At 69.5% G+C, this 230,686-nt stretch carries 201 protein-coding genes, 2 tRNA genes and 5 pseudogenes (1 of these 208 cut by a window edge); 154 read left to right on the top strand and 54 right to left on the bottom strand.

Going from position 1 to position 230,686, the window contains the following annotated elements:
* Positions 1-492: 492 nt before the first annotated feature.
* A pseudogene (locus PHA84_RS20725) lies at positions 493-938 on the top strand (IS110 family transposase); the annotation flags it as partial.
* A gap of 325 nt (positions 939-1,263) precedes the next feature.
* Positions 1,264-1,599: a transposase gene (locus PHA84_RS00015; protein ID WP_270886030.1), complete on the top strand. Its 336-nt coding sequence runs from the start codon at positions 1,264-1,266 to the stop codon at positions 1,597-1,599.
* 372 nt (positions 1,600-1,971) lie between these two features.
* Here the strand turns inward: PHA84_RS00015 and PHA84_RS00020 are convergent.
* The 4 genes and pseudogenes from PHA84_RS00020 to PHA84_RS00035 all read right to left on the bottom strand — a co-directional run.
* Positions 1,972-3,157: pseudogene (locus PHA84_RS00020) on the bottom strand (IS256 family transposase); the annotation flags it as partial.
* A gap of 704 nt (positions 3,158-3,861) precedes the next feature.
* Positions 3,862-4,458, bottom strand: a complete 597-nt coding sequence (locus PHA84_RS00025; protein ID WP_270886031.1) for a GNAT family N-acetyltransferase — start codon at positions 4,456-4,458, stop codon at positions 3,862-3,864.
* A gap of 252 nt (positions 4,459-4,710) precedes the next feature.
* Positions 4,711-5,415 carry a toll/interleukin-1 receptor domain-containing protein gene (locus tag PHA84_RS00030; RefSeq protein WP_270886032.1) on the bottom strand — a complete coding sequence of 235 codons (705 nt, stop codon included), beginning with the start codon at positions 5,413-5,415 and terminating at the stop codon, positions 4,711-4,713.
* Positions 5,416-5,499: 84 nt separating this feature from the next.
* Complete coding sequence (locus PHA84_RS00035; RefSeq protein ID WP_270886033.1) at positions 5,500-5,853, bottom strand: hypothetical protein; 354 nt, start codon at positions 5,851-5,853, stop codon at positions 5,500-5,502.
* A 1,337-nt stretch (positions 5,854-7,190) separates the two neighbouring features.
* On the opposite strand from PHA84_RS00035, the gene PHA84_RS00040 reads away from it, so the two are divergent.
* From PHA84_RS00040 to PHA84_RS00070, 7 genes are all read left to right on the top strand, one after another.
* Positions 7,191-7,472, top strand: coding sequence for a type II toxin-antitoxin system RelE/ParE family toxin (locus PHA84_RS00040; RefSeq protein WP_270886034.1), 282 nt, complete (start codon positions 7,191-7,193; stop codon positions 7,470-7,472).
* Positions 7,473-8,622: 1,150 nt separating this feature from the next.
* On the top strand, positions 8,623-9,870 hold the full coding sequence (locus tag PHA84_RS00045; protein ID WP_270886035.1) for a hypothetical protein: 1,248 nt from the start codon (positions 8,623-8,625) through the stop codon (positions 9,868-9,870).
* Positions 9,867-10,391: a hypothetical protein gene (locus PHA84_RS00050; protein ID WP_270886036.1), complete on the top strand. Its 525-nt coding sequence runs from the start codon at positions 9,867-9,869 to the stop codon at positions 10,389-10,391. Before PHA84_RS00045 ends, PHA84_RS00050 begins: the two co-directional genes overlap by 4 nt.
* Before the next feature lie 15 nt (positions 10,392-10,406).
* On the top strand, positions 10,407-11,072 hold the full coding sequence (locus PHA84_RS00055; protein WP_270886037.1) for a vWA domain-containing protein: 666 nt from the start codon (positions 10,407-10,409) through the stop codon (positions 11,070-11,072).
* Positions 11,072-12,040 carry a protein phosphatase 2C domain-containing protein gene (locus PHA84_RS00060; protein ID WP_270886038.1) on the top strand — a complete coding sequence of 323 codons (969 nt, stop codon included), beginning with the start codon at positions 11,072-11,074 and terminating at the stop codon, positions 12,038-12,040. Before PHA84_RS00055 ends, PHA84_RS00060 begins: the two co-directional genes overlap by 1 nt.
* Entirely contained in the window at positions 12,037-13,017 is a 981-nt protein-coding gene (locus PHA84_RS00065; protein ID WP_270886039.1) for a hypothetical protein, read from the top strand. The genes PHA84_RS00060 and PHA84_RS00065 overlap by 4 nt, the downstream gene beginning before the upstream one ends.
* A gap of 1,257 nt (positions 13,018-14,274) precedes the next feature.
* Positions 14,275-15,051: a DinB family protein gene (locus PHA84_RS00070; protein WP_270886040.1), complete on the top strand. Its 777-nt coding sequence runs from the start codon at positions 14,275-14,277 to the stop codon at positions 15,049-15,051.
* Positions 15,052-15,105: 54 nt separating this feature from the next.
* Here the strand turns inward: PHA84_RS00070 and PHA84_RS00075 are convergent, their stop codons facing one another.
* The gene (locus PHA84_RS00075) at positions 15,106-16,902 is read right to left on the bottom strand and encodes a hypothetical protein (RefSeq protein WP_270886041.1); all 1,797 of its coding nucleotides are present in this window, start codon (positions 16,900-16,902) and stop codon (positions 15,106-15,108) included.
* A gap of 566 nt (positions 16,903-17,468) precedes the next feature.
* On the bottom strand, positions 17,469-17,699 hold the full coding sequence (locus PHA84_RS00080; RefSeq protein WP_270886042.1) for a hypothetical protein: 231 nt from the start codon (positions 17,697-17,699) through the stop codon (positions 17,469-17,471).
* A gap of 234 nt (positions 17,700-17,933) precedes the next feature.
* Between PHA84_RS00080 and PHA84_RS00085 the strand changes: the two genes are divergently transcribed.
* The 8 genes and pseudogenes from PHA84_RS00085 (at position 17,934) to PHA84_RS00120 (ending at position 24,789) form a co-directional block, all read left to right on the top strand.
* Positions 17,934-18,704: an SDR family NAD(P)-dependent oxidoreductase gene (locus PHA84_RS00085; protein WP_270886043.1), complete on the top strand. Its 771-nt coding sequence runs from the start codon at positions 17,934-17,936 to the stop codon at positions 18,702-18,704.
* Between the two features lie 70 nt (positions 18,705-18,774).
* Positions 18,775-19,191 carry a DsbA family protein gene (locus tag PHA84_RS00090; RefSeq protein WP_270886044.1) on the top strand — a complete coding sequence of 139 codons (417 nt, stop codon included), beginning with the start codon at positions 18,775-18,777 and terminating at the stop codon, positions 19,189-19,191.
* A 169-nt stretch (positions 19,192-19,360) separates the two neighbouring features.
* Positions 19,361-19,981 carry a uracil-DNA glycosylase family protein gene (locus PHA84_RS00095; RefSeq protein WP_270886045.1) on the top strand — a complete coding sequence of 207 codons (621 nt, stop codon included), beginning with the start codon at positions 19,361-19,363 and terminating at the stop codon, positions 19,979-19,981.
* Positions 19,982-20,284: 303 nt separating this feature from the next.
* Positions 20,285-20,467: pseudogene (locus PHA84_RS20730) on the top strand (RidA family protein); the annotation flags it as partial.
* 286 nt (positions 20,468-20,753) lie between these two features.
* A complete protein-coding gene (locus PHA84_RS00105) occupies positions 20,754-21,359 on the top strand; it encodes a GNAT family N-acetyltransferase (protein WP_270886047.1) in 606 nt (201 codons plus the stop codon).
* Positions 21,360-21,796: 437 nt separating this feature from the next.
* Positions 21,797-22,282: a redoxin domain-containing protein gene (locus PHA84_RS00110; protein ID WP_270886048.1), complete on the top strand. Its 486-nt coding sequence runs from the start codon at positions 21,797-21,799 to the stop codon at positions 22,280-22,282.
* Positions 22,279-23,577 (top strand): MFS transporter, encoded by a 1,299-nt coding sequence (locus tag PHA84_RS00115; RefSeq protein WP_270886049.1) that lies wholly within the window; start codon positions 22,279-22,281, stop codon positions 23,575-23,577. Before PHA84_RS00110 ends, PHA84_RS00115 begins: the two co-directional genes overlap by 4 nt.
* A gap of 294 nt (positions 23,578-23,871) precedes the next feature.
* Entirely contained in the window at positions 23,872-24,789 is a 918-nt protein-coding gene (locus tag PHA84_RS00120) for an NADP-dependent oxidoreductase (RefSeq protein ID WP_270886050.1), read from the top strand.
* Between the two features lie 112 nt (positions 24,790-24,901).
* Here PHA84_RS00120 and PHA84_RS00125 read toward each other — a convergent pair whose 3' ends face one another.
* The 4 genes from PHA84_RS00125 to PHA84_RS00140 all read right to left on the bottom strand — a co-directional run bounded on the left by PHA84_RS00125 (position 24,902) and on the right by PHA84_RS00140 (position 28,926).
* Positions 24,902-25,591: an RNA polymerase sigma factor gene (locus tag PHA84_RS00125; RefSeq protein WP_270886051.1), complete on the bottom strand. Its 690-nt coding sequence runs from the start codon at positions 25,589-25,591 to the stop codon at positions 24,902-24,904.
* Between the two features lie 516 nt (positions 25,592-26,107).
* Positions 26,108-27,451 carry an MFS transporter gene (locus PHA84_RS00130; protein WP_270886052.1) on the bottom strand — a complete coding sequence of 448 codons (1,344 nt, stop codon included), beginning with the start codon at positions 27,449-27,451 and terminating at the stop codon, positions 26,108-26,110.
* Positions 27,452-27,528: 77 nt separating this feature from the next.
* Positions 27,529-28,086 carry an NADPH-dependent FMN reductase gene (locus tag PHA84_RS00135; RefSeq protein ID WP_270886053.1) on the bottom strand — a complete coding sequence of 186 codons (558 nt, stop codon included), beginning with the start codon at positions 28,084-28,086 and terminating at the stop codon, positions 27,529-27,531.
* Between the two features lie 33 nt (positions 28,087-28,119).
* Positions 28,120-28,926, bottom strand: a complete 807-nt coding sequence (locus PHA84_RS00140) for a tryptophan 2,3-dioxygenase family protein (RefSeq protein WP_270886054.1) — start codon at positions 28,924-28,926, stop codon at positions 28,120-28,122.
* Between the two features lie 119 nt (positions 28,927-29,045).
* On the opposite strand from PHA84_RS00140, the gene PHA84_RS00145 reads away from it, so the two are divergent.
* The 16 genes from PHA84_RS00145 (at position 29,046) to PHA84_RS00220 (ending at position 46,238) form a co-directional block, all read left to right on the top strand.
* On the top strand, positions 29,046-29,984 hold the full coding sequence (locus tag PHA84_RS00145; protein ID WP_270886055.1) for a LysR substrate-binding domain-containing protein: 939 nt from the start codon (positions 29,046-29,048) through the stop codon (positions 29,982-29,984).
* A gap of 109 nt (positions 29,985-30,093) precedes the next feature.
* Positions 30,094-30,636: a flavin reductase family protein gene (locus PHA84_RS00150; RefSeq protein WP_270886056.1), complete on the top strand. Its 543-nt coding sequence runs from the start codon at positions 30,094-30,096 to the stop codon at positions 30,634-30,636.
* Between the two features lie 315 nt (positions 30,637-30,951).
* On the top strand, positions 30,952-32,424 hold the full coding sequence (locus PHA84_RS00155; protein WP_270886057.1) for a 2-hydroxymuconic semialdehyde dehydrogenase: 1,473 nt from the start codon (positions 30,952-30,954) through the stop codon (positions 32,422-32,424).
* A complete protein-coding gene (locus PHA84_RS00160) occupies positions 32,409-33,242 on the top strand; it encodes a 2-keto-4-pentenoate hydratase (RefSeq protein WP_270886058.1) in 834 nt (277 codons plus the stop codon). The genes PHA84_RS00155 and PHA84_RS00160 overlap by 16 nt, the downstream gene beginning before the upstream one ends.
* Positions 33,235-33,678 carry a RidA family protein gene (locus PHA84_RS00165; protein WP_270886059.1) on the top strand — a complete coding sequence of 148 codons (444 nt, stop codon included), beginning with the start codon at positions 33,235-33,237 and terminating at the stop codon, positions 33,676-33,678. The genes PHA84_RS00160 and PHA84_RS00165 overlap by 8 nt, the downstream gene beginning before the upstream one ends.
* Positions 33,675-34,199, top strand: coding sequence for a 3-hydroxyanthranilate 3,4-dioxygenase (locus PHA84_RS00170; RefSeq protein ID WP_270886060.1), 525 nt, complete (start codon positions 33,675-33,677; stop codon positions 34,197-34,199). The genes PHA84_RS00165 and PHA84_RS00170 overlap by 4 nt, the downstream gene beginning before the upstream one ends.
* Before the next feature lie 69 nt (positions 34,200-34,268).
* Positions 34,269-35,225: an amidohydrolase family protein gene (locus PHA84_RS00175; RefSeq protein WP_270886685.1), complete on the top strand. Its 957-nt coding sequence runs from the start codon at positions 34,269-34,271 to the stop codon at positions 35,223-35,225.
* Positions 35,170-36,498 (top strand): LacI family DNA-binding transcriptional regulator, encoded by a 1,329-nt coding sequence (locus tag PHA84_RS00180; RefSeq protein WP_270886061.1) that lies wholly within the window; start codon positions 35,170-35,172, stop codon positions 36,496-36,498. Before PHA84_RS00175 ends, PHA84_RS00180 begins: the two co-directional genes overlap by 56 nt.
* A 91-nt stretch (positions 36,499-36,589) precedes the next feature.
* Positions 36,590-38,152: an FGGY-family carbohydrate kinase gene (locus PHA84_RS00185; protein ID WP_270886062.1), complete on the top strand. Its 1,563-nt coding sequence runs from the start codon at positions 36,590-36,592 to the stop codon at positions 38,150-38,152.
* Positions 38,149-39,783: a fucose isomerase gene (locus PHA84_RS00190; protein ID WP_270886063.1), complete on the top strand. Its 1,635-nt coding sequence runs from the start codon at positions 38,149-38,151 to the stop codon at positions 39,781-39,783. Before PHA84_RS00185 ends, PHA84_RS00190 begins: the two co-directional genes overlap by 4 nt.
* 267 nt (positions 39,784-40,050) lie before the next feature.
* On the top strand, positions 40,051-41,328 hold the full coding sequence (locus tag PHA84_RS00195; RefSeq protein ID WP_270886064.1) for an ABC transporter substrate-binding protein: 1,278 nt from the start codon (positions 40,051-40,053) through the stop codon (positions 41,326-41,328).
* Positions 41,329-41,554: 226 nt separating this feature from the next.
* Positions 41,555-42,403: a carbohydrate ABC transporter permease gene (locus PHA84_RS00200; RefSeq protein ID WP_270886065.1), complete on the top strand. Its 849-nt coding sequence runs from the start codon at positions 41,555-41,557 to the stop codon at positions 42,401-42,403.
* On the top strand, positions 42,400-43,281 hold the full coding sequence (locus PHA84_RS00205; RefSeq protein WP_270886066.1) for a carbohydrate ABC transporter permease: 882 nt from the start codon (positions 42,400-42,402) through the stop codon (positions 43,279-43,281). The genes PHA84_RS00200 and PHA84_RS00205 overlap by 4 nt, the downstream gene beginning before the upstream one ends.
* 43 nt (positions 43,282-43,324) lie before the next feature.
* Entirely contained in the window at positions 43,325-44,410 is a 1,086-nt protein-coding gene (locus PHA84_RS00210; protein WP_270886067.1) for a mandelate racemase/muconate lactonizing enzyme family protein, read from the top strand.
* Positions 44,407-45,318 (top strand): dihydrodipicolinate synthase family protein, encoded by a 912-nt coding sequence (locus tag PHA84_RS00215; protein ID WP_270886068.1) that lies wholly within the window; start codon positions 44,407-44,409, stop codon positions 45,316-45,318. The genes PHA84_RS00210 and PHA84_RS00215 overlap by 4 nt, the downstream gene beginning before the upstream one ends.
* Positions 45,315-46,238 carry a Gfo/Idh/MocA family protein gene (locus PHA84_RS00220; RefSeq protein ID WP_270886069.1) on the top strand — a complete coding sequence of 308 codons (924 nt, stop codon included), beginning with the start codon at positions 45,315-45,317 and terminating at the stop codon, positions 46,236-46,238. The genes PHA84_RS00215 and PHA84_RS00220 overlap by 4 nt, the downstream gene beginning before the upstream one ends.
* Before the next feature lie 142 nt (positions 46,239-46,380).
* Here the strand turns inward: PHA84_RS00220 and PHA84_RS00225 are convergent, their stop codons facing one another.
* Together PHA84_RS00225 and PHA84_RS00230 are read right to left on the bottom strand one after the other, a co-directional pair.
* The gene (locus PHA84_RS00225) at positions 46,381-47,208 is read right to left on the bottom strand and encodes an SDR family oxidoreductase (RefSeq protein WP_270886070.1); all 828 of its coding nucleotides are present in this window, start codon (positions 47,206-47,208) and stop codon (positions 46,381-46,383) included.
* A gap of 53 nt (positions 47,209-47,261) precedes the next feature.
* On the bottom strand, positions 47,262-48,503 hold the full coding sequence (locus tag PHA84_RS00230; RefSeq protein WP_270886071.1) for a CaiB/BaiF CoA transferase family protein: 1,242 nt from the start codon (positions 48,501-48,503) through the stop codon (positions 47,262-47,264).
* A 240-nt stretch (positions 48,504-48,743) separates the two neighbouring features.
* On the opposite strand from PHA84_RS00230, the gene PHA84_RS00235 reads away from it, so the two are divergent.
* The 9 genes from PHA84_RS00235 (at position 48,744) to PHA84_RS00275 (ending at position 58,297) form a co-directional block, all read left to right on the top strand.
* Positions 48,744-49,625: a CoA transferase subunit A gene (locus tag PHA84_RS00235; RefSeq protein ID WP_270886072.1), complete on the top strand. Its 882-nt coding sequence runs from the start codon at positions 48,744-48,746 to the stop codon at positions 49,623-49,625.
* A gap of 10 nt (positions 49,626-49,635) precedes the next feature.
* Complete coding sequence (locus tag PHA84_RS00240) at positions 49,636-50,445, top strand: CoA-transferase subunit beta (RefSeq protein ID WP_270886073.1); 810 nt, start codon at positions 49,636-49,638, stop codon at positions 50,443-50,445.
* 136 nt (positions 50,446-50,581) lie between these two features.
* On the top strand, positions 50,582-51,376 hold the full coding sequence (locus tag PHA84_RS00245) for a DeoR/GlpR family DNA-binding transcription regulator (protein ID WP_270886074.1): 795 nt from the start codon (positions 50,582-50,584) through the stop codon (positions 51,374-51,376).
* A gap of 341 nt (positions 51,377-51,717) precedes the next feature.
* On the top strand, positions 51,718-52,647 hold the full coding sequence (locus PHA84_RS00250; RefSeq protein ID WP_270886075.1) for a 2-deoxy-5-keto-D-gluconate 6-phosphate aldolase domain-containing protein: 930 nt from the start codon (positions 51,718-51,720) through the stop codon (positions 52,645-52,647).
* Complete coding sequence (locus tag PHA84_RS00255) at positions 52,644-54,044, top strand: FGGY family carbohydrate kinase (protein ID WP_270886076.1); 1,401 nt, start codon at positions 52,644-52,646, stop codon at positions 54,042-54,044. The genes PHA84_RS00250 and PHA84_RS00255 overlap by 4 nt, the downstream gene beginning before the upstream one ends.
* Positions 54,041-54,835, top strand: coding sequence for a shikimate dehydrogenase family protein (locus tag PHA84_RS00260; protein ID WP_270886077.1), 795 nt, complete (start codon positions 54,041-54,043; stop codon positions 54,833-54,835). Before PHA84_RS00255 ends, PHA84_RS00260 begins: the two co-directional genes overlap by 4 nt.
* Positions 54,832-55,794, top strand: a complete 963-nt coding sequence (locus PHA84_RS00265) for a cyclase family protein (RefSeq protein WP_270886078.1) — start codon at positions 54,832-54,834, stop codon at positions 55,792-55,794. The genes PHA84_RS00260 and PHA84_RS00265 overlap by 4 nt, the downstream gene beginning before the upstream one ends.
* A 20-nt stretch (positions 55,795-55,814) precedes the next feature.
* The gene (locus tag PHA84_RS00270; RefSeq protein ID WP_270886079.1) at positions 55,815-56,801 is read left to right on the top strand and encodes an alcohol dehydrogenase catalytic domain-containing protein; all 987 of its coding nucleotides are present in this window, start codon (positions 55,815-55,817) and stop codon (positions 56,799-56,801) included.
* A gap of 59 nt (positions 56,802-56,860) precedes the next feature.
* A complete protein-coding gene (locus tag PHA84_RS00275) occupies positions 56,861-58,297 on the top strand; it encodes an aldehyde dehydrogenase family protein (RefSeq protein WP_270886080.1) in 1,437 nt (478 codons plus the stop codon).
* A 252-nt stretch (positions 58,298-58,549) separates the two neighbouring features.
* On the opposite strand, the gene PHA84_RS00280 is transcribed toward PHA84_RS00275, so the two are convergent.
* The 5 genes from PHA84_RS00280 to PHA84_RS00300 form a co-directional block, all read right to left on the bottom strand.
* Positions 58,550-58,987, bottom strand: coding sequence for an SRPBCC family protein (locus PHA84_RS00280; protein WP_270886081.1), 438 nt, complete (start codon positions 58,985-58,987; stop codon positions 58,550-58,552).
* A gap of 35 nt (positions 58,988-59,022) precedes the next feature.
* Positions 59,023-59,586: a GNAT family N-acetyltransferase gene (locus PHA84_RS00285; protein WP_270886082.1), complete on the bottom strand. Its 564-nt coding sequence runs from the start codon at positions 59,584-59,586 to the stop codon at positions 59,023-59,025.
* Between the two features lie 288 nt (positions 59,587-59,874).
* Positions 59,875-60,687, bottom strand: a complete 813-nt coding sequence (locus PHA84_RS00290; protein ID WP_270886083.1) for an LLM class flavin-dependent oxidoreductase — start codon at positions 60,685-60,687, stop codon at positions 59,875-59,877.
* Between the two features lie 253 nt (positions 60,688-60,940).
* Positions 60,941-61,762 carry an ABC transporter permease gene (locus PHA84_RS00295; RefSeq protein WP_270886084.1) on the bottom strand — a complete coding sequence of 274 codons (822 nt, stop codon included), beginning with the start codon at positions 61,760-61,762 and terminating at the stop codon, positions 60,941-60,943.
* Positions 61,759-62,661 carry an ATP-binding cassette domain-containing protein gene (locus PHA84_RS00300; RefSeq protein WP_270886085.1) on the bottom strand — a complete coding sequence of 301 codons (903 nt, stop codon included), beginning with the start codon at positions 62,659-62,661 and terminating at the stop codon, positions 61,759-61,761. Before PHA84_RS00300 ends, PHA84_RS00295 begins: the two co-directional genes overlap by 4 nt.
* Before the next feature lie 213 nt (positions 62,662-62,874).
* Here PHA84_RS00300 and PHA84_RS00305 point away from each other — a divergent pair, with 213 nt between their 5' ends.
* From PHA84_RS00305 to PHA84_RS00315, 3 genes are read left to right on the top strand one after another with little or no spacing between them, the layout of a single operon-like run.
* Entirely contained in the window at positions 62,875-63,987 is a 1,113-nt protein-coding gene (locus tag PHA84_RS00305; protein ID WP_270886086.1) for a LolA family protein, read from the top strand.
* Entirely contained in the window at positions 63,984-64,910 is a 927-nt protein-coding gene (locus PHA84_RS00310) for an ABC transporter ATP-binding protein (protein ID WP_270886087.1), read from the top strand. Before PHA84_RS00305 ends, PHA84_RS00310 begins: the two co-directional genes overlap by 4 nt.
* Positions 64,910-65,722: an ABC transporter permease gene (locus PHA84_RS00315; protein ID WP_270886088.1), complete on the top strand. Its 813-nt coding sequence runs from the start codon at positions 64,910-64,912 to the stop codon at positions 65,720-65,722. The genes PHA84_RS00310 and PHA84_RS00315 overlap by 1 nt, the downstream gene beginning before the upstream one ends.
* 39 nt (positions 65,723-65,761) lie before the next feature.
* On the opposite strand, the gene PHA84_RS00320 is transcribed toward PHA84_RS00315, so the two are convergent.
* The 6 genes from PHA84_RS00320 to PHA84_RS00345 form a co-directional block, all read right to left on the bottom strand.
* On the bottom strand, positions 65,762-66,562 hold the full coding sequence (locus PHA84_RS00320) for a lipase family alpha/beta hydrolase (protein ID WP_270886089.1): 801 nt from the start codon (positions 66,560-66,562) through the stop codon (positions 65,762-65,764).
* A gap of 36 nt (positions 66,563-66,598) precedes the next feature.
* Positions 66,599-68,833, bottom strand: coding sequence for an MMPL family transporter (locus PHA84_RS00325; protein WP_270886090.1), 2,235 nt, complete (start codon positions 68,831-68,833; stop codon positions 66,599-66,601).
* Positions 68,834-68,948: 115 nt separating this feature from the next.
* The gene (locus tag PHA84_RS00330) at positions 68,949-69,512 is read right to left on the bottom strand and encodes an alpha-ketoglutarate-dependent dioxygenase AlkB (RefSeq protein WP_270886686.1); all 564 of its coding nucleotides are present in this window, start codon (positions 69,510-69,512) and stop codon (positions 68,949-68,951) included.
* Between the two features lie 60 nt (positions 69,513-69,572).
* Positions 69,573-69,851, bottom strand: a complete 279-nt coding sequence (locus tag PHA84_RS00335; protein ID WP_270886091.1) for a hypothetical protein — start codon at positions 69,849-69,851, stop codon at positions 69,573-69,575.
* Complete coding sequence (locus PHA84_RS00340) at positions 69,848-70,582, bottom strand: sigma-70 family RNA polymerase sigma factor (RefSeq protein WP_270886092.1); 735 nt, start codon at positions 70,580-70,582, stop codon at positions 69,848-69,850. Before PHA84_RS00340 ends, PHA84_RS00335 begins: the two co-directional genes overlap by 4 nt.
* Positions 70,579-70,839 (bottom strand): hypothetical protein, encoded by a 261-nt coding sequence (locus PHA84_RS00345; RefSeq protein WP_270886093.1) that lies wholly within the window; start codon positions 70,837-70,839, stop codon positions 70,579-70,581. Before PHA84_RS00345 ends, PHA84_RS00340 begins: the two co-directional genes overlap by 4 nt.
* A 162-nt stretch (positions 70,840-71,001) precedes the next feature.
* On the opposite strand from PHA84_RS00345, the gene PHA84_RS00350 reads away from it, so the two are divergent.
* The 9 genes from PHA84_RS00350 to PHA84_RS00390 all read left to right on the top strand — a co-directional run bounded on the left by PHA84_RS00350 (position 71,002) and on the right by PHA84_RS00390 (position 81,426).
* A complete protein-coding gene (locus tag PHA84_RS00350; RefSeq protein WP_270886094.1) occupies positions 71,002-71,472 on the top strand; it encodes a hypothetical protein in 471 nt (156 codons plus the stop codon).
* Between the two features lie 3 nt (positions 71,473-71,475).
* Positions 71,476-72,447 carry a patatin-like phospholipase family protein gene (locus PHA84_RS00355; protein WP_270886095.1) on the top strand — a complete coding sequence of 324 codons (972 nt, stop codon included), beginning with the start codon at positions 71,476-71,478 and terminating at the stop codon, positions 72,445-72,447.
* A complete protein-coding gene (gene folE, locus PHA84_RS00360) occupies positions 72,444-73,190 on the top strand; it encodes a GTP cyclohydrolase I FolE (protein ID WP_270886096.1) in 747 nt (248 codons plus the stop codon). The genes PHA84_RS00355 and folE overlap by 4 nt, the downstream gene beginning before the upstream one ends.
* Before the next feature lie 28 nt (positions 73,191-73,218).
* Positions 73,219-74,469, top strand: coding sequence for an NAD(P)/FAD-dependent oxidoreductase (locus PHA84_RS00365; RefSeq protein ID WP_270886097.1), 1,251 nt, complete (start codon positions 73,219-73,221; stop codon positions 74,467-74,469).
* 86 nt (positions 74,470-74,555) lie between these two features.
* Entirely contained in the window at positions 74,556-75,374 is an 819-nt protein-coding gene (locus PHA84_RS00370) for a pyruvate, water dikinase regulatory protein (RefSeq protein ID WP_270886687.1), read from the top strand.
* A gap of 29 nt (positions 75,375-75,403) precedes the next feature.
* Complete coding sequence (gene ppsA, locus PHA84_RS00375) at positions 75,404-77,776, top strand: phosphoenolpyruvate synthase (protein ID WP_270886098.1); 2,373 nt, start codon at positions 75,404-75,406, stop codon at positions 77,774-77,776.
* Positions 77,777-77,871: 95 nt separating this feature from the next.
* The gene (rfaE2, locus tag PHA84_RS00380; RefSeq protein WP_270886099.1) at positions 77,872-79,482 is read left to right on the top strand and encodes a D-glycero-beta-D-manno-heptose 1-phosphate adenylyltransferase; all 1,611 of its coding nucleotides are present in this window, start codon (positions 77,872-77,874) and stop codon (positions 79,480-79,482) included.
* A complete protein-coding gene (locus PHA84_RS00385) occupies positions 79,473-80,288 on the top strand; it encodes a glycosyltransferase (RefSeq protein WP_270886100.1) in 816 nt (271 codons plus the stop codon). Before rfaE2 ends, PHA84_RS00385 begins: the two co-directional genes overlap by 10 nt.
* A 10-nt stretch (positions 80,289-80,298) precedes the next feature.
* Positions 80,299-81,426, top strand: coding sequence for a glycosyltransferase family 9 protein (locus PHA84_RS00390; protein ID WP_270886101.1), 1,128 nt, complete (start codon positions 80,299-80,301; stop codon positions 81,424-81,426).
* Here PHA84_RS00390 and PHA84_RS00395 read toward each other — a convergent pair.
* Positions 81,410-81,664 (bottom strand): hypothetical protein, encoded by a 255-nt coding sequence (locus PHA84_RS00395; RefSeq protein ID WP_270886102.1) that lies wholly within the window; start codon positions 81,662-81,664, stop codon positions 81,410-81,412. The genes PHA84_RS00390 and PHA84_RS00395 overlap by 17 nt on opposite strands.
* A gap of 205 nt (positions 81,665-81,869) precedes the next feature.
* Here PHA84_RS00395 and PHA84_RS00400 point away from each other — a divergent pair, with 205 nt between their 5' ends.
* The 4 genes from PHA84_RS00400 (at position 81,870) to PHA84_RS00415 (ending at position 87,259) form a co-directional block, all read left to right on the top strand.
* Positions 81,870-82,625 (top strand): peptidoglycan-binding domain-containing protein, encoded by a 756-nt coding sequence (locus tag PHA84_RS00400; RefSeq protein ID WP_270886103.1) that lies wholly within the window; start codon positions 81,870-81,872, stop codon positions 82,623-82,625.
* Between the two features lie 42 nt (positions 82,626-82,667).
* Positions 82,668-84,239: an SIR2 family NAD-dependent protein deacylase gene (locus PHA84_RS00405; protein WP_270886104.1), complete on the top strand. Its 1,572-nt coding sequence runs from the start codon at positions 82,668-82,670 to the stop codon at positions 84,237-84,239.
* A gap of 105 nt (positions 84,240-84,344) precedes the next feature.
* On the top strand, positions 84,345-86,870 hold the full coding sequence (locus tag PHA84_RS00410; protein ID WP_270886105.1) for a family 1 glycosylhydrolase: 2,526 nt from the start codon (positions 84,345-84,347) through the stop codon (positions 86,868-86,870).
* The gene (locus tag PHA84_RS00415; protein ID WP_270886106.1) at positions 86,867-87,259 is read left to right on the top strand and encodes a hypothetical protein; all 393 of its coding nucleotides are present in this window, start codon (positions 86,867-86,869) and stop codon (positions 87,257-87,259) included. The genes PHA84_RS00410 and PHA84_RS00415 overlap by 4 nt, the downstream gene beginning before the upstream one ends.
* A 41-nt stretch (positions 87,260-87,300) precedes the next feature.
* Here the strand turns inward: PHA84_RS00415 and PHA84_RS00420 are convergent, their stop codons facing one another.
* Positions 87,301-87,702 (bottom strand): ankyrin repeat domain-containing protein, encoded by a 402-nt coding sequence (locus PHA84_RS00420; protein WP_270886107.1) that lies wholly within the window; start codon positions 87,700-87,702, stop codon positions 87,301-87,303.
* 150 nt (positions 87,703-87,852) lie between these two features.
* Between PHA84_RS00420 and PHA84_RS00425 the strand changes: the two genes are divergently transcribed.
* The 10 genes from PHA84_RS00425 (at position 87,853) to PHA84_RS00470 (ending at position 96,545) form a co-directional block, all read left to right on the top strand.
* On the top strand, positions 87,853-88,296 hold the full coding sequence (locus PHA84_RS00425) for a Fur family transcriptional regulator (RefSeq protein WP_270886108.1): 444 nt from the start codon (positions 87,853-87,855) through the stop codon (positions 88,294-88,296).
* A gap of 44 nt (positions 88,297-88,340) precedes the next feature.
* On the top strand, positions 88,341-90,008 hold the full coding sequence (locus PHA84_RS00430; RefSeq protein ID WP_270886109.1) for a catalase: 1,668 nt from the start codon (positions 88,341-88,343) through the stop codon (positions 90,006-90,008).
* 105 nt (positions 90,009-90,113) lie between these two features.
* Entirely contained in the window at positions 90,114-90,881 is a 768-nt protein-coding gene (locus PHA84_RS00435) for an SDR family NAD(P)-dependent oxidoreductase (protein WP_270886110.1), read from the top strand.
* A 139-nt stretch (positions 90,882-91,020) separates the two neighbouring features.
* A complete protein-coding gene (locus tag PHA84_RS00440; RefSeq protein ID WP_270886111.1) occupies positions 91,021-92,100 on the top strand; it encodes a sigma-70 family RNA polymerase sigma factor in 1,080 nt (359 codons plus the stop codon).
* A 2-nt stretch (positions 92,101-92,102) separates the two neighbouring features.
* Positions 92,103-93,011, top strand: a complete 909-nt coding sequence (locus PHA84_RS00445) for an STAS domain-containing protein (RefSeq protein ID WP_270886112.1) — start codon at positions 92,103-92,105, stop codon at positions 93,009-93,011.
* Complete coding sequence (locus PHA84_RS00450; RefSeq protein WP_270886113.1) at positions 93,008-93,418, top strand: STAS domain-containing protein; 411 nt, start codon at positions 93,008-93,010, stop codon at positions 93,416-93,418. The genes PHA84_RS00445 and PHA84_RS00450 overlap by 4 nt, the downstream gene beginning before the upstream one ends.
* The gene (locus PHA84_RS00455; protein ID WP_270886114.1) at positions 93,415-93,702 is read left to right on the top strand and encodes a phosphatase RsbU N-terminal domain-containing protein; all 288 of its coding nucleotides are present in this window, start codon (positions 93,415-93,417) and stop codon (positions 93,700-93,702) included. Before PHA84_RS00450 ends, PHA84_RS00455 begins: the two co-directional genes overlap by 4 nt.
* Before the next feature lie 284 nt (positions 93,703-93,986).
* On the top strand, positions 93,987-94,532 hold the full coding sequence (locus PHA84_RS00460) for an ABC transporter substrate-binding protein (protein ID WP_270886115.1): 546 nt from the start codon (positions 93,987-93,989) through the stop codon (positions 94,530-94,532).
* 265 nt (positions 94,533-94,797) lie between these two features.
* Positions 94,798-95,946: a zinc-dependent alcohol dehydrogenase gene (locus PHA84_RS00465; RefSeq protein WP_270886116.1), complete on the top strand. Its 1,149-nt coding sequence runs from the start codon at positions 94,798-94,800 to the stop codon at positions 95,944-95,946.
* A 17-nt stretch (positions 95,947-95,963) separates the two neighbouring features.
* The gene (locus PHA84_RS00470; protein WP_270886117.1) at positions 95,964-96,545 is read left to right on the top strand and encodes a hypothetical protein; all 582 of its coding nucleotides are present in this window, start codon (positions 95,964-95,966) and stop codon (positions 96,543-96,545) included.
* On the opposite strand, the gene PHA84_RS00475 is transcribed toward PHA84_RS00470, so the two are convergent.
* From PHA84_RS00475 to PHA84_RS00485, 3 genes are all read right to left on the bottom strand, one after another.
* Positions 96,535-97,557 (bottom strand): MEDS domain-containing protein, encoded by a 1,023-nt coding sequence (locus PHA84_RS00475; protein ID WP_270886118.1) that lies wholly within the window; start codon positions 97,555-97,557, stop codon positions 96,535-96,537. The two genes, PHA84_RS00470 and PHA84_RS00475, sit on opposite strands and share 11 nt — an antisense overlap.
* A gap of 140 nt (positions 97,558-97,697) precedes the next feature.
* Positions 97,698-99,476 (bottom strand): GAF domain-containing SpoIIE family protein phosphatase, encoded by a 1,779-nt coding sequence (locus PHA84_RS00480; RefSeq protein ID WP_270886119.1) that lies wholly within the window; start codon positions 99,474-99,476, stop codon positions 97,698-97,700.
* Positions 99,477-99,550: 74 nt separating this feature from the next.
* Positions 99,551-101,107: a dolichyl-phosphate-mannose--protein mannosyltransferase gene (locus tag PHA84_RS00485; protein WP_270886120.1), complete on the bottom strand. Its 1,557-nt coding sequence runs from the start codon at positions 101,105-101,107 to the stop codon at positions 99,551-99,553.
* A 49-nt stretch (positions 101,108-101,156) separates the two neighbouring features.
* Here PHA84_RS00485 and rsmI point away from each other — a divergent pair, with 49 nt between their 5' ends.
* Entirely contained in the window at positions 101,157-102,023 is an 867-nt protein-coding gene (gene rsmI, locus PHA84_RS00490; protein WP_270886121.1) for a 16S rRNA (cytidine(1402)-2'-O)-methyltransferase, read from the top strand.
* 31 nt (positions 102,024-102,054) lie between these two features.
* On the opposite strand, the gene PHA84_RS00495 is transcribed toward rsmI, so the two are convergent.
* Positions 102,055-102,834 (bottom strand): CPBP family intramembrane glutamic endopeptidase, encoded by a 780-nt coding sequence (locus tag PHA84_RS00495; RefSeq protein WP_442952808.1) that lies wholly within the window; start codon positions 102,832-102,834, stop codon positions 102,055-102,057.
* A 2-nt stretch (positions 102,835-102,836) separates the two neighbouring features.
* Complete coding sequence (locus PHA84_RS00500; protein WP_270886123.1) at positions 102,837-103,436, bottom strand: DUF4126 domain-containing protein; 600 nt, start codon at positions 103,434-103,436, stop codon at positions 102,837-102,839.
* Positions 103,437-103,553: 117 nt separating this feature from the next.
* Between PHA84_RS00500 and metG the strand changes: the two genes are divergently transcribed.
* From metG to PHA84_RS00530, 6 genes are all read left to right on the top strand, one after another.
* Positions 103,554-105,356 (top strand): methionine--tRNA ligase, encoded by a 1,803-nt coding sequence (metG, locus tag PHA84_RS00505; RefSeq protein WP_270886124.1) that lies wholly within the window; start codon positions 103,554-103,556, stop codon positions 105,354-105,356.
* Positions 105,357-105,370: 14 nt separating this feature from the next.
* Positions 105,371-106,234 (top strand): TatD family hydrolase, encoded by an 864-nt coding sequence (locus PHA84_RS00510; RefSeq protein WP_270886125.1) that lies wholly within the window; start codon positions 105,371-105,373, stop codon positions 106,232-106,234.
* A 257-nt stretch (positions 106,235-106,491) separates the two neighbouring features.
* The gene (locus tag PHA84_RS00515) at positions 106,492-107,661 is read left to right on the top strand and encodes a resuscitation-promoting factor (protein WP_270886126.1); all 1,170 of its coding nucleotides are present in this window, start codon (positions 106,492-106,494) and stop codon (positions 107,659-107,661) included.
* Between the two features lie 72 nt (positions 107,662-107,733).
* Positions 107,734-108,603 (top strand): 16S rRNA (adenine(1518)-N(6)/adenine(1519)-N(6))-dimethyltransferase RsmA, encoded by an 870-nt coding sequence (gene rsmA, locus PHA84_RS00520; protein WP_270886127.1) that lies wholly within the window; start codon positions 107,734-107,736, stop codon positions 108,601-108,603.
* A 66-nt stretch (positions 108,604-108,669) separates the two neighbouring features.
* The gene (locus PHA84_RS00525; RefSeq protein WP_270886128.1) at positions 108,670-109,617 is read left to right on the top strand and encodes a 4-(cytidine 5'-diphospho)-2-C-methyl-D-erythritol kinase; all 948 of its coding nucleotides are present in this window, start codon (positions 108,670-108,672) and stop codon (positions 109,615-109,617) included.
* Positions 109,605-111,449 (top strand): ABC-F family ATP-binding cassette domain-containing protein, encoded by a 1,845-nt coding sequence (locus PHA84_RS00530; protein ID WP_270886129.1) that lies wholly within the window; start codon positions 109,605-109,607, stop codon positions 111,447-111,449. The genes PHA84_RS00525 and PHA84_RS00530 overlap by 13 nt, the downstream gene beginning before the upstream one ends.
* A 13-nt stretch (positions 111,450-111,462) precedes the next feature.
* On the opposite strand, the gene PHA84_RS00535 is transcribed toward PHA84_RS00530, so the two are convergent.
* Complete coding sequence (locus tag PHA84_RS00535) at positions 111,463-112,011, bottom strand: MarR family winged helix-turn-helix transcriptional regulator (RefSeq protein WP_270886130.1); 549 nt, start codon at positions 112,009-112,011, stop codon at positions 111,463-111,465.
* Positions 112,012-112,085: 74 nt separating this feature from the next.
* On the opposite strand from PHA84_RS00535, the gene PHA84_RS00540 reads away from it, so the two are divergent.
* Positions 112,086-112,889: a methyltransferase domain-containing protein gene (locus PHA84_RS00540; RefSeq protein WP_270886131.1), complete on the top strand. Its 804-nt coding sequence runs from the start codon at positions 112,086-112,088 to the stop codon at positions 112,887-112,889.
* A gap of 77 nt (positions 112,890-112,966) precedes the next feature.
* On the opposite strand, the gene PHA84_RS00545 is transcribed toward PHA84_RS00540, so the two are convergent.
* Both PHA84_RS00545 and PHA84_RS00550 read right to left on the bottom strand, forming a co-directional pair.
* Positions 112,967-113,566 carry a TetR/AcrR family transcriptional regulator gene (locus tag PHA84_RS00545; RefSeq protein ID WP_270886688.1) on the bottom strand — a complete coding sequence of 200 codons (600 nt, stop codon included), beginning with the start codon at positions 113,564-113,566 and terminating at the stop codon, positions 112,967-112,969.
* A 79-nt stretch (positions 113,567-113,645) separates the two neighbouring features.
* On the bottom strand, positions 113,646-114,722 hold the full coding sequence (locus PHA84_RS00550; protein ID WP_270886132.1) for an acyl-CoA desaturase: 1,077 nt from the start codon (positions 114,720-114,722) through the stop codon (positions 113,646-113,648).
* A 197-nt stretch (positions 114,723-114,919) separates the two neighbouring features.
* On the opposite strand from PHA84_RS00550, the gene PHA84_RS00555 reads away from it, so the two are divergent.
* The 4 genes from PHA84_RS00555 (at position 114,920) to PHA84_RS00570 (ending at position 118,262) form a co-directional block, all read left to right on the top strand.
* A tRNA-Gln gene (locus PHA84_RS00555) sits at positions 114,920-114,998 on the top strand.
* Positions 114,999-115,023: 25 nt separating this feature from the next.
* Complete coding sequence (locus tag PHA84_RS00560) at positions 115,024-115,569, top strand: dihydrofolate reductase family protein (protein ID WP_270886133.1); 546 nt, start codon at positions 115,024-115,026, stop codon at positions 115,567-115,569.
* 189 nt (positions 115,570-115,758) lie between these two features.
* Positions 115,759-117,285, top strand: coding sequence for a bifunctional UDP-N-acetylglucosamine diphosphorylase/glucosamine-1-phosphate N-acetyltransferase GlmU (gene glmU, locus PHA84_RS00565; protein ID WP_270886134.1), 1,527 nt, complete (start codon positions 115,759-115,761; stop codon positions 117,283-117,285).
* A complete protein-coding gene (locus tag PHA84_RS00570) occupies positions 117,282-118,262 on the top strand; it encodes a ribose-phosphate diphosphokinase (RefSeq protein ID WP_270886135.1) in 981 nt (326 codons plus the stop codon). Before glmU ends, PHA84_RS00570 begins: the two co-directional genes overlap by 4 nt.
* Positions 118,263-118,390: 128 nt before the next feature.
* On the opposite strand, the gene PHA84_RS00575 is transcribed toward PHA84_RS00570, so the two are convergent.
* Positions 118,391-118,945, bottom strand: coding sequence for a CGNR zinc finger domain-containing protein (locus tag PHA84_RS00575; protein ID WP_270886136.1), 555 nt, complete (start codon positions 118,943-118,945; stop codon positions 118,391-118,393).
* A gap of 167 nt (positions 118,946-119,112) precedes the next feature.
* Between PHA84_RS00575 and PHA84_RS00580 the strand changes: the two genes are divergently transcribed.
* The 9 genes from PHA84_RS00580 to PHA84_RS00620 all read left to right on the top strand — a co-directional run bounded on the left by PHA84_RS00580 (position 119,113) and on the right by PHA84_RS00620 (position 134,790).
* On the top strand, positions 119,113-120,144 hold the full coding sequence (locus PHA84_RS00580; protein WP_270886137.1) for an EamA family transporter: 1,032 nt from the start codon (positions 119,113-119,115) through the stop codon (positions 120,142-120,144).
* A gap of 141 nt (positions 120,145-120,285) precedes the next feature.
* Complete coding sequence (locus PHA84_RS00585; protein ID WP_270886138.1) at positions 120,286-120,939, top strand: 50S ribosomal protein L25/general stress protein Ctc; 654 nt, start codon at positions 120,286-120,288, stop codon at positions 120,937-120,939.
* Between the two features lie 70 nt (positions 120,940-121,009).
* Entirely contained in the window at positions 121,010-121,621 is a 612-nt protein-coding gene (gene pth / locus PHA84_RS00590) for an aminoacyl-tRNA hydrolase (protein ID WP_270886139.1), read from the top strand.
* Positions 121,622-121,705: 84 nt separating this feature from the next.
* Positions 121,706-122,356: a NeuD/PglB/VioB family sugar acetyltransferase gene (locus PHA84_RS00595; protein WP_270886140.1), complete on the top strand. Its 651-nt coding sequence runs from the start codon at positions 121,706-121,708 to the stop codon at positions 122,354-122,356.
* A 366-nt stretch (positions 122,357-122,722) separates the two neighbouring features.
* Positions 122,723-124,264 carry a sugar transferase gene (locus tag PHA84_RS00600; protein ID WP_270886141.1) on the top strand — a complete coding sequence of 514 codons (1,542 nt, stop codon included), beginning with the start codon at positions 122,723-122,725 and terminating at the stop codon, positions 124,262-124,264.
* Between the two features lie 118 nt (positions 124,265-124,382).
* Positions 124,383-125,486 (top strand): Gfo/Idh/MocA family protein, encoded by a 1,104-nt coding sequence (locus tag PHA84_RS00605; protein ID WP_270886142.1) that lies wholly within the window; start codon positions 124,383-124,385, stop codon positions 125,484-125,486.
* Positions 125,483-126,478, top strand: coding sequence for an NAD-dependent epimerase/dehydratase family protein (locus PHA84_RS00610; protein WP_270886143.1), 996 nt, complete (start codon positions 125,483-125,485; stop codon positions 126,476-126,478). Before PHA84_RS00605 ends, PHA84_RS00610 begins: the two co-directional genes overlap by 4 nt.
* Positions 126,479-126,578: 100 nt before the next feature.
* A complete protein-coding gene (locus PHA84_RS00615) occupies positions 126,579-133,604 on the top strand; it encodes a DUF4082 domain-containing protein (RefSeq protein ID WP_270886144.1) in 7,026 nt (2,341 codons plus the stop codon).
* Between the two features lie 82 nt (positions 133,605-133,686).
* Complete coding sequence (locus PHA84_RS00620; protein ID WP_270886145.1) at positions 133,687-134,790, top strand: glycosyltransferase family 2 protein; 1,104 nt, start codon at positions 133,687-133,689, stop codon at positions 134,788-134,790.
* 44 nt (positions 134,791-134,834) lie between these two features.
* Here PHA84_RS00620 and PHA84_RS00625 read toward each other — a convergent pair whose 3' ends face one another.
* The gene (locus PHA84_RS00625; RefSeq protein WP_270886146.1) at positions 134,835-135,953 is read right to left on the bottom strand and encodes a glycosyltransferase; all 1,119 of its coding nucleotides are present in this window, start codon (positions 135,951-135,953) and stop codon (positions 134,835-134,837) included.
* Positions 135,954-136,240: 287 nt separating this feature from the next.
* Between PHA84_RS00625 and PHA84_RS00630 the strand changes: the two genes are divergently transcribed.
* The 17 genes from PHA84_RS00630 to PHA84_RS00710 all read left to right on the top strand — a co-directional run bounded on the left by PHA84_RS00630 (position 136,241) and on the right by PHA84_RS00710 (position 160,633).
* Positions 136,241-136,966: a nucleotidyltransferase family protein gene (locus tag PHA84_RS00630; RefSeq protein WP_270886147.1), complete on the top strand. Its 726-nt coding sequence runs from the start codon at positions 136,241-136,243 to the stop codon at positions 136,964-136,966.
* The gene (locus PHA84_RS00635) at positions 136,963-137,952 is read left to right on the top strand and encodes a GHMP family kinase ATP-binding protein (RefSeq protein ID WP_270886148.1); all 990 of its coding nucleotides are present in this window, start codon (positions 136,963-136,965) and stop codon (positions 137,950-137,952) included. The genes PHA84_RS00630 and PHA84_RS00635 overlap by 4 nt, the downstream gene beginning before the upstream one ends.
* Before the next feature lie 42 nt (positions 137,953-137,994).
* On the top strand, positions 137,995-139,119 hold the full coding sequence (locus PHA84_RS00640) for a DegT/DnrJ/EryC1/StrS family aminotransferase (protein WP_270886149.1): 1,125 nt from the start codon (positions 137,995-137,997) through the stop codon (positions 139,117-139,119).
* Positions 139,120-139,147: 28 nt separating this feature from the next.
* Positions 139,148-140,266 carry a DegT/DnrJ/EryC1/StrS family aminotransferase gene (locus tag PHA84_RS00645; protein ID WP_270886150.1) on the top strand — a complete coding sequence of 373 codons (1,119 nt, stop codon included), beginning with the start codon at positions 139,148-139,150 and terminating at the stop codon, positions 140,264-140,266.
* A gap of 38 nt (positions 140,267-140,304) precedes the next feature.
* Positions 140,305-141,825 (top strand): lipopolysaccharide biosynthesis protein, encoded by a 1,521-nt coding sequence (locus PHA84_RS00650; RefSeq protein ID WP_270886151.1) that lies wholly within the window; start codon positions 140,305-140,307, stop codon positions 141,823-141,825.
* 186 nt (positions 141,826-142,011) lie between these two features.
* Positions 142,012-143,331 (top strand): nucleotide sugar dehydrogenase, encoded by a 1,320-nt coding sequence (locus PHA84_RS00655; RefSeq protein WP_270886152.1) that lies wholly within the window; start codon positions 142,012-142,014, stop codon positions 143,329-143,331.
* Positions 143,328-144,584 (top strand): glycosyltransferase family 4 protein, encoded by a 1,257-nt coding sequence (locus PHA84_RS00660; RefSeq protein ID WP_270886153.1) that lies wholly within the window; start codon positions 143,328-143,330, stop codon positions 144,582-144,584. The genes PHA84_RS00655 and PHA84_RS00660 overlap by 4 nt, the downstream gene beginning before the upstream one ends.
* A 2-nt stretch (positions 144,585-144,586) precedes the next feature.
* Positions 144,587-146,500, top strand: a complete 1,914-nt coding sequence (gene asnB, locus PHA84_RS00665) for an asparagine synthase (glutamine-hydrolyzing) (RefSeq protein ID WP_270886154.1) — start codon at positions 144,587-144,589, stop codon at positions 146,498-146,500.
* A gap of 65 nt (positions 146,501-146,565) precedes the next feature.
* The gene (locus PHA84_RS00670) at positions 146,566-148,818 is read left to right on the top strand and encodes a bi-domain-containing oxidoreductase (RefSeq protein ID WP_270886155.1); all 2,253 of its coding nucleotides are present in this window, start codon (positions 146,566-146,568) and stop codon (positions 148,816-148,818) included.
* Positions 148,815-150,884 (top strand): alginate lyase family protein, encoded by a 2,070-nt coding sequence (locus PHA84_RS00675; protein ID WP_270886156.1) that lies wholly within the window; start codon positions 148,815-148,817, stop codon positions 150,882-150,884. The genes PHA84_RS00670 and PHA84_RS00675 overlap by 4 nt, the downstream gene beginning before the upstream one ends.
* Before the next feature lie 166 nt (positions 150,885-151,050).
* On the top strand, positions 151,051-152,637 hold the full coding sequence (locus PHA84_RS00680; RefSeq protein ID WP_270886157.1) for a Wzz/FepE/Etk N-terminal domain-containing protein: 1,587 nt from the start codon (positions 151,051-151,053) through the stop codon (positions 152,635-152,637).
* Positions 152,634-154,334 carry a hypothetical protein gene (locus PHA84_RS00685; RefSeq protein ID WP_270886158.1) on the top strand — a complete coding sequence of 567 codons (1,701 nt, stop codon included), beginning with the start codon at positions 152,634-152,636 and terminating at the stop codon, positions 154,332-154,334. The genes PHA84_RS00680 and PHA84_RS00685 overlap by 4 nt, the downstream gene beginning before the upstream one ends.
* A complete protein-coding gene (locus PHA84_RS00690) occupies positions 154,331-155,569 on the top strand; it encodes an O-antigen ligase family protein (protein ID WP_270886159.1) in 1,239 nt (412 codons plus the stop codon). The genes PHA84_RS00685 and PHA84_RS00690 overlap by 4 nt, the downstream gene beginning before the upstream one ends.
* Before the next feature lie 262 nt (positions 155,570-155,831).
* Positions 155,832-157,025, top strand: a complete 1,194-nt coding sequence (locus PHA84_RS00695; protein WP_270886160.1) for an HAD-IIIA family hydrolase — start codon at positions 155,832-155,834, stop codon at positions 157,023-157,025.
* Between the two features lie 3 nt (positions 157,026-157,028).
* The gene (locus PHA84_RS00700) at positions 157,029-158,174 is read left to right on the top strand and encodes a glycosyltransferase family 4 protein (protein ID WP_270886161.1); all 1,146 of its coding nucleotides are present in this window, start codon (positions 157,029-157,031) and stop codon (positions 158,172-158,174) included.
* Positions 158,171-159,283, top strand: a complete 1,113-nt coding sequence (locus tag PHA84_RS00705; protein WP_270886162.1) for an NAD-dependent epimerase/dehydratase family protein — start codon at positions 158,171-158,173, stop codon at positions 159,281-159,283. Before PHA84_RS00700 ends, PHA84_RS00705 begins: the two co-directional genes overlap by 4 nt.
* Before the next feature lie 156 nt (positions 159,284-159,439).
* A complete protein-coding gene (locus tag PHA84_RS00710) occupies positions 159,440-160,633 on the top strand; it encodes a glycosyltransferase family 4 protein (RefSeq protein WP_270886163.1) in 1,194 nt (397 codons plus the stop codon).
* Here the strand turns inward: PHA84_RS00710 and PHA84_RS00715 are convergent.
* Positions 160,585-161,316 carry a phosphatase PAP2 family protein gene (locus PHA84_RS00715; RefSeq protein ID WP_270886164.1) on the bottom strand — a complete coding sequence of 244 codons (732 nt, stop codon included), beginning with the start codon at positions 161,314-161,316 and terminating at the stop codon, positions 160,585-160,587. The two genes, PHA84_RS00710 and PHA84_RS00715, sit on opposite strands and share 49 nt — an antisense overlap.
* A gap of 502 nt (positions 161,317-161,818) precedes the next feature.
* On the opposite strand from PHA84_RS00715, the gene mfd reads away from it, so the two are divergent.
* The 3 genes from mfd to PHA84_RS00730 all read left to right on the top strand — a co-directional run bounded on the left by mfd (position 161,819) and on the right by PHA84_RS00730 (position 167,019).
* Complete coding sequence (gene mfd / locus PHA84_RS00720; RefSeq protein WP_270886165.1) at positions 161,819-165,412, top strand: transcription-repair coupling factor; 3,594 nt, start codon at positions 161,819-161,821, stop codon at positions 165,410-165,412.
* A gap of 74 nt (positions 165,413-165,486) precedes the next feature.
* Entirely contained in the window at positions 165,487-165,996 is a 510-nt protein-coding gene (locus PHA84_RS00725; RefSeq protein WP_270886166.1) for a hypothetical protein, read from the top strand.
* A 6-nt stretch (positions 165,997-166,002) separates the two neighbouring features.
* The gene (locus PHA84_RS00730; protein ID WP_270886167.1) at positions 166,003-167,019 is read left to right on the top strand and encodes a MazG family protein; all 1,017 of its coding nucleotides are present in this window, start codon (positions 166,003-166,005) and stop codon (positions 167,017-167,019) included.
* 6 nt (positions 167,020-167,025) lie between these two features.
* On the opposite strand, the gene PHA84_RS00735 is transcribed toward PHA84_RS00730, so the two are convergent.
* Positions 167,026-167,550, bottom strand: a complete 525-nt coding sequence (locus tag PHA84_RS00735; protein WP_270886168.1) for a 2'-5' RNA ligase family protein — start codon at positions 167,548-167,550, stop codon at positions 167,026-167,028.
* A gap of 144 nt (positions 167,551-167,694) precedes the next feature.
* On the opposite strand from PHA84_RS00735, the gene PHA84_RS00740 reads away from it, so the two are divergent.
* From PHA84_RS00740 to PHA84_RS00770, 7 genes are all read left to right on the top strand, one after another.
* Complete coding sequence (locus PHA84_RS00740; protein WP_270886169.1) at positions 167,695-168,855, top strand: PfkB family carbohydrate kinase; 1,161 nt, start codon at positions 167,695-167,697, stop codon at positions 168,853-168,855.
* Entirely contained in the window at positions 168,852-169,790 is a 939-nt protein-coding gene (locus tag PHA84_RS00745; protein WP_270886170.1) for a pseudouridine-5'-phosphate glycosidase, read from the top strand. Before PHA84_RS00740 ends, PHA84_RS00745 begins: the two co-directional genes overlap by 4 nt.
* 94 nt (positions 169,791-169,884) lie before the next feature.
* On the top strand, positions 169,885-171,174 hold the full coding sequence (eno, locus tag PHA84_RS00750; RefSeq protein WP_270886171.1) for a phosphopyruvate hydratase: 1,290 nt from the start codon (positions 169,885-169,887) through the stop codon (positions 171,172-171,174).
* Between the two features lie 28 nt (positions 171,175-171,202).
* A complete protein-coding gene (locus PHA84_RS00755; RefSeq protein WP_270886172.1) occupies positions 171,203-171,817 on the top strand; it encodes an FtsB family cell division protein in 615 nt (204 codons plus the stop codon).
* A complete protein-coding gene (locus PHA84_RS00760) occupies positions 171,814-172,335 on the top strand; it encodes a DUF501 domain-containing protein (RefSeq protein WP_270886173.1) in 522 nt (173 codons plus the stop codon). The genes PHA84_RS00755 and PHA84_RS00760 overlap by 4 nt, the downstream gene beginning before the upstream one ends.
* Positions 172,332-173,315 (top strand): Ppx/GppA phosphatase family protein, encoded by a 984-nt coding sequence (locus PHA84_RS00765; protein ID WP_270886174.1) that lies wholly within the window; start codon positions 172,332-172,334, stop codon positions 173,313-173,315. Before PHA84_RS00760 ends, PHA84_RS00765 begins: the two co-directional genes overlap by 4 nt.
* Positions 173,316-173,437: 122 nt before the next feature.
* Positions 173,438-173,512 (top strand) — tRNA-Leu (locus PHA84_RS00770).
* Positions 173,513-173,647: 135 nt separating this feature from the next.
* Here the strand turns inward: PHA84_RS00770 and PHA84_RS00775 are convergent.
* Positions 173,648-174,409, bottom strand: coding sequence for a hypothetical protein (locus tag PHA84_RS00775; protein WP_270886175.1), 762 nt, complete (start codon positions 174,407-174,409; stop codon positions 173,648-173,650).
* A 259-nt stretch (positions 174,410-174,668) separates the two neighbouring features.
* On the opposite strand from PHA84_RS00775, the gene PHA84_RS00780 reads away from it, so the two are divergent.
* Positions 174,669-175,532: a Bax inhibitor-1/YccA family protein gene (locus PHA84_RS00780; protein ID WP_270886176.1), complete on the top strand. Its 864-nt coding sequence runs from the start codon at positions 174,669-174,671 to the stop codon at positions 175,530-175,532.
* Between the two features lie 52 nt (positions 175,533-175,584).
* Positions 175,585-175,803, top strand: coding sequence for a hypothetical protein (locus PHA84_RS00785; protein WP_270886177.1), 219 nt, complete (start codon positions 175,585-175,587; stop codon positions 175,801-175,803).
* On the opposite strand, the gene PHA84_RS00790 is transcribed toward PHA84_RS00785, so the two are convergent.
* Both PHA84_RS00790 and PHA84_RS00795 read right to left on the bottom strand, forming a co-directional pair.
* Positions 175,796-177,019 (bottom strand): acetyl-CoA C-acetyltransferase, encoded by a 1,224-nt coding sequence (locus PHA84_RS00790; RefSeq protein ID WP_270886178.1) that lies wholly within the window; start codon positions 177,017-177,019, stop codon positions 175,796-175,798. The two genes, PHA84_RS00785 and PHA84_RS00790, sit on opposite strands and share 8 nt — an antisense overlap.
* 45 nt (positions 177,020-177,064) lie before the next feature.
* On the bottom strand, positions 177,065-178,279 hold the full coding sequence (locus PHA84_RS00795; protein ID WP_333742165.1) for an SGNH/GDSL hydrolase family protein: 1,215 nt from the start codon (positions 178,277-178,279) through the stop codon (positions 177,065-177,067).
* 101 nt (positions 178,280-178,380) lie between these two features.
* Between PHA84_RS00795 and PHA84_RS00800 the strand changes: the two genes are divergently transcribed.
* The 3 genes from PHA84_RS00800 (at position 178,381) to PHA84_RS00810 (ending at position 180,617) form a co-directional block, all read left to right on the top strand.
* Positions 178,381-179,757 (top strand): cystathionine beta-synthase, encoded by a 1,377-nt coding sequence (locus PHA84_RS00800; protein ID WP_270886179.1) that lies wholly within the window; start codon positions 178,381-178,383, stop codon positions 179,755-179,757.
* Positions 179,758-180,039: 282 nt separating this feature from the next.
* Positions 180,040-180,324 carry a hypothetical protein gene (locus PHA84_RS00805; RefSeq protein WP_270886180.1) on the top strand — a complete coding sequence of 95 codons (285 nt, stop codon included), beginning with the start codon at positions 180,040-180,042 and terminating at the stop codon, positions 180,322-180,324.
* Positions 180,325-180,416: 92 nt separating this feature from the next.
* The gene (locus PHA84_RS00810; RefSeq protein ID WP_270886181.1) at positions 180,417-180,617 is read left to right on the top strand and encodes a hypothetical protein; all 201 of its coding nucleotides are present in this window, start codon (positions 180,417-180,419) and stop codon (positions 180,615-180,617) included.
* A 33-nt stretch (positions 180,618-180,650) separates the two neighbouring features.
* Here PHA84_RS00810 and PHA84_RS00815 read toward each other — a convergent pair whose 3' ends face one another.
* Complete coding sequence (locus tag PHA84_RS00815) at positions 180,651-181,541, bottom strand: cobalamin-binding protein (protein ID WP_270886182.1); 891 nt, start codon at positions 181,539-181,541, stop codon at positions 180,651-180,653.
* Between the two features lie 176 nt (positions 181,542-181,717).
* On the opposite strand from PHA84_RS00815, the gene PHA84_RS00820 reads away from it, so the two are divergent.
* The 3 genes and pseudogenes from PHA84_RS00820 to PHA84_RS00830 all read left to right on the top strand — a co-directional run.
* Positions 181,718-183,181 (top strand): MFS transporter, encoded by a 1,464-nt coding sequence (locus PHA84_RS00820; protein WP_270886183.1) that lies wholly within the window; start codon positions 181,718-181,720, stop codon positions 183,179-183,181.
* Positions 183,182-183,193: 12 nt separating this feature from the next.
* The gene (locus PHA84_RS00825; protein WP_270886184.1) at positions 183,194-183,751 is read left to right on the top strand and encodes a universal stress protein; all 558 of its coding nucleotides are present in this window, start codon (positions 183,194-183,196) and stop codon (positions 183,749-183,751) included.
* Positions 183,752-183,816: 65 nt separating this feature from the next.
* Positions 183,817-184,023: pseudogene (locus PHA84_RS00830) on the top strand (J-domain-containing protein); the annotation flags it as partial.
* Between the two features lie 33 nt (positions 184,024-184,056).
* Here PHA84_RS00830 and PHA84_RS00835 read toward each other — a convergent pair.
* Both PHA84_RS00835 and PHA84_RS00840 read right to left on the bottom strand, forming a co-directional pair.
* A complete protein-coding gene (locus PHA84_RS00835; protein ID WP_270886703.1) occupies positions 184,057-184,266 on the bottom strand; it encodes a hypothetical protein in 210 nt (69 codons plus the stop codon).
* A gap of 10 nt (positions 184,267-184,276) precedes the next feature.
* A complete protein-coding gene (locus tag PHA84_RS00840) occupies positions 184,277-184,786 on the bottom strand; it encodes a GNAT family N-acetyltransferase (RefSeq protein WP_270886185.1) in 510 nt (169 codons plus the stop codon).
* 98 nt (positions 184,787-184,884) lie between these two features.
* Between PHA84_RS00840 and PHA84_RS00845 the strand changes: the two genes are divergently transcribed.
* Positions 184,885-185,343, top strand: a complete 459-nt coding sequence (locus tag PHA84_RS00845) for a lamin tail domain-containing protein (protein ID WP_270886186.1) — start codon at positions 184,885-184,887, stop codon at positions 185,341-185,343.
* 3 nt (positions 185,344-185,346) lie between these two features.
* On the opposite strand, the gene msrA is transcribed toward PHA84_RS00845, so the two are convergent.
* Complete coding sequence (msrA, locus tag PHA84_RS00850; protein ID WP_442952809.1) at positions 185,347-186,051, bottom strand: peptide-methionine (S)-S-oxide reductase MsrA; 705 nt, start codon at positions 186,049-186,051, stop codon at positions 185,347-185,349.
* Positions 186,052-186,284: 233 nt separating this feature from the next.
* Here msrA and PHA84_RS00855 point away from each other — a divergent pair, with 233 nt between their 5' ends.
* From PHA84_RS00855 to PHA84_RS00865, 3 genes are read left to right on the top strand one after another with little or no spacing between them, the layout of a single operon-like run.
* Positions 186,285-187,481 (top strand): cystathionine gamma-synthase, encoded by a 1,197-nt coding sequence (locus PHA84_RS00855; protein WP_270886188.1) that lies wholly within the window; start codon positions 186,285-186,287, stop codon positions 187,479-187,481.
* 12 nt (positions 187,482-187,493) lie between these two features.
* Positions 187,494-188,813 carry a glutamate mutase L gene (locus PHA84_RS00860; RefSeq protein ID WP_270886189.1) on the top strand — a complete coding sequence of 440 codons (1,320 nt, stop codon included), beginning with the start codon at positions 187,494-187,496 and terminating at the stop codon, positions 188,811-188,813.
* A gap of 9 nt (positions 188,814-188,822) precedes the next feature.
* A complete protein-coding gene (locus tag PHA84_RS00865; RefSeq protein ID WP_270886190.1) occupies positions 188,823-189,233 on the top strand; it encodes a VOC family protein in 411 nt (136 codons plus the stop codon).
* A gap of 92 nt (positions 189,234-189,325) precedes the next feature.
* Here the strand turns inward: PHA84_RS00865 and PHA84_RS00870 are convergent, their stop codons facing one another.
* Genes PHA84_RS00870 through purU form a run of 3 tightly spaced genes read right to left on the bottom strand, consistent with a single transcriptional unit; the run spans position 189,326 to position 191,966 of the window.
* Positions 189,326-189,958 (bottom strand): MBL fold metallo-hydrolase, encoded by a 633-nt coding sequence (locus PHA84_RS00870; RefSeq protein WP_270886191.1) that lies wholly within the window; start codon positions 189,956-189,958, stop codon positions 189,326-189,328.
* The gene (locus PHA84_RS00875; protein ID WP_270886192.1) at positions 189,955-191,040 is read right to left on the bottom strand and encodes an S-(hydroxymethyl)mycothiol dehydrogenase; all 1,086 of its coding nucleotides are present in this window, start codon (positions 191,038-191,040) and stop codon (positions 189,955-189,957) included. Before PHA84_RS00875 ends, PHA84_RS00870 begins: the two co-directional genes overlap by 4 nt.
* A 59-nt stretch (positions 191,041-191,099) precedes the next feature.
* Positions 191,100-191,966, bottom strand: a complete 867-nt coding sequence (purU, locus tag PHA84_RS00880) for a formyltetrahydrofolate deformylase (protein ID WP_270886193.1) — start codon at positions 191,964-191,966, stop codon at positions 191,100-191,102.
* 269 nt (positions 191,967-192,235) lie between these two features.
* Between purU and PHA84_RS00885 the strand changes: the two genes are divergently transcribed.
* The 11 genes from PHA84_RS00885 (at position 192,236) to PHA84_RS00935 (ending at position 208,712) form a co-directional block, all read left to right on the top strand.
* On the top strand, positions 192,236-193,705 hold the full coding sequence (locus tag PHA84_RS00885; RefSeq protein ID WP_270886194.1) for an aldehyde dehydrogenase family protein: 1,470 nt from the start codon (positions 192,236-192,238) through the stop codon (positions 193,703-193,705).
* Positions 193,702-194,853 (top strand): quaternary amine ABC transporter ATP-binding protein, encoded by a 1,152-nt coding sequence (locus PHA84_RS00890; protein WP_270886195.1) that lies wholly within the window; start codon positions 193,702-193,704, stop codon positions 194,851-194,853. The genes PHA84_RS00885 and PHA84_RS00890 overlap by 4 nt, the downstream gene beginning before the upstream one ends.
* Before the next feature lie 191 nt (positions 194,854-195,044).
* On the top strand, positions 195,045-197,030 hold the full coding sequence (locus PHA84_RS00895; RefSeq protein WP_270886196.1) for an ABC transporter permease: 1,986 nt from the start codon (positions 195,045-195,047) through the stop codon (positions 197,028-197,030).
* 233 nt (positions 197,031-197,263) lie between these two features.
* Positions 197,264-198,259 carry an ABC transporter substrate-binding protein gene (locus PHA84_RS00900; protein WP_270886197.1) on the top strand — a complete coding sequence of 332 codons (996 nt, stop codon included), beginning with the start codon at positions 197,264-197,266 and terminating at the stop codon, positions 198,257-198,259.
* A 178-nt stretch (positions 198,260-198,437) separates the two neighbouring features.
* Positions 198,438-200,876, top strand: a complete 2,439-nt coding sequence (locus PHA84_RS00905) for a GcvT family protein (protein ID WP_270886198.1) — start codon at positions 198,438-198,440, stop codon at positions 200,874-200,876.
* A gap of 118 nt (positions 200,877-200,994) precedes the next feature.
* On the top strand, positions 200,995-202,308 hold the full coding sequence (glyA, locus tag PHA84_RS00910; protein ID WP_270886199.1) for a serine hydroxymethyltransferase: 1,314 nt from the start codon (positions 200,995-200,997) through the stop codon (positions 202,306-202,308).
* Positions 202,308-203,558 carry a sarcosine oxidase subunit beta family protein gene (locus PHA84_RS00915; RefSeq protein WP_270886200.1) on the top strand — a complete coding sequence of 417 codons (1,251 nt, stop codon included), beginning with the start codon at positions 202,308-202,310 and terminating at the stop codon, positions 203,556-203,558. Before glyA ends, PHA84_RS00915 begins: the two co-directional genes overlap by 1 nt.
* Positions 203,559-203,622: 64 nt before the next feature.
* The gene (locus PHA84_RS00920; RefSeq protein ID WP_270886201.1) at positions 203,623-203,901 is read left to right on the top strand and encodes a sarcosine oxidase subunit delta; all 279 of its coding nucleotides are present in this window, start codon (positions 203,623-203,625) and stop codon (positions 203,899-203,901) included.
* The gene (locus tag PHA84_RS00925; protein WP_270886202.1) at positions 203,898-206,759 is read left to right on the top strand and encodes an FAD-dependent oxidoreductase; all 2,862 of its coding nucleotides are present in this window, start codon (positions 203,898-203,900) and stop codon (positions 206,757-206,759) included. Before PHA84_RS00920 ends, PHA84_RS00925 begins: the two co-directional genes overlap by 4 nt.
* Positions 206,749-207,345, top strand: coding sequence for a sarcosine oxidase subunit gamma (locus tag PHA84_RS00930; protein WP_270886203.1), 597 nt, complete (start codon positions 206,749-206,751; stop codon positions 207,343-207,345). Before PHA84_RS00925 ends, PHA84_RS00930 begins: the two co-directional genes overlap by 11 nt.
* The gene (locus PHA84_RS00935) at positions 207,342-208,712 is read left to right on the top strand and encodes an L-serine ammonia-lyase (protein ID WP_270886204.1); all 1,371 of its coding nucleotides are present in this window, start codon (positions 207,342-207,344) and stop codon (positions 208,710-208,712) included. The genes PHA84_RS00930 and PHA84_RS00935 overlap by 4 nt, the downstream gene beginning before the upstream one ends.
* A gap of 301 nt (positions 208,713-209,013) precedes the next feature.
* Here the strand turns inward: PHA84_RS00935 and PHA84_RS00940 are convergent, their stop codons facing one another.
* Positions 209,014-210,198, bottom strand: a complete 1,185-nt coding sequence (locus PHA84_RS00940; RefSeq protein WP_270886205.1) for a serine hydrolase domain-containing protein — start codon at positions 210,196-210,198, stop codon at positions 209,014-209,016.
* Positions 210,199-210,557: 359 nt separating this feature from the next.
* On the opposite strand from PHA84_RS00940, the gene PHA84_RS00945 reads away from it, so the two are divergent.
* Positions 210,558-211,805 (top strand): HU family DNA-binding protein, encoded by a 1,248-nt coding sequence (locus PHA84_RS00945; RefSeq protein ID WP_270886206.1) that lies wholly within the window; start codon positions 210,558-210,560, stop codon positions 211,803-211,805.
* A gap of 224 nt (positions 211,806-212,029) precedes the next feature.
* On the opposite strand, the gene PHA84_RS00950 is transcribed toward PHA84_RS00945, so the two are convergent.
* Positions 212,030-212,929, bottom strand: coding sequence for a DMT family transporter (locus PHA84_RS00950; RefSeq protein WP_270886207.1), 900 nt, complete (start codon positions 212,927-212,929; stop codon positions 212,030-212,032).
* Between the two features lie 306 nt (positions 212,930-213,235).
* On the opposite strand from PHA84_RS00950, the gene PHA84_RS00955 reads away from it, so the two are divergent.
* The gene (locus PHA84_RS00955) at positions 213,236-213,391 is read left to right on the top strand and encodes a hypothetical protein (protein WP_270886208.1); all 156 of its coding nucleotides are present in this window, start codon (positions 213,236-213,238) and stop codon (positions 213,389-213,391) included.
* 153 nt (positions 213,392-213,544) lie between these two features.
* Here PHA84_RS00955 and PHA84_RS00960 read toward each other — a convergent pair whose 3' ends face one another.
* The gene (locus tag PHA84_RS00960) at positions 213,545-214,357 is read right to left on the bottom strand and encodes an IclR family transcriptional regulator (RefSeq protein ID WP_270886209.1); all 813 of its coding nucleotides are present in this window, start codon (positions 214,355-214,357) and stop codon (positions 213,545-213,547) included.
* Positions 214,358-214,596: 239 nt separating this feature from the next.
* On the opposite strand from PHA84_RS00960, the gene betA reads away from it, so the two are divergent.
* The 6 genes from betA to ilvA all read left to right on the top strand — a co-directional run bounded on the left by betA (position 214,597) and on the right by ilvA (position 221,557).
* Positions 214,597-216,258 carry a choline dehydrogenase gene (gene betA / locus PHA84_RS00965; RefSeq protein WP_270886210.1) on the top strand — a complete coding sequence of 554 codons (1,662 nt, stop codon included), beginning with the start codon at positions 214,597-214,599 and terminating at the stop codon, positions 216,256-216,258.
* Between the two features lie 127 nt (positions 216,259-216,385).
* Positions 216,386-216,754 carry a bifunctional 3-phenylpropionate/cinnamic acid dioxygenase ferredoxin subunit gene (locus PHA84_RS00970; RefSeq protein WP_270886211.1) on the top strand — a complete coding sequence of 123 codons (369 nt, stop codon included), beginning with the start codon at positions 216,386-216,388 and terminating at the stop codon, positions 216,752-216,754.
* Positions 216,751-217,971, top strand: a complete 1,221-nt coding sequence (locus PHA84_RS00975; protein ID WP_270886212.1) for an NAD(P)/FAD-dependent oxidoreductase — start codon at positions 216,751-216,753, stop codon at positions 217,969-217,971. The genes PHA84_RS00970 and PHA84_RS00975 overlap by 4 nt, the downstream gene beginning before the upstream one ends.
* Positions 217,972-218,086: 115 nt before the next feature.
* Positions 218,087-219,232, top strand: a complete 1,146-nt coding sequence (locus PHA84_RS00980) for an aromatic ring-hydroxylating oxygenase subunit alpha (RefSeq protein ID WP_270886213.1) — start codon at positions 218,087-218,089, stop codon at positions 219,230-219,232.
* A 131-nt stretch (positions 219,233-219,363) separates the two neighbouring features.
* Positions 219,364-220,218 carry a bifunctional methylenetetrahydrofolate dehydrogenase/methenyltetrahydrofolate cyclohydrolase gene (locus PHA84_RS00985; protein ID WP_270886214.1) on the top strand — a complete coding sequence of 285 codons (855 nt, stop codon included), beginning with the start codon at positions 219,364-219,366 and terminating at the stop codon, positions 220,216-220,218.
* 115 nt (positions 220,219-220,333) lie between these two features.
* Positions 220,334-221,557 (top strand): threonine ammonia-lyase, encoded by a 1,224-nt coding sequence (gene ilvA / locus PHA84_RS00990; protein ID WP_270886215.1) that lies wholly within the window; start codon positions 220,334-220,336, stop codon positions 221,555-221,557.
* A gap of 103 nt (positions 221,558-221,660) precedes the next feature.
* Here the strand turns inward: ilvA and greA are convergent, their stop codons facing one another.
* Both greA and PHA84_RS01000 read right to left on the bottom strand, forming a co-directional pair.
* Positions 221,661-222,155 (bottom strand): transcription elongation factor GreA, encoded by a 495-nt coding sequence (greA, locus tag PHA84_RS00995; protein WP_270886216.1) that lies wholly within the window; start codon positions 222,153-222,155, stop codon positions 221,661-221,663.
* Positions 222,156-222,397: 242 nt separating this feature from the next.
* Complete coding sequence (locus tag PHA84_RS01000; RefSeq protein WP_270886217.1) at positions 222,398-222,763, bottom strand: DUF4307 domain-containing protein; 366 nt, start codon at positions 222,761-222,763, stop codon at positions 222,398-222,400.
* 93 nt (positions 222,764-222,856) lie between these two features.
* Here PHA84_RS01000 and mca point away from each other — a divergent pair, with 93 nt between their 5' ends.
* Genes mca through PHA84_RS01015 form a run of 3 tightly spaced genes read left to right on the top strand, consistent with a single transcriptional unit; the run spans position 222,857 to position 224,515 of the window.
* Positions 222,857-223,792, top strand: coding sequence for a mycothiol conjugate amidase Mca (gene mca / locus PHA84_RS01005; RefSeq protein WP_270886218.1), 936 nt, complete (start codon positions 222,857-222,859; stop codon positions 223,790-223,792).
* Positions 223,789-224,112 carry a hypothetical protein gene (locus PHA84_RS01010; RefSeq protein WP_270886219.1) on the top strand — a complete coding sequence of 108 codons (324 nt, stop codon included), beginning with the start codon at positions 223,789-223,791 and terminating at the stop codon, positions 224,110-224,112. Before mca ends, PHA84_RS01010 begins: the two co-directional genes overlap by 4 nt.
* Positions 224,113-224,128: 16 nt before the next feature.
* A complete protein-coding gene (locus PHA84_RS01015; protein ID WP_270886220.1) occupies positions 224,129-224,515 on the top strand; it encodes a VOC family protein in 387 nt (128 codons plus the stop codon).
* Between the two features lie 9 nt (positions 224,516-224,524).
* Here PHA84_RS01015 and trhA read toward each other — a convergent pair whose 3' ends face one another.
* Together trhA and PHA84_RS01025 are read right to left on the bottom strand one after the other, a co-directional pair.
* A complete protein-coding gene (gene trhA / locus PHA84_RS01020) occupies positions 224,525-225,223 on the bottom strand; it encodes a PAQR family membrane homeostasis protein TrhA (RefSeq protein WP_270886221.1) in 699 nt (232 codons plus the stop codon).
* A 100-nt stretch (positions 225,224-225,323) separates the two neighbouring features.
* Positions 225,324-226,157: an SDR family oxidoreductase gene (locus tag PHA84_RS01025; protein WP_270886222.1), complete on the bottom strand. Its 834-nt coding sequence runs from the start codon at positions 226,155-226,157 to the stop codon at positions 225,324-225,326.
* Between the two features lie 414 nt (positions 226,158-226,571).
* Between PHA84_RS01025 and PHA84_RS01030 the strand changes: the two are divergent.
* From PHA84_RS01030 to PHA84_RS01045, 4 genes and pseudogenes are all read left to right on the top strand, one after another.
* Positions 226,572-227,192 (top strand): annotated as a pseudogene (locus tag PHA84_RS01030) (MBL fold metallo-hydrolase); the annotation flags it as partial.
* Between the two features lie 229 nt (positions 227,193-227,421).
* Complete coding sequence (locus PHA84_RS01035; RefSeq protein ID WP_270886223.1) at positions 227,422-228,183, top strand: isoprenyl transferase; 762 nt, start codon at positions 227,422-227,424, stop codon at positions 228,181-228,183.
* 405 nt (positions 228,184-228,588) lie between these two features.
* Positions 228,589-229,875: a PhoH family protein gene (locus PHA84_RS01040; protein ID WP_270886690.1), complete on the top strand. Its 1,287-nt coding sequence runs from the start codon at positions 228,589-228,591 to the stop codon at positions 229,873-229,875.
* 313 nt (positions 229,876-230,188) lie between these two features.
* A protein-coding gene (locus PHA84_RS01045; protein ID WP_270886224.1) for a hypothetical protein crosses the window boundary here: on the top strand, positions 230,189-230,686 show its 5' portion. The gene runs 252 nt beyond the window's last position; the window shows 498 of its 750 coding nt (coding positions 1-498); it begins with the start codon at positions 230,189-230,191; the stop codon falls past the right edge of the window.

A 230,686-nucleotide genomic window follows, 5' to 3' on the forward strand; every position in this document is an offset into this window, starting at 1 on the left:
AGTGCTTACGACCCAGCCCTGCATCAAGCACATCAGCAGGCACTGCACCCGCGGACTTGACTTAGGTAACTCAAACGCCGCATCTCCGACGCCATCTTCCGACAGCTCGTCACCGATACCGCAGCAGCCCGGCCCGAGAGCGTGGACGCGGGTCCGGGAGGGCACCGCGGGGCGTCACTTCAATCCAGCGCGGCCGGCTCACATCCGCACACCGGCACTTCACTATGTGTTGGTGAGCCGGTGCTGGTCTGGCTGCCCCTTAAGGGACATGACGGCTGGTCGCGCGTCAGGATGCTGGCGTGGGTGGGTCTGACTCCTCGGCACTTCCGACGTCGCCTACGGGTGGCTGTCCTTCATCCGACCTGTCGACCGGCCCAGCTCACATCCCTATGTGGCCGGGCGGGCCGTCATGTCCTGATAGGGGTTTGACGAGGTCCCGATAGTGAACTGACTGACGCCCGCCCGGCTGCACCCACCGGCACAAGATCAATGATGCGACACGAGCATGGACGGCAACAGCGTCAGCAGCCGGGACGCACTGATGGGGCCGGGTGGGTGTACGCCGGGATCGACACCCACGCCGACACCCACCACGTCGCGGTCATCGACACCCACGGGCGCCCGGTCGACGACCTGCGGGTCGAAGCCACCGCCCGCGGCTACCGCGAGGTCGTCAGGTTCCTGGCCCAGTGGGTGGGCGTGGCGCTGGTGGGGTGGAGTGCACCGGCAGCTACGGCGCCGGTGTCACCCGAGCCTTGACCGAGGCCGGCTACGACGTCCGGGAGGTCAACCGCCCCAACCGGTTCGACCGGCGAGCCCGCGGCAAGACTGACGTCTTCGACGCCTACTCCGCCGCCGAAGCCGTCCTGTCCGGGCGGGCCACCGCGGTACCGAAGGGAGGCGACGGGCTCGTCGAGGCGCTCCGCGCACTGCGGACCACCAGGTCCTCGGCCCTGCGGGAACGCACCGCGACGATCAACCAGATCAAGGCCATGCTGGTCGCCGGCCCGGAGAGCCTACGGGCCCGGTACCGGGGACTGTCGAACAGCAAGCTGACCACCGCGCTGGCAGCTTCACGCCCACCGGCCCAACCGGTGACCGCCGAAGAGGCCACCGCCTACTCGCTGCGGGTCCTGGCCCGCCGGTACCGGATGCTAAGCGAGCAGGTCACCGATCTGAAGGGCCAGCTGACCCGGCTCCTGGACGGCCACGCCCCCGGCCCTGATGTCCGTGTTTGGGGCCGGGCCGGACACTGTCTCCCAGTTGCTGATCACGGCCGGAGACAACCCCGCCCGGCTACGCACCGAGGCCCACTTCGCCGCCCTCGCTGGGGCCTGCCCGATCCCGGCCTCCTCCGGCAAGACCAACCGTCACGGGCTCAACCGGGCCGGCGACAGGCAGGCCAACTCCGCGCTCTACCACATCGTGATCGTGCGGATGGCCCACCACCAGCCCACCCGCGACTACGTCACCCGCCGAACGGCTCAAGGCCGCACCAAGATGGAAATCATCAGGTGCCTGAAGCGCTACCTCGCCCGCCACCTGTACCGACTCATCTACGACACCCTCGCCGGCCAGTCCCCGGGCCTGAATGCTTGACGGGCACCTATAGGAGTGTCGGATCAGCCACTTCCCGGACCCGCACCAACGACGCTACGCCCGGCCGCCGCGACGCGAAAGACCCACCTCAAAGCGACCGGTTGACAACAGAAGGGTGCCGAAGTGCTGCACCGTGATCCGCAAGCGGGCCGAGCAGCGCCGCGGTCAGACGGCTTCATGGTGCCCCCATTAAGGCGTTGCCTGGGCGACCAGTACTCGATCCCTACCCGCCGGTGCCCGGGGAAGGGGTACCAGCATCACCGATCCGGAGCATGGGAGGGGACAGCGCCCCGCGGAGTGGTGGGCTTTTGAGGTGTTCCTCGGTGCCAACTCGCCGCTTTGGAGGGCGGCGATGGCTCCAGTATTGCCGTTGGGCTTGAGAAGGGCCATGGAGCCCTCGGAGAGGTAGCGGCGGTCCCCGGATTGCCATTCGTCGTGCATGTCGGCCAGCACCGCGCCGACCAGCCGGATGACGGCGGCCGGGTTGGGGAAGATGCCCACGATGCGGGCTCGGCGCTTGATCTCCTTGTTCGCCCGCTCCAGCGGGTTCGTGCTCCAGATCTTGGACCAGTGCGCCCGAGGGAAGGCGGTGAAGGCGAGCACTTCAGCCTTGGCGTGGTCCATCAGCGGACCGATCTTGGGGAACCGGGCGGCAAGCTGGTCGCGGACCTCGTCCCAGGTGGCCGAGACGGTGTCGGCGTCGGGTTGGGCGAAGATGGTGCGGAACACCGCGGCGACCATGTCCTTGTGGCTCTTGGGCACCAGGGCCAGCAGGTTCCGGGCGAAGTGCACCCGGCAGCGTTGGTGGGCCACCCTCTGGAAGCATCGGCGCAGCGCGGCGACCAGGCCGGCGTGCTGGTCGGAGATGACCAGTTGCAGGCCGCTTAGGCCGCGCTTCTTCAGCTCGGTCAGGAAGCCGCGCCAGAACACCTCGTCCTCGCTGTCGCCCACATCCAGGCCCAGGACCTCACGGCCGCCGTCGGCGGTGATCCCGGTCGCTACCACCACGGCCATGGAGGTGACCTGGGAGGTGTCGTTGCGCACGTGCAGGTACGTCGCGTCAAGGTACACGTACGGGAACTCGGTATGGTCCAGGCGCCGAGTGCGGAAGGCGGTGACCACCTCGTCCAGCCCGGCGCAGATGCGGGAGACCTCGGACTTTGGAGATACCGGCGTCGATGCCCAGCGCCGCGACCAGGTCGTCCACCGAGCGCGTGGAGACCCCGGACACGTAGGCCTCCATCACCACCGCGTACAACGCCTGGTCGATGCGGCGCCGCGGCTCGAGGATGACCGGGAAGAACGACCCCTTACGCAACTTGGGAATCCGCAGGTCGACGTCGCCGGCCTGGGTCGACAACAGCCGCGACCGTGACCCGTTGCGCTCGGTCACCCGCGCCTGGGTGCGCTCGTAAGGGGCGGCGCCGATCTTCTCGCTCGCCTCGGCCTCGATCAGCTCCTGCATCACCAGCCGAACCGACTCGCGGATCAGATCGACACCCTCACCGGCGCGGAACGCCTCGAGCAGCTCGGACACGGCAGACTGGGACAACGCCATCGGTGGGACTCCTTCGGATGAGTACTTGGCCGTACACACCGAAGATCCCGCCGATGGCCCCAACACCTCCGAAGCCGCGCCGCTCACCCAAAACCCCACCACTCCACGGGACGCCCACTGGGAGGGGACCGCCGGCGCTCGGGGCGTGTGCCCCAGTTGTGCTCCCGCGCTGGTACGGCCTGCAGTAGATGCAGTCAGATCCAGCCGCCTGAAGCAGGGCGCAGCCAGGGCGACGGCGCTATGGGGCCTTCGCAATGAGAAGGTCAGGGGTTCGAATCCCCTCAGCTCCACTCTCGGGCACCCTGTCTGACCTACGCAAAAGCGCCAGGATGGACAGGGTGTCTTGCTATGTGACCCTCCGGGCTTGTGCCCCCATGTGACTCCCGCGCACGCATGCAGTCCATGCACTAGGTTTGCCCTTCTCACTCCGGATCGGCACTGCTTACGCCTGGTAGCCACGCTCGGACCGGTTGGGCTTTGCCATGCGGGGGGTGCAGTCCCGGGTGAGGACCGTCGTGCCCGCCTGCATAACGGGCGGCGGACGTGCTGGCTGGGGACATGGTCCCGATGCCCAACAGCGCCCAGAAGATCGCCCACTTCCTGAGCGGCAGCGTGGCCGCTGGATGGGCATCTTCGGGATCCGACCCAGCGGCCGGGGTGCCGGCTGCTTCTGCCGCGTACGCCCGCCCGCCCGATGCCCGCTCTCAAAGCGCGGCTTTGGCGGCGAAAGGACGGCACCCGCTGTGGCGGTCATGCAGGGTGCCGGACATCGCGGTCGTGGGGCTGCGCGGAGTCCGCCTATCGCAGCATGCGTTCTCTATCAGTCCGTCGAGGTCTGGATCGACCTGCTCGGTCCCGTCGTATGCGAATCCGTTCTTCTCATAGAAGCGTCGAGCCCGCCTGTTCTCCTTAGCGACCCACAGCTGTGCAGGCCGCCCGCTAAGGGCCTCGTCAAGGAGAGCTTGACCAACACCGTCGCCATAGCAGGTGGACAGCACGTAGAGGGCGTACAGCTGCTCACCGCGCCGCGGCGGGTGCCCCTGGTGCTCGGTGGCCGGACCGCGCGCGACAAGCCCCACGATCCGGCCTTCGTGCCGGGCGACGCGGACCCGCTCTCCCGCATCTCCTCCTGCGAGCAGACCCGACCACATCACCCGCTTACGGTCGCGCGCGGCGTCATCATAGAACCGCTCCGGGAGCAGCCCACCGTAGGCTTCGCGCCACGCCTGAATGTGGACCGAGGCCAGCTCCTCGGCGTCATCGGGGCACGGCACAACAACCTCGAAGGCCGTGGTTGCCACAGTGCATACTCCCACGCCGCGCTGCCTCGTTCATCGCGAGGGCCGCAATCCGGTTGAGCAATGCGTGACCAGAGTCAAGGACCGAGGTAGAAACAAGCTGCTGCTACCGCCCACAGCTTGGTCGGCAGCCGGCGGTGGGACGCACCGCTTTGCGGCGGTATGACGCATGGCGGGACACATCACCGCCTGCTGAACCACCGCCGTTACGCCCGGGCCGGCGCCCAGGGAAGAAGCATGGCTACAGCTGCGCTCCTACACGGTGACCAATTCGGCGATCTTCTTGGCGATGTCCTCCCAGGAGTCCTCGTCCGTGCTCAGCCCGTTGCGGGAGCCCAGGAGCGGGCTCACTGACCGAATCTCGTCATAAGTCACGCCGTGCGCGACCGGGATGAGCAGGTCCCGTGCAAGCAGTTCCGAGAGTTCCTTCTCGGACACCCCGCCGCTCTCGATGCGCTTGAGGAATGCGGGCGTGATGAGCACGAGGCCGATCCGCGTCTTGGCAAGGCCCTTGTCGATCTCCCGCATAAACGGCTGGCCAAGGACGATATCTCTCTCACTAAACCAGACCGACACGTCCTCCGCCTCGAGGAGGTTGTGCAGTTCGGTCGCAGACTCGCGGCGGTCGTCCCAGGCGTGGCAGAGGAAAAGGTCGTAGGACTCAGCCCGCGGTCCCACCGCCTCGACCTTGCTGCGGTACCGGTCCAGTGCCGCGACCTCGTCGGGGGTATACGTAACGGGCGAGTTGGCCGGCGACCACCGAGGCCGCGCCGATCGGCCACGACCGCTGCTGGAGGAGTTCCCTCCGCCGCTGCTGCGGGACAGTGCGGGCGAGGAGTAGTACGAAGGCGACGTGTTCGGCGAGTAGGACCGGTACGAGGACCGGCCGCCGCACGCCGGACAGTTCGCGGCGGCGTTCGACGTGCGGTGACCTTGGACAGGTGCGGTGCATTGAGCCATGGTCCGAGGGTACGAGAGGCCGCCGACAAAGACGCGGAGCAGGGCGACTGGTCGCGGCGCTCGTCGTGCAGGCAAAGGGGGGCTCTAGCAGTCCCCAAGGTCGGTCGCTTCATCCTTCGAGGCGACCAGGAGCGACGCATCGTCTACATGGTTCTTCCGCAGCTGGTCCCCGTACTGGGAGCCTGTGAAGAAGGCGACGATAGGACGGTAGCCCTTCATCACGGCCTCCACTTGCTTGCTCCGCACCTCGACGATCAAGCATCCTGGTTCATCCGCGTCCTCAAGGCCAAATCTCGCACCTGCAGGGAACTCCATGAGAATTTCCCTCTTGGCTTCCGCGAGATTGGTTCCTTCCTCGAAGCTGACGGTGTAGATGACGATGCGTTCCTTGGGGCCGCCACTGACCGCTCCGTACTTGGGTTGGTCACCATTCACCATGGGCAGAAAGGCCGCGCCCGCTGTGTATCCGGGCGCTTGTTGATGGTGCGCGTCCCAGTCCTCTCTCAGGGCGCCGTAGCCCGTGAGCCGAGCAGGAGGTGCTGGGGCGGGGCGCGGGGACGAGGCGGATGTGGTCGGAGTGGTGGCGGCCAACGGCGCGGATGTGGTCGGAGTGGTGGCGGCGACGGTCGGCGAGCTGAATGTTGGAGGCGACGTAGAGGTGCTGGGTGCTTGCGAACTTGTCGTTGTTGAAGTTGGGGTCGAAGGTATCGGCGCGTTGGTGGTAGAACGCGTCGTGGAACTAGAGAGTGGTGCGCTGGACCGGGCACTCGCTTTCGGCGCAGCAACGAAATTGCTCGTCGTTGTGGTGGGAGCGGGGGGAGTGAGTGCGCCCCCCACGATAAGGGCCAGAAGGGACACTCCGGCCGTCGCGGCCGCGGCCTTACGTGTGCGCAGTCGTGCCCACCGGGCGTGTCCGATAGCGGTTGCGATCCCGAAGCCGACGAAGCCGACGAGCCCCACGAATGCAAAGCCGGCAGCAAGCGCGCCCCCCAGCCCGCAGATCAATAGCAGGAGGGCAGCAACGACACACAGGATCACAAGGAGGATCGGGAACCGTTCCCTGCGGGGAGTGGTGGTTCTAGGCACTGCTTAGTCCTCGCTCTAACTGTGGCTGGCGGATTCAGTCTGAGGCATTAGGGAGCGGTTCGCCCCTCATGTTGGCAAATTGTGCAGATGGTCGCGCTCTCCGTGCCTTCGGCGGACCTTCCTTCGGCGCGTCTGACAACGAACCGTCGAGGGGGCGCACCGAAGATCGCGATTCGCGATGCGGACGCCATGGACAGCTGCAGCGGTCACCGAGGATCACCAGTGGCGGATGCTCGGCATGGACGGCAGGTGCACGACCGTCAAGAGGTGGTGGTGTCGCTGCCAGTTGTTTGCTGACCAACACCGCCCCGAGCCAATCACGGGCGAGGCTCCGCTGCCAATTACATGAACGAACTGGGCGAGCGCCTAGCCGCGCCTGTTAGGTCGTTCCATCAGGAAGTCCCGGATTCTTGAAGCCATGCTCGCAGAATTGTCGGCGTTGTCATCCAATCGGCAACGGCTCAAGCTGCCCTGCACAATGAACGCAAATCCCGAAGAATCATGGCGACTCCAACAAGCATTTTGCCCAGGCGCATGAGGTCGGCCCCGCCGATCGCGAACCCAAGGCCCGAGGTGATGTTCCCGACCCACACTAGGCTTTGACGCTCCTGCACAATGGCGCTCGCCACTAGCGCCATGCCGAGACCGCAAACCAGGAAGGACAACCCGAACCACAAGTCGGAACGCAGGTGAATGATTCCGTCCAAGAGGATGGCCCGACGCTTGGCCGGCCCCTAGTCGACCGGATCAAGGGTTCGAGGCGACACAACCTGAAGGAACTGCGGCCGGGCAGTTCCGGGTCCAGTGAGGTGCGCGTCTTGTTCATCTTCGACCCGCAACGACAGGCCGTCCTGCTTCTGGGTGGAGACAAGTCCGGGGCTTGGTCGCAGTGGTACCGGCAGAACATCCCTGAGGCGGAGCGCCGGTATGAACGCTGGCTTGCCGGTGACTATGACGACGAAAGGACGTGAGGACGATGGCTAAGAACTGGTCGCAGGTACGTGGGCAGGCTGCGCGCTGCTTGACTCCGAGCAGGTCGATGAGGCCAAGGAGCACCTAGACGAACAGGTCCGCGCGTACCGCCTTGCAGAGGTGCGTCGGCGTCAGGGAGAGAACCAGGTCGAGGTTGCGAAGCGGATGAAGGTGTCCCAATCGCGACTATCCCGAATCGAGTGAGGCGACCTGAGCCACACAGAGCTGGGCACCCTGAAGTCCTACGTCGAAGCCCTGGGCGGCCGATTCGAGGTCAGCGCGACGTTTGGAGACGAGTCGATTCGCCTCAACTGAGTCGACGGCAGGCTTGTGCCCCGGTTGGTGGCCACAAATGTTTCGTTCGCGGGCTTGGTCGTTCGGCAAAGGCTTGAGGTGCGGCGGACCGGTCGATAGGTCACCGGCCCCATGGAGCTCCGGCTGAACCCAGCCCTGCGGGGACTATTCTTGTCGCCAGTTCGGGTGCCGTAACGGATGACCCGGTCCAGCCGGCCGTGAAGAGGTTCGTGAAGGACAGGGTCTGGCAGTACATCTGCGCCGGTACGTGTCCCGGGCCGCAGGGATCCTGCAGGCGTTGATGGAGGAGCCACCCTGGCGTGGAATCCACGTCGGGCGGCTCCCGCGTCAAGCCGCCACGCGGACCGGTGGTCGACCGACCTTTCAGTCCGCGCCGCGCGCCTCGTCCCGGCGCATGGCTCAACCACAGCGCCGGCGTCCCTAGGCGGCATGCCGGACAAACGCCAAGCTGCGGTCCGCGCCTTGTGCCGCCGACGACAACTGTGCGGATGCCCGAACCATTCGGCCTCCTCCCGTCTCGGGCGAGTGAGCAGCCAGTCTTCGTGCTCACCGCCGTCCGAGTGCCCCCACTCGCCTGCAGCGCCCTGCGGCCCTGACCGTGTCGCCCACGGTTGGGGAGCCACTCATCTTGCTGCGGGGAGTCTCGGTCAAATGGGCGATATTTGCCAGAAACGCCCCACCGGGGGCCTCTTAGGATGGAACACTCTCGCACGGACCTCACCGCACGAGTGGTGCCTGGTCTGCCGTGCCTGCGCAGCATCCGCCACTCGGCACGTTTATACGAGGCGGGCCGGCGCAAGCGCTCGAGGGGGTAAGGCAATGACTCATCCGTCTGTGGCGCTGCTGCGAGACGTTGCGCTGGACGATCGGATGCAGCACCACGCTCCTGAACTGAGACGGCTAGCAAACGCGATCGAGGAGGGCGGTCTGGCCTTTTCTGAGTTCGCCTACGTTGACCTGCCCAGGCAGTTCGACGGGCACGAGCTGATCCAAAAGGCTCGACCGTCCTGGCTCGCGTCGGTTCAAGCCGCCCCAGCGGTTCTGGTGTACCTGCCCTTGATGTTCACGTGGGCGGGCCTGGCAATGGCCTCGGCCGCCCAAGGACGCCTGGTCGCACGCGGGGTGTCGCCGGAGGGAACATCGTTCCTCGGTCTGTGGCAGACCGGTTTTCAGGGCGAGCTTGCTACGCCCTTCCGCTTCGGAAACGTAGCGGGGCTCACTGCGCTGGCGCTCGTGCTGACACTGGCCACAGTGCTTCTGGCGGGAACGCTCGGGCGGCGGTGGGAGCGCGACGAAGCGCAGGCCTCTTCCGCCAGCGCCAAAAAGCTGGCGGCCGCCCTCCGTCAGGCCGACAGGTACCGCTCCTCCTGGCGAAGTCAGTTTGAGCATCAGTCGCGCGCGGATCTGTCGGCCGCGGCGTCAGAGGTGAAGGGCCTTCAGACGAAGGCCCAGACGCTGATGACCAAGGCCGTTCGCGCGGCAGAGTCGCTTGATGAGCAGAGCCAGTCTCTTGCGTCGGCGGTCATTGCCGTTTCAGAGACTTCGACCCAGGTCCTCGCCGCTGGGGGGCGAGTTCAGCAGGCGTCAGAAGCCGCCCTCGCCACCAGTGGACGCATGGATGTGTCCCTTGCTGCCCTCGTCGATCTGATTGCAGAGACCGAGGCGCAGGTTACGGCCAACGCGACGGCCGCCCAGCAGCGTGTGGAGCGGCTAGCCGATGAGCTGACCAGGCTTCTCGAGGACTACAGCCAGGGTGTCAGCGCCGCAGCGCTGCAGGCCATCGGCGAGATGGCCCGGGAGGGGTCGGGACGGCTGCTGGAGGCGCTTGGTGCAGTGGAGCAGCAGCTCCTGGCGGTATCGGAGGTCGTGCGGGCCGGCATGGCCACGTCCCTAAGCGTCGTTGATGCCAGTGGTCAACTTCTGACGCGAATGGACCGTTGGGAGCAATCAGCCCGGATGTCGACCGATTCGCTGCTAAGCCGCGTTGATGAGCTTGCCACCCAGACCGCGGCCGTGGCCTCGGAACTGCGGGCAGCTTCGGCCTCGATGCGCGAACCGGCGGCCATGGGTGGGACTGGATGAGGGCATCCAGCAGGGCGGTTCCGCTGCCCCTCGTCGGCTGGCTTTTCGCCGATCTCATGCTTCTGCTGGCCATCGTGGGCTTCGGACAAGCACCCACAATGCCGCACAAGCCCTCTCCGTCGGCCACTGCGGTCGCGGCCACCGGCACCCCCAAGGCCACCGCACCGACCAAGACGACCCCCAAGGTCACCCAGCGACCGATCGGGGTGAGCCAGAACGCCATTGTGGTTGCCTTTCCGGTCCCGACCGCCAAACTGCTCGCGCACGACACGAAGGCCGTACACGACCTCGACGCTCGGCTGCGCAAGGAGATGGCGCGGATCAAGGGGCAGCGCGCAGGGATCGTGCTCACGTTCGGCGTGGACCCCGATGATGCTCGGGCGTTGGCACTCTCACACGTGGTGAACGAGCGCCTGAGGCGTCAAGCCCCCGCCCTAACGCAGGGTGCCCTAGTTCGCGACTTTGTGAGCCTGAGCGGCTCAAACGCCATCAAAATTGAAGTGTATCTATTCACTAAGTAAGGATCCATCGAACCCATGAGCGAACAAGTTCTTCCCTTTTACCTGGTCTGCGACGAGTCCGGTTCCATGACGGCTGGCATTGACGACATGAACGACGGCCTCGGCAAGCTCCATGCCGAGATCGCCAACAACCCAGTGGTCGCGGACAAGACGCGGTTCGCGGTGATCGGATTCTCCGACGACGCTGAGGTCCTCCTGCCGCTGTCTGACCTGGCCGATGTGGAGGAGATACCCGGACTCACAGCCAAGGGCGGGACCTGCTTCGGTGCCGCCTTCAAGAGGCTGAAGCAGGAGATCCAGAAGGATGTGGGCCAGCTCAAGGCCGACGGCCACTCCGTACTCCGCCCGGTGGTCTTCTTCCTGTCAGACGGACAGGCAACCGACCGTGGTTGGGAGAGCGCCCACGCAGACCTGGTGAGCCCCTCGTTCCCCGCGTACCCGAAGATCGTTGCCTTCGGCCTGGAGCAGGTCGACGAGAACACCATCAAGCGGGTGGCTACCTTCAAGGCCTTCATGGCCGACGGCGGCGTCAGCCCTGCGGTTGCACTGCGCGAGTTCGCCAGTTCGTTGACCAAGTCGATCGTGCGGTCGGGCAGCACGCTGGCCGGGACCGGAGCCCCGACCCTGCAGGTGGAGGACTCAGTCCCGGGCTTCACATCACTTCCCCTAGACCAGATCTGATGAGCACGGCCGACCTGGGGCATGTCTCCGTGGTTGACACGGCGACCGCGGACGGGTTCGAGGAGACGCCTACCGAGAATGTCGGTGAACCTCAGACGATGCTTCCCAGCGTGCCAGCGTTCCCGGGCCCATTCACGCCAGGACGCCCGGCGCGGGCCCCCAGCATGCCGAATGGCCTTCTCTCGGGGGAGTTTGAGGCGGACACGGTCCTTGATGGCGGTCAGGTGCTCGGTGGCGTGGTTCGAGCCGCGTCAGTTCGTGGTACGAGCCACCGCTGGGACAATGAGCCGCGCCAGGACGCGATGCTCGTTGGTCGCGTCGAAGTCGAATGGGGCGAGGCAGCCGTTCTGGTCGTGGCCGACGGGGTCGGGAATGCGGCGCATTCGGACCGGGGCTCCGCGATCGGAGTGAAGGCGGCAATGGACTCGGCACGGCACTTAATCCAGGAGTGGGCCGATCCGGGGACCGTCGACGTGGACCAGTTCGCTCGCCGCGTGATGGATGTGGCGTCGGAGGCAATCGCCTCCGAGGCCCATGAGCGCCAAGTTTCACCGGCGGAATTCGCCACGACGCTCTGCCTGGCAGTGCTCGTGAGGGGCGAGACGGGGACCGTCCGGGCGTGGGTGTGCGGTGTCGGTGACAGCGGCCACCGTACTCTTCGACGTGGTGCCTTCGACGTTTTGGACGGGACAGAGGAGATCCAAGACACGCTCACCGCGGCGCTCCCGTCGACTAGCGTTCCGACCGTCACGTCCGTCGACCTGCTACCAGGAGATTGCCTCGTTCTCGCCACGGACGGGGTCCTGAACCTGCTTCTAGACCAAGAGCGCAGCGCGCGGTTCGCGAGTCAGCTGTCTGTGTCCCCCGACATGGGCTTGGCGCACTACCTGTGGGTGATTGACGCGTCGGTGCGCAGCTTCGACGACGACCGAACGGCCGTCTGCTTCTGGGCCGGTTCGGCGCGGTGACACCGAACAACGGCGCGCCGGCGCCCCGGGTGCCGGTCCGCCAACGCAGCTCGCTTGCCGTCGTCGAGGGCGGCGACAGCGGAGGCCAGGGGCGCGTGCGGCTCTTAAGAGACCGGTCTGACCTGGTCTACAAGGAGTTCCACGACGCAGGCAAGCTGGACCGTGGCGCGATGGACCGAATCTTGCGGCTGCCCGCCACGATGAGCGAGGCCGACCGAAGCACCCTCCTGTGCAACACGGCGTGGCCGGTGGAGCGTGTCGACGATGGGTCGCGGTTCGTGGGCTTCCTCATGGGCAAGATCCCGAGCGAGTTCTGGTACGAGGATCCGGTGGTGGGACATCGACTGCTGGAATTTCAGCATCTGATGTTCCCGCCGAGGGCCACGCGCAAGGCGGTGCCCGAGCCGTCCACCGCCCAGAGACTGGCAATTCTGCGGTCCGCGGCGGAGATCTTCGCCTTCCTTCACGGGCACTCGTTCATCGTGGGCGACGTGTCAATGAAGAACATCGTGTGGTCCCTCAGCCCACGCCCCCGGGCCTTCCTGATCGATTGTGATGGGTGCCGGAAGGTGTCATATCTGCCTGTCCTGCATCAGGCGGACACTCCCGAGTGGGACGACCCGCTGCGCCAAGGCAACACATCAACCGAGGCGAGCGACCGGTACAAGCTGGCACTTCTGATCGGCAGGGGGCTTAACGTCAGGTACTCCTGGCGGCCAACAGACCCAGACCCGTTCGGGGCACGCCCCGACCTGCCGGAAAAGCAGCGGCAAGCCCTGACCCGGCTGAGCCAGGCGGCCGCAGGCCCGCTGCACACTCGTCCGTCTGCCGCCGAATGGGCCTCGGCGCTCGGCGATCGGCCGATGATTCGGCTCTCCGCGCCGGGTCCCTCGACCAACGGAGCCGTGCATCAGCCCACACAGCCCAACCCACGGAACCCGGCACGACCCAAGATCCGGCTCCGAGAGACGCCGTGAGTACCACACCCCTGTCGGCATCAGCCGCGCAGCTCATGACCGACGCATGGCGTCGGCCACCCGGCGGAATCGTGGAAGGCCTTGCGCTAGATTCCCAAGAGCGTCTCATCGGCGCCTGGGACACCGTGTTGCTCGAGGCTCGCCGGGGTCGCTCCCGTCATGTGTCCAATCGCGGGACGGTGCGATTCCCCATCATTGGCGGCGTTCGAGGCAGCCTCAGCCAAAGTCGCGGCACAACGGACAGTGAACCGGATCGACTCCAGCAGATCGACCAGGGCCGCTTCATGGTCACCAGCGAGCGCGGCGTGTTCGTCGGTCCCCTGGCCAACAGGGCCTGGCCGTGGAAACGCATGCTCTCCCTTGACGCCGAGCCGAGCGTGGGCCTGCTAGTGGTGGCCATCACCGGCCGGGAACGCAGCATCTGCCTGAGGACCTCGCCAGCGCAGATGAGCGACATCCGGGACATCATCGCCGCTGTTCAGTCGGGGTGGCCGGCTACAGGGCTACCGGCCTCTTGGCCGCCTGCGGCCCGGGCGTTGCCCGCGCCGGGGTCGAATCCCGGCCCCTCGGCACGCCAGCGCCCCACAATCCGACTCACACCGCCGCCCGGTCCGTAGGCATCCTCATTCCCTGTCCTCGACCTTGCCCGCGGCGGGACCGAGGCCGAGCAGGCCGAGCATCTACCGGGTCAGAGGTTCCCCGGTGCCCATCGGGGCGTTGCCTGCGTGACCAGTGCAAGAACTGCACGCGCCGATGCCCCGCCAAGGGTGCCCGCGTCTGTCACCGATTCGGAGCATCAGGAGAACCGCCGGCGCTCGGGGCGTGTGCCCCAGTTGTGCTCCGATGCTGGTGCGGCCTGCAGTGGATGCAGTCAGATCGCGCCGCCTGACGCACGGCGCAGCCAGTGCGACGGCGCCATGGCACCTTCGCAATGAGAAGGTCAGGGGTTCGAATCCCCTCAGCTCCACTCTCGGGCACCCTGTCTGACCTACGCAAAAGCGCCAGGATGGACAGGGTGTCTTGCTATGTGACCCTCCGGCTTGTGCCCCCGGGTGTGACAGATGAGCAGCCATGGTGTCTGTGCACGCGATTGCCGTTCTCACTGTCGATCGACGCTGGTCACGGGTAGGTAGTCGCCTTCGGACGAGTTGCGGCTTCGCCGTTCGGGATGTGTTCGCCAGATCCATACGTATGGAGCCCCGCACCGATCGCGGCAGATCCGGGCTTGGCGTCGGCGGTGCGACCTAGCCTGTCTCCATGCGGCGCTTCCACGACGAGGACCTCACCGACGCAGAATTCCGCGAATGCGACCTGAGTAGAGCACGGATGGTCGGCGTGGTCATGCAGGGTGCCGAGATCGACGGCCTGGTCACCAATCTCGTGGTCAACGGAGTCGAGGTGATGTCGTACGTCGAGGCGGAGCTCGACCGCCGTCACCCGGTACGGCTGCTGCTCCGTTCAGAGCAGCCGGACGACCTGCGAGTGGCCTGGCGGCAGCTGCGGGACGATTGGACGACGACCACCGACCGAGTTCGGTCCATGCCCGAGAACAGCGAACATCGCGGCGTTGACGGCGAGTGGTCGATGGTCGAAACGCTGCGCCATCTGGTCTTCGTGCACGACTCTTGGTTCCGACGGTGCGTGCTCGGGCTCACCGAGCCGTTCACGGCCATGGGGCTGGGTCCGCCATCCGTCATGGGCGAGGAGGACGAACTCGACCCGTCCGCCCAAACGAGCCTCGACGAGGTGCTCGCCGTACGGGTCCGCCAGGCTTCAGAGATCGAGACATGGCTGGCCGGCGTCACGCCTGATGAGCTCGCGCGGATCGCGCCAGTCCCTGACGACGAGAGATGGCCCCCGTACGCCAAGGGTCGGACGGTGCGCCAATGCCTGGGCACCGTGCTCAACGAGGAGTGGGCTCACCACCGGTTCTGCGAGCGTGACCTGGACAGGCTGGCGCGTCAGGTCTCTCAGTGTTCTGTCCTGACGGAGCGTCGCCTCACGTCGCCGGACCACTCGCCCGCGCCGGAGTGACCCGGAGCGGGCCGCCGCGTGGGCCTTGCGGGTCGGACCACCATCGGGTTCACTTCACTGGGTTGTGAAGGCGATGTCGTCGTAGATGGGCAGCGGTGACGAGTCGCCCGTCGTGAGGAGCAGTCCGATCGATGCCTGCAGGATGTAGCTGCACTTGGGCAGGGATGAGACCGCGACCGGGTTGTTCGCCGCGTCGAGCAGCTGGTTGACGGAGCCGTGGTAGTCCGCTGCGATGGCGGGCAACGCGTAGTGATACGGGCCGCCCGGGCCGGACACCGTCAGCGACATGCTGCTCAGGTTCGGGTGTGCAGCCGTGTAGTCCACCGTCAGGGTGTTCTGGATCCGTGCGCATCCATGGCCGATGAGCTCTTCGACGTCGATGCTGACGGGCGCGAGCTGACCGTTCACCCTCGTGGGTACCCAGGAACCGTGCTTCTGCACATGGTTGTACGTCGTGTTCGCGAGCGCGACTCGCTCGGCGATACCTGCCTGGACCTGCGTTACGGGCTGTCCGACCTCACGCATCACCATGCGCACCGCGACGTACTCGTCGATGGCGAGGCCGGCGGGTGCGGTGCTCTGGCCGGCGACGACTCCTGCGAGGTCATGGGTCTGCGCCGACAGTGTTTCGCTGTTGAGCCCGAGCAGGTTGTTGTCGGGCACGAACAGTCCCGTGGTGAGGCTGTTGTCCTGTGGGACCGCGATCCAGCCCTGGGCGTCGGGGGTCACCGCGATCTCGTCAGGTCCGTTGGCGCCGAGTACGACGACGGCCTTGGTCTCGACGGGTGGCAGGGTCCCCGTGAGCCGTTCCCAGGTGCCGATCTGCATCGCGACCATCTGCGCGGGCAGCACGGGCTTCCAGCCGCTTCCGTCGTCATACTCGAACCTGTACTCGGCGGGCTGGCCGTTGAGGAGCCGCCCCAGGACACCGTTGAGGCGCAAGGACGCGTAGAAGGCCCGGTTGTCGGCGATGGTCCGCCCGGTCCCGCCCGACGCGCTGTCGAACCCGGTGACGGTCTTGTAGACGCCGATGTGGTCGAACCAGGGGTACGGCTGGTCGGTCCCGCCCGGGGCGTCGGCGACACAGAGGTCGACGCAGAAGCAGGGGCCGACGTTCTGGCGGTCGGGGCTGCGGCCTCGCGAGCGCGACTCCTGAAGCAGGACGCCGGTAGGCCCGTCGACCCGGAAGTAGACGTCGGGTCCGGGGACCAGCTCGATGTTGATCCACGGTGACCATGGCGTCTTGCTGAAGTCCGCAACCGTGTAGTCGATCCGGAAGTGGCCGGTCGCATCGGTCACCGCCGAGCCCAGCGCGTCGTCCTGCAGCCAGTCGACATCGAAGGCGCTGACCTTGACCCCCGGAACCCCGACCGTGGTGTCACACACTCGGACGTCACCGCAGATCGACCACCACCCAAGGCGGCCGCGGATGCCGCACCAGATCCGGTGGGGGATGTCGTAGGACCAGGCTGCGGCATACCCGCCCTCGGTCTCCCGCCATTGTGGTGCCAGCGTCGTGAGGGTGAAGGACAGCGGCTTGGGTGGAACCCGGTGCCCAGTCATCGTCCCGCAGAAGATGTCGACGTCGAACGCCCCGCCGTCGTACCCCTTCTCGAGCTCCACCGTGAAGCCGCCGTTCGCGTCGACGACTCCCTCACCAAGGACTGAAGAGGCGCGCTCCGCGGCGACCGACTCCTCGAGGACCGCGGTGGTCTGCTTCGGCTCAGCAGCCGCTGCGTGGCTGATGCGGTCGCCCGAGCTGGTGACGAGCCTGACGGTTGCCCCCACCAGAGGTTCTGAACAGTCGTCGCAGAGAAGGCCGACCAACCGGCCCGAGATGACATATGGCATGGCAGATGCTCCTAGTACGGCAGACCCCCCATGAGCCTGGACCTACCTGGAAGGAGCAACTGCCGAGTGCGCTGATACTGGCCACGGGACGCCTGCGCTACACCACGCGGAGGGACGTCACCCGCTATGTGACGCGTTGGACCTGTGCCCGCATATGACTCTCTGTCCGATGACGGTCAGATAGTGGAGGCGGCGGGGGTGATTCGCTGGCGGAGGTCCCCGATGAGGGTTGGACGAGTCCCATCGTGACGGCGTAAGCACTATGACCACCGCGCAGCGCGTAGCTCCGAGGAAGCCCGCACATCCCGAGACCGTTAAGGCGCACTGCCGTGACGGCCGAGGCTCCCGGCGTACGGGGCGTCAATGGGTGGCAGCCGCCCACCGAATGTGGTGCCGAGCAGGCGCCCGACCCGCTGCAGGCAGCGTCGCTGACAAGGCGACCATGGCTTATGTGGCCTTGGCCGCGTATGAGCTGATGTGCTGTAGGGCCATGTTGAGGGACGCTCTCATGGGCGAGGCGTCGTGGGCCGCCTGGGAGAGCAGCTATCCATCTTGAAGTGCGGCCATCAAGCCGGTGGCGAGGGGCTGGGTGTGGACATCGCGACGAAGCTGCCCCTTTCCAGGCCTCGCATGGAGTCCACTCGCGCCAGCAGAGCCGTTTCGCGCTCGAGAATCACCTCAGCGCGACGCGCAATGACAGCCGCAACCAGGGCCTCGTTGTCGGGGAAGTGATGGGAGAGCTGTGACTTGCTTGAGCCGGTGGCGGCCATGACGTCGTCCAGCCGGGTGCGGTTCACGCCCTGGACCCTGCCGTCCAGCATCGTAGCGCCGCTCAGCTTGCCAGGGTACTGGGGTGTTCGCGTGTAGGGGATGGGCAGCCCCATCGGTAACGTCGGGCGCCGCCTGATCGCAAATTCGCGTCCGCATCGGTAAGGGACGGCTGTGTCGCGCCACTACCTCCACAGCTTGGTGCACTGAAGACCGCCGGACCGAGACGGGTACGGCGAGAGACCGAACCGGAGGTTCCCGCAATGTCAGATCGTTTCCTAGGGCACAAACTCGTCGTCACTGGCGGCAGTAGCGGCATGGGCCGCGCCACCGCGGCAACTGTTGTCCGAGAAGGCGGCTCGGTCGTGCTGATCGGCCGCGACCAGGCCAAACTGGACGCCACAGTCCAACACCTTGGCGGCAGTGGATATGTCACCGCCCTCGCTGGGGACCTGAACGACCCTGCACAGGTCACACGCATGGTCGACGCGATAGCTCAAGACCACTCTGACACCAGCCTTCTGGTGAACGCTGCGGGCTTCTTCATTCCGAAGAGCTTCCTCGACTACGACCTGGCCGCCTACGACTCCTACATGGACATCAACCGAGGAACCTTCTTCCTGACCCAGGGTGTGGCGCGTGTCATGGTCGCCCGCGGCACGGGTTCCATCGTGAACATCGGTTCCATGTGGGCGCACCAGGCGCTGGGCGCCACGCCGTCGTCGGGATACTCCATGGCGAAGGCGGGGCTGCACTCGCTGACGCACAACCTGGCGATCGAGCTCGCAGGTAAGCACATCAGGGTGAACGCGGTGGCGCCGGCAGTGGTGGCCACGCCGCTGTACGAGGGCTTCCTGAAGAAGGACGAGATCGACGAGACGCTGCACGGCCTCGATGGCCTGCACCCTTTGGGACGCGTGGGCAACGTTGACGACATCGCCGCAGCCGTGACCTTCCTACTCTCCGATGACGCAAGCTGGGTGACCGGCAGCATCGTCAACGTCGATGGAGGCGTCATGGCAGGACGTAACTGAGCGAACATCGATCACGGGGGACGGTGCACCGTCAAAGGCGTAGTCACCACGGCCTCCGCGGGAGTGCGGTGTGCCTCTGGCGCCCTACGGGAGTGACGTGTGCCTCTCGCAGGGCGCCATCACGAGCAGTCAAGGACTCGGAGATGAGGACGCGCTCAGCGCAGGCCCTCAGAGCAGCGACGTGCGCGTGGTGTGGCGGCACGACGTACTGCTCACGAATCAGGACCAGCTGAGGATCGAGGACCTCAGCCGGTACGCGCAGCAGCTGGGCCTGAACGAGGATAGGTTCCTCGACGACGTGCGACACGGGAAGTTCGGGCACCGGGTGGCCCAGGACGTGGCGTCGGCCGACGCGAGCGACGTCTCCGGCACTCCCACCTTCTTCGTCAACGGACGCCGTCACTACGGCCCCCTTGATGCCAGGACGCTCACCAAGGTCGTCCGAGCAGCAGCGATCCTTGCGCGCCTGACCAACTCACCTACCTGACACGTCGAGGGACACCCCGGTTCCAGGTTCTCCTAGCGCTGATATCGGTCGCAACCGCAGGTCTGTCGTGTCGAGACCGAACGGCGTAGGACTTCAGTGGCAGACACTTGGATGTCGACCGACGTCGTCACTGACCAACAAGCCAGACGCTGAGAGAAGGAGGCACAGGGTGAGCGAGACGTTGGAGAAGGTGAAGTCGGCCATCATCACGGACCCTGACAATGCGTGGGCCACCGACCAGGGCTGGCAGCCGCTCTACTCGGCGCACGTTGACGCAAGGGTTGTGATCGTCGGCCAGGCGCCGGGCCGCCGCGCCCAGCTCTCGGGCATCCCCTGGGACGACCCGAGCGGTGTGACGCTCAGGGGCTGGCTCGGCCTGACTGCCGAGGAGTTCTACGACCCACGCAACGTTGCCTTGCTGCCCATGGACTTCTTCTATCCGGGCAAGGGTCAACATGGCGACCTCCCACCCCGCCCCTACTTCGCCACCAAATGGCACCCGCAGCTGCTTGAGCAGATGCCGCACGTTGCCCTCACCTTGCTGATAGGCCAGTACGCGCAACGGCACTACCTGCGGAGCCGCGTCAAGGCAACGCTCACAGAGACGGTTCATGCGTACCAGGAGTACCTGCCACGGTGGTTTCCCCTCGTCCACCCCTCACCATTGAACTTTCGCTGGCAGGCCCGCAATCCATGGTTCGCGGACCTCGTCCTGCCCGAGCTTCGTCAGCGGGTGGCAGTTGCACTGGACTGCGGACAGAGCGCGCGCGACGTCAAGCGGAGCAACTGAGCGCAGGGCGATAAGAGACGTTGTCAATGCGGCACAGACATGCAGCGGTTGACGGCGCACCGTGCGCGATGCGTCCGCATCGGCTGCCGTCTCCTCGCGGGCCCGTGGAGGCAAGGGGAGTGGCAGAGAGGTGCGACTGTTGGACGGCACACACCAAGCACGGTGCACCGAGCCGCCCAGCGCATCACAAGCCGGGAACAGAGGGGAGGGCCGATGAAGAGCCCAGAGTCGTTCCGTGTCCGGGTTTCTGACCGCATCGGGCGCTACGTCGACGTCCCGGTGTCGGGCCACGCGGTCCAGGTCATGGCTTGGGGGACACCCGGGTTGACTCCGACGGGGGCCATCCCCGACACCTTGAAGACACAGGCCCGGCAAGCATGGTTGAACGTGCAGAAGATCCTTGCGGCTGCTGGGCCCTGCTGGGACGACATCGTGAGCGTGCGAAGCTGGCCCACGAACCCTGCAGACATCCTCACGTACTCAGTGGTGTGCAGCCAGCTCCTTCATCATGAGCCGGTCTTCGCTCTTCGGGTCGTCCAACAGCTCATGTCGCCCGGGGATCCGCGTCGAGATCCAGGTCATCGCGGGCGTGCCCGCCGGTGCGGAAGGTGCGCCACGCCGGCGGCACCGCCAGGGCAGCCGCGACGGGCAGTGCGAGCATCGTCGTTGCCCTCTGGCACTACCGGCTGCATACCTCATCCCGGCGGGCGTGCGGGTATGGCGTTGCCGAACGGTCGACCAGTCCACGACTGTGGGGACTTCGGGGGAGCTGATGATTGACTATTGCGAGATCCACGGAGACGTCATACGGACGGCCCGAGTGGTGTTGCGTCCCTGGAGCTACTGGGACATCACCGCCGCCCTGAGCATTTACGGAAGCCCCGCCGTGGCTCACTGGCTGGAGCCCGAGATGTCTCTCGTGACCGACAGAGGCAGCATGGCAGACATACTTGCCGACTGGGTCGAGGAAAGCGCTGCGGCTGTGCCACCCATTGGCCGTTGGGCGGTCACGGTGCCCTCCTCGGCTGGGGCGGGTGACGTCGTCGGCGGCGCTGCGCTGCTGCCATTCGGTCCCGACGGGCAGGACCTCCAGATTGCTTCGCAGCTGCAGCCCGCGTCGTGGGGCAAGGGCCTGGCAACTGAAGCAGGTCACGCCTTGGCGCACTACGCGTTCAGCCAGGGCGCCGTGGAGCTCTTCGCTGTGGCGCGTCCGCACAACCGCCGCGCCGCGAAGCTGGCGGAGCGTGTAGGGATGGAAGGGGTCGGGGAGAGCGACAAGTACGCCGCGCGTGAGCTACAGGTCTACCGGCTGGTGCAAGCCGATCTGGACCTGCCTGCCGGTGGTGTTCTCATCAAGCCACCGGAAACCGGCCTGTAGTGCGCCGAACTGAAGTAACCACGCGCGAGATAGTGCACTTCGTTGCCCCGGTCGCAGGTATCGCTGCGCTACCCGTTCCCCTGGGCGTCGCCGAGTCGTGTCGCCTCAAGTTCAGCGGATGGGCGGCGTAAGACCGCGTACACGGCTGGCACTAACGCCGCGTAAGCCCACGAACCAACCGCTGACTCACCGCATGCTGTCGTATTGCTTGAGTGCGCGTGACCAGTCCTGGGGCACGGGCGCGCCCCGGGCCAGGCACGCCTCGCGGGATGTTGCGCAGCACCCTGGCGCCCATGGGAGCCCAATAGCGCCAGCGCCCCGGACGCACCGTCATCGTCCGCGGTTGAGCTTGCCTGTCCGGAAGTGGCAACACCCTCGGGCGACCTCGACGAACACGTATGGCAAGGCGGAGAAGACCGATCAGCTGGAGGTCAAGAATGTTGTCAAGCGGTTCACCTTTCCCGAGACTTTCGCTGTCCACCACGACGGGTGAGGAACCGGTGCTGCCTTCAGCCGCGCCCGGCAGCTACGCCGTGATCTTGGTGCACCGCGGCTCCTGGTGCCGGCAGTGCGTGGGGCCGCTGCGCTCATTTGCCAGCCGAAGCGACACGCTCGTGGCGGAGAACATCACGACGGTGGCCTCCCCGGCGGACTCGCGCAGCACGGCCCGCAAGACGGTCGAGGAGCTGGACATTCCCTTGGCCGCCGGTTGCGAGGCTTGTGTCCCGCAGGTCGCCGAGGCGCTCGAGTGCTACACCGATCCCGAGATGAGGTTCTTCCACTCCACGGACTTGGTGCTGGACCCCAAGGGCCACATCCTGCGCGCCGTCTACTCCCCTGGTGCCGTCGGCAGGCTTGGACCCCACAGACGGGATGGGTTCGTGAACAGCCGTCGCAGCTCAACCGCACGTCCCACGTCGTGACTGTCACCTCGGCGAAGGGACCCGATCCGTTGCGAGCGCCGGCTCCTGCGACCAAGGTGTCCACCCGGGTCAGAACGCATCGGCTGGCGTTCGTGTCCGCGGTGGTCTCGTTGGTCGCCTCGTTTGCCGCGAACGCTGCCCCTGTCCCGCTCTACAACGTCTACCGTACCGAGGACGGGCTCGACAACGCGGGCATCTCCCTGGCCGTCGTCGCGTACTCGCTGGGCACCATCGCCGCACTCCTTCTCCTGGGACGCGTGTCGAACCATTGGGGCCGACGGCGCACGGCCATCCTCAGCCTCGGCCGCGTTCTGCTGGGTTGCCTCGTACTGCTGAACGTTCACGAGGTCGGCACGTTGGTCGTTGGTCGCCTGTTCATGGGCTTCGGCTCCGGCATCGCGAGCAGCAGCCTCACGGCCTACATCGTCGACACAGCCCCTACCAGGCCGGCCTGGCTATCCCCGGTCGCCTCCAGCCAGGGACCCATGCTCGGTTTGGCCGTCGGTGCGATCGGCTCCGGCGCACTGGTCGGGTTCGGTCCGTTGCCCCGCCACCTCGTCTACCTCGTGACGATCGTCCTGCTCGTCCTGTCGGCCGTACTTATCGCCATGAGCCCCGAGACTGTGACTCCGAGGCCTGGCGCTTGGCGCTCGATGCGACCGCAGGTACGTGTGCCCGCCAGGATCAGGCACCTGCTTCCTGTCGCGACGGCGGTCTTCCTCGCCACCTGGGCCACAGGGTCCTTCTACCAGGCTCTCGTGCCCGCAGTGATCGAAGATCAGCTTCACACACGAAGCCCTCTGACTCTCGGGCTCGTGTTCGCGGCGTACATGGCCTCCAGCGCGTTCGCCGCGCCCCTGGGCGGCCGGTTCACACCAGCAACTGCACAACGCGCCGGCATGGTCGCGTTCCTGGCCGCGATGACCGGCATCCTCACCGCGATTGCCGCCGGCAGGCTGCTGGTGTTCATCGCAGCGACCTTCGTCGCGGGCGCCAGCCAAGGTGTCGCCATCAGTGCCACCGTCCGCGCCCTGCTGTACCGCAGCAAGCTCGGAGACCGAGCCCCGATCTTCAGCGTCATCTACCTTCTCTCGTACAGCGGCGCAGCCTTCCCCAGCCTCATCGCCGGCGCCCTCTCCAACGCACTGTCGCTGCCCAAGATTGCCCTCGGCTACGGAGGGCTCGCCCTGGTTGCCACCCTCTTCACCGTGGTTGCTGCGCAGGATCCCGCCGACGGAGGGCCCTATCGGATGCGAGCCGGTCGCAATAGTGTGGATCGCACAGCGCGGCCGTAGGCGGAGCACGCCGGGCTCCCCCGCACTCGACCATGACGCGTCCCGTGGAGGCTTCCCACGTTCAGCGTTGCTAAGGCGCATCCCGCTGCCGCCACGAACACCAGTGAGCCCGCACGGTAGGAGCCGAACTGCCAATGCGGGGTCTGGCGGCGGGGCAGGGCCTGTTCGAGCAGGGCAATCTCCCAGCGGGAGAGACCATGCTGGTGCGCATCAGCCGGGTTGGCCCGTAAGCGCCGCGCGTTTCGACGCACCACCTCTTGACCAGGAAGACACCTACCGAAGGAGACAAGTCCTATGAAGGCGATCGTGGTGACCGACCAAGCTGCAGGGTCGGACGGGATGACACTGGCGGAGCGACCCGAGCCGTCGGCAGCGATCAACGACGTCATCGTCGAGGTGCACGCATCGGGGTTCGTCCCGACCGAGATGGAGTGGCCTTCCACATGGACCGACCGCGCCGGCCGCCACCGAGCGCCATCCATCCCCGGGCACGAGATGGCCGGGGTGGTTACCGCGCTCGGCTACGGGACGACGGGGCTTTCGGTGGGGCGGCGGGTATTCGGCATCACCGACTGGCATCGCGACGGCACGCTTGCGGAGTATGTCGCCGTCGAGGCACGCAACCTGGCGCCCCTGCCGGGAGATGTTGACTTCACCGTCGGGGCAAGCCTGCCGATCTCCGGCCTGACTGCGTGGCAGGGGCTGCTCGAGCATGGTCACGTGCAGGCTGGGCAGAGCGTGCTCGTGCACGGCGCAGCCGGCGCAGTCGGGACGATGGTCACGCAGCTCGCACGTGAGTTCGGCGCCCACGTCATCGGCACTGGCCGCGCCGGTGACCGCCAGAAGGCCCTCGACTACGGGGCTCAGGACTTCGTCGATCTTGAGAATGATGCGCTCGAGGAGGTCGGCGAGGTGGACCTTGTCTTCGACCTCATCGGGGGCGAAGTGCAGAAGCGGTCGGCAAGGCTGATCCGACCCGGAGGAGTGCTGGTCTCGATCGTCGGGCCGGTCGAAGCGCGGCCGGCTGACGGGCGGGCGGTCGACTTCGTCGTCGAGTCGGACCGTGGCCAACTGCGCGAAATCGTCCAGCGAGTCAGGGACGGACGGCTGCGCACGAACATTGGCCATGTCGTGCCCCTCGAGGAGGCAGTGACTGCCCTGAACTCGACCGACCGACGCAAGGGAAAGTCCATTGTCAGCATCCGCCACTGAGCGCGGGACCTTGCCGAACCGGGTTGCTGCGGGCGGCGCCTGTCGGCACAGGGGCAGCCCGAACCAAGGCACGGTTCGGCTGCGCCCACGGTGACGGAAGGCATTCGTCTGCTCAGCAGACGCTTGACGGGTCCTGGAGCAGACCTCGGTCGGCAAGGTGACGTCGCACGTTGCGACGTGCGTGGAACATCAGCTGGTAGATCGCGTTGCGATTGGATCCAAGCTGGCTTGCCAACTGGTCGATGGATGTCCCATGTACGACGATGCCGAGGAAGACGAGCCGCTGCCGGGCCGTCAGTGCAGTGGAAATGGCGGCCATCACTGCGTATCTGAGCTCACCCGCTTCCGCTTCGCCTTCCGGGGAAGGGGAGCGGGCGGAGGGTAGCCGATCCCAGTCCTCGCCGCTCAAGGCGTGCGTGACGGTTCGCCGCCGGTCGTGCTGACGGATCTTGACCCGTGCCTCAAAGGCGACGAAGCTGCGCGCCCAGGTCGTGAACATGCTGTCTCCGCGAAAGTCCGAAAGGCGCCGGATGATCGACACCAGCGCATCCGCAGCTGCTTGATGCGCGAGGTCGTCCCTCTCGGCGCCGGCCAGACGCGCACTGTCGCTGCGGCGAGCGAGCTCGCTGCGAGCAGCGCTGAGCAGGTAGGCGTACAGCTGGTTGGCGGCGCGCTCCCGCTGAGCGCCGCCGGCGCTCAGCGCAGTGGTCCACCAGCAGTTCTCCTCGTCCCTGCGGCTGGTCGTTTCGTCCTCGCACTGGACGGCTACCTCGCTTGCGCTGCCGTGACATCCGCCAGTCATCAAGGCGTTGCTCGCTCTCATCTAAGGTCGATCAAGTCCGCTTTTCCAAGGATGTTCCCTGGAGCGACGTAGGAAGGTCACGCCCAGACTTGGGCGGAGTGACCTAGTTGCCGGTGCTAGTTCCTGTAAGCCGATCCGCATTGTGAGTTCATGTGGAGTGGACACTCCGTGCGATTGGTGGACCGCGTCCTGTCGGCACCGTGCATCACATCGGGAACGGACTGGAAGGACCACGCCAGCGCATCGTTGGAAGTCTCCGACGGCCGCCGGCCGGCCCGAGAGCCGGTCAGATGGAGGCTGCGGGTGCGTGGGTCTGCAGTTGGCGTATGAAAGGCATGCAGCAGCCGGGCGACGGCGCCCGGGCCGAGTCGGCGTGCACCGGTGTAAATTGGCGGTCCGGCCCGGCGCACCGTGCGAAAAGTACCCGGGCACGCGCGCATCGTTATCCTGCGCGCGGGCCCATCAACGTCGTCGGGCTCTGGAGCTGTCCCGTTGGCGGCGCTGCTTCCTCGAGGTTCAGTCGAGCAGGCCCACCTGCGATCGACGTGGTCCCGCGGCAGCCGGGGCCCTCGACGTATCGCTGGTCGACATCCGCGGCTGCGAGATCAGGGCGACGGAGACCAGTGAGAGAACGGCGATCCCGGCCACATAGGCGGCGACAACATTGCTCGATCCGAACTCGGCGTACAAGGCGGTTGCGATGAGTGGAGCAAACGCACCGCCCGTCACCGCACCGAGCTGATAGCCCAGCGAGACGCCGGAGTACCGCACCTGGTGACCGAACATCTCTGAGAAGAGAGCCGGCGCGGGCCCGTAAGTGCAGCTGAAGAAGACCTGTGCGACCACCAACGCGATGGTTGCAAGCACGATGCTGCCAGTCGTGATGAGCCAGAACATCGGGAATACCCAGATGGCGAGCGCCACAGCACCGATCGCGTACGTCTTGCGTCGACCAATCCGGTCGGACAGGTGTGCAGCTGCGGGGATGGTGACGATGGAGACGACCGCTGCGATGATGACCGCCGTGAGGATCGCGCTCTTGGGGAACCCCAGGCCGGTCGTGAAGTACGCGAGGACGTACACCGCCAAGACGTAGTATGCCGCGGCGTTCAGGAGGGTTGCCCCGGCAGCCTGCAGCGTTTCTCTCCAGTGGTCGCGCAGCAGGTCGACCAGGGGAAGGCGGTTGGGTCGGTCATGCTGGGCCGAGTCGACACCTTCGAGACGCGACTGGGCGTAGATGCCCACGCCGACCAGAACGATGCTCAGTATGAAGGGCACGCGCCAGCCCCACTGAAGGAACGCGCCCTCAGTGGTGGTCGCGGACAACGCCAGGAAGATGACATTGGAGCAGATGAGGGCCAGCGGAACGCCGATCTGCGCAAAGCTGCCGTAGAAGCCACGGCGATGCGCGGGAGCGGCCTCGCAGACGATCAACACGGCACCTCCCCACTGACCGCCCAGGGCGAGCCCCTGGATGAGGCGCATCAGGACGAGCAGCAGCGGGGCAAGTGTGCCGACTGACGCGTAGGTGGGTAGGAGTCCGATGGCTGTCGTCGCCGCGCCCATGAGCATCATGGCCGTTACCAGTGTGGGCTTTCGGCCGAACCGGTCGCCGAAGTGGCCGAACAGGGCTGCCCCGAACGGGCGCACCAGGAAGCCCACCGCGAAGGTCGAGAGAGACAGCAGGATCCCAGCCGAGTTGCTGAACGCGGGAAAGAACAGCTTGTTGAGCACCAGCGCCGAGGCGGTGGCGTAGATGAAGAAGTCGTACCACTCGATAGCCGAGCCGGCGACGGCAACGACGACCTTCTTTCGCATGCCGATGCTCGAGCTGTTCGGTGTGTCGGTTGTTGTTGCCATGAATCCTCGCTCGGGTAGGTCTGGAAGTGAGCTGGTCGGTCAGTGCACTGGTCGTGCTCCGGAGCCGTCCCTTGTGTTCAGGTGACCGACACGTGCGATGCGCGGTCGATCAGGGTCCGCAGCTGCTCCAGGACCAGGCGCAGGACCTCAGCTGTGGCGAAGTCCAGCCCGCTGCTTCGCTCTTCAAGCTGTGCGTGCGCGCTGCCGAGAATGAACTCAGGCTGTCGCACGACTGCCGCATCGAGCTTATGGAGAATCTGACGGAGGCTGAGCTGCGCTCGGACGGTCCCGAGTGGGCTCATGGATGCTCCGATAATGGCGACCGGCTTGCCCTTCAGTGGCAGCGTCTCGCCTTCGGAAGGTCGTGAGAGCCAGTCGATCGCGTTCTTCAGAGCACCCGGTACCGATGCGTTGTACTCCGGTGTCGCGATCAGCAGACCGTCCGCCGCGCGTAGGCGGCGTCGGAGGTCGTCTACTGCAGGTGGCGCAGGCATCTCGTGATCTTCATTGAAGTGCGGGAGGTTGCCGAGCGACTCGTAGAGGTCGAACTGGAAGACTTCCGGGGCGAGCTTCGCTGCTTCGTCGAGGAGCCTGGTGTTGAACGAGGCGCGTCGCAGACTGCCGGAGATCGCCAAGATCGTTGCCGTGGTGTCCTGGGGTCGCACTGTCTACTCGCCCCCCGTACGTGTTGCCCACAACTCAGGAAACGGCATGACCGTCAGGGTGGGAGTCAGCCAGGCGGTGCCGCTGACGCCGAAGTGGGCCGGCCTTGCACCCAGGGTGCGGGAGGTCGTCACGTAGTGCAGGTACTTGTACTCGGCCAGGCCCTCGGCAACGGCGATGAGAGCGCGAGCCAAAGCCAGCAGCTCCGAGCACTCCGGTTCCTTGGAGGTGAACACGGAAGTCCAGAACGAGACGACCGCCGGGTCGAGGGGATGCTCGCCATCGGTTACCCCGTCGTCGTTCGACTCCTGCAGGTCATGGCCCCGGCGGCGAGCGAGGGCCAGGGCTTCCTCGTACACGCTGGGGGCGTCCAGGACTCGGCGTAGCTGCGCGTACTCCTTCGGCATGGTGGCGACCTCGTCGCCCAGGCTGGCGTCCTTGAGGCCGAGGCGGTACAGCATCTCGCGGTATTTCCACGACTGGAGCGAGGTCGACTTGCCGTGCACCTTGGTCATTCCCACCTTGATGGCCGCGAAGTCGGCCGGCAGCATCCACCCCAACGACCGCCACGACGCGTTCAGGCCCGCGAAGTGGGAGGCGGCACGTTGCAAGGAGGCCGTCGCATCGGGAAGCGCGTCCTTGCGGAGGTGGTCCGAGGCGGCGCCGATGTCGTGCGAGATGAGCGCAAAGTAGAGCTCCTGGACCTGACACACGACCAGGAAGGAGCGCTCACCCTCATTCTGGGTCACTGGAACCTGCAGCGAATGCAAGGTCTCAGCCTGGAGGTACGCGTTGTAGGCGGTACCAGTCATGGGTTCCTCCACTTGACGACGCGCTCTGCGATCTGTGGACCTATCGTGAGCGCCAGCGTTATGCTCCGCAAATATCGAATCTGAGGATCGATATTCCTGAATGGATATGAGGGTGCGCCATGAAAAAACCGGACCTTCTTGATGGGCGGCTCAAGTTCCGACACCTCTTACTCGCCGATGCGATCACCCGCTTGGGCACGCTGAGCGCGGCCGCCGAGGAGCTCAGCATCACCCAGCCGGCGGCGACCCGAACGCTGCGGGAGCTGGAGGTCCTCCTGGGGGTGTCCTTGTTTGACCGGACCTCACGCGGGCTCACGCCCACACCGGTCAGTGCGGCCTTCACGACGCACGCGCGAGCTGTGGTCTCGCAGGTTCGTCAGGCCGAGCGACACGTCGCTGAGCTGTTGGACGCAGACCGGGGCACAGTCGTTGTCGGAGTGCACCTGACTGGCTCCAACGCGTTGGTGCCCCGTGCCGTTGCGACGCTCAAGGCCAGGCATCCGCTTCTTACCGTGGAGCTGTACGAGGCGCTGCCGCAGCGCCTGCTCATCGAGCTCGAGTCGGGGCGCCTGGATCTTGTTGTCGGCCGGCTGACCAGACCAACCGACGAACACTTCATTCGCAGGCGGTTGCACGACGAAGCCGTCTCCCTCGTCGTCCGCGCCGGGCACCCCCTTGCGGGACGCAAGGACTTCCCCGTGTCGGAGCTGTCGAACTACCCCTGGATCATGCCGAGCTCCGAGGCGCGACTGCGCGGAGAGCTGGAGCTGTTCTTCGGCAAGCAAGGCATCGACCTGCCGGTCAACCGGGTCGAGACAACGTCGTTCCTTGCTGTCAGACATCTCGTGCTGACTACGGACTCCGTTGCCGCCCTGTCGACTTCGATTCTGCGCGAGCTCGACGGCGCCGTGTCACTCGGTCCGTCGCTGGACCTGGTGAGTCACAGTGTGGGCATCACGCTGTCGGCGTCACGCTCCCTCACCCCTGCTGCCGCGAAGATGATCGAGGTCCTGCAGGAACTCGTCGACCAACGAAAGGCCATTGCGAACTCGGTATGAGTGCGGCGTGAAGACACATTGGCGAGGTATGAGCCGGATCGCGCAGCATGGTCACACGAGGAATCCCGGTGGCCGTCGGTAGGCCCCGTGGCGACGAGGAGTGATTCATGTGACCAGTCCCGCCAGCACGTTCGTTCCCAGCGGGCCAGACGCCTTGGCGTTCAGGCATGCGCTCCGGCATTTCCCCACAGGGGTCAGCGTCGTCACCATCACGGACGGCGATGGCGTTCATGGAATGACGGCCAGCTCCTTCTCACCGATCTCTCTGGACCCGCGTCTGTGTGGGGTGAGCGTGAACAAGCCGGGTCGGATGCACGAGCTGCTCCTAGCCACGGACGGCTACTACGGGCTGAGCATCTTGAGCAACAGACAAGGTGCCATCGCGGACTGGTACGCCCGCAGTCCGTGGGCCGTGTCGCCGGACGTCCAGATGGACGCCCGGCACGGCTGCCCGATCATCCAGGACTGCCTTGCCTGGTTCCTGTGCCGTAAGTGGGGAACGTACGACGGCGGCGACCACTCGATCTTCGTCGGTGAAGTGGTGGAGCACGGTTCCAAGGAGCAGGGCGACGTTGCGCCCCTGATCTTCCACCACTCGAAGTACTACAACATCGGCGACAACATCGCCCGAGGCGCCACGAGCGGTTCGTAGAGCCACCAAGAGGGCGCGCAACCGCGGAACCAGTCCCAGCCTGGCCGAGAGGATTCCCAGCGGAAGCTGTCTGGTGCCCATGCGCCCTCGCCCTCGACCCGCCGGCGCCCCACGTCCAGAACGAACGGTCGGGTAGCGCACCTCGCCGTCCGGCGACGATGCCCCGTCGGGATCTGCGTTGTCGGCGGGGGGCGAGAGGGCCTGAGCCGGTCGTCGACCGACGATGGCGAGCCGCGATCGGCATACCGAAACGCACATGGAATAGCGACCAAAGGGCATTGGTCAGGTATCGCGTGTCGTTCCTAACCTACATACATGGCTTCCACTCGTACTCCACACCAGATCCGCAACTTCGTTGCCGGGCAGTTCATCGACGGAGTCGCCACCTTCGAGAAAAGGAGCCCAGTCGACGGCTCGCTAGTGAGCGAGGTTCACGAGGCCGGGCGCGTGCATGTGAACGCGGCCGTTGACGCGGCTCGTACCGCCCTCGAAACGGGCTGGGCCGCGGCCAGCGTCCAGAAGCGCGTCACTCTCATGCGTCGCGTTGCCGACATCATCGAGCGGAGGTTCGAGGACTTCGTGGCCGCTGAGTCGGCGGACACCGGCAAGCCCCTTGGCCTCGTCCGTGAAGCGGATGTCCCCCGAGCGGCGGCCAACTTCCGCTCCTTCGCCGACACCGTGGCCTCCGCCGGGCTCCACTCATACCTCACCGAGCTGAACGACGGGCGCAGCGCACTGAACTACGCGGTGCGCAAGCCGCTCGGGGTGGTGGCGGTGGTCGTTCCCTGGAACCTGCCGCTTCTTCTGCTCACGTGGAAGGTCGCCCCTGCTCTGGCGTGCGGGAACACCGTAGTCGTCAAGCCCTCGGAGGAGACGCCGGCCACGGCCACCTTGCTGGCTGAGGTCATGGCCGAGGCCGGCGTCCCGGCGGGCGTGTACAACGTGGTCCACGGTTTCGGTCCCGACTCCGCGGGGGAGTTCCTCACCACCCACCCCGGCATCGACGGTGTCACCTTCACCGGCGAGTCGGGCACCGGATCGACGATCATGCGAGCCGTGGCGGCCAGCGTGAAGCCCGTCTCGTTCGAGCTCGGCGGCAAGAATGCCGCCGTCGTCTTCGCCGACGCCAACCTCGACAAGGCTGTTGACGGACTAGCCAGGTCAGTGTTCCTGAACACCGGCCAGGTGTGCCTGTGCACCGAGCGGGTCTATGTCGAGCGGCCGATCTTCGACGAGGTCGCCGCGGGGCTGGCCGAACGGGCCAGGGCGTTGCGGTTGGGACGCCCTGATGACCCGAACACCACCACGGGCCCGCTCATCTCCCTCGGCCACCGCGAGAAGGTGCTGTCCTATCTCAAGCTGGCTCAGGACGAGGGGGCCGGCGTGATCGCCGGCGGCGGCGTCCCGGCGCTTGGTGGCGACCTCGACGCCGGCGCCTGGATTGAACCGACTTTGTGGACCGGCCTCGACAACAGCCACCGCACCGTGCGCGAGGAGGTTTTCGGCCCCGTCGCTGCCCTCATCCCCTTCGACACCGAAGCGGAGGCCGTCCGCCTCGCCAACGACACGGCATACGGATTGGCCGCGGTGACCTGGACCTCGAACCTCGAGCGAGGCCACCGCGTCGCGCAACAGATGCGCGTGGGGATGTCGTGGGTGAACACGTGGTACCTGCGGGACCTGCGCAGCCCCTTCGGCGGTGTGGCACTGTCCGGCATCGGCCGCGAGGGCGGGGAGCACTCGATGCACTTCTACACCGAACCCACGAACGTGTGCGTGCAGCTGTGAACGCCGCGAAGGCCGTCACCGGCGACACCAGCAGTCTGACGACGCTGGCCTCGAGGCTCGACGACGCGCAGTCCACGGCGACCGCCATCCCGCAGCTCACGTCCATAACGAGCCTGACGCTGGAAGAGGCCTATACCGTGCAGCACCTGCTAGTAGGGCACAGGGTCGCTCGTGGTGACCGGGTTTCCGGGGTGAAGCTCGGCTTCACGAGCCGCGCGAAGGCACGGCAGATGGGAGTGGACGACGTCATCATCGGCTCCATCACTCGGGGCATGGAGGTTCCCGATGGAGGCCAGACGGACTCTGCGGCGTACATCCACCCGCGGATCGAGCCTGAGGTGGCCTGGCTCCTGGGTCAGGACGTCGACGCGGATGAGGAGTCGCCCGACATCGGCTGGGCCGTCGAGGCAGTCGCGCCCGCACTGGAGATCATCGACTCGCGCTACCGCGACTTCCGGTTCACCCTCGAGGACGTCGTTGCCGACAACACCTCGGCCGCGGGCTACGTCATAGGGCCGTGGCAGCCCGTGGCGGTCGCCGGCGACGTCGGCAACCGCGGGGTCGGGCTCGAGATCGACGGTCGGATCGTGCAGACAGGCTCCACGGCTGCGATCCTCGGGCATCCGTACCGGGCGGTGGCGGCGGCTCGCCGGATGGCGAAGACGCACGGCTTCACTCTTCGGGCCGGCATGGTGCTACTGGCCGGGGCCGCCACAGCGGCCGTGCCACTGGCCGCAGGAGTGCGAGTCCAATCGACCGTCAGCGGCCTTGGCTGCGTTGGCCTGCAGGTGGCACCAGGAGGTGGGGACCATGGCTGATGCGAAGGCGATCACGGTCGATGGCAAGGCGGCTCCGCGCGGAAGGTTCCCGCACGTGAAGGTGGTCGGCGACCTGGTCTTCGTCTCGGGCACCAGCAGCCGCCGCCCCGACGACACCATCGAGGGCGCTGCGGCAGACGAGCTCGGAGCCACCGCCTTGGACATTCGAGTCCAGACGCGCGCCGTGATCGAGAACATGCGCGCGGTTCTGGAGGCCGCCGGCGCCGGCCTGTCCGACCTGGTCCAGGCCACTGCGTACCTCGTCAGCATGAACGACTTCGCCGGGTACAACGACGTCTGGGCCGAGTACTTCGACCAGAACGGGCCGACCCGCACCACGGTCGCTGTCCACCAACTGCCTCACCCGCACCTGCTCATCGAGATTCAGGCGATCGCCCGGGTCGAGGGTGCAACCAATCCGAAGGAGGACTCATGAGCACCATCCCACCTGTCACCAACTTCCCCCAGTGGGTCAAGGACAACGAGCACCTGCTCAAGCCACCGGTGAACAACAAGCAGGCACTGGAGCCGATGGATGACTTCATCGTCCAGGTCGTCGGTGGGCCCAACCAGCGCACCGACTTCCACTACGACCCGTTCGAGGAGTGGTTCTACCAGGTCAAGGGAAGCATGCACGTCAACCTCATGACGGAGGACGGGCCGCGGCGCGTCGACATCCACGAGGGCGACATGTGGATGTTGCCGCGCAACACGTTCCACTCACCCCAGCGGCCCGAGGCCGGGTCCATCGGCATCGTCATCGAGCGGATCCGAGAGGAGGGGGAGCTGGAGAAGTTCGCCTGGTTCTGCCCGCAGTGCAACACCAAGGTCCATGAGGTCGAGCTGCAGGTCCGAGACATCGTCCAGGACCTGCCGCCGGTGTTCCAGCAGTTCTACACCAGTGAGGAAGGGCGCACCTGTCCCAGCTGCGGCACCGTTCATCCCGGTAAGGGCTAGGGCCACGTGGGCACGATCGACGTCCACAGTCACTACGTTCCGCGTGGCTGGCCCGACCTGTCCGAGGTCGTGTCGCCACGACGGGACTGGCCGTGGTTGCGGGTCGACTCGGAGCGCGAGGCCTGCCTCATGGTCGGGAGCAGGGAGTTTCGGCGCATAGGGGACGCCTGTTGGAACGCCGAAGTCCGGCTGGCTGACATGGATGCTGACGGTGTCGACGCGCAAGTAGTGTCGCCCACACCGGTGTTCTTCTCCTATGACGCCACCGCTTCCGAGGCCACGAAGGTCGCCCGCATCTTCAACGATCTCGCGCTGGAGGTGTGTGCCCCTGCTTCGGACCGGCTGCTGCCGTTCGCGCAGGTGCCGTTGCAGGACCCGGACGCCGCATGCGCCGAAGTGGACAGGTGCCTGGCGAACGGGCATCTCGGAGTCGAGATCGGCAACCACATCGGCGACCGTGACCTTGATGACGAAGGAGTCGTCACCTTTCTTCAGCACTGCGCCGATCGAGGCGTTCCAGTGTTCGTGCATCCATGGGACATGCCAAGCTCACCTCGGCTTGACCGATGGATGGCCCGTTGGATCACGGGCATGCCGGCCGAGACGCACCTGACGATCCTTGCCATGATCCTCGGGGGCGTGTTCGATCGAGTGCCCCAGTCGCTGCGGATCTGCTTCGCTCACGGCGGGGGTTCCTTCGCGTTCTGGCTCGGCCGCCTCGAAAACGCCTGGCACGGGCGGCGCGACATCATCGCAACGTCAAAGTTGCCCCCCTCGCAGTACGTGGGACGGTTCAGCGTCGACTCCGTGGTCTTCGAGCCCACTGCGCTACGGACCTTGGTCGACACTCTCGGTGCGGACTGCGTCATGGTCGGAAGCGATTACCCGTATCCGCTGGGGGAGCGCCCGGTCGGGAATGTCGTGCACCAGGCTGACTTCCTCGACGACGACGCCCGCGCTGCACTGCTCGGTGGCAACGCCGCACGGTTCCTGGGGTCTGGCGCAGCAAAGCTCCGCGGTAGGTGAGGGCAGCGAACGCCGCACCGCGGTGTATGGCGAGGGCTCGCTCGCTGCCGCGGCGCCGTCACTCACTCGCCGCTTCAGCCGCTCTCGCGGCTGGTCCGCCGCCCCAGAGGCCGCCGGCCATCTCGACACAGATGCCAGCCCCTGGGCCTATCCTGCGAACAAGGGCGCGGCGACCAAGCCGGCGCCACGTCCGTCTGAAGACGAGGGGGATGGACCCATCGCCAAGATCAAGGACGTCGCGGAGCTGGCCGGTGTATCAGCAGCGACCGTCTCCCGGGCTCTCAACAACGTGCCCACGGTCGACCCGGCGCTCGCGGCCCGCGTGCGCGTCGCGGCGAGGAAGCTCGACTACCGCGCCAACGGCGTGGCGAGGAACCTGAGGCTGCAGCGCACCGACGTCTGGGCCCTCATCATCTCCGACATCGGCAACCCCTTCTTCACTGCCGTGGCCCGGGGCGTCGAGGACGTGGCCCAACAGGCGGGCTTCTCAGTGATCCTCTGCAACACGGACGAGGACTCCGCGAAGGAGGCGCGCTACCTGGAGGTCGCGGAAACCGAGAAGGTGGCCGGGGTCATCATGTCGCCCAACGTGTTCGGGAGCGACATCACGAGGCTGCGGGCGGCCCGGATACCGGTGGTGGCGATCGACCGTGCGCTGCGAGACCCGGTCGACTCCGTGCTGGTACGGTCCGCGGCCGGCGCGCGCGGCGCCACGCTTCACCTGTTCGAGCAGGGCTGGACCAGACCTGCCTGCGTGACCGGTCCCGAGAACGCGGACACGGCCCAGCAGCGACTCGCCGGCTACCGCGAAGCCTTCAGGGTATTGAGGAAGCGGCCGGCGCACGCCCTGGTGCGGCACGCAGACTTCCGGGCCGACTCAGCGCGCGATGCTGTCCGGTCCCTGCTCGACTCGAAGAACCCTCCTGACGCCTTTTTCATCGCGAACTCGTCTATGGCTCTCGGCGCCCTGGAGGAGCTCGCCGATCGTCAGCTGGTGCCGGGACGGGACGTGGGCCTCATCGCGTTCGACGACGCGCCGTGGGCGCCCTTCGTGGACCCTCCGATGTCGGTGGTGGCACAGCCCGTCTACGAGATCGGAGCCCGTGCTGGCCGGCTTCTGCTGGACCGGCTCCGGGAGGGCGGCGTTCCGGCGAGGGCCAGGACGATCCGTCTGGACACGTCGCTCATTGTGCGTGCCAGCTCCCAGCGGGGGATGTTGCGAGCTGCCGTCAGGGCGACAGCCAGTCAGGGTGCGACGGACTGGACCGCCTAGCGGCGGCGGGTGCGGTCCGGCACGCGCGTTGGATGGACGACGTGCCTCTAGGACCGTTGACCGAGAAATCGATTACTGTAAGCATGGCACCATGCACAGCTTTGCGACGATCGGCGTGGACATCGGCACCTCGAGCAGCAAAGGTGTGCTGGTCGACGAGTCCGGCCGCGTGATGGGCACCGCCAACCGTGACCACCAGCCGTCCCGGCCGCGCCCCGGGTGGGTCGAGATGGACGCGGCCACCTGGTGGGACGAGTTCGTCGGCATCTGCCGCGAGCTGCTGGACGGCCAACGCGTCGAGGTGAGGGCGGTTGGCGTCAGTGGCATGGGTCCCTGCGTCCTGCTCGCTGACGATGCCGACCGGCCGGTCCGCCCGGCGATCTTGTACGGCGTGGACACTCGAGCCTCTGCCCAGATCGACGAGCTCAACGCCCGGTTCGGGGCTGAGGAGATCCTTCACCGGGGTGGTTCCGCACTGTCCAGTCAGGCCGCAGGTGCCAAGATCGCGTGGGTCGCGCAGGAGGAGGCCGGAGCGTTCGCCCGCGCCACTCGGCTCTACATGCCAAGCTCGTGGCTCGTCCGTCACCTCACGGGCGAGTACGTCCTGGACCACCACTCGGCGAGCCAGTGCACGCCGCTGTACGACGTGCACGGCCTCGGCTGGTACCAGCCATGGGTCCGGCAGGTGTGCCCGAGCCTGGAGCTGCCGCGCCTGGCTTGGGCCGACGACGTTGCAGGGGTCGTCACCACCCGGGCCTCCGAGGAGACCGGGCTCCCGGCCGGGATCCCCGTGGTGACCGGGACGATCGATGCCTGGTCGGAGGCCGTCAGTGCGGGGGCCCACCGGGTCGGCGACCTCATGCTGATGTACGGAACGACGATGTTCCTCGTCAACACCGTGGCGGAGCCCGTGGTGGAGCCATCCCTGTGGGGACCCGTGGGCGCCCTGCGCGGCACCCGCAGCCTCGCCGGCGGCATGGCGACGACGGGGGCAGTCACCGGCTGGCTGCGCGAGCTCTTCGGATCCCCGTCGTATGCCGCGTTGCTGGAGGCCGCGAGCGCCTCACCTGCCGGGGCGAACGGGCTGCTCATGCTCCCGTATTTCGCGGGGGAGCGGACGCCGCTCATGGACCCCGACGCGCGCGGCGTGCTCGCCGGGCTGACCCTGTCCCACACCCAGGGTGACCTGTACCGCGCTGCGCTCGAGGCCACCGGTCTCGGCGTGCGCCACAACATCGAGACCATGACCGGGGCCGGCGCCCCCATCGAGCGGGTCGTCGCGGTCGGAGGTGGCGCCCAGAGCCCCCTCTGGCCCCAGATCGTCTCGGACATCACCGGGCGCGAGCAGGTCATCCCCTCCGAGACCATCGGGGCGAGCCTTGGCGCCGCGTTCCTTGCCGCACAGGCCGTCTCGGACGTCGCCATAGAGGACTGGAACCCACCCCGCACGGTGTGCCGGCCCAACGTGCGGCATGCCGCGCTCTACGACGAGCTGTACGACCTCTACCGGCAGCTCTACCAGAACACGGCACCCGTGGTGCACGCGCTCGCGGCCCACCAGCAGAGTCGGGCCTCCGCGCGAGGCCGGGCCGAGCCGCAGACAGCCCGACGAACACCCACCAACAGCCTGGACAACCAAGGAGCGCATCAATGACCGCATACCGCCTGCCCGAGGTGCACGAGCGCCCCACCGCCCTCCCCGGCGTCGTCTACACCGTCGCCAGTGGTGACCTGCGGCCCAGCGCGAACGTGACCTGCTGGCCGGTGCAGGCACGGCTCGAGGCCGACCTGGAGGCCGCCGTGAGGAGCTGCGGCTGGCGGGTGCAGCGCGCACACCCCTTCGACGAGGCCGAGGGCCACGGCTTCATCGACAGCCAGCGAGCCGGAATCGAGGTCTTCAAGACGCTCCCTGCCGACGCACCGCTCATCGTCGTGGAGGCGGTGTGGCAGTACAGCCATCACGTCCTGGCCGGTCTGCGCAGTCACCGCGGGCCAATCCTCGTCGTCGCCAACTGGGCGGGCGAGTTCCCAGGCCTGGTCGGCCTCCTCGGCCTGTCGGGCAGCATGACGAAGGCGGGTGTCGACTACTCGCTGCTGTGGAGTCAGGACTTCACCGACGAGTGGGCCCGCGAAGGTCTCAAGACCTGGCTCTCCGACGGTCGCGTGACCCACGACACCAGCCACGTCCGCGACATGCCACCGCTGCCGGACAGCGCTGAGAGGGACCTGGGCACAGCGCTCGCGCGTCAGCTGGCTCAGGACAAGGCGGTGGTCGGCGTCTTCGACGAGGGCTGCATGGGCATGTACAACGCCATCTTCGACGACGAGCTCATCAACCCACTGGGCATCTACAAGGAGCGCCTGTCCCAGAGCGCCCTCGTAGCCGAGATGGCGCGCGTGTCCGAGGACGAGGCGCAAGCGGTGTACACGTGGCTCAAGGACCGCCGTATGACGTTCCACTTGGGCACCGACGAGGCCACCGAGCTGACCGAGGAGCAGCTCCTGAGCCAGTTCAAGATGTACATCGCCGCCCTGCGGATCTCGGACGACTTCGGCCTCGACGCCGTGGGTATCCAGTACCAGCAGGGTCTGAAGGACACGGTCCCCGCAAGCGACCTCGCGGAAGGGCTGCTCAACAATGTCGAGCGCCCCCCGGTGCGGAGCCGCGACGGCGCGCGCGAGCTGTACGCCGGTGTGCCGCTACCGCACTTCAACGAAGTGGACTGGGGCGTTGCCGTCGACTCGCTCATCACCAACCGGATCTGGACGGCGATGGGTCTCGACCCCGCGACGACACTCCACGACATCCGCTGGGGCGAGGAGTACGACGGGCAGTTCGTGTGGGTGTTCGAGATCTCCGGCTCCGTGCCGGCGTCGCATCACGGCGGGTACGACAAGTCGTACAGCATGCGTCAGCCCCCGATGTACTTCCCGCTCGGCGGGGGCACCCTGAGCGGTGTCTCCAAGCCGGGGCAGATCGTCTGGTCCCGGGTGTTCGTCATGGACGGCGAGCTGCACGCGGACCTCGGCCGCGCCACCGTCGTGGAGCTGCCCGAGCAGGAGACCCAGCGCCGCCTCGACGCCACGACGCCGCAGTGGCCCATCATGCACGCCGTGTTGCACGGGATCGACCGCGACCAGTTCATGGCCCGGCACAAGGCCAACCACCTCAACGTCGTCTATGCGCCTGACGCCGAGACGGCCGACAAGGGCTTGGTGGCGAAGGCCGCGATGCTTCACGAGCTCGGCGTGCACGTGCACCTGTGCGGCGACGTGGCGATCTAGCGATGAGAAGGCCGCCCGCCGAGAGGCCCGGGGGCGGAGAGAACCGTCCGGGGACGAACTTCGCCGCGGCGGGGTCTAGCCACGTCGTGCATTTCTGTGGTATCTCTTGGATGCCAACACAAACACACGAACCGGCGCCGTGCGTATGTATCGCCTGATGTCAGGGGGCGGCCATGTGGACGGGCTCCACAGCACGTCGGCCAGAGGGTCAACCGTTCGAACCGCGTGCCCCTATTCGTTTTGCCAATCACACTCAAAGGAGAGGCCATGAAGTTCCGCAAGGGCGCACTGGCGGTCGCCCCGGTCCTCATCGCAACACTGGCAGCATGCTCAGGCGCATCAGACGCCGGCTCCGGCTCGTCAGGGGGTGACGTCAAAGGTACGACCATCAACTACTGGTACTGGAAGGACGATACGACCGACCAGACTATGAACCAGCTGGCTGCAAAGTTCGAAGCCCAGACCGGCATCAAGGTGAAGATCGACGACAGCGTTGCCCAGCCGAAGTTCTACGACAAGCTTGTCAATGCGGTGGCCGCAGGGAACGCCCCGGATGCGACCCAGCTGGACACGAACATGATGGGCAAGCTCATCAACTCGCACGTCCTCGCAGACCTGACGTCGGAGACGAAGTCGTGGAAGGGCTACGACAGCGTCCTGCCCACCATGTGGCCGTACGTGACTGACTCGAAGACGAAGAAGATCTACGCGGTTCCCAACAAGTTCCTGATGTTCTATGCCTACTACCGCAAGGACATCTTCGCCGCCGACGGGGTCACCTCCTTCCCGAAGACGCAGGCGGAGTTCCTTGACACGCTGAAGAAGCTTTACAAGCCCAAGAAGAACCAGTACGCCTTCGACTTCCGCGGCGGTCCCAACGGTCAGGACCAGTGGGCTGCGTTCCTCGTGGCAGGCGGCGCGAAGTTCCTTGACGACCAGGGCAACGTCGTCTTCGACAGCCCGGAGGCCCGGAAGTCCAACGACATCTACCTGAAGACCGCACAGTATGCGCCTCCGGGAGCCGTCAACGATGGCTTCGCGCAGATCATTGCGAACCTGCAGTCGGGGGCCGCTTCGGTCATCATCAACCACCTGGGCGCGGCCAAGACCCTTGACAAGGCCCTGGGCAACAAGGTGGGCGTCGCGCTGATCCCGTCGGCAACCGGTGACCCGGCCCAGACCACCTACATGGGCACGATGAACGCCGAGGCGGTCCTGGGCGCGAGTAAGCACAAGGAAGCTGCCAGGCAGTGGGTCCAGTTCCTCGCCTCCAATGACGCGCAGGTCGCCATCGCGAAGTCGACCAACGGTTACGTGCCGGTGACCAAGGAGGCGGCCGCGCTGCCGGAGTTCACTCAGAACCCCAACATCGCCATCTCGCTCGAGGCCGCCAAGCACTCGGTGACTTCCTGGCCGCTGCTGCCCGGCACGACGGCAGCCACCACCAAGACCTGGCAGCCGCTCTTCCAGGGCGCCGTCCAGGGAAAGAACACCGGAGACCAAGTGATCACAGCGGTCGCCGAGTCCCTGAAGACGGGCCGCTAGGCCGCGCAGGCGATCCTCGAGGCAGGCCGTTCCGGCCGGTTCCCGGCACGGAACGGCCTGCCTCAGGCCTCGGTAAGGACATGTGTCAAGCCGCCATGTGTCAGGCCATCTGTCAAGCCCTGTGGGGAAGGAAGGTAATGCAGCCATGACCCAGCTCGCGTCACGAACAACCGCTTCACAGTCCCCTCGGATGACGGCATTTCGGCGAGCAAGTCTGCCGTGGCTGATGCTATCGCCGGCCCTGGTGATCCTGGCCGGATTCATCCTCTACCCGGCCGTCAACGCGATCTACGTATCACTTACCGACACGAACCTCCTCAACCTCTCGGCGCAGCAGTTCGTCGGCTTGGACAACTTCATCTACATGTTCGGGCGCCAGGACTTCCGTGACTCCCTGCGCAACTCCGCGGTGTGGACCTTCGGCAACGTCACCTTTCAGCTCGTGATCGGGATGATCGGCGCCCTGATCCTCAACGCCCGGTTCAGGGGACGCGGCCTCATCCGAGGCGTTGTGCTGCTTCCGTGGGCCACCCCTAGCGTGCTGGTAGCGCTGATGTGGCTGTGGATCCTGGACCCGAACCTCGGCCTCCTGAACCACCTGTTGCGAGCTGTCGGGCTTGAACAGGGCAAGCCGATCGCTTGGCTTGCCGACCAGCACCTGGCACTACCCACGCTCATGGCCATCGACATCTGGCAAGGCATCCCGTTCTTCGCGGTGATGATCTTGGCCGCTCTACAGGGCGTGCCGACCGAGCTGCTCGAGTCCGCCAAGGTCGACGGCGCCAACGCCTGGCAGACGTACTGGCGGGTGGTCCTTCCCCTCATCATGCCGACAGTCCTGATCACTGTCATCCTGCGCCTCATCTGGACGGCGAACTATTTCGACCTGATCCTGGTGCTCACCAACGGCGGCCCGGCGAATGCCACCCTCACCCTCCCGTTGAACTCGTACATCACGTCCTACAAGGGCGGCGACTTTGGTGGCGGCGCGGCGCTCGGTGTCGTACAAGCGGTGCTGCTCGCCGTGCTCGTCGCCTTCTATATGCGGCAAGTGAGGAGGAGCGAGATCGCATGACCACATCCACCGCCCCCATGAGGGTCGAAGCGCAGGCGCCGGCCGTGCCTCGCAGGTCAGGTATGCGCTGGCGACCGATCTACCTGCTGATCCTCGCGTGGATCGTAGGAGTGCTCGGCCCTTACATCTGGATGGCGATCACCTCAGTGACGCCCTTGAGTGAGCTCCATGCCACCCAGACGACGATCATCCCCAGTAACCCCTCGTTTCGAGCCTACGGCCGGCTCATCACGCAGACCGGCTTCCTCCGAAACATCGCCAACAGCGCGATCGTGGCCGTGACGGTCGTCGTGATCGTCGTGTTCTGCTCACTGCTCGCCGGAACGGCCCTGTCCCGCTACCGCTTTCGGGGGCGTCGCGCAGTGCTCTACGCCATCCTCCTGCTGCAGCTGTTCCCGTCGATCCTTCTGCTGGTGCCGCTGTACATCGAGCTGAAGAACCTTCACCTGCTGGACAACCTCGTCGGGCTGATCCTGGTCTACTCCGCATTCTCCATGTCGTTCAGCACCTGGCTCATGAAGGGCTTCGTGGACCAGATTCCGGGTGAGATCGAGGAGGCGGCGTTGATCGACGGGTGTTCGAAGTTCCAGTCCTTCGTCTACATCATGCTTCCGTTGTCCAAGCCGGGCATTGCGGCCGCCGGAACCTACGCCTTCATCTACTCCTGGAACGAGTTCATCTTCGCCCTCACCTTCACCTCCTCGAACACGGCCAAGACCGTGCCCGTGGGTCTGAGCCAGTTCATCGGCGAGAACATCATCCGCTGGGACTTCCTGACCTCCGGAGGGGTGATCGCGGCGATCCCCATTCTGATCGGTTTCATGTTCGCTCAGCGTGGGCTCATCGCCGGCCTTGCCTCCGGCGCCGTCAAAGGCTGAGCCCACAGACCATGCACGCAGAACGAAAGGCATCGGACCGCCGATGAAGATCGAGTCCATCGAGACAATGACGACGCGCCTTCCCATCCTCACTGGTGAATGGCGCGACACGATCCATCACGTCACCCACATCGAGCTGGTTGTCGTCGATGTCACCAGCGACACGGGAGTCACCGGAACGGGAGTGAGTCACACATCCGGGAGCGGTGCCAAGACGATCGAGGCGATGATCCTCGAGCTGGCCGACTTCCTGGTCGGCAAAGAGGTGCATCCCAAGGGACTCTGGCACGAGGCGTGGCACTTCCTTCACGACCTCGGCGGTGCAGGCTTGACGACCACCGCCCTTGGCGCGGTGGACACCGCCCACTGGGACCTGGCCGCCAAGGCCGCCGGCAAGCCTCTCGTCGACGTACTCGGCCGGACGAGGGATCGGATCCCCGTCTACGCCAGCGGCATCAATCTCGGCCTCAGCACCGAAGAGCTCGTCGAACAGGCGCAGAGGTGGCGCGCCAACGGTTATCGAGGCTTCAAAGTGAAGGTCGGCAAGCCGGACATCGCGGAGGATGTGGAGCGGCTCACGAAGGTGCGCGAGGTCATCGGCCCCATGCCGCTGATGGTCGACGCGAACCAAGGGTGGGGGCCCGAGCTCGCCCCACGCCGCATCAATGGTCTGCGCGGGCTGGATCTGACGTGGGTCGAGGAGCCGCTGGTCAGTGACGACGTATCGGCCCATGCGCGCCTGCGGACCCAGGTCGAGACACCCATCGGCGTCGGGGAGAACATCTACAACATCTTCCAGTTCCGCGACTACCTGGTCTCCGGGGCGGTCGACTTCGTGCAGGCTGACGTGGTGCGGGTCGGCGGCATCACACCCTGGGTCGAGATCGCGGCCTTGGCACAAGCATTCAACCGGCCCATGGCGCCGCACTTCATGATGGAGCTGTCCTCGCAGGTCCTGTGCGCCGTACCCAACGGCTGGATCGCCGAGGACGTCGAGGGTGGGTCGCTGAGCGCGTTGAAGGCCCTGCGATCGCCGCACCGCGTCGTCGACGGGTACTACACGCCAGGAGAGGCCCCTGGGCACGGCTTCGACTTCGACCGCGAGTACATGGAGCAGCACCGAACGTGAGCAGCTTCGCAGGGGTCATCCCACCCATCATCAGTCCCCTGACGGCAGACGGCACCGTTGACAGAACGTCAATGGAGGCCCTCGTGGAGCGGCAGCTTTCAGCAGGGGTGGACGGGATCTTTGCCCTCGGCTCGAGCGGCGAGGCGGTCTACCTACGCGACGAGGAACGCCGGACCGTCATCGATATCGTCGTGGGTGCGGTGGCGGGCGCAGTGCCCGTCTTCGCGGGAGCCGTCGAAGCCACGACGAACCGTGTCATCGAACAGGTCCGCTGGCTGGAGGACGCGGGCGTTGACGTCCTCGTAGTCACCCCTCCTTTCTATGCGGACGTGACAGCCGCAGAGACCAAGCGACACTTCACGCTCGTTGCCGCGGCCAGCTCCTTGCCCGTGTTCGCTTATGACATCCCAAGCAACGTGGGGCGGAAGCTGCAGGCGCAGACCACTGTCGAGCTGCTCGGCGACCACACGCTGGCGGGGCTCAAGGACAGCTCTGGGGACGTCGCTCAGTTCGCCGAGGTCATAGCCGGGCTGGGACCGACCCGCAGAGCGTCGATCCTGACCGGGGCGGACACCGGCGCCCTTGCGGCCCTGGACGCGGGGGCGGACGGCATCGTGCCTGGAATCGGCAATGTGCAACCGACCCTGTTCGTCGAGCTCGTCGCAGCGTTTCGCGCCGACGACCGGGCCCGGTGCGAGTCGCTGCAAGCCTCGATCACTGAGCTCACCGAAGTGTTCAGGGTGGGGCAGCGACATGGCATCGGGCGCCATGCCTCGGAGCTTGGCGGGCTGAAGACCGCGCTCCAACACGCCGGACTGATCGGAAGCGCGACCGTGAGCCCGCCGATGTCACCGTATCCGCCGGCCGCGCGCACTGAGCTCCTCCGCGTCCTGGAGGAGACGACGTGACCGTCAGGGTCGGCCTGGTCGGAACGGGCACGTGGGCGCGGGAGGTCCATGCCCCCGGGCTGGCCACAGCCCCCGGGGTCGAGCTTGCCGGCGTCTGGGGTCGTGCCGCCGAGGCGAGACACGCGCTCGCGAGCGAGTTCGGTGTGGTCGCCTTCTCCGAGCTGCAGGAGATGTTCGAGTCGGTCGATGCGGTGTCATTCGCGGTCCCACCAGTCGTCCAGGTGGAGTGTGCGCCGCGGGCCGCCGCGTCGGGGTGTGCGCTCCTGCTGGAGAAGCCACTTTCAACCGAGCTCCCTGGTGCGGCGAGAATTGCCTCCGCGGTGCACGACGGCGGGGTGGAAGCCGTGGTCTTCACCACACGGCTGTTCGACCCGGTCCGACTCACGTGGTTGCGTGAACGGGCTGCTGAAGCGTGGGGCAGCGCGCACGTCGAGTTCGTGTCGTCGGCACTGTCCACCGGCCGGTTCCGCCACTCGGAGTGGCGGCAACGTTGGGGTGCTCTGTGGGACGTCGGCCCTCATGTGATCTCTCAGCTCGAAGTCCTCTTCGGGGCGATCCAGGCTGTGAGCGTTGAAGAGTGTGTGGTGAAGGGACCGGTGCGCTTACGTTTCGTGCTTGAACGCGGGACTGCCACAGCGCACCTCAACGTGCACGCCGACGTGCCGCAGCTTCAGGAAGGGGTCCGCCTCGGTGACCTGTCGCAAGGAGTCAGCTCGCCGCCGGCAGGAGTCAGTCCCGTTGAGGCCTACCGGCTCGCGGTGAGTGAGCTCGTGATGCCGAGCGGCGACCCCGCCTTGAGGCCAGCATCGGTCGACGCCGGCGTCGCAACGGTGCAGACGCTGACTATGCTGCAGCAGCTCATGGAGTCTGGGCGCCTTGGAGTGCTCACCAAGCTGCCGCCTCTTGAGGTTCGTCGATGAAGTGCTTGTGCTCACAGGCCGCAGCGGACGGGCTCGAACGAGCCGGTCGGCGCGTGAACGAGCCGGTCGGCGCACTGGCGTAATGGCCTGTCCAATGTCTGGTCGGCGAGTCCGACTGCCGTCGCTCGCGGTCCTGCCAGCGCTACCAGGCCGTCCAGCCGCCGTCGACCACGACATTGGAGCCGGTCATATAGCGCGAACCGTCCGCGATCATGAAGATCACTGCGGCGTTGAACTCGTCGGCCGCAGCCATCCGCCCGATGGGAATTCTCGCAGTGTAGTTCTCACGGAAGGTGTCGTCCTGGGAGTCGCGAGCAACGCCCGAGGGCGTAAGCGTGTTGACCCGGATGCCGTGACGTGCCCAGTACGTCGCACAGTAGCGCGTCAGGTTGTACACGCCAGACTTGGCCGCGCTGTAGGCGACCGGCTTCGTGAATGGAGATCCCTGCTCGGCACGATAGGCGTAGATGTCTTGGACTGGTGACAGCATCCCGTAGATCGAGCCGACGTTGACGATGGAGCCCCCCTGCCCTACTGATCGCATCCGCTTGCCAACCGCTTGGACCATGAGGAACGTCCCAACGAGATTGACGTCAACCACTTCACGAAAGGTCTCCACCGGGAAGTCCTCGAAAGGCCCTGACACCTCGGGTGGCGCGCTCGGCTGAGTGTCGAGGCCGGCGTTGTTCACGAGGGCGTCCGGGACTCCCCATAGCGACTCGACTGCGTCCAGTCCCTGGTTGATCGACTCCCGGTCGGTGATGTCGACGCGGTGGATGGTCAGCCGCTCATCGTGGGCCATCTCGCCGAGCGCCTCCCCTGCCGCCTCGATGCTTGCGCTCCGTCCGAACACGGCGACACGTGCTCCGCGGGCGTGCAACGCGCGAACGAGCTCACTTCCGATCTGACCCAGGCCGCCGGTGACCACGACGACCTTGCCTTCAACGCTGAACAGCGGGTCGCTCGTCACTCTCGTCTCCTCATCGGTCTGTGCTTACGTGGCAGCGGTGGACGGGAGCCTCCTCAGAGAACCCCTGAGTCTCGCAGCTGCGCGATCTCGGCGCCGTCGAGCCCGAGGATCTCCTCGAGGACCTCCTCCGTGTGCTCACCGACCCGTGGCGGTGCAAACCGCATCGTGATCGGGCTGCCGGAGAACTTCGCGGGATATCCCACGAGGAACAGCTCGTCGCCGTCAGAGTCGTGGGTGCGGAACAGCATGTCACGGGACCACAGCTGCTCGTTCCGCGCTGCTGTTGCAACGTCCGCGACCCGCGAACAGGGAATTCCGACCCTTTCGAAGATCTGCTCCACCTCCAGCCCAGTGTGATCCATGGTCCAGTCGGTGACCAGCTTCTCGAGCTCGGTCACGTTGCTCATGCGTGCTGGGGTCGAGCTGAACCGCTCGTCGGTGACCAGATCCGGCCGGTCGAGAATCTCGATACAGAACCGGCTCCAGAACGCTGCCGTCCCAGCGTGGAGGTAGACGAACCCGTCTCTGACGGGAAAGGCGTTCGCGGGGGCGTTGAAGTCGTCCCTGTTGCCGTTGTGCTCAGGGGTCGCGTCAAAGAGAAGGTTCGCCGGGAGGGCGGTGCCCAGTGCCGCAACCAGCGAGTCGAGGACGGCGATGTCGATGACTTGGCCCTCGCCGGTGCGCTCGCGGTGGAACAGGGCCGCCAACGTGGCCGAGGTGGCTTGGGTTGCCCCAAGTGTGTCGGCTGGGAACATCTTCATCAGCCTCGGCATTCCGTCCGGGCCCGCGTTCATGTCCATCACTCCCGACATCGCCTGAGCGATGCAGTCGAACAGCACGCGGTCACGGTAGGGGCCGCCCTGTCCATAGCCAGAGATGGACACCACGATCAACCGTGGGTTGATCTCGCGGAGGGTCTCGTAGCCGATCCCCATCTTGTCGAGGGTCCCTGGCCGGAAGTTCTCCACAATGACATCCGCCCAGCCGGCGAGCCGGCGAAGCAGCTCGCGGCCCTCGGGACTGCGCGAGTTCAAGGTGACAGCGCGCTTGTTCCGGTTGTACATCATCGTGTAGAGAGCCTTGCCGTTGATCGCCGGCGAGTTCGCTCGTGCGTCTTCACCGCCCGGGCTCTCGACCTTGATCACATCGGCGCCCAGGTCGCCAAGGTTCTGCGCGCACAGCGGCCCGGCGATGAACCGCGAGAGGTCGAGGACGCGGACGCCGCTCAGGGCGCCGCGAGCATCCCGATCCCACGTCACATGCGGTCTCAACGCCACCGTACTGTCAATGTTCACCGGGTGCCTTCCTGTCCCTCTGGAGTGGTGCTCACCCTGTGAGAGGGTGCGCGGAGCAGTTGTGTTTGAGTGGAGGTTCCTGCGAAGCGCAGAAGCGACTCTGGAACTGTAGCGCCCCAACAGCAGTGCGTGAAGAGGAGTCCCAGGCGTCGAGCTGAGGGGTTGTCCTCCGGCTTGCGTGTGTGGTTCTATGGGACTGTGTGGATTTGTCCAACAGCTTCAACCGAGAGGGCATGACGAGTGAAGTCCAAACTGGTGCATCTGGCGGATGCGGCGGCGCTCATCCCGAACGGGGCGTCGCTGACGATCGGCGGGAGCATCATCCGCAGGTCGCCCGTCGCTCTGATCAGGGAGCTGATCCGACAGGAGAAGTCCGGGTTCACGGTGCTGGCCTACCCGGCGGGCTTCACCACGGACCTGCTTGCCGGCGCGGGGGCGGTGGACAGGGTCGAGGCTGTCTACGAGGGACTGTTCCAGTTCGGCTTTGCCTATAACTTCCGTCGTCGGGTGGAGGCAGGGGAGCTCGACATTCGCGACTTCTCTGAAGTTGCGATGGCCGCCAGGTTCCGGGCTGCCGCCAGCGGGGTCCCGTTCATGCCGACGGATGCGCTGCTGGGCACTGGCATGGCGGAGCACAACCCGGAGCAGATCAGGGAGATCAGCTGTCCCTTCACTGGCAGGAAGCTGCATGCCGTGGATGCCGCGACGTCCGACTTCACCCTGCTTCATGGATACGTCGCCGACGAGTACGGGAACGTTCAGTTCCCCGTTGCGCGCGACGCCGATGACCTGGACCCGGTGATGGCGAAGGCAGCCCAGCGCCTGATCGTCACGGTGGAGAAGATCGTTCCCCACAGTGAGATCCTCAAGACGCCGAACCTGACCTATATCCCGCACACCTGGGTTGAGGCAGTCGTCGAGGTGCCCTTCGGTGCGCACCCGCTGAGCTGCGACGGGTTCTATGACGAGGACGAAGCCCACATGCAGGACTACCAGCTCCTCATGAAGGATGGACGGTTCGCGGAGTATGCGGACCGGTACATCAGGGGTGCGGTGGACCATGCGGAGTACCTGTCAGCTGCGCTCACGCCCGCACGCATCTTCGAGCTCTCGGTACGGTGAGGAACTGATCATGACGAACTCCAGCGAATACACCATCAACGAGCTCATGGTGACCGCGGCAGCGCGCGAGCTGCAGGACGGGGACCTGATCTTCATCGGCGTCGGCACCGCCGGACGGGCGTTCACCCTTGCCTGTGGCATCCCGATCGCCGCGGCGAGGTTGGCTCAAGAGACCCACGCCCCGAACCTGTCCATCTACTGGAACAACCTCCTGAGCCCGGACCTGGAGCAGATCCCGCCGCGGCTGACGCAGCACTATCTGACGACCTGGCCGACCTCCGCACAGCTGCACAACTGCAGCGACAAGAACGACATGCTCTCGCGCGGGATGTTCGATGTCTCGTTCGACTCTGCGCCCCAGATCGACCGGTTCGGAAACCTGAACATCACTGCCATCGGCGACTACAAGAAGCCGACACGTCGCCTCATCGGGTGTCTCGCCCAGACTGACCACTTCGCCTACGTACGCCGTCCGCTGATCCTGACGGATCTCAAGAAGCGTACGTTCGTGGACAAGGTCGACTTCATCACCAGCGTCGGTCACCTGGACGGCGGTACGTCGCGGACCGACGCAGGCCTCCGTCCGGGCGGACCGAGCCGCGTCATCACGGACAAGGCCGTCTTCGGGTTTCACGAAGAGACCAAAGAGATGCAGCTGCTGAGTGTTCACGCCACCTCCTCGACCGAGGAGGTCCTGGCCGAGATGAGCTTCGAGCCGCTGGTGAACGACGACGTCTCTGCAACGCAAGCCCCAAGCTCAGACGAGCTTCGCCTCATCCGTGAGGTCATTGACCCGCGGCGCATACTGCTGACGACGTAACCGCCCTTCTCGACGGTGAGCCGGGAGCGTCACAACTCGCCTCGCCCCTGGGCGCCGTGCGGCCCCGTCACGTTATCCGGTGGACTAGCATGCAATCGCACGATAACGCACGATGGATCCCTCTCGGAGGTCGTCAGTGGCTCGTAAGGTCCGCAAGGATGCGTCCAGCGCTTTCGCGGTTGAGCGCCACACCCTCATCCTCGAGCGCCTCAAGTCGGAAGGACGACTGGCGGCCGCGGCGCTCGCCGAGGAGATCGGCACCTCCACAGAGACGATCCGACGCGACCTGATCGCGCTCGAGCAAGCTGGATCGCTTCGCCGGGTGCACGGTGGCGCAGTTCTCGAGTCCCGTCGTGGCGATGTTCCCGACGTGCACCAGCGCGGTTCCCTGATGACCAACGAGAAGGCGGCCATCGCGAGACTTGCCGCGTCGCAGGTTCCTGTTGCAGCGCTGGTGTTGATCGACAGTGGCACAACGACTCACGCACTTGCCGAGGCGTATCCGGTCGATCGCGGCACCACGGTCGTCACTCCGTCGCTGCCCGTTGCCACGACGCTGCTCAAGCGGCCTGGCTCCAGAGTCCACACGCTAGGCGGCGAGGTGAGCCCGCGTACCTGGTCGGAGGGCGGGTCATGGACTCTGCGAGCTCTGCAGGGTCTTCGGGCAGAGGTCGTGTTCCTGGGTTGTTCGGGTTTCTCGGCCGGCCTGGGAGCCACGACGTCCGATGAGGTGGACGGCGATGTCAAGCGTGGGATGGTTGCCGCGGCTCGCCGTGTGGTGGTGCTCGCGGATTCTTCGAAGATCGGCTCACAGCACCTCATGACGTTCGCCGAGCTGGACCAGATTGACCTCCTGATCACCGGCCGCCGTGCGGACCCGCGCGAGCTGCAGCTCATCTCGGACGCGGGAGTCGAGATCCAGACCGCATGACGGGTGTCTGACTGCCTCCCTGCAGGTGCCCTCGATGAATCCACCTTCCCGATAGGCCGCTTCTCCAGGACGCCGGCCCGAATGCGGTCCAGAGCGTCATCGAGAGGGACGTCGTCGACCGCGTGGCCGACGGTTCACGGCACGCGAGGACCCGTCGGTCGTCCCAGGCCTGGCACGGGTCCGAGGGCTTCCATCGCAGCGGATTCCATTGCGGTGTAAGTCCGGGGCTAGTCGAGCGATGCGTTTGTGTGGTAGTTTGAGGATACCAACACAAACACACTTACCCATGTCGCGCGCATCGCGTCGAGGTCGCCGCGCCGCCATGTGAAGGAGCCAACAGCATGTCGGTCCGCAAGGCGCCCCCCGTCGCGCAAACCCCGAACCCGCTCTACATGCTCGCCTTCGACCACCGACAGGTGTTGCGAGACCTCTACCCGGCTGCGACCGCTCAGGAGCTGGAGGCCGCGAAGGTGGCGGTCCTGGAGTCCCTGGAGTCGCTTCGCGGCTCCGTCGCTGTCCAGGAGTCGCTCGCATTCCTCGTCGACGAGGAGTACGGCGCCGCCGCAGCCCGGCTGGCTCGCGCGCGCGGCCTGTATGTGGCGATGCCGATCGAGGCCAGTCGCACCACCATCCTCCAGCTGCAGTACCCGGACGACTACGAGGAGCGGTTCGAGCGGTTCGACCCGCAGGCCGTGAAGGCGCTCGTCTTCCATAACCCCGCGGACGATGCTGAGCGGAAGAAGGCGCAGCTGCAGCTGCTGCAGAAGATCGGGCAGTTCGCGCGCGAACAGGGGCGCGACTACCTTCTCGAAGTCCTGATCTCACCGACCCCCGAGCAGCTCGAGCAGGGTGGCGGTGACAAGAACGGCTTCCGCACCACGCTCTTTCCCCGACTGCTCGTAGAGTCCATCGCCGAGATGCAGGACCATGGGATCGAGCCGGACATCTGGAAGATCGAGGGGTTGGACACTGTCGAGGACACCGCAGCCGTCGCCGCACAGGCAACCGCAGATGGCCGGGACGGCGTGCGGTGCATCGTTCTTGGTAGTGGTGAGTCGCCGGAGAAGGTGCACACGTGGCTGGCCAACGCGTCTGCGGTCCCGACGTTCTCCGGCTTCGCCATCGGTCGGACGATCTGGCACCGCCCGCTCGCCGACCTGCTCGCCGGCCGCGCCTCGCACGACGCGGCGGTAGAGGCAATGGCACGCTCCTTCGTCGAGCTCATTTCGGCCTTCGGACGGGAGCCGGCATCGGTCAGCATGGAAGCATGATGACGGCGACGCTGCTGGGGCTCGATCTGGGGACTTCGACCTTCAAGGCCTCGGCCTACCGGGTGACGGGAGAGCAGCTCGGCACCATCGCTGTACCCACCCCATGGCGATCGGCATCCTCTGGCGCCGAGATGGAGGCCGGCGACTTTGCGGACGCGGTGCGCGCCCTGGTCGACGAGTGTGCGTCGGCACACGGCCAAGGGCGCGTTGCCGCCATCGGCGTGACAGGAATGGCGGAGACCGTGTTCACCGAGCTCTCGGATGGGCGCCTCCTACCGGCACGCGCCTGGAACCAACAGCACGGGCGGCAGCCCCAGCTGCCCGACGGAGACGTGTTCGCTGCGACGGGGCTACTCGACCCTGCGCGTACCCCAGCAGTCGAGCTCCGCCGAGTGAGCGAAGCTGGAGAGACGGTCCGCTCGTGGAACGGGGTGCCGGAGCTCGCGGTTCAGGTCCTGGGGGGCGCGGCGATAGCCGAGCGGTCCTTGGCGGCGCGCACCGGCCTCATCGACGTGCGCACCGGCGACTGGAGCCCAGCGCTGCTGGGCTGGGCCGGCTTGGATGCGTCCACCACGCCCGACCTGCTTCCCGCGGGCGAGGTATGCGGCATCGCCAGCATTCCGGCCCCATGCGCGGGCGCCGCCTTGACGGTCGCGGGTCATGACCACGTGGTCGCCGCACTGGGTGCAGGGGCGTATGGCGACGCGAACGTATTCGACTCGCTAGGTACCGGCGAAGCGCTGATAGCGCAGCTGGACCGGAACCCGGACGGCGTCGACCTGCCGATGGTGGATCGGTTCAAGGCAGCAGGCTTCAATGTCGGGCTCGGGTTGGAGGAGCAGGACCTCATCGCCCTCGCCGGCCTGGGCACCGGCAACCGCTTCAACCTCCTGCTCACCTCTCTGTCCGAGTGCGGTTTCAGCAGGGAGGAGGTCATGAGCGCAGAGGGCGGTCGATGTTCGGACACCCAGCGTGCGACACAGCAGCTGCCGAGTCACGTGGCCGACCTACTGGAGACCCTCTTCGGAGCACGCTGGCAGGACCTCAGGACGGCCGGCGCGGCGACGAGCGTCATCCGTGACGCGATCCTCGACCTGCCCAGCGCTCGCGCGCTGTGGTGGGCCGCCGTCAGTCGGGCCAGCCGCAACGCACGCTCGTCGCTCGACGCGCTCGCCGAGCTGCTTCCGGGCGCCACGCTGCGTGTGGCCGCTGGTGGTTGGCTCAACAACGCCGGGATCCGCGCTGTCCGGCAACGGGTCCTGGGGCCGTTCGACGTGCCGGCCGTCAGCCAGTGCGGGACACGCGGCGCCGCTCTGCTGGCGGGGCTCGCCGCCGGCCTGTACCCCTCCCGCGCGGACTTTCCCATCTTAGCGAGCACACCAGGAGCGACCCAATGACGATCACCGGCACCACCCGTACCTACGCCCACATCGGCTACCCCATCCATCATGTGCGGACGCCGGCGCTCTACAACCGGTTGCTGGGGGAGCGCGACATCGATGTCGTCGTGGTGCCCGTGGAGGTGGCTCCCGAAGACCTGGCCTCCATGGCTCCGGCGTTCCGGGCCTGGCGCACCCTGGCGGGTATCGGAGTCACCATTCCGCACAAGGAGGCGATGGTCCACCTCGTCGACCAGCTCACGCCGATGGCCGAGCTCTGTGGCGCCACCAACGTCATCCGCCGTGATTCCGACGGCACGCTGGTGGGAGGTCAGTTCGATGGCATCGGCCTGGTGCAGAGTCTGCTCCAGGCCAACCACCGGCTGAAGGGCGCCAAGGTCCTGATGTCCGGTGCGGGCGGTACCGCGCGCGCAGTCGCCTTCGCCCTTGCCCAAGCAGGGGTAGGCACGCTGGTCATCACGAACCGCACCCGCGACAAGGCGGCGGTGATCGCCGCTCAGGTGCGCCAGGCGTTCCCTGCCTGCGACGCCGTACTGCACGGCGGCGAGGAGGAGTTCGACGTCGTGGTCAACACGACGAGTCTCGGCATGAAACCCGGCGACTCGCTCCCGGTCGACCCTGCGGTCCTTCGCCCGGGCGTGGTGGTCGCCGACGCAGTGATGGCGCCGCCGGAGACCGCGCTCCTGAAGTTGGCGGCCGAGCGGGGGTGCACCCCGCATCCAGGGCTGCTCATGCTCCAGGCGCAGTTCGAAAGCACCCTCGAGTTTCTGGGGCTGGTCGAAAGATGAGCTTCGACGCCGCTGCAGCTCCCCGCTATGACGAGCTCGCCCGAACAACCACCGGACCAGCGGGGGCGGCCTGGGGGGTGTTCGGGAATGATGTCGGCACCCTGAACTTCATGACTCCGCAGGCGCTCGTCCGCGCCGCGGGCGAGGTACGTCGCGGGGTCACCTTCTCGCTCAACCTCGCCACCACGGAACCTGATCCGCCGATCCTCGGCCGTGGCGCTCTGGACCACCATCGCGTGGCCCTCGACGGGGGCGGCTTCGACGACTACTACGACGCCTTCTTCCCCCAGGCCTCCAGCCAGTGGGATGCGCTCAGCCATGTCGAGCACCCACTCCACGGCTTCTACCAGGGGTACGACGTAGCCGCGGTCACCCATCGCACGCACCCGGCGCTCGGGATCGACCAGTGGGCAACCCGCGGCATCGCCGGGCGGTTCGTCCTGGCTGACGTATGGGGGCACCTCGAGCGGCAGGGCACCCCGCTCGACCCCGCATCGCCGTACGGCATCACGGCAGACGCGCTGGACGAGGTCATTGCGTCACAAGGCAGCTCTGTCGAGCCCGGTGACGTCCTCCTGGTCAACACGGGCTGGCTGGCGTGGTACCGCCGGCTCCCGACGGCGAAGCGCGAGGAGCTGTCCGCGGCAGGGCTCTTCGCCGCGCCGGGCCTGGATCCCGACGAGAGCACGGCCCGCTGGTTGTGGGACCACCGGGTCGCCGCGGTGGCCGCCGACTGCCCCGCCCTGGAGCGGATGCCTTTCGACAAGTCCCACGATGACGGCTTTCTGCATCTCCGACTGATCCCCAAGCTCGGCTACGCAGTCGGAGAGCTGTTCGACCTGGAAGCGCTCGCGGCGGACTGCGCCGTCGACGGCCGCTACCAGGGACTGTTCTGCTCCGCGCCGATCAACACCCCAGGCGGGGCGGGGTCGCCGGCCAATGCCCTCGCTATCAAGTGACATCTGAGGAGAGTCCGATCATGCGTGCGCTGCAACTCAACGCCCCCGACCAGTGGACGATCGGGGAGGTCCCAGAGCCCAGGCCGGCTCCCGGCGAAGTGCTCATCGACGTGGTCGGCTGCGGCGTGTGCGGTACCGACCTGCACACCCTCGCCGGTGGCAACCCGCTCGTGCGCCTCCCAGCCATTCCGGGACACGAGTTCGGCGGCACCGTCGCGGCCGTCGGCGCGCGGGTCGACTGGCTCAACGTCGGCGAGCGAGTAGTGGTCGACCCGTCGATATCGTGCGACCACTGCGCGCGGTGCTTCGAGGGCAGACCCAACCTCTGCCCCGACAAGGGCGGCTACGGGTCACGCTATCCAGGCGGCTTCGCCCAGAAGACGGCGGTCCGGGCCACCTCATGCGTCAAGATCCCCGACGAGATGCCATGGGAGGTGGCGCTGCTCGCGGAGCCCCTCTCCTGCGTACTCCACGGTATAGACCGTCTCGGCACGGCCACCGGCGAGGACGCCGTCGTCCTCGGTGCTGGCCCGATCGGCCTGCTTACCGCCCTCGTGTTGCGCCATGTCGGCACCGAGGTGGCGGTCGTAGAGCGTTCTGACGTCCGCCGGGCGGTTGCCGACAAGCTGGGCTTCGACACGGTCGTCAGCTCGGTGGGTGAGCTCGCACGCCCGGACACCGCCGTTGTCGTGGATGCAACCGGTGTACCGGCGGCGATCGAGGACGGCTTCAACACCCTGCGTAGGGGCGGCTCGATGCTTCTGATGGGCGTCGCGAAGCAGGGGTCGCGCGTGAGCCTTGACCCGCATCGCATCAACTGGCACGAGCTGACCATCGTGGGTTCGACCGCCGTCAACTCCACGTTCGGCCGCGCTGTCGACCTTCTGGCGCGGATGGGCGACCAGACCGAGCCGCTCGTCACTCACAGCGTGCCGCTCGAGGAGTTCGGTCAGGCCCTGGACCTTGTCCGTTCGCAAGGTGCGCTCAAAGTGCTGGTCCGCCCGTAGCCGCACCGACCTGAACCATTCCTGCTCCGCTCACAGCGGGCGACGATAAGGAGACTGTCATGGACACCGTGTACCGCGTCACCCACCTCATCGATGGCGCTTGGACCGATGACGATGCCGCAGACAAGCGCGTCAACCCCGCTGACCCGGCCGACGTGGTCGTCGAGGTGTCGGCAGGCACGCCGGAACTGGTCGACGCGGCGGTCAACGCGGCGGCGGTCGCTCAGGAGGTGTGGGCCGGTATGACCGGTCCCGCCCGGGGGGCGGTGCTCTCGCGTTCCGCGCAGCTGATCCGGGATCGGGTCGACCAGATTGCCAGGGACCTCACCCGAGAGGAGGGTAAGACCCTCCCGGAGGCCATCGGTGAAGTGCGGCGGGCCGCTGACATCCTCGACTTCTTCGGCGCCGAGTGCTGGCGGTCCCATGGCTCCACTTTTCCCTCGGGCGTCCCCGACACTCACGTATTCACCCGTCGGGAGCCGCTCGGCGTCGTCGGGCTCATCACGCCGTGGAACTTCCCCATCGCGATTCCCACGTGGAAAGCGGCCCCGGCGCTTGCCGCGGGCAACGCTGTGGTCATGAAGCCCGCCCAGCTGACAACGGTCTCGACCATGCACCTGGCGAACGCCCTGATCGACGCCGGACTCCCGCCCGGTGTCTTCACGCTCGTCCATGGCAGGGGCAGCGTGGTCGGCAATGCGATCGTCAAGCATCACTTGGTCAAGGCCGTCTCGTTCACCGGATCCAACCCTGTCGGCCGAGAGATCGGTGAGCTGGCCGCCTCCCGGGGCATCCGAAGCCAGCTCGAGATGGGCGGAAAGAACCCGGTCGTCGTGCTCGACGACGCCGACCCCGAGAGGGCCGCCGACATCATCGCCGCGGGAGCGTTCGGGCTCACCGGTCAGGCCTGTACTGCGACCAGCAGGGTGATCTGCACCCCCGGCATCCACGATGCCGTTGCAGATGCCCTGGCGAAACGTGCCGCTGCCTACGCTCCCGGGAACGGTCTGCGCGAGGGCGTGAAGATGGGCCCAGTCGTCAGCGAAAGCCAGCTTGCGACGGACCAGGGGTATGTCGCGGCGGCCGTGAGCGAGGGAGCCACCCTGGTGACCGGCGGAACGACGGATGGGCTCCACTTCGCTCCCACGGTGCTGACCGACGTCGCGCCCTCCCATCGAGTTGCCCGCGAGGAGGTTTTCGGCCCAGTGGTCGGCCTACTGCGGGCCAACGACGAGGACCATGCCATCGAGCTGGCGAATGACACCGAGTTCGGCCTCTCGGCCGGTCTCATCACGCAGCGTCTGCAGTCCGTTGCCAAGTTCGTCGAGAGGATCCAAGCGGGCGTGGTGAAGGTCAACCGGCCCACTGGTGGCGTCGATCTCAATGTTCCCTTCGGCGGCGTCAAGGAGTCGTCCAACAACGCCTACCGGGAGCAGGGCAGCCAGGCCCTGGACTTCTACAGCTGGACCAAGTCGGTCTACGTCGGCCTCGACTGACCACTTCGGCTGCGCCACCGGGAGGCCGGCAAAGGGATCCGGCGGGCGGGTGAAGCCACCCCGCCCGCCGGTGTTCGACCAGCTCGAGGCGACCGCGCCCAGCCAGGCCTGGCCGCCCGGCACGTCGGCGCCGGTGACGTCCTCATAGCCGGCACGGACATGGATGGTCAGGGCCCCTCGCTGTCGAACGTAGGGGCGCTGTAGCGGTAGCCGTTGGTTGCCTCGATGCCGTGGACGTCGTCGGACCGCACGTCACCGGGCCTCGGCCCTGCGCAGGACGGACTGGAACTGCCTGCCCAGCGCGCGTGGCCCTGCGACCGGGACCAAGGCCGCGACCAGCCTTCCCTTGAACGACTTCGGTATCCGCGTCAGGGACACGTGGAGGTCGCTGCCGGGCGCTGCCGGCACGATCTCGTACCGCCAGCCACTGCCAGGCGCCCACAGGTTGGAGTCCAGGGTGTCGATCGTGACCAACCCGGCGGCGCCGTCCCACGAGTAGCGTTCCCGCTCCCACCCCATCGCAGTGCCTTCGGTGACCTCCGCCCAGTCCGGCCCCTGGCCATGCACTGCGAAGTGAGCATCGTCGACGTTCGGCCACCAACGAGACCGTGCCGGGCCGAAGTCGGTGAGCACGGCCAGGACGTCGCTCGGCGAAAGGCTGGTGTGGACCGTGAACCGCGTGGTCGTCATTCGGGTCCTCACCTCGTGTCTGGTCGGCGCCAACGCTACGGCACCCTGCGGCGCATGACGCAGTTGCCGGCTCCCTTGCTGCGGACATAGGCGAAGCCCGCTTTCTCGAACAGTGTCCGGGTTCCGTTGTAGAGGACTGACTTCCTCTTGCCACCGGTGTCGTGCGGGTACCCCTCGACAATGCCGCCGCCCCCGGCCTCGATCAGCTCGACGGCCCCCTGGAGCGCGACGGACGACAGACCTCTTCGGCGGTAGCGCCTGTCGACGAAGATGCAGGTGATCCGGTAGTCGGGAAGGAGGTCCAGCGCCTCCTCGTACTGCTTGCGGTGATAGATGTTCGGCAGCTCCTGCGGGCTTCCGTACTCGCACCAGGCAACCACCTCGTCCCCGTCGTACACCAGCGCCGCATGCGCCCGGCCCTCGTCGACGAGGCGCCTTTTCAGGGATCTGTTGCCCTCGTACGTGCGTTCCTTCTCGGCACTCATCGTGTGGAACCACGTGCACCAGCAGCCACCGAACACGCCGTTGTGCCGCTCGGCCAGCGCCGCGAACCCATCCCAGGTCCCTGACGTCAGCGGCCTGACCACGTACTGGCTCATCGTCCCTCCATCGCGCCGTCGGGTTGGGCGGACGCCCCACCTCCCAGACTCGCACGGCAAGCACACCGTCCGCCCGGACTCCCTGTCGGCGCGGCGCTGGGATGACGCCCGCTCACCCCTGAGGAGGCAGGCGGGGCCGCGTTCCTGGCCAGTCGATCTCTGACCCGTCACTCCTTGGGCATCCGGCATGGCGTGCGGTGTTCGTGCGGCCTGTCCTCGCGCGGGCGTCGCTGGCTTCGGGCCGGGCCTTCTGACCAGCCGAGCCGGCGTAGGCAGCAACCGAGAGCTTCAGCGTCCGGAGAGCAGGGCAACCACCGGAGCGAGGCGCTGGGCGTTGTCGGCGCCCGCACAGAAGTAGGAGACGCCGGTCGACTCTCGGCGCCGGACCAGGGTGTCGGCCATCTCCTGCGGCGTCCCGCGCACCAGGCCGGCCGCGTTCGCGGCTTGCAGGCCCTCGATCGTCACGCCCATCCGCCGGCTCAACCACACAGGGACGTCGTCACCGACCGCGGTCAGGTTGAGGTTCAGGGTGACCGCCTCCGCACGCTCTCCGGCGGCCTTCCTCACGGTCGCCGCCATCGCCGCGAGGTCGTCCTCGTCCGCGAACGGTGAGGCGCCGAGCGCCACGACGTTCGCCGTGCGTCCGGCGAGCCGGAGCATCCGGGGACCATGCGCGGCGACGGTCACCGGGGCGTCGGGCACCCGCTCTCGGACCGCATGAATCGTCGCCTCGAGCCGGGCGACCCGTTCCCCTGGCGTCCCGAACGGCACACCGAGCCGGGCCGCCTCGTCGTTCGAGTCGGGACGGCCGGCACCAAGCCCCACCTCGACCCGCCCGTCGGCCAGCACCGCCAGGCTCGCCGCCTCGGCTGCCACCAGCCCAGGTGTGCGAAGGGGTGTGGCCAACACGTACGGTCCGACGGAAACTCGGGTGGTGGCCGCCGCTGCAGCCGTGCAGGCAAGCATCGGGGCCACACCGTCGAGGTTGTCGGGCACGAGCAGCGAGTCGAACCCGAGCTCCTCGACCCGGCGGGCCAGGCGGACCCATTCGTCACGCGTTCGGGCCGTCGCCACGATCCCGAACCGGAATGGCTGCGTCATCACGTCCTCCTCAGGGGTCCCGCCGGAGCTGCCGGCATGCGTCCACCCTCGCCCGGCCACGCCGCTGGCGTCGACCCCCGTGAGGAGTCACCGCACGTACTCCGACCGTCGTAGGCCACGACATCGCCGCTGCCTGCGGGCGCATCCGCATCCCGCGCCGGCGTCCCCGTCCGCGGGCAGACGCGAGAGTCCACCCGCCCTTGCGCCGGAGGTCCGGCGGTCGAGCGGGCGGACTCTCATCCGGCCAGGCCGGTCACTTCACCTCGGCGCGACGGACGATCCTCAGCCCGACGGCCATGGGCAGGAGGAACCACAGTGCACCTGCAACGGCGAGGTGCTGCCACTGCTGGCTCGAGACGTTCCCGTCGAACAACGGCCTCTGCGCGAAGTTGTAGTCGACCGAGGGCTGAAGGTCGGCGAACCACCTCTGGTTGGCCGCGAGGAGCCCGAGCAGGGGCGGCAGGACGAGGGTGTACACGAAGTACGTGACGATGGCACCCGCCGAGTTCCGGATCACCAGGCCCAGCATGAAGCCGAACAGCATTCCGAGGACGCTGCCCAGGACGATGAGCGTGAAGTGCATGGCGCTGACGTTCCAGACCGGATCCACGCCGGCGATGGCGCTTCCGACGAGGGTCCCCAGCGTGCCCACGCCGAGGGCGATGAACATCGCCACGACGCCCACAGTGATCGCTGCGAGGAGCTTGGCCCCCAGCACGCGACCGCGATGCGGCACGAGGGTGAACGTGGTCAGACCGCTGCGCTGGCTCCACTCGCTGGTCACCGCCAGGATTCCGATCATCGGCAGGATCACCGTCATGGGAGCCCCGATCGCGGCCGCGAAGTTGTCGAAGGTGAGCTGGTCGTCGGGTGCGAAGACGATGATGGCGGCCGTCGCGAGCACACTCGTGATGACGATGCTGGCCATGAGCCAGAAGCCCGAGCGCGTGTCGAACATCTTCCGCAGCTCGACCCCGACGATACGGCTCAACGGGATCCGGCCCACAGCCCTGCGGCTGCGCTCCTCGCTGGTCGCCGGCTCGGGCCTGGCAGTGGTCAGGACGGTGGTGCTCATGCTGCTACTCCTTCACGCTGGGTGTCTGCGGTGAGCTCGAGGAACATCTCCTCGAGCCCGGCCCCGTCGGCTGCGCGGAGCTCCGTGAGGACCAGGCCCCTGGCGAGAGCGATCTCGCCCACCCGGTCGGATGACGCATCGGTATGCACGCTGCCGTCGGCGTGCGCGGTGATCTTCAGGCCGGCCCCCTCCATGGCCGCGGCCAGGGCGACACTGTCGCGAGCGCGCACGACCGTTCCTGCGGCTGCGAGCAGGTCCGCCTTGGTGCCCCGCGCGACGATCCGTCCCTTCCCGATGACGACGAGGTCGTCGGCGATCACCTCGATCTCGTGCAGGAGGTGCGAGGAGAGCAGCACCGTGCCGCCGCGGTCGGCGTACCCGCGCAGCAGGTCGCGCATCCAGCGGATCCCGGCGGGGTCCAGCCCGTTCGCCGGCTCGTCGAGGATGAGTACATGGGGGTCTCCCAGGAGAGCGGCACCGATGCCCAGGCGCTGGCGCATCCCGAGCGAGTAGTTGCGGACTCGCCGGTCCGCCTCGTCCTCGGTGAGGCTCACCAGGTCGAGCATCTCCTGAACCCTCGTCCGGGGCAGGCCCATGGTGCGCTGGGCGAGGGTGAGGATCTCCCGACCGGTGCGACCGGCGTGCTGTGCTGAGGCGTCCAGGAGGACCCCCACGTCCCGCCCGGGGTTGGGCAGGTCGGTGAACCGGCGGCCGTCGACGGTGGCGGTCCCCGAGGTGGCCGGCGTGAGCCCGACCATGATGCGCATGGTGGTGGACTTCCCGGCGCCGTTGGGTCCGAGGAAGCCCGTTACGCGGCCTGTCGCGGCGGTGAAGGAGACGTCGTCGACGGCGGTCATCCCGCGGCCGTAGGTCTTCGTGAGTGACTCGACTGTGATCATGCTGAGCATCGTGGCCGCGATCGACCGGCCGACACATCGGGGAGCCACCCGGGCCTGACCCTGAGGCGACCCTGAACCCATGTCGGGGTCCGGAACCGACCGCGCCAGGGAGAGACCGGAGCATCAGCGACCTCGTGGGGGGGCTGGGTGAGCTGAAGGACGCGAAATCGCACGCTCCGTGCGCGGATCCGAGTGCTGACATAGGTTGACGAGGTGACTCGGTCGACGCGCTGGGCCGTCGTGGTCGCCCTCGCGGCAGCACTGGCCCTGACCCCGGTGCTCGTTCGGGTCCTCCCTGTGCCGGGGGCTCGGGCCGAGGGCTCCGCGGCGGCGCTTCTCCAGCGGATGCGCGCCTCATGGGGCCGCCCCTATGCCGGCTACGTCGAGTCCACGGGCTCCATCGCTCTCCCGGTCTCCGACCAGTTCGAGTCGGTCGCCTCGCTGCTCGGGGGGCGAACCCAGCTGCGGGTCTGGTGGCGCGCTCCGGACGACTGGCGGGCCGACACCCTCAGCCCCACGGGCGAGCACAGCATCCGCACGTCACGGGACGGGGTCTGGGTCTGGGACTTCGAGGGCAACCGGGTGACCCGTCTTGGACCGGTCCCCCAGGGGGAGGTCCGACTCCCGCAGGACGCCGACTCGCTGCCACCCGCCCTGGCAGCCCGCATGCTCGTCGACGCAAGGCCCGAGGAGGTGTCCACGCTGCCGTCGCGGCGCGTTGCGGGCCGAGCGACCGATGGTCTCCGCCTCCGCCCCTCGGAGCCCCTGTCGAGCATCGGGCGGGTGGACGTATGGGCCGACCGCTCCTCCGGCATACCCGTGCTCGTGGAGGTCTACGGCACCTCGCCGGGGGTCGCCGCGCTCTCCACCACGTTCCTGGACTTCACGCCCACCAAGCCGGCCGCGGCGGACACGGCCTTCGCCCCACCGCCGGGGTCGCGCCTCAGGACCGGCAGCCGCTTCGACGTGCTCGCAGCGGTGCGGCAGTTCTCCGTGGCCACGCCGCCCGACGCGCTTCTGGGTATGCGGCGCGGCGGCTCGGCGACCGGCGTCGACGCCATCGGCCAGTACGGGCGCGGCGTCACCCAGGCGCTGGTGGCTGCCCTGCCGCCGCGGCTGGCCCGCTCGCTCCGCAGCCAGCTCCAGGGGGCTGCCGGTGTCAGCCGACTCCCCGAGGGGCTCATGGTCGTCGTCGGGCCGGTCGGGCTGCTGCTCACCGACCCCGGCCGCACCGGCGAGGACTGGCTCGTCACCGGCACCCTGACGCCACAGGGCCTCGCGCGCGCTGCCACCGAGCTGGCCGCCTCACCAGGGGCCGGCGGATGATCCGCACCGAGGGCCTCACCAAGAGGTATGCCGCCGTGACAGCGGTCGACGGCGTGTCACTGTGTGTGGCGGAGGGTGACATCTACGGGTTCCTCGGCGCGAACGGGTCGGGCAAGAGCACCACGATCCGCTGCGTGCTGGGACTGGTGCTCCCCACGTCCGGAACCATCGAGCTGCTCGGCGAGCGGATGCCCCGGGCCGGCTCCCGGGTCCTACCCAGAGTCGGAGCTCTCGTCGAAGGCCCCGCGGCCTACGGTCACCTGTCAGGCGCCGCGAACCTCCGCCTCCACGACGCGAGCGGTCGGCTGCCAGCGGGCGCCGTCGCTGGCGGTCGACGCGACCGCAGCCGTCGGGTGCGTGAGGTCCTGGAGGTCGTGGGCCTGGGCGCGGTCGGCGGGCGACCGGTCTCGGCGTACTCCATGGGAATGCGCCAGCGCCTCGGCCTCGCTGCGGCCCTGCTGCGCCAGCCCGAGCTCCTCGTCCTCGACGAACCCACGAACGGGCTTGACCCGCAAGGCATCCGAGAGGTCCGCGAGCTGTTGCGGCGGCTGCACCGGGACGGTACGACGATCCTGCTGTCCAGCCATCTGCTCGCCGAGGTCGACCAGCTCTGCACCAAGGTAGGAGTCCTCGACCGCGGCCACCTCGTCCTCCAGGAGGAGCTGGCCGGGCTGCGTGCCCCCACCGGCCGGACCGTCGTTGAGACGTCGGACGTGCACCGGGCCCTGGCCGTGCTCGACGGCACCGTCGAGCGGCGGGAGGGTGACCGGCTCCTCGTCCGGGCAGCCGACGCGGCCGAGCTCAACGAGCGTCTGGTCAGGGCAGGGGTCAGGGTCCGCACGCTCGGCGCCGAGCGCCTCACCCTCGAGGAGGTGATCACCGAGCGCACCAGCGCCCGGAGACCGGGGGAGGTGGCGCGCTGATGGGGGTGGAACTGCGCAAGCTGTTCGGACGCAGGCGGACGTGGTTGGCCTTCGCCCTGCTCAACGTACTGCCGACCCTGGTCGCGGGACTCCTCGCCTGGACGCGGATCGCTCCGCGGCCCGGGGAGGGGCCGGCGTTCCTGGCGGCGGTGACCGCCAACGGGTCGCTGTTCGCCATAGCCGCCCTGGCGATCGTCCTGCCCTTGTTCCTGCCCGTCGCAGTGGCGGTGGCCGCGGGAGAGAGCGTGGCGGGCGAGGCACAGTCAGGAACGCTCCGTTACCTGCTGCTGCGGCCGGTGGGGCGCACCAGGCTGCTGCTGCGCAAGCTCGTCGCGGTCTCGACGTTCGTCGTGGTCGCCGTCCTGGGTGTCGCCCTGGTCGGATTCGTCGTGGGACGGCTGCTGCTCGGCAACGCACCCGTGTCCCAGGCGATGATCAGCGTCTCGGGGTCCGTGCTGTCGCCCTGGCAGATCGCCTGGCGCACTGGCGCGGCCATCGCTTTCGTCACCGTGTCGATGCTCTGCGTGGCCGCCATGGGCCTGTTCCTGTCGACGGTGACCGATGCGCCGCAGTCCGCAACCCTTGGTGCTCTCGCGTTCCTCATCGGGTCCTCCGTGCTGCTGACGCTGGACGCGGCTCGCCCCCTGCAGCCGTACCTGCCGACGCGGTACTGGCTCTCCTTCGTCGACCTCTACCGCGACCCGATCCTGTGGAGCAACATCGAGCGCGGGGTGGGGCTGCAGGTGGTGTACCTCGTCGTCCTGCTCGGTGCGGCGTGGGCCAACTTCACCACGAAGGACATCACCAGCTGAGCGCTTCCCTCCCCACTCTCCGGCCGGGGCTGAGCAAGCTCACGACGTGAGCCGGGCGCAGTCTGCCGGACCCCAGCTCGGCACCCGGCCGGTCCCCAGCGCCTCGCCGACCAGCCGCTGCACCAGCGGGTCCGCGGGCAGCTCACTGTGCCGCACCTGCAAGGTGGGGCAGATGCTCTGCAGCGACGGACTCGGGACGCCGTCGAGCACGGCCGAGCTCGGCGGTGCCACCACGTCGTCCCGGGTGCTCCACAGTGAGACGTACTCGGGGCCGGCGGGGAGTGGCTCCCCGTCCAGCCTGGCCAGCACCGGGCTGGAGGGGGACAGCTGCTGGCACGCCAAGGGGCACCGTCCCTCGACCAGGGCGCCGAGGTCGGCAAGGTTGGTGCCGTGGTGCGGCGACCCCAGGGTGACCAGGCGCCGTACGGTGTCGCTCCCACCGTGCTCCGTCACCCACAGGCGCGCGACGACGCCCCCAGCGGAGTAGCCGACGACGTCCACCGAGGCTGCTCCGGTCCGGTCTCGCGCCTCCTGTGCCGCGCTCGCCACGGCGTCCGCCTGGACGGCGAGGTCGCCGAGGGCCTGGTCCGGCAGCTGCACGATCGTGACGTCACGCCCGGCGCCGCGCAAGGACGCCGCCATGGACTGCAGCCCCGCGACGGACCCGCCGTACCCGGGCACGAGGAGCACCGGTCCGGGCCTGCTCTGGTCGACGCGGCCGGCTCCCTGGCCATAGCGGGCGGACGCCAGCACGCCCACGACGGCAGCTGCCCCGATGGCGAGGATGGTGAGGGTGACGACCAGCATCCTGCGTCGAGCGGGCGCCAGGTGGTCGATCACCAGCCCATCATGCGCTTGCGACGGGAACCGCAGCCCTCACGACCCGGGGCTCGGGGCTGCCGACGGCAGGCCCGCCGGTGACAGCCCGACGTCAGGCTCGGGAAGCCTTCGCGGCCAGGCGCTGAAACGGCCGAGCAGGGTGAGGACCGACGGTACGAGGATCGTGCGCACGACGAAGGCGTCGAGCAGCACCCCGAGGCCCATGAGGAAAGCCAGCTCGCGGAACTGCCGCAGCGGGACGAGGGCGAGCATCCCGAAGCTTGCGGCGAGCGTCAGGCCGGCCGCGGTGATGGCGCCGGAGGTCTCCGGGATCCGCTCCGCCAGAGCCCGGCGCAGGGTCGTGTGGTTGGCCCGGCTCCAGACGTGGCCGACCCCGTAGATGTTGTAGTCGGACCCCAGTGAGAGGAGCAGCACCGAGGCCGCGAACGGCACGTAGAACGTCACGCCGTCGTGCCCGAGCCGGTCGTGGAACACGAGCGTGAGACAGCCCAGTGAGGCGGCGAGGGCGAGCACGCTGCAGGCCAGCAGGAGCACCGGCGCGAGGACCGCCCTGAGGAACACCATGAGCAGGATGAGGTTGGTCAACAGCACCGCGATGGCGATGCGCAGCAGGTCCGCGTTGGTCGCGTCCACCAGCTCGCCGGCCACGGCCGTGTCGCCAGCCAGGCCGAAGTCCAGGCCGCCCAGCCCCGCCTGCCGCAGGAGCTTGGGCATGGTCGTGGACAGCCGGTTGACGTCGCTGATCGCCGTAGGCCCGAGCGGGTCGTGGTCGAGGATGACCAGGAACCGGGCAGCGTCGCCCGCGCGCGTTACCAAGGCGCCCTGCGCAAGGTCCTCGGGCAGGGCGCTGGGACTGAGCACGCCCGCGACCCCGGGCTGTCGCTCCAGCTCCTGGCCGAGCCGGGTGAGCTTCTGCTGGTCGCTGCCCACCTTGCTGCCCTGCAGGAGCAGCTCGGTGGGCGCGATGATGCCAGCTGCGAACCCGGCGGCTGCGGCGTCCGCGGCGACGTGTGACTGGCTGTCGGCAGGCAGCGCGGCGACGAAGGTCACTCCCAGGCGCATCCGGCTCGCGGCAGTGCTCAGCATGGCGAGGCCGACGATGCAGGCCCCGGCCAGCACGAAGGCGACCACGCGCACGGTGAGGACCCGGGCCGCGAGACGCACCAGGCGGGGCGCGCCCTCTCTCTTCAGCCCAGTCGGCCAGAACAGCGCCCGGCCGAAGATCGCCAGCAGGGCCGGCAGCAACGTCACCGAGACGACGACCGCGGTGAGGACGGAGAGCGCCAGCACGGGTCCGAACGCGCGGAAGAACCCGGACCGGGCGACCAGCATCGCGGCACTGCCGGCCGCCACCGCGATCCCGGCAACGACGACGATCCGGCCGGTCTGCGCGGTCGCCGTCTTGGCCGCCGTCAGCCGGTCCTGGCCCTGCACCAACCCGGTGCGCATGCTGGACAGGAAGAAGATGGCGTAGTCCGTGACGATGCCGAGGACGAGCGCCAGGACCAAGGGCTTGAGCTCCTCGGGGACGCCGCCGTTGAGGTACCCGCCGACGTAGTTCGTGGTCCGAACCGCCAGGAAGTACGACGCCGCGGCGGTCAGCAGTGCCACCAGGGGGGCCACGACCGACCGGAACTTCAGGGCGACGATGCCGATGACCACGGCGAGGGTCGCGGCCTCGAGCAGCCACAGGTGGCTGTAGAGGATCCGGGTCTGCGCCACCTGGGCAGGGACGGTCCCCGTCACCCCGACGAGGTGGTCGTCCGGCCGGTTCATCTGCTGCCGGCCGAACGTCTGCGCCGCGGTGACCTCCTCGGAGAAGCTGGTACCGGGCTTCGTGACGATGTACGTCAGGGCAGTGGTGCCCTGCTTGGAGGAGGACGGGAAGACGCCCCTGGCGTTCACGATGGGTACCGCCGCCGCTATCGGGCCGACGTCCCCGGCCCTGCCTTTGGCGACTGCCACCGCGCGTTCCGCAACCCGCTTCTGCGCCGCCTCCGACAGGCCGTGGTCGTCATGCTGCACCAGCAGGGTGCGCGACAGGATGGGGAAGCCGAAGGCCTTCGCGGAGGTGACCTCCGTGCTGATGGCATGGCTGTGGGGCGGCGCGAACCCTCTCAGCCCCGCGTTGGGCAGCGTGGCGGGCAGCCATACGGCCGCGGCGACACCGGCTACCGCCCACGCCAGCACGACGAACCAGCGGAGCTTGACCACGAGCCAGGCATACGCCCTGCTCACCGCGCCGACCTCGGACTTGCGCCACGACCTCATCGCTCAGCCTCCCTTTCCCGAGAAGACCTACCCGGTTTCTCGGTGCGGTGCACGTGGACGTCTGGTCAGGTGCGCTGGAGGTCCGCGTCAGAGGCCTGCGGACGCACCGCGGCGCTCAGGACGGGCGCCACCCACGACGTACCGTGCGCAAGGTCACCGACAAGCGCTCCTGCTCGACCGCCGGGATGCTGTGCTGCCAGACCGTGCGGCTGCGTCCCGACAGCACGTACGCCGAGCCCGGCTGGAGCATCACCTCGTAGACTCGGCGCTGCGTGCCGGTGCCTCGCTGGAAGCGCAACAGGCACGGGGATCCCAGAGAGACGCCCACGACGTCCCCGAACGCAGGGGCATCACGGTGCCACCCGATGGTCGCTCCGGGTGGATAGCGCGTCACGAGCACCTCGGCGAGGTCCTCGGGGTGGCGCGCCAGCAGCTCGGCGCTTCGACGACGAACCTCGGTCAGCCACGGCGGCACCGGCTCGCCGGGGGAGAGCTCTCCGCTGTCGAAGGAGTAGCCGAGGCCGTAGTGGCGCACCGTACGTCGGGCCACCTGCCCGTGCATCCGTACCTCGCCGTACTCGAGGTCGCGCACCCGCCCGAGCAGGAGCTGCTCCTCCTCGGTGGACAGGAGCTCCGGCAGGTAACGCAGACCCTCAGGTTCCTCGACGACGCCGCGCATCCGGCCCACGTGCTTCTCCTCTGTCCGGGTCCGACACCGGCGGACGACCGACCCCTGAGCTCAGTGTGGCGACGCGTCGAAGAATTCGATGAGCGACTCGGCCTCCTCCCGGCAGGCAGCGCACCCGGCAAGGTGTCGGGCCATGGCGACGTCACGCTGGTCCTCCTGGGCGACGGCTGCTTCGACGTAGCGGTCCATGCGCTCGAAGCACTCCTCGCAGGACAGCCACGGGGTCGTGTCGAGCAGGAGGGAATCCACGGCTGCCTCTGTCAGGGCGCCGGGAGCCAGCGCGGCCGCGGGTCGGTCCGGTGAGGATGGCATGGGGCTGGTGCTGGTCATGCTGGACCTGCCGAGGTGGTGGGGGCGGTGGCGGTCAGGTATCCGCGCGCGCTCAGCTCTGTGCGCAGGCGCGTGCGGGTGTCGTGGACGGTCTTGTAGAGGGCGCCGCGGGTGGTGCCCAACCGGTCGGCCAGGACGTCGATGGGGACTCCGTCGACGAGCAGGGCGATGGCAACCCGTCGTTGGTGGGGAGTGAGCACGCTCCGCATGGCGGCCACCAGTGCCTGGGCGAGGTCGCTCCCTTCGGCGTGACGTTCGGGGCTGTCGTGGTTCCCGGCTGCGACGTCGAAGTCACGAAGCTCGACCTCGCGATGCTGCCACTGCAGGCGACGCACCTCGCACGCGGCCTCGAGGATCGCGAACTTGAAGGCCCAGGTGGTGAACCGGCTGCGGCCCTCGAAGGTGTGCAGCTTGCCGAGCAGGGCCGTCATGGCGTCGTCCGCTGCCTGGTTCGCGATGTCCTCCACCGTGCCCGGGGAGGCGTCCGGAAGGGCTGCCCGCATGCGCCACACCTGGTGTGCGGCGGCCTTCAGCATGAGCCGGTGCAGCTCGCGCAGGGCCACGGTCTGCTCGTGGCCCGGGGTGGTGAGCGCCACGACCCAGTCTCGCGACCGACCTGGCGCCCCGGTGGGTGCCGTGGGAGGCACAGCGGCCGATGACTCGAGTGGTGTCTCGGCCACCTGCGTGACGGCCCGCGTGGAGCGGGCCTCGTCGCGGTCGACGGTGCTCACCGGCCGGCCGGGTCCGGGTGCAGTGGGGAGTCGATCGGGGACAGGATCCGCGCCGCCAGGTCTGGGCGGCAGCCGGCATCGACCAGCTGGAGGAGGGCGTGCAGGTCGACCGTGGCCCGGGCCAGAGAGTCCGCGAGCGCGGCAGCGAAGCCCACCTCCCGCAGTCTGCAGGCGCGCCACGCCACCACGTCGACGGGCGGGCCGGGGAACCGGCACGGTCTCGCCGCGCCGGGTATCTGCCTCTGCTGGGTGCTCATGCACTGTTTGCTGCGCGGAGCGGCCGGAGTCTTACCACGCTCCCGCGACTCGGTAAGGACTGCGAGGCACGACCGCGCTAACACCCTGTCAGCGTCTCACCGCCCCTGGCTCGATGTCAGCCAGAACCGGTGGGCTCACGTCAAACCTCCGAGGAGGACCTCATGGCCACGACCCACCTGCCCGTGGACGCCCGTCACCCTGGTGACCCGTCCGCACCAGCATCCCGAGTCCGCAGGGACGCGGCGTACCAGGCCTACGTGGTCCTGCGCAGCGCCTTCGTCGTCGCACCGGTGGTGTTCGGACTCGACAAGTTCCCCAACCTCCTCGTCCGCTGGGACCAGTACCTGGCGCCGGTGCTGGCCCGACCCCTTCCCGTGACCCCCCGCCACGCCATGTACGCCGTCGGAGTGGTCGAGGTCCTCGCCGGGGTGGTCGTCGCGCTGCACCCCCGGCTGGGTGCGGTGGTCGTGGCCGGCTGGCTGGGCGGCATCATCGTCAACCTGCTGCTCATCCCGGGCTTCTACGACGTGGCCCTGCGGGACTTCGGGCTGCTCCTGGCCGCGGTGGCCCTGCAACGCCTCGCCACCCGGTACGACGCCAGGCCGACGTGGTGGCCCCTGGCGAAGGCCTAGGCCATGACGACGGCATTCGTCCTCACCGGGGGTGGCAGCCTGGGCGCAGTCCAGGTGGGCATGATGGCCGCTCTGCAGGAGCAGGGAGTCACGCCCGACGTGCTGGTCGGCACCTCTGTGGGCGCGGTGAACGCGGCCTACCTCGCGGGACCCGGGACCAGCGACGGACGGCTCGAGTCGCTGTCGCGGCTCTGGAACCGGATGCGGCGCCGGGACGTGTTCGCGCCGCATCCCCAGCGCTGGGTGGGTGCCGTGCTGGGCGCCGCGCCGTCACTGTTCACCGAAGACCCGTTGCGCCGGCTCCTGCAGGACAACCTCGGCTACGCCGAGCTCGAGCACGCCCGGCTCGAGGTACACGTGACGGCGGCCGACCTCGTGACCGGGGAGGCGGCCATCCTGAGTGCCGGCCCGGTCGTCACCGCGGTCCTCGCCAGCGCGGCCGTACCGGGGCTGTTGCCGGCCGTCACCCGAGACGGCAGGACCCTGGTCGATGGCGCCGTGGGTGACGTGGACGCGCTCCGCCACGCGGACGCCTGCGGCGTCGACGAGATGTACCTCCTGCCGGCCGGGTACCCGTGCGCCGGACCCGCTCCCGTGAGCGCGGCAGGCACCGCCCTGACGTCCCTCAGCCTCGTGCTGCACCACCAGCTGCTGCACCAGGTCCGGGAGTACCGGGGTCGGGCAGCGCTGCACGTGGTGCCGCCGTTGTGTCCGCTGGTGGTGTCTCCGGCGGACTTCAGCCACGCAGCCTCGCTCCAGAACCGCGCGCGGCACGCCACCCGCGGCTGGCTCACGCAGTCCGCAAGCCACGCTGCCGAGCCCGACGCCACAGCCCTCGCCCTCCACCATCACGCCGGATGGGACCGGCCTCCGCAGACGGCATGGGCCCAGTCGCCGCAGACCGAAGGGCCCCAGTCCCCGCACACCGGCGACCCCGGTGCCCACCTGTCGACCCTGAAAGGCCTGACCGCATGAGCGCCAACCCCGCGACGTCCCCTGACCCGTCCGACCGACCCGCGCCTGCCTCCGTACCTTCGGGTGACTCTGTAGCCCGGCATTCGTCCGTCGCCCAGCGTCCGTCCGTCGCCCAGCGTCCGTCCGTCGCCCAGCGTCCGTCCGTCGCCCAGCGTCCGTCCTGGGCTGGCCCCAGCGCCGTCGCGGACCCCGACCTGGACGCGGCAACCCGGGGCGCTCACGCCCTGCTGGAGGGCCTGGGGGTCGACCTGGCCGGTGAGTCGCTGCAGCGCACCCCGGAGCGGATGGCCGCCGCACTGGCCGAGCTGATGACACCGCGGCCGTTCCAGCTGACCACCTTCCCCAACGATGGCGGCTACGACGAGCTGATCGTCGCCCGCAGCCTCCCGGTCCGCTCGCTGTGCGAGCACCACATGCTGCCGTTCATCGGGAGCGCCCACGTCGGCTACCTGCCTGGCGAACGGATCCTGGGCCTGTCCAAGCTGGCCCGGGTCGTCGAGCACTTCTCTCGCCGTCCGCAGGTGCAGGAACGCCTCACCGTGCAGGTCGCGCACTGGCTCACCGGGCAGCTGGCTCCTGCTGGCGTGGGGGTGGTCATCGAGGCGGAGCACCTGTGCATGACCCTGCGGGGCGTCCAGGCCCCGGGGACGACGACAGTGACCTCGAGCCTGACCGGCGTACTGCGCGACGACCCGCGCTCCCGGGCGGAGTTCCTCGCCCTGACCCAGCCCCGCAGCAGCTGAGCTGCCACCGTTTCGGAGGAGAGACCCCATGGGCACACCGACTGCCGTCATCGTCGGTGCCGGACTGGCCGGCGCCAAGACCGCGGAGGCGCTGCGGGACCACGGCTTCGACGGCCGGATCCGGTTACTGGGACAGGAGCCGCACCGGCCGTACGAGCGACCGCCGCTGTCCAAGCAGAACCTCACCGCCGGGCACGTCGAGGACGGGCTCTACGTCCACCCGACCGGGTGGTACGCGGAGCACGACGTGGACCTGCGCACCGGCTGCCGGGTCGAGCGCATCGACCTGCGCGCCAGGGAGCTGGGCACGTCCGCCGGGCAGCTGGGCTGGGACGTGCTGGTCCTCGCCACAGGCTCCAGCCCCAGGCGTATCGCCATCCCGGGCTCTGACCTCAGCGGTGTGCACTACCTGCGCACGCTGGAGGACAGCAACGCCCTCCATGCGCGCCTGCAACGGCGTCCGGACGTCGTGATCGTCGGCGGGGGCTGGGTCGGCCTGGAGGTTGCCGCGGCGGCAGCCACGACTGGCGCCTCGGTCACCGTCCTCGAGCAGGCGCGGCTACCGATGGAGGCCATCCTGGGCGAGCGCCTGGCGAGGTTCCTCGTCGCAGCCCACCGCGGCCACGGAGTGCAGGTCCGCAGCGCCGCGAAGGTCGCTGCCTTCACCAGCAACGGCCGGCGGCAGGTGAGCGGGGTACGGCTGGCCGACGGCACGGTGCTGCAGGCGGACCTCGTCGTCGTGGGGATCGGCGCCGTCCCGCAGACGGAGCTGGCCGCCGCGGCGGGCCTCGCGGTGGACAACGGGGTCGTCGTGGACGACCACCTGCGCACCGGCCATCCCGACGTCTACGCGGTGGGGGACCTTGCGAACGCCTACCACCCGACGCTGAAGCGCCGCCTCCGCGTCGAGCACTGGGCCAACGCGCTGAACCAGCCCCAGACGGTGGGGGCCGCCGTGACGGGCCAGGACGAGCCGTACGACCGCCTGCCCTACTTCTTCAGCGACCAGTACGACCTCGGCCTGGAGTACATGGGTCACCTCGACCCGTCCCTGCCGCATGACGTCGTCGTGCGCGGGGACGAGCAGACGGGCACCTTCCTCGGCTTCTGGGTCCAGCGCGGGCGCCTCGCGGCCGGGCTCGCCGTGAACAGCTGGGGCGCCCTGGACGAGGTGGAGCCCCTGATCCGTTCGGGACGGCAGGTGAGCCTCGCGGAGCTGGCCGACCCTGACGTGCCCCTCGGCCAGCTCGGCCGACGGCCGGTTCGCCGGGCCGGCTGAGAGCAGGCGTCCAGGATCCCAAACGTGGGCAGACTCGCCGCGCCGTGCCGCGGGTGTGCCAGAGTGCGCGTGTGGAGGCCACCTCGATGCCGGCGCCGACGCCGGTGTTCTTCCTCGCCGGCGGGACCGGCATCTCGGCGGAGACCCTCGGCAACATGATGTTGCAGCAGTTCCCCACCGTGACGTTCGTGCGCCGCAAGATCCCGTTCATCACCAGCATCGACCGGGCCCGTCAGGTGGTGCTGGAGCTCGACGCAGCGATGACCGACTCGGTGACCCCTCTCGTCTTCTCCACGGTCTCCGACCAGGAGATCCGGGCCGAGCTGCAGAAGACGGCGTGCGCCTTCATCGACCTGTTCGGCTCCCATCTGGACACGGTGGAGCGGGTGCTGCACGTCAACGCGGCGCACGACGTCGGTGCCCTGCACGGCGTCGGTGACCTGCGTCGTTACGAGGCACGCATGAAGGCCGTCGAGTTCGCCATGGAGCACGACGACGGGCAGAGCCTGCGCAACCTGGAGAACGCCGACCTGATCCTCGTCGCGCCATCCCGCTGTGGGAAGACGCCGACCTCCATGTACCTCGCGCTCCAGCACGGGATCAAGGTGGCGAACTACCCGCTGGTCGAGGAGGACTTCCAGACCAGCGACCTGCCGCGCCCGGTCCGGCCGTATGGCGCCAAGTGCTTCGGGCTGCTCTCCACGGCCGCCCGCCTGAGCCAGGTGCGCGGCGAACGCCGCCCCGGGTCGCGCTACGCGGCCCTCTCGCAGTGCAGCTACGAGCTGCGCCGAGCCGAGGCGCTGTACCGCGCCCACCGGATCCCCTCGATCAACTCGGCCGCGATGTCGGTGGAGGAGATCGCGGCCGTCATCATGCAGACCCTGCGACTCAACGGTGTCGGGTGAGGACGCCCGCCGTGACGAAAGGACACTCCGTGAGCACGAACATCAGGTGGTTCTCAGAGCTCGGGCTGGGCGACGTCGAGTCGGTGGGAGGCAAGAACTCCTCGCTCGGCGAGATGGTGCAGTCCCTGGCGGAGGCGGGGGTCCGGGTCCCAGACGGGTTCGCCACCACGGCGGACGCCTACCGACGGTTCCTGCTGCACGACGGTCTGGTCGACCGGGTCAACGGGTTGCTCGAAGGGCTCGACGTCGACGACGTCCGGCGGCTCTCGGAGGTCGGCACGCAGATCCGTGACGCCGTCGAGGCGCAGGCCTTCCCGCCGGACCTCGAGGCGGACATCCGGTCGGCCTACGGGAAGCTCGTCGGGGACCAGGGCGAGGAGGCGAGCTTCGCCGTCCGCTCCAGCGCCACCGCAGAGGACCTGCCGGAAGCCTCCTTCGCCGGACAGCAGGAGACGTTCCTCAACATCCGGGGCATCGACAGCGTGCTCCAGGCCATCAAGCTCGTGTTCGCCTCCCTGTACAACGACCGCGCCATCGCCTACCGGGTCCACCACAGCTTCGACCACGCAGCCGTGGCCCTGTCCGCCGGGGTGCAGCGCATGGTCCGCTCGGACATCGGCGCCTCGGGCGTGATGTTCACCATCGACACCGAGTCCGGCTTCCCCGAGGCGGTGTTCATCACGAGCAGCTACGGCCTCGGCGAAGCGGTCGTCCAGGGAGCCGTGAACCCCGACGAGTTCTACGTCTACAAGCCGGCCCTGCGCGAGGGCCGGCCCGCCATCCTCAAGCGTGGGGTGGGCGGCAAGGCGACGAAGATGGTCTACACGCAGGACGCGTCGGTGGGCCGCACGGTCGAGTTCGTGCCGGTCCAGGAGTCGGAGCGGGGCCGGCTCAGCCTGACCGACGCCGAGGTGACCGAGCTCGCACGCCACGCCGTCAAGATCGAGGAGCACTACGGCCGCCCCATGGACATCGAGTGGGGCAAGGACGGCGTCGACGGTGGGCTCTACATCCTGCAGGCCCGTCCGGAGACCGTGAAGTCGCGGCAGAGCGGCTCGACGATGCAGCGGTTCCGCATGGAGGAGCGGGGGCCGGTGGTCGTCGAGGGCCGGGCGATCGGGCAGAAGGTCGGCGCGGGAGCCGTCCGCCTGATGAGGTCGATCGAGTCGATGCACGAGTTCCAGCCCGGAGAGGTGCTCGTCGCCGACATGACGGACCCCGACTGGGAGCCGATCATGAAGCGCGCCAGCGCCATCGTCACCAACCGCGGCGGCCGCACCTGCCATGCGGCCATCATCGCCCGCGAGCTCGGCATCCCGGCCGTCGTGGGCACCGGAGCGGCTACCACGCAGCTCGCTGACGGGCAGGACGTGACGGTCTCCTGCGCCGAGGGCGACACGGGCTTCGTCTACGACGGCAAGCGGGCCTTCTCCGTGACCGAGACCGCGCTGGAGGACATGCCCGACGTGCCGGTGAAGATCATGATGAACGTCGGCACGCCGGAGCAGGCCTTCGAGTTCTCCCGGCTCCCGCACCGTGGCGTCGGGCTCGCCCGCCTTGAGTTCATCATCAACCGGCAGATCGGCATCCATCCCCGGGCACTGCTCGAGCTCGACGACCAGGAGCCCGCGATCCGCTCGGAGATCGAGGGCCTCATCGCCGCGTACGACGGTCCGCGCGCCTTCTTCGTGCAGCGGGTGGCCGAGGGGATCGCCATGCTGGCGGCCGCCTTCGCGCCCGAGCCGGTGATCGTGCGGATGTCCGACTTCAAGTCCAACGAGTATGCCGGGCTGCTCGGTGGCGAGCGCTACGAGCCGCACGAGGAGAACCCCATGATCGGCTACCGCGGCGCCTCGCGGTACCTCTCGGACGACTTCGCCGAGTGCTTCGCCATGGAGTGCGAAGCGCTGCGGCTCGTGCGCGACGACATGGGCCTGACCAACGTCAAGGTGATGATCCCGTTCGTCCGGACCGTGACAGAGGCCAAAGGGGTCATCGACCTCCTGGCCCAGAACGGCCTGCGCCGTGGGGAGAACGACCTCCAGGTCGTCATGATGTGCGAGGTCCCCTCGAACGCCATCAACGCCGAGGAGTTCCTGGAGCACTTCGACGGGTTCTCCATCGGTTCCAACGACCTCACGCAGCTGACCTTGGGCCTTGACCGGGACTCCGCGCTCGTCGCAGGGTCCTTCGACGAGCGGGACCCCGCCGTGAAGAAGCTGCTGTCCATGGCGATCACGGCGTGCCGTGAGCGAGGGAAGTACGTCGGGATCTGCGGGCAGGGGCCCTCGGACCACCCGGACCTCGCCGACTGGCTCATGGACCAGGGAATCGAGTCGATGTCCCTCAACCCCGACACCGTCGTCGAGACCTGGCTGCGGCTGGCCCGCCGCACCCGGTAGCGCCGCCAGCGGCCTCCTTCGGGTCGGCGGTTGTCCTCCCGGCGATCGGGGTACTGACCCTGCGCCGCTGCGACTGCTGACCGGAGGAGGGCGACGTGACGTCGGTGCACGCTCTCCTGTCCCGCCTCGCGGACCTGCGGGTGCTCGTCCTCGGTGACGCGGTGCTCGACCTCTGGACGTACGGCTCCTCGCAGCGGCTCGCGCGCGAAGCCCCGGTCCCGGTGCTCGACGTGTGCCAGGCGGACCAGGCCCCGGGCGCCGCGGCGAACTGCGCAGCCAACGCGGCGGCTCTGGGCTGCGAGGTCGACTACGTCGGCATCGTCGGTTCCGACGACACCGGACAGCGGCTGCGAACAGCGCTCCAGGCGCGCGGCGTGGACCCTGGGCTGCTGGTGCAGGACCCTCTGGGCGCAACACCGGCCAAGCATCGGCTGGTCTGCGACGGGCAGGTCGTGGCGCGTTTCGACACCGGTCTGCCCGGCCGGTGGTCGAGCGAGGCCCTGGAGGCGCTGCGAGACCGGGTACTGCGGCACCTCGACCTGGCGGACGTGGTCGTCGCCGCGGACTACGGCAACGGCACGCTCACCTCCCCACTGATCGAGGACCTGGGCCGGGCGCGAGCCCGGCTCCGGGGGCCACTGGTGGTGGACGGGCACCGGTTCGCCCGCTGGCGTGGTTGCCGGCCCACGGCTATGACGCCCAGTGCGAGCGAGGTGCTCGCCGAGTGGGGGGAGCTGTTCGCTGCCGATGCCGATGCCGATGCCGATGCCGATGCAGGTGCACGTCCAGGTGCACGCGGACGTGACGGTGACGGTGCCGCTCCTGACCCGCTGGGCGCCATCGCACAGCGCTCCCAGCAGCTGCTCCAGCACAGTGGCAGCGAGCTGCTGCTGACGACCTTCGACTCGCGAGGCACGCTGCTGGTGCAGCGAGGACGCGCTCCGCATCGGACCACCGGGCTGGCCGTGGCCAACGCACAGGCCTGCGGTGCCGGCGACACGCTGACCACGGCCTTCGCCGTCGCCCTGGCGGCTGGAGCAAGCCCGGCGCAGGCGGCTGACCTCGCCCAGGAGGCCGCCAGTATCGTAGTCGTCGAGCCCGGCACCTCCTGCTGCTCGGTCCGGGAGCTGAAGGCTCGCCTCGAGCGTCGGGCGCACGTGGCCGACGGGAGCATCTCGGCAGGTGAGCTGGAGGACGCCGTCCGGGCGCATCGCGCCGCCGGGCGGCGCATCGCCTTCACCAACGGCTGTTTCGACGTGCTCCACGCCGGGCACGTCGCCTACCTCAGGCAGGCCCGCGCCCTCGGGGACGTCCTCGTGGTCGCGGTCAACAGCGACGCCAGCGTGGCGCGGCTGAAAGGTCCGGGCCGGCCCATCGTCCCGGAGTCGGAGCGTGCCGCTCTGCTTGCAGCGCTGCGTCCGGTCGACCACGTCGTGCTCTTCGACGAGGAGACGCCCGAACGGCTGCTCGAGCTCGTCCGTCCCGACGTGTACGTCAAAGGTGGCGACTACACGCCCGAGATGCTGCCCGAGACCGCCGTCGTCGAACGCCTCGGCGGCGAGGTCGTGATGGTCGACTACGTCGACGGTCACTCCACGACGGAGCTCGTCGAGCGCATCCGGGCTCGTGACGACCGCCCGCAGCACGTGCCGTCGAGCCGCAACAGACCGGCCGAGGGGTCGGTACCCGGCGACCGGTGGGCGTGACGCGCGTGGAGGTCGACGTGCTCGTGCCCACGTTCCAGCGTCCGGATGCCTTGGCCGTCACGCTGGCCGGTCTGGCAGCGCAGACGTGCCGCTCGTTCCGGGTGGTGGTCAGCGACCAGACTGCTGACCCGGTGGCCACGGTCCCACTCGTCGCGGCGACGACGCGGATCCTCGAACAGCACGGCATACCGGTGGAGCACCACCACCACGCGCCGCCCCGCGGCCTTGCCGAGAACCGCCAGCACCTGCTGTCGCTGGCTCGGGCACCGCACGTCCTGTTCCTGGACGACGACGTCTGGCTGGAGCCCTGGGCAGTGGAACGGCTCCTCGAGGCCATCGCCGCGCTGAGATGCGGCTTCGTCGGCTTCGCGGTCCAGGGGCTGTCCTACCGCGACGACCACCGTCCCGCCGAGCTGGAGCCGTTCGAGGAGTGGGTGGGCGGCGTGCGTCCTGAGCGCGTGCGCCGCGGCGGCCCGAAGTGGCAGCGGTTCACCTTGCACAACGCCGCCAACCCGACGCACCTCGGCGAGCGCCTCGGGCTGCGGCCGGGGGAGTGGCGCGCCTACAAGGTCGCCTGGGTCGGCGCCTGCGTCCTCTACCGCCGAGACGCCCTGGCCGACGCGGGGGGCTTCTCGTTCTGGAAGGACCTGCCCCGCGAGCACGTGGGCGAAGACGTCGTGGCGCAGCTCCGGGTGATGGAGCGGCACGGCGGGGCCGGCCTCCTGCCCAGTGGCGCGGTCCATCTCGAGCTGCCCACGACGGTCCCGCAGCGCGACGTCAACTGCTACGACGCCGTCGGCCTATGAGGACCGGCCTGTGACGAGCAGGGGCGTCATCGAGGACGTGAACCGCGTCGTCGCCCTGCGCGCCAACGCCATCGGTGACTTCCTCATGGTGTTACCCGCGCTGGAGGCGGTACGGCGTACCTATCCCCGCGCGCACGTGACCGTCGTGGGCGACGCGTGGCTGCCCGGGCTCTTGGACGGGCGACCCGGTCCCTGGGACCGCTGCGTCGTGGCGCCCCCGTACCCCGGCCTCCGCGGTCTGCCGGCGGATGCCGCGCCAGGCCCGGAGGTGGGCTCCTTCCTGCTGGAGCACCGGGCCTGCCGGTACGACGTGGCGCTACAGCTGCATGGCGGCGGGGGCACGAGCAACCACCTCGTCGGCCAGCTGGGCGCCCGGGTGTCCGTGGGAGCGCGCGCCCCTGGCGCGCCCCCGCTGGACCGCTGGACCCCCTACCTGCCGCACCGGCACGAGGTGCTGCGCTGGCTGGACGTCGTCGACCTCGTCGGCGCTGGTCAGTCCTTGGAGGTGCGGGACCTCGTCCCGCGGCTCACCGTGACGGCGCAGGACCTTGTGGAGAGCCGGTCCGCCCACCCGGGCGACGACCAACCTTTCGTCGCCCTGCACGTGGGCGCGCGCGACCCGCGCCGCCGCTGGCGTCCGGAGCGGTTCGCCGACGTGGCGCGCCGGCTCCTGGCGTCGGGGCTCGACGTGGTGCTGGTCGGCGGGAACGAGGACCGTGAGCTGTCCCACGACGTTGCTGCGCGGCTGGCCGGCGTACGGACACCAGGAGGAGGTCGCTGTCACGACCTCAGCGCTCGGCTGACCCTCGGTGGCACGCTCGGGACGCTGGCCAGGGCAGCGGTCTTCGTCGGCAACGACTCCGGCCCCAGACACCTCGCGACCGCGGCGGGGACGCCGACGGTCGCGGTGTACTGGGTCGGCAACGTGATGACGTTCGGGCCGCTGGTCGGCGCCGCCGACCGCGCGCTCGTGTCGTTCCAGACCAGCTGCCCGGTGTGTGGTCAGGAGCAGGTGGGACGGCGGTGCGAGCATGACGTGTCGTTCCTGGACCCCGTGACCGCGGACGAGGTGTACGCCGGCCTGCAGGACGCGCTGTGGTGGAGCCAGGTAGCCGCCTCGACTACCGGTTGCGGCTGACCTGGCCCAGCGAGTCGACTGCGCCTTCAGCCCCGGCCGTCCTGGCGCAGTGGGCGCAGCAGAACAGCCCCAGCTCCGACTCGATGCCGTGCCCGAGGATCCGGCACCCGCAGTGCGCGCAGCCGGGCGCCCAGGCGTGGATGGCGCACTCCATGCTGTCGTACGTGCCCGACGCGTCACCCCTGGTGATCGTGAAGGCCTTCTCGTAGTCGTTGCCACAGACGTCACAGACCGCCATGTCGACCCCTCTCTCGCTGCATCCGCCCGTCCTGCGGTACCCAGCGGGCCGGTACCCAGCAGTCCCGATGCGAAACCGACCCCACCACCACGCAACGCTGGTGACTAGTCCCGATGGGCGATGTCCAGTGCAGGCGCACAGGGGCACGCTGGTGCTGACCCACGTGACGGGCCGTGGGCTACCTCGTGTGAAGGGAAGCGACACCATGACGACGTCTGCTGCCGTCCTGAAGGCGCACGGCATCGTGCGGACCACCGAGGTGGTCGAGCTCGCGGCGCTGGCCGGCCTCGAGCTGGCCGCGGCGGCGACCCTCCTGCAGAAGGAGTCGGGCGGCGGCGCCAACGTCTACGGCCATGACGCCGTCGAGACCGGCGGCTTCTACACCAAAGGAGGACCGGTCACCGCCGCCAACTACCGGAAGTACAAGGCGCACCGGAGCCAGCTCGGCGCCCAGGGGGTGGGTCCGGTCCAGCTGACGCTGCCGGCCTTCCAGGACCGCGCGGACGACAAGGGCGGCTGTTTCGACTGGGCGGTCAACGCACTGGTCGGCTTCCAGATCCTTGCCGGCAACATCACGGCGCTCGGGGTCCGTAGCGGCTTCCGGGCCTACAACGGCTCCGGACCCGCGGCCGAGCGCTACGCCGACGACGCCCTGGCTAAGCTGCGGGTATGGCGCGACCGGCTCGCGGGAACTCCGACAGCCGCTCCGCACGTGGGACGCCCGGTGCTCCACGAGGGTGACACCGGGGCCCTGGTGTCGACGCTCCAGAAGTTCCTGAACCGGACCTTCCCCCTGTACTCGCACGTCGACCTGGCCCCGCAGCGCTATGGCCCGCAGACCTCGAAGGTGATCGCGGAGTTCCAGCGGCGTGCCGGCGTCGCCGGCCCGGGGGTCGTCAAGAGCGGGACGCAGGTCGGCCCGCCCACCTGGGCCGCCCTGGAGTTCTTCGGCTTCCGGTAGCCCACAGGGTGCGCTCGCTGCGGGACTGGGTACAGGGAGGCCATGAGCAGCGCGGTGAGCCGTGAGCGGCCCGCCACCGCGGGGCACGTCTTCGTGGTCCACGGGCGGATGGAGACCTTGGTCAAGGACGCCATGGTGGTCAGCACCGACCGGGCGTTCGCCGTGGAGGACCACTGGGTGCCGGCCCTCGGTGGAGGCGACACCTCGGAGCTCAAGCCCGAGGGCTGGGGCAGGGAAGGAAGGGTCTACGGGCGCGCCCCCGGCGGCCGCCAGATCTGGTTCCTGGACGTGTCGGACAGCGTACGGTCCCCCCGGACCTTGGTGGACGGTCTGCGCGGCGTCATCGAGGCCATCGCCTCGTCGGGCCTGCACGTCTCTGCCGGTCGGGCCCTTCCGCTGGTGGCGGTCCCGGTCCCGGGTATCGGCGGCGGTGCCTTCAGGGAGCACGCGGGGGAGGTGATCGCCGACCTGCTGGCAGCGCTGAGCGACCTGGTGGCAGAGCTGGCCGTCGACGTGGTGATCGTCGCCACCACTCGAGCGCAGTTCGCTGCCATCCAGCGCGAGCGCCGCGTGACACAGTCCTTCCCCCTGTCGTGCGAGCTGACCGAGAAGGCGGAGGCGATCGGCACGGCGGCCGCCTCCGGACGGCTCAGCCTCTTCCTCGGTGCTGGGGTCAGCATCCCGGCCGGTCTTCCGTCCTGGGCCGACCTGGTGGAGGAGATGCGGCAGGTCGCCGTGGCCGATGGCGCCCAGCTCCCGGCCGAGGGTTTCGACGCGCTCGGCGTGCTGGACCAGACGGAGCTGTTGCGAGGACTTCTCGGTGACCGGCTCGAGACGCTGGTGGCGCAGCGGTTCGCCGACGCCACCCCTGCGCTCTCGCACGCGCTCCTGGCGAGCCTGCGATGCCGCGAGGCGGTGACCACCAACTACGACGGGTGCTACGAGACCGCCGTGACCGCGCAGGACCCTCAGGCCACCATCGCGGTGATGCCCTGGCAGAAACCGTTGCCGGGCCGGCCCTGGCTGCTCAAGCTGCACGGCGACGCCCGACGGCCGGAGTCTGTCGTGCTCACCCGTGGGCAGTTCTTGGGGTACGACAGCCACTGGCGGCCTGTCGGCTCCCTCTTCCAGTCACTGCTGATGACGCGCGAGCTCCTCGTGGTGGGCGCCTCGCTGACGGACGACAACGTCCTGCGGCTCGCGCACGAGGTGCGCGCCCTGCGGCAGCGGCACGACCTGCACGACCCGCTGGGTCACGTGCTCGCCCTCGGCCCGCAGCCGCTGCGCGCCCGCCTGTGGGCGGGGGAGCTGGAGTGGGTGTCGATGGAGGGTGACACCGGGGAGGAGCAGGCGCGCCAGCTCGAGATCTTCCTCGACGCCGTGGTGGCGCATGCCTCCCACAGCGCTCCCTACCTTCTGCATCCCTACTACGGCGACCTGCTCAACGACGACGAGGAGAGCGACCTGGCGGAGCGCGCGCGAGAGCTCGCCGCCCGCATCGAGACCGCGGTCACGACGGGAGCGGTGCGGCAGCACGCCGGCTGGGCGGAGCTGCTCGCCGCCCTAAGAGCCCACGGTGCCCACCTCGAGGCTGGTCCTGAAGCGCGTTTGTGAGCGGATGCGCCTGGGTAACTGCTGCGCACTTCGGTTGAAAGCCCAGCCGAGCCAGCCGTCACGTCTCTCGGTGGCTGGGTCCGGGCCAGCCGAAAGGAGCGCCGCGTGGAGCAGCCTCAGCACGACCTGGGCACCGAGGGTCGACAGGGACACCTTGCACCGCAGGGACGACAGGTCCCCTTCATCGGGGCCTTCGAGAGCACCTACCTGCCGGTGCACGGGGTCGACGTCACGGAGACGACCCAGCATGACCATCGATGGGCCGACGACGTCGACGCGGTCCTCGACGCAGGCGTGCGGTCTCTGCGGTACCCGTTGCGCTGGCACCGCATCGAGGCCGAGCCGGGCCGGTATGACTGGCGCGAGGCGGACGCGGTCCTCGACCACCTGCGCGAGCGTGGCGCCGAGCCCATCCTCGACCTCGTCCACCACACCAGCTACCCCGGCTGGCTCACCGACGGGTTCCGTGACGCCCGGTTCCCCGGAGCCTTCGTCGACTTCGCGGAGCGGGTAGCGCAGCGGTACCCCTGGCTCTCCTCGTACACGCTCTTCAACGAGCCGTTCGCCACGCTGTTCCTGGCCGGGCACGAAGCCCTCTGGCCGCCCTACGACCACGGCCTCGAGGGTCTTGCCCGGCTGGCTCTGAACGTGCTGCCCGCCATCAGCGCGGCGTCCCAGTGCTGGTCCGAGCTGCTCCCGGACGCCGCCCACCTGTGGGTCGACACGTGCGAGCACCACGGCGGCGCGCCGGGCGTCCCCATGGAGTACGCCGCCCTGGCCAACGAGCGGCGGCACGTCATGCTCGACCTGGCCCTCGGCCAGAACCTGGACCCCTCGGCACCGTTCCTCGCCGCGTTCCTCGAGGCGGGAGCCGAGCCGTTGCTGTCGATGCCGCCCGTGCGCGTGGACGTCCTGGGCCTGGACTACTACTCGCACTCGGAGTGGTGGTACGACGAGCGCGGTGCCCAGTGCCCGTCGCCGCACCCGGTCGGGCTCGCCGCCGTCGCCGCCCAGTACGCACGACGCTACGACCTTCCCCTGGTGCTCAGCGAGACGAACCTCAGGGGTCTGCCCTCCGACCGGGCATCCTGGCTGCGGTACACCCTGGAGCAGTACGAGGCCGCGGTGCAGCACGGGGTCCCGCTGCAGGGCTTCTGCTGGTTCCCCTCCCTGGACTCCTGTGACTGGGACTCCCTGCTGGCCCGTCCAGCCGGACGGCGGGACCCGGTCGGCGTGCGCTCGCTGGGTCGGCACGGCAGCCGGCTCCGGACCGTCTTCACCGAGGTCTGGGAAGCGGCCGCGGCGGGCGCGCCCGCCGCCGACCTGCCGGCCTACCGCTTCCAGTCGCCGTGCGACAGGCAGCTCGCCGGCTTCGTCGAGCAGCTCTCCCACTGGCCGTGGACCGACCCACCGGAGCAGGAGACGCCCGCTCCGATCCCCATCCCGATCGAGACCAGGAGCGCCATGCCACCCGACTCCTCACCCCGGCCCGCCGGCCGCGACCTGGTCGTCCTGTCCCACCTGCGCTGGGCCTGGGTCTGGCAACGACCACAGCACCTGGTCTCCAGGTTCGCCGAGCAGTGGGCCTCGCAGGGCGCGCGGACCTGGTTCGTCGAGGAGCCGAGACTCGCCGACGTGGAGCGGCCGCAGCTGGGCATGCAGGCCGTCGACGGTGTGACACGGGTGTGGCTGGCGCTGCCGAGGGGCGAACGCAGCGAGGAGACGCACGTGGGGTTCGATGCCGGGGAGGCGCACGCGTACGGCGACCTGCTGGCCGACTTCCTCTCCGCGCAGGGGACTGTCCGGCCGGACGTACTGCTCTACACGCCCATGGCCCTCGACCTCGCGGAGCAGCTGGCGCCGAGCCGCCTGTTCTACGACGTCATGGACGACCTGGCCTCGTTCGCCAAGGCCCCCTCTGGGCTGGTCCTGCGCCAGCGACGTGCGCTCACCGAGGCGGACGTGGTGTTCACCGGCGGGCGCTCGCTGCACCGTGGCGTCATGCAGCACCGCACGGGGCCGTGTCACCTGTTCCCCAGCGGCGTCGAGACGGCGCACTACGCACGGTCACGCCGGCTCACGACCCCCCAGCAGCGACCGGTGGCGGGCTACGTCGGGGTCGTCGACGAGCGCGTGGACCTCGATCTCCTCTCGACGCTGGCCGGAGCCTTGCCCGACTGGACGATCCGGGTGGTCGGACCGCTCGCGAAGATCGAGACGTCCGCGTTGCCCGTGGCGCCGAACCTCGAGTACCCAGGGATGGCGCCGTACGAGGAGCTGCCCGAGATCATGGCCGGCTTCACCGTGGCGCTGATGCCCTTCGCCCTGAACGAGGCGACCAGGTCGATCAGCCCGACGAAGACGCTCGAGTACCTCGCGGCGGGTCTGCCGGTGGTCTCCACCCGGGTGCCCGACGTGGTCGCCGACTACGCCGACGTCGTGCACTTCGCCGACGACGGCGTCGAGTTCGCCGAGGCGTGCCGCCACGTCGCCCAGCAGTCCCGCTCGGAACGGGACCGCCGGGTGCAGCGGATCGCCCGTCAGCAGGAGTGGGACGTCATCGCCCGGCGGATGTACGAGCTGATGACGGGCGTGCAGTCGCTGGGCCGCGTCGGCCAGGAACCGGCATGAGCACCGAGCAGGTCGAAGCGGCTCACCCTCAGGCGACTCACGCTCCGGTGAGGCACGACCCACCCGCGCCGGTCCGTCCCCCGGCGGCGCCGACGACCCTCCTGCCGAGCCTGGCCAACGCTCTCGAGGCCGCCCAGAGCCGAGGGGTGAGCGCCGCGGTCGCCGGCCTTCAGGACGCTGCCCTCGGGGCGCTGCGGCTGACCGGCCCGGGCGTGCCCGTGCTGGCCGAGGCGGCGGTCAGCTCCGCTACACCCTTCCTGCGGGCCCCGTTGCTGGCGCGGCTGTCCGCCGTCCTGCTCATGCACCCGCCGACTGTCGCCGACGGTGGTGCCTGCCCGAGCTGCGGGAAACCGGCCCCCTGCCCGACGTCACGGCTGGTGCAGTGGTGACGCGGTGGCGCCAGCGCTGAGGTGGTGTCCTGCCGTCGCGGCTAGCCCTCGCGATGGAGCAGGGCCTGCATCTCGGTGAGCTCGAAGAACTCGGCGACCTGACGCGCCGACCGGCCCCCGTGGTCGGGGTCGGCGCCGGCGTCGAGGAGGGCCCGCACGGTCGCTGCCGAGCGGCGGAAGACCGCCGAGCCCAACGCCGTCTGGCCGCGGTCGTTCACCCTGGAATGGTCCGCCCCGTGGTCGAGCAGCAGTCGGACGGTGTCCGGGTGGTCGTGGTAGGCCGCCAGGATGAGCAGCGTGTCACCCACGCTGTTGGTGAGGTCGACCGGAAGGCCGGCCTCGAGCTGCGCGCGAAGCGCGTCGGTCTGCCCTTCCCGGGCGAGGTCCAAGGCCGCCTGGAGCAGCCCGAGCTCCTGCGGGGTCAGGTCTGAGATTCCGCTCACCCGTGGACTCTAGCGCCGGACTGCGGCGTGAGATCTCCACGTGCGGTTCGCCTCTCGACCTGTCCGAGGCGTGGACGACGCGCCGTACGGCGTGCCCGAGGAGTGACCAACACTTGCATCATTCCAGATCTGGTGGTGGGGTCAGGGCTTGTGAGAGCACCCCTGCAGGACCGGCTGAGGTCCGCCGGCCTGCGTGTCACGCGACCGCGCCTGACCACCCTGGAGGTCCTGGACGAGGCCCAGGCCCGGCAGGAGCACCTCCCGGTGGCCGATGTCGCCGGACGGGTCCGCGGCCTGCTGGGGTCGGTCTCCACGCAGGCGGTGTACGACTGCCTCGAGGCGCTCGCAGGCGCAGGCCTGGTGCGTCGGATCGAGCCGGCCGGTCATCCCGCCCGCTACGAGAGCCGGGTCGGCGACAACCACCATCACCTCGTCTGCCGGGACTGCGGCGCGACCGTCGACGTGGACTGCGCCGTCGGTCACGCGCCCTGCCTCTCCCCGACGTCCGCCGAGGGCTTCCTCGTCGACGAGGCCGAGGTCGTGTACTGGGGCCGCTGCCCCGGCTGCGCCACCTCAGCCACCCTGACGCTCTGACCCATGACCTGTGACCTATGACCACCGCACCGAAAGGGACAACCATGACAGACGTAGCCAGCCAGGCCTCCGCGGCCACCGAGGAGGACCGTCCGGTCCTGACCAACCGCCAGGGCCACCCCATCTACGACAACCAGAACCAGCGCACCGTCGGGGCGCGGGGGCCGGCGACGCTGGAGAACTACCAGTTCCTGGAGAAGATCAGCCACTTCGACCGTGAGCGCATCCCCGAGCGGGTGGTGCACGCCCGCGGGGCCACGGCCTTCGGCTACTTCGAGGCGTACGGCGCCTGCGGCGACCAGCCGATCGCGGACCTGACCCGCGCCAAGCTGTTCCAGGAGAAGGGGAAGCGGACCGACCTGGCCATCCGGTTCTCGACGGTGGCCGGTGGCCGCGACTCCTCCGAGGTGGCTCGCGACCCGCGCGGCTTCGCCGTGAAGTTCTACACCGAGGACGGCAACTGGGACCTGGTCGGCAACAACCTGGGCGTCTTCTTCATCCGCGACGCCATCAAGTTCCCGGACTTCATCCACTCCCAGAAGCCCGACCCGGTCAGCTTCTTCCGCCAGGACCCCAACCGGGCGTTCGACTTCATCAGCCAGACGCCCGAGGCGATGCACATGGTGACGCTGGTGTTCAGCCCGCGCGGCATCCCGGCCAGCTACCGCACCCAGCAGGGCTTCGGGGTGAACACCTACAAGTGGGTGAACGCCCAGGGCGACACCAAGCTCGTGAAGTACCACTGGCTGCCCAAGCAGGGCGTGAAGTCCCTGACGGCAGAGGACGCGGCCAACATCCAGGCCGGCGAGCTGGGCTCGGCGACCAAGGACCTGTACGACGCCATCGGGGCCGGCGACTACCCGGAGTGGGAGCTCAACGTCCAGCTCATGGACGACCACGACCACCCGGAGCTCGACTTCGACCCGCTGGACGACACGAAGGTCTGGCCCGAGGAGCTGTTCCCGCTCCACCCGGTGGGCCGCATGGTGCTGGACCGCGCACCGGAGAACTTCTTCGCCGAGAACGAGCAGATCGCCTTCGGCACCGGCGTGCTCGTCGACGGCCTGGACTTCTCGGACGACAAGATGCTGGTGGGTCGGACCTTCTCCTACAGCGACACCCAGCGCTACCGGGTGGGACCGAACTACCTCCAGCTGCCGGTGAACCAGGCGAAGAACGCCCGGGTGGCCACCAACCAGCGCGACGGCCAGATGGCGTATGGCGTCGACCTGGGCGAGGGGCAGAACCCGCACGTCAACTACGAGCCGTCGATCCTCGGTGGCCTGCGTGAGGCGCAGTACCCGACGCACGACGAGCAGGGCCCGGTGATCGAGGGCCGGCTGACCCGCAAGCGGATCCCGCGCACCAACGACTATGCCCAGGCGGGCGAGCGGTACCTGCTGTCCGAGCAGTGGGAGAAGGACGACCTGGTGGCCAACCTCGTCGGCGCCCTCGGCCAGTGCGACCGCCCCATCCAGGAGCGCATGGTGTGGCACCTCTTCCTGTGCGAGGACGAGCTGGGCCAGCGCGTGGGCGACGGTCTGGGCATCTCGGCCGACGACGTCCGCCACCTGGCACCGCTGCAGACGCAGACGTTGAACGAGGAGGAGCAGCAGCGGCTGTCGAACCTGGGCAAGAACGGGCCGCGCGACGTCTCCGGCCACGTGATGACGCACTGCGTGCCCAACGAGCGGGTCGTCGTCGAGCGCTGATCCCAGCAGCACCCCCGACGGCCAGGAGGGCCGGTCCGCCACGGTGGGCCGGCCCTCGCCCGCTAGCGTGCCAGCCGTTGACCCGCACTACCTGAAGGAGCCGGTATGCCTGTTCTCGACAGCTTCACCCTCGACGGCAAGGTCGCCGTGGTGACCGGGGGAAACCGGGGCCTGGGCAGGGCCTTCGCGCACGCCCTCGGGGAGGCCGGGGCCACGGTGGTGCTCCTGGCCCGCGACGCCACGAAGAACGGCGAGGTCGTCGCCGAGCTCCGAGACAAGGGGATCGACGCGACGGCGTTCGAGGCAGACGTGGCGGACCGCGAGAGCCTCGCCCGCGCCGCGGACCGCGCGTACGCCGAGCTGCGCACGGTGGACGTCCTGGTGAACAACGCCGGCACCTGTATCCACCGACCTTCCCTCGAGGTGACCGAGCAGGAGTGGGCCGACGTGCTCGACGTCAACCTCAACGGCGTCTGGCACGGCTGCCAGCTCTTCGGCCGTCGCATGGTCGAGGCGGGTGAGGGCGTCATCGTCAACATCGGCTCCATGTCGGGCGACATCGTCAACCGCCCCCAGTGGCAGCCCGCCTACAACGCCTCGAAGGCCGCCGTCCACCATCTGACGCGGTCGCTGGCCGCCGAGTGGGCGCCGTACGGCGTCCGCGTCAATGCCTTGGCGCCGGGCTACGTCCGGACCGAGATGACGCCCGTCGACCGACCCGAGTTCAGGAGCCGCTGGATCGACGACACCCCGCAGCAGCGCGCTGCGACGCCGGAGGAGATCGCGCCCTCGGTGGTGTTCCTCGCCAGCGCTGCCTCCTCGTACATGACCGGAGCGGTGCTGACGGTCGACGGCGGTTACACCGTCTTCTGACGTCACCAGCGGAAGGCGCGCAGGTGAGGGGTGCGCGGCGCGCGGGTCCGTGCCATCCTCCGAGGAGCCGTGGTTGTCGCTGCCGCTGAGGGCACCTCCGGGTCGGGTAGATCATGTGACGAGGGGTATGGGGGTGCCTGTGAGCGCTTCGCCGCCGGCGGACGCCGGGAGGCAGTCCGAGCCGCCGGCGGACGTGGCGGCGCTGATCCCCTTGGTGCGACGGATCGTCGAGGCCCGGGTCGGGAACCACCCGGCGGCCGACGACCTGGTCCAGGAGACCCTGGTCCGCGTACTCGCCGCGGCCTCCCGCGTCGAGCCGGGCCTGCTGGAGCCGTACGCCATCGTGACCGCGCGCAACGTGATCGCCTCCCTGTGGCGCCAGGCGGACCGGCAGAGGCGCAACCAGCACCGGGTCGTGGACCTGCGCCCCGCCGAGGAGCCGGACGAGCAGGTGCTCGCGGTCGAGGAGCAGTCGGCCGTGGCGCAGGCCCTGGCCCGGCTCTCGGACCGCGAGCGGGAGGCCCTGGTGGCCCACGAGGTGGCGGGGGAGGACACCCATGCCCTGGCGTCCCAGACCGGTTCCACGCCTGGGGCGGTGGCGGCCCAGCTCAACAGGTCTCGGGCGCGGATGCGCGTCGAGTATCTGCTGGCGCTGGAGAACGCGGACCCACCCACCGAGCGGTGCCGGCCGGTGCTGCTCGCGCTCTCCAGCGGCGACAGGCGGCGGCAGCGGGAGGTCGACGCGGCCAGGCACGTGCTGGAGTGCGACCTCTGCGCCCGGCTCAGCCAGCCGCTCATGGAGCGGGGGCAGCAGCGTGACGACGAGGTCCACATCTCCGTCACCAGCGACGCGGACGTCGTCGCCGCGCGGCAGGGGGCTCGGGAGCTGGCGTCACGACTGGGCTTCCGGGCGACCGACCTGACCATCCTCGCGACGGCGGTGTCCGAGGTCACCCGCAACATCGTCCGGTTCGCGGGTAGCGGAGAGGTGGTCGTGGAGCTCGTCGAGCGGCCGCGCCGAGGCGTCCGCGTGACCGCTCGGGACACCGGTCCGGGGATCCACGACGTCGAGCAGGCGCTCGCCGACGGCTACAGCACGAACGCAGGCCTGGGACTGGGCCTGCCGGGAGCACGGCGGCTGATGGACGAGTTCGCCGTCGTCTCGGAGCCCGGTCATGGCACCACGGTGACCATGACGAAATGGCTCCAGGAAGGATGACCATGCAGCAGCAGGACGGTACCGACACCAGGGACGACGCGCCGGAGCGGCAGGACCCGGGCGAACAGGAGGAGCAGCTGCTTCCCCAGCTGGTCGCCCACCTGCGCGAGCACCGCACCAGGCTGCGCCAGGAGTGGTCGAACCGCATCCAGGCGGCACATCTGCTCGAGGCCATGACGCCGCAGGAGATGGCCGCTGAGACGACCTCCGTCTACGACAACTATGTCGAGGTCCTCGAGACCGGCAGCGTCGAGGCACTGCAGCACTACGCGCGCGACCTCTCGGAGCGCATCATCCCGCGAGGCGTCGAGACGCACGAGGTCGTGGGCATCGTCCTGCTGCTGCGCGACGTGCTGGCCCGGTCCCTGTTCGAGAAGTACCAGCAGGAGCTCGGCCTGCTCAACCGGGTCCTCGACGCCTACGAGCCGGCCGCCAACCGCATCGCGAACACGGTGGCGGTGAGCTTCGTCGAGGAACGGGAGAGAGTCATCCGCCAGCAGCAGGACGCCATCCGCGAGCTGTCCACCCCGGTGCTGCCGGTGCGCGAGCGGCTCCTCATCCTGCCCATCATCGGCGTGCTGGACAGCGAGCGGGCCCGCCAGCTCACCGAGCAGCTGCTCACGGGCATCCGCACGCACCGGGCCAAGGTCGTCGTCATCGACATCACCGGTGCTCCGGACGTCGACCAGACCGTCGCGAACCACCTCGTCCAGACCGTCGACGCGTCACGGCTGATGGGTGCGAGCGTCATCATTACCGGACTGTCCCCGAAGATCGCCCAGACGCTCGTCACCATCGGCGTCGACCTCAGCAAGATGAACACGATCGGCGACCTTCAGGGCGGCCTCGAGGAGGCGGAGCGCCTGCTCGGGTACGCCGTGACGAGAGAGGAAGGTGCCAACGGCCCGTGACGCCCGGACCGGCACTGGTCTCCATCCTGCGCCAGGGTGCCTACCTGATCGCCTCCGTCCACACTGCGCTCGACGACTCGCAGATGGTCCGGTTCCAGGACGACCTCATCGGGGAGATCGGCCGGGCTCGCTCCCGCGGCGTCATCATCGACGTCGCCGCCCTGGACGTCCTGGACTCGTTCGGCTCCAACACGTTGCGCAGCATCGCCGAGATGGCGCGCCTGCGCGGCGCAGTCACCGTCATCGTCGGGATCCAGCCCGACGTCGCTCTCGCCATGGTGAAGCTTGGCATGGGCACCGGCTCGGTACCCACGGCGCTGGACCTCGAAGAGGGGCTGGAGTACCTCGACCGGCACGTGCAGCACTCGCCCGCGGCCAGTGCCCGGGGCGGAGAGCGCTCCCGGTGAACCTGGGCGACCTCGAGCTGGACTACCGCGCCGCCTTCCTGCGCTACCTACCCCGCCGCGAGGAGGTGGCCAGGGCGCGGGGGTACGACATCGGCCGCCAGGCTGTCGCGACAGGCGTGAGCATCCTCGACGTCGCCGCCATCCACCACGAGATCCTGCTCGAGGTCCTGCACGACACGCCAGCGGCGGAGGTCGACGAGATCACCGGAGCGGCGGCGGAGTTCCTCCAAGAGGTGCTCGCGCCATACGACATGACCCAGCGTGGCCTCCTCGAGGGAAGCTGAGCGGGCCCGCAGCACCGCTCCCACCAGCACAGATGAGCCGCGATACTGGTTGGTAGGCGCGGACGCGTGCCGCTGGCTGACATGACGCGGAAGCTCAGGCCGGTCCGGCCCGGCTCACCCAGGACCCCGTGCGGTCGGGCCGTCACGTGGAGCAGACAGCCGCGTCATGTGGCTCGGGGGAAGGGATCTTCATCGGTGCAGGGCCGGGGAAGCCCGCCGCCGGGCCACACGTCCGTGAGGCGGTGCCGCGCTCCGCGTAGCCACCACGACAGAGGAGCAACGCAATGATGTTACGAACCAAGATCGTCGGGACCGGAACCGCTGTGGTCGTCGCCGCAGCCCTGGGAGTCCTTCCCGGAGCCGCGGCCGCCAGCGCAGCCCCGCAGGCCGCCGCCCCTCGGGCAGTCGCCGCAGCCGTCCCCGCTGCCACCACCATCCCGGTCACCGGCACCCTGCCCAACGGGACGGCCTTCACCGGTGCGCTGAGCAACCTCACCACCTCCGTGGTGAACGGCGTCCTGACGCTGTCGGGAACGATCACCGGCACCGGTCTGCCCGCCGCTGGCACGACCTTCACCGCGCCGATCCAGAACCTCGCTGTCGGCGCCAGCTGCACGATCCTGACGCTCGACCTCGGGCCGCTGCACCTGAACCTCCTCGGCCTGGTCATCGACCTTGCACCCGTCCACCTCAACATCACGGCGGTGCCGGGGGCCGGCAACCTGCTCGGCAACCTGCTGTGCGCCGTGGCGCACCTGCTCGACGGCTCGTCGCCGCTCGGAGGCCTGTCAGCCCTGCTCAACCGGCTGCTCCTGGGGCTCGGTCTCTGACCTGTTCCGCTGCACAGCTCGGCAACAGGCGGTGCCCTCGCTCTTGGCGGGGGCACCGTCTTCTCGTTGCGGTGCAACGGCTCCCGGCTGCGGAGCCACACCGCGGCCCAGTCCTGAAGACCTCGAGTTGCGGGCCTGACAGCCACTACGCACACTCGAGGTGGTCTTCGCTTTCCCGTGGTTGTGGCTCCGGCTGGTCTCACGTTCGGACGGCGTCCTAGGCCTGACCCAGCCCATCGATGCCGGCTGCCCTCAGGAGGCGACAATGCGAGCCATGGTGTACCGCGGGCCCTACAAGGTCCGCGTCGAGGACAAGGCTCCACCACCCATCGAGCACCCCAACGACGCCATCGTCCGCGTGACGCTGGGGGCGATCTGCGGCTCGGACCTGCACCTCTACCACGGGATGATGCCCGACACGCGGGTGGGGATGACGTTCGGCCACGAGTTCATCGGCGTGGTGGAACAGGTCGGCTCCTCCGTCCAGAGTCTCAAGCCCGGAGACCGGGTCATGGTGCCGTTCAACATCTTCTGCGGGACGTGCTACTTCTGCGCCCGAGGGCTCTACTCCAACTGCCACAACGTCAACCCCAACGCCACCGCCGTGGGCGGCATCTACGGCTACTCGCACACCTGTGGCGGGTACGACGGTGGGCAGGCCGAGCTGGTGCGCGTCCCGTTCGCCGATGTCGGCCCCACCGTCATCCCCGACTGGATGGACGACGAGGACGCGGTGATGCTCACCGACGCCTGTCCGACCGGCTACTTCGGGGCGCAGCTCGGCGACATCGTCGAGGGCGATGTCGTGGTCGTCTTCGGAGCCGGCCCGGTTGGCCTGTTCGCCGCCAAGTCGGCCTGGCTCATGGGGGCTGGTCGGGTGGTCGTCATCGACCACCTCGAGTACCGCCTCGAGAAGGCGCGCACGTTCGCCCACGCGGAGACCTTCAACTTCACCGAGTACGACGACATCGTCGTCCACCTCAAGAAGGTCACGGACCATCTGGGGGCGGATGTCGTCATCGACGCCGTCGGTGCGGAGGCCGACGGCAGCTTCCTGCAGCACGTGACGACCGCGAAGCTGAAGCTTCAGGGCGGCTCCCCGGTGGCCCTCAACTGGGCGATCGACTCGGTGCGCAAAGGGGGGACCGTGTCAGTGGTCGGCGCCTACGGGCCCCTCTTCAGTGCCGTGAAGTTCGGCGACGCGCTCAACAAGGGGCTGACCCTGCGGATGAACCAGTGCCCCGTGAAGCGGCAGTGGCCCCGGCTCTTCGAGCATGTCCGCAACGGCTACCTCAAGCCGAGAGACCTCGTGACGCACCGCATCCCGCTCGAGCACATCGCCGAGGGCTACCACATCTTCTCCTCCAAGCTCGACGGCTGCATCAAGCCGCTCGTCGTGCCCGACGGCTACTGACCCGACAGGAGCAAGCCATGCCCTACACAGCAGAGAAGCCGCCGCCGGCCAGGACGAGCGAGGAGCTGAGGGCCACGATCCCGGGTTGGGGCGTCGACCTCGACCCGCGGGACCGGCCCTCCGTGCCGCGGGAACAGCCCAGCACCCACCTGACCGGAGCGCACTGGGACTTCCCGGAGCGGCAACCTGAGAAGTGGCCCCGCGAGCGGTCCGTCGAGCACAAGTTCCTCACCCCGGTCTTCGGGACCGCCACCCCGCCCAGGGGGCTCTCCGGCGGCATCCGCAAGGCGGCATACCGCTACAGCGAGGGTCGCACGGCCCACTGGCTGCTCCTCGTGCTCGCCGACCGGGTCGACGCCCAGGAGAGCCACCTGCGTTCCTTCCTCACCCTGCGGCCGGACAACCCCATCACGCAGACCGGGGTCCTGAGCGAGCTGCGGCACCACCCGATCAGGTCGCGCTTCGGGGTCAAGCGGACGGACCTGGTCCACCAGAGCCTGGACCCCGTCGTCGTCGCGGGTCCGTGGGTGCTCGCCGGCGCCGCCGTCTACGTCGTGGGCCGACGGGTGCTGCGCAGCCTCCGGGGGCTCATGCGCTGAGACCGGGTGAGTCGGCGCCGGCGGAGCCGACGTCGAACGAGCCGACGTCGAACGAGCCGACGTCGAACAGGGCCCAGACCACCTTGCCGTCCGCGAAGGTGTCGCAGTCCCACCGGTCGGCGACGGCCTCGACGATCGCCAGCCCTCGTCCACCCACCGCAGCGGGATCGGCGAGCTGACGACGTGCTGTGCCGGCGCCGGCGTCCGTGACGGCCACCAGCACAGAGGTGCCGGACCGCTCGAGGCGTACCTGGAAGGGGGAGCCGGCGTGGGTCACCGCGTTGGTGGCCAGCTCGGAGCAGACCAGGTTCGCGTCAGCGACGAGGTGCTGGACGCCCCAGGAGCGGAGCACCCTGGCGACGAAGCGGCGTACGGCCGGGACGGCCTCCGGCACGGGTAGGAACGTCTCCGTCCGCTGCGTCGCACCGAGCCCCCGGTGGCCCGGTCCGGCCGCGCGGTAGCTGCCCGGCGCGATGACCCGGGAGTGGCGCTCGCACACCTGTCGCAGTCTCGCCAGGCCTGCGGCCTCGAGGTGCTCGGTAGGGTAGCCGCAGAGCAGGGAGAAGCTGCGAGCGCGGGCGAGCTCGTTCCACAGCGACTCCAGCTGGACTGCGGCGGCGACGTTGCCGTCGCGCCAGAGCAGGCCGACCATCTCGCCGAAGACCCTGAGGCGTCGCCCGCCGGTCGCGGCGCGGTCCAGCACGGCGCAGACGTGTTCGGCGAACAGCGTGGCATCGGCGGAACCGTTGACGAGGAACCGGGAGAGCAGCTCCATGGCGTCCACCGCGACATACCGGCCAGAACGTCGCAGGATGACAAGATCCGCGCCCAGACGCCCCAGCGTGGCCTCGAGAGCGCCGCGATGCTCCGGTGTCGCCACGACCACGACTGCCTCCTGCTGCCGCAGACCGTCCACGACGTGCGCGACGATGGCGTCCTGCATCTCCACGTCGTCCTCGTAGAAGCACACGGCGTGGGCAGACAGTGACGTGAGGCGGACACTGGTCGTCACAGTTTCAACCATAGGGACCGGTCCGGCGGTGCGGGGCCCGTTTCCTCAGGTCGTCTCAGATTCGCGCCATAGTCCCGACGGCGTAGCCCCCTGTGCCCGGTCGCGGACCTCCACCGGCGCCTGCCCGGCTACGGAATACGTCAGCGCTCGGGGCCGTCGAGCCGCAGGCAGAGCGCCGCGACGTCGTCGTCACGCGTGGCGTCCCGCACCCGCGCGACGAGCTGGGCGAGAGCCACGTCGAGGTCCCCTTGGCGCAGCAGCGCCAGGGCCTCGAGCAGCCGCTGCTGCCCTACGTCGATGTCCTCGCCCCGCCGCTCGATGAGACCGTCGGTGAACACCAGCAGGGTGTCTCCCGGCCGGAACGGCACCACGTGCTCGCCACGCCGCTGAGGCACCACCCCGAGCGGGCTGCCGTCGGTGTTCTCGAGCTGCTCACCCGTCCCGTCCCGCCGCAGCAGTACCGGCGGCGGATGGCCGGCGTTGGTGACGGTGAGCAGGCCCTCGGAGGTGTCGGCCAGCAGGTATGCCAACGTCACGAGCTGCTCGCCGCCGTACTGCAGGAGCATCCGGTCGAGGCGGCCCACGACCACGCCCGGCGAGGGGTCCAGCGCCACGTACGCTCTGACCGCCGAACGCATCTGCGCCATGGCGGCTGCGGCAGCCACCCCGCGACCCATGACGTCCCCTACGAAGAGGGCCAGCCGACCGTCGTCCAGCGGGATGACGTCGTAGAAGTCGCCACCGATGTCGGTGCGGCCGGAGGGGCTGTAGAGCGCGGCGATGTCGCACCCCGGCACGCGAGGCATGTGGTCGGGCAGGACGGCGTGCTGGAGCCGGCGCGCGGCGGCAAGCGTCTCGCTGTGCAGCTCGGAGTTGTCGATGGCCATCGCACCCCGCTTGGCCAGCTCCTCCGCGAACGCGACGTCGTCGGCGGTGTAGGTGCGTCCCGACTCCGCAGCCACCCAGGTCATGACGCCGAGCAGCCGGTCCCGGGCGATGAGGGGAACGGTCAGCGAGCTGCGCAGGTTCAGGTCCCGGGCGATCCGCAGGAGCTCTTCGTCCCGGGCGCCCGCGACCAGCATGTCGTCGGTGATCTCGGCGAGCAGCTCGCTCTTCCGCGTCCTCATGACGTTCCAGGGGCCGGCCGGCGCGTCCGGGTCACTGGGGTACCGCTCCGCCAGCTCCTGCGCGAGCTGGACCTTGGCGGGGTCGAAGTGGGCCACGGCCAACCGGTGCAGGCGTCCGTCACGCACGAGGTCGATGGCCGACCAGTCCGCGAAGGTGGGAACCGCCAGCCGGGCCACCTGGGCCAGGGTCGCCTCGTAGTCGAGGCTGCTGGCGAGCTCGGCGGAGGCGTCGGCCAGGAAGGTGAGCTTGGCCTGCCGCTCGGCCGCCTCCGCCTCGGCGCGGATGCGCACGAGGGCCTGGGCGCAGGTGTCGGCGAGGATCTCGAAGAAGTCCAGCTCGGCGTCGTCCAGGACCCGGTGCCCCGGGAAGGACAGGCCTATCGCGCCGATCGTGCCGCTCGACACGCTCAGCGGGAGACAGACGATGGACCGCTCGCCGCGGTCCGCCCACGGCATGTCGGGGTAGTGCTCGAGGATCTCCCGACGGCCGCTGAGCAACAGGCGCTCCCCGGAGCGGAGGACCTGGGTGGCCGGCGTCGCGACGGTCAAGGGGTAGCTCGAGTACTGCTGCTCGTCACCCTCCAGGCCGCCCCGCAGCCCCATCAGCCTCACCTGGTCACCGTCGCGCACGCTGAGGGACGCGATGGTGGCGCCCACGGCGTCTGCGCTCTCCTGCACCACGATCTTCGTCACGGCGTCGAGATCCGCTGCGCGCACCAGCGACGCGGTGACCCGCGCGAGACGGGTCAGACGGTCGCCCAGCCCCTCGAAGGCCGCTGACTGCTGTGTCACCACGTCAGGATGCCAGGAGCAGGACTCCAGGCAACCTCCAATCACGAAATGTCGCGACTTGCCTTGCGACGCTGCTAGACCCAGCTGGGGAACCACATCCGCATCGACCACTGCCCCTGGGGGATCACCTGGGCGGTGTAGACCGGCCAGAAGAACGCGAAGAGGGCCAGCGTGAGCAGGCAGTATGCCCCCACGGCGAGCAGTCCGAGCTCTCGCCGTGTCGGCGAGTCGGTCTCCCTGCCGAGCCACAGGCCGAGGACGAACACCACGCCGAGCACCACCCAGGGCTCGAACGCCACCGTGTAGAAGGAGTAGATGGTGCGCTCCTCCAGGCTGAACCAGGGCAGGTACCCCCCGGCGAGCCCGGCCAGGATGCCGCCGGCCCGCCAGTCGCGGTGGAAGAGCCAGTAGTACAGCAGCACGAACACGGCCACGGCACCCAGCCACCAGACCGACACCGTACCGATGGACGTGATGGCCTTCGAGCACTGCTCGACGACGCAGCCGTCCTGCCCTCGCTTCGGCCCCTCGTAGAAGAAGGACGTGGGGCGGCCCTGGACCACCCACGACCAGGGGTTCGTCCGGTACGGGTGGTTGTCGTGCAGGTTGACGTGGAAGGTGTAGATCTCCTGGTGGTAGTGCCACAGCGACCGCAAGGCGTCGGGCACCCACGCTGCCTGTTTGGAGGGGTGCGCCGCCCCCCAGCCGCGGTCGTACCCCGCGGTGGAGCGGAACCACCCTGTCCAGGAGGCGACATACGTGACGAGGGCGGCGCCGACCATGACGGCGGCGGCCGGGAGCCCGTCTCGCACCACCATCGCGGTGACCCGGTGCCGGATCCCGACGGCGCGCCGCGCGCCAAGGTCCCACCAGACCGTCATGAGCCCGAAGGCGACGAGGAAGAACAGCCCCGACCACTTGGTGCCCGTGCACAGCCCCAGACAGACCCCCGCCACCCAGCGCCACGGTCGCACCCCCAGCGACGGGCCGAGCCCTGCCGCGCGCTGCCGCGCGGACAGCAGGGCGGCGCGCTCGGCGAGCAGCGCCCTCGAGCGGTCGCGGTCGATGAGGAGCGCGCAGAACGCCGCCAGCGCCCAGAACATGACGATGAGGTCCAGCAGCCCGGTGCGCGACTGGACGAAGTGGTGCCCCTCGAACGCGACGAGGAACGACGCGATGGCACCCAGCAACGAGGAGCCGAACATCCGGCGGGCGGCCCTGCCGATCATCAGGATCGACAGGGTGCCCAGCACGCACACCGAGAACCGCCAGCCGAAGGAGGACGTCTGGCCGAAGAGCTGCTCACCGATGGCGATGAGCCACTTGCCCACCGGGGGGTGGACGACGAGGTCCCCCTCCGTCCCGAACACGTTGGGGGTGCCGGCGGTGAACAGCTCGTCCGGCTTCTTGAGCGTGTCGGGGACCCGCATCTCCACGCGGTAGTCGAGCATCGAGACGCCCTGCTTGACGTAGTACGTCTCGTCGAACACGAGCTGGTGCGGTCGACCCAGGGACCAGAACCGCATCCCGCCCCCCACGGCTGCGAAGAACAGCGGTCCGACCCAGCCCCACACCGTGTCGGTCGGCCTGAACCCGAGCAGCCGTGATCGCAGCAGCTCCACCGGGGTCATGCCGGTCATCGTATGCAAGGACCTCGCAAGCCCCTGACAGGATGGCGGGGTGACCAGCTCCAGCGGTGTCCTCGTCCTCGCCGCGACCCCGATCGGTGACCCGCGCGACGCCGCCCCCCGCCTCGCGCAGGAGCTGGCCAGCGCGGACGTCGTGGCGGCGGAGGACACCCGACGGCTGCGGCGGCTCTGTTCGGACCTGGCCGTCGCCCCGTCGGGGACGGTCCTGAGCTACCACGAGCACAACGAGGCCTCCCGGACCGCCGAGCTGGTGGAACGGCTCACGGCGGGTGCGCGGGTCGTCGTCGTGACCGACGCCGGCATGCCGTCGGTGTCCGACCCGGGGTACCGGCTGGTCGACGCGGCGGTGGCGGCCGGGGTACGCGTCACGTGTGTCCCCGGGCCCAGCGCCGTCCTCATGGCCTTGGCCGTGTCCGGCCTCCCCGTCGACCGGTTCTGCTTCGAGGGGTTCCTGCCGCGCAAGGGTGGGGAACGCGCGCGGGTCCTCGAGTCGCTGGCCGACGAGCGGCGCACCCTGGTGTTCTTCGAGGCGCCGCACCGCATCGAGGCGAGCCTGCGCGCCATGGCGGCGGCGTGGGGCGCGCAGCGCCGTGCCGCCGTGTGCCGCGAGCTGACGAAGACGTACGAGGAGGTACGCCGAGGGAGCCTCGGCGAGCTTGCCGACTGGGCCGCCGAGGGCGTACGCGGTGAGATCACCGTCGTGGTGGCCGGGGCGGAGCTCCGGGTGCGGTCGCTCGAGGACGCGGTGGCCGACGTGCTGCACCGGGTGGGCGCCGGCGAGCGGCTGAAGCACGTCTGCGCCGATGTCGCCGCCGAGTCCGGGCTGTCGAAGAAGGCGCTCTACGACGCAGTGGTGGCGGCGAGAACGGTCAGCCGGGCCACGACAGCAGGCCCTTGACGAAGGCGCGACAGGAGGCCCGTGAGGACGGTCAGCCGAGCCAGGACAGGTGGCCCTTGAGGAGCGCGTACCCGACGAAGGCCACCACGTCCAGCACCGTGTGCGCGACGACGAGCGGACCGACCCGGCGCGTGCGGGTGTAGGCCCACCCGAAGACCAGGCCCATCGCCAGGTTGCCGACGAAGCCCCCGAAGCCCTGGTAGAGGTGGTACGTGCCGCGGATCACGGCGGAGACGAGCATGACCGCCGGCAGCGACCACCCGGCCCTGAGCCACCGGGTGTACAGGTAGCCGACCATGATGACCTCTTCCAGCACCGCGTTCTGGGCGGCGGCGAGCACCAGGACCGGGATGGTCCACCAGTGGTCCGCGAGGTTGGCGGCGGCGATCGTCGTGTTGAGCCCGAGCCCCCGCGCCGCGGCATACAGCCCGAGCCCCGGCAGCCCCACGGCCGCCGCCAGCGCCAGTCCCTGGAGCAGGTCGCGTCCCGGTCGGCGCAGGTCGAAGCCCATGGCGCCGGTGGCGTCGGCCCGGTCTCTGCGAAGCAGGTGCAGGGCCAGGGCGACGGGCACGAGCGACAGGCCGATCCCCACGAGCTGGTAAGCCAGGTCGAGCCAGGGCCGGTCCGGGGTGACAGTCGAGTTCATGGCTGTCGTCTGCTGGTTCAACGCCACCCGCTGCGTGAGCTTGTCGACCAGCGAGAGGAGAGAGCGCACGGCCGAGGCGCCCAGGCTGACGCCCAGGACGAGCACGGTCTCGGTGACGAGCTGGCGCCTCGTGAGGGCGCCGGCCGCCGGGGTGGGAGTCCGCACGGTCACGCGAGCGCGGCCCTTCGGTCGCGTCGGCGTCGCCACCGGCGGACGGTGAGCCAGAGCCAGACGAGCAGCCCGGCGAGCAGGGCCAGGGCGAGCACCACGAGGACCGGCAGGAAGACGGCTACGAGGCTCAGCCCGACCGACGCGCCGTCCTCGACAGTGGACGCGACGGGCGCCCCGAAGCCCAGCGTGCCGGCGTTGATCGCCGGTCTGGCCACGGTCTTCCCACCGTGCACCAGGCCTGACAGGACGACCCCGAGCACGACGCCCACCCACGGGTGGCTCGTCATCCACGAGGAGTGGTCGAGTCCTTCCGCGGCGGAGGTCGCGGCGAAGACCAGCCCTCCCATGCTGGGGCGGATGAACGTCTGGACGGCATCGTTGACGCTGTCCACGGCAGGGATCTTGTCCAGGACCACCTCCGTCAGGAGCAGCAGCGCGCCGATGCCGATGGCCCACCAGGACTCGACCCAGGCGTAGCTCTGCGGGAGCGTGATGACGTCGCTGAAGCGTGCGATGAGCGCCACCACGAGGAACGGGATGTAGGCGTTGAGGCCCGCCGCGGCGGACAGCCCCATGCCGGTCAGGGCTGCGAGCATCGATCATCTCCTGGGGCTCGGCGGGGCTGTCGGGACATGTCTACTCGACGCCGGGCCGCGTCGCCGGGTTCCCGGCTCGCCGGAAGGCGCCGTGCAGCGCACCCCTAGGATTCAGGCGTGAGCAAAGTGCTGTCCGCCGTCGCCTGGCCGTACGCCAACGGCCCCCGCCACCTGGGCCACGTCGCCGGGTTCGCCGTGCCCTCGGACGTCTTCAGCCGCTACATGCGGATGGCCGGGCACGACGTGCTCATGGTGAGCGGCTCGGACGAGCACGGCACCCCCATCCTGGTCCTCGCGGACAAGGAGGGGGTGACGGCCCGAGAGCTCGTGGACCGCAACCACGCCGTCATCGCCGCCGAGCTCGCCGACCTGGGATGCTCGTACGACCTCTACACGCGCACCACGACGGCCAACCACTACGCGGTCGCCCAGGAGCTCTTCAGCCAGGTCTGGAAGAACGGCTACATGGTGGAGCAGACGACCCGGGGCGCCATCTCGCCGTCCACGGGGCGCACGCTGCCGGACCGCTACATCGAGGGCACCTGCCCGATCTGCTCCTACCCGGAGGCCCGCGGCGACCAGTGCGACAACTGCGGCAACCAGCTCGACCCCACCGACCTCATCGACCCTCGATCCAGGATCGACGGTGAGGTCCCGGAGTTCGTCGAGACGCAGCACTTCTTCCTCGACCTGCCGGCGCTCGCCGACGCGCTCCGAGAGTGGCTGGAGGGTCGGGAGGCGTCGGGGACCTGGCGCCCCAACGTCATCAAGTTCAGCCTCAACATCCTCCAGGAGATCCGCCCGCGCGCCATGACGCGCGACATCGACTGGGGCATCCCCGTGCCGCTGGACGGCTGGCGTGACCAGCCGACGAAGCGGCTGTACGTCTGGTTCGACGCCGTCATCGGGTATCTGTCGGCCTCCATCGAGTGGGCCCGACGGCAGGGGCAGCCCGAACGATGGCGCGAGTGGTGGAACGACCCCGGGGCACTGTCGTACTACTTCATGGGCAAGGACAACATCACCTTCCACTCCCAGATCTGGCCGGCCGAGCTCCTGGCGTACGCGGGCGCCGGCTCCCGCGGCGGCGAGCCGGGCCAGTATGGCGTGCTGAACCTGCCCACCGAGGTGGTGTCCAGCGAGTACCTGACCATGGAGGGCAAGCAGTTCTCGACCTCTCGGGGCTACGTCATCTACATCCGCGAGGTCCTCGACAGGTACGGGCCCGACGCGATCCGCTACTTCATCTGCGCCGCCGGGCCGGAGAACCAGGACGCCAACTTCACCTGGGCGGAGTTCGTGCAGCGCAACAACTCCGAGCTCGTCGCGGGCTGGGGCAACCTCGTCAACCGCACCGCCGCCATGGTCGCGAAGAGCTTCGGTGCCATCCCTGAGCCGGGCGCGCTGGAGCCGGTGGACGAGGCAGTCCGAGCCAGGGTCGTCGCCGCCTTCGACACCGTGGGAGACCTCCTCGCCCGACAACGCGTCAAGGCTGCCGTCGCCGAGACGATGCGGACCGTGGGCGAGGTCAACAAGTACGTCACGGACACGGAGCCCTTCAAGCTCAAGGGCGACGACCAGCGGGACCGGCTCGCCACCGTCCTCCATACGCTCGCGCAGTGCGTGAGCGACCTCAACACCATGCTGAGCCCGTTCTTGCCGCACTCCTCCAACGCGGTCCACCGGGTCCTCGGCGGCGAGGGCGTGTTCATGCCGATGCCCGAGCTGCGTCAGGTCGAGGACCTCGACAAGGAGGCTGGCAGCGGCTATCCCGTCATCACGGGTGAGTACACCGGCACTCCGGCCTGGGCCTCCCGCCCGGTGGTCGTCGGCGCCCGCGTGAGCAAGCCCACACCGCTCTTCGCCAAGCTCGACGAGTCGGTCGTCGAGGACGAGCTCGGCCGGCTCGCCGAAAGCTGAGCCGGCGCGTGCCCATGACGACTCGCGAGACGCCCGCGCCGGGTGGCCGCCGAGGGGTGCCCGTCGCGCCGGACCCCTTGCCGATCGCGGTGGTCGACAACCACACCCACCTCGATATCGCCCGCGACGGAGAAGCCGCCCCCGACGTGGCGCACGCCATCGCGGCGGCGACCGCGGTGGGCGTGGACCGGCTCGTCCAGATCGGCTGTGACCTGCCCGGCGCCCGGTTCACCGTGGAGATGGTGGAACGGCACCCTGCGATGCTGGGCGGAGTCGCCCTGCACCCCAACGAGGTCCCGCGGCTCGCCGAGACCGGCGGGCTGCAGGACGCCTACGACGAGATCGAGCGGCTGGCCGCCCACCCCCGGGTACGCGTCATCGGCGAGACCGGGCTGGACTACTACCGCACCGGCCCGGACGGCGTTGGGGCGCAACAGGAGTCGTTCCGCTGGCACATCGACCTTGCGAAGCGGACCGGCAAGGCTCTGCAGATCCACGACCGGGACGCCCATGACGACGTGCTGGGGATCCTCGCGCAGGAGGGTGCCCCGGAGAAGACCGTCCTGCACTGCTTCTCCGGCGACCTCGCCATGGCCAGGGAGTGCGCTGAGCGTGGCTTCTACCTGAGCTTCGCGGGGACGGTGACGTTCAAGAACGCCAGGGGTCTGCGTGACGCGCTGTCGGTGACCCCGCTCGAGCGGGTCCTGGTCGAGACCGACGCCCCCTACCTCACCCCCGCTCCCTGGCGCGGCGCCACCAACGCGCCATACCTCGTGCCTCTCACGGTGCGGGCGATGGCCGGGGTTCTGGGCGTCGCCGTACCCACGCTGTGCCAGGCCGTCAGCGACACGTCCGAGGCGGTGTACGGCCCCTGGTGAACGGCCAGGCGGTCGATACCAGGAGGCAAGCCGCCTGGCCGAACCTTGGACGTTCCGTTATCAAAATTTGACCTTGGCGCGAAACCACGTCATGGTTGACGACTGTTGGCCGGGGTCGGACCCTCCGGGCGACGCGAGCAGGGGTGCTCACGCCGTCACGAGGACGGTCCCCGACGCCCTGCTGTTCCAGGTCGTGGACCCCACGACGGACGCGCCGCCTTCCACCGATGCCCGGAGAGTACAAACCCTGGAGCATCGTGATCTCTCGTCCCGTTCGGCGTATCGCCCAAGCCGCGGTCGTGACGACCCTCGTCGCTGGCGCGATCGGCGTCGCCCACCTCGACAAGTCCGTCACCCTGTCGGTCGACGGCAAGACCTCTACGGTCCACGCCTTCGGCAGCACCGTCGGCGACGTCCTGAAGAAGCAGGACATCACCGTCCACGAGCACGACCTGGTCGTGCCCTCGGCCGCGACCCCGGTGTCCGACGGCCAGAAGATCGTCGTCCGCTACGGCCGCAAGCTCACCGTCACCATCGACGGCGCCACGCGGGAGTACTGGACCACCGCGACCACGGTCGAGGCGGCGCTGCAGGAGCTCGGCATCCGTGCCGACTCCGCGAAGCTCTCCGCCTCGCGGTCGATGAGCTTGGGCCGTCAGGGCCTGGCGCTGTCCGTGACCACCCCGAAGGCTGTGGTCGTCCATGTGGACGGCAAGAACCTGGCGACCTCCACCACCGGCGCGACCGTCGCGGACGTGCTGGCCGAGCTCAAGGTCGCCAAGGACGGTGACGACCGGGTCAGGCCCGGGCTGTCCACCGCCGTGACGAAGGGCCTGCAGATCGCCGTGCTCCGCGTCACGACGGCCACCGTCAAGGAGACCCGCGCCGTGCCGGCGACGGTCACCCGCACCAAGGACTCCAGCTTGTATGTCGGCCAGACGAAGACCGTCAGTGCCGGCTCGGACGGCGCCACGGTGCTGACCTACAAGGTCACCAAGGTCGACGGCAGAGTCGAGAGCAAGAAGCTCGCCTCCACGAAGGTCACCCAGCGTCCTGTCGCCCGCCTCGTCGCCGTGGGCACCAAGGCGCGGCCGGCGGCCCCGAAGCCCGTCCGCCGAGCCACTACGACGAGCAGCGCCACGACGTCGCGCAGCGCCGGCAACACCTCGGGCGCGGGGCTGAACCTGGCCAACGCCGCCATGTGGGACCGCATCGCCCAGTGCGAGTCCGGCGGCAACTGGCACATCAACACCGGCAACGGCTACTACGGCGGACTGCAGTTCGACTACGGCTCCTGGCTTGCGAACGGTGGCGCGGACTTCGCGTCGAGGGCCGACCTCGCCTCGCGCGAGGAGCAGATCACCGTGGCCAACCGGTACTACGCCAAGGCGGGCCTCGGCCCGTGGGGCTGCGCCCACGCGGCCTGACGAGGACCTTCGCAGCAGCGCCCCGGACCCGTGTGGTCCGGGGCGCTGTCGCGTTCCCCTAAAGTCGGCGCCATGGTGGAGCAGGACGGCACCGGGTACCTCGGGGCGGCGCAGGTCCGGGAGATCGCGGCCGGGCTGGGTCTTCGCCCCACCAAGCAGTGGGGCCAGAACTTCGTCGTCGACGCCAACACCGTCAAGCGCATCGCCCGGGTCGCCGGGGTCAGCGAGCGGGACTCCGTCGTCGAGGTCGGCCCCGGGCTGGGGTCCCTGACGCTCGCACTGTTGCCGCGCGCCGGACATGTCACCGCCGTCGAGGTCGACCCCGCGCTGGCAGAGGCCCTCCCCGGCACGGTGCGACGCCTGGCTCCCGCCTACGCCGAGCGGCTGACCCTGGTGCACGCCGACGCCATGCAGGTGCGCGAGCTGCCCGACCCGCAACCGACCGCGCTGGTGGCCAACCTGCCGTACAACGTGTCGGTGCCCGTCGTCCTCACCTTCCTCGAGGCCTTCCCGACACTCGAGCGCGTCCTGGTCATGGTCCAGCTCGAGGTGGCGGAGCGGTTGGCCGCCGGTCCGGGGAGCAAGGCGTACGGCGTACCCAGCGTGAAGGCGGCCTGGTATGCCGCCGTGCGGCTGGCCGGCACCGTCCCGCGGAGCGTCTTCTGGCCCGTTCCGAACGTCGACTCCGGGCTGGTGGCCCTCGAGCGTCGCCCGCCCCCGGAGACGGCAGCGTCCCGGGTCGACACCTTCGCGTGCGTCGACGCCGCCTTCGCCCAGCGACGCAAGACGCTGCGCGCGGCCCTCGCCGGCTGGGCCGGCTCCGCGGCCCGGGCCGAGGAGTGCCTGCGCGCCGCGGGCGTCGACCCGCGGACGCGCGGTGAGCAGCTGGGGGTCGAGGCCTTCGCGGCCATCGCCGCTGCCAGGGGCCGGCTGCCGTCCTGACCCCACGGTCTCCGCACGCCCTCCGGTCAGGAAACGGGAAACTGTGCACCCATTAGGGTTGCGGCCATGACCTCCGCTGCCGTGACGCCGTCCTCGGTGACGGTTCGGGTGCCGGCGAAGGTCAACCTCGAGCTGCTCGTCGGGCCCCCTCGGGAGGACGGCTACCACCCTCTGGCGACCGTCTACCAGGCGGTCACCCTGTTCGACGAGGTGACCGTCAGGACCGCCGCCGAGTGGAGCATCTCGGTCGTCGGGCCGCAGTCGGTGGGAGTCCCGGCGGACGACACCAACCTCGCCGCACGTGCCGCTCGGCGGCTGGCCGCGGCGAACGGGGTGGTCCAGCCCGTCCACCTGCGGGTGCGCAAGGAGATCCCGGTGGCCGGGGGGATGGCGGGCGGCTCCGCTGACGCCGCGGCGGCACTCGTGGCCTGCGACCAGCTCTGGGGTCTGTCCCTGTCCCGGCCCGCGCTCGAGAAGATCGCCGCAGACGTGGGCAGCGACGTGCCGTTCCTCCTCTCGGGGGGGACGGCCATGGGCTCCGGTCGTGGTGAGGTCCTGGCTCCGGTGCTCGCCAAGGGCACGTACCACTGGGTGTTCGCCCTGAGCGAGAAGGGACTCTCGACGCCGGCGGTGTACGCGGAGTGCGACCGGCTGCGCTCCGGCCGCCCGGTGCACCAGCCGTCGCCGAGCCCCGAGATGATGACCGCCCTGCGCTCCGGCAACGCACGCGCCCTCGGTGAGGCGCTGAGCAACGACCTGCAGGCGGCTGCCATCTCGTTGATGCCCGAGATCGGCGACGTCCTCGATGCGGGGCTCGAGTTCGGCGCGGTCGGGGGCGTGGTGTCGGGCTCGGGCCCCACCGTGGCGTTCCTCGCCGAGGACCACGAGTCCGCCCTCGACCTGGCGGTCTCGCTGACGGCGTCGGGCGCGGTGCAGGACGTCCGTCGCGCGACCGGTCCCGCGCATGGCGCGCATGTGGTCCCCACGTCCAGGCCGGTGTCATGGCCAACCTGATCTCGGTGGAACGTGCCTCGCTCGCGCTCGGCACGGCGCAGGTGCTCGACGAGATCTCGCTCGGCGTCCTCGGCGGTGACCGGATCGGGGTCGTAGGACGCAACGGCGGCGGCAAGACGACGCTGCTGCGCGTCCTGGCCGGGCTGCGCCCGGTGGACTCCGGCAGGGTGACCCGGGTCGGCGGCGCGACGATCGGCGTCCTCGCGCAGGAGGACGTGCTGGACCCGTCCCACTCGGTCCGCCAGGCCGTGCTGGGCGACCTTGCCGAGCATGTGTGGGCCGGCGACGCGCGGATCCGCGACGTGCTCACCGGCCTGCTCGGCGGCCTCGACGCGTCGGCGGTCGGAGGCCTGGAGGCCACGGTGGGCCCGCTCTCAGGTGGCGAACGACGCAGGCTCGCCCTGGCTCGCCTGCTGGTCGCCGACCCGACGGTGCTCTTCCTCGACGAGCCGACGAACCACCTCGACGTGGAGGGCGTCGCCTGGCTGGCGGAGCACCTGGTGCGGCACCGTGGTCGGCAGGACAACGCCCTGTTCGCGATCACGCACGACCGCTGGTTCCTCGACGCGGTGGCCACGCAGACGTGGGAGGTCGTGGACGGCAAGGTCAACGCCTTCGAAGGCGGCTACGCCGCCTACGTGCTGGCCAGGGCGGAGCGGGAGCGGATGGCGGCGGCAACGGCCGAGCGGCGGGACAACCTGCTGCGCAAGGAGCTGGCCTGGCTTCGCCGGGGCGCGCCGGCGCGGACGTCCAAGCCCAAGTTCCGTATCGAGGCGGCCAACACCCTCATCGCGGACGAGCCGCCGCCCCGCGACGACGTCGAGCTGCTGCGCTTCGCGACCACCCGGCTGGGCAAGGACGTCGTCGACCTGCACGACGCCTCGGTGGTCCTCGGCGACCGCCTGCTGCTCGACCGGGTCACCTGGCACCTCGCCCCGGGCGAGAGGGTCGGCATCGTGGGGGTGAACGGGGCCGGCAAGTCCACTCTGCTGCGCGCCATCGCGGGACAGGTGCCGCTCACCTCCGGCAAGCGTAAGCAGGGCGTCACCGTCCGGCTGGCCTACCTGACCCAGGAGGTGCGCGAGCTCGAGAGGTATGCCGAGTGGCGGGTCATCGAGGCCATCGAGGACGTACGCAAGTACGTGCAGCTCGGCCGCAAGGAGGTGAGCGCGTCCCAGCTGGCGCAGCGGCTGGGGTTCACCGGCGGCCGCCAGCAGACCCGGGTGTCCGACCTGTCCGGCGGTGAGCGTCGGCGGCTGCAGCTCACCCGGCTGCTGATGGACGAGCCCAACCTCCTGCTGCTCGACGAGCCGACGAACGACCTCGACATCGAGACCCTGACCTCGCTGGAGGACGTCCTGGACGGCTGGGCGGGCACGCTGCTCGTCGTATCACACGACCGGTACCTGCTGGAGCGCGTCTGCGACCGCCAGGTGGCCCTGCTGGGGGACGGCAAGGTGCGCGACCTGCCCGGAGGCGTCGAGCAGTACCTCGAGCTGCGGCATGCCGCACCGGCCGGCGGGTGGCCTGCGACCGGTGTCGCGGCCGAGAGTCGAGCGCTGACCACCGCGCCCGCGGGACCGTCGGCCTCGGGGGACGAAGCCGCCACCGCCAGCCCGGCGCAGCTGCGCGAGGCTCGCAAGGAGATGGCTCGCATCGAGAAGCAGCTCACCCGGCTGTCGGAGCGCGAGGACCGCCTGCACACGGCCATGGTGGAGGCCGCCGCCGACCACACCAAGGTCCTGGAGCTCAACGCCCAGCTGCGCGAGATCGTCGACGAGCGCGAGGCCCTGGAGCTCGACTGGCTGGCTGCCGCCGAGGTCGCCGGCTAGGTCTGATGTCGGGCTAGGCCTCGAACGGGGAGAGCAGGCGTCGGAGCATCGCTGCCAGCTCCTCGCAGTCACTGCTGGACAGCTCGACGAGGAGGTCCCGCTCCCGGTCCAGCAGGTCGGCCATGGCGGCGTCGACCGTCTGTTGACCCGAGGCGGTGAGCCGCACGATCACGCCACGCCGGTCCGTGAGGCTGGGGCTGCGCTCGACCAGCCCGCGGTGCTGGAGCCGGTCGACGCGGTTGGTCATCGTTCCGCTCGTCACCAGGGTCTGCCGGATCAGCTGACCGGGGGAGAGCGCGTAGGGCGCCCCGGCGCGGCGCAGGGCGGACAGCACGTCGAACTCCCAGCCCTCCAGCTGGTGCCTGGCGAACGCCTGGGCTCGGTCGAGGTCCAGGCGCCGCGCCAGGCGGGAGACGCGGGACAGCACCTGCAGGGGAGCCACGTCGAGGTCGGGGCGCTCGCGACGCCAGGCGTCGACGATCTGGTCGACGTCGTCCGGTTGGGGCGGCGTCGGGCCGTCATCGTCCGGCTGGGGCGTCCGGCCGACCCCGTAGGCGCTCATGATGACAACTGTAACGACCATCAAGTATCTTGATATCAAGATAAGTGCACGAGCCGAGCGCGGAGGCAGAAGCGATGAGTGTGCGTTGGGACCCGCAGCAGTACGCGAAGTTCGCGGACCACCGTGGCCGCCCGTTCACGGACCTCCTGGCACGGGTCGGCGCGGAACATCCTTCCGTCGTCGTGGACCTCGGCTGCGGCAACGGGCCCCTCACGCTGTCCCTCGCGCAGCGCTGGCCGGGCGCCACGGTCGTCGGGGTGGACCAGTCGCCCCAGATGCTCGAGGCCGCCCGCGGCCTCGACGTCGACAGCCGTGTCGAGTGGGTGCAGGCCGACGTCCGTGCATGGGACCCCAGGTCCTTGGCTGCGCCGCCCGACGTCCTGGTCACGAACGCGACCTTGCAGTGGGTGCCCGGGCACGTCGAGCTCCTCGTGCAGTGGGCGCAGAGCCTGGCCCCCGGCGGGTGGCTGGCGATGCAGGTGCCCGGGAACCTCGAGGCTCCGTCCCACGCCTTGATGCGTGAGGTCGCGGCGTCGCACCCCGCGGCGGAGCGTCTGGAGCCCGCGCTGCGCCGCCTGGCCGTGGAGGCTCCGGCCCGGTATGTCGAGCTGCTGGCGGGCGCCGGGCTGGCGGTCGACGGCTGGGAGACGACCTACCAGCACGTGCTGGACCCGCTTGGCCAGCAGGAGAACCCGGTCCTGGAGTGGGTCCGCGGGACGGGCCTGCGGCCGGTGCTGGACACGTTGACCGACGAAGCGGAGCGAACGGCGTTCCTGGCGGAGTACGACGCTCGGCTGCGCACCGCATACCCCCGCACCTCGGTGGGCGTCATCTTCCCGTTCCGTCGCGTCTTCTGCGTCGCCCACCGCCCAGCCTGATCGGCCAAGCTCACGATTTTGTGCGTGTCGCCGCCCTCTGGGCCATGACACGCACTAAATCCTGAGTTCGGTCGGGGTCAGCGGATGGTGGACAGGCTCGGTTTCTTCTCCAGACCGGCCAGACCGTTCCAGGCCAGGTTGACGAGGTGGGCCGCGACGTCGGTCTTCTTCATCTTTCGAGAGTCCAGCCACCACTGTCCGGTCAGCGCCACCATGCCGACCAGCATCTGGGCGTAGAGGGGGGCCGTCCTGGGGTCCAGCCGCCGGCTCTTGAACTCGGCGGCGAGGATGTGCTCGACCTGGCTCGCCACGTCGGAGATGAGGCTGGCGAAGGACCCTGTCGACTGACCGGCGGGGCTGTCGCGGACCAGGATGCGGAAACCGTCGGTGTTGCTCTCGATGTAGTCGAGCAGGGCTCCGGCCGCGCGCTCCAGCGTCTGGCGGCTGCCCAGCTCCGCGCTGAGCGCGCCTGTGATCCCCCCCAGCAGCGCCGCGATCTCGCGGTCGACGACGACGGCGTACAGCCCCTCCTTGCCGCCGAAGTGCTCGTACACCACTGGCTTGGACACGCTGGCCCTCGACGCGATCTCCTCGACGGAGGTCCCTTCGAACCCCTTGTCGGCGAAGAGCCTCCGGCCGACCTCGATGAGCTGCTCACGGCGCTGCTTGCCGGTCATCCGGGAGCGCGCGCTGGTGGGGGCTGGCTTCTCCCGGGCGTCGGTCACGGGTCCCATCATGCCCGCCAGCAGGGGGACCTCAGGTCGGCAGCCGGCGCGCGTCCAGGCGCTTCGCAACCGGCCACCGCACGTCGCTGGCCCAGCCGAGCCTCTCGAAGGCCCAGATGACCCGCGCGCTGCTGTCGACCTGGCCCTTCTCCACCCCGTGGCGGGCGCACGTGGGGTCGGCATGGTGGAGGTTGTGCCACGACTCACCCATGGACAGCACGGCCAGCCACCAGACGTTGCCGGACTTGTCCCGGCTGCGGAAAGGACGCTCGCCGATCGTGTGACAGATGGAGTTGATCGACCACGTGACGTGGTGCAGCAGCGCGACCCGCACCAGCGAGCCCCAGAAGAAGGCCGTCACGGCACCCTGCCAGCTCATCGACCAGAGGCCCCCCACGACAGCGGGCAGCAGCATGGAGACGGCGACCAGGGCGGGAAAGGCGCGGTCCACCTTCTGAAGGTCGGCGTCAGCCATGAGGTCGGGGGCGTACTTGCTCCGCGGGGTCTGCTCCACGTCGAACAGCCAACCGGTATGGGCCCACCACAGGCCCTTCGCGAGCGCCGGGACCGTCTCCCCGTAGCGCCACGGCGAGTGCGGGTCGCCTTCGCGGTCCGAGAAGGCGTGGTGTCGCCGGTGGTCGGCCACCCATCGCACCACGGGGCCCTCGATCGCCAGCGACCCGGCCACGGCCAGCGCGATCTTCAGCGCGCGAGCGGCCTTGAAGGACCCGTGGGTGAAATGGCGGTGGAAGCCGACGGTGATCCCGTGCCCGGCGACCGCATACATGACGACGGCGATCAGCAGGTCGTGCCACCCCAACCCCCAGCCCCACGCGACCGGGATGGCGGCGACCAGAGCCAGGAACGGCACCCCGATGAAGAGGGCGAGGGCCACCTGTTCGCCGGTGCGCTTCTTCTCGGCGGGGACCTCGACGGGCCCGCCGTGCGCGGGAGTGCTCGCCTCGGTCGGGGTCTGCCCGGTCGGGGTCTGCCCGGTCGGGGTCTGCCCGGTCGGGGTCTGCCCGGGCGCGGTCCTCCCGGCGGCGGGCTCCCCGGCCGCGGGCTTGCCGCGAACGGTCTTTCCGGTGGTGGGAGTCACGGTTGTCATGTCAGACCCTCCGACGGTCGCCGACATCGCTCCGAGCGAACTTACGCCACCGTAACCTACGGTCTCGTAGGTGTCATCCAGAGACGGAACGCCGGGGAGCGACCGCGCAGCGCCGATGTGAGGGAGCAGGGAGCGCGGACCGGTGCCGCGGCACCGAGCGTCTTGGCTACCCTTGGTCGGTCCCTCGCCGAGGGCGTTCCCCGGTTGGTCTGCTGGCAGGGCCCGCCTGACTTTGAATCAGGATTAGCGACGATGGTTCGATTCCATCCCGGGGAGCGACACGACAAGGGAGGGCAGCGCCATGGGGACGATCGCCGTGCACGAGTTCGTCAGCCTCGACGGGGTCTTCGAAGACCCCAGCTGGACGTTCGACTACGGGTTCGACCCCGAGATGGGGGAGACGCTCGCGGCGGTCACGCAGGCGTCGACGGCGATCCTGCTGGGTCGGACGACGTTCGAGATGTTCGCCCCGGCCTGGTCCACCCGCACGGTGGCGGACGACCCCGGTGCCCCGTTCTTCAACGACACCCCGAAGTACGTCGTGGGCGCCCAGGAGCCGAGCGTCCAGTGGGCCGGCTCCACGCGTCTGGGACCGTACGACGCAGCGACCATCCAGCGCCTCAAGGACGACACCGACGGCACCATCTACGTCTCGGGCAGCGGCACGCTCGTCCGGGCACTGCTGCGTGACGGGTTGGTGGACGTCCTCCATCTCTTCGTCTACCCGGTGGCCCTCGGGCAGGGGCGGCGCCTGTGGGCCGAGGGCGGTGAACCGACGCGGCTCGCTCTGAGCCAGCACCAGGCGTACGAGAACGGCGTCGTGCATCTCGGTCTCACGCCGGCCTAGCCGTCAGTACAGCCGCCTGCCCACCCCTCACGCAGCCGCGAGGCCACCACTGCCGCCTAGCCACCGCACGCGCCCCAGGGACTGCTCCGGGAGGGAACGGCGGGAGGCTGGCGCACCGGGGCGACCATGACCGCCCGGTAGCATGACGGCGTCCCGTCGCACCCCACCACCTCGCTGGAGTCCTCGCGCGTGAACGCCCCCCACGGCCGCCCCAGGCTCGCCGCCGTCATCGTCCTCGCCGCGGGCGAGGGCACCCGGATGAAGTCCGCCACCCCGAAGGTGCTGCACAGGATCGGCGGTCGCACGCTCCTCGGACACGCCATCGCGGCGGCTCGGGCCGCTGGTCCGGAGCATCTGGCAGTGGTCGTGCGGCACGAACGGGACCTGGTCGCGGCGCACATCGCCGAGATCGACCCCGAGGCTGTCATCGCCGACCAGGACGAGATCAAGGGGACCGGCCGCGCCACGGAGTGCGCGCTCGCAGCGCTGCCCAAGGGCCTCGAGGGCACCGTCCTGGTCACGTACGGTGACGTGCCACTGCTGGCAGGGGAGACGCTCGAGGCGCTGCTCCACGAGCACGCCGGCACGGGCAGCGCGGTCAGCGTCATCACCGCGCGCCTGGACGACCCGACGGGATACGGGCGCATCCTGCGCGGCCCCGACGGCGAGGTCGTCGGCATCGTGGAGCAGAAGGACGCCAGCGAGGAGCAGCGTGCCATCACCGAGATCAACTCGGGGATCTACGCCTTCGACGCCTCCATGCTGCAGCACGCGCTCTCCCAGGTCGGCACCGACAACGCGCAGGGCGAGAAGTACCTCACCGACGTGCTGGCGATCGCCCGCAGCTCCGGTGGGCGCGTGAGTGCGCATCTGGTCGACGACCTCTGGCAGACCGAGGGCGTCAACGACCGTGTGCAGCTGGCCCGGCTGGGCCGGGAGCTCAACCGTCGCACCACGGAGCGGTGGATGCGCGACGGCGTGACCATCGTCGACCCCGCCACCACGTGGATCGACGCCGACGTGACGATCGGCCGGGACACCACCATCCTGCCGAACACCCAGCTGCTGGGAGCCACGGCCGTCGGCGCGGACGCCACCATCGGGCCCGACTGCACGCTCACCGACACGGAGGTGGGCGATGGTGCGCAGGTCAAGCGCACGGAGGCCCAGCTGGCGGTCATTGGACCGCGGGCCACCGTTGGACCTTTCAGCTATCTCAGACCGGGGACCGAGCTGGGCGCCAAGGGCAAGATCGGCGGCTTCGTGGAGACGAAGAACGCCAAGATCGCCGACGGGGCGAAGGTGCCCCACCTGACGTATGCCGGCGACGCGACGATCGGTGAGGGCGCCAACATCGGTGCGGGCACGATCTTCGCCAACTACGACGGCGTGGCCAAGCACCACACCTCCGTGGGCCGGTACAGCTTCGTCGGCTCGGACTCGGTGCTCATCGCGCCGGTCACGATCGCGGATGGCGCCTACGTCGCTGCCGGCTCGGCCGTCACCGGTGAGGTGGGTCCGGGCCAGATGGCAGTCGCCCGCGGCAGGCAGCGCAACGTCGACGGCTGGGTGGCGGCCAAGCGGGCCGGGACGAAGACGCACCTCGCGGCCGAGGCGGCGGGCGGCGGGGGCGAGTCCGGGCCGCCGGAGGCCGGAGGGCAAGACGCCAGCCCCAGGCATACCCAGGCATCGACCGAAGGGCAGGCCCAGGCGTGACCGGCATCCTCAAGGCGACCGAGAAGAACCTCATGGTCTTCGCGGGGCGGGCCCACATCGAGCTCGCACAGGAGGTGGCGAAGCTGCTCGGCACCGACCTGGTGCCGACGAGCGCGTACGACTTCGCCAACGGGGAGATCTACGTCCGCTACGAGGAGTCCGTGCGAGGGTCGGACGCCTTCGTGATCCAGAGCCACACCAAGCCCATCAACGAGGCGATCATGGAGCAGCTGCTCATGGTCGACGCGCTCAAGCGGGCCAGCGCGAAGCGGATCACCGTCGTCCTGCCCTTCTACGGCTACGCCCGTCAGGACAAGAAGCACCGGGGCCGCGAGCCCATCTCGGCGCGGCTCATGGCAGACCTCTTCAAGACCGCGGGAGCCGACCGGCTGATGGCTGTCGACCTGCACACGGCGCAGATCCAGGGTTTCTTCGACGGTCCCGTCGACCACCTCATGGCGCTGCCGATCCTGTCCGACTACGTCGCTCGCCGGTACGGCCACGAGCAGCTCGCGGTCGTATCGCCCGACGCGGGGCGGATCAAGGTGGCCGAGCAGTGGTCGCAGCGTCTCGGGGGCGCGCCGCTGGCCTTCATCCACAAGACGCGTGACATCAACCGCCCCAACGAGACGGTCGCCAACCGGGTCGTCGGCGAGGTCAAGGGCCGCGTCTGCGTCCTCGTCGACGACATGATCGACACCGGGGGGACCATCACCAAGGCGGCCGACGCCCTCATGGCCGAAGGAGCGTCCGGGGTGGTGATTGCGGCCACCCACGCGATCTTGTCCGGACCGGCCGTGGAGCGGCTCAAGGACTGCGGCGCAGCCGAGGTCATCGTGACGAACACCCTGCCCATCGACCTCGCCAGCGACTTCGACAAGCTCACCACCCTCTCGATCGCGCCGCTGATCAGCCGCGCGATCCAGGAGGTGTTCGAGGACGGCTCCGTCACGAGCCTCTTCGACGGCCAGGCCTGAGGCCGCTGCTTCCGAAGTCCGGGACTTCGGCGCGACACGCCGCGGGGAGACCCGAAGTCCCGGACTTCGGAAGCGCCAGCCGGGGGGAGGGGCAGGCAGGGGAGTGGCAGGCAGGGAAAGTGGCGGGCTCAGCTGCGCGCCCCGGAGCGGCGCGCCCGGTATGCCGCGACGTTGGCCCGGTTGCCGCACCCACCGTCGCAGTAGCGCTTGGACCGGTTCTTGGACAGGTCCACCACGACGTCGGCGCAGTCGGGCGCCGAGCAGACCCGCAGGCGGTCGAGCTCGTCGGCGCGGATGACGTCGACCAGAGCCATCGCCGCCTCCACCGCCATGCGGGTGGCCAGCGGCGCGTCCGGTGACGTGGCGTGCAGATGCCAGGACCACTCGCCGTGCCTGACGAGCTGCGGAAGCGCCTGCGCCTCTGACAGCAGGGTGTTGACCGCCTCCACCGCCTCGTCGCAGGACGCCGTCCACAGCGCTCGCAGCCTCGGACGCAGGGCCCGTACCGCCGCAAGCTCGTTCTCGTCGTGCCTTCGGGAGCCGGTCCACTCCCACTCCCGGACGAACCGGTCCAGGTCGTCCACGGTGGTCAGGTCGTCCGTGTCCGAGGGCAGTGCCGCTGCGGTGTTGACCAGGGCCGCCGCGCCGCGCAGGGCCACGGTCGTGTCATGGGCAAAGATCATCTTGACTCCTGACGGTCGTCCCCTCTACCGTCATGAGTGTAATCGCATTGGGTGCTTACATCGCAGCGGCCCCCGGCCGCGAAGCCTGCTCCAGCGAGACAAGCGGGGAGAGGCGCGAGACGGCAAGAGACCAGTGAGAGACAAGTGAGAGACAAGGTGGACCTGCGATGAGGGCGACTCGACCCGCTGGACTCGGGCTCTGGTTCGCGGTCGCCTCGGCGGCCACCTTCGGGACCAGCGGACCGTTCGCCAAGTCGCTCCTGCAGGAAGGGTGGAGCTCCGGCGCAGTCGTCCTGCTGCGCGTCACGGGCGCTGCGCTGGTGCTGGCAATCCCCACCGTGATGGCCATCCGGGGGCGGTGGGCGCTGGTCCGCCGCAACCTCGGCGCGGTCGCGGCGTACGGCGTCGTCGCAGTGGCCGGCTGCCAGGTCAGCTACTTCTACGCCGTACAACGGCTCTCCGTCGGCGTCGCGCTCCTGCTGGAGTACCTCGGCGTCGTGCTCGTCGTGCTGTGGGCCTGGTTGCGGACCCGCCGGGCTCCTGCGCGGCTGACGGCGACCGGGATGGTGGTCGCCCTGGCTGGGCTCGCGCTGGTGCTCGACCTGGCTGGCCAGGCTCGCCCGGACCTGGTGGGGGTTCTGTGGGGCCTGCTCGCAGCGGTCGGCCTGGCGACCTACTTCGTCATCGCCGCACACGACTCCGGCCTGCCGCCGGTCGCCCTCGCCGGTCTGGGGATGGGCCTGGGAGCCGCGGTCCTCGCGGTCCTGGGCGCGGTGGGACTGGTGCCGATGCACTTCTCGAGCGCCGGCGTGCGGCTGCTCGGCCGGACGCTGCCGTGGTGGCTCCCGGTGGTCGAGCTCGCCCTCGTGGCAGCGGCGGCGGCCTACCTGCTCGGCGTCGTGGCCGCGCGCCTGCTCGGATCCACCGTGGCCGGCTTCGTCGGGCTCACCGAAGTGCTGTTCGCGGTGCTCTTCGCCTGGCTCCTGCTCGGGGAGCTGCCCGCACCCGTGCAGCTTGCGGGCGGGGTGCTGATCGTCGCCGGCGTCGTCTGCGTCCGGCTCGGGGAGCTGCGGCAGGCCTCGAGGGACTCGGCCGAATCCATCCGGAGCGCCGAGGACGACTCGGACGACTCGGACGACTCCGACGACTCCGACGGTTCCACCTCGCCGGATTTCCCTCTCCCTGCGGGCGTCGCCTAGACTCTCGGGGTTGCCTCGGCGAGGGACACTGCACGGCTCAGGCCGACACGTCCGTGATTCGACGCGGTGTGGTCTCCGTGCTGCGCCCCGCGTCGAGGCCCACCGCATCCTTCAGCTCTCCCACCTGCCCCAGGAGTTTTCGTGTCTGACAACAAGCTCGTCGCTGAGAAGCGCACGCAGTTCGGCAAGGGCGCTGCCCGCAAGATCCGCCGGGACCACAAGATCCCCGCCGTCATGTACGGCCACGGGGCCGAGCCGGTGCACATCACGCTCCCGGGCCACGACACCATGATGGCTCTCAAGGTCGCCAACGCCCTGCTCACCATCGTCGTCGACGGCCAGGAGCAGCTAGCCCTTGCCAAGGACGTCCAGCGTGACCCCATCAAGCCGGTCATCGAGCACGTCGACCTCGTCGTCGTGCGCCGCGGCGAGAAGGTCACCGTCGACATCCCGATCCACGTGGAGGGTGAGGCCGCTCCCGAGACGGTGGTGACCATCGACGCCCAGACGATCCAGCTGGAGGCCGAGGCCACCCACATCCCGGAGAGCGTCGTCGTCTCCGTCGAGGGCCTCGAGGCCGGCACGCAGATCAAGGCCTCGGACCTCGAGCTGCCGTCCGGCTCCACCCTGGTGGTCGACGGCGAGACCCTCGTCGTCAACATCACCGCGCAGATCTCCCCGGAGGCGCTGGACGCCGAGCTCGCCGAGGCGGACAGCGAGGCGGGTATCGAGCACGGTGCCCCTGCCCAGGCTGAGTCCGCCGAGGGCGGGGCGGCCGTGCCCGCGGAGGCCTGAGCCACGCGCTGTCGTATGCCGGAGGGCCAGGTCCGTCTGTGGACCTGGCCCTCCGGCATACTGTCCGCCCGTGAGTGATGAAGGCGGGACCGGCCCCTGGCTCGTGGTCGGGCTCGGCAACCCGGGCCCGCGCTATGCGGGGAACCGGCACAACGTCGGCGCCATGGTCGCCGACGAGCTGGCTGCTCGAGGCTCGGTGAAGCTGAGCTCGCACAAGGCCCGGGCGGCGGTGGCGACGGTGCGGGTCGGCGTGCAGCCCGGAGGCGCGCCGGGGCCCGCAGCGGTGGTCGCGGTCCCGGCGGCGTACATGAACGAGTCGGGCGGCCCCGTGAAGGCGCTCATGAAGTTCTTCTCCGTCGACGTGGACCGGCTCGTCGTCGTGCACGACGAGCTCGACATCCCTGCCGGCGACGTCCGGCTCAAGAAGGGTGGGGGAGAAGGTGGGCACAACGGGCTGCGTTCGGTGAGCTCGGCGCTGGGCACGAAGGACTACCTGCGGGTGCGGGTCGGCATTGGGCGACCGCCGGGACGGATGGACCCGGCCGACTTCGTGCTCCGCGACTTCTCCCCGACCGAGCGCAAGGAGCTGCCCTTCCTCGTCGCTGACGCCGCGGACGCGGTCGAGCTCATGGTGACCCAGGGCCTGCTTCCGGCCCAGCAGCGGTTCCACAGCCCGACCTGACCGAAGGGCCCGAGGGCGTCCACCGTACGGCCCAGGATGGTCGATCACGCCACGCCTGCCGCCCGGGGGTCCTAGTTTGGCGCTGTGGGCACTCCGATCATCCTGGTGGCAGCCGGTGGGCTGGCCCTGGAGACCGCGGAGGCGGCGTCCGCGGCGGGCTGGACCGTCCGCGGAGCAGTGGACGACGACCCGCAGCGGTGGGGTGCTCTGGCGGGGGGCTGGCTCCCGGTGCTCGGTGGGACAGACGCCTTGCGACAGCATGAGGACGCGTCGGTCGTCATCTGTGCCGGCCGCGGGCCGGCCAGAGCACAGATCGCCGAGCGCGTGGAGGCTCTCGCCGGACCGTCCCGCTACGGGACCGTAGTACACCCGTCGGTGCTGGTCCCCGGCTCGTGCACGGTCGGTGAGGGGTCCATCCTGCTCGCCGGCACCGTCCTGACCGCCAACGTGACGATCGGCAGACACGTGGTCTGCATGCCGCACGTCACCCTCACCCACGACGACGAGGTGCACGACTTCGTCACCTTATGTGCGGGCGTGACACTCGGCGGCTCCGTACGGGTGGGGACCGGGGCCTACCTCGGGATGTCCTCCGCGGTCCGCGAGGGAGTCCGTGTGGGAGAGGGCTCGACGCTGGGGATGGGCGCCGTACTGATCCGAGACCTCCCGGACGGAGACACGTGGGCCGGGGTGCCCGCTCGCCGGCTGGACGCCGGCTCAGTGGTCGCACAGTAGCCTCCTCGCAGCAGTCGCACGTAGTCATTGACTAGTCACTGACTATTTCTTGGTCCGGGCCCTGCGGGGCCGCCACCGAGCCGCCGCCCCGTCGCCGCGGCTGGCGGTGCCCGCGAGGGACGCCAGCCCACGCATCCCGGCCCATCTTCCAACCACCGCAGAGATCTGCTCCGCCGACCGGACGAGTGCCCTACGACATGGACAGTAGGCGCGATGTCCAGAGCGTCTAGCGTCTGCGGCGTAGTCACCGAAATGTGTTGTGTTTCAACCCGATTCGTACGGAGTGGTGCACCACCGAAAGCTCTGTCCGAGCGCGGGGCGCGGGGCTACCGTGCTGACGAACACCTCGCTCGGGGAGAGGGACGCATGACGGATTTTGCAGGGGCTGACTGGCGAGAGGCGCTCATGGGGCGGCAGGCGGTACTAAGAGCCGATGCCCGGGCGAGCCGGACGGACGAGGAGGGGCGTGGCGCGGGGGACGCGGACGCCGGCATGGGGCCGGTCTCGCGGCAGCGGACGTGGAACCGGGCGTACCGGCGGCGGGCGGTGCTGGCGGACCTGGCCGTGGGAACGTTGACGGGCCTCGTGACGGCCGTCGGCGCGCTGCCCGGCGGCTCGCTCGCGCAGCGGGCGCTGGTGCTGGCCGCGGTCCCGGTGTGCTGGGTCGTGACCCTGGCGTTGTCGCACGGCTACGAACGACGGTTCGCGGGCGCTGGTCCCGAGGAGTACCGGGCCGTGATGCGTTCCGCGCTCTTCCTCGTAGGTGCCACCGCCCTCGTGTCGTACGGCCTCGAGCTCGACCTGCCTCGAGGGCTGCCGCTGGTCGTGGCTCCGATGCTCTTCCTGCTGGGCCTGTACGCCCGTCACCTGTTGCGCCGCGACCTTTACCGCCGCCGGGCGCTGGGTCGGGAGACGCAGAGCACGGTCATCATCGGGAACGCCCGCTCGGTGGTCGCGATGATCCGAGAGATCAATCGCGCCCCCGACCAGGGCCTCAAGGTCGTCGCCGCCTGTGTCTCGGGGCTGAACCTGTCCGGCGACGTGCCTTCGCAGGTGGAAGGGGTCCCGGTCTTCGGCTATCCCGAGGAGGCCATGTCCGCCGTCGACCTCTTCGACGCGCAGGTCGTGGCGGTGTCCAGCGACCCGGACCTGCACGGACCCGAGCTCCGCCGGCTCGCGTGGTCCCTGGAGGAGCGGGAGGTGGACCTCGTGGTGTCGCCGGGGCTCCTGGGGGTGGCCGGACCGCGGCTGTCCATCCGCCCGACCGCCGGGATGCCGCTGCTGCATGTCGAGCGTCCCGTCATGTCCGGCGGCAGACGCGTCGTCAAGGCCACCGTGGAACGCCTGCTGACCCTGGTGCTCGCCCTGGTGGCGTTGCCGGTCCTCGTCCTCATCGCCATCGCGATCCGGGTCGACTCTCGGGGACCGGTGCTGTTCCGGCAGCAGCGGGTGGGTGCCCAGGGCCGGGTGTTCAACATGGTGAAGTTCCGCACGATGTGCGTCGACGCGGAGGCCCGCCTGGCCCAGCTGCGGGGGGATGCCGGCAACGACGTGCTCTTCAAGATGAAGGACGACCCCCGGGTCACCAGGGTCGGTCGCATTCTGCGTCGCTTCTCCCTCGACGAGCTGCCGCAGCTCATCAACGTCGTGCGCGGCGAGATGGCACTGGTGGGCCCACGGCCTCCGCTGGAGCGCGAGGTTGCCGCGTACGAGCCCGACGCCGTCCGGCGGCTGCGCGTCAAGCCAGGGCTGACCGGTCTCTGGCAGGTCAGTGGTCGCAGCGACCTGTCGTGGGACGAGTCGCTGCGTCTGGACCTGTGGTACGTCGACAACTGGTGCCTCGTCCTGGACCTCCAGATCCTCGTCCGGACGGCCAGGGCGGTCCTGCGCGGCGCAGGAGCCTACTGATGAGCATCGTGCGCGTGGGTGGCTTCGGCCTACCGCAAAGGGACGATGCCGGTACGGCGCTTGCCGTCGATCGTGGGGTTCCGGACTCGGGGGCGGCCCTCGAGGGGAGGGGCGTGTGATGCCGTTGCGGGCAGCAGTCATCGGAGCGGGCTACTGGGGACCGAACCTGGTGCGGAACTTCAGGTCCAGTCCCGACTGGGACCTCGTCGCGGTGTGCGACCTCGACCCGGCCCGCGCCGCGCGTGTGGTGGGCGACAGGAGCACCGTGGAGGTCGAGACCTCCCTGGAGGCCCTGCTGGCTCGACCGGACATCGACGCCGTGGCCGTGGCAACGCCCGCCCAGACCCACTGCGGCATCGCCCTCGCGGCCCTGGAGGCCGGCAAGCACGTACTCGTGGAGAAGCCGTTGGCCTCGACGCTCAGCGACGCGACGAGGATGGTGGACCGCGCCGAGGAGCTGGGTCTGGTCCTCATGTGCGACCACACCTACTGCTACACCCCGCCCGTCCAGCACCTGCGGGCGCTGGTCCACAGTGGTGAGCTGGGCGACATCCTGTTCGTGGACTCCGTACGCATCAACCTCGGCCTCGTGCAGCCGGACGTGGATGTCTTCTGGGACCTGGCGCCGCACGACCTCTCCATACTGGACTTCGTCCTGCCGCACGGTCTTTCGCCTCTGGAGGTCTCGGCGCGCGGCTCCGACCCGATCGGCGCAGGAAACTCCTGTCTGGGGTACCTGACGATGCCCATCGGCCACGGAGCGATCGCGAACATCCACGTGAACTGGCTGAGCCCGACCAAGATCCGGCACACCGTCGTGGGTGGCAGCCGCAAGACGGTGGTGTGGGACGACCTCAACCCCCAGCAGCGGCTGTCGGTGTACGACCGGGGCGTCGACCTCGAGCTCACCGCCGGCACGGCCGACGCCGCAGAGAAGCGTGCGGTGAACGTCAACTACCGGCTGGGCGACATGTACGCACCGGCCCTGCCGGAGCGCGAGGCGCTCGGCCAGATGGTGACCGAGTTCGCCGACTCGATCCACGAGGGCCGGGCGCCCTTGACCGACGGGCGTGCCGGGTTGCGAGTGCTGGCGGTCCTGGAGGCGGCGTCGGAGAGCCAGCGCCGCGCCGGCGCCATGGCTCCGGTCGCTCTGACAGACCTGTACGCGCAGAGGCACGGCTTGGGCCAGCCGGTCGGGGTCGGCGTGGGGCTACTGCGATGACCGGCCTGCGCGGCGCTGCGGTGCTGGTCACCGGAGGAGCCGGGACCATCGGCTCCACGCTCGTCGACCAGCTGCTGATGGCGGGCGTGGCGCACGTCGACGTGCTGGACAACCTGGTCCGCGGACGGGTCGAGAACCTCGGCTGCGCCCTGGCCTCAGGTCGGGTGACGCTCGTCGAGGGCGACCTGCGTGACCGCGACCTGGTCCACGATGTCACGCGGGGCAAGGACCTCGTCTTCCACCAGGCTGCCATCCGCATCACCCAGTGTGCGGAGGAGCCGAGGCTGGCCCTCGAGGTCCTCGTCGACGGCACCTTCACGGTGCTGGAGGCCGCGGCTCAGCACGCCGTCGACAAGCTGGTCTTCGCGTCCTCGGCGTCGGTCTACGGGCTGGCGGAGTCGTTCCCGACCGACGAGCGGCACCACCACCACAACAACGACACGTTCTACGGCGCCGCCAAGTCGTTCAACGAGGGCATGGCGCGCAGCTTCCGCGCCATGTCGGGGCTCGACTACGTCGGTCTGAGGTACTTCAACGTGTACGGGCCCAGGATGGATGTCCACGGGCTGTACACCGAGGTGCTCGTCAGATGGATGGAGCGCATCGCCGACGGCCAGCCACCGCTCATCTATGGGGACGGCCACCAGACCATGGACTTCGTCTTCACCCGCGACGTGGCGCGGGCGAACGTCCTGGCCGCCGGCAGCGACCTGTGCGAGGGCGTCTACAACGTCGCCAGTGGCACCGAGACGAGCCTGCTCGGCCTCGCCCAGGCGTTGCTCCGAGCCATGGACTCCGACCTCGCGGTCGAGCATGGCCCGGATCGCGCCGTCAACGGCGTGACCCGCCGACTGGCGGACACGAACGCGGCGGCGCGGGACCTGGGGTTCACCACGGAGGTGGAGCTCGAGGACGGTCTGCGCGAGCTCGTCGAGTGGTGGCGCCCGCAACGGGCCGCAGTGGCAGCGGGCCGCACGTTGTACCGCCCATGACCGAACCCCGCATCATCACCACGGCCTGGAGGGACTGACGATGGGTCTCCGACGCAGCACGAGGGCGGTTGCTTCGGAGCGCTCCCCTCGCTCCACCACTGTGGGACGCCGTGTCCTCGCCGCCATCGCCGCGTTCGCAGCAGGAGCGGTCGGTCCGCTGGCGCTGGTCCAGACGCCGGCGGGGGCGGCAGGGCCGTGCGGGCCGCCGGTCGTGAGCGTGGTCGCCTGCGAGAACACCCAGACCGGTGACCCGGCCAGCGACTGGGAGATCACCGGAGCGGGCTCGACGTCCATCCAGGGGTTCGCGACGTCGATGTCCGTGAACGCGGGCCAGACCGTGCAGTTCAAGGTCAACACGCCCTCGACGAGCTACCACTTCGACATCCTGCGGCTCGGCTACTACCAGGGCAACGGCGCGAGAAAGGTCGCCGCGAACCTGAGGCCGTCCGCCACCCTGCCGCAGAGCCAGCCCCCCTGCCTGGCGGCTCAGGACTCCACTGGCCTCATCGACTGCGGCAACTGGGGGGTGTCGGCGTCCTGGACCGTGCCGTCGACCGCGGTGTCCGGGGTCTACATCGCGCACCTGGTCCGCGACGACGCGACCGGGGGCAGCCACATCACCTTCGTCGTCCGCAACGACGCGGGCCACTCCGACGTCCTGTTCCAGACCTCGGACCAGACGTGGCAGGCCTACAACACCTATGGAGGCAACAGCCTCTACTCGTGCGCGACGAACTGCCCCCCGGGCAGCCCGGCCGCGTACAAGGGCGCCTCCAAGGTGTCGTACAACCGGCCGTTCCACACGGCCGAGGACGACCAGGGCGGTCGTAGCTGGCTGATGTACGCCGAGTACCCGATGATCCGGTTCCTGGAGCAGAACGGCTATGACGTCGCCTACACGAGCGGGCTGGACACGTCGACGGCGGCAGGCGGCGCCCTGCTGACGAACCACAAGGTCTTCATGTCAACCGGTCACGACGAGTACTGGTCCGGGGTGGAGCGCACGAACGTCGAGGCGGCCCGCGACGCGGGTGTCAGCCTGGCGTTCTTCTCCGGCAACGAGGTCTTCTGGAAGACCCGCTTCGAGCCGAGCATCGACGGCACGAGCACCCCCAACCGGACGCTGGTCTGCTACAAGGAGACCCACTACGACGGGGTCGTCGACCCGAAGGACCCACCGACCTGGACCGGCACGTGGCAGGACCCGCGGTTCAGCCCGCCGGGCGACGGCGGCAAGCCGCAGAACGCCCTCACCGGCCAGCTGTTCATGGTGAACTCCGGGACGACGGACATCCGGGTGCCGGCCCAGTACTCCGCGCTGCGGTTCTGGCGCAACACGGCGGTGGCCAGCCTCGGCACCGGGCAGACGCTGACGCTGGGCAGCGGTCTCGGCACCCTCGGGTACGAATGGGACGTCGACCCGGACAACGGGTTCCGGCCGGCCGGGACGTTCCGTATGTCGTCGACCACCACCACCAGTGCCGAGGTGTTCACCGACTACGGCAGTACGACCATCACCCCGGGGACCGCCACGCACAACCTCACGCTGTACCGGGCGCCGAGCGGCGCGCTCGTCTTCGGGGCGGGGACCGTCCAGTGGTCGTGGGGGCTGGGCGACCCGCAGAAGACCCCTGACCGGAACATGCAGCAGGCGACGGTGAACCTGTTCGCCGACATGGGCGCCCAGCCGTATGCCCTCGCCACCGGTCTGACCCTCGCCACCGTCTCGGCCGACAAGACCGCACCAACGTCCGCGGTGACGTCTCCGGCGGCCAACGCCAGCATCGGTGACGGCGCGAAGCTGACGGTCAGCGGGACGGCGGCGGACACGGGAGGCGGGGTCGTCGCGGGCGTCGAGGTCTCCACCGACGGCGGCACGACGTGGCATCCGGCCACCGGGACGACGAGCTGGACCTACAGCTGGGTGGCCCACGGCCGGCCCACTGCCACGATCAAGACGCGCGCCGTCGACGACAGCGGGAACGTCGAGGTGCCGTCTGCCGGAACGACCGTCAACGTCGGCTGCACCTGCTCCATCTTCGGTGTCGGCTCGGCCCCCACCACCGCGGCCACGGGGCCCGCCGGTGGCGTCGAGGTCGGGGTCAAGTTCAAGTCGGACGCCTCCGGGGTCGTCACGGGCCTCCGGTTCTACAAGGCCAGCACCAACACCGGCACCCACATCGGGAACCTGTGGAGCTCCTCCGGGACCAAGCTGGCCTCCGTCACCTTCAGCAACGAGAGCACGTCGGGGTGGCAGCAGGCGACGTTCTCCAGCCCGGTCGCCATCAACGCCAACAGTACGTACGTCGCGTCCTACTTCGCTCCCACCGGGCACACCGCCCTGGACGACATGTACTTCTACGCCAACCCGTCCCCCGGGCCGTATGCCAGCGGCAGCGTCGACAGCCCGCCACTGCACGCCCTGCGCAACGCCAACGGCACCCTCAACGGGATGTTCCAGGACAGCAGCACGAGCACCTTCCCGACCGACAGCGACGGCGCCACCAACTACTGGGTCGACGTGATGTTCAACCCGAACACCGGCCCGGCGACCGCCCCAGGGGCGCCGACGACCGTCACCGCCACCCCGGGCAACGCCTCCGCGCAGGTCTCGTGGACGACACCCTCGGACGGCGGTAGCCCGATCACGAGCTTCAAGGTGACGCCGTACATCGGGACGACGGCCCAGACCCCGACGACGGTTCCAGGCAACCCCCCGGACACGACGGTCACCATCAACGGCTTGAGCAACGGCACGGCCTACACGTTCACGGTCTCGGCGACGAACGCCGTGGGCACCAGCCCCGTGTCCGCCTCCTCGAACCCCGTCACTCCGACGGAGACGAGCTGCACCGCCTGCACGATCTGGTCCTCCACGACGGTTCCCAACACCACCGACCAGGGCGACCCCGGCTCGATCGAGCTCGGGACCAAGTTCAAGGCGGACGCCAACGGGCAGATCAAGGGGATCCGCTTCTACAAGAGCACCGCCAACACCGGTACCCACATCGGGAGCCTGTGGACCTCGGCCGGTACCAAGCTCGCGTCGGCCACCTTCAGCAACGAGACCCCTTCAGGCTGGCAGCAGGTCAACTTCGCGAGCCCCGTGACGATCACCGCCGGCACCGTGTACGTCGCCTCCTACTTCGCCCCGGCGGGCCACTATGCCTCGGACACGGGCTACTTCGCCGCCTCCGGCGTGGACAACGGTGCCCTGCACGCCCTGCGGGACGGCGTGAGCGGCGGTAACGGCGTCTACCGCTACGGCACGAGCAGCGTGTTCCCCAACAGCACCTTCAACTCGGAGGGCTACTACGTCGACGTCGTCTACTCGACGGTCCCCGCCAGCGCGCCCGCCGCACCGTCGAACGTGACGGCTACGGCAGGGAACGCGACGGCGACGGTGAGCTGGACCGCACCATCGGACGGTGGCAGCACCATCACGAGCTACACGGTCACGCCCTACATCGGAGGGTCCGCGCAGACGTCGACCACCGTGAGCGGCAGCCCACCGGCGACCACCGCGACGTTCACCGGACTGACCAACGACACCGCCTACACGTTCCGCGTGTCCGCGACCAACGACGTGGGCACCGGCCCCGTGTCAGCCGCATCGCCCGCAGTGACGCCGTCGGCCCCCCACCCGCCCGGCGCCCCGACGAACGTCACCGCCACCGCCGGGAACGGTTCGGCCACCGTGAGCTGGACCGCGCCCTCGAACGGAGGTAGCGCGATCACGAGCTACACCGTCACCCCCTACCTCGGCTCGACGGCGCAGACGCCCACGACCGTGACGGGCAGCCCGCCCGCTGCCAGCACCACCGTCCTCGGGCTGACCAACGGCACGGCGTACACGTTCACGGTCTCGGCGACGAACGCCCTCGGGACGGGCGCCGAGTCGGCGCCGTCCGACCCGGTCACCCCGACCGGGACCACGACGCCCGCTGCGCCGACCGGCGTTGCTGCAACTGCCGGGGACGCGTCCGCGGTGGTGACCTGGACAGCCCCGCCGAGCGGGGACAGCGCGGTCACGAGCTACACCGTCACCCCGTACATCGGGTCGACGGCTCAAAGTGCGACGACGGTCAGCGGGAGCCCACCGGCCACGACCGCGACGGTCAACGGGCTCACCAACGGCACTGCGTACACCTTCACGGTCTCCGCCACGAACGCCGTGGGCTCGGGGCCCGACTCGGCGCACTCCGCGCCCGTGACGCCGGCAGCCGTCTGTACGGCCTGCACCATCTGGCCGTCCTCGGCGACGCCGGCCAGCCCGAGCATCGCCGACACCTCGCCGGTGGAGCTCGGCGTGAAGTTCAAGACGGACGTCAACGGCTCGATCACCGGGATCCGGTTCTACAAGGGCACGGGCAACACCGGCACCCACGTCGGGGCGCTGTGGAGTGCTTCGGGGACGAAGCTGGCGTCCGTGACGTTCACCGGCGAGAGTGCGTCGGGCTGGCAGCAGGCGACCTTCGCCACAGCGGTCCCCGTCACGGCCGGCACGGTGTATGTCGCGTCCTACTTCGCTCCCGCGGGCCACTACGCCGGTGACGGCGGCTACTTCGCCACCGGCATCGACGGCGACCCCCTCAACGCTCTCCAGGACGGTGTCAGCGGGGGCAACGGCGTCTACGGCTACTCCGCGACCGCGAGCACCTTCCCGTCCAACAGCTTCAACTCGACGAACTACTGGGTCGACGTCGTGTTCTCGAACGCGCCGGCCGCCGCGCCGGTGGTTCCGGCCGCCCCGACAGGAGTGACGGCGACGGGCGGGGACGCCTCGGCAGCGGTGTCCTGGACCGCTCCCGCCGACGGTGGCAGCGCGATCACGCGCTACACGGTGACCCCGTACGTCGGGTCGACGGCGCAGGCGGCGACGACGGTCAGCGGCAGCCCACCGGCCACGACCGCCACAGTCACCGGACTGACCAACGGCACGGCGTACACGTTCAAGGTGTCCGCCACCAATGCCGTTGGCACGGGCGCCGCCTCGGCCTCGTCCAGCCCAGTCACCCCGGCGGCGACGACGTGCACTGCGTGCACCATCTGGCCGTCCACCGCCTCGCCGACCAACGCCAGCACCGCGGACGGGTCGCCGGTGGAGGTCGGGGTGAAGTTCACGTCCGACGTGAGTGGCTCGGTCACCGGGATCCGGTTCTACAAGGGCACCGGCAACACAGGCACCCACGTCGGGTCGCTCTGGTCGGCTACTGGGACCAGGCTGGCGTCGGTCACCTTCACGGGCGAGGCAGCCTCGGGGTGGCAGCAGGCCACCTTCGCGACTCCTGTGGCCATCACGGCCGGGACGGTGTACGTCGCGTCATACTTCGCCCCGGTCGGTCACTACGCCGGCGACGGCGGGTACTTCACCACGGCGGTCGACAACGCGCCCCTGCACGCGCTGAAGGACGGCACCAGCGGTGGCAACGGCGTCTACGCCTACGCGGGCACGAGCACCTTCCCCTCCAACACGTTCAACGCCGGGAACTACTGGGTCGACGTGCTGTTCTCCACATCGTCGCCGCCGGCGGCTACCGCCCCCGCTGCTCCGAGCGGTGTCACGGCGACCGCCGGGGACGCCTCGGCAGCGGTGTCCTGGACCGCTCCCGCCGACGGTGGCAGCGCGATCACGCGCTACACGGTGACCCCCTACGTCGGGTCGACGGCGCAGGCGGCGACGACGGTCAGCGGCAGCCCGCCGGCCACGACCACCACAGTCACCGGACTGACCAACGGCACGGCGTACACGTTCAAGGTGTCCGCCACCAATGCCGTTGGTACGGGCGCCGCCTCGGCCTCGTCCAGCCCAGTCACCCCGGCGGCGACGACGTGCACCGCGTGCACCATCTGGCCGTCCACGGCGGCGCCGGCCAACCCGACCAACACCGACAGCTCGTCCGTGGAGCTGGGCGTCAAGTTCACGTCCGACGTCAGCGGCTCGGTCACCGGGATCCGGTTCTACAAGGGCACCGGCAACACGGGCACGCACCTGGGGTCGCTGTGGTCGGCGACCGGCACCAGGCTGGCGTCCGTGACCTTCACCGGCGAGACCGCTTCCGGCTGGCAGCAGGCCACCTTCGCGACTCCTGTGGCCATCACGGCCGGAACGGTGTACGTCGCGTCGTACTTCGCCCCGGTCGGTCACTACGCGGGCGACGGCGGGTACTTCACCTCGGCGGTCGACAGGGCGCCCCTGCACGCGCTGAAGGACGGCACCAGCGGTGGCAACGGCGTCTACGGCTACGCGGGGTCCAGTGGCTTCCCGACCAGCACCTTCAACGGGGCGAACTACTGGGTCGACGTGCTGTTCTCCACGTCGTCCCCGCCGGCGGCTACCGCCCCTGCTGCTCCGACCGGTGTCACGGCGACCGCCGGCAACGCCTCGGCAGCGGTGTCCTGGACCGCTCCTGCCGACGGTGGCAGCGCGATCACGAGCTACACCGTCACCCCGTACGTCGGGTCGACGGCGCAGGCGGCGACGACGGTCAGCGGCAGCCCGCCGGCCACCACGGCCACGGTTACCGGCCTGACCAACGGCACGGCGTACACGTTCAAGGTGTCAGCGACCAATGCCGTCGGGACAGGGGCCCTCTCGGCAGCGTCCGGCGCCGTCACGCCGGCAGCGCCCACCTGCACCGACTGCACCATCTGGGCCGCCACCGCGACGCCGGCGACGGCTGACGTGGCGGACCCGTCCTCAGTGGAGCTGGGCGTGAAGTTCACGTCCGACGTGAGCGGTTCGCTCACCGGGATCCGGTTCTACAAGGGTCCGGGGAACACCGGCACGCACGTCGGGTCGCTCTGGTCGGCCACCGGCACCAGGCTGGCGTCGGTCACCTTCACGGGCGAGACAGCCTCGGGGTGGCAGCAGGCAACCTTCGCGACCCCGGTGGCCATCACGGCTGGGACGGTGTACGTCGCGTCGTACTTCGCCCCGGTGGGGCACTACTCCGCGAACGGCGCCTACTTCACCACGGCCGTTGACAACGGGCCCCTGCACGCCCTGAAGGACGGGGTCGCGGGTGGTAACGGGGTGTACGGCTACGGTGCGTCCAGCGTCTTCCCCACCGAGACGTTCAACGCCGCCAACTACTGGGTCGACGTGCTCTTCTCCACCGGGTAGCGGCGACGGCGGAACAGGCACACAGGGCAGCGGCAGACATGAAGGAGATCGGGATGGGCCACCGGACCGCGGAGCCTCGGGAATGAGCACAGCATCGGGGACGAGTGCAGGCTCCGGCCTGGGCACGGTCAGCGTCGTCATCCCGTGCTACCGCTACGGGCACTTCCTGGAGGAAGCGGTACGCAGCGTGCTGGACGACCAGGAGGGTGTGGACGTCCGAGTGCTCATCATCGACGACGCCTCGCCGGACGACAGTCCCGAGGTGGCGTCGAGGATCGCTGCTCGCGACGCGCGGGTCGACGTCATCCTCCACCAGACGAACAAAGGGAACATCGCCACCTTCAACGAGGGTCTGCTGGACTGGGCCGACGGCGACTACACCCTGCTCATGTCCGCCGACGACCGCGCCACTCCTGGCGCCCTCGGTCGTGCCAGGGACCTTCTCGACGCCCACCCGGAGGCTGGGTTCGTGTACGGACACTCGCTGTGGTTCACCGACGGTGAACCCGTCCCGCCGGCGCGCACCACCGTCCGCGGCTGGTCGGTCTGGTCGGGGCAGTGGTGGCTCGAGCAGCGGTTCCGTCAGGCGGAGAACCCCATCACCTCTCCGGAGATCATCGTGCGTACGGCGCTGCAGAAGCGGGTGGGCGGCTACGACCCCCTGCTGCCCAAGGCCGCCGACATGGAGATGTACATGCGGCTTGCGGCCTACGGCGACGTGGGCTTCATCCGTGGAGTGGACCAGGCCTACTACCGCGTCCACGGACAGAACATGAGCAAGGCGGTCAGCGCCCTGATGGACCTCCGCCAGCGGCGGTCCGTCCTCGAGGTCGTGCTGGAGCGGTACCGGGACGTCCTGGCGGACCCACAGCATCTCTGCGAGGTCGTCCACCGTCAGCTGAGCGAGGAGGCGCTGTGGGCGGGTGGCCGCGTCTACGACCGCGGACGGCTGCGCCGCAGCGAGGTGGGCCGGGTGCTGCTGGGTGCAGGGGCGCACGAGCTGGAGCAGGACATCGAGGAGCTGCTCGCCTTCGCGCAGGACTGCTGGCCCGACGTGAAGCGGCTCCCGCTCTACCGCACTCTGCAGGATCGAGACCGGCTCGGGGCTCGCGAGCTGCTCTACCTCCTGGAGCACAAGGGCGAGTGGTGGCTGCGTCGTAGGTCCTGGAAGTACCGCGGCTACTGACGCCCGGGCCGAGTCACGCCCGACGTCAGGCTCAGGCCACGAGGTCAGGCAGGTACCCCCAGCTGCCGGGTGAGGAAGTCGGTCAGTGCGGTCGCGCTGGCCCGGGGCGACAGCTCCGCGACCCGCTGTAGCCCCAGTGCCGAGTACTCGTCGCGGACCTCGGGCCGCAGCATCCGTTCCATGGCGAGCGCGAGGCTGTGGTGGTCGCCCCGGGGAACGAGCAGACCGTACCTGCCGTGCTGCGTCACGAAGCGCGGGCCACCACCCTGGGCGTCGGTGGAGATGACCGGGCAGCCCACGCTCATCGCCTCGGTGAGCACCTGGGCGAAGCCCTCCTCGTCCGAGGGCAGGACGAACGCCCAGGCGCGCGCGGCGAACTGCAGCGGGTCGTCCACCCACCCGACGGTCTCGACGTCGGCCTCGAGGCCCAGCCGGCGGATGTGGTCGTCGGCGTCGGCCCGGCCGGGGCCCTCGCCGACGACGAGCAGCCGGGCGTCATGGCGCCGACGCACCTCGGCGAAGGCCTCCACCAGGAGGTCGAGCCGCTTCCAGTACGTCATGTTCGAGGTGTGCACGAAGACCGGTCGCTGCGCGTCGCCGAGCCAGGGATGGGGAGCAGGTCCGAGCACCCCGGTGAACGCGGGCATGGGGTTCGGCACCAGTCCCACCGAGTCCGGGTCCAGCCCGCACCAGGCGATGATGTCGTCGCGCACCGTCGGGGACGGGCTGGTGACGCCGTGCGCAAACCGGTACGTGGCCTTCGCCGCCCACTTGTTGTCCTTCCAGTTGCTGGCGTGCGAGAACTGGATGGGGTGGTCCTGCACCAGGACCAGCTTGCCTCGCCAGCCCCGAGGGGTCCGGGCAACGAGCGAGGCTGCCAGGCCGACGAAGTTGGCGTGCACCTGGCGCGTGATCAGGACGTCCGGTCTGCGCTCTCGCAGGTATCCGACCAGCGCCGGCACGGACCGGGAGATCCGGTCGACTCCCAGGCGGTGGACCTGGACAGCCGCCGGCAGCCAGGCAGGAGCGGGGTCGTCGCTGTACGCCACGAGGTCCACCTCGACCCCTCCGGCCTCCACGAGACCGAGGGCGAGGCGGCTCGCGACGTTCCCGTGCGCGCGTCTGCTGGGACTGTCGACGAGAAGGGCGACACGGATCGTCATCTGTACCTGCTCTGGTAGTCGTAGCGGGTAGTTCCGATCGCCCTGCCGCGGGAACGCACCGCCCAAACTATCCAGCGCCGCCGGACCCGCGCTCGGTCCTCTGTCGGGTGACGGGCTCCCTCATTTGGGTGAGTCCACGCCAAGGACCCGCATGGCATCTTTCCATGTGTCAAGTGGTGTTCCCGTGTGCAGCGGGGCCGACCACGAGGGATGTCGCGCAGGGGGACCGCGCCGAGGCTGACGCCTCGGAGCCTCGACGCTGCGGGAGGTCGTCGTGGCCTGTGGTCGTGGGCGACCGGGAGGAGGAGCGGATGAAGGCGTTCCTGCTGGCGGCCGGGCTCGGGACGCGCCTTCGGCCCTTGACGGACACGGTGCCCAAGTGCCTGCTGGACGTCGGCGGCCGGACGATGCTCGACCACTGGCTGGACGCCCTCCTGGAGGTGGGCGTCGAGGACGTCCTCGTGAACACCCACCATCTGGCGGCCCAGGTGCAGGAGCACGTAGCCCGGCGTCCCGGACCGCCTGCGGTACGGCTGAGCCACGAGGAGGTCCTCCTGGGCAGCGCCGGCACGCTGCTGGCGAACCGTGAGCTGGTCGCCGACGACGAGATGTTCCTGGCGGTCAACGCCGACAACCTCACCGACTTCGACCTGCGGCTGCTCGTCGAAGCCCACCTCGCGAGCGGGACGGTCGCCACGCTGACCGTGTTCCACGCTCCGAGGCCGCAGGCCTGCGGCATCGTCGAGCTCGACGACGGCCTGGTCGTGGGTTTCGAGGAGAAGCCGGCCCGGCCCCGCAGCGACCTCGCCAACGCCGGGATCTACGCGTTCAGCCCGGCCGTCCTCGACGAGCTCGACGGGCCGCTGCCGCTGGACATCGGGTTCGACCTGCTGCCACGGCTGGTGGGACGGGCGCGCGCCGTCGACCTCGGTGAGAGCAGCTTCCTCGACATCGGCACCGCGGCGGCCCTCCACGAGGCCCGTCGACGGTGGGAAAGCAGGGCCACGGCATGATCATCACCCAGACGCCACTGCGGGTGGGACTCGTCGGCGGAGGGACCGACCTCCCCGACTTCTACCGCGAGCACGGAGGCCGCGTGCTCAACGCCGCCATCGACAAGTACGTGTACGTGGTCGTCAAGCAGCGCTTCGACGACGAGATCTACGTGAACTACTCCGCCAAGGAGATCGTCTCGCGGGTGGAGGACCTGCAGCACGAGCTCGTCCGGGAAGCCCTGCACATGACCGGCATCCGCGGAGGCCTGGAGATCACCACGCTCGCCGACATCCCTTCCGCCGGCTCGGGACTCGGGTCCTCGTCCGCCGTGACGGTTGGACTGCTGCACGCGCTGTTCGCCTACCAGGGCCGCCAGGTGACGGCAGAGGAGCTGGCCGACCGCGCCTGCGCCATCGAGATCGACCGCTGTCGCAAGCCCATCGGGAAGCAGGACCAGTACGCGGCCGCCTACGGTGGCATCTGCGACCTGCACTTCGGCCCTGGCGACCGCGTGCTCGTCGAGCAGCTGGCGCTCACCCCGTCGCTGCGGCGGCAGGTGCAGGGCGAGCTGCTGCTGTTCTACACCGGCATCACGCGCAAGGCCGACAGCATCCTGGGGGAGCAGCGCGCCAACATCTCCGACAAGATCACGCAGCTGATACAGCTGCGGGACCTGGCGGGCGAGGCGGTGGCAGGCCTTCACGAAGGGGACATCGACGCGATCGGCGTGGCGGTCAACAAGAGCTGGACGGCCAAGCGCGAGCTTGCCTCCGGTGTCTCCAACAGCCAGATCGACGAGGCTGTGGAGGCCGCCCTGGCCGCCGGTGCGACGGGGGCCAAGGTGACCGGCGCCGGTGGTGGGGGCTTCCTGCTCGTGGTGTGCCCGCTGGAGAACCAGCGTTCGGTGCGAGAGCGGCTGTCCCACATGCGCGAGCTGCCCATCAAGATCGAACCCTACGGGTCGCGGGTGGTCCTGAACGTCCACCGCGACATCTGGAGCTGACGTGGACCTGCGCCGAGACGGGAGACCCGCATGATCCCTGTGATGAAGCCCTGGCTGGACGAGGAGGAGGCCCGTGCCGCGGCCGAGGTCGTGACCTCGGGCTGGCTCGCCCAGGGCCCCAGGGTGGCCGAGTTCGAGTCTGCCTTCGCAGCCCGGGTCGGCGCGGCGCACGGCGTTGCGGTCTCCTCCTGCACGACAGCGCTGCACCTGGCGCTGCACCTGTTGGGGGTGGGGCCCGGCGACGAGGTCGTCGTCCCGTCGTTCTCGTTCGTCGCCACCTCGAACTGCGCCGTGTACGTCGGCGCCACACCGGTCTTCGCCGATGTCGAGCCGTATGACGGCAACCTCAGCGTCCGGACCGTGGAGCCCGTCCTGACCGAACGGACCCGGGCCGTCGTCGTGGTCGACCAGGGCGGCATGCCCGCCGATGTCGAGCCCCTGCGCCGACTGTGTGACAGCCGCGGCATCGCCCTCGTCGAGGATGCGGCGTGCGCGGCCGGGTCGCAGTACCACGGGGACCCGGTCGGCGCCGGGGCGCTGCTGGCCACCTGGTCCTTCCACCCCAGGAAGCTGCTGACCACCGGTGAGGGCGGGATGCTGACCACCTCGGACGGGGAGCTGGCCGAGCGCGCACGGCGCCTGCGCGAGCATGGGATGAACATCAGCGCGGCGGCCCGCCACCAGAGCAGACAACCGGTGCTGGAGAGCTACCTCGAGGTCGGGTTCAACTTCCGGATGACGGACATCCAGGCCGCGGTGGGGCTGGTCCAGCTCCGCAAGCTCGACGCCATGGTCGAGCGGCGGCGGCAGCTCGCCGGGAGCTACCAGGCGATGCTGGGCGACGTACCGGGCCTGCGCACCGTCGAGGACTCGCCGTGGGGTCGGTCCAACTTCCAGTCCTTCTGGGTCGAGCTCGACCCCGGGTTCCCGCTGAGCCGCAACCAGCTGCTCACGGTACTGGCCGAGGCGGGTGTCTCGGGCCGCGCGGGCATCATGGCAGCGCATCGGCAGCCCGCCTACGCCGGCGTCGCGCACCGCGAGCTCCCGGTCACCGAGCGGCTCACCGACAACACCCTGATCCTCCCGCTCTTCCACACCATGTCGGACGCCGAACAGCGCACCGTCGTCGGCGTCGTACGCCGGTGCGCGGGGCTCAGGGCCGCCTGATGAACACTCGCCGAAACGGAGCAGCACCGTGAGCTCGATCCCCTTCGTAGACCTGTCCCTGCAGCACGCGCAGATCGCGGAGGAGGTCGAGGACGGCTTCGCCGAGGTGCTCGCCACGGGCGACTTCATCGGTGGCAAGGCCGTGGCGGCCTTCGAGCAGGAGTATGCCGAGCTCGTCGGCGCCCGTGCGTGCGTCGGGGTCGCCAACGGCACCGATGCGCTGGAGCTCGCCCTTCGCGCAGTGGGGGTGGGACCCGGCGACGAGGTGGTGCTGCCCGCCAACACGTTCATCGCCACCGCTGAGGCCGTCCTGCGGGCCGGCGCCACGCCGGTCCTCGTGGATGTGGACGACGACGCCCTCCTGCTCGACCCCTCCGCCATGCAGGAGGCTCTCACCTCGCGCACCCGCGCCGTGATCCCCGTGGACCTCTACGGGCAGGTGGCCCCGTTCGAGCAGCTACCGGCGACCCTCGCCGAGCGAGGCATCGCCGTGGTCGAGGACGGGGCCCAGTCCCAGGGGGCGGCCCGGCACGGGAAGGCGGCGGGGACCTTCGGGATCGCTGCGGCGACGAGCTTCTACCCCGGCAAGAACCTCGGAGCCTACGGCGACGCGGGTGCCGTCGTCACCGACGACGAGACGCTGGCCCAGCGCGTCCGGCTGCTGGGCGCGCACGGCAGCGCGGTGAAGTACCAGCACTCCGTCGTCGGGTTCAACTCCAGGCTCGACACCCTCCAGGCAGTGGTGCTTCGGGCGAAGCTGCGGCGGCTGCGGCGGTGGAACGCCGAGCGCCGGGCCGCTGCCGCGACGTATGGCGAGCTGCTCGCCGACGCGGAGGGGCTGAGGACCCCGACGACGCTGCCCGGCAACGAGCACGTCTGGCACCTCTACGTTGTCCGGGTGCCCCGCCGTGACGCCGTCCTGCAGCTGCTGCAGTCGGAGGGCGTCGGCGCGGGCGTTCACTATCCCGTCCCGGTCCACCTGACAGCCGCGATGGCCGACCTGGGCTACGGAGCCGGTCGCTTCCCGGTGACGGAGAAGGCCGCCGGCGAGATCCTGTCCCTGCCGATCTTCCCGGGCATCACCCGGCCGCAGCAGGAGCGCGTCGTCGACGTGCTGCTCGGTGCTTTGCGTCGCGACGTCGCCTGACCCGGGCCCCGAGAGCGAGCGCCCCCGGTGCGGTGGTCATGAGCGTGGACAAGCTGGCGCCTGAACGGCAGCTCGGCCGGGAGGCGGCGTCCGGCGTCCTGTGGCTGGCCGCGCAGAAGTGGGCGGTCAGGGTCAGCGGGTTCGCCACGCTGATCGTCCTCACGCGCCACGTCTCGCCGCGCGAGTTCGGGGTCGTTGCCGCCGCCATGACGGTGATCCCCATGGTGTACCTGCTCTCGGACCTCGGTTTCTCCACCTACCTCCTGCAGGCCACCGAGCTCGACCGACGGAACCTGAGCACCGCCTTCTGGACGTCGGTGGCGGCCGGCGCCGTGCTCTCCTCCGGGCTCTGGGTCCTGGCGCCCCTGCTGTCCGACGCCTTCCGAAGCCCGGACCTCGTCCCGGTACTGCGGGCGTTGGTGCTCGCGATCGTCCCGACGGTGCTCGCCGGCGTACCGCTGGCCCTGCTCAGACGCGCGATGGCCTTCCGCGCCGTGGCGTTGCAGAGCCTCGTCGCTGCCCTACTGGCGCAGGGCGTCGCCGTGGTGGTGGCGCTGCAGGGCGGTGGCGTGTGGGCACTGGTGAGCCAGCTGGTGGTCTCTCAGTGGGTGATCGCGCTCCTGGCCTGGCGCAGCGCCAGATGGGTGCCGGGTCTGTCGCTGTCCCTGCGGCTGTTCCGGACGATGGCCGTGTTCGGCGTAAGGGTCTCGAGCGTCGACCTGGTGGCGACGACACGGAACTGGGGCGAGAGCTGGATCATCACGGTCGTCCTCGGACCCACCGGACTCGGCCTCTTCAACATCGGGCAACGTCTGGTGCTCGTGGCGCAGGAGCTGACCGCCGCCTCCCTGGTGCCCGTCTCGACGGTCGTCTTCGCCAAGGTGCGGGAGTCGGACGACCGGCTCCGGTCCACGTACCTCAAGGCGCTGGGGGTCGCGTACGCCGTCGTCTCACCCCTGATGATCCTCATCATCGTCACCGCGCCGGTGCTGATGCCGATCCTCTTCGGCGAGCAGTGGCGTGGAAGCGCCACTCCGGCGCAGGCCCTCGCCTTCGCGGGCATCATCACCCTGGGGGCCATGCTCGACCACGGTCTCTTCTACGGCATGGGGCGTCCCGGCGCCTGGCTGCGGTACTCCGTGGTGGTCGACGCCGCAACGGTCGCCACCACGGGCGTTTCGGTGCGCTGGGGCCTGCGTGGCGTGGCCGTGGGGTTCGTAGCCGTGGCCGTCCTCGCGACGGTGGCCCGCTGGCTGCTCGTCGGCAGGCTGCTGGGCCTGCCCACCCGGGCGGTGGCGAAGCCCTTCGTCTCCATCCTCACCCCGACGGTGCTCACGATCGTGGCAGGCACCGTGGCGCTCGACGCCGCGTCAGGCGTCGGCTCGACGCTGACCCGGCTCCTGGTCGCCGGCGCGACGACCCTCCTGGTCAACGTCCTTCTCCTGCGACTCATGGCGGGGCACATCCTGCGCGACGCGCTCAGCATCCTGCCCGTCCCGGAGCGGTATGCCCGCCGAGTCGGCAGGGTGCTCGGCCTGACCCCTCGCAGCAGCACCTGAGCGCACCTGCGCGACGTCGCGGCCTCCGGTTCCCGGGCGCGCGTGGGCAGCGCTCACCGCGTCGCCCGTCTCACTCATTTGGCCTAGTGCGGGATGGGATCAGCGGACGACCCGGCTCATCAGGGTGAGGTGTTCCATGAGACGCAGCGCAGAGAACGTCTGCAATGCGACAAGGAGGGTGCCTTCATGAAGGTTGCCGTGTTCGGGCTGGGGTACGTCGGCACGGTCACCGCTGCCGGTCTGGCGTCGCGGGGACATGAGGTGGTCGGGGTCGACGTCGACACGCTCAAGGTCGACATGGTGCGCCGTGGCCAGAGTCCGGTCGTGGAGCCGGGGATCGACCTACTGGTGCGGGACGCCGTGGCCGGGGGGCGCCTGGACGCGACGACGGACGCGCGACTCGCCCTCGAGCGGGCAGACGTGTCGCTGGTGTGCGTGGGCACCCCCTCGTCGCCGCGAGGCGACACCGACCTGACGTACATCAAGCGGGCGCTGTCCGACCTGCGCGACGCGATGGAGGTGGCGGAACCGCCGAGCGGGGTCCACTCGGTGGTGATCCGCTCGACCGTGCCACCGGGCACGTGCGCGACAGTCGTGGCCCCTGTCTTCGCCGCGCAGGACCTGCCTCAGGGATGGTCCGTCGGCACAGCGATGACGCCGGAGTTCCTGCGTGAGGGCTGTGGCGTGGAGGACTTCTTCGCACCGCCGTTCGTCGTGGTGGGGACCCAGGACGCTCGGACGCGGGAGGCGCTCACGGAGCTCTTCGCCTTCCTGGGCCAGGAGATCCACCATGTGGACCTGGCTACGGCGGAAGCGCTGAAGTACGCGTGCAACGCCTTCCACGCCGTGAAGGTGACGTTCGCCAACGAGATGGGGCGCGTGTTCGCGCCGTTCGGCGTCGACGCGCGCCGGGTGATGGAGATCTTCACCGAGGACCGCAAGCTCAACATCGCCCCGACGTACCTGCGGCCGGGTTTCGCCTTCGGCGGCTCCTGCCTGCCCAAGGACCTCCGGGCGCTGCAGACGATGGCCCGCTACGCCGGCGTGGAGATCCCCATGGTGGGGTCGGCGATGGTGAGCAACGAGATCCTCGTGCGCTCCGTCGTCGACAGGGTCCTTCAGTCCGGGTACCAGCGGGTCTGCCTGCTCGGCCTGAGCTTCAAGATGGACACCGACGACCTGCGCGAGAGCCCGAACCTCGAGGTGGCCGAGCGCTTCGTCGGCAAGGGGCTCGACGTCCGCATCTACGACCCGATCGTCAACCCCGACCGGCTGGTCGGCGCGAACCTGCGCCACCTGCAGAGCAAGCTTGCGCACGTCAACCGGCTGTTGGCCACCACGCCACAGGAAGCTCTGGACGGCGCCGAGGTCGTCGTCGTCGCGTCGTCCGACCCAGCCGGCCTGGAAGCGCTCAAAGCCGCGGACCCGCGTCTGGTCATCGACCTCAACGGTCGCCTCGGCATCGACGTCGAGCGGCTGGAGCCCTACCAGGGAGTGAGCTGGTGACGCAGCGCCGCCGGCTGCCCGCGGACCCGCCGCGGGTACTCATCATCGTGCAGAACCTCCCCGTGCCCTTCGACCGCCGGGTCTGGCTGGAGTGCCGGACGCTGACCGACGCGGGGTACGACGTCACTGTTGTCTGCCCGCAGGGCGAGGGGACGGGACCCGTGCAGGTGGTCGACGGGGTGCGGATCCTGGCCTACCCGCCCTACGCCCCCGGAGGGGGCGCGCTCGGCTTCTTCCTGGAGTACGCCTACTCCTTCCTCGCCACGGCGAGGCTGGCTCTGAAGGCGCGACGGCGTGGCGCCTTCCGCGTGGTCCAGGCCTGCAACCCGCCCGACATCTTCTGGCCGCTCGCCTGGGCGCTGCGGGTCCGCGACGGCTCGCGCTTCGTGTTCGACCACCACGACCTGTGCCCGGAGCTCTTCCGGTCCCGGTTCCCGGACGGACCTGCCGCCTTCCATCGTGGGCTGCTGTTCCTGGAGCGGGCGACGTTCCGCACCGCGGACCGGGTCACCTCCACCAACGCCTCGTACGCCGCCGTCGCCCGCGAGCGGGGAGGCAAGGCAGCGGAGCACGTCACCGTGGTCCGCACCGGGCCCGACCCGCAGCGGCTGCGCCGCCGGGCCACCCGTCCGGAGCTCCGACGCGGTAGGGACCACCTCGTCGCCTATCTCGGGGTCATGGGCCCCCAGGACGGGGTGGACATCGTCATCCGTGCTGCAGACCTCGTGGTCAACACGTGGGGACGTCACGACATCACGTTCGCCGTCATGGGCAAGGGCGACTGCTACGCCGAGCTGGTCGCCGAGCGCGACCGGCTCGGGCTCCGGGACTACGTCGACCTGCCGGGCCGCGTGCCGGACCAGACGGTGGTGGACGTGTTCTCCACGGCGGATGTCGGGCTGTCACCCGACCCGTTCAACGCGCTGAACGACGTCTCCACGATGAACAAGACCATGGAGTACATGGCGTTCGAGCTGCCTGTGGTCGCCTTCGACCTGCGGGAGACGAGGGTCTCGGCGCAGGATGCGGCCCGGTATGTCGAGCCGGGGGACGTCGAGGGCTACGCGCGGGCGATCCTCGAGCTCGTGGACGACCCGGCCACCCGGGAGGCCATGGGAGGGCGCGGTCGCCGGCGGGTGGAGCAGGAGCTGGCCTGGGAGCACCAGCGGGTGGGCTACCTGGCCGTGTTCGACGAGCTGAGCGGACGCGACGGCGCGGCGGCGCCCTCGGACCTCGCCCGGTCGGAGGCCTAGCCATGTGCGGCATCGCCGGCGCCTACCAGCAGGCGGACGGCAAGGTCCTCGTCTCGGCGATGGTCGACCGCATCGACCACCGCGGCCCCGATGCGTGTGGCGTGGTCGAGCTGGTCGACCCGGACAGCTCCGTCGTGCTCGGGCACCGCAGGCTGTCGATCATCGACCTGTCCACGGCGGCGGACCAGCCGCTGGCCAAGGACCGGCTGACGCTGAGCTACAACGGCGAGCTCTACAACTACAAGGAGATTCGCAGCGAGCTCGAGAGCCGAGGCGTCCGCTTCGCGACGCGGTCGGACACCGAGGTCGTGCTCGAGGCATGGCGACTCTGGGGTCCGGCGGTGCTGCGCCGTTTCCGCGGCATGTTCGCCTTCGCGATCCACGACGAGCGCACCGGTGACCTCAGCCTCGTGCGGGACCCGCTGGGCATCAAGCCGCTGTACGTGATGCCGCGCGGCGAGGGCATCCTGTTCGCCTCCGAGCTCAAGGCGATCGTCCGGGCGGTCGGCCCCGAGCTGCGCGTCAACAGCGCGGCGATGGTGGCGTCTGCGCTCTACTACTGGCTGCCGCAGGAGTACGACGCCCTGCACGGGGTGCACAAGCTGCCCCCGGGAACCTGGAGCACCTACCACCGGGACGGTTCTGTGTCCTCGGGTGAGTACTGGAACAGCGCCGAGGAGGCCGCCCGGGCCTCAGGCGGCCCCCGGCCCGACCTGCGCGAGGTGCTCACCGAGTCGGTGGAGGCCCACCTCGTCTCCGACGCTCCGGTCGCCTCGTTCCTCAGCGGCGGCCTGGACTCGAGCATCGTCACCGCGTTGGCGCACCGCGCCGACGCGGCCATCGAGGCGTACACGATCGCCTTCCGGCCGCAGGACCAGCGGCTCGAGGCGATGCCGGACGACGCCCGGTACGCGCGGCTCATGGCGGCGCACCTCGGCATCCGGCTGCACGAGATCGAGATCGCCCCGGACATCGTCGACCTGCTGCCCCGGATGGTGGACATCCTGGACGAGCCCATCGGTGACCCGGCAGCGATCAACACGCTCCTCATGTGCGACGCCGCGCGGGCGGCCGGCGTCAAGGTGCTGCTGTCCGGCATGGGCGCCGACGAGCTGTTCGGCGGCTACCGCAAGCACCTGGCGACCCTCATGACGTCCCGCTACCGGCGCGTGCCCCGCGCTGTGCGCCAGGGCGTCATCGCCCCAGCGGTGCGCGCCATGCCGGTCGCCGTGGGGCAGCGCGGCATACGAACCGTCCGCTGGGCGCAGCGCTTCCTGACCTTCGCCGAGCTGGGCGAGGAGGAGGCCTTCCGGCGCAGCTACACGCTGTACGACCGGGACGAGCTCGTGGACCTGCTGGACCCCGCGCTGATGGGCGACGTGGACGACGTCGTGGACCAGCACCGCGAGGTCTACGAGGACACCACGCTGACCGACCAGGTGGACCGTATGTGTCTGGCGGACAGCAGGATGTTCATGGTCGGGCTGAACCTCACGTACACCGACCGCGCGAGCATGGCCGCCTCCACGGAGGTACGCGTTCCCTTCGTCGACCCGGTCGTCTTCTCGGCGGCGTTCGCCCTGCCCGGCTCGGAGAAGATCCGGGGGCGCGTCCAGAAGGCCGCGCTGAAGGACGCGGCGCGGGCCTGGCTGCCCGACGAGGTCATCGACCGCCCCAAGGCCAGCTTCGGGGTTCCCCTGCGCGCCTGGGTCACCAACGACCTGCGGGAGCTGGTGGACGACGTCCTGCTGCGCGGAGAGCTGGTGGACAGCGGGTTCCTGCGGCGAGAACCACTGCAGCGGCTCGTCGACGACCAGCGCAGCGGTCGACGGGACGAGTCGAAACAGCTCTGGCAGCTGCTGTGTCTGGAGCAGTGGTACCGCAACGCCCGCTCGGCCGGGGTGGGCGTCTCGTGAGGAGCACCCGGCCCGGAACCGACCTTGGCACACACGATGCCTGACGCAGGGATGTGGAAGACACCATGAAACAGGTAGCTCAGAACTACAAGTCCGGCGAGCTGGTCGTTCTCGACGTCCCGGCCCCCGCGTGCAAGCCGGGCGGCGTGCTGGTGCGCACCCTGTTCTCGCTCATCTCGACGGGCACCGAGCTGATGAAGGTCAGCGAGGCGCGACTTTCCCTGCTGGGCAAGGCGCGCGCCAGGCCGGACCAGGTGAAGAAGGTGCTCGACTCCGTTGCGCAGCAGGGCCCGGTGGCCACCTACAAGAAGGCGATCAACACCCTGGACAGCTACACGCCGCTCGGCTACTCGCTGTGCGGCGTGGTGGTCGAGGTGGGCCGGGGCGCGGAGGAGTTCGCCGTGGGAGACCTTGTCGCAGCCGCCGGCAACGAGTTCGCTCTCCATGCCGAGGTGAACTGGGTGCCCACCAACCTGTGCGTGCCGGTGCCCGAGGGGGTGGTGGCGGAGCATGCCGCCTTCGCGACCGTGGGAGCCGTGGCGATGCAGGGCGTACGCCGGGCGGAGGCGCAGCTGGGCGAGATGGCCTGTGTCATCGGGCTGGGGTTGATCGGGCAGCTGGTCGTGCGGCTGCTGGTCGCCTCCGGGGTGCGCGTGGTCGGGATCGACACGGTGCCGCAGCGATGCCGGATGGCGGAGGCGGCGGGGGCGATGGCCTGCGCCGGCCCCGACGCCGAGGGCACGGCCTATGTGGAGCAGGTGATCCAGGCGGCGACCGGCGGGCTCGGCGCGGACCAGGTGTTCCTGTCTGCGGGCGGCGACGACAACGGCCCGGTCGAGCTCGCGGCTCGGCTGGCCAGGGACCGCGCCCGCGTGGTCGACATCGGCAAGACGAAGCTCGACCTCCCGTGGAACGCCTACTACGAGAAGGAGCTTGACGTCCGGTTCTCGAGGTCCTACGGGCCCGGGCGGTACGACGACCGGTACGAGCTCGACGGCGTGGACTACCCCGCGGGCTACGTACGCTGGACGGAGCGGCGAAACCTCCAGTGCTTCCTCGACCTGCTCTCCGAGGGCTCCCTCGACGTCGCGTCCCTCGTCTCCGGGGTGCGGCCGATCGACGAGGCGGCAACCGTCTACGGCGAGCTGCGGGACGGGACGCTCAAGGGTGTCGGGTTCCTCTTCGAGTACCCGCAGGCCGAGCTGGACCCGGACGCCGATGCGCCGCCGGAGCTCCTGAGCCAGACGATGCGGCCCACGCCGCGGACCGGCACCCCGGGCGGGGCACCGAGCGCCACCATCCGCAGCAATGCCCTCGCCGACCGGAGCCGACACACCGCCTCCACCCGGCCGTCGGCCGGCACGGTGCGCCTGGGCTTCATCGGTGCCGGCAGCTACGCCACGTCCATGCTCCTGCCGCACCTGGCCAAGCATCCCTCGGCAACCCTCACGACAGTGGCGACCACCCGCTCGCTGTCGGCTGTCAACGCCCAGCGGAAGTTCGGGTTCGAGACGATGAGCACGGACGCCTCGAGCGTCCTGGCCGACCCCTCGATCGACGCGGTGTTCGTCGTGACGCGCCACCACTCGCACGCCGACTTCGTGTGTCGCGCCCTCGAGCACGGGAAGGCCGTGTTCGTCGAGAAGCCGCTGGCCCTGAGCCACGAGGAGGTCGACCGAGTGCTCGAGGTCGTGGCGAGGACGGGCAACGACCGCGTCATGGTGGGCTTCAACCGGCGTTTCGCGCCGCTGTTCACCGACCTTCGCCGCCGCTTCGGTGCTTCCGGCCAACCGGTCAGCGCCCGCTACCTCGTCAACGCCGGTCGCCTGGACGCGAGCAGCTGGTACCTCAAGGAGGACCTGGAAGGGTCGCGGTTCCTCGGCGAGGGGGGCCACTTCATCGACACCCTGAGTGCGTGGGTGGGGCATCCTCCCGTCGAGGTCCTCGCGCGTCAGACGGGGAACGGCCTGGACCTCCACGTCATGCTGCGTTTCGCCGACGGCTCCCTCGCCACGCTCACCTATGCGACCGACGGTGACGCCCGGTTCCCGAAGGAGACCCTCGACGTGTCGGGGGCGGGCACCAACGCCCGGCTGGACAACTTCACCCGCGGGACGGTGTGGAGCCGTGCGGGCAAGGACGCCAAGCGGTCCTACGCCGGCCAGGACAAGGGGCAGCGGGCAGAGGTCGGCGCATTCGTCGACGCAGTGCTGCACGGCGGCCCGATGCCGATCTCGCTCGACTCGCTGGTCTCCACCACACGCGCGACCATCGCCGTGGGGGAGAGCCTGGTGTCGGGCGGTCCGGTGGTCCTGTGAGCAGATCTGCAGGCTGGTACGTTCGCCGGCTCCGCGGCATGTCCGCCGCGGAGGTGACGCACCGCGTCGCGGACCGGGGCAGGCAGGAGGTCTGGGCGAGACGGCGGGTCGCGCCAGGGTCCGCCGTGCGGGGTGCGGTCCCCGGACTGCTGTCCGGGCGAACCTTCGACGCGACCCTGCCCGCAGCTGTGCGTGAGGCCGTGTCACCGCGGGCACGGCAGGCACTCCTGTCGGCTGCGGACCGGCTGCTCGACGGGCAGTACGACGTGCTGGGCTGCCCCCGGCCGGACATCGCCGACCCGGACTGGTTCCACGACCCGGTCACCGCGCGTCGTGCCCCGCAGGACGTGCTCGCCTTCCGGGTGGACCACCGCGACGAGTCGGTCACGGGGAACGTCAAGTCCGTGTGGGAGCTGTCCCGCCACCACCACCTCACCGTTCTCGCCGCCGCCTGGTGGCTCACCGGGGACGACCGCTACTCGGACGTCGTCGCGAGGCAGCTGCGGTCGTGGTGGTCGGCGAACCCCTTCCTGTCTGGGGTGCACTGGACCAGCGGTATCGAGCTCGGCGTCCGGCTCACCAGCTGGGTGTGGGTTCGTCGGCTGCTCGACGAATGGCCAGGCGTGACGGACCTCTTCGACGAGAACGAGGATGCGCTCCGGCAGCTCAGGTGGCACCAGGAGTACCTTGCCGCCTTCCGGAGCCGTGGTTCCTCGGCGAACAACCACGTCATCGCCGAGGCCGTGGGCCGGCTCGTCGCCGCGTGTGCGTTCCCGTGGTTCCGGGAGAGCGAGCGGTGGCGCGTGCAGGCCGCCGCCGAGCTCGAGACACACCTTGTCGCGAACACGTTCCCCAGCGGAGCCAACCGCGAGCAGGCGACCGACTACCACCGGTTCGTGACCGAGCTGGGCCTGTTGGCCCTGGTGGAGGCGGACCGGGCCGGCCATCCTCTCCGGCCGGGCATCAGGCGCCTGCTGGCGTCGTCCCTGGACGTCGCCGCCTCCATCGTGGACTGCACGGGACGGCCCCCTCGGCAGGGGGACGGTGACGAAGGGCGCGGCCTGGTGGTCGACGACCCGCAGGCGGAGCCGTGGGCGCAGCTGCTCGGCCTGGGCGCCGCGGTCGTCGGTCCGCTCTCCTGGTGGCCGGCGACGCATCCGTCCGTCGCGAGCATGGTGGTCCCAGCTCTGGCACCCGCTCCCGGCGTCACGGCGCGTCTCGCTGTGGCGCCCCGCGCGCTCGCCGACGCCGGAATGTACCTGCTGCGTACGCCGCCGGGGGACGGTCCGGAGATCTGGTGCCGGTGCGACGGGGGCCCGCACGGGTTCCTCTCGATCGCTGCGCACGCGCACGCCGACGCCCTCTCGGTCGAGGTGCGGTGCGACGGTGTCGACGTCCTGGCGGACCCCGGAACGTTCTGCTACCACGGTGACCTGCGGTGGCGGAGCTACTTCCGCTCGACGTTGGGGCACAACACGATCGAGGTGGACGGTGTGAGCCAGTCGGTCGAGGGCGGCCCCTTCCTCTGGAGCACCCGGACGGACTCCGCCGTCGACCGCGCCGACCTGTCCGAGGTTGCCGGCCGCCTGCAGAGGTGGTCCGGGCATCACGGGGGATACGCCCGCCTCGACCCTGCGCTGCGCCATGACCGCACCGTCACTCTTGACCGGACCCCGCGCACCGTGTGCGTCGAGGACACCCTGACCGGCTCCACCCGGCACACAGCCAGGCTGGCCTGGCATCTCGGCCCGCAGGTGGAGGTCGTGCTCCGTGACGCAACGGCGGAGCTCTCGTGGGTGGGGAGGTCCGGCGCCGCAACCGCGCGCCTGGTGCTGCCAGCTGAGCTCGAGTGGACCGTCCACCGCGGCGAGACCGACCCCGTGCTGGGCTGGTACTCCCCGCGGTTCGGCGAGCGGGTGCCGAGTACCACGCTCGTCGGGAGCGGCGCCTGGACGGGCGTCCTGCACCTCCGCACGCTGCTCGACCTTGACGTCGCTGCCGTCCCGGAGCTTGCCGGCGTCGCCCTGCGGGCCGGCCGTCACGACCACGGCGCCGAGGAGCGGTGATGGGGCTGCGGTGTCTGGTCCACGGTGTGCTGGTGGGCGCAAGCGCGGGGCGCCCGTGCCTCGTCCGTTCGGCTGGCGTCGGACGCGAGTCTGGCTGTTCCACAAGGACTCTCGCACCATCGGGACTAGCGTGGGCCACCAGCCGAGACGGCGTGCAGGGGAGTCCATGAGCGAGCAGATCATCGATCTCAGGTCGACGTGGGCGATCCTGCGTCGACGGGTGGGCACTCTCATCGTGGCTGCCTCGGTCGGCGCGCTGGCCGGGGGTGCCGCGGTGTACCTGCGGCCGCCGGTCTACAGCAGCACCAGCATCGTGCTGCTGCCTCCACCGCAGGGCTCCGGCAGCTCGGCCCCCAGCCACAGCGTGGACACCCAGGTCCAGATCGCTGAGAGCGAGTCCGTGTTCGGTCCGGCCGGCAAGGCGGTCACGCCGCGGCTGGACCCGGCGCAGGTCGCAGACCACGTCACGGTCGAGGCGCCGACGGCTGACGTGCTGACCATCACGGCGACCGGAACCACACCCGGCAAGGCGGAGGCGCTCTCCGAGGCCGTCGCGAAGTCCGAGGTGGACTACCTGAAGGCGGCGGCCAGCTCACTGGGCCAGGACGCGCGGAACGCGTTGGCCGCCCGCGCCAGCACCCTGCAGCAGAGCCTGGACTCGGTGAGCGCCGAGCTGAAGAAGACGGAGAGCCGGCTGGCCGCCGAGCCGGGCGCGTCGCCGGCAGGCAAGGTCGACGCGGCCGCGCTCTCCGAGCTCACGGCCCAGCAGGCCAAGCTCGTGCTGCAGCTCGACCAGATCCAGAAGCAGACCACGTCGACAGGGCAGGGCGGGGCCCAGGCCGGCAGTGAGGCCACCGTCATCCAGCATGCGACTCCAGCGGTGCGCATGTCCTTGGCCCTGCGGCTGGCCCTGTTCGAGGGGATCGGCGCGGCAGCGACCCTGTTCCTCACCGGGCTCGTCATCGTGATCCGCGGTCGGCGCGAGCGGACGATGCGCTCGCGGGACGAGATCGCCGACGCCATCGGGATCCCCGTGGTGGCGTCGATCCACAGCCGTGCCCCGCATTCCGTTGCCGGATGGACGAGCCTGCTGGCGAAGTACTCCCCGGGGACCGTGGAGACCTGGACGCTGCGTCAGCTGGTCCGCCTGGTGACGCCTGGCCACCCTGGGAGCCTCGCGGAGCGGCAGACAGACCGCCACGAGTCCCCGGCCGTCGTGGTGCTCACCCTGTCCGACGACCTTCGCGCCCTGGCGGTGGGTCCGCAGCTCGCCTCCTTCGCAGCCTCCACCGGGCTCGCGACCCGTCTGGTGACAGCGCAGCCGCACGCCTCCGCGAACGGGCTCTGGGCCGCATGCTCGGGCCTCCCGGCAGAAGCGCAACCCCGGCCGGGCCTCTCCGTCGAGAGCCGGAGCCACCTGCGTCACTCCGGCGACCTGGTCGTCCATGTCGCCGTCCTGGACCGCCTGCATCCCGAGCTCCACCTTCGAGGTACCGAGGATGCGGTCACCTTGCTGGCCGTCACGGCAGGCACGCCGAGCGCAGACGACCTCGCCCGGGTCGCCCTCGCCGCCGACGACTCCGGGCACCCCATCGCACGGATCGTCGTCGTGGACCCCGACCCGCTCGACCGCACGACAGGACGCGTCCTGCCCTCCGAGCGTGCGCAGCATGCGCCCCTGCCGTCCCTGATGACGGGCTCTGCCATCGTCAGTGAGGCGACCCCGCTCGAGCAGCGCCGGAGGCTGCGGTGATCGACGTCTCCTGGAACATCGACGACGAGGAGCGCGAGGCCGAGCTGGTCGGGCCGCCGCGGGCTCTGGTCGGCACGTGGCACTACCTGCGCAACGCGCTGAGGCGCGAGTGGCGCATCTGGGCGGGCCTTGCGGGCCTCGGCGCGGTCCTCGGGCTGGCGACCCTCGTGCTCCTGCCGCCGAGCAGCAGCGGCACCGTCACCCTGCTGATGGCCCACCCCGCCAACCTCGACGGCCCCTCGGCCATGGGGACGGACGTGAGCCTGCTCAACACGCGGGAAGTGGCGTCGCGCACCGTACGGCAGCTGGGCCTGCACCTCACGCCGGAGGCCTTCCAGTCGACCGTCAGCGCCAACGCCGTGACCACCGAGATCCTCGTCGTCTCGGTCGCGGCTCCCGACGACGCGTCGGCCGTCGCGCGGGCCGACGCCCTCTCCAGCCAGTATCTCGACTTCCGGGCGACGCAGCTGCGCTCGCTCAGCAGCGGTCTGATCGCGGGGTACAAGTCGCGGATCACCGACATGCAGGACCAGGTCACCGCGCTGAACCGCGAGTACAGCCAGGTCAGCGAGCAGGGTGCGGCGGGACAGACCCGGGCGACGGAGATCCTGAGCCGTCGCACCGAGCTGAACTCGCAGATCGTCGACATGCAGCAGGCCATCGAGGACGCCGCGCTCGCCACGGACGCGGCCGTGTCGTCCACGCACGTCATCGACGCGGCGCGCGCGGTGCGAGGGTCGGCGAAGAAGGCGATGGTCCTGGACATCGGCTCGGGTCTGATCGGGGGGACCGCGCTCGGGGTCGGCTACGTCCTGTTCCGCGCCTTGACCACAGACCGCCTCCGCCGTCGCCAGGACATCGCGCTGGCTCTCGGTGTGCCGGTGCGCTTCAGCGTGAGGTCCCGTGGTCCTGTGGGCCGCCGGCTCGCGCGGCTCAGGGCTCGTCGAGGACCGCGGACGGGGTGGCGCGGCCGCGACCTGGAGACGCTGGTCCGGGGCCTGGAGGCCGCGGTGATGCCGCGTGGGGGACCGGGCCTGGAGCTACCACGAGCCGCGGCGCCGGCGGGCGGCGGTCCGAGACATGCCGTGGCCCTGGCGGCGGTGGGCAACGCGGCCGTCGCGGCAGCGGTGGTGGCGGCCCTCGCGACCCGGCTTCGCGACCTCGGCCGGAACGTGTTCCTCGTCGACCTCAGCCACTCCGGCGCGCTCGTCGCCGAGATGGCCCTGCCGCGCACGCGCGGCCATGGCGTGCCGTCCGGTCGGCATGCGAAGGGCCCACACCCGCACGCGGACAACGACGTCGGCGCCGAACCGGCCGAGCCTGCCGTCCTCCGGCCGACCGGTGGACCGGGGTTCGCGCGAGGGCCCCGCGGAGCCGTCGCGGGCGCTGTCGTCGACCTGCCCGGGACAGGCGGCTGGAGACAGAGCTGGGAGGCGGCCGACGTCGTCCTGGCTCTGGCGGAGGTGAACCCGGGGATCGACGCCGAGAACCTGCGGTCCTGGGTCGGGCACGTCGTGCCCCTGGTGACGGCGGGCCGGTCCTCACCCGAGCTGCTCGAGACCACAGCAGAGCTGGTGCGTGCCGCCGGGCTGGAGCTGCCGTTCGCGATGATGGTCGGCTCCGACGAGACGGACGAGAGCCTCGGCCTGGTGGAGACCTCCGAACCCTCCCGCGGCGTGGCGCCGACGCTGCCATGACGACCCTTGTCGCGCCGAGGACGGCACCCGGGCGGGACGCCGCCCAGCGGCACGCACCGCTGCGGACCAGCGCCACCAAGGTCCCGAGGATGCTGCTCCTTGCGTGGGGGGCGTTGTTCGTCAACGTCCTCACGCCCTCGAACAACCCGACGGTGCTGCCGATCCCGCACTCGATCAACCAGATCCTCGCCCAGGGGTCGCTCCTGATGGCCGTGGTCCTGGCGCTGCTCGTCAACCCACGGATCGTGATCCGCCCCAACCTGTTCCTGGTGCTCCTCTCCGTGATGGCGATCGTCGCGCTCATCGTGAGCATCCACAGCCCCTTCTTCGTCGGGTCGACGTACCGCGCTCTGCGCCTCATCGGCTTCGTGCTGTGTCTATGGCTGCTGACACCCTGGTGGGGCCGACATGACGTCGTGCTGCTGCGCGTCCACCGACTGTGCCTCTGGGGCGCACTGGTGTCCGTCGTGGTGGGTGCGGCACTGGCTCCCGGCAAGGCGTTCTCCTCCGAGGGCAGGCTCTCGGGCGCCATCTGGCCGATCCCGCCGCCTCAGGTGGCGCACTACGCCGCGGTCCTGCTGGCCACCTCGGCGATCCTGTGGATGTGCCGCGTGATCGGTGGCCAGCACGCGCTGCTCGGCATCGTGGTCTCCGTGGCGGTCCTCATCGGGACGCACACCCGGACCGCCCTGCTCGGCGCGATCATCGGTGTCGCGGTGGCGGGGGCCAGCCTCTTCCTCGGTCACGCGAGGGTTCGCAGGACCTCCGCCTCCACTGTGCTGTTCGGGGTCGTGGCCGGCACGCTGTTCGCCCCGCAGATCGTGAAGTGGGCCGCGCGCGGCCAGTCGGCCGAGGACGCCTCTCAACTCACCGGTCGCACCAAGGTTTGGTCCGCCTCGCTGGACCAGGCGCGACCTCGGCTCCAGGACCTCTTCGGGAACGGCCTGTCGAACAAGTCGTTCAACGGCCTTCCGGTCGACAGCAACTGGGTGGCGACGTACCTCGACCTCGGCTGGTTCGGCATCGTCGTCCAGGTCACGTTCATCCTGCTGCTGCTCGTCATGGCCATCACCCACGTGCGCGGTCCGCGACGCGCGGTGGCACTGTTCTTCATCGTCTACTGCATCGTCGCCTCCGTCACCGAGACGGGGACCGGTGACGCCTCGACCTATCTGTTGGACCTGACGGTCGCTGCCGCGCTCCTCGTTCCCGAGCCGGGGCGTCGAGCGCGATGAGAGCGTCGTACCTGCTTGCGGAGCAAGGGATTTCGGCAAAGCGGTCACCCGCCGCGACGCCACTACCTACCATGGCTGTGTCAGTCCCAGGGGGTGGGGTCGTCGCACGCGACCGTCCCCGGGGATCGGGTGGGGCACGCCGGAGCGCGGAGGCCGACATGAGGTGTCAAGAGTGGTGTGCGGGGGCTGCACTGCGTCGTCGAGATGGCCGGGTCATCGTCGAAGGCGACCGTGCCTCGCGGCCCGGTCGGGACGGCCGGCCATGACGCGGCCCGGGGTGCTCCTCGACCGCGACGGCACCATCATCGTCGACAGCGGCTATGTCGGCGCCATCTCGGACGTCGTGTTCCTCGAGGGGGCCGTCGAGGCCATCGCGCGGCTGAACGCGGCGGGGATCCCCGTGGCGGTCGTGACCAACCAGTCGGCCGTGGCCCGCGGGTTCTTCGAGCTCGAGGACGTCGAGCAGGTGCACAAGCACATGGCGGCGGAGCTCGCCCGTGGCGGTGCGTATGTCGACGCGTGGTTCTTCTGCCCCTACCACCCGGACGGGATCGTCGCGCCCTTCGCCCGGGTGAGCTCAGACCGCAAGCCCGGCCCCGGAATGGCGCTCGCGGCCGCCGAGACCTTGGGCCTGGACCTCTCCGCGTCCTGGGTGGTGGGTGACAGCGACTCCGACGTCGGCATGGCGAGGGCGGTCGGAGCGCAGCCCTTCCTGGTCCTGCAGACGGGACAGAGCACTGCGCCGGACGTCGTCACCGTGACCGGCCTGGCGGCTGCGGTCGACATCATCCTGAGCGACCACGCCGAGAGGTCGATTCAGCCGGCGGTGCCCCGAACCGCCTTCCCGGGCCGCCGGTACGCAGAGGCGTCGAGCTTCGCCGCCGACTATGCCGGCGAGCTGAGCCGCGCGATGGCGACGCTCGACAGCCCGCAGCTGGACGCCGCAGCGCGACTGCTGAACGCCGCCTACGACCGGGGGGCCACGGTCTTCTCCTGTGGCAACGGCGGGTCGGCGTCCATCGCGAACCACTTCCAGTGCGACCACGTGAAGGGGGTGAGGGGAGGCACGGGGCTGCTCACCCACGTGCAGAGCCTCAGCGCGAACGTGGAGATCCTGAGCGCGATCGCCAACGACAACGGGTACGACGGTGTCTTCGACTTCCAGCTGGAGTCGCTGGCACGGCCCGGAGACGTGCTCGTCGCCGTGTCCTCGTCCGGCCGCTCACCCAACATCGTGCGGGCCCTGGAGTGGTGTGCGAAGAACGGTCTGGAGTCCGTGGCCCTCACCGGCTTCACCGGAGGACGGGCCCGCGAGCTGGCCACCGTGTCGGTCCACGTCGACTCGTTCAACTACGGGGTCATCGAGGATGCGCACCAGGCCTGCATGCACCTCCTCGCCCAGTACGTGCGCCAGTCGAGGATGTCGGCCGCCGACGTCGTGAGCGCGGTCTTCTGACCCATGCGCGTCGCCATCAACCTGCTGACCGACGACCCGGCCAACCCCTCGGGCGCACACTGGTTCTGGACCAGGGTGATACCGGAGATGGCCACCCATCTCAAGGACGACGAGGAGCTGCGGCTCGTCGTCAGCCCGCGCTCCAAGACGATGCACCGCGGCTACGGAGCCGGAGTCGGGTACGTCACCTTCCCGTGGTCCAACGAGCGCCGGAACCTGCGCACTCTCAGCGAGCACCTCTACGCGCCGGTGCGGCTGCCACTGGGCGGGGTCGACGTCTTCAGCACCCTGATCGCCCCTGTCGTCAAACCCGCACCGTCGCTGGTCGCCCACTTCAAGACGATGCACGCCTTCACGGCGCCCGAGGCCATCGGCCGCGCTGCACGGCTGTACCGCCGCATCGGGTATCCGCGCACGGCCAAGGTCGCCGACGCCATCATCATCAACTCCGAAAGCCTGCGTTCGGAGGTCCACAGGCATCTCGACGTGGACCCGGCGAAGCTGCGGCTCATCCCGGAGGCGGTGGACCACGACCTGTTCCGACCAGGAGACCCGCAGGAGGCGCGACGGCACCTGGCAGAGCGGTACGGGGTCCGGGGGCCGTTCGTGCTGTTCGTCTCCTCCCTCTGGCCGTACAAGAACTGCGACGGCCTGCTGCGGGCGTTCGCCGTCGCGAAGCCGGACCTGGACGGCCATCGGCTCGTCGTCGTCGGCCCGGGCCGCGACACGGCCTACCTGAGCGAGCTGCGGTCGCTCGCCGCACAGCTCGGCATCGCCGACGACGTGACGTGGGTCGGCGGGGTCCCGCTGGAGGAGACAGTCCCCTTCTACCGGGCGGCCGACGTCTTCGTGTACCCGTCGCACAACGAGACGTTCGGCCTGACGATCCTGGAGGCGATGGCCTGCGGATGCCCCGTGGTCACCTCCGACCGGAGCGCGATGCCGGAGACGGCCGGCGGGGCGGGGTTCCTCGCCGATCCTGACGACCCGGAGGCGATCGGCGCGGCCATCCTCCGGGCTCGCGCGAGCGGCGAGGACCTGCGGTCGCGGGGGCTCGCCAGAGCAGCACAGTTCACCTGGGCCCAGACGGCCCGGGAGACGCTCGAGGTGTACCGCGAGGTGTACGCGAACCGGAAGGCCCGTCGATGAGAGTGCTGGTGACCGGAGGAGCCGGTTTCATCGGCTCGCACACGAGCGACCGGCTCGTAGAGCTTGGGCACGAGGTGGTCATCCTGGACGCCCTCACCGCGCCGGTGCACCGAGACGGCCAGCCGAGCTATCTCACCCCCGGCGCAGAGCTCTGGGTCGGGGACGTGCGGAACAGGGACCTGCTCGCGAACCTCCTGCGCAGGGTCGACGCGGTCTACCACTTCGCGGCATACCAGGACTACCTCACCGACTTCTCCCGCTTCACCTCGACCAACGTCGTGTCCACCGCACTGCTCTACGAGATCGCGGTGGCGGAGAAGCTGGACCTCCAACGGGTCGTGGTCGCCTCATCCCAGTCCGCCATGGGGGAGGGGATGTACGCCTGCCCCACCGATGGCGTGCAGACGCCGGACATGCGTCCCGAGTCGGCGCTGGCGCGCGGGGAGTGGGAACACCGATGCCCTCAGTGCGGTGGCGCACTGCGAGTGCTGAAGACCCCGGAGACCTTCGCGAACCCCCAGAACGCGTACGGGATGTCCAAGTACGGCGAGGAGATGGTCGCCATCGCCCTGGGCCGCCGCTACGGCATCCCTACCGTGGCGCTGCGCTACAGCATCGTGCAGGGCCCACGCCAGTCCATCTACAACGCCTACTCCGGGGCGTGCCGGATCTTCTGCCTCCACTACCTGCTGGGCTCTGCCCCGATCCTGTACGAGGACGGTGCGATGCTGCGCGACTACGTCAACATCCACGACGTGGTCGCGGCCAACGAGCTGGCACTCGCGGACTCCCGCGCAGTCGGTGGGGTGTTCAACGTCGGCGGCGGCACCGCCTACACAACGGCCCAGTTCGCCGAAGTGGTCCGCGAGCACTACGCCTCGGAGCAGCAGCCGCGCGTGTCGGGTGAGTACCGGTTCGGCGACACCCGGCACATCCACTCGGACATCCAGGCGCTGCAGGATCTGGGCTGGGATCCCAAGCGGAGTCCGGCGGACTCGGTCGCCCAGTACGCCGAATGGCTCCAGGGGATGCCGGGGCTGGACGACGTCCTGGCGGAGGCGGACGCGAAGATGCGCCGGCTGGGCGTCGTGCGGAGGGCCGCCGGATGACGACCGCTCCAGCAGCCACCCCCGGGAGCGCCGGCATCGCTCGCGGCGTACCGGTCGACGACTTCCGTACGGGGCATACCGCGTGCGGAGCAGCAGTCCGGCCCCTGCAGTGGGGGCCGGCGCGCATGCAGGGAATGCAGGGAATGCAGGGGGAGCATGACAAGGAACAAGGGCACCAGCGCCCGGTGGGAACAGGCTGACCGACCTCTCATCATCGCCAGCGTGGCGCGCGAACGGGGCATCACCGGCGTGCACACGCACGTGCGACAGCTACGGGGCTACCTCGCGCGGGCCGGAGTCGCCGCGGACCTGGTGACCCCACACAGCTGGGCTGTCCGGGGACGACCGTGGCGAGGCTTGGTCCTCACGCCGCTGTTCGGCCTCCGGGTGGCTCTCGAGCGGCTGTGTGGCCCGGCGAACGTGTGGTGGTACCGGTCCTCGCACGAGTACTTCCTACGCCTGGCGCTCCGTCGCAGGCTCCTCCAGGAGGGGCCCTGCACCGTCTACGCGCAGTGCCCGGTGTCGGCCAAGGCAGCTCTGGCCGCCCGCCGCGGCCCGTACCAGCGTGTCGTGCTGGCCGTCCACTTCCGCATCTCCCAGGCCGACGAGTGGGCCGACAAGGGCCAGATCGCTCGCCAGAGTGCCGTCTACCGCTGGATCCGGGAGACCGAGCGTCGGGTCGTCCCCCGGGTGGACGGGCTCGTGTTCGTGTCCTCGTGGGCCCGGTCCGCCGTGCGCCAGTGGCTGCCCGAGGTGGACCGGGTCCCCGGAACGGTCATCGAGAACTTCGTGGAGCGAACCGCGGTGCCGCAGGTGGTGGGCAGGGCCGGCGACCTGGTCACGGTGGGGAACCTCGAGGCCGTGAAGAACCACCGCTACCTGCTGCGGGTCCTGGCGCGGGCGAAGGGGAAGGGCTACGTCTACCGTCTGGACGTCTTCGGTGAAGGGACCGAGCGGGCTCGGCTCCTTGCGCTCGCCTCCGAGCTGGGGGTCTCCGACCAGGTACGCCTGCAGGGGTTCTGCGCCGATGTCCAGGAGCGGCTCGCGGGATACACGGCGTACGTGCACGCGTCCTACTCCGAGTCGTCCTCGCTGGCGATCATGGAGGCGATGTCGGCCGGGCTCCCGGTGGTGTCGAGTACCGCGGGCGCGCTCGGCGAGCTCTTCGAGGACCCCGACCAGGGACGCTTCTGGCCCATCGACGACGAGGAGGAGGCGGCGCGGATCCTCATCGACCTGATGGAGTCGCCTGCCGAGCTGCGCCGGGCCGGCCAGGCGGCAAGGCGGAGGTTCCTGCAGTGCTACGACGCCGAGGTCGTCGCCCCGCGCCTGCTGTCCTTTCTGCGCTGAGGTGGCGGGACGCCGCCGGCGGGCCGGCGCCGACAGGCCCACCGGCGCACCGGCACCCGGCTCGCAGCACTCACCACGGCCACCGCGAGCAGCGTTCCGCCCAGCACGTCGCTCGGCCAGTGGGCGGCCGAGACGAGCAGGGCGGCCGTCATGAGGCCGGCTGCCGCCACCACGGGCGTCCACAGCCACCACGGCACCCGAGGTGCCGTCAGCAGCAGGGACCCCGCGAGAGCGACGAGGAGCGCGACCACGTGCCCCGACGGGTAGCTGCCCCCGGTCGGCGTCACGTACCCGTGCGGGTCCGGTCTCTGGAACGCGAACTTCGCGAGCAGCGTCAGCGCCATCGAGGCTCCGCCCAGGCCGGCCGCGAAGATCGCGGGCCACCAGGACCGGCGCCAGGCCGAGGTGGCCAGCGACGTCATCGCCAGCACGGCGTACATCCGGTCGGGAGCGAGCCGCGACATCCACGGGCTGAGGCGGACCTGCCAGGGGCCCCAGGCGTCGCCCGGGCGCAGCGCGCCCAGTGTCTGGCCGTCCCACGACCGCATGGCGCCCGTCACGACGAGGGCGCCGAGGACCAGGAAGGCCGCGGCGCACCAGAGGGCGAGCGAGGTCGTCCATCCCGCCATGAGGTCCTCCGCCGGGGCACCTTCCGGGGACCGGGCACCCGTCCGCCGGGTCACGGACGCATCCCTTGACGCCGTCGTTCCCCGTCTGGTCGGCATCGCGTTGCGCTCCCTCTGGAGCCTTGGTTTCGCGCTCCGACTCCTGCTCCGGCTCGTGCTCCGGCTCCTGCTCCGGCTCCTGCTCGAGGCTGGTTCGACGCTACGGGCGGTGCTTCCCCGCGTTGTCCTCCCGATGGCGTATTTCCGTGTCGCACAAACGGATCTGCCGCGTTCGGCACTGCGCGCCTACGTTCGTCCACAGAGCCGCCACCCTCGACGCCTGACGCCCTGGACCGCAGGAGCCGTCACGTCGAGGGGCGGCCGCAAGCAGCGGGGTCGCACCGCCCGGTTGGACAGGGGGAGTGCCGGGCCCCGCACCACGACGGGGTACGCCGGGTGGCCGGCACCGCGCGTGGGGCCTGACGGTCCCGGGCGCCGCGGCGTACCCCCGGCGGTTAGGGTGGACGTACCCCATTGGCGCTTGCCGTGGGGCGTTCGTGCTGTCCTCAGGAGCCGTGTCATGACCCTCAGCCCGCTGCTCGACCTGCTCGCCGGTGACCCGGGGGTGGCCCGTGCCCTCGCGGTCGCCAGGACCGGCGAACCGGTGGCGGACATCTCCGTCGCGGCCGGTGCCCGACCTGCGCTCATCGCCGCAGCCGCCCGGGACGCCGGGCGCCCTCTGCTCGCCGTGACGGCGACGACCCGTGAGGCCGAGGACCTGGTCTCGGCCCTGCGGTGCTTCCTGGACCCCGACCGGGTGGCCGACTTCCCGGCCTGGGAGACCCTGCCGCACGAGCGGCTCAGCCCGCGCAGCGACACGGTCGGCAAGCGGCTCGCCGTCCTGCGCCGGCTGCGCCACCCCGACCCGACCGACGCGGCCTACGGTCCGCTCGACATCGTGGTGGCGCCGGTACGCGCGGTCCTCCAGCCGGTGGCACAGGGGCTCGGCGAGCTCAGGCCGGTGTCCCTGCGCGCGGGCGACGAGATGCCCCTCGAGCAGGTCGTGGAGGACCTCGCAGCCGCTGCCTATGCCCGTACCGACCTCGTCGAGCGGCGGGGAGAGTTCGCGGTGCGCGGCGGCATCCTGGACGTCTTCCCGCCCACCGAGGACCACCCCGTACGCGTCGAGTTCTGGGGCGACACCGTCGAGGAGATCCGCTGGTTCAAGGTCGCGGACCAACGCAGCCTCGAGGTGGCCGACCACGGACTGTGGGCGCCGCCGTGCCGTGAGGTGCTCCTCACCGAGTCGGTCCGGGAGCGGGCGCGAGCCCTGATGGGCCAGCTGCCCGGCGCGGTGGACCTGCTCGCCAAGCTCGCCGAGGGCATCGCCGTGGAGGGCATGGAGTCGCTGGCGCCGGCCCTCGTCGACGGTATGGAGAGCGTGCTGGACACCCTGCGCGATGGGACGGCCGTGGTGGTGTGTGACCCGGAGCGCGTCCGGACCCGGGCCCACGACCTCGTGGCCACCAGCCAGGAGTTCCTGGAGGCCGGCTGGGCGAACGCTGCGGCGGGCAACACCGTGCCCATCGACCTGCAGGGGATTCTCGGCACCGCTTCGTTCTGGGCTCTGGCCGAGCTCAGGGCGCACGCGCGCGAGCTGGGGATGCCCTGGTGGGACCTCGGCCCGTTCGTGGCCGACGAGGAGCTGGCCGAGGACGGGGCCGCTGTGGTCAACACAGGCCTGGAGGAGTCCCCGCGCTACCGCGGGTCGACCCCCGACGCCGTGCAGGACCTACGGCAGTGGGTCGCGGACGGATGGCGCGTCGTCGTCGTGACGGAGGGGCACGGCCTGGCGCGACGCGTGGCGGAGGTGCTGGCCGGCGAGGACGTGCCGGCACGCCTGGATGCCGACCTGGAAGACCTCGCGCCAGGCATGGTGCACCTGACCAGCGGCGCGTTGGGGTCCGGGTTCCTCTCCGCGGCAACGAGATTCGCGCTGGTGACCGAGACGGACCTCACCGGCACCCCGGGCCAGGGCGGCTCCACCAAGGACATGCGGAAGATGCCGTCGCGGCGACGCAACCAGGTCGACCCGCTGCAGCTCAAGCCGGGTGACTTCGTCGTGCACGAGCAGCACGGTGTCGGCAGGTTCGTCGAGATGGTCCAGCGGACGGTCGGGGGTGCGACCCGGGAGTACCTCGTCATCGAGTACGCGCCCTCCAAGAGGGGCCAGCCGGGCGACCGGCTCTTCGTCCCCACCGACCAGCTCGACCAGGTGACGCGCTACGTGGGAGGCGAGCAGCCGACCCTCAACCGGATGGGCGGCAGCGACTGGCAGAAGACCAAGGGGCGGGCCCGCAAGTACGTCAAGCAGATCGCCGCCGAGCTGATCCAGCTCTACAGCGCCCGGATGGCCACCAGCGGCCACGCCTTCGCGCCGGACACGCCGTGGCAGCGCGAGCTCGAGGACGCCTTCGTCTACGTCGAGACCCCCGACCAGCTGAGCTCCATCGACGAGGTCAAGGCCGACATGGAGCGCAGCGTCCCGATGGACAGGCTGATCTGCGGTGACGTCGGCTACGGCAAGACCGAGATCGCGGTCCGGGCGGCGTTCAAGGCGATCCAGGACGGCAAGCAGGTCGCGGTGCTCGTGCCGACGACCCTGCTCGTCCAGCAGCACTTCCAGACGTTCTCCGAACGGTATGCGCAGTTCCCGGTCACCGTGCGGGCCCTGTCCCGGTTCCAGAGCGACAAGGAGGCCCGGGAGACGGTCGAGGGGCTGGCGAACGGCTCCGTCGACCTCGTCATCGGCACGCACCGGCTGCTCTCCGGCGACATCCGGTACAAGGATCTCGGCCTCGTGGTGATCGACGAGGAGCAGCGGTTCGGAGTGGAGCACAAGGAGCAGCTGAAGACGCTGCGGACCGCGGTCGACGTGCTGGCGATGTCCGCGACGCCCATCCCGCGAACCCTCGAGATGGCCGTCACCGGCATCCGCGAGATGTCCACCCTGGCCACGCCGCCCGAGGAGCGGCACCCGGTGCTGACGTACGTCGGTGCCTACGAGGAGAAGCAGATCGTCGCGGCCATCCGCCGTGAGCTGCTCCGCGAAGGACAGGTGTTCCTCGTCCACAACAAGGTCTCCACCATCGAGCGTGCGGCCAGCCGCATCCGCGAGCTGGTACCGGAGGCCCGGGTGGCCACGGCTCACGGCAAGATGGGCGAGCACAAGCTGGAGCAGGTCGTGGTCGACTTCTGGGACAAGAAGTTCGACGTCCTCGTCTGCACGACCATCGTGGAGACCGGTCTGGACATCTCCAACGCCAACACCCTCATCGTGGAGCGTTCCGACGTCCTCGGCCTGAGCCAGCTCCACCAGCTGCGCGGTCGCGTCGGCCGTGGGCGTGAGCGCGCGTACTGCTACTTCCTCTACCCGCCCGAGAAGCCCATGACCGAGACGGCCCACGACCGGCTCCAGACCATGGCCAGCCATACCGACCTGGGGGCCGGCATCCAGATCGCCATGAAGGACCTGGAGATCCGCGGCGCCGGGAACCTGCTCGGCGGCGAGCAGTCCGGCCACATTGCCGGGGTCGGGTTCGACCTGTACGTGCGGCTGGTCGGCGAGGCGGTGGCCGACTTCCGCGGCGACGCCGCCGAGGCGGTCACCGAGATCAAGATCGAGCTTCCGGTCGACGCGCACCTCCCGCACGACTACGTCCCCGGGGAGCGGCTGCGGCTGGAGGCCTACAAGAAGCTCGCGAGTGTGGCCGACGAGGCCGCCCTCGCGGAGATCGAGGCGGAGCTGGTCGACCGGTACGGTGCGCTGCCGGAGCCCGTCCGCAACCTCATGGAGGTGGCCCGGCTGCGCACGGTGGCACGTCAGGCCGGGGTCGCGGACATCAGCGTGCAGGGGAGCTACGTCCGGTTCGGACCCGTCGACCTGCCGGAGTCGGCGCAGCTTCGGCTGCAGCGGCTCTACCCGAGGTCCCTGGTCAAGGACGCGGTGCATACCATTCTCGTGCCGAAGCCGACGACGGCTCGGGTAGGTGGCAGGCCACTTCGCGACACGGCAGTGTTGCAGTGGGCCAGCGACCTCATCCGCGCCGTCATGCTGGGCAGCGTCTCCGACGCGGCCAGGGTCGGCGGCGGTCAGGCGGTTGCGGCCCGATGAGGGTCGCCGGAGTGCCGAGCCGACGGTTCGGGATGCGTGTCAGGAAGTTCGGTCGTGGTGAGAGAGGCAAGCCTGTGAAGGCATTCAAGTCCCTGCGCGGTTCGGTCGTCGCCATCCTGGTGGGCAGCGTGCTGACGGTGTCAGGCTGCGCGACCGCCGACACGGCCGCCGTCGTCGACGGTCAGCGGATCACCGAGCAGGAGGCGCAGGAGGCGGCGCGCCAGGTGACCAAGGTGCAGCCCGACTCGGGGCTCGACACCCCCCAGGCCGTGGCCAGCCTGGTGATGGCGCGCTTCATCAACCAGGTGGCGGTCCAGGACGGCAAAGGCCTGTCGGACTCGGCAGCCCGGGCGGCCGTCGCCTCCATCCCCGACCCGGCGCCCTCGACGCTGCAGCTCGTGAAGGCGAGCCTCGCCTGGAACCAGATGACCAGCGAAGAGCAGAACAAGGCCGTCACCGCGGCGTCGAAGGCGAACATCACCGTGAACCCTCGGTACGGCAGCTTCGACGCCAAGAACGTCCGCTTCAGCGCCAGCACCCCGAACTGGATCAAGCCCCAGCCGGCGCAGACCCCGGCAGGCTGACGCGCTGTGGCCGGTCGCCTGGCGCTGCTGGTCGGCACGCCGCGGATCGCGCCGGGGCTGTTCACCCGAGCCGCCTGGCACGCGCTGGACTCGGCCGCCCAGGTCCTGGCGCGGGACACCTCAGAGCCGCTGGCCCAAGCCGTGGCGGAGGCGGGGGTTCCCGTTGAGCACCTCGTCGGGCTCGAGCCTGCGGCATTGGCCCGCACCTTGCTCGAGCGGGCGCAGGACGACCAGGTCGTATGGGTCGCGTCGGCGGACGCGGACCCCGGGCTCACCGACGCCGTGGCGTCGGAGGTGTCCCGGCTCGGCGAGCCGCCCGAGGTGGAGGTGCTGGTGGCCTCGTGGGACGTGCCGGGCTCGCGGCTGCTCGACCTCGTCGCGGTGATGGACCGGCTGCGCTCGCCGGGGGGATGCCCCTGGGACGCGGAGCAGACCCACGAGTCCTTGGTGAAGTACCTCCTTGAGGAGAGCTACGAGGCGGTCGAGGCGATCGAGTCCGGCGACCGCGGCCACCTGCGCGAGGAGCTCGGGGACGTGCTGCTCCAGGTCGCCTTCCAGTCCAGGGTCGCCCAGGACCATCCGCAGGAGCCGTTCGACATCGACGACGTCGCCGCCGAGATCGTCGCGAAGCTGGTCCGGCGACATCCCCACGTGTTCGCCGACGGCGAGGCCTCCACGGCTGCCGAGGTGGAGCAGGCCTGGGAGCGGATCAAGGCCGAGGAACGCGCCACGAAGCAGTCACACCATGGGGGCGAGGCGGGCCACGAGGACCTGATGCACGGCATCCCGACCGCCCTGCCCAGCCTTCTCGCGGCAGAGAAGGTCGTGGCGCGGTGGGAACGCGCGGGACGGGACCCCCGCGAGCTGACCGGGGACGGACCAGGCGAGGAGCACGAGCTCGGCACAGCCATGCTCGACCTGGTCGTGCGGGCCCGGGCTGGCGGCCGGTCGGCCGAGCAGGTGCTCCGTTCCACGCTGCGCCGGCTCACCGAGGCCCAGGCGCAGCAGACCCGCCGGTCCTGACGTCCGTCAGAGCAGCCGCGGCAGCGGCCACCGCTGACCGGTGGAGCTGTCGATGAGAGCGCACGCGGGGGCGCGCGCCTCGAGCGGGAGGATGTCGAAGGCGGCCGCGGCGGTCGCTGCCAGCTCCTCTCGACGCACCCGGGTCGCGAGGCTGCTGTGCGGGATCCACGCGCCGGGCCGGTAGTGCTGGTGGAGCTCCGCGCCGCTGTCCTCGCAGGCGCGCACGACGGCCGCCTGGCGCGCCTGCAGTCCCTCGGTCGCGGCCGGCACCAGGGCAGCGCGTCCCCGCCGGAAGAGCGCGACGGCGTCGAACCGCAGTGACAGCGGCTCCCCGCAGGGGAGCCGGTCGAGGCTGTCCGCGACAGCCGCCACGTCGTACTCGCGCAGGACCGCATACGACAGGTGCGGCACATGCCGGCCGTGAGTATGCGTGGCGAGCGTCCTGGTCCCCAGCGCCTCGAGGCGCTCCCACAACGCGCGGATGGCCTCGTCCGTCCGGCGGTCGAAGAGCAGGCAGACGGCAAGCGCCATGGACGTCATTGTGTCCCCTGCCCGCCACGGACGCCCGGCCATGCCCGCGAGAGCCGCGGCGCCTGCTCACCGCTCGCCGCGCACCGCCTGGGTGCCAGGGTTGCGCGGTACTTAGAGCACCAAAGATGCCTTATAGTGGCAAGTATGAGGCTGACCGAGCGCGAGCGCGAGATCGTCCACCTGCTCCGTTCGCAGCCGACGCTGGACGCGGCCGCCATCGCGGACCGGATCGGCGCGACCCGGGCCGCCGTCGCGGTGCACCTGTCCAACCTGACCAAGAAGGGCGCCATCCTGGGCCGCGGCTACGTCCTGCGGCCCGAAGGACGCTTCGTCGTGGTGGTCGGTGGTGCGAACCTCGACATCAAGGCACGGTCGGTGCTTCCGGCACAGCTCGGCACGTCGAACCCCGGCACCACGGTCACCACCCCGGGAGGGGTCGGCCGCAACATCGCCGAGAACCTGGCCCGGCTCGGCAACCCGACCCACCTCGTGGCTGCTGTGGGCCGGGACGCCTTCGGCGACCAGGTCCTCGAGGCCACCCGAGCCGCCGGTGTGTCCGTCGAGCACGTCATCACGACGCACGAGGGCACCGGGACCTATCTCGGCGTGCTGGACTCCACGGGTGAGCTGCTGGTGGCCGTCGCCAACATGGCCGCGACGGACCGGCTCACCGTGGCCGACCTGGGGCGCGCGGGGGACCTCGTGGCGCACGCCGACCTGGTCGTCCTCGACGGCAACCTCCCACCCGCCGTGTCCGCCTGGATCCTCGACCTCGCGGCCGCGGTGGGCGTGCCCGTGGTCCTGGACCCCGTGAGCGTCGCCAAGGCACGACCCCTCACGCACATCCTTTCGGGTGAGCGCCCCCTGCTGGCGATCACGCCCAACCAGGACGAGCTCGCAGCCATCGTCGGAGAGCCGGTCGAGCGGACGAGGGCCGGTATCGCCCGAGCGGCCCGCGCGGTGCACGACCTCGGCGTCCGGCATGTGTGGGTCCGCCGAGGCGCCCGCGGGAGCCTGCTGAGCAGCGTCGCCGACGACGGACGGGTCACCGTGGCGACCCTGGTGGCGCCGCCGGTGACCGTCGTCGATGTGACGGGAGCCGGAGACTCGATGACCGCGGCATTCGTCCACGCCCTCCTGCGCGGGGACAGCCCCGTGGACGCCGCGCGCTTCGGCCAGGTGGCCGCCGGTCTGACGGTGGCGACGGCGGAGACGGTGCGCTCGGACCTCAGCCCCCGGCTCGTCGACGCCGAGCTACGAAAAGCCCCTCGCCGCACCAGTGGCACCACCAAGGAGACCGCATGACCATCCCCCCGACCGGCACCGCCCATCCCTACCTGAGCCTGTCCGCCGAGGTGGCGGACGCGCTCGCGGACCGGCGTCCCGTGGTGGCCCTGGAGAGCACGATCATCAGCCACGGGATGCCCTACCCGCGCAACGTCGAGATGGCGGTGGAGGTGGAGCAGATCATCCGCGACGGAGGTGCTACTCCGGCGACCATCGCCATCCTCGACGGCGTTCCTCGGATCGGGCTGGACGCCGCGGAGCTGGAGGTCCTCGCGTCCCACCCCGACGTGGCGAAGGTCAGCCTGCGCGACCTGCCGTACGTCATGGCCCGCAAGGCCCACGGTGCTACCACGGTGGCCAGCACGATGAGGTTGGCAGCGCTCGCGGGCATCTCGGTCTTCGTCACCGGAGGCCTCGGCGGAGTGCACCGTGGCGCCGAGCGCACCTTCGACATCTCCGCCGACCTCACCGAGCTGGGTCGCACCGACGTCGCCGTGGTCTGTGCCGGGGTGAAGTCCATCCTCGACATCGGCCTGACGCTCGAGACGTTGGAGACGCTCGGGGTCCCGGTCGTCGTGCACGGCAGCGACACGTTCCCGTCGTTCTACTCGCGCTCCAGCGACCATCCGGCACCGCTGCGCGCCGACTCGGCCGGCGAGCTGGCGGCCATGATGAGCGCCAAGTGGGACGGGCTCGGCCTGGAGGGGGCGATAGTCGTCGCGAACCCGGTCCCGGCCGCGGACGAGATCCCTGCCGGTGAGATCGGCGCCCTCATCGACCAGGCCCTGTCCGAGTCCGTCGAGCGTGGCGTCCACGGCAAGGACATCACGCCCTTCCTGCTCGGGCGCATCGTGGAGCTCACAGGCGGACGATCGCTGGAGACCAACATCTCCCTGGTGCGTGACAACGCGCGGCTCGGGGCCAGCCTGGCGGTCTCGTACAGCCGTTCCTAGGCGCACATCGCCGACTGCGGGTCGGTCGCCTGGAGTCTCCGGGCTAGCGGGTAGCCTCTGGGCGTACCCGTTCGGCACCACGATGGAGACGGCTGTGGCCAGCATTGACGCAGTAGGCGCTCGCGAGATCCTCGACTCCCGGGGCAACCCCACCGTTGAGGTGGAGGTGGCGCTCGACGACGGCACCATCGCCCGGGCGGCAGTACCGTCCGGGGCCTCCACCGGAGCCTTCGAGGCGGTGGAGCGCCGTGACGGTGACAAGGCGCGCTACCTGGGCAAGGGGGTCCAGCAGGCGGTCGACGCGGTGCTCGACGAGATCAACCCCAAGCTGGTGGGCTACGAGGCGAGCGAGCAGCGCCTCGTGGACGGGGTGATGCTCGAGCTCGACGGGACCCCCAGCAAGTCCAAGCTCGGGGCCAACGCCATCCTCGGGGTTTCCCTGGCCGTCGCCAAGGCCGCCGCCGAGAGCTCGGGGTTGCCGCTCTTCCGGTACGTCGGCGGGCCGAACGCCCACATCCTGCCCGTGCCGATGATGAACATCCTCAACGGCGGTAGCCACGCCGACTCCAACGTCGACGTCCAGGAGTTCATGATCGCGCCGATCGGCGCCGACTCGTTCCGCGAGGCACTGCGGTGGGGCGCCGAGGTGTACCACGCTCTCAAGGCGGTCCTGAAGGAGAAGGGGCTGGCGACCGGGCTCGGTGACGAGGGTGGGTTCGCTCCCGACCTGGAGTCCAACCGCGCGGCGCTGGACCTGATCGTGGAGGCGATCCAGAACGCCGGCTACCAGCCGGGTACGCAGATCGCGCTCGCCCTCGACGTGGCTGCCAGCGAGTTCCACCAGGAGGACGGCACCTACGCCTTCGAGGGCGGCTCGAAGACGGCCGCCGAGATGGTCGACTACTACGCCGACCTCGTCGACTCCTACCCGCTGGTCTCCATCGAGGACCCGCTGAACGAGGAGGACTGGACCGGCTGGAAGACGATGACGGACCGCCTCGGCGATCGGGTCCAGATCGTCGGTGACGACCTGTTCGTGACGAACCCGGAACGACTGCAGCGTGGCATCGACGCGAGGACGGCCAACGCGCTGCTGGTGAAGGTCAACCAGATCGGCTCACTGACCGAGACGCTGGACGCCGTCGACCTCGCGCACCGTAACGGCTACCGCTGCATGATGAGCCACCGTTCCGGTGAGACCGAGGACGTGACGATCGCCGACCTGGCCGTGGCCACCAACTGCGGCCAGATCAAGACCGGCGCGCCCGCGCGTTCCGAGCGCGTCGCCAAGTACAACCAGCTCCTGCGGATCGAGGAGGAGCTCGACGACGCGGCGGTCTACGCCGGTGCCGGCGCCTTCCCACGGTTCGCGGCACGGGCCTGACGAGGCGTACGGATCGGCTGAGGAAGGCATGGCAGGGACCATCCACGGCAAGGACGGCGGGAGCGCCAAGGGCGCCCGCCGTCCCGCCGTAGCGCGCGCCGGCGCCGGTGGGCGCGGCGGGGGGCCACGCTCCGGTGCCGAGCGGCGGGTGTCCGCTCGTCCCGGCGCCGGTCCGGGACGCTCGCGCGCCACTGCGTCGGGGGCGGTGCGCAAGGCGGCTGCGGTGCACGGTGCGACGGAGCGTCGCGCGTCGCGCGCGGTGATGCGCGCGGTCGTGCTGGCCTCGATCCTTGTCCTGCTCGCAGTGACGCTCGTCCCGACTTTGCGCTCCTACCTGCACCAGCAGGGCGAGATCGACGCGCTGCGCGGCCAGGTCAGCGCCCAGCGCGCCGATGTGGCGGCGCTGCAGAAGGAGCAGGCCCGGTGGAACGACGACGCCTACGTCGTCCAGCAGGCTCGCGAACGGCTCAAGTTCGTCAAGGTGGGGGAGAAGTCGTACACCGTCATCGACGGCAAGCCGTCGACCAGGTCGCTGCCCGGTGCGACCAGCTCTACGCAGGACTCGAGCAAGGCGCCGTGGTACGGGCAGCTGTGGGACTCCGTGGTCGCCGCTGACGCCGCCCCCACCAGCCGGGGCAAGTGAGCGTCCAGCCGTCCCCGGCGGACCTCGAGGCGGTGCACGCCCAGCTCGGGCGCGTGCCCCGCGGCGTCGCAGCCGTCGCGCATCGATGCCCGTGCGGACACCCCGATGTCCTCATGACCGAGCCGCGGCTGCCCGACGGTACGCCGTTCCCGACGACCTTCTACGCGACGTGTCCCCGGCTGACCGGCGCGGTCTCGACGCTCGAGGCGTCGGGGATGATGAAGGAGATGACCGCCCGTCTGGCGCTGGACGACGAGCTGGCGGCGCAGTACGCCGCCGCGCACGAGCACTACCTCTCGACCCGGTCCCGGCTCGGGGAGGTCCCCGAGATCGCCGGGGTATCGGCCGGCGGGATGCCGGCGAGGGTGAAGTGTCTGCACGTGCTGGTGGCACACTCGCTCGCCGCGGGGCCGGGGGTGAACCCGCTCGGCGACGAGGCTCTCGCCGCCCTCGACGACTGGTGGGCGGCGGGCTCCTGCGTTCCGAAGGTCTCCGAGGGACCGGGGACCGGACGATGACCGCCGCGTCACCCGCGGACCGGGCCACCGCCACCCGGGTGGCGGCAGTGGACTGTGGCACGAACTCCATCCGGCTCCTCGTCGCGGACGTCGACCCTCGCTCCGGCGCGCTCACCGACGTCGTCCGACGCATGGAGGTCGTACGGCTCGGGTACGGCGTCGACCGGACCGGCCGAATCGACCCGACGGCCATGGAGCGGACGCTCAGGACCGCGCGGGAGTATGCCGTGCAGTGTCGCCGGCTCCACGTGGAGCGGGTCCGTTTCGTCGCGACGTCCGCCTCGCGTGACGCCTCCAACGCCGAGGAGTTCGTCCACGGCGTGCGGGACGCGTTCTCCGAGTACGCCATCACTCCCCAGGTGATCAGCGGGGCCGAGGAGGCCGCCCTCTCCTTCCGCGGTGCGACAGGCGACCTGCGGGCGCACGGCATCCCTGGGCCCTATCTTGTCGTGGACCTCGGTGGCGGCTCGACCGAGCTCGTGCGCGGCGAGCACGCCGTGGAGGCGGCGCTGTCCGTCGACGTGGGCTGCGTCCGGATGACCGAGCGTCACCTGCACAGTGACCCGCCGACCAGCGCGGAGGTGAGCGCCGCGACCGCGGACATCGACGCGGCGATCGACCAGGCCGCGGCGGGAGTGCGCTTCGACGGCATCGCCTCGCTGGTCGGGCTGGCCGGCAGCGTCACCACCATCACGGCCCACGCCCTCGGCCTGACGACCTACGACGCCAGCCGGATCCACCTCACCACCCTCGAGCCTGCGGTGGTCATGCGGGCGTGCCAGGAGCTCCTCCACCTACCTCGCGAGCAGCGCGCCCGCCTGGGGTTCATGCACCCCGGGCGGGTCGACGTCATCGGCGCCGGAGCGCTGGTCTGGCACCAGGTGGTGGCACGTCTGGCCCAGCACGGGGTGCAGCGAGTTGTCACCTCGGAGCACGACATCCTGGACGGTCTGGCCCTGTCCGTCGCCTCGGTGTACTGACCGGGCACGTGCGTTGCGGTCGTCGTGTGACGACACGGATCCAAGGTGCCTGACAGGCGAAGACCTCCGGGCCTGCAGTGGAACTGTCCAGGAACCGCTCCGCCACCCGGCATACTGGCAGGGCCCCCGTGGCCCAACTGGCAGAGGCAGGCGACTTAAAATCGCCACCGGTGCGGGTTCGACCCCCGTCGGGGGCACCCAAAGGCATGCCTCGACCCCAACCGGCCCGCCGGGACCCGCCCCATCCGCCGACTTTGTCTGCGGAACGCGGCGCCGCCCAGGATCGGAAAACGGTTGCCCTGGGCCGGTCGCATACAAAGTCGGGGCTTGGCTCAGGTCAGCGGGCAGCGGAGCTTCTGCGTGAGCTGGACGGCAGCCGAGTAGGAGTCCAGCTGCTGCTGGCCCGACTTCCAGGTCTTCTGCCACTTGTCCGCCATCGTCGCGGCCGACATGTGCCCCGCCCGGAACATCTCCATGTCGTGCACGTGGTGCTCCCAGGTGCTGATCGAGTCTCTGGCCCGGACGAGGACTGTCTGACGTGCCGCCGTGGCCTTGGCACAGGCCGTGATCGCGTTCACCTCCTGCAGCGGCGCCGAGCACGCCGCCGTCGGACCCAGCTCCGGACACCCTGCCTTGCTCGAGGTCAGCGCCTGGTCGGCTGCGCGGAACGACTGGGCCTTCTCCGTGGCGGCGATGCGGGTCTGGTTCCAGAAGGTCCTGGCGACGGGAAGGGAGATCTTGCCCGCGACGAGCAGGTTCATGGCGTCGATGTGCTTCTGGAACTGTTCGAGGGACGCCGCCGCCGCGCTGAGGGCCGCCTGTTGCCGGAGGTTGGTCAGTCGACACTGCTCGCTGGCCCCGGCGAGCGGGCTGGTGCTGGAGCCGGCCGAGGTCGCGGTGGTCGACGACGACACCGCCGTGCTGGCCAGCGTGGTCGTGGTCGACGACGTGGCCAGGATCGGCTGCCGCGCCGGCTCCTGGCTGGTCGGGCTGCCCGTGGAGGCGCTCGAGCCGGTGCCGGCGTCGAACACCCGTGTGACGAGGACGAACGGGACGACGAGGGCCAACAGTGCCGCGACGACCAGAAGCGCCATGCGGGTCCATGATCCTGGTGCTTGCTCGTCGTTCATGGTCATGGCTGACGCCTGCCTTCGGGTGCCGCGGGGGACTTCGAGTATCAGTCGGCCGTCCGGACGGTGACTTCACCCAGCGGCTGCAGGGGGTCCTCATACCGATGGTGGAAGAGACGCTCTCCTCGCCCCGGGGCACGTCGGGAACTTGGAGCGGGCCCCCACACGTACTCTTGAGGGAGCGGCCGACCGCAGGGCCGCACGACGCCTCCAAGGAGACCGCATGGCCAGCAACCCGGTGTTCGACCGGATCGACAAGGAGTCCCGCCAGGGGTACGCCGGCTTCGGCCGTCCCGGCGCGGGCCGGGCCGCGACGCCCGGCAGGGCACCCACCGACAGCCTGAGCGCGCAGCAGCTGCAGGACCTGTACAACCAACCGGCAGCCGGACCGGTGCAGACCCGGCGGCTGACCATGGACGACGTCGTCATGAAGACGGCGGGCCTGTTCGTCATCGTGCTCGCCGGGGCGGCGGTGGGATGGACGCTGTTCCCCAGCCTCGGTCTGGTCCTCATCCTCGGCGGTATCGCGCTGACCCTCGTCCTCGGGCTCGTGATCGCCCTCAAGAAGACGGTCAGCGTGCCCATGATCGTGCTGTACGCCGTGGTGGAGGGCCTCTTCGTGGGCGCCATCAGCAACGGCTACAGCCTTGCCTTCGACCCGCCGGAGCAGACTGACGTCTTCCACGGCATCGTGGCCCAGGCCGTGCTCGGCACGCTGTCCGTGTTCGCCGGGATGCTGCTTGCCTACCGGACCGGCCTGATCAAGGTCACCGAGAAGTTCCGGCGGATCGTCACGATGGCGGTGATCGGCTACGCGATCTTCGCGCTGGTGAACTTCCTGTATGCGGTCGTCGGCAACCACGCCTTCGGTATCGGAGGCACCGGCGCGCTCGGGATCGGGATCTCACTGTTCGCCATCGGGCTGGCCTCGGCCTCCCTCGCCGTGGACTTCGACTCGATCGACCGCGCCATCCGGGCGGGTGCTCCCGAGAGGTACTCGTGGTTGCTGGCCCACGGCCTCATCGTCACGCTGGTCTGGCTGTACCTCGAGGTCCTGCGGCTGCTGGGCCGCCTGCGCAGCAACTAGCGTGCCGCCGGGCTCGCCGGTCCCACAGGAGGTCTTGCAGGAGCTTCAGCGCGTGGTCCAGCGGTGGCAGCAGCTGCCGCTGGACCACGCGCTCCAACGGGTCCCGCAGATGCGCGCACTGCTGCACGACCTCGCAGGTCGGGACGTGCCCTACCTGGGCCCGGCAGTCGTCATGGACCAGCTGACCGTCCTCGTCTACGACACCTGCGAGGCCGGGATGGACCATGGTCTGCCGGACCGCCTCCGCGAGCTGCTCAGAGCGCTCAGCTGAGGCGCTCGTAGATGATCGCCATACCCTGGCCGCCGCCGACGCACATCGTCTCGAGCCCGAGCTGACCGTCCCGCGTCTCCAGGCCGTTGAGCAGTGTCGTGGTGATGCGGGCGCCGGTGGAGCCGAAGGGATGGCCCAGGGCGATCGCGCCGCCGTGCACGTTCAGCTTGTCGAAGTCCATGCCGAGGTCGTCCGCACTGGGGAGGACCTGCGCGGCGAAGGCCTCGTTGATCTCGTAGAGGTCGAGGTCGCCGATCGTCATGCCGGCACGGGCGAGGGCTTGACGCGAAGCCTCGACCGGGCCCAGGCCCATGATCTCCGGCGACAGCGCCGAGACGCCGGTCGCGACGACCCGCGCGAGGGGGGTGAGGCCGAGCTCCTTGGCCCTGGTGTCGCTCATGACGACGACCGCGGCGGCGCCGTCGTTCAGCGGGCAGCAGTTCCCAGCGGTGATGGTGCCCTCCTCGCGGAACACGGGGTTGAGCCCCTTGAGCGCCTCGAGGGTCACCCCGGCTCGGGGTCCGTCGTCCTTGCTCACCACGCTTCCGTCCGGCAGGGTCACCGGGGCGATCTCCCGCTCGAAGAACCCGTCCGCGATGGCCTTCTCGGCCCGGTTCTGGCTGGTGACGCCCCACTCGTCCTGGCGCTCTCGCGAGACGCCACGGAGCGTGGCGACGTTCTCGGCGGTCTGCCCCATCGAGAGGTAGACGTCCGGTACGAGGCCGTCCTCGCGGGGGTCGGTCCATCTCTGGTTCGTCTTCGCGATCTCCTCGCTGCGGGCCTTGGCCGACGCGAACCTCGGGTTCTGGTCGTCCCCGGCGGAGCCCCCGGCTCCGGCCCAGCTCGTGTACTGGGACACGCACTCCACGCCACCGGAGATGAAGATGTCGCCTTCGCCGGCCTTGATCGCGTGGTACGCCATCCGGGTGGTCTGGACCGAGGAGGCGCAGAACCGGTTGATGGTGGAGCCGGGCAGCCCGTCGAAGCCGGCCAGCACCGACACCACCCGCGCCATGTTGGAGCCGTGCCGGCCGGAGGGCTCGGCGCACCCCCAGTAGAGGTCCTCCACCAGAGTGGGGTCCAGAGCAGGGACCTTGCCGAGCGCGGCGCTGATCACCTGGACGGACAGGTCGTCGGGGCGCACGTCCTTCAGTGAGCCCTTGAACGCGCGCCCGATGGGCGTGCGGGCAGTGGAGACGATCACGGCTTCGGTCACGGGGTTTTCCTCCTCGTCGAGGGCGACCAGCCGATGAGCGGTCGCTTAGTCCGACTCGATCGTATGCCGTGCCGGCGCGTCGCCGGATGTGGCCCTGCTCTCGTCGGCCTCCAGCTCCGGCGCTCCGAGGGAGGGGTCGACAGCCGCGCCACTGCTGGCGTCGACCGAGCCGCCCGCGACAGCGGTCAGAGCCCCGACAGGCCCGGGGGCAGGGACCGCCTTGTGCGGGCGACGCAGCAGTATGGCCCAGCGTCCACGCGGCCCGCGGCTCTGCCCGGCGATCTGCGTCGCGTGCACCTCGGTGCCGGGGTCCCGGACGGCGTACTCGGCCGCCACCGCGACGGGTCCGACGCCCTCGCCCCGTCGCGCATCGGGGGAGCGCTCGTCCTCTGAGCCGCTCGCCCAGACGCCCAGCGCCGCGTACACACTCGGCAGGAGGGCGGCGGCGGCACGGGCGTAGCCGGCCGGCGACGGGTGGAAGCGGTCCGCACTGAACATCTCGTGCGGCCGCTCCGCGAACTCCGGCCCCAGCAGGTCGCCCAGGGACACGGTCCGACCTCCAGCCTCCACCACCGCGACCGTCTGGGCCGCGGCCAGGTCGCGTGACCACCGGCGACCGATCAGTCGCAGGGGCTGGGGGATGGGCTGGATGGTGCCGAGGTCGGGACAGGTGCCCACGACCACCTCGGTCCCGAGGTCGCGGAGCCGGCGAACCGTCGTCTCCAGGTGGCGCACGGCCACCGCCTTGTCGATGCGGTGCGTGACGTCGTTCGCCCCGATCATGATGATGGCCACGTGTGGGCGCGGGACCTGGTCGACCGCGTTGGCGAGCTGCAGCTCCAGCCCCGAGGACTCCGCGCCGACGACCGCGGTGTTGGTGAGCCGCACGGGCCGCCCGGTCAGCGCCGAGACGCCTGTCGCGACGATGGCACCGACGGTCTGGTAGCGGTGGTCGGCGCCCATCCCCGCGGCCGAGGAGTCGCCGAGGACGAGCAGCTCCACCGGCTCACCCACGCCGGCGCCATACGTGCCGTTGTCGTCCGGGGAGCCGTCGAAGGGCTGGCCGACGACGCGTCGGGCCACCATCGCCTCGACCTTGAGCAGGCCGTAGCCCAGAGCCCCCAGCGTGCCGATACCCGCGGCCAGGCCACCGCCGCCGTACGCCGCCGTGGCAGCGATCCTGCGTGCCCTTCGGGCCCGGCCCATGACTGCTCCTTCCTGGTCTCGCACCCCTGCACCGGCAACGGTCAGCTGAGTCATGTCGTGCCCCCATTCCACCCCATCCGATGGTCTTCCTCCACGGGGCCCCCCGGCATCGTCCGTTTGCCCGACCGCTGTCCGCGATCTGCGAGGATGGGTCGGTGAAGTACGCAGAGCACATCGCCGATCTCGTCGGCAACACGCCCCTGGTCAAGCTGACCTCCGTGACGGAGGGCATCGCGGCCACCGTTCTCGCGAAGGTCGAGTACCTCAACCCCGGCGGGTCGGTGAAGGACCGGATCGCGCTGAAGATGGTGGAGGCGGCGGAGGCGTCCGGCGAGCTCAAGCCGGGTGGGACCATCGTGGAGCCCACCTCGGGCAACACCGGCGTCGGCCTGGCTCTGGTGGCTCAGCGCAGGGGCTACTCCTGTGTGTTCGTCTGTCCCGACAAGGTGAGCCAGGACAAGCGCGACGTGCTCAAGGCGTATGGCGCGCAGGTGGTGGTCTGCCCGACCGCCGTAGCGCCGGACCATCCGGACTCCTACTACCAGACCTCCGACCGCCTGGTCCGCGAGATCGAGGGTGCCTGGAAGCCCAACCAGTACGCCAACCCGATGGGTCCCGCATCGCACTACGAGACCACCGGTCCCGAGATCTGGACCGACACCGATGGCCGGGTCACCCACTTCGTCGCCGGCGTCGGTACGGGCGGCACGATCACCGGCACGGGCCGGTACCTGCGCGAGGTGTCTGACACCCGCGAGGGGGGCCGCGTCCAGATCATCGGTGCCGACCCTGAGGGCTCGGTGTACTCGGGTGGCACCGGGCGGCCCTACCTCGTCGAAGGGGTGGGCGAGGACTTCTGGCCGAGCGCCTACGACCCCAAGGTGGTCGACGAGGTCATCGCGGTCAGCGACGCGGACTCGTTCGCGATGACCCGCAGGCTGGCCAAGGAGGAGGGGCTGCTCGTCGGGGGCTCCTGCGGTATGGCCGTGGTCGCGGCGCTGCGGGCTGCCGAGGACCTGCCGTCGGACGCCGTCGTCGTCGTCCTGCTGCCGGACAGCGGTCGGGGCTACATGTCGAAGATCTTCAACGACGACTGGATGAGCTCCTACGGGTTCATGCGAGCGGCGAACCAGACCACGGTGGGGCAGCTCCTGCACAAGAAGGCGGGTGACCTGCCGGCGCTGGTGCACACGCACCCCACAGAGACCGTCCGCGACGCCATCGAGATCCTCCACCAGTACTCCGTGTCGCAGATGCCCGTCGTCAAGGCGGAACCTCCGGTGATGGCTGGGGAGGTAGCGGGCTCCGTGAGCGAACGGATGCTGCTCGAGCTGCTGTTCAACGGCACCGCGCACCTCACCGACCCGGTGGACAGGCACATGGAGCCGTCGCTGCCGTTCGTGGGCGCCGGCGAGCCCGCGTCCGTCGCGCGTCACGAGCTCGAGAATGCCGACGCCATCATGGTGGTCGAGGACGGGAAGCCGGTCGGCGTCCTCACCCGGGCGGACCTGCTCATCGCACTGGTCGACTGACCTGAGTGGCAGTGGTCGGCTTACCTGATGGCGCTGGTCGACTGGCCGGCCGAACGCGGAACCAACACGACCCGCAGCCGAATCGGTGGCAATAGCACGCCGGTCAGAAGTGCGCCAGGTGGTATTCGCAAGCTGAATAGAGCCCTTCCCGACCTCCCGCGCCGTCGACAGTCTTAGGGACGGCGGCGCACAGAGACGCAGCCCATCAGCGATGCGGCCTTCAACGCCATCGTCAAGCAGGCATGGCAGACGCGGTCTGTCACCGCAGCGCAGCGCTCGGCAGTGCTGACGCGGCCAGACCGTGCGGCCAGCACCATCGACCCGACGTCCGCAAGGCCCGACGACGAACTGCCCGGCTACGTGCCGGACCCCACCGAGGTGAAGGTGCCTCCGGTGCCACCGATGAACGGAACCGCCGAGGCTCTTGTGGCGGCGGGCGTGTCTAGCACCAGTAGGGACCGGTACATCGCCTACGACAACTGGCTCAACGTCGTCATCGCGCGCTACCACTTCGTGGTCGGATGGTCGTACAACGGGACCTCGGTCATCGGCCAGCCCAGCAGCTAGACCTACCTCGCGGACTGCAGTGGGAGCTGTACGAGCTACGGCATCACACAGAACAGCCAGTACCCGAACTACAGGATCGGAGGGAGTAAGGCATGATCCAGAACCTCACCCTGCGACTCATCATCGGTGTCGCGGTAGGCGTCGACGTGTGGTTCATCCTCCTGCAGCCGATGCACTTGGGTGGCGGCATCACGAACGTCGAAGTAGCCATCGTCCTGGTGCTGGCTGCGGCTGCGACGGTCGCTGCCACCGTCGGCCTCGGCCGGAAGTCCCGGGCAACCGTCAAGGACTGACTCACGACCCTCAGCGCGATCTCCGCGACGGGGCTAGACCAACCTGCGGGCCATATCCCGCCGCGGCGCAGGAGCCGACTCGGGGTGCAGGATGCCGGCGAGCGCCTCGATGCCATCCACCAGTCGCGGCCCGGGCCGGGCGAAGCTGGCGTTGGCGTCCACGGCCCACACCGGTACTCCGACGGGCAGCTGACCGGACTCCATCGCCTGGCGCGCCAGCTCCGCCGACCCGCTGAGGTCGTAGCCGCACGGGGCACACACCACGACTTCCGGGTCGCTGTCGCGCACCTCCGCCCACGTGACCCGTACCGACTTCTCGCCCGCTGTGCCCAGCGCACTGGTGCCGCCCGCGGCCGTCACCATCTCCGGGACCCAGTGACCGGGCGCGAAGGGAGGGTCGGTCCACTCGAGAACGAGTGCGCGCGGCGTCGAGAGCCCCTGCACGACCGTGGAGACCGCTGCCAACCGGTCTCTGAGCGTGCCGACCAGTCGAGCCCCCGCTTGCTGGCGACCGCTGGCCTTGGCGAGGGTCTCGATCGAGCCAAGGACCTCCTCCACAGTGTGAGGGTCGATGGTCAGGACCTCGGCGCGGCACCCCAGGTACGCCAGGGCGTCGTCCACGACGGAGACGTCCACAGCACACACGGCGCAGAGATCCTGCGTCACCACGAGGTCGGCGTCGAGGGAAGCCAGAGCGCCGGCGTCGAGGTGGTAAAGGTCCTCCCCCGCCGCCATGGCCCGCGTGACGAAGGCGTCGATCTCGGTCGCGGACAACCCCTGCGGGATCGCCGTGGTGGAGACGATTGCCCGCTCGCGTGCATTCGCAGGGGTGTCGCACTCGAACGTCACGCCCACCACCTGTGGACCGGCGCCGACGGCGAAAAGGATCTCCGTCGTCGACGGTAGCAACGACACGATGCGCATGCCGGGACCTTACGCCCAGGGCCCCATGGCCCCGCTCCGGGCGTGGCAGCCGGGACGCTCCCGACCGAGCACCAACGGCCTCATCTGTCTCGACGCGCCATTCCCGGAGGCCAGCGGTACCGTCCCGTTTTGAGGTGCTTTTGCGAGCCCAGAGTCGTACGAGCAAGGAGTGGTCAATGACGACAACTGCAGAATCCGGAGCAGTGCGCAGCCTCATCCCGTTCCGCATGGACCGGCTCCCGTGGGCGAGGTTCCACTGGATGGTCGTGGTCGGCCTCGGCGTGTCCTGGATCCTGGACGGTCTGGAGATCCAGCTCGTCTCGAACGCCGGCTTCCAAGAGACCCTGAAGATGTCGAGCACCGAGGTCGGCTTCGCCGGCACCATCTATCTCATCGGCCAGGTGGTCGGGGCCCTGACGTTCGGCAGGCTGACCGACACCTGGGGCCGCAAGAAGCTCTTCATCATCACCCTGGCCATCTACCTGATCGGCTCGGGGGTGGCCGGCCTGGCCTGGGCCCCGTGGTTCCTCTACGTATGGCGCTTCGTCGCGGGCATGGGCATCGGAGGCGAGTACACCGCGATCAACTCGGCGATCGACGAGCTGATCCCCGCGAAGTACCGCGGGCGCGTCGACATCGCGGTCAACGGGACCTACTGGGCCGGAGCGCTGCTCGGAGCCTTCGCCAGCTTCTGGCTCCTCAACCCCGAGCACGTCGACAAGAACATCGGCTGGCGCATCGCCTTCTTCATCGGCCCTGTGATGGGTCTGATCATCATCTGGCTGCGCCGCCACATCCCTGAGAGCCCGCGCTGGATGGTCACCCACGGGCAGGGCGAGGAGGCTGAGAAGATCGTCGACGAGATCGAGGCGTCGATGGAGGCCCGGGGGGTGACCCTGAAGCCGGTGGACGAGAGCAGAGCCATGCTCATCAAGCCGCGCGAGCACATCCCGTTCGGCGACCTCATGAACGTGTTCTTCAAGAAATATCCGTCGCGTACCGCCCTGGGGCTGACCATGATGATCACGCAGAGCTTCCTCTACAACGCGATCTTCTTCACGTACGCCTTGGTGCTCCAGAACTTCTACCACCTCGACAAGTCGGCCGCGGCCATCTACTTCATCCCGTTCGCGATCGGAAACCTGGCCGGCCCTCTGCTGCTCGGCCACCTGTTCGACACGATCGGCCGACGCAAGATGATCTTCGGGACGTACCTCATCGCCGGGCTCGTGCTGCTCGTGTCCGCCTTCCTCTTCAAGGCAGGCACGCTCAACGCCACGACGCACACGATCTTCTGGTGCGTCTCGTTCTTCTTCGCCTCCGCAGGCGCCTCGTCCGCGTACCTCACCGTCAGCGAGATCTTCCCCCTGGAGGTCCGCGGGCAGGCCATCTCGTACTTCTTCGCGATCGCCCAGGTCGTGGGTGCGCTCGGACCGGTCCTCTTCGGCGCGCTCGTTGGAGAGGGGAAGGAGCGCAACCCGCTGTTCTGGGGCTACATCCTTGCCTCGGTGATCATGATGGTCGGCGGCGTGGTGGCCATGAAGATCGGCGTGGACGCGGAAGGCAAGGGACTGGAGGACATCGCAGACCCGCTCAGCCGGGTCAGCGATGAGCCACCGCTCCAACCGGCTCGGGTCTAGGAGGAGGATGTGATGGCAGATCAGTCACAGCCCTACACCATCGTGGTGGGCGTCAGCGGCACGTCGAAGTCACCCACTGCACTTCACTGGGCAGCCGAGCTGGCGGCGCTGCGCGGGGGTCGGGTGGTCGCGGTGCGGGCGTGGCGCCCCACCGTGCCCCAGACCGCCTCGCGGGTGAACCCCGCTCCGCTCATCGAGGACCTGGCGACGGTGGAGGCGCAGCATCTGGCTGACCTGCAGGCCGACGTGGCAGAGGTGCTCGGCGCCGACCACGGCGTCGAGGTGCGACTCGTGCACGGTGGCCGTCGGACCGCCCTGCTCGCGGCGGCGCAGCACGCCGACCTCCTCGTGATCGACGCCCCCCGCAAGCTCGACCTGACGAACCTGCCGGGCTTCGCGCAGCGGCTCGTCTACAGCGCTCCCTGTCCCGTCGTGGTCATGCCGCCGAGGGTGTCCGGCGCGCCGAGGACTCCGCTGGAGCGGGTCGCGAGCACGGTGGTGCGAAACGTCGGCGAGGCTGCGGGACGTGCTGGCCGGGCAGGGCTCAGCCACCCGCAGCCGCCGGCATGAGCCGCGACTGCCGCGCGCTTCCCCTTATCTGGTGAGGCGAACGGCACCTGGTTATCGTGCGGGCCATGGAGCGGTTCGAGTCGCCGGTCGAGCGGGCGATCCGGGAGGCACAGGAGCGCGGGGAGTTCGACAACCTCCCGGGAGCCGGCAAGCCGCTCCGCAACCTGGGCAGTGCCGATGTGGACGACCCCGACTGGTGGGTCAAGGGGCTGCTGCAGCGAGAGCAGCTGGACCTCACCGGAGCCATGCCACCTGCTCTCGCTCTCCGGAAGGAGGCGGCCGGCTTTCCTGAGTCGCTGCTCGACCTACGCACCGAGGAGGGCGTGCGGGCCGTACTGGACGACTACAACCACCGGGTGAGAGCCGACCGGCTGCGGCCCGCAGTGGGACCGCTGCCCCCGCTGCTCGCGAAGACGGTCGACGTCGACGACCTGGCCGCGCAGTGGAGGAGCCTGCGTGAGGCCCGGCGGCTGGAGCTCCAGAGGCAGGCGCTCCAGCGTCGGGCCGCCGATCAACAGGAGCTGGTCAGGCAGGAGCCAGCGGGAGGAACATCACGTGCAGCCCGACGCGCCCGTGCCGGCTGGATTCGAAGGCTCCTGGGACGGTCCCGAGGATCTCGAAACCCAGTGCCTGCCACAGAAGGACAGCCGCCCGGTTCGTCTGCACGACCGCGTTGAACTGGATGCCGGCGTACCCCTGCGTCGCGGCCCACCTCACCATGTCCTCCGCTAGCGCCCGTCCGACGCCCTGGCCCCGCGCCCGCTCGGCCACCATGAAGCTCGCCGTCGCGATGTGGGCTCCCCGTCCGGGTCTGTTCGGCCCCATCTTGGCGCTGCCGAGCAGCGCCCCGGTGTCGTCCAGTGCCACGACGGTGCGGCCAGGGGGGCGCTCGAACCAGAGGGCGCCGATCTCGCTGTCCGACAGAGTCTCTGGGTAGGCGTAGGTCTCGCCGTCCGCGACGACGGCCCGAAACACAGGAAGGAATGCCGGAAGAAGGCCAGGAAGGTCCTCCTGCGACGCGTCACGGAGCTGCACGTGTCCGACGCTATCCCGCGGCCAGGTGCCTCGTCCGTTCGGCCGGTCCTTCGCGGGAGTGGCTGCGTGCGGCTGCACTCGCGGCTACCTTCGCCGGCATGGCCGCACGTCCTGTCCTCGCCTCCTGCCTCGCCGCACTCGCCGTGGCCGGAGGGGTTCTCGCCCTGCCGTCCACCGCGGAGGGCGCCACGCCGGCGATCAGGATCACGAAGATCTACTACAACTCGCCGGGAAGCGACACGGGCAGCAACACCAGTCTCAACGCCGAGTACGTCCGGATCACGAACAGAGGCACGACCAACCGCTCGCTCACCGGCTGGACCCTCAAGGACAAGCAGGGCTACACGTTCAGGTTCCCCACGTTCACCCTCAAGGCGGGGTACTCGGTCGTCATCCACACCGGCAAGGGCACCGCAAGCGCCACCAACCGGTACTACAACCGCGCCTGGTACGTCTGGAACAACACGGGCGACACGGCTTATCTGCGCGACGCAGGCGGGGTCCTCAAGGACAGCTGGGCCTTCACCGGCACGAGTGCCGGCTACGTCTCGCGCTGACCGTCAGCTCGACGCCGGGGCGATGTCCTGCTGCGCCGGCAGCTCGTCCTGACGGACGATCCCCACCGGGCAGGTCATGCCGTTGGGGCCGTGGTTGCAGTAGCCGCCCGGGTTCTTGTGCAGGTACTGCTGGTGGTAGTCCTCGGCGTAGTAGAAGGGCCCGGCGTCCTCCGCAGACCGCAGCTCCGTCGTGATGGTGCCGAACCCGTGGTCGGTCAGCACCTTCTGGAACGCCTCGCGGGTCGCCTCCGCGGCCCGCTGCTGGTCCGGCGTCGTCCAGTAGATCGCCGACCGGTATGCGGTGCCTATGTCGTTGCCCTGACGGTTGCCCTGCGTCGGGTCGTGGTTCTCCCAGAACTCCTTGAGGAGCAGCTCCGGGGTCGTCTTCTGCGGGTCGTAGGCCACGAGCACCGTCTCGGCATGACCGGTGCGACCCGTGCACGTCTCCTCGTACGTCGGGTTCGGGGTCAGACCGCCCATGTAGCCGGCCGCGGTGGCCACCACACCCGGCTGACGCCAGAAGATCCGCTCGGCCCCCCAGAAGCAGCCCATGGCCACGTAGAGGACGTCGGTACCCTCAGGCCACGGCCCCTCGACGGGGCTGTGCAGCACAACGTGCTCCGGTGAGATGCGGAAGGGGCGAGACTCCCGACCACGCAGCGCGTCCTCGGCGGTGGGCAGGGTCGTCTTCGCACGCGCTCCGAATATCACGCCCGTTCAACGCCGGCGCGCGCGGTGATGTTCCGAGCCGGGGGCGCACTGGCGGCCCGGGACGGCGCATGGTCGGCGTCTGGCGGCCCCCTGGACGCGGAGCTGGGCTTCCTGCGGGACACCTACCTGCGCGAGTCGCAGAAGGTGCTGTGCGCTGTGGCCGGTTCTGGACGCCGAGCGCCCCCGGAGGCGCACCGCCAGCCGACGTCCGCCGGGTTAGCCTTGCCGGCATGAGCGAGCAGAGCGGCAGCGTCGAGCCCACGGGTTTCTCCACCCGAGCGATCCACGCGGGGCAGGAGCCGGACGCGGCCACCGGCGCCGTGATCACCCCGATCTACCAGGTGTCGACGTACAAGCAGGACGGCATCGGAGGCTTCCGCGGCGGCTATGAGTACAGCCGTTCCGCCAACCCCACGCGCACGGCGCTCGAGGGCTGCATCGCGGCTCTCGAGGGAGGGGACCGGGGGTTCGCCTTCTCCTCCGGGCTCGCCGGGCAGGACACCGTGCTTCGGGCGCTGCTGAGGCCGGGGGACCACGTCGTCGTGCCGAGCGACGCCTACGGAGGCACGTACCGCCTCTTCAACACGGTGCTGACCAGCTGGGGGGTCGAGCACACCATCGCCCCGATGGGCGATCTGGACGCGGTGCGTACTGCCGTTCGGCCCGGGCGTACCCGCATGCTGTGGGTCGAGACACCCACCAACCCGCTGCTCGGCATCGCCGACATCGCGGCTCTCGCCGTGCTCGCCCATGACGCGGGCGCTCTGCTGGTCGTGGACAACACCTTCGCATCGCCCTACCTCCAGCAGCCGCTGAGCGTGGGGGCGGACATCGTCACGCATTCGACGACCAAGTACTGCGGCGGCCACTCGGACGTCGTGGGTGGAGCCGTGGTCGTCGGCCGGGACATCGTCGTGCCCGGCTTCGAGGACGCCGCCGACCGGGTGGCCTTCCACCAGAACTCGATGGGCGCAGTTGCGGGCCCGTTCGACTCGTGGCTTGTGCTGCGAGGCCTCAAGACGCTGGCGCTGCGGATGGAGAAGCACAGCGACAACGCCGAGCGCGTGGTCGAGCTGCTCGCGTCCCACCCGGCGGTGAGCGCGGTGCACTACCCCGGGCTCGAGACCCACCCCGGGCACGAGGTCGCCCGGCGCCAGATGAAGCGCTTCGGTGGGATGGTCTCGTTCCAGCTCAAGGCGGGGGAGGACGTCGCGGTCAAGGTGTGCGGCGAGACCGAGCTTTTCACCCTCGGAGAGTCCCTGGGTGGCGTGGAGTCGCTCATCGAGCACCCCGCGAGGATGACACACGCGTCCGTCGCAGGCACGGAGCTCGAGGTCCCGGGCGACCTGATCCGGCTGTCGGTCGGCATCGAGGACGCCGACGACCTCGTGGCAGACCTCAAGCAGGCGCTCGACCGGCTCGGCTGAGGAGCCCCGGCCATGGGGGGCGTTCTGTGCCTGGACTTCGGGTCGACGTTCACCAAGGCCGTGCTCGTGGACCACACCGGTGAGCTCCTCGCGACGCACGCGACCCCGACCACGAGCGGGAGCGACGTCCTGGTCGGCTACCGGGCTCTTCGCGGCGAGCTGTCGGCGCATGGCGCCGTCGACCGTGTGCTGGCCTGTTCCAGTGCGGGCGGCGGCCTGCGCCTCGCCGTGGTCGGCTACGAGCGTGAGGTCACCGCCGAGGCGGGACATCGTGTGGGGCTCAGCGCCGGTGCCCGCGTCTGCCACGTGGCTTCCGGGCCACTGGACGCGGAAGGCGTGACGGCCCTCGGTGCCGCCCGTCCCGACCTGGTCCTGCTGGTCGGCGGTACGGACGGAGGCAACGCGGACGTATTGCGGCACAACGCCGCCCGCCTGGCCGGGGCACGCATCGCCGCACCCATCGTGGTGGCGGGGAACCGGGAGGCGCGTGCCGAGGTGGCGGGGCTGCTGGAGGATGCGGGGCGGCGGTTCGTCCTGGCCGACAACGTGCTTCCCTCGATCGGCGTGGTCACCCCGGGGTCGGCTCGTGCCGCCATCCGGCAGGTGTTCCTGGAGCATGTCATCGGCGGCAAGGGGCTCTCGCGCGACCCGGAGTTCGCCGCGATGGTCCGGGCGCCGACGCCGGACGCCGTCCTGGACGGTGTCGAGCTGCTCGCCGAGCAGCTCGACACGGACGTCCTCGTGGTCGACATCGGCGGCGCGACCACCGACGTCTACTCGGCGCTGCGCCCCCAGGGGGAGGACGCCGGCCGGGCCAGGGACGTCGTCGCCCCGCTGTGGCAGGCCCGGACAGTCGAGGCCGACCTCGGGATGCGGTGGAACGCCGAAGGCATCGTCGAGGCCTGCCACCGGGAGGGGCTCGCGCTACCCCAGGGAGCCGAGGCGTACGCCGCGAAGCTCGGAGGCGAGCCCGGCCACCTGCCCGCGATGACCGCCGAGCACGAGTGGGACGTCGAGCTCGCGCGCGCTGCGGCGCTCGTGGCCGTCCGGCGGCACGCCCGTCCGAGCGCGCCCGGAGCGAGCCCCCGACCGCTGGCGGACGTCGGGGTCCTCGTGGGATCCGGTGGGGTGCTCCGGCACTTCTGTCCCGAGGCGCGCGACGGCATCCTGGTCTCGGTACTCCGCGACCACGCGGGAGGTTGGCGGGTGCCTCGTGACGCGAGCGTCGTGACGGACCTCTGCGGCGTGCTGTTCGCCGTCGGGCTGCTCGGGCGGGAGCATCCAGCCGCGGCCAGGCGGCTCGTGCAGGCGGTTGTCGGTGCGCCGTCGTAGCGTCGGGCCATGACTCAGACACCCCAGATGAAGCCTCTGCTCGACCTGGTCGTCCTGGACTGTCCCCAGCCTCGGGAGCTCGCGGCGTTCTACTCGCAGATCCTCGGCTGGCCCATCGAGGAAGGCTCGTCCGACGACTTCGTCACCCTGACGCCCTCCCGTGACCCGGGTGACACGGACAGGCCGGCTGGCCGCATCAGCCTGGCGTTCCAGCAGGTGGAGGACTACCAGCCGCCGACCTGGCCGGAGGGGCCCAGACCACAGCACTTCCACCTCGACCTGGCCGTGTCGGACCTCGACGCTGCCGAGCCTGCTGTGCTCGGGGCCGGCGCCACCCGGCACGAGCACCAGCCCTCGGAGAACGGGTCCTTCCGGGTGTATCTGGACCCGGCGGGACACCCCTTCTGCCTCGTCTCCTGAGACCACCCCTGCTGCGTCGTCTCGGCTGGGACCTGTCCTTCGGCGCCAGCTCGGCTGACACGACCCCTCAGCGGCAGCGGCTCCTGCCAGGGTCAGTGGCCGCGGTCGACCCACTCCTGCAGCTGCGGGGCCTCCGCGCCGATCGTGGTGTCCGCGCCATGGCCGGTGTGGACGACGGTCTCCTCCGGCAGTGTCAGCAGCCGGCTCGAGATCGACTCGATGATGGTCGGGAAGTCGCTGAAGGAGCGGCCAGTAGCACCGGGTCCTCCCTGAAACAGCGTGTCGCCGGTGAAGACCACACCGAGCGCAGGCACGTGGAAGCTGCACGCGCCGGGTGTGTGTCCAGGTGTGTGCAGGACACGCACCGATGTGCCGGCCACCTCCAGGTCCTGTGCGTCGGCCAGCTCACGGTCTGGCGGGAACGAGTGGACGCGGTCCCACAGCATCCGATCGGCCGGATGCAGCCAGGACGCTGCCGAAGTGTGCGTGCGTACGTCGCCCACGACGCCGATGTGGTCGTCATGGGCGTGGGTGAGCAGGATCGCCTGGACCCGGCGCTGGTCCACCGACTCGATGATGGGGACCGCGTCGTGAGCCGCGTCGATGATCACGCACTCGTCGTCGTCACCCACGACCCAGACGTTGTTCTCGACCTCCCAGCTGCCGCCGTCAAGGTTGAACGTGCCGGAGGTGACGACCCGCTCGACGCGCAGGGAACCGCTCACAGCGTGACCACCGAACGCAGAACCTCGCCGCGGTGCATCTTCTCGAACGCTGTCTCCACCTCGTCCAGGCTGATGGTCTCCGAGACGAAGGCGCCCAGATCGAACCGGCCCTGGCGGAAGAGGTCCACGAGCATCGGGAAGTCCCGGCTCGGGAGGCAGTCGCCGTACCAGGACGACTTCAGCGAGCCACCCCGGCCGAAGACGTCGATCAGCGGCAGCGTCACCTGCATCTGCGGGTTCGGTACCCCGACCAGCACGACCGTGCCGGCGAGGTCCCTGGCGTAGAAGGCCTGGAGGTAGGTCTCCGGCCGTCCCACCGCGTCCACCACGACGTCTGCCCCGAAGCCGCCGGTGATCTTCCGGATGGCCTCCACAGGGTCCTGAGCGCTGCTGTCGACCGTATGGGTCGCCCCGAAGCCCGATGCCCAGCCGAGCTTCCGGTCGTCGATGTCGACCGCGATGATCGTCGTCGCGCCAGCCACCCTGGCGCCCGCGATGGCTGCATTTCCGACGCCTCCGCAGCCGATCACGGCGACGGAGTCGCCGCGGCTGACGGCGCCGGTGTTGACTGCGGCGCCGAACCCCGCCATGACCCCGCAGCCGAGAAGCCCGACCGCCGTCGCGTCCGCCTCCGGGTCGACCTTGGTGCACTGCCCCGCAGCAACGAGGGTCTTCTCGATGAAGGCTCCGATGCCCAGTGCGGGTGACAGCTCCGTGCCGTCGACCAGGGTCATCTTCTGGGTCGCGTTGTGCGTGTTGAAGCAGTACTGCGGCTTGCCCTTCGCGCAGGCCCTGCACTGCCCGCATACGGCGCGCCAGTTCAGCACCACGAAGTCGCCCGGGGCTACCTCGGTGACGCCTTCGCCCACCGACTCCACCACTCCGGCAGCCTCGTGTCCGAGAAGGAAGGGGAACTCGTCGTTGATGCCTCCCTCTCGGTAGTGCAGGTCGGTGTGGCAGACGCCGCAGCTGTGGATCTTCACCACGGCCTCGCCGGGCCCAGGGTCCGGCACGACGATGTCGACGACCTCGACGGGCGCCCCCTTGGCGCGGGCGATGACTCCCTTGACGGTGGCTGACATGAGCTGGCTCCTTCGGGACGTGGACAGGTTGGGAAAGGGCTCGGGCGCGAGGTGCGCCCTCAGCGGAACACGACGGTACGGCTCTGCCCGAGCAGGACGCGGTGCTCACTGTGCCAGGTGAGTGCCCTCGCGAGGACCTGGACCTCGACGTCGCGGCCGGCGGCAACGAGCTCGTCGGGCTCGAGGGAGTGCTCCACCCGCGCGACGTCCTGCTCGATGATCGGCCCCTCGTCGAGATCGGGGGTGACGTAGTGAGCCGTCGCGCCGATGAGCTTGACGCCCCGAGCGTGTGCCTGGTGGTACGGCTTGGCACCCTTGAAGCTCGGCAGGAAGGAGTGATGGATGTTGATCACCCGACCTTCGAGCTTCGTGCAGAGGTCGTTGGACAGCACCTGCATGTACCGCGCCAGGACGACCAGGTCGATCTCCAGCTCGTCCACCAGCTGCAGGAGGCGCGTCTCGGCCTCCTCCTTGTTCTGCGGCGTGACGGGGATGTAGTGGAACGGCACCCCGTGTGCCGCTGCGAGGTCCTCGAAGTCTCGGTGGTTGGAGACGACCGCCGGAATCTCGACGTTGAGAGCACCGATGCGCGCCCGGAACAGCAGGTCGTTGAGGCAGTGCCCGAACCGCGAGACGAGAAGGAGGGTCCGGATGGGGGTCGCCGCGTCGTTGATCTGCCAGGACATCTGGAACGCCTGGGCCACTCTGGCGAACCCGTCCCGGAGATCCGTGAGGGAGCCGTTCTCGACGCCGAACTGCACGCGCATGAAGAACTGGTCCGTCAGCCGGTCGTCGAACTGTTGGCTCTGGCTGATGTTGCCGCCGTGCTGGACCAGGAAGCTGCTCACGGCGTAGACGATTCCCGGAGTGTCCGGGCACCGCAGCGTGAGGACGTACTCGCGGCCAGCTGCAGGACGAGGTGCCATCCGATTCTCCAAACGGTGCGTAATACACAACACGATGAGCGATACGCAACAGTGTGCCGGGTTGGCGCAGCAGGGGTCAAGGGGCGGCGTCGGCGGCCACACAGGCTTCCGCGTACCCTCCTCGGCGGGCGCGCCACGGACCGGACGATGTCGGTCCGAGTCTTGACAGGTCGCATTCTGCGGGACCACTCTGTTGCACAACAAGCATTCAGGTGCGCGATGTGCAACAACATCACTGCCGCGCCTCCCCCCTGCGGAAGGGTCCCCGAGTGCCAGAGCTCTACGTGGACGGCGAGTGGGTAGAACCTGTCGCCGCAGACCATCGAGACATTCGATGTCCGGCCGACGGACGGCACGTCGCGACCGTCTCGGAAGCGAGCGCAGCCGACACCGTCAAAGCCATCGCCGCCGCCCGCCGGGCCTTCGACGAGGGCCCGTGGCCCCGCACCGCAGAGCTCGAACGAGGTGCGTTGCTGCTGCGCACCGCGGACCTCCTGCTGCGGGACAAGGCGGAGTTCGCGCGGGCCGAGAGCCTCGACACCGGCAAGCGGCTGGTGGAGGCCGAGTACGACATCGACGACGTCGTCAGCTGCCTGCGCTACTACGGCGGCATCGCGGGCACCGACGCGGGGCGGGTCATCGATACCGGCCGCGACGACGCCATCAGCCGGGTGGTGCACGAGCCGGTCGGCGTCTGCGGCCTCATCACCCCCTGGAACTACCCGCTGCTCCAGACCTCCTGGAAGGTCGCTCCGGCACTCCTGGCCGGCAACACCTTCGTCCTCAAACCCAGTGAGCTGACGCCGTCAACCGCCATCCTGTTGATGCGCAGCCTCGAGGAGGCGGGGCTTCCCCGCGGCGTCGGCAACCTCGTGCTGGGTGCCGGCGACCGCGTCGGGGCGCCGCTTGCGGAGCACGCTGACGTGGACCTCGTCTCCTTCACCGGCGGCGTCGACACCGGCCGGTGGATCATGGCCGCGGCGGCACAGACGGTGAAGAAGGTCGCCCTGGAGCTCGGCGGCAAGAACCCCAACATCATCTTCGCGGACGCCGACCTGGAGACCGCCGTGGACTTCGCGCTCACGGCGGTGTTCCTGCACTCCGGCCAGGTGTGCTCCGCCGGGTCACGCCTCATCGTGCAGGACGAGGTGCACGACGCCGTCGTGGACGAGGTGGTCAGGCGCGCTGACTCCATCCGGCTCGGTGGACCGTTCGACAGCCGAGCCGAGACCGGCGCGCTGATCTCCGCAGCACACCTCGAGAAGGTGGCCAGCTACGTCAAGGCCGGCATCGCCGAAGGCGCCGTACTGCGGTGTGGCGGCTTCCGTCCTGAGACCGGGGCGTTGAAGGACGGCTACTTCTACCGGCCGACAGTGCTCGACGAGTGCAGTACGGGTATGCGGGTCGTCCAGGAGGAGTCCTTCGGTCCGGTGCTCACTGTGGAGCGCTTCACGGACGAGGCCGACGCCGTACGGATCGCGAACGACACGATGTACGGCTTGGCCGGCGCGGTGTGGACCCAGGACGGCGGCAAGGCGCAGCGGGTCGCACAGGGGCTGCGGCACGGGACGGTGTGGATCAACGACTACCACCCCTACGTCCCCCAGGCGGAGTGGGGTGGCTTCAAGCACTCCGGCATCGGGCGGGAGCTGGGCCACGCCGGCCTGGCCGAGTATCGCGAGACCAAGCACATCTGGCAGAACATCCGCCCCTCGGTCCAGAGGTGGTTCAGCGGATGACGATCCCGTCGCAGTTCACCGAGCCGGCCCAGTCCAGTGAGCCCAGTGCAGGAGAGACCATGACCACGGCGATCCCGGAAGAGCTCGTCCAGTCCCCATCCCTCGAGGCCAAGGCCACGGCCGGCGCTCCGGCACCCGTGATCTCGGTGCAGAACCTGTGGAAGGTCTTCGGCGCCAACGCCGACGGGGTGCCACGGTCCGAGGAGCTGCGGGCCTTGCCGCGCAAGGAGCTGAAGCAGCGCACTGGGTGTGTCGCCGCAGTCTGCGACCTCAGCTTCGACGTGGCGCCGGGGGAGGTGTTCGTCGTCATGGGCCTGTCCGGGTCGGGCAAGTCCACCCTCGTCCGCTGCCTGACCCGGCTCATCGAGCCCACTGCCGGACGGGTGCTCTTCAAGGGCGACGACATCCTGCAGGCCAACGAGCGGTCGCTGCGTGAGCTACGCCGGCACAACATCGCCATGGTCTTCCAGCACTTCGGGCTGCTGCCGCACCGCCGGGTCGCCGACAACGTGTCCTACGGGCTGGAGATCCGGGGGGCGGGCAAGAAGGAGCGCTCCCAGCGGGCGGCGGAGGTCATCGACCTCGTGGGACTGTCCGGGTACGAGAGCTCCTTCCCCGACCAGCTCTCCGGGGGTATGCAGCAACGCGTCGGTCTCGCACGGGCGCTGGCTGGCGACCCCGAGGTGCTCCTCTTCGACGAGCCGTTCTCGGCGCTCGACCCCCTGATCCGGCGTGACATGCAGAACGAGGTCATCCGGCTGCACCACGAGGTCGGCAAGACGATGGTGTTCATCACGCACGACCTGTCCGAGGCGCTCAAGCTGGGCGACCGGATCCTCATCATGCGGGATGGAAGGCTGGTGCAGGTGGGGACCGGCGCCGAGCTGGTCGGCGCGCCGGCCGACGACTACGTCCGCGACTTCGTCCGCGAGGTGCCGCGATCCCACGTCCTGACTCTGCGCTGGATCATGCGGCCGGTACAACCGGACGACCAGCTGGACGGCCCCGAGTTCGGTCCGGAGGTCGTGGTGCGTGAGGCGGTCCGAGCTGTGCTGGAGTCGGAGCGACCCATCAAGGTCGTCGAGGACGGCCGGCTGCTCGGCGTCGTGGGGAACGCCGAGATCCTGGCCGTGGTGGCCGAGTCATGACCAGTCGCTCGTGTCCTCAGGCGGTCGTCGCATGACCATGCTGAACCGGCCCTGCTCCTCGGCCTTGCGGGCCTCGCTCCTTCGTCGCTCGTGTCCTCAGGCGGTCGTCGCATGACCATGCTGAATTGGCCCTGCTCCTCGGCCTTGCGGGCCTCGCTCCTTCGTCGCTCGTGTCCTCAGGCGGTCGTCGCATGACCAGCATCGCGCTGGTCCGGACGGGGATCCGCCCCTTCCGTGGAGCCATCGTCACCGCGCTGCTGCTGGTGTGGCTCGTCGGCTTCACCGTCCTGCACGGCCAGGACACCCTTGCCCTCGGCGCGGCCGACACCACCCCACTGCATGGCCGGCTCAACGACCTCAACGACGCGGTCGGCGCGAACCGCAACAGCAACCCGCTGTTCCTGTACTTCTTCAACGAGATCCGGCTCGTGGTCGACCAGCTCACCACGTTCATCTCCTCCCTGGTCTCCCAGCCGGCATTCGGACGACCCGTCCCCCTCATCGGGTGGCTCGGCGTGGTGGCCCTGGTCGGCTTCGGGTCCTGGGCGCTGGGCAACCTCAAGGTTGGGCTGCTCGCCGCCGCTGGGTTCACCTTCATGGGGCTGCAGGGGCTCTGGCAGCAGAGCATGGACACCTTCGCGCTCACGCTGTCGGCGGTGCTCGTGGCGCTGCTCGTCGGCATACCGCTAGGGATCTGGGCGGGAGTCTCGGACAGGGTGAACCGGATCGTCACCCCCGTACTCGACTTCATGCAGACGATGCCGACCTTCGTCTACCTGGCGCCACTCACGCTCGTCTTTCTGATCGGCCCGGCGTCCGCTGTCATCGCGACGCTGATCTACGCCGCCCCGCCGGTCATCCGCATCGCGGCACACGGCATCCGGCAGTCGCCCAAGGAGACGCTCGAGGCTGCGCAGTCGCTCGGCGCCACCCGGTCGCAGACGCTGCGCCAGGTGATGCTGCCACTGGCCAAGCGCACCATCGTCATCGGTGTGAACCAGACCATCATGGCCGCCCTCTCGATGGTCACCATCGCCGCGCTCATCGACGCGCCGGGCCTCGGCAGGGTCGTCCTGCGCTCCCTGCAGTCGCTGGACGTCGGGACCGCGTTCAACGCAGGCCTGTCCATCGTCATCATGGCCATCGTCTTCGACAGGGTCACGACGGCGGCCAGTGTCCGTGTCGAGCGAGCCCGGCGGACGACGAGCAGGATCCCAGCCAGGGTGCGCAAGGTGGCGCTGCTCGTGGGTGGAGCGGTCACGGCCGTCTGCCTCTACCTGTCCTACACCTTCGTCTGGGCCGCCGAGTTCCCCACCGATTTCGACGTCGGCAGCCCGATCAGTCGTGCCGCCTCGGCCGTCACGGACTGGGCCCAGCTGCACCTGAGCGCGCTGACGAGCGACTTCAAGGAGCTGGTCACCAACAGCCTCCTCAACCCGTTCCAGAGCCTCCTGACCGACTCGCCATGGTGGCTGTTGTTCGCCGTGCTGGTCGGCATCGCCGCCGTCGCAGGCAGCGTCCGGACCGCCGTGACGACGGCCCTATGTCTGGCACTCATCGTCGGCACCGGCTTGTGGTTCGACGCCATGACCACCCTTGCCGCGACGCTCGTCGCGACGGTCGCCGTCATGGCACTGGGCCTCGTCCTCGGCGTGTGGATGGGCCGGAGCGTCAGGGTCGACCGGGTCATCAGGCCCGTACTGGATGCGGCGCAGACCATGCCGTCCTTCGTCTACCTCGTCCCCTTCGTCGCGCTGTTCGCGGCCAGCCGGTTCACCGGTATCGCGGCCGCGGTGGTGTATGCGGCGCCCGTGGCGATCAAGATCATCGCCGACGGGATTGCCGCCGTGTCGCCCACGACGATGGAGGCGGCCACCGCGGCCGGTTCGAGCAGCTGGCAGGTCATCACCAAGGTCCAGCTGCCGATGTCGCTCGGCACCCTCGCGCTCGCCATGAACCAGGGCCTCATCTACGTGCTGTCCATGGTCGTCGTCGGCGGCCTCGTCGGCGGTGGCGCCCTCGGGTACGACGTCGTGGCCGGCTTCCGTCAGAACGCGCTCTTCGGCAAGGGCCTGGCTGCCGGTCTGGCGATCGTGCTGCTCGGCATCATGCTCGACCGGATCACGCAGTCGGTCGCCAGCCGCGCCCAGGCGACCACCGACCACGTTCGTCACTAGCCGGCGCTGCAGGCACGCCACCTCAAGCAAGGCATCCCTCCAGGCAGGCCACAGACCACGCAAGCCGACAGATCAACCCCACCGCTCCACCCCACCGCTCCACCCCACCGCTCCACCTGGCCAGGTGCCCAGCTGGGCCTGACCGGCAGCCCGGCACCCGCCGTCCGCCGCGTCGTCCGTCCGGCACCAGCCAGCCATAGCACCAGCCCACGCGTCGACCGAAAGGCACCATCATGTTCCGAACCACCGGCATCACCCCCCGGCCTCGAGCGGTCGCGGGTCTCGCCGCCGCTGGGCTCGCCCTCTCGCTGAGCGCCTGCGGTGGCGCCAAGGTGGGCGACACAGCGGCCGGCGCGCAGAGTGGGGGAGGAGCCAGCGGCAAGTGCGGCACCTTCAACCTGGCAGTGAACGCCTGGGTCGGCTACGAGGCCGACGCGGCGGTCGTGGCGTATGTGGCGAAGCACAAGCTCGGCTGCAAGGTCGTGCCCAAGAACCTCGACGAACAGGTGTCCTGGCAGGGTTTCGGGACCGGCGAGGTGGACGCGATCCTGGAGAACTGGGGCCACGACGACCTTGCGAAGAAGTACATCACCGAGCAGAAGGTCGCCCAGGACGCCGGTCCCACGGGGAACATCGGCGTGATCGGCTGGTATGTGCCCCCCTTCCTGGCGAAGCAGCATCCCGACATCCTCGACTGGCACAACCTCAACAAGTACGCCAACCTCTTCGCGACGTCGGAGTCTGGTGGCAAGGGCCAGGTCCTCGACGGCGACCCCGGGTTCGTGACCAACGACGCGGCGCTGGTCAAGAACCTCGGTCTCGACTACAAGGTCGTCTATGCGGGCTCCGAGGCAGCCCTCATCACGAGCTTCCGGCAGGCGGAGCAGAGCAAGAAGCCCATGATCGGCTACTTCTACTCACCCCAGTGGTTCCTGGCCGAGGTTCCGCTGGTGAAGGTGAACCTGCCGAAGTACACGAAGAACTGCGACGCGGTGCCGGCCAAGGTCGCCTGCGACTACCCGGAGTACAACCTCAACAAGGTGGTGAGCACGAAGTTCGCCCAGTCGGGCAGCCCGGCCTACCAGCTGGTGAAGAACTTCAAGTGGACCAACGAGGACCAGAACGTCGTCGCCCGGTCCATCGCCCAGGACAAGCTGTCCGACGAGGCTGCCGCAAAGAAGTGGGTGGACGCCAACCCGGACAAGGTGAACGCCTGGCTGGCCGACTGACGCCTGCCTGACCGACGCCTGTCAGGACCCGCCTGTCAGCACCGTGCCCGGCCCCGGACGACCGTCCTGGGCCGGGCATGGTCATGACCGCTGGGACTCTTGACAGCGGTCCGGCGGTCCGCGACGATTGTTGCGGAGCGCGCATTCTGTTGCGGAAGACGCATCAACGGAGGTTGGTATGACGGGTCCTCAGGTGGTCATCATCGGTGCCGGTGTCGTCGGCGCTGCACTGGTCGACGAGCTCACAGCTCGCGGGTGGGACGACGTCACCATCGTCGACCAGGGTGACCTGCCGGCCCCCGGCGGCTCCACGTCGCACGCCCCCGGACTCGTCTTCCAGGCCAGCGGCTCGAAGACCATGACCGAGCTCGCGCGGTACACCGTCGAGAAGCTCTGCTCGCTCGAGGCGGAGGCCGGTCCCTGCTTCCTGCAGGTGGGTGGGCTCGAGGTGGCCACCACGCCGGAGCGCGTGGCCGAGCTGCACCGCCGGCATGGCTGGCTGACGGCGTGGGGCGTGGAGTCCCGCCTGCTGGACGCTCGCGAGACCGCTGCGCTCTACCCCCTCCTGGACCCCGAGGTGGTGCTCGCGGGGCTGCACACGCCGACCGACGGGCTCGCCAAGGCGGTCAACGCGGTGGACGCGCAGACCCGACGGGCCGCCTCCCGTGGTGCGCGGCTGCTGCCCCGCCACGAGGTCCTCGACATCACGGTGGCGGACGGCAGGGTGACCGGCGTCGTCACCGACCATGGCGAGCTGCCCGCTGACATCGTGGTGTGCTGCGCCGGGATCTGGGGACCCGTCATCGCCGCGAAGGTCGGGCTGCGGCTCCCCTTGACGCCTCTGGCGCACCAGCTGGCGTGGACCTCGCAGGTACCCGACCTGGCCGGTGCGGCGCAGGAGGCGACCCTGCCCATCCTGCGTCACCAGGACCAGGACCTCTACTACCGCGAGCGGTTCGACACCATCGGCATCGGCTACTACGGTCACCGCCCCATGCCCATCCGGGCGGAGGACATCGCGCGCCTGGACGAGTCGCAGGAGATGCCCTCTGTGCTCGAGTTCACCGCCGAGGACTTCGAGGAGGCCTGGAAGCAGACGCAGGTCCTGCTGCCCTCGACGCGCGACGCCAAGATCGAGGAGGGAATCAACGGCCTCTTCTCCTTCACGACCGACAACATGCCCCTCATCGGCGAGTCGCCGGACGTCAGCGGCTTCTGGGTCGCGGAGGCGGTCTGGGTGACCCACTCGGCCGGTGTCGGCCGCGCAGTGGCCGAGCTGCTCGTCGACGGCTACTGCTCCAGCTTCGACCTGCACGAGTGCGACCTCGGCCGGTTCGAGGAGCACCAGCTGTCGCCGGAGTACGTCCTCACCAGGGACTGCCAGAACTTCGTCGAGGTGTACGACATCCTCCACCCGCTGCAGCCGACGGGCAGCCCACGGCCCATCCGGACCAGCCCGTTCTACGGGCGCCAACAGGCGCTCGGCGCCGAGTTCCTCGAGGCGTCGGGGTGGGAGCGGCCGCAGTGGTACGCCGCCAACGCGGCGCTCGTCCAGGGCCGCGACATCCCGACCCCGAACGACTGGGCCGCCAAGTACTGGTCGCCCATCGTGGCGGCCGAGGCCCAGGCGACCAGGGAGCGCGTCGCGATGTACGACATGACCGCGCTCAAGCGCCTGGAGGTCACGGGGCCGGGGGCCGCGACGTTCCTCAACGGGCTCGTCACCGGCAACGTCGACAAGTCGGTCGGCTCGGTGACGTACTGCCTGTTGCTCGACGTAGACGGCGGCATCCGCAGCGACATCACGGTGGCTCGCCTGGCAGCGGACCGCTTCCAGGTCGGCGCCAACGGCAATGCCGACCTCGACTGGCTGACCCGCCACCTTCCGGCCGACGGCAGTGCCCAGGTCCGCGACATCACCGCGGGGACGTGCTGCATCGGACTGTGGGGGCCACGGGCCCGCGACCTCATCCAGCCCCTCACCGACACGGACTTCAGCCACGGGGCGCTCAAGTACTTCCGCGCCACGTCCGCTTTCCTCGGCACGGTGCCCGTGACGGCGATGCGCCTGTCCTACGTCGGTGAGCTGGGATGGGAGCTCTACACGACTGCCGACCACGGCCAGCGACTGTGGGACCTGCTGTGGGAGGCGGGGCAGCAGTACGGAGTCATCGCGGCCGGGCGGGGCGCCTTCGCCAGTCTGCGGCTGGAGAAGGGCTACCGCTCTTATGGCGCCGACATGACCGCCGAGCACGACCCCTACGAGGCGGGCCTGGGCTTCGCCGTCAAGCTCGACAAGGGCGACTTCGTCGGTCGCGAGGCCCTGGTGGCGCGCCAGGACTCCAGCACCCGCCGGCTCAGCTGCCTGACCCTCCCCGAACGCGGCAGCGTCGTGGTCGGCAAGGAGCCGGTGTATTCGGGTGACCGTTGCGTCGGCTACGTGACCAGCGCCGCGTACGGCTACACCATCGGCAAGGGAGTGGCCTATGCGTGGCTCCCCACGGAGCTCGCAGAGGTCGGGACCAAGGTCGAGATCGGGTACTTCGACCGACGGGTGGATGCCGTCGTCACGGCCGAGCCACTCTTCGACCCCGCGATGGAGCGGCTGCGCAGCTAGCGCCAGGGAACCCGTGGCAGACAGCCACCAGCCCCGCGGCGGCGCCTGGCTGAGTGCGTCCGCCGCCCAGATGACCTCCAGAACCAGTCCCAGACACACAAGACGAAGGTGGCGCACCGTGACGACCAGCACTCCGCTCCTCGACCAGAGCCGGCTCCTGTCCGCGGGTCTGGCAGAGGTGGACCCCGAAGTGGCCTCAGCCATCGGCGACGAGCTGCGGCGTCAGCAGCTCACCCTGGAGATGATCGCGTCGGAGAACTTCGCCCCGACTGCCGTGATGCAGGCCCAGGGCTCGGTTCTCACCAACAAGTACGCCGAGGGGTACCCGGGCCGTCGCTACTACGGCGGCTGCGAGCACGTGGACGTCATCGAGCAGCTGGCGATCGACCGTGTGACCGCCCTCTTCGGGTCGACGTTCGCGAACGTCCAGCCGCACTCTGGCGCCCAGGCCAACACCGCAGTGTTCTTCGCGCTGCTACAACCCGGAGACACCATCCTGGGTCTGAGCCTCGCCCACGGGGGCCATCTCACCCACGGGATGAAGCTCAACTACTCCGGCAAGATGTTCGACGTCGTGCCGTACCACGTCCGCGAGTCCGACGGCTTGGTCGACATGGACGAGGTCGAGCGGCTGGCAGTCGAGCACCGGCCCAAGCTCATCGTTGCCGGCTGGTCCGCGTACCCCCGGCAGCTGGACTTCGTACGGTTCCGCGCCATCGCGGACTCCGTCGGCGCGTACCTCATGGTCGACATGGCGCACTTCGCCGGGCTGGTGGCAGCGGGGCTGCACCCTTCTCCGGTCCCGTACGCCGACGTCACGACGACGACGACGCACAAGACCCTGGGTGGCCCACGCGGCGGGGTCATCCTGACCAACGACGCGGCGATCGCCAAGAGGGTGAGCTCCGCGGTCTTTCCCGGCATGCAGGGTGGTCCGCTTGAGCACGTCATCGCGGCAAAGGCCGTGGCGTTCAAGCTCGCCGCCGAGCCGGAGTTCAAGGAGCGGCAGCGGCGGACCCTCGAGGGGGCGCGGATCCTCGCCGAGCGGCTGAGTGGACCCGATACCGCCGCCGCCGGCGTCAAAGTCCTCACGGGCGGCACGGACGTGCACCTCGTGCTGGTCGACCTACGCGAGTCCGAGCTGGACGGGAAGCAGGCCGAGGACCGCCTGCACGAGATCGGGATCACGGTGAACCGCAACGCCGTCCCATCGGACCCGCGACCGCCGATGGTCACCTCAGGACTGCGGATCGGGACGCCGGCGCTGGCGACTCGGGGTTTCGACGCGGAGGACTTCGCCGAGGTGGCGGACGTCATCGCACTGGCCCTGGCTCCGGTCATCGACGAGGAGACGAAGGCGCGGCTGCGTGGCCGGGTCGAGGCGCTCGCGACGCGGCGACCGCTCTACGCCAACCTCGAGGAGGAGGGCTGATGAGGATCAGCTCGGTCGGCAGCTCGACGACCCCCGGAGCCGACCTGCCCGACCACCCGTCCTTCCTCTGGCGCAACCCGGAGCCGAAGAAGCACTACGACGTCGTCGTCATCGGTGGCGGCGGGCACGGCTTGGCCACGGCGTACTACCTGGCCAAGAACCACGGCATCACCAACGTCGCTGTGCTGGAGAAGGGTTGGCTGGCGGGCGGCAACATGGCCCGCAACACCACCATCATCAGGTCCAACTACCTGTGGGACGAGAGCGCCGGGATCTACGAGCACTCCCTGAAACTGTGGGAGACGCTCGAGCAGGAGCTGGACTACCCGATCCTCTTCAGCCAGCGAGGCGTCCTGAACCTCGCGCACACCTTGCAGGACGTCCGCGACAGTGTCAGGCGGGTCAACGCCAACAAGCTGAACGGCATCGACGCCGAGTGGGTGGACGCCCAGCAGGTCAAGGAGCTCTGCCCGATCGTCAACATCTCGCCGGACGTGCGTTACCCCGTGCTGGGCGCCACGTACCAGCCGAGAGCGGGCATCGCGAAGCACGACTACGTCGCCTGGGGATTCGCACGCGCCGCGAACGCGATGGGGGTCGACCTCATCCAGGACTGTGAGGTCACCGGTCTGGACGTCGTCGACGGTCGGGTAACCGCCGTGGGGACGACCCGCGGAACCATAGGAGCAGGAAGGGTCGCCCTGTGCGCGGCGGGGCACTCCTCGGTCCTGGCGAAGATGGTGGACCTGGAGCTGCCGCTGCAGTCCCATCCCCTGCAGGCCCTGGTCTCCGAGCTCCTGGAGCCGGTGCACCCGACCGTCGTCATGTCGAACGCGGTGCACGTCTACGTGTCCCAGGCGCACAAGGGTGAGCTGGTGATGGGTGCCGGGGTGGACAGCTACAACGGGTATGGCCAGCGGGGCGCCTTCCACATCATCGAGCGCCAGATGGCGGCAGCCCTGGAGCTGTTCCCGGTGTTCGCCCGCGCGCACCTGCTGCGCACGTGGGCGGGCATCGTCGACACCACTCCGGACGCCTCGCCGATCGTCGGGCTGACGCCCGTCGAGGACCTGTACCTCAACTGCGGATGGGGCACCGGCGGGTTCAAGGCGACGCCGGGAGTCGGGTGGTGCTTCGCCGACACGGTGGCCGAGGGCCGGCCGCATCCGCTCATCTCCGCCTTCACGCTCGACCGCTTCACGACCGGCGCACTCGTCGACGAGCACGGCGCCGCCGCCGTCGCCCACTGAGTGCGTCGGACCCCACGCAACGAGCGTCACAGCTCATCCAACGCCCGACCCAGGAGCAGGAACGATGCAGCTCATCCCATGCCCGTGGTGTGGGCCTCGCGACGAGGTGGAGTTCCACTACGGCGGCGCGGCTCATGTCGCCTACCCCGAGGACCCGCAGTCGCTCACGGACGAGGACTGGGCGCGGTACGTCTTCTTCAGGGACAACCCGAAGGGGCCGTTCGCCGAGCGCTGGTGCCATACGGCCTCCTGCCGGCGGTGGTTCAACGCCATCCGTGACACCGCGACGCACCAGGTGCTCGCCGTCTACCGGATGGACGAGGCGAAGCCGGTGACCTCATGAGCCTTTACCGCCTGCCCGACCGCGGCCGGGTCGACCGCAGCACGCCGGTCACCTTCACGTACAACGGCTCGCCCTACACCGGGTATGCCGGGGACACCCTCGCATCGGCGCTGCTCGCCAACGGCGTCCACCAGGTCACGACGAGCATCAAGTACGGCCGGCCTCGGGGGATCATGGCGGCAGGCCCCGAGGACCCCAACGCACTCGTCCAGGTCGAGACTCCTTTCCCCGAGCCGATGCTCACCGCCACGACGGTCGAGCTGTACGACGGGCTGGTCGCCTCGGGGCTGTCCGGACAGGGCCGGCTGGCCACCGAGCCGGACCCGGCGCGGTACGACGCGATGCACCAGCACTGCGACGTACTCGTCGTGGGTGCGGGACCGGCGGGGCTGACCGCGGCCTTGACCGCCGCGCGGTCCGGCGCGCGGGTCGTCCTCCTCGACGACCAGCCCGAGGCCGGCGGATCCCTTCTCGGGACGACCGAGCTGATCGACGACCGCCCGGCGCTGGAATGGGTCGAGGCAGCGGTCGCCGAGCTGGACAGCCTGCCGGAGGTGCGGGTCCTGTCACGGACCACCGCATTCGGCTTCTACGACGACGGTTTCGTACTCGCGCTGGAGCGACGCACCGACCATCTCGGCTTCGCCGCGCCCGAGCACCTGTCCAGGCAGCGGGTCTGGCGTCTGCGGGCCAAGCACGTCGTCCTCGCCACGGGGGCCCACGAGCGGCCGGTCGTGTTCGCCGACAACGACCGGCCCGGAACCATGCTCGCCGCGAGCGCGCGCACCTACCTGCACCGCTACGGCGTCCGCTGCGGGCAGAGGGCGGTCGTGTTCACCACCAACGACTCCGCCTACCAGGCCGCGGTGGACCTGGCCGATGCCGGACTCGAGGTGGCCGCGGTCATCGATGCTCGACCCCAGTCGCCGGCTGGCTGGGCCGCCGAGTGCGCCGAGCGCGGCATCGAGGTGAGAAGCGGCCACGTGGTCACGGGGACCACAGGGCACGAGCGCGTCATCCGGGCGCATGTAGCCCAGCTCACCGACGGGCGGCCGCAGCTGAGGTCAGGCATCGGCTGTGACCTGCTGCTGGTGTCCGGTGGGTGGAACCCAGCCGTACACCTGTTCAGCCAGGCCGGCGGCCGGCTGTCCTACGACGATGCGCTGGGGGCCTTCGTGCCCAGCAGCAGCCTCGAGGCAGTCACCGTCGCCGGCGCAGCTCGAGGGACGTTCCAGCTCGACGGCTGCCTCGCCGACGGTGGCGAAGCGGCGCAGCGGGCTCTTGCGGGCCTCGGTCGCCCGACCGCGGGTGGGACGCCACCCCGCCCTTCCGCCGCGCACGAGTCCGCGGAGCGCCCGTTGACCCTCTGGACCGTGCCCGACCCTGACGAGCAGCACGCGGGAGCCACGCAGTTCGTGGACCTCCAGCGTGACGCGACGGTCGCCGATGTGCTGCGCGCCACCGGTGCCGGCCTGCGCTCGGTGGAGCATGTCAAGCGGTACACGACCATCGGAACGGCCCATGACCAGGGCAAGACGTCGGGGATCATCTCCTCCGGGCTGGTGGCGCAGTCCGTGCGTGCTGGCATCGCCGACCTCGGTACGACGACGTTCCGTCCGCCCTACACGCCGGTGTCCTTCGCCGCGCTGGCGGGACGGGACCGGGGGCACCTGCACGACCCGGAGCGCGTCACCCCCCTGCACCTGCTCCATGTCGCGGCGGGGGCGGACTTCGAGGATGTGGGGCAGTGGAAGCGACCGCGGTACTTCCCGCGGGCTGGCGAGGACATGGACACGGCGGTGCTCCGCGAGTGTCGTGCGGCGCGCGAGTCGGTGGCGATGATGGACGCCTCGACCCTGGGCAAGATCGAGGTGGAAGGGCCGGACGCCGCCGAGCTGCTGGACCGGCTCTACACCAACCTCATGAGCTCGCTGAAGGTCGGCTTCATCCGCTATGGGGTCATGTGCGGCGTGGATGGCATGGCGATCGACGACGGCACGGTGATGCGGCTCGCGGACGACCGCTTCCTGCTGACCACCACCACCGGGAACGCCGCCAAGATCCTCGACTGGATGGAGGAGTGGCTCCAGACCGAGTGGCCGGACCTCGCGGTTCGGCTGACGTCCGTGACGGAACAGTGGGCCACAGTCGCTCTGGTGGGGCCACGGTCGCGGGACGTGCTCGCCCTCGTGGCGCCGGAGCTGGCGGTCGACAACGACTCCTTCCCCTTCATGACCTGGCGGGAGGCAATGGTCGCCGGCGTGCCGGCAAGGGTCTGTCGGATCAGCTTCTCCGGCGAGCTGGCCTTCGAGGTCAACGTCAGTGGCTGGGACGCCGTGACTCTGTGGGAGGCGCTGCTCGCGGCGGGCGAGTCCTACGGCATCACGGCGTACGGCACGGAGACGATGCACGTCCTGCGCGCCGAGAAGGGCTACCCCATCATCGGGCAGGACACCGACGGGACTGTCACGCCGCAGGACCTCGGGATGTCCTGGGTCGTCTCCAAGAAGAAGCCCGACTTCATCGGCAAGCGCTCGTTCGCGCGTGCGGAGAACCAGCGGGCGGACCGCAAGCACCTCGTGGGACTCCTGCCGGTGCAGCGCGACATCCTGCTTCCCGAGGGCGCGCAGCTCGTCGCCGACCCGCAGATCGGGCCGCCACCGGTACGGATGCTGGGGCACGTCACGTCCAGCTACCGCAGCGCCGCGCTGGAGGCGACGTTCGCCCTGGCGCTGGTGAAGGGCGGCCGGGACCGTATCGGCCAGACGCTGTACTCCACGGTGGGTGACGAGCTGGTGCCCGTGACCGTGGCCGAACCCGTGCTCTACGACCCCGAAGGAGCCCGTCGTGACGGTTGATCACCCTCAGAGGCGCAGCCCCCTGGCACACCTGACGGCCGAGCTGGCCGCCACACCTGTCGGAGTGAGCCTGTCCGAGGTTCCCTTCCTCACCCAGCTCAACCTTCGCGTGGACCCGCTGGGCCGGGCCGCCCGCGCGGTCGAGGAGGCGCTCGGCGCCACGCTGCCGACCGCCGCCAACACGGCGGTCGCGGCCGGCGACCTCGACGTGCTGTGGCTCGGGCCCGATGAGTGGCTGCTCGTCGCGCCGGAAGGCCGTCAGGAGAGCCTCGAGAAGTCCCTGCGTCAGGCGATCGGTACGGAGCACGGGGCGGTCGTCGACCTGTCCGCTCATCGCACGACCGTCGAGCTGTCTGGCGCTCTGGCCCGCGACCTGCTGGCCAAGGGTTGTTCGCTCGACCTCCATCCTGCCGTTTTCACCACCGGCAGCTGCGCGCAGCTGCCGCTTGCCCAGGCGCCCGTGCTGCTCCTCGCCCGTGACAGTGAGATGCCCAGGTACTGGCTCCTGGTCCGCACCTCCTTCGCTCCCTATGTCGCAGCCTGGCTCCTGGACGCCTGCGTCGAGTACGCGGCCAGCGGCCCATGACCATCAGCGTCTTCGACCTGTTCTCCATCGGAATAGGGCCGTCCAGCTCGCACACGGTGGGACCGATGCGAGCTGCGTGCACCTTCGCCGAGGCATTGGCCGCCGAGGGCGTGCTGCCACAGGTCGCGAGGGTGCGCGTCGAGCTCTTCGGCTCCCTGGGGGCGACCGGGCACGGCCATGGCAGCGTCAAAGCGGTGATTCTCGGCCTGGAGGGGGAGCGGCCGGAGCTCGTGGATCCCACGGCGGCGCAGCCCCGGGCCGACAGGGTCGCCTCCGAGAACCGGCTGCTCCTCGCGGGCCGGCAGCAGATCCGCTTCAGCGTCGAGGATGTCGTCCTCCACCGACGGCGTACGCTCCCGTTCCATCCCAACGGCATGACGTTCCTGGCGGCTGACTCGCGAGGCACCGTTCTGGCCGAACGGACGTACTACTCGGTTGGCGGTGGCTTCGTCGTCACGGAGTCGGAGACCGGTGACCGACGGCTCGAGCCGGATCAGACCCCGGTGCGATACCCGTTCCGAACGGGGGGACAGCTCCTCGAGCACTGCGCACGCGAGCGGCTGCCGATCAGCGGGGTCATGCTGGCGAACGAGCTGGCCTGGCGGTCCGAGGAGGACGTGCGTGCGGGCCTCCTGCACATCTGGTCCGTGATGCAGGAGTGCGTGACCCGCGGTTCCAGTACCGACGGCGTGCTGCCCGGCGGGCTGAAGGTACGCCGTCGTGCCACGGCCCTGCGGGCCACGCTCGAGGCGGTCGTTGACGGGACCGACCCGCTGCGCGGCCTGGAGTGGGTCAGCCTTTTCGCGCTGGCAGTCAACGAGGAGAACGCGGCCGGTGGCCGGGTGGTGACGGCGCCTACCAACGGAGCAGCCGGCATCATCCCTGCCGTGCTGCACTACTACGACCGGTTCGTTCCCGGGGCGGATGACGACGGCGTCGTCCGGTTCCTGCTGACCGCCGCGGCGATCGGGGTGCTGTTCAAGGAGAACGCCTCGATCTCCGGTGCCGAGGTGGGGTGCCAGGGCGAGGTCGGCTCCGCATGCGCCATGGCGGCAGCCGCACTCGCGGAGGTCATCGGAGGCACCCCCGAGCAGGTCGAGAACGCCGCCGAGATCGGCATCGAGCACAACCTCGGCCTCACCTGCGACCCGGTCGGCGGGCTGGTGCAGATCCCGTGCATCGAGCGGAACGCGGTGGCCTCGGTCAAGGCGATCACCGCGGCCCGGATGGCGCTGTACGGCGACGGGCACCACCACGTCTCGCTTGACAAGGCCATCAAGACCATGCGCGAGACCGGCGCCGACATGTCCGTGAAGTACAAGGAGACCTCGCGAGGAGGCTTGGCAGTCAACGTCGTGGAGTGCTGACCGCCACCAGGCGTTCGGGGCGCGCTTCAGCAACCCGCGCGGCAACCGGTGGGGTCTGGAGCGCGTCACGCTGGCTCCTGGGCTGCTCGCTGAGCGAGCAGAGCGTCGTATGACCCAAGCACGAGATCCCATTCGACGTGCTCTACGTCGGGGGCGCTGACCAGGTGCCCGGCCAGGCGCCGCTCATGCGTAAGGGATGTTCAAGGACTTCTTCTACGCCGCGGTGCTCGGCCAGTGCTCCCAGACGGTTGCCTAACGGCTGCGAGAGAGCGTGCGCCAGCTGGCTGCGACGCCGCGGGAGTCAGGGATTGGCAGCGTGCACCACTGCGTGCGCCAAGCGTTCCAGGTCGTCCTGGCCCAACACGGGTTCACCGGTGCGCAGGTCGACGTAGCTGGAGACGACCATGACGAGGTTGCGGTCGGGCACCACCTGGACGAGCTGGCCGCCCAATCCCCACGCGAAGTAGGACGGCGTGCCATCAACGGTCGTTACCCACCAGAGGTAGCCGTAGTTCGTCGGCGCGAAGCGCCCGTCCGTCGACGGCTGGAACGCCGCGCCGGCCTGGGCAGAGGTTGCCTGTCGTACCCATGCCGCCGGCACAACCTGCCTGCCCTGCCATTGGCCGCCCTGCAGGAACAGCTGCCCTAGGCGGGTCATGTCCTGAGGGCGGATCTTCAGGTGCGCCGCGCCCAAAGCGTGCCCCTGCGGGTCCACCGGCCACGCGAACCCCGCACGCTCGTACTGGCCTAGGTGGGCGTCATCGATAAGGGGCTGGGCTGCTGGCCTCGTCGGGATGCCCAGCGGGTCGAAAAGGTGCGAGCGGGCGTAGGACAGGACGGGCTGACCTGTTGCCTGCTCCAGGATCGGTGACAACAGGTGCGCCCCGTAGTCGGAGTACGCAAAGAGCTTCCCGGGGGCGTCGTCCTGGTGGCGGATGATGAAGCGGACCCAGTCCGGTGAATTGAGCAGCTCGGAACTGCCAAAGCCCGAGGACGTGTCGGTGAACCCGGCCGTCATCGTCAGCAGTTGGCGCAGCGTCACCGCAGCCACGCGCGGGCTCATCTCCGCGGCGTACCGCGGCAGCATCTTGGACAGCCGGTCATCCAGGCGGAGCTCTCCTTCGCTGATGGCCAGCCCGACCAGGGTCGACACGACACTCTTGGTCACCGAGAACGCACTTCTGTACTCCTCCGCGGACGAGCCGTAGTAGCGCTCGAACCGGGTGCGGCCGCTCGTCGTGACGATGATCGCCCGGATCTGGTCGTCGGTGGTGTGCGCGTTGAAGTCCGCCGCTACGGCCGCCGCAACCGGGTCCGGCGCCGACGTCGAAGAGCGCGTGCCGGGCACCGGCGCAGCGGGTGGCCGTTGGTCGCATGCCGCGCTGGGCAACGCAACCGCGGCCAACACCACCATCACGAGGAAGTGGCGACGCGGGTTCGCCGCGCGCCGTCGGCCGAAGGGGTCCCGCTGCGCTGCAGCATCCACGGACCCACTGTCCTCCTTGGCCCGTTCAAGGCACCAGCAGCCGACGGGAGTCACGGAAACTGCCGCGAAACGCAATCCGTGCCTCACACGAGGATCGCCGTGAAACGGTGAGCGTGGTGCGGCGGCAGGAGCGGGCTGTCGATGACGTCTCCTGCCGAGCTGAGGACTGAGTACGCGGCCTCGCGCCGACGAGTGCGCATCGTCGTCCACGTGGGTCGGTGGGAAACGGGCATTGCAGAGGTTGCGCCGCGGACCGTCGGGGTAACAGAGGGCATCGCCGTTCCTGGCGTGGAAGGTGGTCGTGCGTTGGGCGGTGTGTCTTCCGTTGCCCCGCACGGTCCTGACCGGACGGAGATGACGTGAACAAGCATGAGCTGGTCCAAGCCACGGCGGCCGACCTCGACATAGACCGAGCAGCAGCCGAGCGGGCTGTCAACACAGTTCTGGGCACCATCATCAAGACCGTCGCCCGTGGGGACAAGGTATCCCTCACAGGGTTCGGCACGTTCGAGCGCAAAGAGCGGGCGGCCCGCACGGCGCGCAACCCTCGCACCGGCGAGAGCGTGCGGGTCAAGAAGACCCGGGTGCCGGCCTTCCGGCCAGGCACGTCGTTCAAGGAGGTGACCGCGGCCGGTCGCGTACCGCGGGGCGTGCCCACTGAGGACCTGTCGAAGAGGGTCCATCCGCTGGGCGCGGCTGAGACCGCGTCCCCAGCGAAAAGGACGACCCCGAAGGCGACGAGCGGAAAGAAGGCATCGGCGAAGCGCAACGAAGGAAGCCCTAAGAGCACCGACAGCTCAGGCTCCGCGAAGAAGTCCGCACCGGCGAAGAAGTCGGCACCGGCGAAGAAGTCGGCACCGGCGAAGAGGTCCGCGCCGGCGAAGAAGTCGGCACCGGCGAAGAGGTCCGCGCCGACGGCGAAGAAGACGGCACCGGCGAAGAAGTCCGCGCCGACGGCGAAGAAGTCCACGCGGGCGAAGAGCTCGGCACCGACGGCCACGACTGCTCAGGGCCCGAGCACCACGAGGACGGGGACAGCCAAGCGGTCGACGCCTCGCAAGACCGCCCCGGCCCCCGCGGAGATGACGAACGCGGCCACCCAGGCCGCCATCGACACCGCCGCCGCAAAGACGGCTGCGGCAGCTGAGGCGACAAGGCCGAGACGGGGCCGGAAGGCGGCGACACCTGCACCCGCCACCACGAGTGCCGGACGCGAACTGGCGGTGAAGACAGCAGCCGCGAGCACTGCCACTGCGGCCAAGCGGGCGACCCGGTCACGGACCCAGACAGCGCCGGCCGCCGCTGAAACGGCGGGGGGTGCGCGGGACGCTGGAGCCGTTGGGAAGCGGGCGGAGCCTCGTGCGGCGGTGGGCGCGGCCACACTGGCAGAGGCAGCGACCAGTGGCGTCGCGAACCGGGCGGCGCGGTCGGCCCGCCAACGGGGAACCAGCACGCAGACCCCCGCCGTACCGGCCGTCCCGGCGAAGCGGGCGACGGCCCGGCAGCGTGCGGCTTCTGCGCAGCAGCCCACCCCGGCCACGTCCGCCGTCGAGACCGTCGTCGCGAAGACGATGGCCGCCGCACGCCGCGCAGTGAAGGGCACCTGACCCGAGGAGGAGGCAGCTGTCAGGAACCGCAGCATCGCTGGAGGTCTGCGTACGCGATGGTGCCCTCGAGGAAGCCGAGCGTTCTGGAGTCGAGCAGCTGCCCGGTGACCCGCCCAGCGACCTGCGCGCCACCTCGTTAACCCGTCAAGGCTGCCCGTGACCCTTCACCCATCCCTCGAGCCGCGGATCAGCGAACAGACCGCTGCGGCCGCCCTGGCCATGGGTCATTCGCCAACGGGACCAGTGGCGTCGGACCCCTGTTCGGCGCGGACGCGGCTCAGGGCGGTGGCGGCCACGGCCAAGACCACCAGGGCCACCACCTGCCCAGTCACGGCCCAGGTGCCGGTACGCAGATGCTCGTCGTACACGGCGACGCCCAGCGCGACGCTGGCGAGCGGGTCCACGGTCGCGATGGCGGGAAGGCTTGCGTTGAGCGGTCCCGCGCGAAACGCGAGCTGCGCCAAGGCCATCCCAGCAGCACCAGACAGAATGAGCGCCGGCAGCTGCCAGCTGCTCAGGGCGCCGCCGACCCCGTGGTCGGCCGCGACGTTCGTCACGGCCTTGAGCAGCACCGCAGTGCAGGCATAGCTCGTCCCCACTGCCACGCCTATGGTCGCCGCGCGGCCACCGCGACGGAGATGACGCGCGAGCACGATGCTGCCAGCGGCGATACCCACCGCCAAGAGGCCGGCCATGGCGGCCACCCCGTGGTCCGCCTCCTGGGACACCGCCTTGGGGGCGCCCGAGGCGACGAGGAAGGCGGCAATGGCAACAACGAGCAGCACGCCCCAACCGAGCTCACGCCGGCTGATGCGGGTCCTCGCGGTCAGGTGGCCGAGCACCAGGGACGTCACAATCGCGCTCACCAGCACAGGTTGGACCACCGACACTGCGCCAAGGTGCAGGGCCGCCGCCTGCAACCCCAGCCCAGCGGCGTCGGCGAGCAGGCCAGCCAACCACCAAGGGTGGCGCACGGTGTGGCGCAGGAAGTGCACGACGCGGACCGTCCCACGACGACCCCGGGCAGGAGTGATCAGCGTTGCACTGCGGTGCTTCAGGGCGGTCGAGAGTGCGAAGAACACCGTGGCGCCCACGCTCAGCTCGATGACCGCGGCATAGCTCACGATGGGACTCGTGGTCTCACGCCGGCGATGCGCATCGGTGCCTCTCATCTGGGTCCAACGGGCCACCACGGCGATGGGCCCTCCCTTCGGGCAACGCTATAGGCCGGACCGCGCAGCCGGGGCACGCTGGCTGGCTACCTGCCCGTCGCTGCTGATGCAGAGGTGCGGTGCGCCGTGGTCTCTCACCTGCCACCCTCGGACCTTCACAGGTGCCGGGTAGTTCATTCGGTTGACTTCAGCGCCGCCCTGGTCAAGAGCGGGTAAAGCGGGCGAATCGGCAGGCGACATCGGTCATACGGTCGTGCCATGGGAACTTCATCGCATCGCGAGGTCAGCGACGAGGAGCTGCGCGTTGAGATCGAGCTGCTCGCCGACCTCATCGACGCCGCAACCTGGTCGCAGTGTCCGCTCAGCGAGGCACGGATCGACCAGGTGCTGGGCCTCTACGAGAGCGCAGCATGACCATGGTGCGCTGCACCATCACCACCAACCGCCGCCGTGACGTACCCCGGGCAGTCAGTGACTGAGCCTGAGAAGGCGCGCGTGAAACCTCTGGCAGGCAGCCAGGTGCGACGGACAGTCCGAGCCGCCGCAGGGCCCGCCGGGACGGGCGCCTCAGCTGCCGATGTACCCCATGCGCTGGCTGATCTGGCTGCCCGCTGACCGGAGCGCGCCGGCGAGGCCCTCGATGCGGTCAGGGACCAGGCGGAAGGCTGGGCCGGAGGCACTCACGGCCGCGACGACCGCACCGGTGTGGTCCCGCACCGGGACCGCCACCGCGTTGAGCCCGACCTCGTACTCCTCGAAGGTCGTCGCATACCCGTCGGTCCGAGCCTGCACCAGCTGCTTCTGGAGGGCGGCCCGAGAGGTGATCGTGCGCTCGGTCAGCTGCGGCAGCCCAGAGGTCTCGAGGATCTCGTCACGCTGGGCGTCGTCCAGGTGGGCGAGAAGGATCTTCCCGCTCGACGTCGCGTGCAAGGGCGTGAGCTGCCCCATCCAGGTCTGCGCCGAGATGGCCGCGGGGCCCATGGCCTCGGCGACGTTGACTGCGTAGTGCTGGCGGACCACGGCAAGGTTCACCGTCTCGCGGACCTGGGCAGCCAGCTCGTCGAGCACCGGCCTTGCCTGGTGGACGAGGTCGAGACGCACGGGGATCGCGCTGGCCAGCCGCAGGATCCCGAACCCCAGCTGGTACTTGCCGCGGTCCGAGTTCTGCTCGACGAGCCCTCGTTCCTCCAGGGCGGCCAGCAGTCGGAACGCCGTCGACTTGTGCACCTGGAGGTCGGCGGCTACCTCGCTCACCCCGGCGCCGCCCGTGCGAGCCAGAATCTCCAGCACCCGCACGGCGCGGTCGACAGACTGGACTCCGGCGGTGCCTTCACCGTTCGTGCGGCTGTTCTCGCGCCTAGTGGTGCCTTCACCGCTCACGGGGTGTCCTCGTGCCTACTGTCCAGCGCGGCGGCGCTGTCGGTCCGCTGCTTGCTGTTGCTCATGACGCAACTCTATCGCACGTGGGATGTTGCGCATGGTGAACCCTGGTGCGTCATACGCGACTAGCGGTAGAGTCGTGCCTGCCGATCGGCGAACCGTGCCATGTCCTGGCCGGCGACTGTCGCCCACCCTTTGCGCACCGCAGTCTTGCAGCGGTCCACAGTTCGGAGGAAACCATGGCGTCCGCGCAGTACGACTTCGTCATCGTGGGAGGCGGCTCTGCCGGTTCCGCGCTGGCCAACCGACTCTCGGCCGACCCGGCCAACAAGGTCCTCGTCCTCGAGGCGGGTCGCAACGACTCCCTCTGGGACGTTTTCATCCACATGCCCGCCGCCCTGCCGTTCCCTATCGGCAGCCGCTTCTACGACTGGAAGTACGAGTCCGAACCCGAGCCGCACATGAACGGGCGCAAGATCTACCACGCGCGCGGCAAGGTACTCGGCGGCTCCAGCAGCATCAACGGCATGATCTTCCAGCGCGGGAACCCCATGGACTACGAGCGTTGGGGAGGGGAGCCGGGCATGGGGACGTGGGACTACGCCCACTGCCTGCCCTACTTCAACCGGATGGAGAACTGCCTGGCGGCCGACCCCGACGACCCGTTCCGTGGCCATGACGGGCCGCTCGCCCTCGAGCGCGGGCCTGCCGAGAGCCCCCTGTTCGAAGCGTTCTTCAGGGCAGCGGAGCAGGCCGGGTATGCCCGTACGAGCGACGTCAACGGCTACCGCCAGGAGGGGTTCGCCCGGTTCGACCGCAACATCCGCGCGGGGAGGCGGCTCTCGGCGGCGCGGGCGTACCTGCACCCGGTCATGAACCGCCCCAACCTGGACGTCATCACCAGGGCGTTCGTGACGCGGGTGCTCTTCGAGGGCAAGACCGCGGTGGGGGTCGAGTACCAGCATGGCCGCAGCGCCCCGACCACGGCCCGCGGCAAGACGGTGGTCCTGTGCGGGGGCGCCATCAACTCTCCACAGCTGCTCCAGCTGTCGGGCGTCGGTAACGCCGAGGAGCTGTCCGCGCTGGGCATCGACGTGGTGCACCACCTGCCCGGCGTCGGGGAGAACCTGCAGGACCATCTCGAGGTGTACATCCAGTACGCCTGTACCCAGAAGGTCACCATGCAGCGGTACCTCAAGCACCGCTACAAGCCCTGGATCGGCGCGAACTGGCTGTTCCGGCGCAAGGGGCCGGGGGCGACCAACCACTTCGAGGGCGGCGGGTTCGTGCGGGGCAACGACGAGGTGGCCTACCCGAACCTGATGTTCCACTTCCTGCCCATCGCGGTGCGGTACGACGGGTCGTCGCCGGAGGGCGGTGAGGGGTACCAGGTCCATGTCGGGCCGATGTACTCGGACGCGCTCGGGTCGGTGAAGATCAAGAGCAAGGACCCGCGGGAGCACCCCGCGCTGCGGTTCAACTACCTGTCCACGGAGCAGGACCGCCGAGAGTGGGTCGAAGCCGTCCGGGTCGCCAGGTCCATCCTGACCCAACCGGCTCTGGACGAGTTCAACGGCGGGGAGATCTCGCCCGGACCGTCCGTGTCCACCGACGAGGAGATCCTGGAGTGGGTGGCCAAGGATGCCGAGACCGCGCTGCACCCGTCGTGTTCGCTACGGATGGGTGTCGACGAGATGTCGGTGGTCGACCCGCTCACGATGGGGGTGCACGGTCTGGAGGGCCTCAAGGTCGTGGACGCGTCGGTGATGCCGTTCGTCACGAACGGGAACATCTACGCCCCCGTGATGATGGTCGCGGAGAAGGCGGCCGACCTGATCCTGGGGAACACGCCGCTCCCGCCGTCGCCGGTCGAGTTCTACCGCTACCAGCCGGTGCACTGACACCTGCCGGTCACCACCTCGCCCGCGAAGCCTCCGCCTCGCGGGCGAGGTCTTGACAGCGGTTGGACGGCCCCGCAGACTGTTGCGTATCGTGCTCTAAGTTGTGCTATCCGCATTGAGGTGTCCTATGTTGCCCGTCTGTCCTCTGTCATCGCTGGCACCCGGCGAAGCCCTGCGCGTGGAGGCGGACCCGCCCATAGCGGTGTTCCACACGGAGGACGGCGAGGTCTTCGCAGTGGACGACACCTGCACACACCAGGACGCCTCCCTTGCGGACGGCTGGCTGGAGGGGTGCGAGATCGAGTGTCCGTTGCACGCCTCGCGCTTCGACCTCCGCACGGGACAGGTCGACGCGCCACCCGCCAAGAAGCCCGTGCGCACCCACCGGGTCCTGGTCGAGGACGGCCACATCTTCGTCGAGCTGTCGGCCGACGAGCCGAACCTGCCGCCCGGTGTCTCGGTGGCAGGCCAGGCGGCCACCGGTGGCCCGCTATGAGGACGGTCGCGGTCGTCGGCGCGTCGCTGGCGGGCCTCTCCTCTGCCAGGGCTCTGCGGAGCCAGGGGTTCGACGGCCGGCTCGTAGTGATCGGGGACGAGGCCCATCGGCCGTACGACCGGCCCCCTCTGTCCAAGGAGTTCCTGGCCGGAAAGGTGAGCCTGCCGGACATCGCCCTCGAGGCCGACGACGAGGAGCTGGAGGCCGAGTGGCTGCTCGGTGTCCGCGCCGAGAGGCTGGACCAGCAGGGGCAGCAAGTCGTCCTGGGCGACGGAAGGCGCATCCGTGCAGACGGCGTCGTCCTTGCCACGGGAGCCAGCGCAAGGAGCCTTCCAGGCCTGAGCGCCCTGTCAGGTGTCCATGTGCTGCGCACCCTCGATGACGCGCTCGCACTCAGGGCGGAGCTGGAGTCCGGGCGACGTCTCGTGGTCATCGGCGCTGGGTTCATCGGGGCCGAGGTGGCATCGACGGCTCATCAGCTGGGCCTCGACGTGACGGTCGTGGAAGCCATGCCGACTCCTCTCGCCGGACCACTGGGAACTGAGATGGGAGCCGTGGTGGGCGGCCTGCACGCCGACCACGGCGTACGGCTGTTGTGCGGCACCGGGGTCCGTCGCGTCGTGGGCGCCGAGCGCGCCCAAGGCGTCGAGCTCCTCGACGGCACGCTGCTGCAGGCGGACGTCGTACTCGTCGGGGTGGGTGCCCAGCCGAACGTCGACTGGCTCCGCGGATCGGCGCTGGAGCTGGCCGACGGCGTGCAGTGCGACTCGGGTGGCCGCACCGCCGTTCCACACGTCGTGGCGGTCGGTGACTGCGCCGCCTGGTACGACGGGCGGCTGGGCGGCCATCACCGGGTCGAGCACTGGACCGGAGCACTGGACCGCCCCAAGCGCGCCGTGGCGACCCTGCTGTCCGGTGACAGCTCCGGACCCGAACCGGCACCCGCTTACTTCTGGTCCGACCAGTACGACGTGCGGATCCAGTTCGCCGGCAACGCCCAGCTCGCGGACTCTGTCAGGATTGAGGACGGCGACCCCGACGAGCGCTCGTTCCTGGCGGTCTACCGGCGTGACGACGACGCGGTCGCGGTACTGGCAATGAACCAGCCGCGGCTGTTCACCCGCTGGCGTCGGAGCCTCGCCGCCGCACCGGTCACGGCACCGGTCACGACATCGGCCACAGCATCACTCACGGCACCGGTCACAGCAACGCGCTGATCCGGGTTTCCGCCCTTGACAGCGCGGGCTCAGGCCAGCATGCTGTTGCGTATAACACATTGTGTTGCGTCATCTAGAACGCCGTCGGTTCTGCAGTCGTCGTCCAGGAGCCCCCATGACCGTCACCGAGACGTCCCCCAGCCTGATCGCCACCCTGCCTGGCACCGCGTATACGGACGAAGCCGTCTTCGCCGCGGAGCAGGAGCGGATCTTCGAGGCCCAGTGGTTCTGTGCCGCTCGCTCAAGTGACCTCACCGGGCCCGGCTCCTTCCGCACCGTCCAGGTCGGGCGCGAGAGCGTGCTGTTGACCCGAAACCGCAAGGGCGAGGCGCGCGCCTTCTTCAACGTCTGCCGGCACCGGGGTGCCCGGCTGTGCACCGAGGAGTCGGGCGAGGCCAAGCGCTCCTTCCAGTGTCCGTACCACGCATGGACGTACGACTTCGACGGCAAGCTGGTCGCTGCCCCGAACCTGACGAAGATGCCCGACATCGACCGTGTCGAGTACGGGCTTGCCACGATCTCGGTCCAGGAGTGGCTGGGCTACATCTGGGTGTGTCTGGCACCGGAGCCGCCCTCGTTCGACGAGACCGTACGCAGCGCAGTCGTCGAGCGTCTGGGGGACCTCGAGTCCATCGAGGCGTACGACGTCGAGCACCTCGCCGTCGGACGCCGCATCGTCTACGACGTCAAGGCGAACTGGAAGCTCATCGTGGAGAACTTCATGGAGTGCTACCACTGCGCGACCATCCACCCGGAGCTGACGGAGGTCCTGCCGGAGTTCGCGGACGGGTATGCAGCGCAGTACTTCGTCGGTCACGGCGCCGAGTTCGGCGACGGCGTCAAGGGCTTCACGGTCGACGGGTCGGAGGGCCTGGAGCGCATCCCGGGAGTCTCCGAGGACCAGGACCGGCGGTACTACGCCATCACGGTCAAGCCGCAGGTGTTCATCAACCTCGTGCCCGACCACGTGATCTTCCACCGGATGTACCCGATGGCGGCCGACCGCACCGTCGTCGAGTGTGACTGGCTCTACCTGCCCGGCGTGGTGGAGAGCGGCAAGGACGTGGCCGCGTCCGTGGAGCTGTTCCACCGGGTGAACCAGCAGGACTTCGACGCCTGCGAGCGCTGCCAACCGGCAATGAGCTCCCGCGTGTACGCCCGGGGCGGCGTACTCGTGCCGAGCGAGCACCACATCGGCGAGTTCCACGAGTGGGTCCAGGACAAGATCGCCGGCGCCGTCCCCAGCGCCCCCACGGCCTGAAGTCCCGTGTCCGAGGCGGCGGTCCCCCCACAGCCTGAGCCGGTGTCCGAGGGGCCGCTGCTGGCCGCTCCGGTGCTTGCCGCTCCGGTACTTGCGGGTCTGCTGGCTCTACGTCGAGGAAGCGAGCTCACATGGCCACCGCCACACTGATCGACGGCAAGCGCGTCGCCGAGCAGGTCAAGCTTGACCTGGCCGACCGGATCGCCATGCTTCAGGTGCAGGGGATCAGGCCGGGTCTGGGAACCATCCTCGTGGGCGACGACCCCGGTAGCCGGTCGTACGTCGCCGGAAAGCACCGCGACTGCCGTCAGGTCGGCATGCACTCGATCCGGGTGGACCTGCCCGCCACCGCGTCGCAGGAGCAGATTGAGGAGGCGGTGCTACGGCTCAACGCCGACCCGGCCTGCACCGGGTTCATCGTCCAGCTGCCGCTGCCGGCACACGTGGACACCCACCGGGTGCTGGACCTCGTGGACCCGGCCAAGGATGCGGACGGTCTCCATCCGGTGAACCTCGGGCGCCTGGTGCTCGGCATGCCGGGGCCGCTGCCCTGCACGCCCCGCGGCATCATCGAGCTGCTGCGCCACCATGACATCCCGATCACCGGAGCGCAGTTCTGTGTCATCGGGTGTGGGTTGACCGTCGGCCGCCCGCTCGGTCTGATGCTGACGCGCCGCAGCGAGCACGCTACGGTCACGCTCTGCCATGAGGCCACGGTGGACGTCGCGGCTCACACCCGCATCGCCGATGTGGTGATCGCAGCCGCGGGGGTGGCTCACCTCGTCCAGTCGGACTGGGTCAGCCCGGGCGCGACAGTGCTGTCGGTAGGCATCACCCGCACCATCGAAGGCATCCTGGGCGACGTGCACCCGTCGGTCCACACCGTCGCCGGCAAGGTCACAGGCGCGACGGGGGGAGTGGGCCCCATGACGCGGGCCATGCTGCTCACCAACGTCGTGGAGATGGCCGAGCAGGCTGCGGCGTAGCGTCCGGACGCCGGTGAGGCGCCCTGGTGCGCCGCCCTGTACGGATGCGACGACCGGACATCGAGCAGCACCGAGGTTCGTCTCGGCGCCCTTCGACGGGCGATAGCCTGCGCCCATGGCATCACCGACGCTGTCTGTCTCCCGCGACGACATCCTTGCTGCACAGGACCTGCTCAGCGGGGTCGTCCGGCCCACCCCCCTGGAGTACAGCCGCGCCCTCGCCGACCGAGTGGGCACGGAGGTGTACCTCAAGTGCGAGAACCTCCAGCGCGCCGGGTCCTTCAAGATCCGGGGCGCCTACACCCGCATGGCGAGGCTGTCGGACGCCGAGAAGGCACGTGGCGTGGTCGCGGCCAGCGCGGGCAACCACGCGCAGGGCGTGGCCCTGGCGGGCCAGCTCCTCGGCATCGACGTCAAGGTCTTCATGCCGCACGGGGCTCCGATGCCCAAGCTGGTGGCGACGAAGGCGTATGGGGCCACCGTCGAGCTGGTGGGAACGACGATCGACGAGTGCCTCGTCAAGGCACGGGAGTGGGAGGCCGAGACGGGGGCGGTCCTGATCCACCCGTTCGACCACCGCGACATCGTGGCGGGGCAGGGCACCGCGGGGCTGGAGATCCTCGACCAGTGCCCGGACGTGCGGACGATCGTCGTCAGCACCGGCGGCGGCGGCCTGCTGGCCGGCATCTCCGTCGCCGTGAAGTCCGTTCGCCCCGACGTGCGGATCGTGGGCGTCCAGGCAGAGCAGGCCGCGGCATACCCGTTGTCGCTGGCCGCCGGCAAGCCGGTGTCCTTCGAGAACATGCAGACCATGGCTGACGGCATCGCCGTAGGGCTACCGGGCGACGTCCCCTATGCGCTGGTCCGCCACCTATGCGACGGCGTCGAGACGGTGAGCGAGGAGGAGCTGTCCCGCGCGCTCCTCTTCCTGCTCGAGCGGGCCAAGCTGGTCGTCGAGCCCGCCGGCGCCGCGGCTGTGGCCCACCTTCTCCAGCACGCTGGGGAGCCCGTCGACGGGCCTGTGGTGGCGGTGCTCTCCGGGGGCAACATCGACCCGTTGTTGTTGCTGCGGATCATCCGTCACGGCATGGCCGCCGCCGGGCGCTACCTCCAGTTCCGGGTCCGCGTATCGGACCGGCCGGGGCATCTGGCGAAGCTGCTCGCGGACTGCGCGGCCGTCGACGCGAACGTCCTGGAGGTCGAGCACATCCGCACCGGGACCACGATCACCGTCGACGAGGTGGAGATCGGTCTCCAGCTCGAGACCCAGGGCCGCCAGCACTGCGAGGAGGTCCTGCGCTCCCTTCGCAGCAAGGGGTACCAGCTCAAGTTCGGCTGACAGACAGGTTCGGCTGACAGGCGGACCCGGCCGCACCCTGGTGGGTGCGACCCGGCTGGTGGGCTTGAGTCAGCCCCTGGCTCGCGTAAGCCTGTCGCTCACCTCAGCCCGCGTAGGGCGTCGCCGCCTTGACGGTGACCTCGATCTTCTTGCCGTTCGGCGCCTCGTACGAGGCGGTGTCGCCGATCTTCTTGCCGTTGATCGCGGCGCCGAGAGGCGACTTCTCGCTGTAGACCTCGACGTCGGAGCCCTCGGCGATCTCGCGTGATCCGAGCAGGAAGGTGAGGTCGTCGCCGAACATGTCGACGGTCACGACCATGCCGGGCTCGACGATGCCGTCGTCGGCGGGCCGGGCTCCGACCTTCGCGTTCTCCAGGAGCTGGGTCAGCTGCCGGATGCGAGCCTCCATCTTGCCCTGCTCCTCCTTGGCCGCGTGGTAACCGCCGTTCTCCTTGAGGTCGCCCTCCTCGCGGGCTGCCTCGATCTTCTTGGCGATCTCCGTGCGGCCTTGGCCGGAGAGCTGGTCCAGCTCGGTCTTCAGACGGTCGAAGGCCTCCTGGGTCAGGTAGCTCGCGGTCGGGGTCACGGTCTCGCTCACGGTGTACTCCTTGCTCGGGTCCCCTACGGACGCGGACGCGCCCTGGGGAGGTGTTACGCGTAGCGGCCCGGACCCGGCCACGTTCGCAGTGGCAGGTCCAGACCGCTCGGTGAAAGGACAAGAATAGCGGTCCGCCGCCTGAACGGTCCATTTCCTCGCGGTCGTGACGGCTGCGGCCACCCACGTCGACGGCGTTCCCGGGGCACAGGTGCCAGAACGGTAGACCGCCACAGAACCGCAGGTCAGGCGGGGGAGCAACCCCTCACGCTGCCGCCCACGGATCGCGCCGCGGTTCGCACGACGACCTCCTGATGGACCGACCGCTGGGCGGACGCCGGGACCCGGACCTGCACCTGCCCGACTACGCCATGAGCCGTGTCCTGCGCCTGCACGGTGCAGGTCACCTCCTGCCCCGGGGAGCGGTGCACGTCGAACTCCACCCGGACGCTCCGGTCGTCGAGCACCTTGTACCCCGTGTCCTCCCACGTGACGGCGCCGAGGCGGTTGGCCAGACCGAGCCAGACCGCCAGTGCCACCCCGATGGCACAGCCGACGGAGCCGATCAGCCACCAGCGGCCGGTGCCCGGGGCTGGGCGGGGGAACTGCATGATCGGCCTTCCGGTGGTGAGAGGATGTCGCGAGGTCCTCGTCTCGGCGATGGACCTGACCATTGTCGGCGATGGACGAGCGAGGACTTACAGGTGGCTGACCGGTTGCGGCTCATGGCGGTGCACGCGCACCCGGACGACGAGTCGAGCAAGGGTGCGGCGACCATGGCGAAGTACGCCGCGAACGGCGTGGACGTGCTGGTGGTCTCGTGCACGGGGGGAGAGCGTGGTGACGTGCTCAACCCCAACCTCAAGGACGACGTGCACATCGCCCGGGACCTGCCGAGGGTGCGTCGCGTGGAGATGAAGCGAGCGCAGGAGATCCTCGGCGTCCAGCACACCTGGCTCGGGTTCGTGGACTCGGGGCTGCCGGAGGGTGACCCCCTGCCGCCACTGCCCGACGGCTGCTTCGCCCTCGAGCCGCTGGACGTCACCACCGAGGCGCTCGTGCGTGAGATCCGGCGCTTCCGGCCGCACGTCATGACGACGTACGACGAGAACGGTGGGTACCCCCACCCCGACCACATCATGACGCACACCGTCTCGATGTCCGCCTTCGCGGCGGCCGGGGACCTGACGGCGTTTCCGCACGCGGGGTCCCCCTGGCAGCCCCTGAAGATCTACTACAACTCGCACAACCGCGCGAAGTACGCCGCCTTCCACGAGGCGCTGCTGGCGATGGGCGAGGAGAGCCCGTACGAGGAGTGGCTCAAGGACTGGGACCCGGCCAAGGCGAGGACGGTCACGACCCGCGTCCACTGCGCCGACTACTTCGACCGGCGCGACCAGGCTCTCCTGGCTCATGCGACCCAGATCGACCCCGACGGGTCGTGGTTCCGCATTCCCAAGGACGTCCAGGCTCAGGTGTGGCCGACCGAGGACTTCGAGGCTGCCATCTCTTACGTGCCGGTGGAGCCGATCGAGGACGACCTCTTCGCCGGGATCGGTGACGCCGCGACTGGCGACGAGCTGGCGACCCGGCCCGGGCTCGAGGTGGTCTACGACGGCCGCGTGGGGGCGAACGCATGAACGGCGCGCCCTCCGCGATGGTCTCTCCGGGACTCTGGGGGTTCGTCGCGTTCTTCGCGCTGGCGGTGGCGCTCTACCTGTTGATGCGCAACATGAACGCCCGGATGCGCCGGATGTCCTACCGCGCGGAGCTGGAGCGCGACGCTGAGCGGGAGAAGGATGGTGAGCGGGAGAAGGATGCCGGGCGCGACAAGGACGCCGGCCGGCAGAAGGACGGTGGTCGAGCCGCTTCCGACGACGTCGACGGGTCTGCGGGATCACCTGACGAGAACGGTTCCGGCGGGCAGACTGGGAAGCCCGGCACAGGAGCCGGAGGCTAGCTTCAGGAGGTCGTCCATGAGCGGTCGGATCGTGCACTTCGAGCTTCCGTACGACGACGGCGAGCGTGCCCGTTCGTTCTACGGCAAGCTGTTCGGCTGGGACATCCAGTCCTATCCCGGCATGGAGTACTCGATGGTGTCGACCGGTCCGTCGGGGGACCAGGGGCCCACGGAGCCCGGCTACATCAACGGCGGGATGGGGCCCCGGGGTGAGAGCCTCACCGGTCCTACGGTGGTCGTGGACGTCGGGGACATCGAGGCGACCCTGCGACAGGTGGAGGAGGAGGGCGGGACCGTCCTGGCAGCCAAGCGGCCGGTCGGTCAGATGGGGTGGACCGCGTACTTCAGGGACACGGAGGGCAACGTCGTGGGCCTGTGGGAGACCAGCCACGAGGGCTCGTGAGACGGTTCCTCAGCTGACGGGCCGTGCGCCGTAGACCGTCATCGACGCCGCGATGTAGTGCACGGTGAACGCCGCCACGGTCAGGGTGTGGAAGATCTCGTGGAACCCGAACCACCGCGGAGACGGGTTCGGTCGCTTGATCCCGTACACGAGGGCGCCGAGGGTGTAGAGCAGGCCGCCCACGGCGATCAGCGTCACGACCGTGGGGCCGCCGAAATGGAGCAGCGGTCGCAGGTAGAACACCGCGACCCAGCCGAGCGCGACATACACCGGGGTGTACAGCCAGCGGGGGGCTCCGACCCACAGCACCCTGAAGAGGACGCCCGCGACAGCCCCTGTCCAGACGATCAGCAGCATCGTGCGCGCCTCGGCCCGGGGCAGGAGCAGGGAGAACGGCGTGTAGGTCCCCGCGATGATCAGGAAGATGTTGGAGTGGTCCATCCGCTTCAGCACCCCGGCCACCTTGGGCGACCAGTTGCCCCGGTGGTAGACCGCAGACGTGCCGAAGAGCAGCCAGGCCGTAACGGAGAAGACGGCGGCGGCCACGCGGCCGGCAGTGGTGGGCGCGAAGGCGATCAGGACCAGGCCCGCGACCACCGCGAGCGGGACCATGCCCGCGTGCAGCCACCCCCGCAGCCGGGGCTTGACGGCCGCGACGACGGACTCCATGGGACCCTGCTCCATACGGGCGTCGGGTGTCATCGTCATGAGCCCATCCTAACCTACGGTTCCGTAAGTTACCATTGCGTAACCTTTACCAACGTCCCCCGCAGGCGTGAGCTTGCGCCGGCGCCGGCGCGGCCGCCCGTCACGGACGGCGCCAGTCGTCCTGCTGGAGGTGGGATCCCGCCATGGGGCCCATCTGCAGCATGCCGCCGTCCACCGGCCAGGATGCGCCCGTCACGTACCCCGCCTCGGGCGAGCACAGGAACGCCACCACGGCGGCCACCTCGCGCGCGTCGCCCGGGCGCCGCAGCGGTACGCCCGGGCGGTGGTGCTCCTCGTCCTGGTGCCGAGGCTCCTCGTCCGTCTGGCCCGTCATGGGGGTGGAGATCTCGCCCGGAGCCACGGAGTTGACGGTGATGCCGTGCTCGGCGAGCTCGATGGCGGCGGTCCGCGTCAGGAGCCCGAGGCCGCCCTTGGCCGCGCAGTACGCACCGGCACCCACGCGGGGTTGGTGCTCGTGGACGCTGGTGATGTTCACGATCCGGCCACCTCGACCGGCCTGGACCATGTGTCGGGCGGCCCGCTGAAGGCAGACGAAGGCGCCGTCGAGGTCGGTGGCTACCGTCTGTCGCCAGTCCTCATAGCTCAGGTCGAGCAACAGCGTGCCGGTGCCAGTGCCCGAGCACTGGACGAGGGCGTCGATCCCCCCGAGACGGCCGACAAGGTCGTCGAAGTCGTCGCCGGCGTCCGGCAGCCGGGTCAGGTCAAGGTGAGCCACCTCGGCGGTGCCCCCGACTCGCTCGACCTCGGCTGCGGTCTCCTTGGCGCCTGCCTCGTCCTCGTGCCAGGTGACCCCCACGCGGCAGCCGGTCCTCGCGAGCGCCACGGCGACCGCGCGGCCGATCCCCGAGTCGGAGCCGGTCACGACGGCTCGCTCCACGGAGGTGAGCTGCGGCACGGTCCCGATCTGCGTCATGGTGTCCTCCTCGGTGGTCGGTCGAGGGCTGAGTGGCCCCTGGGACCGAGGCATGCCCGGCCGCGGCCTGCCCCAAACCCCGCTGCAGACCGCGCGGCGCGTTCCGCTGGTCAAGACCTCCTCGGACGGTCCCCCCGCTCTTCCGAAGTCTGGGACTTCGGGTGCTGGCGCGGCGTGTCCCTCCGAAGTCTGGGACTTCGGGTCCTAGCGCCCGTTGTCCCGCCGAGGTCTGGGACTTCGGGTCCTGGCGCGGCGTGTCCCGCGGAAGTCTGGGACTTCGGGTTGTCTCGGTGGGCGATGGGTATACGCCGATGCATGGAGCTCACCGTGGACCTGACCCCGCAGTCAGCGGATCCCGCCGGTGCCACGCAGACCGCCGTGGACGACTCCGTCTTCTTCATCGGCAACGCCACGATGCTCGTACGCTTCGGCGGTTTCACCATCCTCACCGACCCCACGTTCGTCCACCGACACGAGAAGGTGCCGCTCGGCTACGGCATGCACACGACGAGACTCACCGACCCCGCGGTCGACATCGCCGACCTACCCCCGGTGGACCTCGTACTCCTCTCGCACTTCCACGGCGACCACTTCGACCAGGTGGCCCAGCGCGACCTCGACCGGTCGCTGCCGATCGTCACCACCCACCAGGCCTGCAAGGAGCTCGACGAGCTCGGGTTCCACGAGGCCATCGGCCTGGACACGTGGGACAGGGTGACCCTCACCAAGGGGGGTCGCGAGCTGAGCGTCACAGCGTGTCCGGGCCGGCACGGACCCGGGGTCACCGACCTGGTGCTACCCGACGTGATGGGTAGCGTGCTCGAGTCGGACGGGCGCTCCGGTACGAGCCGCAGGGTCTACATCAGTGGCGACACCCTCCTGTACGACGACCTCGAGGAGGTTCCGCGCAGGTATCCGGGCCTCGACCTCGCGGTGCTGCACCTGGGCGGCACCAAGGTCCTGGGGCTGCTCGTCACCATGGACGCCGAGCAGGGGGTCGGTGCGATGCGCCTCATCGACGCCGACCGGACGCTACCCGTCCATTACGACGACTATGACGTGTTCACCTCCTCGATCCAGGAGTTCCTCGACGCGGCTCAGGCTGCTGGTCTGCGGGAGCGCGTCGTAGCCCTCGCCCGCGGCGAGACGTCCTCGCTGGACACCCCCCCGGGGCTGAGCGGCCAGCGGCGCCACGGGGGTAGCGTGGTGGGGCGGCCGGGCACCCGTCCCGGCGTTGGGCAAGCGTTCTGCAAGGAGGCTTTCGGTGGCGCTGTCGGACCTCCTGTACGCCGCATACGAGCGTCGCCTGAGCCGGCGCCTGTCCCGGGCCACCCTGCCCCGCCACGTGGGCGTCATGCTGGACGGCAACCGTCGGTGGGCGAAGGCGCGCGGTCATGGCACGAAGGAAGGCCACCAGGCCGGAGCGGACAACATCGCCAACTTCCTCGACTGGTGCGAGGAGGCCCGGGTCGAGGTCGTGACGCTCTGGCTCCTCTCGACGGACAACCTCAGCAGGCCGGCGGCTGAGGTGGTCCCCCTGCTGTCCATCATCGAGAACACCGTGGCGGATCTCGCCGAGACCAAGCGGTGGCGGATCAACCCCGTCGGCTCCCTGGACCTCCTGCCGGACGAGACGGCGCGCCGCCTCAAGGAGAGCGCGGACCACACCGAGGGCGTGCAGGGTATGACGGTGAACGTCGCGGTGGGCTACGGAGGGCGGCAGGAGATCACCGACGCGGTCCGCTCGATGCTCATCTCTCACGCGGCCAACGGCACGACGATCGAGGAGCTGGCGGAGAGTCTGCAGGTCGAGCACATCGCCGAGCACCTGTACACCAAGGGCCAGCCGGACCCCGACCTGGTCATCCGCACCTCGGGGGAGCAGCGGCTCAGCGGCTTCCTGCTCTGGCAGAGCGCGCACAGCGAGTTCTACTTCTGCGAGGCCTACTGGCCCGACTTCCGGCACGTCGACTTCCTGCGGGCGCTGCGCGCGTACTCCGAACGGAACCGGCGCTTCGGCGGCTAGGGGAGTCGGGCAGGGGCTCCGTGGCGCCGAACGTCCGAGCCGGGGGTCGGACGCTCGGGTGAACTCTGAGCGACACACCGGGCCGCTGCGACCGGCTGACAGGGTCCAGTCGTACCGTCGTCAGTGATGCGGAGCACCCGCCCCGCATTCGGGAGGCCCGACACATGGAGCACACCTCGCTCCGCGCGGAGGGCCGGCACCGGCTCCACCGCGGTGGGCAGGCCAGGTCCCGGCACCTCGCTCGCGAGTAGGCGCATCGCGCCGAAGCGCGCGCTGTGCCGAGGAGAGACATTGGCCTCGAACCACGACACCACTCCTGCCGCCTCCACCACTGCGGCGGCCGCGCCCCGGGGCTCCAGGGCGCCGGTCTCGACCGCGGCCCGAGGCGCGGGCACACGGCCCGCCCTGCGGACCTTCGTGCTGGACACCTCGGTGCTGCTCTCCGACCCGCGCGCCATGCTGCGCTTCAAGGAGCACGAGGTCGTGCTCCCCGTGGTGGTGGTCACCGAGCTGGAGGCGAAGCGCCATCATCCCGAGCTCGGCTACTTCGCCCGCCAGGCGCTGCGCCTGCTCGACGAGCTGAGGCTGCGCGAAGGCAGGCTCGACGCGCCGGTTCCGGTAGGTGACGACGGCGGGACGCTGCGGGTGGAGCTCAACCACACCGACCCCGGGGCCCTGCCCGCGGGCTTCAGGCTCGGGGACAACGACACGCGGATCCTCTCCGTGGCCAAGAACCTGTCCGACGAGGGCTTCGACGTCACGGTCGTCAGCAAGGACCTCCCCATGCGGGTCAAGGCCGCGGCAGTCGGTATGGCGGCCGAGGAGTACCGCGCGGAGCTTGCCGTCGACTCCGGCTGGACCGGGATGGCGGAGCTGGACGTCACTGTCGAGGAGATGGACGCCCTCTACGAGCACGGTCGGGTGGAGAACGCGGCCGCCGCCGAGCTGCCCTGCCACACCGGGCTCGTCCTGCTGTCGCCGCGGGGAAGCGGTCTGGGGCGGGTCGGCGCCGACAAGCAGATCCGGCTCGTGCGCGGTGACCGGGACGCCTTCGGGCTGCACGGCCGCAGCGCCGAGCAGCGCATCGCCCTCGACCTGCTGCTCGACCCCGACGTGGGCATCCTCAGCCTGGGCGGACGCGCGGGAACCGGGAAGTCGGCACTCGCGCTCTGCGCCGGGCTGGAGGCGGTGATGGAGCGGCGGCAGCAGCGCAAGGTGGTGGTCTTCCGGCCGCTGTACGCCGTGGGCGGTCAGGAGCTCGGCTATCTGCCCGGTAGCGAGTCGGAGAAGATGGGGCCGTGGGCGCAGGCCGTGTTCGACACGCTCGGCGCCCTGGTCTCCCATGAGGTGGTGGAGGAGGTGATGGATCGGGGGATGCTCGAGGTCCTGCCGTTGACGCACATCCGGGGCCGCTCCCTGCACGACGCGTTCGTCATCGTCGACGAGGCGCAGTCGCTGGAGCGCAACGTCCTGCTCACGGTCCTGTCCAGGGTCGGCCAGAACTCACGCGTGGTGTTGACCCATGACGTAGCCCAGCGCGACAACCTGCGGGTGGGCCGGCACGACGGTGTGGCCGCAGTCATCGAGGCGCTCAAGGGACACCCGCTCTTCGCACACGTCACCCTCACCCGTAGCGAGCGGAGCCCCATCGCCGCGCTGGTGACAGACCTCTTGGAGGGCCTCGAGATCTGAGCAGGCGCTGCTCCGCCGACAGCTAGCTGGAAGCTCACCTAGCGAACGGTTCGCGACGTTGCCCACGGACTGCCGTGGGCAACGTGGCGGCGCGTGGGCAACGTCGCGGCGCGTGGGCAACGCCACGACGGGTGGCCCCGAGCACCCGAAGCCGTTGTCGCCCCTGCTCGCGAGTTGGGACCAGCGGTCATCCTCGGGTAAGGTCTCGGTTTCATAACGCGCCGGGCCGGGAGTTCAGGGTGGCTTGGGTGCGTCTCCCCAGCCCCGTCGAGGCCACCACGTCCGGTGGTTTTTTTCTTGGAGGAAGCCCCGCATGCGCCAGCCCTACCAGGGCCGCCACCGCCACCTGGCGGCCCAAGGCAGGACACCCTCCCGATCCTCCGGCCTCACCCGGGCCATCCGGCGTCCCGCGGTGACGTCCTGCCTCCTACTCGCAGTGCTGGCCACGACGGCTGCCGGCTACCAGGCCGCGGACCGGCGTCAGACCGGGGCCGCGGCCTATACCGTCAGCACCGAGGCGATCGCCCAGGCGAACGAGCTGGCGGATGCCCAGATCGAGGACACGGCGAGGCTCGCTGCCGCGCGGAGCGAGACGAACGCGACCTCCGCTGCCGTCCAGGAGAGGGACCGCGTGGCAGCCCAGGCCGCCGCGAAGGCCGCTGCTTCGGCTCGCCGGGAAGCTGCTGCCAAGGTGGCCCGCGACAAGGCGCGCAAGGCGCTCGAGGCCAAGAAGCTGGCTCTGCTCGCGAACGCCCAGAAGGACCCCCGCGCCGCAGCCCGCGCGCTGCTCGGTGACTTCGGCTACGGCGCT

This window comes from Pedococcus sp. 5OH_020 (assembly GCF_027812955.1).
In the GTDB taxonomy this organism is placed as follows: Bacteria; Actinomycetota; Actinomycetes; order Actinomycetales; family Dermatophilaceae; genus Pedococcus.

Excerpts from the sequence above, each read along its gene's own strand:
- PHA84_RS00030 (WP_270886032.1), bottom strand. The coding sequence starts at position 5,415 with ATGGCTCAATGCACCGCACCTGTCCAAGGTCACCGCACGTCGAACGCC.
- PHA84_RS00035 (WP_270886033.1), bottom strand. The coding sequence starts at position 5,853 with ATGGTGAATGGTGACCAACCCAAGTACGGAGCGGTCAGTGGCGGCCCC.
- PHA84_RS00050 (WP_270886036.1), top strand. The coding sequence starts at position 9,867 with ATGAGGGCATCCAGCAGGGCGGTTCCGCTGCCCCTCGTCGGCTGGCTT.
- PHA84_RS00055 (WP_270886037.1), top strand. The coding sequence starts at position 10,407 with ATGAGCGAACAAGTTCTTCCCTTTTACCTGGTCTGCGACGAGTCCGGT.
- PHA84_RS00060 (WP_270886038.1), top strand. The coding sequence starts at position 11,072 with ATGAGCACGGCCGACCTGGGGCATGTCTCCGTGGTTGACACGGCGACC.
- PHA84_RS00070 (WP_270886040.1), top strand. The coding sequence starts at position 14,275 with ATGCGGCGCTTCCACGACGAGGACCTCACCGACGCAGAATTCCGCGAA.
- PHA84_RS00075 (WP_270886041.1), bottom strand. The coding sequence starts at position 16,902 with ATGCCATATGTCATCTCGGGCCGGTTGGTCGGCCTTCTCTGCGACGAC.
- PHA84_RS00085 (WP_270886043.1), top strand. The coding sequence starts at position 17,934 with ATGTCAGATCGTTTCCTAGGGCACAAACTCGTCGTCACTGGCGGCAGT.
- PHA84_RS00105 (WP_270886047.1), top strand. The coding sequence starts at position 20,754 with ATGATTGACTATTGCGAGATCCACGGAGACGTCATACGGACGGCCCGA.
- PHA84_RS00110 (WP_270886048.1), top strand. The coding sequence starts at position 21,797 with ATGTTGTCAAGCGGTTCACCTTTCCCGAGACTTTCGCTGTCCACCACG.
- PHA84_RS00120 (WP_270886050.1), top strand. The coding sequence starts at position 23,872 with ATGAAGGCGATCGTGGTGACCGACCAAGCTGCAGGGTCGGACGGGATG.
- PHA84_RS00125 (WP_270886051.1), bottom strand. The coding sequence starts at position 25,591 with ATGACTGGCGGATGTCACGGCAGCGCAAGCGAGGTAGCCGTCCAGTGC.
- PHA84_RS00130 (WP_270886052.1), bottom strand. The coding sequence starts at position 27,451 with ATGGCAACAACAACCGACACACCGAACAGCTCGAGCATCGGCATGCGA.
- PHA84_RS00140 (WP_270886054.1), bottom strand. The coding sequence starts at position 28,926 with ATGACTGGTACCGCCTACAACGCGTACCTCCAGGCTGAGACCTTGCAT.
- PHA84_RS00145 (WP_270886055.1), top strand. The coding sequence starts at position 29,046 with ATGAAAAAACCGGACCTTCTTGATGGGCGGCTCAAGTTCCGACACCTC.
- PHA84_RS00155 (WP_270886057.1), top strand. The coding sequence starts at position 30,952 with ATGGCTTCCACTCGTACTCCACACCAGATCCGCAACTTCGTTGCCGGG.
- PHA84_RS00165 (WP_270886059.1), top strand. The coding sequence starts at position 33,235 with ATGGCTGATGCGAAGGCGATCACGGTCGATGGCAAGGCGGCTCCGCGC.
- PHA84_RS00170 (WP_270886060.1), top strand. The coding sequence starts at position 33,675 with ATGAGCACCATCCCACCTGTCACCAACTTCCCCCAGTGGGTCAAGGAC.
- PHA84_RS00185 (WP_270886062.1), top strand. The coding sequence starts at position 36,590 with ATGCACAGCTTTGCGACGATCGGCGTGGACATCGGCACCTCGAGCAGC.
- PHA84_RS00190 (WP_270886063.1), top strand. The coding sequence starts at position 38,149 with ATGACCGCATACCGCCTGCCCGAGGTGCACGAGCGCCCCACCGCCCTC.
- PHA84_RS00195 (WP_270886064.1), top strand. The coding sequence starts at position 40,051 with ATGAAGTTCCGCAAGGGCGCACTGGCGGTCGCCCCGGTCCTCATCGCA.
- PHA84_RS00200 (WP_270886065.1), top strand. The coding sequence starts at position 41,555 with ATGCTATCGCCGGCCCTGGTGATCCTGGCCGGATTCATCCTCTACCCG.
- PHA84_RS00205 (WP_270886066.1), top strand. The coding sequence starts at position 42,400 with ATGACCACATCCACCGCCCCCATGAGGGTCGAAGCGCAGGCGCCGGCC.
- PHA84_RS00210 (WP_270886067.1), top strand. The coding sequence starts at position 43,325 with ATGAAGATCGAGTCCATCGAGACAATGACGACGCGCCTTCCCATCCTC.
- PHA84_RS00240 (WP_270886073.1), top strand. The coding sequence starts at position 49,636 with ATGACGAACTCCAGCGAATACACCATCAACGAGCTCATGGTGACCGCG.
- PHA84_RS00250 (WP_270886075.1), top strand. The coding sequence starts at position 51,718 with ATGTCGGTCCGCAAGGCGCCCCCCGTCGCGCAAACCCCGAACCCGCTC.
- PHA84_RS00255 (WP_270886076.1), top strand. The coding sequence starts at position 52,644 with ATGATGACGGCGACGCTGCTGGGGCTCGATCTGGGGACTTCGACCTTC.
- PHA84_RS00260 (WP_270886077.1), top strand. The coding sequence starts at position 54,041 with ATGACGATCACCGGCACCACCCGTACCTACGCCCACATCGGCTACCCC.
- PHA84_RS00265 (WP_270886078.1), top strand. The coding sequence starts at position 54,832 with ATGAGCTTCGACGCCGCTGCAGCTCCCCGCTATGACGAGCTCGCCCGA.
- PHA84_RS00270 (WP_270886079.1), top strand. The coding sequence starts at position 55,815 with ATGCGTGCGCTGCAACTCAACGCCCCCGACCAGTGGACGATCGGGGAG.
- PHA84_RS00275 (WP_270886080.1), top strand. The coding sequence starts at position 56,861 with ATGGACACCGTGTACCGCGTCACCCACCTCATCGATGGCGCTTGGACC.
- PHA84_RS00280 (WP_270886081.1), bottom strand. The coding sequence starts at position 58,987 with ATGACGACCACGCGGTTCACGGTCCACACCAGCCTTTCGCCGAGCGAC.
- PHA84_RS00285 (WP_270886082.1), bottom strand. The coding sequence starts at position 59,586 with ATGAGCCAGTACGTGGTCAGGCCGCTGACGTCAGGGACCTGGGATGGG.
- PHA84_RS00290 (WP_270886083.1), bottom strand. The coding sequence starts at position 60,687 with ATGACGCAGCCATTCCGGTTCGGGATCGTGGCGACGGCCCGAACGCGT.
- PHA84_RS00295 (WP_270886084.1), bottom strand. The coding sequence starts at position 61,762 with ATGAGCACCACCGTCCTGACCACTGCCAGGCCCGAGCCGGCGACCAGC.
- PHA84_RS00300 (WP_270886085.1), bottom strand. The coding sequence starts at position 62,661 with ATGATCACAGTCGAGTCACTCACGAAGACCTACGGCCGCGGGATGACC.
- PHA84_RS00310 (WP_270886087.1), top strand. The coding sequence starts at position 63,984 with ATGATCCGCACCGAGGGCCTCACCAAGAGGTATGCCGCCGTGACAGCG.
- PHA84_RS00315 (WP_270886088.1), top strand. The coding sequence starts at position 64,910 with ATGGGGGTGGAACTGCGCAAGCTGTTCGGACGCAGGCGGACGTGGTTG.
- PHA84_RS00325 (WP_270886090.1), bottom strand. The coding sequence starts at position 68,833 with ATGAGGTCGTGGCGCAAGTCCGAGGTCGGCGCGGTGAGCAGGGCGTAT.
- PHA84_RS00330 (WP_270886686.1), bottom strand. The coding sequence starts at position 69,512 with ATGCGCGGCGTCGTCGAGGAACCTGAGGGTCTGCGTTACCTGCCGGAG.
- PHA84_RS00335 (WP_270886091.1), bottom strand. The coding sequence starts at position 69,851 with ATGACCAGCACCAGCCCCATGCCATCCTCACCGGACCGACCCGCGGCC.
- PHA84_RS00345 (WP_270886093.1), bottom strand. The coding sequence starts at position 70,839 with ATGAGCACCCAGCAGAGGCAGATACCCGGCGCGGCGAGACCGTGCCGG.
- PHA84_RS00350 (WP_270886094.1), top strand. The coding sequence starts at position 71,002 with ATGGCCACGACCCACCTGCCCGTGGACGCCCGTCACCCTGGTGACCCG.
- PHA84_RS00355 (WP_270886095.1), top strand. The coding sequence starts at position 71,476 with ATGACGACGGCATTCGTCCTCACCGGGGGTGGCAGCCTGGGCGCAGTC.
- folE (WP_270886096.1), top strand. The coding sequence starts at position 72,444 with ATGAGCGCCAACCCCGCGACGTCCCCTGACCCGTCCGACCGACCCGCG.
- PHA84_RS00365 (WP_270886097.1), top strand. The coding sequence starts at position 73,219 with ATGGGCACACCGACTGCCGTCATCGTCGGTGCCGGACTGGCCGGCGCC.
- PHA84_RS00370 (WP_270886687.1), top strand. The coding sequence starts at position 74,556 with ATGCCGGCGCCGACGCCGGTGTTCTTCCTCGCCGGCGGGACCGGCATC.
- PHA84_RS00395 (WP_270886102.1), bottom strand. The coding sequence starts at position 81,664 with ATGGCGGTCTGTGACGTCTGTGGCAACGACTACGAGAAGGCCTTCACG.
- PHA84_RS00400 (WP_270886103.1), top strand. The coding sequence starts at position 81,870 with ATGACGACGTCTGCTGCCGTCCTGAAGGCGCACGGCATCGTGCGGACC.
- PHA84_RS00405 (WP_270886104.1), top strand. The coding sequence starts at position 82,668 with ATGAGCAGCGCGGTGAGCCGTGAGCGGCCCGCCACCGCGGGGCACGTC.
- PHA84_RS00415 (WP_270886106.1), top strand. The coding sequence starts at position 86,867 with ATGAGCACCGAGCAGGTCGAAGCGGCTCACCCTCAGGCGACTCACGCT.
- PHA84_RS00430 (WP_270886109.1), top strand. The coding sequence starts at position 88,341 with ATGACAGACGTAGCCAGCCAGGCCTCCGCGGCCACCGAGGAGGACCGT.
- PHA84_RS00435 (WP_270886110.1), top strand. The coding sequence starts at position 90,114 with ATGCCTGTTCTCGACAGCTTCACCCTCGACGGCAAGGTCGCCGTGGTG.
- PHA84_RS00445 (WP_270886112.1), top strand. The coding sequence starts at position 92,103 with ATGCAGCAGCAGGACGGTACCGACACCAGGGACGACGCGCCGGAGCGG.
- PHA84_RS00460 (WP_270886115.1), top strand. The coding sequence starts at position 93,987 with ATGATGTTACGAACCAAGATCGTCGGGACCGGAACCGCTGTGGTCGTC.
- PHA84_RS00465 (WP_270886116.1), top strand. The coding sequence starts at position 94,798 with ATGCGAGCCATGGTGTACCGCGGGCCCTACAAGGTCCGCGTCGAGGAC.
- PHA84_RS00470 (WP_270886117.1), top strand. The coding sequence starts at position 95,964 with ATGCCCTACACAGCAGAGAAGCCGCCGCCGGCCAGGACGAGCGAGGAG.
- PHA84_RS00485 (WP_270886120.1), bottom strand. The coding sequence starts at position 101,107 with ATGACCCCGGTGGAGCTGCTGCGATCACGGCTGCTCGGGTTCAGGCCG.
- PHA84_RS00500 (WP_270886123.1), bottom strand. The coding sequence starts at position 103,436 with ATGCTCGCAGCCCTGACCGGCATGGGGCTGTCCGCCGCGGCGGGCCTC.
- PHA84_RS00510 (WP_270886125.1), top strand. The coding sequence starts at position 105,371 with ATGACGACTCGCGAGACGCCCGCGCCGGGTGGCCGCCGAGGGGTGCCC.
- rsmA (WP_270886127.1), top strand. The coding sequence starts at position 107,734 with ATGGTGGAGCAGGACGGCACCGGGTACCTCGGGGCGGCGCAGGTCCGG.
- PHA84_RS00525 (WP_270886128.1), top strand. The coding sequence starts at position 108,670 with ATGACCTCCGCTGCCGTGACGCCGTCCTCGGTGACGGTTCGGGTGCCG.
- PHA84_RS00530 (WP_270886129.1), top strand. The coding sequence starts at position 109,605 with ATGGCCAACCTGATCTCGGTGGAACGTGCCTCGCTCGCGCTCGGCACG.
- PHA84_RS00535 (WP_270886130.1), bottom strand. The coding sequence starts at position 112,011 with ATGAGCGCCTACGGGGTCGGCCGGACGCCCCAGCCGGACGATGACGGC.
- PHA84_RS00540 (WP_270886131.1), top strand. The coding sequence starts at position 112,086 with ATGAGTGTGCGTTGGGACCCGCAGCAGTACGCGAAGTTCGCGGACCAC.
- PHA84_RS00545 (WP_270886688.1), bottom strand. The coding sequence starts at position 113,566 with ATGACCGGCAAGCAGCGCCGTGAGCAGCTCATCGAGGTCGGCCGGAGG.
- PHA84_RS00550 (WP_270886132.1), bottom strand. The coding sequence starts at position 114,722 with ATGACAACCGTGACTCCCACCACCGGAAAGACCGTTCGCGGCAAGCCC.
- PHA84_RS00560 (WP_270886133.1), top strand. The coding sequence starts at position 115,024 with ATGGGGACGATCGCCGTGCACGAGTTCGTCAGCCTCGACGGGGTCTTC.
- PHA84_RS00575 (WP_270886136.1), bottom strand. The coding sequence starts at position 118,945 with ATGATCTTTGCCCATGACACGACCGTGGCCCTGCGCGGCGCGGCGGCC.
- PHA84_RS00580 (WP_270886137.1), top strand. The coding sequence starts at position 119,113 with ATGAGGGCGACTCGACCCGCTGGACTCGGGCTCTGGTTCGCGGTCGCC.
- PHA84_RS00600 (WP_270886141.1), top strand. The coding sequence starts at position 122,723 with ATGACGGATTTTGCAGGGGCTGACTGGCGAGAGGCGCTCATGGGGCGG.
- PHA84_RS00605 (WP_270886142.1), top strand. The coding sequence starts at position 124,383 with ATGCCGTTGCGGGCAGCAGTCATCGGAGCGGGCTACTGGGGACCGAAC.
- PHA84_RS00610 (WP_270886143.1), top strand. The coding sequence starts at position 125,483 with ATGACCGGCCTGCGCGGCGCTGCGGTGCTGGTCACCGGAGGAGCCGGG.
- PHA84_RS00620 (WP_270886145.1), top strand. The coding sequence starts at position 133,687 with ATGAGCACAGCATCGGGGACGAGTGCAGGCTCCGGCCTGGGCACGGTC.
- PHA84_RS00625 (WP_270886146.1), bottom strand. The coding sequence starts at position 135,953 with ATGACGATCCGTGTCGCCCTTCTCGTCGACAGTCCCAGCAGACGCGCG.
- PHA84_RS00635 (WP_270886148.1), top strand. The coding sequence starts at position 136,963 with ATGATCATCACCCAGACGCCACTGCGGGTGGGACTCGTCGGCGGAGGG.
- PHA84_RS00640 (WP_270886149.1), top strand. The coding sequence starts at position 137,995 with ATGAAGCCCTGGCTGGACGAGGAGGAGGCCCGTGCCGCGGCCGAGGTC.
- PHA84_RS00650 (WP_270886151.1), top strand. The coding sequence starts at position 140,305 with ATGAGCGTGGACAAGCTGGCGCCTGAACGGCAGCTCGGCCGGGAGGCG.
- PHA84_RS00655 (WP_270886152.1), top strand. The coding sequence starts at position 142,012 with ATGAAGGTTGCCGTGTTCGGGCTGGGGTACGTCGGCACGGTCACCGCT.
- asnB (WP_270886154.1), top strand. The coding sequence starts at position 144,587 with ATGTGCGGCATCGCCGGCGCCTACCAGCAGGCGGACGGCAAGGTCCTC.
- PHA84_RS00670 (WP_270886155.1), top strand. The coding sequence starts at position 146,566 with ATGAAACAGGTAGCTCAGAACTACAAGTCCGGCGAGCTGGTCGTTCTC.
- PHA84_RS00680 (WP_270886157.1), top strand. The coding sequence starts at position 151,051 with ATGAGCGAGCAGATCATCGATCTCAGGTCGACGTGGGCGATCCTGCGT.
- PHA84_RS00690 (WP_270886159.1), top strand. The coding sequence starts at position 154,331 with ATGACGACCCTTGTCGCGCCGAGGACGGCACCCGGGCGGGACGCCGCC.
- PHA84_RS00695 (WP_270886160.1), top strand. The coding sequence starts at position 155,832 with ATGACGCGGCCCGGGGTGCTCCTCGACCGCGACGGCACCATCATCGTC.
- PHA84_RS00700 (WP_270886161.1), top strand. The coding sequence starts at position 157,029 with ATGCGCGTCGCCATCAACCTGCTGACCGACGACCCGGCCAACCCCTCG.
- PHA84_RS00705 (WP_270886162.1), top strand. The coding sequence starts at position 158,171 with ATGAGAGTGCTGGTGACCGGAGGAGCCGGTTTCATCGGCTCGCACACG.
- PHA84_RS00710 (WP_270886163.1), top strand. The coding sequence starts at position 159,440 with ATGACAAGGAACAAGGGCACCAGCGCCCGGTGGGAACAGGCTGACCGA.
- mfd (WP_270886165.1), top strand. The coding sequence starts at position 161,819 with ATGACCCTCAGCCCGCTGCTCGACCTGCTCGCCGGTGACCCGGGGGTG.
- PHA84_RS00735 (WP_270886168.1), bottom strand. The coding sequence starts at position 167,550 with ATGGCGCTTGCCGTCTGCCTGCTCTTCGACCGCCGGACGGACGAGGCC.
- PHA84_RS00740 (WP_270886169.1), top strand. The coding sequence starts at position 167,695 with ATGAGGCTGACCGAGCGCGAGCGCGAGATCGTCCACCTGCTCCGTTCG.
- PHA84_RS00745 (WP_270886170.1), top strand. The coding sequence starts at position 168,852 with ATGACCATCCCCCCGACCGGCACCGCCCATCCCTACCTGAGCCTGTCC.
- PHA84_RS00755 (WP_270886172.1), top strand. The coding sequence starts at position 171,203 with ATGGCAGGGACCATCCACGGCAAGGACGGCGGGAGCGCCAAGGGCGCC.
- PHA84_RS00765 (WP_270886174.1), top strand. The coding sequence starts at position 172,332 with ATGACCGCCGCGTCACCCGCGGACCGGGCCACCGCCACCCGGGTGGCG.
- PHA84_RS00775 (WP_270886175.1), bottom strand. The coding sequence starts at position 174,409 with ATGGCGCTTCTGGTCGTCGCGGCACTGTTGGCCCTCGTCGTCCCGTTC.
- PHA84_RS00780 (WP_270886176.1), top strand. The coding sequence starts at position 174,669 with ATGGCCAGCAACCCGGTGTTCGACCGGATCGACAAGGAGTCCCGCCAG.
- PHA84_RS00795 (WP_333742165.1), bottom strand. The coding sequence starts at position 178,279 with ATGACTCAGCTGACCGTTGCCGGTGCAGGGGTGCGAGACCAGGAAGGA.
- PHA84_RS00810 (WP_270886181.1), top strand. The coding sequence starts at position 180,417 with ATGATCCAGAACCTCACCCTGCGACTCATCATCGGTGTCGCGGTAGGC.
- PHA84_RS00815 (WP_270886182.1), bottom strand. The coding sequence starts at position 181,541 with ATGCGCATCGTGTCGTTGCTACCGTCGACGACGGAGATCCTTTTCGCC.
- PHA84_RS00820 (WP_270886183.1), top strand. The coding sequence starts at position 181,718 with ATGACGACAACTGCAGAATCCGGAGCAGTGCGCAGCCTCATCCCGTTC.
- PHA84_RS00825 (WP_270886184.1), top strand. The coding sequence starts at position 183,194 with ATGGCAGATCAGTCACAGCCCTACACCATCGTGGTGGGCGTCAGCGGC.
- PHA84_RS00845 (WP_270886186.1), top strand. The coding sequence starts at position 184,885 with ATGGCCGCACGTCCTGTCCTCGCCTCCTGCCTCGCCGCACTCGCCGTG.
- PHA84_RS00855 (WP_270886188.1), top strand. The coding sequence starts at position 186,285 with ATGAGCGAGCAGAGCGGCAGCGTCGAGCCCACGGGTTTCTCCACCCGA.
- PHA84_RS00860 (WP_270886189.1), top strand. The coding sequence starts at position 187,494 with ATGGGGGGCGTTCTGTGCCTGGACTTCGGGTCGACGTTCACCAAGGCC.
- PHA84_RS00865 (WP_270886190.1), top strand. The coding sequence starts at position 188,823 with ATGACTCAGACACCCCAGATGAAGCCTCTGCTCGACCTGGTCGTCCTG.
- PHA84_RS00875 (WP_270886192.1), bottom strand. The coding sequence starts at position 191,040 with ATGTCAGCCACCGTCAAGGGAGTCATCGCCCGCGCCAAGGGGGCGCCC.
- purU (WP_270886193.1), bottom strand. The coding sequence starts at position 191,966 with ATGGCACCTCGTCCTGCAGCTGGCCGCGAGTACGTCCTCACGCTGCGG.
- PHA84_RS00890 (WP_270886195.1), top strand. The coding sequence starts at position 193,702 with ATGACGATCCCGTCGCAGTTCACCGAGCCGGCCCAGTCCAGTGAGCCC.
- PHA84_RS00895 (WP_270886196.1), top strand. The coding sequence starts at position 195,045 with ATGACCAGCATCGCGCTGGTCCGGACGGGGATCCGCCCCTTCCGTGGA.
- PHA84_RS00900 (WP_270886197.1), top strand. The coding sequence starts at position 197,264 with ATGTTCCGAACCACCGGCATCACCCCCCGGCCTCGAGCGGTCGCGGGT.
- PHA84_RS00905 (WP_270886198.1), top strand. The coding sequence starts at position 198,438 with ATGACGGGTCCTCAGGTGGTCATCATCGGTGCCGGTGTCGTCGGCGCT.
- PHA84_RS00915 (WP_270886200.1), top strand. The coding sequence starts at position 202,308 with ATGAGGATCAGCTCGGTCGGCAGCTCGACGACCCCCGGAGCCGACCTG.
- PHA84_RS00920 (WP_270886201.1), top strand. The coding sequence starts at position 203,623 with ATGCAGCTCATCCCATGCCCGTGGTGTGGGCCTCGCGACGAGGTGGAG.
- PHA84_RS00925 (WP_270886202.1), top strand. The coding sequence starts at position 203,898 with ATGAGCCTTTACCGCCTGCCCGACCGCGGCCGGGTCGACCGCAGCACG.
- PHA84_RS00935 (WP_270886204.1), top strand. The coding sequence starts at position 207,342 with ATGACCATCAGCGTCTTCGACCTGTTCTCCATCGGAATAGGGCCGTCC.
- PHA84_RS00955 (WP_270886208.1), top strand. The coding sequence starts at position 213,236 with ATGGGAACTTCATCGCATCGCGAGGTCAGCGACGAGGAGCTGCGCGTT.
- betA (WP_270886210.1), top strand. The coding sequence starts at position 214,597 with ATGGCGTCCGCGCAGTACGACTTCGTCATCGTGGGAGGCGGCTCTGCC.
- PHA84_RS00970 (WP_270886211.1), top strand. The coding sequence starts at position 216,386 with ATGTTGCCCGTCTGTCCTCTGTCATCGCTGGCACCCGGCGAAGCCCTG.
- PHA84_RS00975 (WP_270886212.1), top strand. The coding sequence starts at position 216,751 with ATGAGGACGGTCGCGGTCGTCGGCGCGTCGCTGGCGGGCCTCTCCTCT.
- PHA84_RS00980 (WP_270886213.1), top strand. The coding sequence starts at position 218,087 with ATGACCGTCACCGAGACGTCCCCCAGCCTGATCGCCACCCTGCCTGGC.
- PHA84_RS00985 (WP_270886214.1), top strand. The coding sequence starts at position 219,364 with ATGGCCACCGCCACACTGATCGACGGCAAGCGCGTCGCCGAGCAGGTC.
- ilvA (WP_270886215.1), top strand. The coding sequence starts at position 220,334 with ATGGCATCACCGACGCTGTCTGTCTCCCGCGACGACATCCTTGCTGCA.
- PHA84_RS01000 (WP_270886217.1), bottom strand. The coding sequence starts at position 222,763 with ATGCAGTTCCCCCGCCCAGCCCCGGGCACCGGCCGCTGGTGGCTGATC.
- PHA84_RS01010 (WP_270886219.1), top strand. The coding sequence starts at position 223,789 with ATGAACGGCGCGCCCTCCGCGATGGTCTCTCCGGGACTCTGGGGGTTC.
- PHA84_RS01015 (WP_270886220.1), top strand. The coding sequence starts at position 224,129 with ATGAGCGGTCGGATCGTGCACTTCGAGCTTCCGTACGACGACGGCGAG.
- trhA (WP_270886221.1), bottom strand. The coding sequence starts at position 225,223 with ATGACGATGACACCCGACGCCCGTATGGAGCAGGGTCCCATGGAGTCC.
- PHA84_RS01025 (WP_270886222.1), bottom strand. The coding sequence starts at position 226,157 with ATGACGCAGATCGGGACCGTGCCGCAGCTCACCTCCGTGGAGCGAGCC.